Source organism: Sphingobium xenophagum (genome assembly GCF_002288285.1).
Lineage (GTDB): Bacteria > Pseudomonadota > Alphaproteobacteria > Sphingomonadales > Sphingomonadaceae > Sphingobium > Sphingobium xenophagum.
Window position 1 is genome coordinate 57,672 of record NZ_CP022745.1, and the last position, 228,013, is coordinate 285,684.

The 228,013-nt window shown below is 64.4% G+C and carries 210 protein-coding genes, 4 tRNA genes and 11 pseudogenes (1 of these 225 running past the window's edge); 93 read left to right on the plus strand and 132 right to left on the minus strand.

The window, feature by feature from the left end; translation table 11 throughout:
- Window positions 1-67: 67 nt before the first annotated feature.
- A complete protein-coding gene (locus tag CJD35_RS00275) occupies window positions 68-802 on the minus strand; it encodes a Bax inhibitor-1/YccA family protein (RefSeq protein ID WP_095686735.1) in 735 nt (244 codons plus the stop codon).
- A gap of 125 nt (window positions 803-927) precedes the next feature.
- Between CJD35_RS00275 and thpR the strand changes: the two genes are divergently transcribed.
- Window positions 928-1,470: an RNA 2',3'-cyclic phosphodiesterase gene (thpR, locus tag CJD35_RS00280; RefSeq protein WP_017184496.1), complete on the plus strand. Its 543-nt coding sequence runs from the start codon at window positions 928-930 to the stop codon at window positions 1,468-1,470.
- 66 nt (window positions 1,471-1,536) lie between these two features.
- On the opposite strand, the gene CJD35_RS00285 is transcribed toward thpR, so the two are convergent.
- The 11 genes from CJD35_RS00285 to CJD35_RS00335 form a co-directional block, all read right to left on the minus strand.
- On the minus strand, window positions 1,537-2,070 hold the full coding sequence (locus CJD35_RS00285) for a superoxide dismutase family protein (protein ID WP_017184497.1): 534 nt from the start codon (window positions 2,068-2,070) through the stop codon (window positions 1,537-1,539).
- A gap of 383 nt (window positions 2,071-2,453) precedes the next feature.
- A complete protein-coding gene (locus tag CJD35_RS00290; protein WP_026149594.1) occupies window positions 2,454-3,533 on the minus strand; it encodes an OmpA family protein in 1,080 nt (359 codons plus the stop codon).
- 201 nt (window positions 3,534-3,734) lie between these two features.
- A complete protein-coding gene (locus tag CJD35_RS00295) occupies window positions 3,735-4,232 on the minus strand; it encodes a DUF2793 domain-containing protein (RefSeq protein ID WP_017184499.1) in 498 nt (165 codons plus the stop codon).
- A gap of 32 nt (window positions 4,233-4,264) precedes the next feature.
- Window positions 4,265-6,454 carry a phage tail protein gene (locus tag CJD35_RS00300; protein WP_026002645.1) on the minus strand — a complete coding sequence of 730 codons (2,190 nt, stop codon included), beginning with the start codon at window positions 6,452-6,454 and terminating at the stop codon, window positions 4,265-4,267.
- Window positions 6,455-6,501: 47 nt separating this feature from the next.
- Window positions 6,502-6,867 (minus strand): NlpC/P60 family protein, encoded by a 366-nt coding sequence (locus CJD35_RS00305; protein WP_017184501.1) that lies wholly within the window; start codon window positions 6,865-6,867, stop codon window positions 6,502-6,504.
- Window positions 6,864-7,691, minus strand: coding sequence for a DUF2163 domain-containing protein (locus CJD35_RS00310; protein WP_037515197.1), 828 nt, complete (start codon window positions 7,689-7,691; stop codon window positions 6,864-6,866). Before CJD35_RS00310 ends, CJD35_RS00305 begins: the two co-directional genes overlap by 4 nt.
- On the minus strand, window positions 7,682-10,030 hold the full coding sequence (locus tag CJD35_RS00315) for a DUF2460 domain-containing protein (RefSeq protein WP_017184503.1): 2,349 nt from the start codon (window positions 10,028-10,030) through the stop codon (window positions 7,682-7,684). The genes CJD35_RS00310 and CJD35_RS00315 overlap by 10 nt, the downstream gene beginning before the upstream one ends.
- Window positions 10,030-10,584, minus strand: a complete 555-nt coding sequence (locus CJD35_RS00320) for a hypothetical protein (protein ID WP_017184504.1) — start codon at window positions 10,582-10,584, stop codon at window positions 10,030-10,032. The genes CJD35_RS00315 and CJD35_RS00320 overlap by 1 nt, the downstream gene beginning before the upstream one ends.
- A gap of 253 nt (window positions 10,585-10,837) precedes the next feature.
- Window positions 10,838-11,035: a phage tail assembly chaperone gene (locus CJD35_RS00325; protein WP_017184505.1), complete on the minus strand. Its 198-nt coding sequence runs from the start codon at window positions 11,033-11,035 to the stop codon at window positions 10,838-10,840.
- The gene (locus CJD35_RS00330; protein ID WP_017184506.1) at window positions 11,032-11,355 is read right to left on the minus strand and encodes a gene transfer agent family protein; all 324 of its coding nucleotides are present in this window, start codon (window positions 11,353-11,355) and stop codon (window positions 11,032-11,034) included. Before CJD35_RS00330 ends, CJD35_RS00325 begins: the two co-directional genes overlap by 4 nt.
- Window positions 11,352-11,759, minus strand: a complete 408-nt coding sequence (locus CJD35_RS00335) for a phage major tail protein, TP901-1 family (RefSeq protein ID WP_017184507.1) — start codon at window positions 11,757-11,759, stop codon at window positions 11,352-11,354. Before CJD35_RS00335 ends, CJD35_RS00330 begins: the two co-directional genes overlap by 4 nt.
- A 54-nt stretch (window positions 11,760-11,813) precedes the next feature.
- Between CJD35_RS00335 and CJD35_RS00340 the strand changes: the two genes are divergently transcribed.
- Window positions 11,814-12,143, plus strand: a complete 330-nt coding sequence (locus tag CJD35_RS00340; RefSeq protein WP_017184508.1) for a hypothetical protein — start codon at window positions 11,814-11,816, stop codon at window positions 12,141-12,143.
- A gap of 256 nt (window positions 12,144-12,399) precedes the next feature.
- Here the strand turns inward: CJD35_RS00340 and gp17 are convergent, their stop codons facing one another.
- The 10 genes and pseudogenes from gp17 to CJD35_RS00390 form a co-directional block, all read right to left on the minus strand.
- Window positions 12,400-12,801 carry a tail completion protein gp17 gene (gene gp17, locus CJD35_RS00345; protein ID WP_017184509.1) on the minus strand — a complete coding sequence of 134 codons (402 nt, stop codon included), beginning with the start codon at window positions 12,799-12,801 and terminating at the stop codon, window positions 12,400-12,402.
- Entirely contained in the window at window positions 12,798-12,989 is a 192-nt protein-coding gene (locus CJD35_RS00350) for a hypothetical protein (RefSeq protein WP_017184510.1), read from the minus strand. The genes gp17 and CJD35_RS00350 overlap by 4 nt, the downstream gene beginning before the upstream one ends.
- Window positions 12,986-13,522 (minus strand): head-tail connector protein, encoded by a 537-nt coding sequence (locus CJD35_RS00355; protein WP_026002648.1) that lies wholly within the window; start codon window positions 13,520-13,522, stop codon window positions 12,986-12,988. The genes CJD35_RS00350 and CJD35_RS00355 overlap by 4 nt, the downstream gene beginning before the upstream one ends.
- Window positions 13,522-13,800 (minus strand): phage fiber-tail adaptor protein, encoded by a 279-nt coding sequence (locus CJD35_RS00360; protein WP_017184512.1) that lies wholly within the window; start codon window positions 13,798-13,800, stop codon window positions 13,522-13,524. The genes CJD35_RS00355 and CJD35_RS00360 overlap by 1 nt, the downstream gene beginning before the upstream one ends.
- Before the next feature lie 147 nt (window positions 13,801-13,947).
- Window positions 13,948-15,078 (minus strand): phage major capsid protein, encoded by a 1,131-nt coding sequence (locus CJD35_RS00365; RefSeq protein WP_017184513.1) that lies wholly within the window; start codon window positions 15,076-15,078, stop codon window positions 13,948-13,950.
- A gap of 113 nt (window positions 15,079-15,191) precedes the next feature.
- Window positions 15,192-15,629, minus strand: a complete 438-nt coding sequence (locus tag CJD35_RS00370; protein ID WP_017184514.1) for an HK97 family phage prohead protease — start codon at window positions 15,627-15,629, stop codon at window positions 15,192-15,194.
- Window positions 15,630-15,796: 167 nt separating this feature from the next.
- A pseudogene (locus tag CJD35_RS00375) lies at window positions 15,797-16,116 on the minus strand (DUF6127 family protein).
- 60 nt (window positions 16,117-16,176) lie between these two features.
- Window positions 16,177-17,298 (minus strand): phage portal protein, encoded by a 1,122-nt coding sequence (locus CJD35_RS00380; protein ID WP_026002650.1) that lies wholly within the window; start codon window positions 17,296-17,298, stop codon window positions 16,177-16,179.
- Between the two features lie 297 nt (window positions 17,299-17,595).
- Window positions 17,596-17,934 (minus strand): hypothetical protein, encoded by a 339-nt coding sequence (locus CJD35_RS00385; RefSeq protein ID WP_017184517.1) that lies wholly within the window; start codon window positions 17,932-17,934, stop codon window positions 17,596-17,598.
- Window positions 17,935-17,996: 62 nt separating this feature from the next.
- The gene (locus CJD35_RS00390) at window positions 17,997-19,262 is read right to left on the minus strand and encodes a DNA-packaging protein (RefSeq protein WP_086012019.1); all 1,266 of its coding nucleotides are present in this window, start codon (window positions 19,260-19,262) and stop codon (window positions 17,997-17,999) included.
- A gap of 215 nt (window positions 19,263-19,477) precedes the next feature.
- Between CJD35_RS00390 and CJD35_RS00395 the strand changes: the two genes are divergently transcribed.
- Entirely contained in the window at window positions 19,478-20,020 is a 543-nt protein-coding gene (locus CJD35_RS00395; RefSeq protein WP_026002651.1) for a helix-turn-helix domain-containing protein, read from the plus strand.
- 65 nt (window positions 20,021-20,085) lie between these two features.
- Here the strand turns inward: CJD35_RS00395 and CJD35_RS00400 are convergent, their stop codons facing one another.
- From CJD35_RS00400 to CJD35_RS00420, 5 genes are all read right to left on the minus strand, one after another.
- Window positions 20,086-21,408, minus strand: coding sequence for a M28 family peptidase (locus CJD35_RS00400; protein WP_026002652.1), 1,323 nt, complete (start codon window positions 21,406-21,408; stop codon window positions 20,086-20,088).
- 63 nt (window positions 21,409-21,471) lie between these two features.
- A complete protein-coding gene (locus CJD35_RS00405) occupies window positions 21,472-22,011 on the minus strand; it encodes a hypothetical protein (protein WP_017184521.1) in 540 nt (179 codons plus the stop codon).
- A gap of 159 nt (window positions 22,012-22,170) precedes the next feature.
- Complete coding sequence (locus tag CJD35_RS00410) at window positions 22,171-22,821, minus strand: glutathione S-transferase family protein (RefSeq protein ID WP_017184522.1); 651 nt, start codon at window positions 22,819-22,821, stop codon at window positions 22,171-22,173.
- 75 nt (window positions 22,822-22,896) lie between these two features.
- Window positions 22,897-23,622, minus strand: coding sequence for a hypothetical protein (locus tag CJD35_RS00415; RefSeq protein ID WP_017184523.1), 726 nt, complete (start codon window positions 23,620-23,622; stop codon window positions 22,897-22,899).
- Between the two features lie 206 nt (window positions 23,623-23,828).
- Complete coding sequence (locus CJD35_RS00420) at window positions 23,829-24,071, minus strand: hypothetical protein (protein ID WP_017184524.1); 243 nt, start codon at window positions 24,069-24,071, stop codon at window positions 23,829-23,831.
- A gap of 138 nt (window positions 24,072-24,209) precedes the next feature.
- Between CJD35_RS00420 and CJD35_RS00425 the strand changes: the two genes are divergently transcribed.
- The 3 genes and pseudogenes from CJD35_RS00425 (at window position 24,210) to metK (ending at window position 27,758) form a co-directional block, all read left to right on the plus strand.
- Window positions 24,210-24,845 carry a YqaA family protein gene (locus CJD35_RS00425; RefSeq protein ID WP_017184525.1) on the plus strand — a complete coding sequence of 212 codons (636 nt, stop codon included), beginning with the start codon at window positions 24,210-24,212 and terminating at the stop codon, window positions 24,843-24,845.
- Window positions 24,846-24,849: 4 nt separating this feature from the next.
- Window positions 24,850-26,501: pseudogene (gene lnt, locus CJD35_RS00430) on the plus strand (apolipoprotein N-acyltransferase).
- 57 nt (window positions 26,502-26,558) lie between these two features.
- The gene (metK, locus tag CJD35_RS00435; RefSeq protein ID WP_017183680.1) at window positions 26,559-27,758 is read left to right on the plus strand and encodes a methionine adenosyltransferase; all 1,200 of its coding nucleotides are present in this window, start codon (window positions 26,559-26,561) and stop codon (window positions 27,756-27,758) included.
- A gap of 32 nt (window positions 27,759-27,790) precedes the next feature.
- Here metK and CJD35_RS22885 read toward each other — a convergent pair whose 3' ends face one another.
- Window positions 27,791-28,231, minus strand: a complete 441-nt coding sequence (locus CJD35_RS22885) for a hypothetical protein (RefSeq protein WP_244917195.1) — start codon at window positions 28,229-28,231, stop codon at window positions 27,791-27,793.
- A gap of 329 nt (window positions 28,232-28,560) precedes the next feature.
- Between CJD35_RS22885 and CJD35_RS22890 the strand changes: the two genes are divergently transcribed.
- The 3 genes from CJD35_RS22890 to trmB all read left to right on the plus strand — a co-directional run bounded on the left by CJD35_RS22890 (window position 28,561) and on the right by trmB (window position 30,779).
- Complete coding sequence (locus tag CJD35_RS22890) at window positions 28,561-28,773, plus strand: hypothetical protein (RefSeq protein ID WP_244917196.1); 213 nt, start codon at window positions 28,561-28,563, stop codon at window positions 28,771-28,773.
- 175 nt (window positions 28,774-28,948) lie between these two features.
- Complete coding sequence (locus CJD35_RS00445) at window positions 28,949-30,040, plus strand: hypothetical protein (RefSeq protein ID WP_017183678.1); 1,092 nt, start codon at window positions 28,949-28,951, stop codon at window positions 30,038-30,040.
- A gap of 43 nt (window positions 30,041-30,083) precedes the next feature.
- Window positions 30,084-30,779, plus strand: coding sequence for a tRNA (guanine(46)-N(7))-methyltransferase TrmB (gene trmB / locus CJD35_RS00450; protein WP_017183677.1), 696 nt, complete (start codon window positions 30,084-30,086; stop codon window positions 30,777-30,779).
- A gap of 153 nt (window positions 30,780-30,932) precedes the next feature.
- Here trmB and CJD35_RS00455 read toward each other — a convergent pair whose 3' ends face one another.
- The 3 genes from CJD35_RS00455 to CJD35_RS00470 all read right to left on the minus strand — a co-directional run bounded on the left by CJD35_RS00455 (window position 30,933) and on the right by CJD35_RS00470 (window position 33,678).
- Window positions 30,933-32,669 carry an acyl-CoA dehydrogenase family protein gene (locus CJD35_RS00455; RefSeq protein ID WP_017183676.1) on the minus strand — a complete coding sequence of 579 codons (1,737 nt, stop codon included), beginning with the start codon at window positions 32,667-32,669 and terminating at the stop codon, window positions 30,933-30,935.
- Window positions 32,670-33,021: 352 nt separating this feature from the next.
- On the minus strand, window positions 33,022-33,288 hold the full coding sequence (locus CJD35_RS00465) for a hypothetical protein (RefSeq protein WP_017183674.1): 267 nt from the start codon (window positions 33,286-33,288) through the stop codon (window positions 33,022-33,024).
- 126 nt (window positions 33,289-33,414) lie between these two features.
- Window positions 33,415-33,678 carry a hypothetical protein gene (locus tag CJD35_RS00470; RefSeq protein WP_017183673.1) on the minus strand — a complete coding sequence of 88 codons (264 nt, stop codon included), beginning with the start codon at window positions 33,676-33,678 and terminating at the stop codon, window positions 33,415-33,417.
- Between the two features lie 65 nt (window positions 33,679-33,743).
- Between CJD35_RS00470 and CJD35_RS00475 the strand changes: the two genes are divergently transcribed.
- Window positions 33,744-34,880, plus strand: coding sequence for a pyridoxal phosphate-dependent aminotransferase (locus CJD35_RS00475; protein WP_017183672.1), 1,137 nt, complete (start codon window positions 33,744-33,746; stop codon window positions 34,878-34,880).
- A 252-nt stretch (window positions 34,881-35,132) separates the two neighbouring features.
- On the opposite strand, the gene CJD35_RS00480 is transcribed toward CJD35_RS00475, so the two are convergent.
- Window positions 35,133-35,217, minus strand: a tRNA-Leu gene (locus CJD35_RS00480).
- 229 nt (window positions 35,218-35,446) lie between these two features.
- On the opposite strand from CJD35_RS00480, the gene zwf reads away from it, so the two are divergent.
- From zwf to CJD35_RS00505, 5 genes are all read left to right on the plus strand, one after another.
- Window positions 35,447-36,910 (plus strand): glucose-6-phosphate dehydrogenase, encoded by a 1,464-nt coding sequence (gene zwf / locus CJD35_RS00485; RefSeq protein WP_026002580.1) that lies wholly within the window; start codon window positions 35,447-35,449, stop codon window positions 36,908-36,910.
- A complete protein-coding gene (gene edd / locus CJD35_RS00490) occupies window positions 36,903-38,744 on the plus strand; it encodes a phosphogluconate dehydratase (RefSeq protein WP_017184179.1) in 1,842 nt (613 codons plus the stop codon). The genes zwf and edd overlap by 8 nt, the downstream gene beginning before the upstream one ends.
- Window positions 38,745-38,855: 111 nt before the next feature.
- Complete coding sequence (glk, locus tag CJD35_RS00495; RefSeq protein WP_017184180.1) at window positions 38,856-39,830, plus strand: glucokinase; 975 nt, start codon at window positions 38,856-38,858, stop codon at window positions 39,828-39,830.
- A 2-nt stretch (window positions 39,831-39,832) separates the two neighbouring features.
- Window positions 39,833-40,456, plus strand: coding sequence for a bifunctional 4-hydroxy-2-oxoglutarate aldolase/2-dehydro-3-deoxy-phosphogluconate aldolase (gene eda, locus CJD35_RS00500; RefSeq protein ID WP_026002581.1), 624 nt, complete (start codon window positions 39,833-39,835; stop codon window positions 40,454-40,456).
- Between the two features lie 58 nt (window positions 40,457-40,514).
- Window positions 40,515-41,027, plus strand: coding sequence for a hypothetical protein (locus tag CJD35_RS00505; RefSeq protein ID WP_017184182.1), 513 nt, complete (start codon window positions 40,515-40,517; stop codon window positions 41,025-41,027).
- Between the two features lie 158 nt (window positions 41,028-41,185).
- On the opposite strand, the gene CJD35_RS00510 is transcribed toward CJD35_RS00505, so the two are convergent.
- Both CJD35_RS00510 and hemB read right to left on the minus strand, forming a co-directional pair.
- Window positions 41,186-41,755 carry a gamma carbonic anhydrase family protein gene (locus tag CJD35_RS00510; protein WP_026002582.1) on the minus strand — a complete coding sequence of 190 codons (570 nt, stop codon included), beginning with the start codon at window positions 41,753-41,755 and terminating at the stop codon, window positions 41,186-41,188.
- Window position 41,756: 1 nt separating this feature from the next.
- On the minus strand, window positions 41,757-42,752 hold the full coding sequence (hemB, locus tag CJD35_RS00515) for a porphobilinogen synthase (RefSeq protein ID WP_017184184.1): 996 nt from the start codon (window positions 42,750-42,752) through the stop codon (window positions 41,757-41,759).
- A gap of 142 nt (window positions 42,753-42,894) precedes the next feature.
- On the opposite strand from hemB, the gene gloA2 reads away from it, so the two are divergent.
- Window positions 42,895-43,281 (plus strand): SMU1112c/YaeR family gloxylase I-like metalloprotein, encoded by a 387-nt coding sequence (gloA2, locus tag CJD35_RS00520; RefSeq protein WP_017184185.1) that lies wholly within the window; start codon window positions 42,895-42,897, stop codon window positions 43,279-43,281.
- 6 nt (window positions 43,282-43,287) lie between these two features.
- Here the strand turns inward: gloA2 and CJD35_RS00525 are convergent, their stop codons facing one another.
- On the minus strand, window positions 43,288-44,877 hold the full coding sequence (locus tag CJD35_RS00525) for a M28 family metallopeptidase (RefSeq protein ID WP_017184186.1): 1,590 nt from the start codon (window positions 44,875-44,877) through the stop codon (window positions 43,288-43,290).
- Between the two features lie 108 nt (window positions 44,878-44,985).
- On the opposite strand from CJD35_RS00525, the gene CJD35_RS00530 reads away from it, so the two are divergent.
- The 6 genes from CJD35_RS00530 (at window position 44,986) to CJD35_RS00555 (ending at window position 48,552) form a co-directional block, all read left to right on the plus strand.
- A complete protein-coding gene (locus CJD35_RS00530) occupies window positions 44,986-45,747 on the plus strand; it encodes a head GIN domain-containing protein (protein ID WP_017184187.1) in 762 nt (253 codons plus the stop codon).
- Window positions 45,699-46,421: a GIN domain-containing protein gene (locus CJD35_RS00535; RefSeq protein WP_095686736.1), complete on the plus strand. Its 723-nt coding sequence runs from the start codon at window positions 45,699-45,701 to the stop codon at window positions 46,419-46,421. The genes CJD35_RS00530 and CJD35_RS00535 overlap by 49 nt, the downstream gene beginning before the upstream one ends.
- A gap of 65 nt (window positions 46,422-46,486) precedes the next feature.
- Window positions 46,487-47,251, plus strand: a complete 765-nt coding sequence (gene dapB, locus CJD35_RS00540; protein WP_026002583.1) for a 4-hydroxy-tetrahydrodipicolinate reductase — start codon at window positions 46,487-46,489, stop codon at window positions 47,249-47,251.
- A gap of 17 nt (window positions 47,252-47,268) precedes the next feature.
- Complete coding sequence (gene nth, locus CJD35_RS00545) at window positions 47,269-47,910, plus strand: endonuclease III (protein ID WP_017184190.1); 642 nt, start codon at window positions 47,269-47,271, stop codon at window positions 47,908-47,910.
- 100 nt (window positions 47,911-48,010) lie between these two features.
- The gene (locus tag CJD35_RS00550) at window positions 48,011-48,388 is read left to right on the plus strand and encodes a hypothetical protein (RefSeq protein ID WP_017184191.1); all 378 of its coding nucleotides are present in this window, start codon (window positions 48,011-48,013) and stop codon (window positions 48,386-48,388) included.
- Window positions 48,389-48,475: 87 nt separating this feature from the next.
- A tRNA-Arg gene (locus tag CJD35_RS00555) sits at window positions 48,476-48,552 on the plus strand.
- A 39-nt stretch (window positions 48,553-48,591) separates the two neighbouring features.
- Here CJD35_RS00555 and modB read toward each other — a convergent pair.
- The 7 genes from modB to CJD35_RS00590 all read right to left on the minus strand — a co-directional run bounded on the left by modB (window position 48,592) and on the right by CJD35_RS00590 (window position 57,273).
- On the minus strand, window positions 48,592-49,293 hold the full coding sequence (gene modB, locus CJD35_RS00560; RefSeq protein WP_017184192.1) for a molybdate ABC transporter permease subunit: 702 nt from the start codon (window positions 49,291-49,293) through the stop codon (window positions 48,592-48,594).
- Between the two features lie 37 nt (window positions 49,294-49,330).
- Window positions 49,331-50,014 carry an ATP-binding cassette domain-containing protein gene (locus tag CJD35_RS00565; protein WP_017184193.1) on the minus strand — a complete coding sequence of 228 codons (684 nt, stop codon included), beginning with the start codon at window positions 50,012-50,014 and terminating at the stop codon, window positions 49,331-49,333.
- A gap of 90 nt (window positions 50,015-50,104) precedes the next feature.
- Window positions 50,105-50,884, minus strand: coding sequence for an SDR family NAD(P)-dependent oxidoreductase (locus CJD35_RS00570; protein ID WP_017184194.1), 780 nt, complete (start codon window positions 50,882-50,884; stop codon window positions 50,105-50,107).
- A gap of 143 nt (window positions 50,885-51,027) precedes the next feature.
- Window positions 51,028-51,519 (minus strand): methylated-DNA--[protein]-cysteine S-methyltransferase, encoded by a 492-nt coding sequence (locus tag CJD35_RS00575; protein WP_017184195.1) that lies wholly within the window; start codon window positions 51,517-51,519, stop codon window positions 51,028-51,030.
- A 45-nt stretch (window positions 51,520-51,564) separates the two neighbouring features.
- Window positions 51,565-52,965: an efflux transporter outer membrane subunit gene (locus CJD35_RS00580; RefSeq protein ID WP_017184196.1), complete on the minus strand. Its 1,401-nt coding sequence runs from the start codon at window positions 52,963-52,965 to the stop codon at window positions 51,565-51,567.
- 3 nt (window positions 52,966-52,968) lie between these two features.
- Complete coding sequence (locus CJD35_RS00585) at window positions 52,969-56,121, minus strand: efflux RND transporter permease subunit (protein ID WP_017184197.1); 3,153 nt, start codon at window positions 56,119-56,121, stop codon at window positions 52,969-52,971.
- A gap of 3 nt (window positions 56,122-56,124) precedes the next feature.
- Window positions 56,125-57,273 (minus strand): efflux RND transporter periplasmic adaptor subunit, encoded by a 1,149-nt coding sequence (locus CJD35_RS00590; protein ID WP_026002585.1) that lies wholly within the window; start codon window positions 57,271-57,273, stop codon window positions 56,125-56,127.
- A 115-nt stretch (window positions 57,274-57,388) separates the two neighbouring features.
- Between CJD35_RS00590 and CJD35_RS00595 the strand changes: the two genes are divergently transcribed.
- Entirely contained in the window at window positions 57,389-57,991 is a 603-nt protein-coding gene (locus tag CJD35_RS00595) for a TetR/AcrR family transcriptional regulator (RefSeq protein WP_026002586.1), read from the plus strand.
- A gap of 38 nt (window positions 57,992-58,029) precedes the next feature.
- Here the strand turns inward: CJD35_RS00595 and CJD35_RS00600 are convergent, their stop codons facing one another.
- The 3 genes from CJD35_RS00600 to CJD35_RS00610 form a co-directional block, all read right to left on the minus strand.
- The gene (locus CJD35_RS00600) at window positions 58,030-60,918 is read right to left on the minus strand and encodes a M16 family metallopeptidase (RefSeq protein WP_026002587.1); all 2,889 of its coding nucleotides are present in this window, start codon (window positions 60,916-60,918) and stop codon (window positions 58,030-58,032) included.
- 133 nt (window positions 60,919-61,051) lie between these two features.
- The gene (locus tag CJD35_RS00605; protein WP_017184201.1) at window positions 61,052-62,434 is read right to left on the minus strand and encodes a DEAD/DEAH box helicase; all 1,383 of its coding nucleotides are present in this window, start codon (window positions 62,432-62,434) and stop codon (window positions 61,052-61,054) included.
- Window positions 62,435-62,776: 342 nt separating this feature from the next.
- The gene (locus tag CJD35_RS00610) at window positions 62,777-63,247 is read right to left on the minus strand and encodes a pyridoxamine 5'-phosphate oxidase family protein (RefSeq protein ID WP_017184203.1); all 471 of its coding nucleotides are present in this window, start codon (window positions 63,245-63,247) and stop codon (window positions 62,777-62,779) included.
- Between the two features lie 97 nt (window positions 63,248-63,344).
- On the opposite strand from CJD35_RS00610, the pseudogene CJD35_RS00615 reads away from it, so the two are divergent.
- The 10 genes and pseudogenes from CJD35_RS00615 (at window position 63,345) to CJD35_RS00660 (ending at window position 71,032) form a co-directional block, all read left to right on the plus strand.
- Window positions 63,345-63,919 (plus strand): annotated as a pseudogene (locus tag CJD35_RS00615) (NifU family protein).
- Between the two features lie 83 nt (window positions 63,920-64,002).
- A complete protein-coding gene (gene tsaB, locus CJD35_RS00620; protein WP_017184205.1) occupies window positions 64,003-64,632 on the plus strand; it encodes a tRNA (adenosine(37)-N6)-threonylcarbamoyltransferase complex dimerization subunit type 1 TsaB in 630 nt (209 codons plus the stop codon).
- Entirely contained in the window at window positions 64,629-65,108 is a 480-nt protein-coding gene (gene rimI / locus CJD35_RS00625; RefSeq protein WP_017184206.1) for a ribosomal protein S18-alanine N-acetyltransferase, read from the plus strand. The genes tsaB and rimI overlap by 4 nt, the downstream gene beginning before the upstream one ends.
- Before the next feature lie 111 nt (window positions 65,109-65,219).
- Window positions 65,220-65,648, plus strand: a complete 429-nt coding sequence (locus CJD35_RS00630; RefSeq protein WP_017184207.1) for a Ros/MucR family transcriptional regulator — start codon at window positions 65,220-65,222, stop codon at window positions 65,646-65,648.
- A 123-nt stretch (window positions 65,649-65,771) separates the two neighbouring features.
- Window positions 65,772-66,194: a Fur family transcriptional regulator gene (locus CJD35_RS00635; protein ID WP_017184208.1), complete on the plus strand. Its 423-nt coding sequence runs from the start codon at window positions 65,772-65,774 to the stop codon at window positions 66,192-66,194.
- A 4-nt stretch (window positions 66,195-66,198) separates the two neighbouring features.
- Complete coding sequence (locus CJD35_RS00640) at window positions 66,199-66,981, plus strand: lysophospholipid acyltransferase family protein (RefSeq protein ID WP_037515043.1); 783 nt, start codon at window positions 66,199-66,201, stop codon at window positions 66,979-66,981.
- Window positions 66,982-66,988: 7 nt separating this feature from the next.
- Window positions 66,989-68,338, plus strand: a complete 1,350-nt coding sequence (miaB, locus tag CJD35_RS00645) for a tRNA (N6-isopentenyl adenosine(37)-C2)-methylthiotransferase MiaB (protein WP_026002588.1) — start codon at window positions 66,989-66,991, stop codon at window positions 68,336-68,338.
- 101 nt (window positions 68,339-68,439) lie between these two features.
- On the plus strand, window positions 68,440-69,441 hold the full coding sequence (locus tag CJD35_RS00650) for a PhoH family protein (protein WP_017184211.1): 1,002 nt from the start codon (window positions 68,440-68,442) through the stop codon (window positions 69,439-69,441).
- A gap of 122 nt (window positions 69,442-69,563) precedes the next feature.
- Window positions 69,564-70,079: an rRNA maturation RNase YbeY gene (gene ybeY, locus CJD35_RS00655; RefSeq protein ID WP_017184212.1), complete on the plus strand. Its 516-nt coding sequence runs from the start codon at window positions 69,564-69,566 to the stop codon at window positions 70,077-70,079.
- Window positions 70,080-70,087: 8 nt separating this feature from the next.
- Window positions 70,088-71,032 (plus strand): hemolysin family protein, encoded by a 945-nt coding sequence (locus CJD35_RS00660; RefSeq protein ID WP_019053809.1) that lies wholly within the window; start codon window positions 70,088-70,090, stop codon window positions 71,030-71,032.
- 125 nt (window positions 71,033-71,157) lie between these two features.
- On the opposite strand, the gene CJD35_RS00665 is transcribed toward CJD35_RS00660, so the two are convergent.
- Window positions 71,158-71,805 carry a histidine phosphotransferase family protein gene (locus tag CJD35_RS00665; protein WP_017184214.1) on the minus strand — a complete coding sequence of 216 codons (648 nt, stop codon included), beginning with the start codon at window positions 71,803-71,805 and terminating at the stop codon, window positions 71,158-71,160.
- Window positions 71,806-71,905: 100 nt separating this feature from the next.
- Window positions 71,906-72,307: a Mov34/MPN/PAD-1 family protein gene (locus CJD35_RS00670; RefSeq protein ID WP_017184215.1), complete on the minus strand. Its 402-nt coding sequence runs from the start codon at window positions 72,305-72,307 to the stop codon at window positions 71,906-71,908.
- A gap of 17 nt (window positions 72,308-72,324) precedes the next feature.
- On the opposite strand from CJD35_RS00670, the gene CJD35_RS00675 reads away from it, so the two are divergent.
- The 4 genes from CJD35_RS00675 (at window position 72,325) to mtgA (ending at window position 76,442) form a co-directional block, all read left to right on the plus strand.
- A complete protein-coding gene (locus tag CJD35_RS00675; RefSeq protein WP_017184216.1) occupies window positions 72,325-73,281 on the plus strand; it encodes an RluA family pseudouridine synthase in 957 nt (318 codons plus the stop codon).
- 77 nt (window positions 73,282-73,358) lie between these two features.
- The gene (rpoH, locus tag CJD35_RS00680; RefSeq protein ID WP_017184217.1) at window positions 73,359-74,273 is read left to right on the plus strand and encodes an RNA polymerase sigma factor RpoH; all 915 of its coding nucleotides are present in this window, start codon (window positions 73,359-73,361) and stop codon (window positions 74,271-74,273) included.
- A 151-nt stretch (window positions 74,274-74,424) separates the two neighbouring features.
- Window positions 74,425-75,714, plus strand: coding sequence for an MFS transporter (locus CJD35_RS00685; protein WP_026002589.1), 1,290 nt, complete (start codon window positions 74,425-74,427; stop codon window positions 75,712-75,714).
- Between the two features lie 32 nt (window positions 75,715-75,746).
- Window positions 75,747-76,442: a monofunctional biosynthetic peptidoglycan transglycosylase gene (mtgA, locus tag CJD35_RS00690; protein WP_017184219.1), complete on the plus strand. Its 696-nt coding sequence runs from the start codon at window positions 75,747-75,749 to the stop codon at window positions 76,440-76,442.
- 52 nt (window positions 76,443-76,494) lie between these two features.
- Here mtgA and CJD35_RS00695 read toward each other — a convergent pair whose 3' ends face one another.
- The 6 genes from CJD35_RS00695 to CJD35_RS00720 form a co-directional block, all read right to left on the minus strand.
- The gene (locus tag CJD35_RS00695) at window positions 76,495-79,836 is read right to left on the minus strand and encodes a TonB-dependent receptor (RefSeq protein WP_017184220.1); all 3,342 of its coding nucleotides are present in this window, start codon (window positions 79,834-79,836) and stop codon (window positions 76,495-76,497) included.
- A gap of 369 nt (window positions 79,837-80,205) precedes the next feature.
- On the minus strand, window positions 80,206-81,474 hold the full coding sequence (clpX, locus tag CJD35_RS00700; protein ID WP_017184221.1) for an ATP-dependent Clp protease ATP-binding subunit ClpX: 1,269 nt from the start codon (window positions 81,472-81,474) through the stop codon (window positions 80,206-80,208).
- Between the two features lie 140 nt (window positions 81,475-81,614).
- On the minus strand, window positions 81,615-82,250 hold the full coding sequence (gene clpP / locus CJD35_RS00705) for an ATP-dependent Clp endopeptidase proteolytic subunit ClpP (protein ID WP_017184222.1): 636 nt from the start codon (window positions 82,248-82,250) through the stop codon (window positions 81,615-81,617).
- Between the two features lie 89 nt (window positions 82,251-82,339).
- Window positions 82,340-83,317, minus strand: a complete 978-nt coding sequence (locus CJD35_RS00710; protein ID WP_017184223.1) for a glycosyltransferase family 2 protein — start codon at window positions 83,315-83,317, stop codon at window positions 82,340-82,342.
- A gap of 144 nt (window positions 83,318-83,461) precedes the next feature.
- Window positions 83,462-85,066, minus strand: coding sequence for a trigger factor (tig, locus tag CJD35_RS00715; protein ID WP_017184224.1), 1,605 nt, complete (start codon window positions 85,064-85,066; stop codon window positions 83,462-83,464).
- A 59-nt stretch (window positions 85,067-85,125) separates the two neighbouring features.
- A tRNA-Leu gene (locus CJD35_RS00720) sits at window positions 85,126-85,210 on the minus strand.
- Window positions 85,211-85,337: 127 nt separating this feature from the next.
- Between CJD35_RS00720 and CJD35_RS00725 the strand changes: the two genes are divergently transcribed.
- From CJD35_RS00725 to CJD35_RS00735, 3 genes are all read left to right on the plus strand, one after another.
- Entirely contained in the window at window positions 85,338-85,535 is a 198-nt protein-coding gene (locus CJD35_RS00725) for a hypothetical protein (RefSeq protein ID WP_017184225.1), read from the plus strand.
- Window positions 85,536-85,712: 177 nt separating this feature from the next.
- On the plus strand, window positions 85,713-86,318 hold the full coding sequence (locus tag CJD35_RS00730) for a sigma-70 family RNA polymerase sigma factor (RefSeq protein WP_017184226.1): 606 nt from the start codon (window positions 85,713-85,715) through the stop codon (window positions 86,316-86,318).
- On the plus strand, window positions 86,236-87,264 hold the full coding sequence (locus CJD35_RS00735) for a FecR family protein (RefSeq protein ID WP_017184227.1): 1,029 nt from the start codon (window positions 86,236-86,238) through the stop codon (window positions 87,262-87,264). Before CJD35_RS00730 ends, CJD35_RS00735 begins: the two co-directional genes overlap by 83 nt.
- 172 nt (window positions 87,265-87,436) lie before the next feature.
- Here CJD35_RS00735 and CJD35_RS00740 read toward each other — a convergent pair whose 3' ends face one another.
- Window positions 87,437-88,138, minus strand: coding sequence for an NAD-dependent deacylase (locus tag CJD35_RS00740; protein WP_017184228.1), 702 nt, complete (start codon window positions 88,136-88,138; stop codon window positions 87,437-87,439).
- Window positions 88,139-88,247: 109 nt separating this feature from the next.
- On the opposite strand from CJD35_RS00740, the gene CJD35_RS00745 reads away from it, so the two are divergent.
- Window positions 88,248-89,519 (plus strand): ammonium transporter, encoded by a 1,272-nt coding sequence (locus tag CJD35_RS00745; RefSeq protein WP_017184229.1) that lies wholly within the window; start codon window positions 88,248-88,250, stop codon window positions 89,517-89,519.
- A gap of 5 nt (window positions 89,520-89,524) precedes the next feature.
- Window positions 89,525-90,370 (plus strand): glycosyltransferase family 2 protein, encoded by an 846-nt coding sequence (locus CJD35_RS00750; RefSeq protein WP_017184230.1) that lies wholly within the window; start codon window positions 89,525-89,527, stop codon window positions 90,368-90,370.
- A 31-nt stretch (window positions 90,371-90,401) separates the two neighbouring features.
- Here CJD35_RS00750 and CJD35_RS00755 read toward each other — a convergent pair whose 3' ends face one another.
- Window positions 90,402-91,736: an MFS transporter gene (locus tag CJD35_RS00755; RefSeq protein ID WP_017184231.1), complete on the minus strand. Its 1,335-nt coding sequence runs from the start codon at window positions 91,734-91,736 to the stop codon at window positions 90,402-90,404.
- Window positions 91,737-91,900: 164 nt separating this feature from the next.
- Between CJD35_RS00755 and cyoA the strand changes: the two genes are divergently transcribed.
- The 9 genes and pseudogenes from cyoA to CJD35_RS00800 all read left to right on the plus strand — a co-directional run bounded on the left by cyoA (window position 91,901) and on the right by CJD35_RS00800 (window position 101,804).
- Window positions 91,901-93,040, plus strand: coding sequence for a ubiquinol oxidase subunit II (gene cyoA / locus CJD35_RS00760; RefSeq protein WP_017184232.1), 1,140 nt, complete (start codon window positions 91,901-91,903; stop codon window positions 93,038-93,040).
- Window positions 93,041-93,211: 171 nt separating this feature from the next.
- A pseudogene (gene cyoB / locus CJD35_RS00765) lies at window positions 93,212-95,229 on the plus strand (cytochrome o ubiquinol oxidase subunit I).
- A gap of 5 nt (window positions 95,230-95,234) precedes the next feature.
- Window positions 95,235-95,879, plus strand: coding sequence for a cytochrome o ubiquinol oxidase subunit III (gene cyoC, locus CJD35_RS00770; protein WP_017181379.1), 645 nt, complete (start codon window positions 95,235-95,237; stop codon window positions 95,877-95,879).
- Complete coding sequence (cyoD, locus tag CJD35_RS00775) at window positions 95,876-96,250, plus strand: cytochrome o ubiquinol oxidase subunit IV (protein WP_026002088.1); 375 nt, start codon at window positions 95,876-95,878, stop codon at window positions 96,248-96,250. The genes cyoC and cyoD overlap by 4 nt, the downstream gene beginning before the upstream one ends.
- A complete protein-coding gene (locus CJD35_RS00780; RefSeq protein WP_017181377.1) occupies window positions 96,247-96,945 on the plus strand; it encodes an SURF1 family protein in 699 nt (232 codons plus the stop codon). The genes cyoD and CJD35_RS00780 overlap by 4 nt, the downstream gene beginning before the upstream one ends.
- The gene (locus CJD35_RS00785) at window positions 96,942-98,267 is read left to right on the plus strand and encodes an ATP-binding protein (RefSeq protein ID WP_017181376.1); all 1,326 of its coding nucleotides are present in this window, start codon (window positions 96,942-96,944) and stop codon (window positions 98,265-98,267) included. Before CJD35_RS00780 ends, CJD35_RS00785 begins: the two co-directional genes overlap by 4 nt.
- Window positions 98,257-98,790, plus strand: coding sequence for a response regulator transcription factor (locus CJD35_RS00790; protein WP_017181375.1), 534 nt, complete (start codon window positions 98,257-98,259; stop codon window positions 98,788-98,790). The genes CJD35_RS00785 and CJD35_RS00790 overlap by 11 nt, the downstream gene beginning before the upstream one ends.
- A gap of 50 nt (window positions 98,791-98,840) precedes the next feature.
- Window positions 98,841-98,914: transfer RNA gene (locus tag CJD35_RS00795), tRNA-Gly, on the plus strand.
- Between the two features lie 85 nt (window positions 98,915-98,999).
- The gene (locus CJD35_RS00800; RefSeq protein WP_095686737.1) at window positions 99,000-101,804 is read left to right on the plus strand and encodes a DNA methyltransferase; all 2,805 of its coding nucleotides are present in this window, start codon (window positions 99,000-99,002) and stop codon (window positions 101,802-101,804) included.
- 219 nt (window positions 101,805-102,023) lie between these two features.
- Here the strand turns inward: CJD35_RS00800 and CJD35_RS00805 are convergent, their stop codons facing one another.
- Window positions 102,024-102,938 (minus strand): sugar kinase, encoded by a 915-nt coding sequence (locus tag CJD35_RS00805; RefSeq protein ID WP_017181373.1) that lies wholly within the window; start codon window positions 102,936-102,938, stop codon window positions 102,024-102,026.
- Between the two features lie 171 nt (window positions 102,939-103,109).
- On the opposite strand from CJD35_RS00805, the gene CJD35_RS00810 reads away from it, so the two are divergent.
- Both CJD35_RS00810 and CJD35_RS00815 read left to right on the plus strand, forming a co-directional pair.
- On the plus strand, window positions 103,110-105,071 hold the full coding sequence (locus tag CJD35_RS00810; protein ID WP_037513959.1) for a hybrid sensor histidine kinase/response regulator: 1,962 nt from the start codon (window positions 103,110-103,112) through the stop codon (window positions 105,069-105,071).
- 79 nt (window positions 105,072-105,150) lie between these two features.
- Window positions 105,151-106,029, plus strand: a complete 879-nt coding sequence (locus CJD35_RS00815; RefSeq protein ID WP_017181371.1) for an alpha/beta fold hydrolase — start codon at window positions 105,151-105,153, stop codon at window positions 106,027-106,029.
- A gap of 136 nt (window positions 106,030-106,165) precedes the next feature.
- Here CJD35_RS00815 and CJD35_RS00820 read toward each other — a convergent pair whose 3' ends face one another.
- Window positions 106,166-107,095 carry an NAD(P)H-dependent flavin oxidoreductase gene (locus tag CJD35_RS00820; RefSeq protein WP_017181370.1) on the minus strand — a complete coding sequence of 310 codons (930 nt, stop codon included), beginning with the start codon at window positions 107,093-107,095 and terminating at the stop codon, window positions 106,166-106,168.
- A 138-nt stretch (window positions 107,096-107,233) separates the two neighbouring features.
- On the opposite strand from CJD35_RS00820, the gene CJD35_RS00825 reads away from it, so the two are divergent.
- A complete protein-coding gene (locus CJD35_RS00825; RefSeq protein ID WP_017181369.1) occupies window positions 107,234-108,292 on the plus strand; it encodes a hypothetical protein in 1,059 nt (352 codons plus the stop codon).
- A 42-nt stretch (window positions 108,293-108,334) separates the two neighbouring features.
- Here the strand turns inward: CJD35_RS00825 and CJD35_RS00830 are convergent, their stop codons facing one another.
- On the minus strand, window positions 108,335-108,673 hold the full coding sequence (locus tag CJD35_RS00830) for a DUF2794 domain-containing protein (protein ID WP_017181368.1): 339 nt from the start codon (window positions 108,671-108,673) through the stop codon (window positions 108,335-108,337).
- A complete protein-coding gene (epsC, locus tag CJD35_RS00835; protein WP_026002086.1) occupies window positions 108,673-109,386 on the minus strand; it encodes a serine O-acetyltransferase EpsC in 714 nt (237 codons plus the stop codon). Before epsC ends, CJD35_RS00830 begins: the two co-directional genes overlap by 1 nt.
- 189 nt (window positions 109,387-109,575) lie before the next feature.
- Between epsC and CJD35_RS00840 the strand changes: the two genes are divergently transcribed.
- Entirely contained in the window at window positions 109,576-110,349 is a 774-nt protein-coding gene (locus tag CJD35_RS00840; RefSeq protein WP_017181366.1) for a sulfite exporter TauE/SafE family protein, read from the plus strand.
- A gap of 39 nt (window positions 110,350-110,388) precedes the next feature.
- Window positions 110,389-111,315: a hydrogen peroxide-inducible genes activator gene (locus CJD35_RS00845; protein ID WP_017181365.1), complete on the plus strand. Its 927-nt coding sequence runs from the start codon at window positions 110,389-110,391 to the stop codon at window positions 111,313-111,315.
- 42 nt (window positions 111,316-111,357) lie between these two features.
- On the opposite strand, the pseudogene CJD35_RS00850 reads toward CJD35_RS00845, so the two are convergent.
- The 3 genes and pseudogenes from CJD35_RS00850 to pgsA all read right to left on the minus strand — a co-directional run bounded on the left by CJD35_RS00850 (window position 111,358) and on the right by pgsA (window position 112,624).
- Window positions 111,358-111,800, minus strand: a pseudogene (locus CJD35_RS00850) (molybdenum cofactor biosynthesis protein MoaE).
- Window positions 111,797-112,051, minus strand: coding sequence for a molybdopterin converting factor subunit 1 (gene moaD / locus CJD35_RS00855; protein WP_017181363.1), 255 nt, complete (start codon window positions 112,049-112,051; stop codon window positions 111,797-111,799). The pseudogene CJD35_RS00850 and the gene moaD overlap by 4 nt, the downstream one beginning before the upstream one ends.
- Before the next feature lie 9 nt (window positions 112,052-112,060).
- Complete coding sequence (pgsA, locus tag CJD35_RS00860) at window positions 112,061-112,624, minus strand: CDP-diacylglycerol--glycerol-3-phosphate 3-phosphatidyltransferase (RefSeq protein WP_026002085.1); 564 nt, start codon at window positions 112,622-112,624, stop codon at window positions 112,061-112,063.
- Between the two features lie 145 nt (window positions 112,625-112,769).
- On the opposite strand from pgsA, the pseudogene CJD35_RS00865 reads away from it, so the two are divergent.
- Window positions 112,770-114,079 (plus strand): annotated as a pseudogene (locus CJD35_RS00865) (MFS transporter).
- 127 nt (window positions 114,080-114,206) lie between these two features.
- Here the strand turns inward: CJD35_RS00865 and CJD35_RS00870 are convergent.
- Window positions 114,207-114,404: a hypothetical protein gene (locus CJD35_RS00870; RefSeq protein WP_017181360.1), complete on the minus strand. Its 198-nt coding sequence runs from the start codon at window positions 114,402-114,404 to the stop codon at window positions 114,207-114,209.
- A gap of 108 nt (window positions 114,405-114,512) precedes the next feature.
- On the opposite strand from CJD35_RS00870, the gene CJD35_RS00875 reads away from it, so the two are divergent.
- Window positions 114,513-116,567: a transglycosylase domain-containing protein gene (locus CJD35_RS00875; RefSeq protein WP_017181359.1), complete on the plus strand. Its 2,055-nt coding sequence runs from the start codon at window positions 114,513-114,515 to the stop codon at window positions 116,565-116,567.
- 152 nt (window positions 116,568-116,719) lie between these two features.
- Here CJD35_RS00875 and CJD35_RS00880 read toward each other — a convergent pair whose 3' ends face one another.
- Window positions 116,720-117,892 carry a BaiN/RdsA family NAD(P)/FAD-dependent oxidoreductase gene (locus tag CJD35_RS00880; RefSeq protein WP_017181358.1) on the minus strand — a complete coding sequence of 391 codons (1,173 nt, stop codon included), beginning with the start codon at window positions 117,890-117,892 and terminating at the stop codon, window positions 116,720-116,722.
- Window positions 117,892-118,341 (minus strand): YaiI/YqxD family protein, encoded by a 450-nt coding sequence (locus CJD35_RS00885; RefSeq protein WP_017181357.1) that lies wholly within the window; start codon window positions 118,339-118,341, stop codon window positions 117,892-117,894. The genes CJD35_RS00880 and CJD35_RS00885 overlap by 1 nt, the downstream gene beginning before the upstream one ends.
- 130 nt (window positions 118,342-118,471) lie before the next feature.
- Here CJD35_RS00885 and CJD35_RS00890 point away from each other — a divergent pair, with 130 nt between their 5' ends.
- Genes CJD35_RS00890 through dxs form a run of 5 tightly spaced genes read left to right on the plus strand, consistent with a single transcriptional unit; the run spans window position 118,472 to window position 123,509 of the window.
- On the plus strand, window positions 118,472-118,894 hold the full coding sequence (locus CJD35_RS00890; RefSeq protein ID WP_017181356.1) for an iron-sulfur cluster assembly scaffold protein: 423 nt from the start codon (window positions 118,472-118,474) through the stop codon (window positions 118,892-118,894).
- Window positions 118,894-120,696, plus strand: a complete 1,803-nt coding sequence (locus CJD35_RS00895) for a cation:proton antiporter domain-containing protein (protein ID WP_017181355.1) — start codon at window positions 118,894-118,896, stop codon at window positions 120,694-120,696. Before CJD35_RS00890 ends, CJD35_RS00895 begins: the two co-directional genes overlap by 1 nt.
- Window positions 120,693-121,019 (plus strand): DUF423 domain-containing protein, encoded by a 327-nt coding sequence (locus tag CJD35_RS00900; RefSeq protein ID WP_017181354.1) that lies wholly within the window; start codon window positions 120,693-120,695, stop codon window positions 121,017-121,019. Before CJD35_RS00895 ends, CJD35_RS00900 begins: the two co-directional genes overlap by 4 nt.
- Window positions 121,020-121,063: 44 nt before the next feature.
- On the plus strand, window positions 121,064-121,531 hold the full coding sequence (locus CJD35_RS00905; RefSeq protein ID WP_017181353.1) for a Fur family transcriptional regulator: 468 nt from the start codon (window positions 121,064-121,066) through the stop codon (window positions 121,529-121,531).
- 49 nt (window positions 121,532-121,580) lie between these two features.
- Window positions 121,581-123,509, plus strand: coding sequence for a 1-deoxy-D-xylulose-5-phosphate synthase (gene dxs, locus CJD35_RS00910; protein ID WP_017181352.1), 1,929 nt, complete (start codon window positions 121,581-121,583; stop codon window positions 123,507-123,509).
- Window positions 123,510-123,695: 186 nt separating this feature from the next.
- Here the strand turns inward: dxs and CJD35_RS00915 are convergent, their stop codons facing one another.
- The 9 genes from CJD35_RS00915 to gpmA form a co-directional block, all read right to left on the minus strand.
- Complete coding sequence (locus tag CJD35_RS00915; protein ID WP_017181351.1) at window positions 123,696-124,109, minus strand: DUF3035 domain-containing protein; 414 nt, start codon at window positions 124,107-124,109, stop codon at window positions 123,696-123,698.
- Entirely contained in the window at window positions 124,106-124,621 is a 516-nt protein-coding gene (lspA, locus tag CJD35_RS00920) for a signal peptidase II (protein ID WP_017181350.1), read from the minus strand. The genes CJD35_RS00915 and lspA overlap by 4 nt, the downstream gene beginning before the upstream one ends.
- A 109-nt stretch (window positions 124,622-124,730) precedes the next feature.
- Window positions 124,731-127,646, minus strand: a complete 2,916-nt coding sequence (ileS, locus tag CJD35_RS00925; RefSeq protein WP_086485741.1) for an isoleucine--tRNA ligase — start codon at window positions 127,644-127,646, stop codon at window positions 124,731-124,733.
- A gap of 141 nt (window positions 127,647-127,787) precedes the next feature.
- A complete protein-coding gene (locus CJD35_RS00930; RefSeq protein WP_017183670.1) occupies window positions 127,788-128,729 on the minus strand; it encodes a bifunctional riboflavin kinase/FAD synthetase in 942 nt (313 codons plus the stop codon).
- Between the two features lie 77 nt (window positions 128,730-128,806).
- Entirely contained in the window at window positions 128,807-129,631 is an 825-nt protein-coding gene (locus CJD35_RS00935; protein ID WP_095686738.1) for an alpha/beta fold hydrolase, read from the minus strand.
- 28 nt (window positions 129,632-129,659) lie between these two features.
- Window positions 129,660-130,172 carry a dihydrofolate reductase gene (locus tag CJD35_RS00940; RefSeq protein WP_017183668.1) on the minus strand — a complete coding sequence of 171 codons (513 nt, stop codon included), beginning with the start codon at window positions 130,170-130,172 and terminating at the stop codon, window positions 129,660-129,662.
- Window positions 130,169-131,239, minus strand: a complete 1,071-nt coding sequence (locus tag CJD35_RS00945; protein ID WP_017183667.1) for a 5-(carboxyamino)imidazole ribonucleotide synthase — start codon at window positions 131,237-131,239, stop codon at window positions 130,169-130,171. Before CJD35_RS00945 ends, CJD35_RS00940 begins: the two co-directional genes overlap by 4 nt.
- Window positions 131,240-131,247: 8 nt before the next feature.
- Entirely contained in the window at window positions 131,248-131,736 is a 489-nt protein-coding gene (purE, locus tag CJD35_RS00950) for a 5-(carboxyamino)imidazole ribonucleotide mutase (RefSeq protein WP_017183666.1), read from the minus strand.
- A 180-nt stretch (window positions 131,737-131,916) separates the two neighbouring features.
- Complete coding sequence (gene gpmA, locus CJD35_RS00955; RefSeq protein ID WP_017182717.1) at window positions 131,917-132,603, minus strand: 2,3-diphosphoglycerate-dependent phosphoglycerate mutase; 687 nt, start codon at window positions 132,601-132,603, stop codon at window positions 131,917-131,919.
- A 272-nt stretch (window positions 132,604-132,875) separates the two neighbouring features.
- Here gpmA and sppA point away from each other — a divergent pair, with 272 nt between their 5' ends.
- A complete protein-coding gene (gene sppA, locus CJD35_RS00960; RefSeq protein ID WP_017182718.1) occupies window positions 132,876-134,759 on the plus strand; it encodes a signal peptide peptidase SppA in 1,884 nt (627 codons plus the stop codon).
- Window positions 134,760-134,915: 156 nt separating this feature from the next.
- Here the strand turns inward: sppA and CJD35_RS00965 are convergent, their stop codons facing one another.
- From CJD35_RS00965 to CJD35_RS00985, 5 genes are all read right to left on the minus strand, one after another.
- Window positions 134,916-135,557, minus strand: a complete 642-nt coding sequence (locus CJD35_RS00965; protein WP_017182719.1) for a trimeric intracellular cation channel family protein — start codon at window positions 135,555-135,557, stop codon at window positions 134,916-134,918.
- Between the two features lie 121 nt (window positions 135,558-135,678).
- The gene (locus CJD35_RS00970; protein ID WP_017182720.1) at window positions 135,679-136,986 is read right to left on the minus strand and encodes a M20/M25/M40 family metallo-hydrolase; all 1,308 of its coding nucleotides are present in this window, start codon (window positions 136,984-136,986) and stop codon (window positions 135,679-135,681) included.
- A 2-nt stretch (window positions 136,987-136,988) separates the two neighbouring features.
- The gene (locus tag CJD35_RS00975) at window positions 136,989-137,534 is read right to left on the minus strand and encodes a glutathione peroxidase (RefSeq protein WP_017182721.1); all 546 of its coding nucleotides are present in this window, start codon (window positions 137,532-137,534) and stop codon (window positions 136,989-136,991) included.
- Window positions 137,535-137,571: 37 nt separating this feature from the next.
- Window positions 137,572-138,279, minus strand: a complete 708-nt coding sequence (locus CJD35_RS00980; protein WP_017182722.1) for a VIT1/CCC1 transporter family protein — start codon at window positions 138,277-138,279, stop codon at window positions 137,572-137,574.
- 143 nt (window positions 138,280-138,422) lie between these two features.
- Entirely contained in the window at window positions 138,423-140,285 is a 1,863-nt protein-coding gene (locus CJD35_RS00985) for an ABC-F family ATP-binding cassette domain-containing protein (protein ID WP_017182723.1), read from the minus strand.
- 178 nt (window positions 140,286-140,463) lie between these two features.
- Between CJD35_RS00985 and CJD35_RS00990 the strand changes: the two genes are divergently transcribed.
- The 7 genes from CJD35_RS00990 (at window position 140,464) to CJD35_RS01020 (ending at window position 145,643) form a co-directional block, all read left to right on the plus strand.
- Window positions 140,464-141,192, plus strand: coding sequence for an SIMPL domain-containing protein (locus tag CJD35_RS00990; protein WP_017182724.1), 729 nt, complete (start codon window positions 140,464-140,466; stop codon window positions 141,190-141,192).
- Between the two features lie 92 nt (window positions 141,193-141,284).
- The gene (locus CJD35_RS00995) at window positions 141,285-141,623 is read left to right on the plus strand and encodes a hypothetical protein (protein WP_017182725.1); all 339 of its coding nucleotides are present in this window, start codon (window positions 141,285-141,287) and stop codon (window positions 141,621-141,623) included.
- Window positions 141,624-141,657: 34 nt separating this feature from the next.
- Complete coding sequence (locus tag CJD35_RS01000; RefSeq protein ID WP_006953141.1) at window positions 141,658-142,323, plus strand: response regulator transcription factor; 666 nt, start codon at window positions 141,658-141,660, stop codon at window positions 142,321-142,323.
- 184 nt (window positions 142,324-142,507) lie between these two features.
- The gene (locus tag CJD35_RS01005; protein WP_017182726.1) at window positions 142,508-143,812 is read left to right on the plus strand and encodes a sensor histidine kinase; all 1,305 of its coding nucleotides are present in this window, start codon (window positions 142,508-142,510) and stop codon (window positions 143,810-143,812) included.
- A gap of 168 nt (window positions 143,813-143,980) precedes the next feature.
- Entirely contained in the window at window positions 143,981-144,334 is a 354-nt protein-coding gene (locus tag CJD35_RS01010) for a YbaN family protein (RefSeq protein WP_017182727.1), read from the plus strand.
- A gap of 452 nt (window positions 144,335-144,786) precedes the next feature.
- Entirely contained in the window at window positions 144,787-145,125 is a 339-nt protein-coding gene (locus CJD35_RS01015; protein WP_095686739.1) for a hypothetical protein, read from the plus strand.
- Between the two features lie 77 nt (window positions 145,126-145,202).
- Window positions 145,203-145,643: a hypothetical protein gene (locus CJD35_RS01020; RefSeq protein ID WP_017184336.1), complete on the plus strand. Its 441-nt coding sequence runs from the start codon at window positions 145,203-145,205 to the stop codon at window positions 145,641-145,643.
- Between the two features lie 282 nt (window positions 145,644-145,925).
- Here CJD35_RS01020 and CJD35_RS01025 read toward each other — a convergent pair whose 3' ends face one another.
- Window positions 145,926-146,423 carry an SH3 domain-containing protein gene (locus CJD35_RS01025; RefSeq protein WP_037515119.1) on the minus strand — a complete coding sequence of 166 codons (498 nt, stop codon included), beginning with the start codon at window positions 146,421-146,423 and terminating at the stop codon, window positions 145,926-145,928.
- A 102-nt stretch (window positions 146,424-146,525) separates the two neighbouring features.
- On the opposite strand from CJD35_RS01025, the gene CJD35_RS01030 reads away from it, so the two are divergent.
- From CJD35_RS01030 to acnA, 6 genes and pseudogenes are all read left to right on the plus strand, one after another.
- A complete protein-coding gene (locus CJD35_RS01030) occupies window positions 146,526-147,524 on the plus strand; it encodes a 2-hydroxyacid dehydrogenase (RefSeq protein ID WP_017184338.1) in 999 nt (332 codons plus the stop codon).
- Between the two features lie 68 nt (window positions 147,525-147,592).
- Window positions 147,593-147,778 (plus strand): DUF1328 domain-containing protein, encoded by a 186-nt coding sequence (locus CJD35_RS01035; protein WP_017184339.1) that lies wholly within the window; start codon window positions 147,593-147,595, stop codon window positions 147,776-147,778.
- A 4-nt stretch (window positions 147,779-147,782) separates the two neighbouring features.
- Window positions 147,783-147,998, plus strand: coding sequence for a DUF5818 domain-containing protein (locus CJD35_RS01040; protein WP_026002611.1), 216 nt, complete (start codon window positions 147,783-147,785; stop codon window positions 147,996-147,998).
- 54 nt (window positions 147,999-148,052) lie between these two features.
- Window positions 148,053-149,807: a DUF885 domain-containing protein gene (locus tag CJD35_RS01045; protein ID WP_017184341.1), complete on the plus strand. Its 1,755-nt coding sequence runs from the start codon at window positions 148,053-148,055 to the stop codon at window positions 149,805-149,807.
- Between the two features lie 164 nt (window positions 149,808-149,971).
- Window positions 149,972-152,737 (plus strand): bifunctional aconitate hydratase 2/2-methylisocitrate dehydratase, encoded by a 2,766-nt coding sequence (locus CJD35_RS01050; RefSeq protein WP_017184342.1) that lies wholly within the window; start codon window positions 149,972-149,974, stop codon window positions 152,735-152,737.
- Window positions 152,738-153,141: 404 nt separating this feature from the next.
- Window positions 153,142-155,810: pseudogene (gene acnA / locus CJD35_RS01055) on the plus strand (aconitate hydratase AcnA).
- Window positions 155,811-155,876: 66 nt separating this feature from the next.
- Here acnA and CJD35_RS01060 read toward each other — a convergent pair.
- Window positions 155,877-157,520, minus strand: a complete 1,644-nt coding sequence (locus CJD35_RS01060) for a M28 family metallopeptidase (protein ID WP_017184344.1) — start codon at window positions 157,518-157,520, stop codon at window positions 155,877-155,879.
- Between the two features lie 59 nt (window positions 157,521-157,579).
- Window positions 157,580-158,236, minus strand: coding sequence for a glutathione S-transferase (locus CJD35_RS01065; protein ID WP_017184345.1), 657 nt, complete (start codon window positions 158,234-158,236; stop codon window positions 157,580-157,582).
- 124 nt (window positions 158,237-158,360) lie between these two features.
- On the opposite strand from CJD35_RS01065, the gene CJD35_RS01070 reads away from it, so the two are divergent.
- On the plus strand, window positions 158,361-159,584 hold the full coding sequence (locus CJD35_RS01070) for a polyhydroxyalkanoate depolymerase (protein WP_019051756.1): 1,224 nt from the start codon (window positions 158,361-158,363) through the stop codon (window positions 159,582-159,584).
- Window positions 159,585-160,032: 448 nt separating this feature from the next.
- On the opposite strand, the gene CJD35_RS01075 is transcribed toward CJD35_RS01070, so the two are convergent.
- From CJD35_RS01075 to CJD35_RS23505, 3 genes and pseudogenes are all read right to left on the minus strand, one after another.
- On the minus strand, window positions 160,033-161,373 hold the full coding sequence (locus CJD35_RS01075; RefSeq protein ID WP_017184347.1) for an amidohydrolase family protein: 1,341 nt from the start codon (window positions 161,371-161,373) through the stop codon (window positions 160,033-160,035).
- Window positions 161,370-162,755, minus strand: coding sequence for an amidohydrolase (locus CJD35_RS01080; protein ID WP_017184348.1), 1,386 nt, complete (start codon window positions 162,753-162,755; stop codon window positions 161,370-161,372). Before CJD35_RS01080 ends, CJD35_RS01075 begins: the two co-directional genes overlap by 4 nt.
- Window positions 162,752-164,273: pseudogene (locus tag CJD35_RS23505) on the minus strand (peptide MFS transporter). Before CJD35_RS23505 ends, CJD35_RS01080 begins: the two are co-directional and overlap by 4 nt.
- A gap of 137 nt (window positions 164,274-164,410) precedes the next feature.
- Between CJD35_RS23505 and CJD35_RS01090 the strand changes: the two are divergent.
- Both CJD35_RS01090 and CJD35_RS01095 read left to right on the plus strand, forming a co-directional pair.
- Window positions 164,411-164,988: pseudogene (locus tag CJD35_RS01090) on the plus strand (nitroreductase family protein).
- A 72-nt stretch (window positions 164,989-165,060) separates the two neighbouring features.
- On the plus strand, window positions 165,061-165,405 hold the full coding sequence (locus CJD35_RS01095; protein ID WP_017184351.1) for a GntR family transcriptional regulator: 345 nt from the start codon (window positions 165,061-165,063) through the stop codon (window positions 165,403-165,405).
- A 153-nt stretch (window positions 165,406-165,558) separates the two neighbouring features.
- On the opposite strand, the gene CJD35_RS01100 is transcribed toward CJD35_RS01095, so the two are convergent.
- The 8 genes from CJD35_RS01100 to CJD35_RS01130 form a co-directional block, all read right to left on the minus strand.
- Window positions 165,559-167,595: a tetratricopeptide repeat protein gene (locus CJD35_RS01100; protein WP_086485746.1), complete on the minus strand. Its 2,037-nt coding sequence runs from the start codon at window positions 167,593-167,595 to the stop codon at window positions 165,559-165,561.
- Window positions 167,592-168,956: a PEP-CTERM-box response regulator transcription factor gene (gene prsR / locus CJD35_RS01105; protein ID WP_017184353.1), complete on the minus strand. Its 1,365-nt coding sequence runs from the start codon at window positions 168,954-168,956 to the stop codon at window positions 167,592-167,594. Before prsR ends, CJD35_RS01100 begins: the two co-directional genes overlap by 4 nt.
- A complete protein-coding gene (prsK, locus tag CJD35_RS01110; RefSeq protein ID WP_026002615.1) occupies window positions 168,956-171,028 on the minus strand; it encodes an XrtA/PEP-CTERM system histidine kinase PrsK in 2,073 nt (690 codons plus the stop codon). Before prsK ends, prsR begins: the two co-directional genes overlap by 1 nt.
- A 10-nt stretch (window positions 171,029-171,038) precedes the next feature.
- Complete coding sequence (locus CJD35_RS01115; protein ID WP_017184355.1) at window positions 171,039-172,427, minus strand: TIGR03013 family XrtA/PEP-CTERM system glycosyltransferase; 1,389 nt, start codon at window positions 172,425-172,427, stop codon at window positions 171,039-171,041.
- Between the two features lie 308 nt (window positions 172,428-172,735).
- Window positions 172,736-173,017 (minus strand): hypothetical protein, encoded by a 282-nt coding sequence (locus CJD35_RS01120; protein ID WP_017184356.1) that lies wholly within the window; start codon window positions 173,015-173,017, stop codon window positions 172,736-172,738.
- Window positions 173,018-173,069: 52 nt separating this feature from the next.
- Complete coding sequence (locus CJD35_RS01125) at window positions 173,070-173,690, minus strand: sigma-70 family RNA polymerase sigma factor (RefSeq protein ID WP_086012017.1); 621 nt, start codon at window positions 173,688-173,690, stop codon at window positions 173,070-173,072.
- A gap of 167 nt (window positions 173,691-173,857) precedes the next feature.
- Window positions 173,858-173,989 carry a hypothetical protein gene (locus tag CJD35_RS23350; protein ID WP_017184358.1) on the minus strand — a complete coding sequence of 44 codons (132 nt, stop codon included), beginning with the start codon at window positions 173,987-173,989 and terminating at the stop codon, window positions 173,858-173,860.
- An 81-nt stretch (window positions 173,990-174,070) separates the two neighbouring features.
- A complete protein-coding gene (locus tag CJD35_RS01130) occupies window positions 174,071-174,862 on the minus strand; it encodes a response regulator (protein ID WP_017184359.1) in 792 nt (263 codons plus the stop codon).
- Window positions 174,863-175,235: 373 nt separating this feature from the next.
- Here CJD35_RS01130 and CJD35_RS22655 point away from each other — a divergent pair, with 373 nt between their 5' ends.
- Together CJD35_RS22655 and CJD35_RS01135 are read left to right on the plus strand one after the other, a co-directional pair.
- Window positions 175,236-175,397: a NepR family anti-sigma factor gene (locus CJD35_RS22655; RefSeq protein WP_165418732.1), complete on the plus strand. Its 162-nt coding sequence runs from the start codon at window positions 175,236-175,238 to the stop codon at window positions 175,395-175,397.
- Window positions 175,398-175,500: 103 nt separating this feature from the next.
- The gene (locus tag CJD35_RS01135) at window positions 175,501-177,012 is read left to right on the plus strand and encodes a sensor histidine kinase (protein ID WP_017184361.1); all 1,512 of its coding nucleotides are present in this window, start codon (window positions 175,501-175,503) and stop codon (window positions 177,010-177,012) included.
- A gap of 62 nt (window positions 177,013-177,074) precedes the next feature.
- On the opposite strand, the gene tgt is transcribed toward CJD35_RS01135, so the two are convergent.
- Complete coding sequence (gene tgt / locus CJD35_RS01140; protein WP_017184362.1) at window positions 177,075-178,205, minus strand: tRNA guanosine(34) transglycosylase Tgt; 1,131 nt, start codon at window positions 178,203-178,205, stop codon at window positions 177,075-177,077.
- A 39-nt stretch (window positions 178,206-178,244) separates the two neighbouring features.
- The gene (locus CJD35_RS01145) at window positions 178,245-178,424 is read right to left on the minus strand and encodes a hypothetical protein (protein ID WP_017184363.1); all 180 of its coding nucleotides are present in this window, start codon (window positions 178,422-178,424) and stop codon (window positions 178,245-178,247) included.
- A gap of 237 nt (window positions 178,425-178,661) precedes the next feature.
- Here CJD35_RS01145 and CJD35_RS01150 point away from each other — a divergent pair, with 237 nt between their 5' ends.
- Window positions 178,662-179,624 carry a crotonase/enoyl-CoA hydratase family protein gene (locus CJD35_RS01150; protein WP_026002618.1) on the plus strand — a complete coding sequence of 321 codons (963 nt, stop codon included), beginning with the start codon at window positions 178,662-178,664 and terminating at the stop codon, window positions 179,622-179,624.
- A 20-nt stretch (window positions 179,625-179,644) separates the two neighbouring features.
- Here the strand turns inward: CJD35_RS01150 and CJD35_RS01155 are convergent, their stop codons facing one another.
- Window positions 179,645-181,600 (minus strand): putative bifunctional diguanylate cyclase/phosphodiesterase, encoded by a 1,956-nt coding sequence (locus CJD35_RS01155; protein ID WP_095687176.1) that lies wholly within the window; start codon window positions 181,598-181,600, stop codon window positions 179,645-179,647.
- Between the two features lie 192 nt (window positions 181,601-181,792).
- On the opposite strand from CJD35_RS01155, the gene CJD35_RS01160 reads away from it, so the two are divergent.
- Window positions 181,793-182,467: a GNAT family N-acetyltransferase gene (locus tag CJD35_RS01160; RefSeq protein WP_017184366.1), complete on the plus strand. Its 675-nt coding sequence runs from the start codon at window positions 181,793-181,795 to the stop codon at window positions 182,465-182,467.
- 64 nt (window positions 182,468-182,531) lie between these two features.
- Here the strand turns inward: CJD35_RS01160 and groL are convergent, their stop codons facing one another.
- On the minus strand, window positions 182,532-184,178 hold the full coding sequence (gene groL / locus CJD35_RS01165) for a chaperonin GroEL (RefSeq protein ID WP_017184367.1): 1,647 nt from the start codon (window positions 184,176-184,178) through the stop codon (window positions 182,532-182,534).
- A 50-nt stretch (window positions 184,179-184,228) separates the two neighbouring features.
- Window positions 184,229-184,516 carry a co-chaperone GroES gene (groES, locus tag CJD35_RS01170; protein ID WP_007704439.1) on the minus strand — a complete coding sequence of 96 codons (288 nt, stop codon included), beginning with the start codon at window positions 184,514-184,516 and terminating at the stop codon, window positions 184,229-184,231.
- 327 nt (window positions 184,517-184,843) lie between these two features.
- Here groES and CJD35_RS01175 point away from each other — a divergent pair, with 327 nt between their 5' ends.
- Together CJD35_RS01175 and yghU are read left to right on the plus strand one after the other, a co-directional pair.
- Complete coding sequence (locus tag CJD35_RS01175) at window positions 184,844-185,278, plus strand: universal stress protein (protein ID WP_017184369.1); 435 nt, start codon at window positions 184,844-184,846, stop codon at window positions 185,276-185,278.
- A 73-nt stretch (window positions 185,279-185,351) separates the two neighbouring features.
- Window positions 185,352-186,221: a glutathione-dependent disulfide-bond oxidoreductase gene (yghU, locus tag CJD35_RS01180; protein WP_017184370.1), complete on the plus strand. Its 870-nt coding sequence runs from the start codon at window positions 185,352-185,354 to the stop codon at window positions 186,219-186,221.
- A gap of 21 nt (window positions 186,222-186,242) precedes the next feature.
- Here yghU and CJD35_RS01185 read toward each other — a convergent pair whose 3' ends face one another.
- Window positions 186,243-186,854 carry an NAD(P)-dependent oxidoreductase gene (locus tag CJD35_RS01185; protein ID WP_017184371.1) on the minus strand — a complete coding sequence of 204 codons (612 nt, stop codon included), beginning with the start codon at window positions 186,852-186,854 and terminating at the stop codon, window positions 186,243-186,245.
- Between the two features lie 105 nt (window positions 186,855-186,959).
- On the opposite strand from CJD35_RS01185, the gene CJD35_RS01190 reads away from it, so the two are divergent.
- Window positions 186,960-187,352 (plus strand): winged helix-turn-helix transcriptional regulator, encoded by a 393-nt coding sequence (locus CJD35_RS01190; RefSeq protein WP_017184372.1) that lies wholly within the window; start codon window positions 186,960-186,962, stop codon window positions 187,350-187,352.
- 28 nt (window positions 187,353-187,380) lie between these two features.
- Here the strand turns inward: CJD35_RS01190 and ligA are convergent, their stop codons facing one another.
- The 16 genes and pseudogenes from ligA to rimP all read right to left on the minus strand — a co-directional run bounded on the left by ligA (window position 187,381) and on the right by rimP (window position 205,352).
- Window positions 187,381-189,492, minus strand: a complete 2,112-nt coding sequence (gene ligA, locus CJD35_RS01195; RefSeq protein ID WP_095686740.1) for an NAD-dependent DNA ligase LigA — start codon at window positions 189,490-189,492, stop codon at window positions 187,381-187,383.
- Window positions 189,493-189,544: 52 nt separating this feature from the next.
- Window positions 189,545-189,919 (minus strand): putative quinol monooxygenase, encoded by a 375-nt coding sequence (locus CJD35_RS01200; protein ID WP_026002620.1) that lies wholly within the window; start codon window positions 189,917-189,919, stop codon window positions 189,545-189,547.
- A gap of 43 nt (window positions 189,920-189,962) precedes the next feature.
- Window positions 189,963-191,627: a DNA repair protein RecN gene (recN, locus tag CJD35_RS01205; RefSeq protein WP_017184375.1), complete on the minus strand. Its 1,665-nt coding sequence runs from the start codon at window positions 191,625-191,627 to the stop codon at window positions 189,963-189,965.
- 51 nt (window positions 191,628-191,678) lie between these two features.
- Window positions 191,679-192,464, minus strand: coding sequence for an outer membrane protein assembly factor BamD (locus CJD35_RS01210; RefSeq protein ID WP_017184376.1), 786 nt, complete (start codon window positions 192,462-192,464; stop codon window positions 191,679-191,681).
- A 56-nt stretch (window positions 192,465-192,520) separates the two neighbouring features.
- A complete protein-coding gene (locus CJD35_RS01215; RefSeq protein ID WP_017184377.1) occupies window positions 192,521-193,540 on the minus strand; it encodes a sensor histidine kinase in 1,020 nt (339 codons plus the stop codon).
- Between the two features lie 148 nt (window positions 193,541-193,688).
- Window positions 193,689-196,024, minus strand: a pseudogene (gene pnp / locus CJD35_RS01220) (polyribonucleotide nucleotidyltransferase).
- Window positions 196,025-196,322: 298 nt separating this feature from the next.
- The gene (gene rpsO, locus CJD35_RS01225; protein ID WP_017184379.1) at window positions 196,323-196,592 is read right to left on the minus strand and encodes a 30S ribosomal protein S15; all 270 of its coding nucleotides are present in this window, start codon (window positions 196,590-196,592) and stop codon (window positions 196,323-196,325) included.
- Window positions 196,593-197,519 (minus strand): tRNA pseudouridine(55) synthase TruB, encoded by a 927-nt coding sequence (gene truB, locus CJD35_RS01230; protein WP_017184380.1) that lies wholly within the window; start codon window positions 197,517-197,519, stop codon window positions 196,593-196,595.
- Window positions 197,520-197,551: 32 nt separating this feature from the next.
- Window positions 197,552-198,130 (minus strand): thymidine kinase, encoded by a 579-nt coding sequence (locus CJD35_RS01235; protein ID WP_017184381.1) that lies wholly within the window; start codon window positions 198,128-198,130, stop codon window positions 197,552-197,554.
- 9 nt (window positions 198,131-198,139) lie between these two features.
- Entirely contained in the window at window positions 198,140-199,039 is a 900-nt protein-coding gene (locus tag CJD35_RS01240) for an alpha/beta hydrolase family protein (protein ID WP_026002621.1), read from the minus strand.
- A 95-nt stretch (window positions 199,040-199,134) separates the two neighbouring features.
- Window positions 199,135-199,533 carry a 30S ribosome-binding factor RbfA gene (gene rbfA, locus CJD35_RS01245; RefSeq protein WP_017184383.1) on the minus strand — a complete coding sequence of 133 codons (399 nt, stop codon included), beginning with the start codon at window positions 199,531-199,533 and terminating at the stop codon, window positions 199,135-199,137.
- Window positions 199,534-199,580: 47 nt separating this feature from the next.
- Window positions 199,581-202,187 carry a translation initiation factor IF-2 gene (infB, locus tag CJD35_RS01250; protein ID WP_086485748.1) on the minus strand — a complete coding sequence of 869 codons (2,607 nt, stop codon included), beginning with the start codon at window positions 202,185-202,187 and terminating at the stop codon, window positions 199,581-199,583.
- 10 nt (window positions 202,188-202,197) lie between these two features.
- On the minus strand, window positions 202,198-202,911 hold the full coding sequence (locus tag CJD35_RS01255; RefSeq protein WP_017184175.1) for a DUF448 domain-containing protein: 714 nt from the start codon (window positions 202,909-202,911) through the stop codon (window positions 202,198-202,200).
- 63 nt (window positions 202,912-202,974) lie between these two features.
- Entirely contained in the window at window positions 202,975-203,211 is a 237-nt protein-coding gene (locus CJD35_RS01260) for a tautomerase family protein (RefSeq protein WP_017184174.1), read from the minus strand.
- 6 nt (window positions 203,212-203,217) lie between these two features.
- Window positions 203,218-204,816, minus strand: coding sequence for a transcription termination factor NusA (nusA, locus tag CJD35_RS01265; RefSeq protein WP_017184173.1), 1,599 nt, complete (start codon window positions 204,814-204,816; stop codon window positions 203,218-203,220).
- Window positions 204,817-204,827: 11 nt separating this feature from the next.
- On the minus strand, window positions 204,828-205,352 hold the full coding sequence (rimP, locus tag CJD35_RS01270; protein ID WP_017184172.1) for a ribosome maturation protein RimP: 525 nt from the start codon (window positions 205,350-205,352) through the stop codon (window positions 204,828-204,830).
- Between the two features lie 269 nt (window positions 205,353-205,621).
- On the opposite strand from rimP, the gene CJD35_RS01275 reads away from it, so the two are divergent.
- Entirely contained in the window at window positions 205,622-206,755 is a 1,134-nt protein-coding gene (locus CJD35_RS01275; protein WP_017184171.1) for a PQQ-dependent sugar dehydrogenase, read from the plus strand.
- 91 nt (window positions 206,756-206,846) lie between these two features.
- On the opposite strand, the gene CJD35_RS01280 is transcribed toward CJD35_RS01275, so the two are convergent.
- The 3 genes from CJD35_RS01280 to tpiA form a co-directional block, all read right to left on the minus strand.
- Window positions 206,847-208,478, minus strand: a complete 1,632-nt coding sequence (locus CJD35_RS01280) for a CTP synthase (protein ID WP_017184170.1) — start codon at window positions 208,476-208,478, stop codon at window positions 206,847-206,849.
- A 90-nt stretch (window positions 208,479-208,568) separates the two neighbouring features.
- On the minus strand, window positions 208,569-208,925 hold the full coding sequence (gene secG / locus CJD35_RS01285) for a preprotein translocase subunit SecG (protein ID WP_017184169.1): 357 nt from the start codon (window positions 208,923-208,925) through the stop codon (window positions 208,569-208,571).
- Between the two features lie 185 nt (window positions 208,926-209,110).
- Window positions 209,111-209,851, minus strand: a complete 741-nt coding sequence (gene tpiA / locus CJD35_RS01290) for a triose-phosphate isomerase (RefSeq protein ID WP_017184168.1) — start codon at window positions 209,849-209,851, stop codon at window positions 209,111-209,113.
- 169 nt (window positions 209,852-210,020) lie between these two features.
- Between tpiA and CJD35_RS01295 the strand changes: the two genes are divergently transcribed.
- Together CJD35_RS01295 and trpE are read left to right on the plus strand one after the other, a co-directional pair.
- Entirely contained in the window at window positions 210,021-211,973 is a 1,953-nt protein-coding gene (locus CJD35_RS01295; RefSeq protein WP_017184167.1) for a peptidylprolyl isomerase, read from the plus strand.
- Between the two features lies 1 nt (window position 211,974).
- Window positions 211,975-213,504 (plus strand): anthranilate synthase component I, encoded by a 1,530-nt coding sequence (gene trpE, locus CJD35_RS01300; protein ID WP_017184166.1) that lies wholly within the window; start codon window positions 211,975-211,977, stop codon window positions 213,502-213,504.
- Between the two features lie 111 nt (window positions 213,505-213,615).
- Here trpE and CJD35_RS01305 read toward each other — a convergent pair whose 3' ends face one another.
- Genes CJD35_RS01305 through CJD35_RS01315 form a run of 3 tightly spaced genes read right to left on the minus strand, consistent with a single transcriptional unit; the run spans window position 213,616 to window position 216,070 of the window.
- Window positions 213,616-214,341, minus strand: a complete 726-nt coding sequence (locus CJD35_RS01305) for an extensin-like domain-containing protein (RefSeq protein WP_017184165.1) — start codon at window positions 214,339-214,341, stop codon at window positions 213,616-213,618.
- 3 nt (window positions 214,342-214,344) lie between these two features.
- Complete coding sequence (locus tag CJD35_RS01310) at window positions 214,345-215,139, minus strand: NUDIX hydrolase (protein ID WP_095686741.1); 795 nt, start codon at window positions 215,137-215,139, stop codon at window positions 214,345-214,347.
- Window positions 215,140-215,194: 55 nt separating this feature from the next.
- Entirely contained in the window at window positions 215,195-216,070 is an 876-nt protein-coding gene (locus CJD35_RS01315) for a LysR family transcriptional regulator (RefSeq protein WP_017184163.1), read from the minus strand.
- Window positions 216,071-216,176: 106 nt separating this feature from the next.
- Between CJD35_RS01315 and ilvD the strand changes: the two genes are divergently transcribed.
- Window positions 216,177-218,024: a dihydroxy-acid dehydratase gene (gene ilvD, locus CJD35_RS01320; protein WP_017184162.1), complete on the plus strand. Its 1,848-nt coding sequence runs from the start codon at window positions 216,177-216,179 to the stop codon at window positions 218,022-218,024.
- 178 nt (window positions 218,025-218,202) lie between these two features.
- Here the strand turns inward: ilvD and CJD35_RS01325 are convergent, their stop codons facing one another.
- From CJD35_RS01325 to CJD35_RS01340, 4 genes are read right to left on the minus strand one after another with little or no spacing between them, the layout of a single operon-like run.
- On the minus strand, window positions 218,203-218,598 hold the full coding sequence (locus CJD35_RS01325) for a ketosteroid isomerase-related protein (protein ID WP_086485749.1): 396 nt from the start codon (window positions 218,596-218,598) through the stop codon (window positions 218,203-218,205).
- On the minus strand, window positions 218,595-219,440 hold the full coding sequence (fghA, locus tag CJD35_RS01330; RefSeq protein WP_026002577.1) for an S-formylglutathione hydrolase: 846 nt from the start codon (window positions 219,438-219,440) through the stop codon (window positions 218,595-218,597). The genes CJD35_RS01325 and fghA overlap by 4 nt, the downstream gene beginning before the upstream one ends.
- 5 nt (window positions 219,441-219,445) lie before the next feature.
- Window positions 219,446-219,829, minus strand: a complete 384-nt coding sequence (locus CJD35_RS01335) for a VOC family protein (protein WP_017184159.1) — start codon at window positions 219,827-219,829, stop codon at window positions 219,446-219,448.
- Between the two features lie 14 nt (window positions 219,830-219,843).
- On the minus strand, window positions 219,844-220,953 hold the full coding sequence (locus CJD35_RS01340; RefSeq protein ID WP_017184158.1) for an S-(hydroxymethyl)glutathione dehydrogenase/class III alcohol dehydrogenase: 1,110 nt from the start codon (window positions 220,951-220,953) through the stop codon (window positions 219,844-219,846).
- A gap of 101 nt (window positions 220,954-221,054) precedes the next feature.
- Here CJD35_RS01340 and CJD35_RS01345 point away from each other — a divergent pair.
- Window positions 221,055-221,941, plus strand: a pseudogene (locus CJD35_RS01345) (LysR family transcriptional regulator).
- On the opposite strand, the gene CJD35_RS01350 reads toward CJD35_RS01345, so the two are convergent.
- From CJD35_RS01350 to CJD35_RS01375, 6 genes are all read right to left on the minus strand, one after another.
- Window positions 221,938-222,516, minus strand: a complete 579-nt coding sequence (locus CJD35_RS01350) for a TetR/AcrR family transcriptional regulator (RefSeq protein ID WP_017184156.1) — start codon at window positions 222,514-222,516, stop codon at window positions 221,938-221,940. The pseudogene CJD35_RS01345 and the gene CJD35_RS01350 overlap by 4 nt on opposite strands.
- A 44-nt stretch (window positions 222,517-222,560) precedes the next feature.
- Window positions 222,561-223,589 (minus strand): tRNA preQ1(34) S-adenosylmethionine ribosyltransferase-isomerase QueA, encoded by a 1,029-nt coding sequence (queA, locus tag CJD35_RS01355; RefSeq protein ID WP_086485750.1) that lies wholly within the window; start codon window positions 223,587-223,589, stop codon window positions 222,561-222,563.
- A 119-nt stretch (window positions 223,590-223,708) separates the two neighbouring features.
- Entirely contained in the window at window positions 223,709-224,428 is a 720-nt protein-coding gene (locus CJD35_RS01360; RefSeq protein WP_017184154.1) for a peptidylprolyl isomerase, read from the minus strand.
- An 80-nt stretch (window positions 224,429-224,508) separates the two neighbouring features.
- A complete protein-coding gene (gene coaD, locus CJD35_RS01365) occupies window positions 224,509-225,021 on the minus strand; it encodes a pantetheine-phosphate adenylyltransferase (RefSeq protein ID WP_017184153.1) in 513 nt (170 codons plus the stop codon).
- Window positions 225,022-225,026: 5 nt separating this feature from the next.
- Entirely contained in the window at window positions 225,027-225,941 is a 915-nt protein-coding gene (locus CJD35_RS01370; protein WP_380790590.1) for a polyprenyl synthetase family protein, read from the minus strand.
- A gap of 5 nt (window positions 225,942-225,946) precedes the next feature.
- On the minus strand, window positions 225,947-226,219 hold the full coding sequence (locus tag CJD35_RS01375; RefSeq protein WP_017184151.1) for an exodeoxyribonuclease VII small subunit: 273 nt from the start codon (window positions 226,217-226,219) through the stop codon (window positions 225,947-225,949).
- Window positions 226,220-226,387: 168 nt separating this feature from the next.
- Here CJD35_RS01375 and CJD35_RS01380 point away from each other — a divergent pair, with 168 nt between their 5' ends.
- Entirely contained in the window at window positions 226,388-226,768 is a 381-nt protein-coding gene (locus tag CJD35_RS01380) for a hypothetical protein (RefSeq protein WP_017184150.1), read from the plus strand.
- 166 nt (window positions 226,769-226,934) lie between these two features.
- Here the strand turns inward: CJD35_RS01380 and CJD35_RS01385 are convergent, their stop codons facing one another.
- On the minus strand, window positions 226,935-228,013 hold the 3' portion of the coding sequence (locus tag CJD35_RS01385) for an IS5 family transposase (protein WP_031309815.1). Its footprint extends 4 nt past the window's final position; only the last 1,079 of its 1,083 coding nucleotides appear in the window; its start codon lies beyond the right edge, outside the window; its stop codon occupies window positions 226,935-226,937.

Below are 228,013 nucleotides of genomic sequence, written 5' to 3' on the forward strand. Positions count from 1 at the left end.
CTCGTACAAAAAAGGCCCGGCGGAGGTGTCTCCGCCGGGCCTTCCTTTATCTCGCTGTCCAGGCCAATCAGTCGCGATTGCCCATGAAGCGCAGCAGGAACAGGAACATGTTGATGAAGTCGAGATAGAGGTTCAGCGCCCCCATGACGACCGATTTACCCATCATGTCCGTGCCCGCGACATGCGCGTAGATGCTCTTGATCTTCTGCGTGTCATAGGCGGTCAGGCCCGCGAACAGCAGCACACCGATGAAGCTGATGACCAGATCCATCGCGCTCGATTTCAGGAACAGGTTAATGAGGCTGGCGACCAGCAGGCCAACAACGCCCATGATCAGGAAGGTGCCGAAACCCGACAGATCCATCTTGGTGGTATAGCCAAACAGGCTCAGCCCCGCAAAAGCGGCTGCCGTCGCAAAGAAGGTCTGGGCGATCGAGGTGCCGGTATAGACCAGGAAGATGGACGAGAGCGACAGGCCCATCACCGCCGCATAGGCCCAGAACAGACCCTGCGCCGCCACCGTCGACAGCCGGTTGATGCCAAAGCTCAGCACCATCACGAACACCAAAGGCGCAAACATGATGACATATTTCAGGATGCCGGGACCAGCCAGCACCTGATAGGCCAGCCCGCTCGACGCAAACAGCACGGCGACGATGCCCGTCAGCAAAACGCCGCTCGCCATATAATTATAGACCGACAGCATGTAGCTGCGCAGACCGGCGTCGAACGCCTCGCCCCGCGCGACGCTATTGCCGCCAAAGCCCGCAATATTGGAACGGGGATCGGACCAGTTGGCCATGAAAATTCTCCTTCGCCGGCGTCATTGTCGCCGCTGATTCCATTATCGGCGCTTATGGCCGGATATTCAAGCGCTCTCGTAACCGCACTGGCCTAACGCGCGGTAAAGCCTATAGTCGGCCCGTCATGCATCGCCTGTTCGTCGCCATCCGCCCGCCGGCTGCCCACCGCGCGCAACTGCTTGCACTGATGGGCGGGGTCGCGGGCGCCCGCTGGCAACGCGACGATCAGTTGCATCTGACGCTGCGCTTCATCGGAGAGGTCGATCGACACCGCGCGAGCGACATTGCCGACGCGCTGCGCACCATCCGCTTCGCCCCGTTCGACGCCAGAATTGCGGGCGTCGGGGTGTTTGATCGTCGCGGTCTCATCGACACGCTCTGGGCCGGGGTCCAGCCGCGCGATCCGCTGGCCAGCCTGCATCGCAAGGTCGATCGCGCCTGCGTCGCCATGGGTCAGCCACCCGAAGAGCGCGCCTATTGGCCGCACATCACCCTCGCCCGCTTCGGGCGAAGCGGCGCTCTCGTGGACCCCTTCCTGGCTTCCCACGCTGCGCTGAACAGCCCACCCTTCACGATCGACAGCTTCGCCCTGTTCGAAAGCCGCCTCGGCAACAATGGCGCACACTATCAGATCGTTGAGGATTATGGCCCCGGCAGCCCGGACTGATGAATTGGTTCTGATATTTGCAACCCATGGCACTGGCATGGACATGCAAATATCAAAATCCGATCATTAACTCGCCTTCAGGACACCGCAGGCGACCCGTCCACCGGCATTGCCAGCCGGGTCGCTGACATTGTCGTCGGCCTTTGCATGGATCACCACGGCCGCGCCATCGGCATCCAGCAACGGCATCGCCCCGCTGCTGATCGTCCCGTCGGCGATGACATATTCAATCGCACCGGTCCCGTCCGTTCCGACCGTCATGTTGGGCATGTCGCCCATATGCTTGCCCGCCGGGTTATCCATGCCATGTTGCCGCCCGGTCGGGTTCCAATGGCCTCCGGCACTGGTGAAATCCGGTGCCGTGCAGGCGCCAGTCATATGCACATGGACGGCGTGGATACCCGGCGTCAGCCCCTGCGCCTTGACCAGCACATGCAGCCCGTCCGCCGCCTCGGTAACGCTGGCGGTGCCGCGCGCCGATCCATCTGCTGCCATCAATTTGGTGCCAGCCATCGGCGCAGCCGCGGGTGTCGCGGTCGTTGCGCAAGCTGAAAAAGCGACGGCCAGCGGCAGCGCGAACAGGATAGGGGTAAATTTCATGATACACTCCCGGAGATGGCGAATATGAAAGCGAACGCCGAAGCCTCGCTTTTGTTGCCGATCATTACGGGGCTGTCACTGTGATTTCGCCCGGCAGATTCCTAAAAACCTGATCCAGCCTCCCCCAGCCCGTCACACAGACGAACATGGTTCCGCGCCACACAGTAGGCCAAGACCTTAGCCATGCCGGGACCAGGAAAGCCCATACCTGCCCGCTATCCGCGCGGTACCGGCTAAGTCAGGCACACAAGGCTTGGTGCATTTCGCAAACGCCAATCGCCCGACCCCGCGCTGCCGACGTCACCTGGAGCGCGACGAAAAAGGGGCCGGTCTTTCGACCAGCCCCTTCAACGGCTTTCCATCCTTGCGGACGGAAAAGTCTCTTACATGCCCGAACCCGGACCGTAGGTGATTTCCACGCGACGGTTCTGCAGTTCGCGAACACCGTCGGCGGTTTCGACGCGGGGGTTCGATTCACCGAACGCCTGGGTCGTCATGACGCCGTCGGGGATGCCCTTCGAAGCCATGTAAGCCTTGACGGCGTCAGCGCGACGCTGCGACAGGCCGACGTTATACGAAGCCGAACCCGACTTGTCCGCATAACCCGCCAGCATGACCTGGGCGCTGCCGCAGTTGCTGTAGGCCGAAACCGCGTTGTCCAGAATGGTGGCGGCGTCAGGCGTGACGTCCGACTTGTCCCATTCGAAGAACACGATGTACGGTCCGGGGCTGCACTCTGCCACTGGCGGCGGAGGCGGCGGCGGCGGAGGCGGCGGGGGAGGCGGCGGCGGGGGCGGCGGAGGCGGCGGCGGAGCAGCCGGTTCGCCGAAGTTGTAGGTCAGACCCAGCAACAGGCTGTGCGTACGCAGCTTGGTGTCGGCGGTCGAACCTGCAACGCCGTAAGGGGTGGTGTAAGCCGGGATCAGCTTGATATCGTCCTGGTTGAAGAAGCGATACTTCAGCGAAACGTCGACATTGTTGGTCACCGGATAGCGAACACCGGCGATTGCCTGCCAGGCAAAGCCCGTATCGCTGTCGTTGACGATGTCCGAAGCAACCTTGCCACGCGAAACGCCGACGCCGCCGCCGACAAAGCCCTGCAGGCCATCGTCGGGACCGAAGTCGAGCAAGCCGTTCAGCATGAACGACAGGGCCGAAGCCGCGCCGCCAAAACCGCCACCGGTCTTGTCGAGATCAATCTTTGCGCGCTTGTAAGCGGCTTCGGCTTCCAGACGGAAACCGCCGAAATCATAGCCGATGTTGGCGTCGAAATCATAACCCTTATGATAATCGATCGAAGGGACCGGACGGCCACCGGCAGGCACTGCCGAGAAAGTCATGTCCTGGTCTTCGACCAGCAGCACACCGGCGTCAACGCCGACATACCAGCTGTCGTCACGTGCCATAGCCGGGGTGGCCAAAGCAGTGGTAGCAAGAGCAGCCGCGAGGGCAAGCTTCCGCATCTGAATTCCCCTTTCAAAAGTGTCACGAAGGACTGCTGAAACCCTGTATCGGGAAGAAAGTTTCATGGCAAGTCCACAAATAGTGAAACCGTTGCAAAAATAACGCAGTAGCGCCTGGGAGCGCCAGCTACGAGGCTAATCGCAAGGTTTATCGCTCCAATAGCCAGAGGTCATGACAATAAAAAGTAAATTCTGCCAAACTCAGCTTTCGATCAGCCCATGTGTCCTTAAAGCAACTAGGACAGCACCCAGTGTAGTGCGCGCCTCAACGTCAATCGTCGCCCCGTCCGTGGGTGCCGCGATCGCGGCCTGCCGCGCGCCGACCACTTTCTGCCCGTCCAGATACAGCCCGTCGCTCCGCAATAATGCGTCGCGCCAAAGGCTGCCGTCATGAAAAAGCGCATGCCCCCGGTCCGCGACATCCATCGACAGACCGGCACGCGGCGCGACGAACCGCCAGCCGCCCTCGCTCCAGCAAGCGATGCAGCCCGCCTGCTCCGCCCAAGCCCCGGTCGCGCCCGCCGCCACGATCCAGCATTGCCCGATCGTCGGCGTTTCGGGCGGCGTTGCGACATCCGCACTCTCTACCCTGCCGTGCAGCAGCGCGTCGATCCGCGCCAGCGCTTCATTGTGAAAAACTTCCTTCTGCGCCTGCCCGGCAAACAGCATCGGCATCGCCCATCGCGCCGTCATGTCCATCACGCTTGCTCCCCTATGCTTGAATTTCCGTGTCAGATCGCGATGGCGACCGTCGCTGCCCGCCCGGTCGCAAAAGTGCCGACCTGCCGCACCTCCACGCTCAGCGCGCCGTCATGCCCCGCGCCGCTGTCGACAGCGATCATCGCCGCATCATAGGTCCAGCCGGGCGCGATCGTCTCGGCGCTGCGCACCACGACATCGCCCTTCAGCACCCGCACGGCATAGCGTTCGCTCTCCTCGCCCAGCGGCACGTCGCCCCCGCTGCTCCATCGCCATCCCGCCCGGCTGCGCCGCGTCCAGCCGATCTGCCAGCCGCCACCGTCCGCCTGCGCCCGCACATGCACGGGCGCAGGCGGCATCAGCGCCTCGCCGGTGATGGCGACGCCGGCCACCACAGGCTCCACATCGCCCAGCCCGATCGCCGACAATTGCACCGTCCCGCCAATCTCGCCCGCCACGCCCAGCATCGCGAGCGGATCGGCGAGTCGCTCTTCCTCGATCAGCAGGAACGGTTCGCCCGCCACATGCGCGTCCATCGCCCATTCGGTCCCGCGCAACCCCCGGCGCAAATCGCTCAGGCGATAGCGCGCCTCGCCGTTCTGCACCGCCGCGCCGAACTGGATCAGTTCGCGCCCCACCAGACACAGGTTGCGCCCCTGCGCCAACCCTTGCTCGTCCGCAGACAACAATGCCATGTCCGCAGCCAGCAATGTCACGTCCAGCGCATTGCGCCCGTCCACCATCGTCACGCTGCCCGGTGGCAGAGCATGATCCGCCACGCCCATCACCGCCCGCGGCGCGCTCCGGCCGATCGGTATCGCCTCGCCCGTTCCGCTCATCGCAAACAGCGCCGCGCTGCGCCACCCCGGCCCGCCACTGGCCGCCGCGATCACCAGCGGCGCATCGGCCACGCCCTCGGTCAGTCGCGGCAGGTCGGCCAGCATCAGGCTCGTGACGCCATGGGGCGCATCCACCTGCCGCACGATCGCGCCGGACGAAGCGCCGCCTGGCATCACCCCGCCAGCCCCCGGCACCCGCCGCAGCGACAGCCGCACCGCCATCGCCTCCCATTCCCGCTCCTCAATCCGCCATAGTCCCGGTACATCGCTCACCCGCACCACCTCGCCCGGTTCCAGCCCCAGCGCGGCCCAGCCACAGCGCATCACCATCGTCGCCCGCCCGGTCCAGCCGCTTGCCAGCCGCGCCCCCGCCAGTTCCCGCGCCGCATCCGCCGCCAGAACCGCGGGCAGCTCGATCCCGCGCTCGGCCCGCCCCGGCCCCGGCCGCGTCACGCGCTGCACGCCTGCCTGATAATCGCGCGCCGCATCATAATGGCGCAGCGACAATGCCACCGGCACAGCGTCGGCTGCCCCGCCAGCATGTTCCACCGCGTCGATCCTCCGTCCATTGACCCGCGCCGCCAGCGCCGCCGCGCCGATCTCGTCCGCGCTCTCGCCCGCCGCCGTCAGCCGCAACCCCTGCAACGCCAGCCCATGCGACTCGACCAGCGGCGCGATAGCCTCGCGCACGTCCGCCCCGCTCGCGGCATAGCCCTCGATACTGGCCAGCCCGGCCCCGCCGATCCGCCCGTCACTCACCGCCGCCGCGATCGCCTCGATCGCCACGGCTTGCGCATCCGCTACCACCTCGAACGTCAGCGACGGGATACGATTGCCATAATCCTCCAGCGCCAGATCCTCGAACACGACATAGGCCATGCCCCGATGGGCCGGGGTCACCGCCACGCCTTGCGCCGCGGCGATCAGCGGATCGACCGCCTGATCCGCCCCGCCGTCATGCACCCGGAAAGCCGACAGCGCGCTCTTGAAATCCCCCGCCGCCCCGCGCAGCAAATTGCCATCGGCCCATATCCGCCCGATCGACCCGATCGCCCGCGCCGACAAGGCGACTGCAAAACTCGCCGAATAGCTGTAGCTGGTCACGCTCGGCCGCCCCTTGCCGCCGCCGCTCTTGCTTTTCGTTTCGCGCAGATCGGTCGCCCAGATCACCGTTCCCGCCACCCGCATCGTGCCGAACAGCCGCGGCACCTGTGTCCCGTAACTCGACGTCTGCACCTGCAATTCATTCAGGCGCGGCCCTTCCCGCCCCTTGGGCTTGAAGAGCACCGCATGGTCGATCGCATTGCCGATCAGCGCGCCGACAGCCCCGCCGATCGGCCCGCCAATCACCGTGCCCACCGCGCTCAGCACCACTGTCGCCATAAAAATCTCCCCAAACGCATCCTGCTCCCGCGCAGGCGGGCGCACGTTCATATCAAGGCCCACCAACCCGTCACCGGCCAGGGCGATGGCCCCGGCATCTCGACCACCCGTCGCAACCCGGCATGGGCATGGACGAACCCGCCCGGCACACAGATCATCAGATGCAATTGCAGGGGACCGGGCCGCACCAGCGCAACATCGCCCGGCGCGCCGCCTGCTACCGGCACCAGCCCAGCCGCCCGCAGCCAGCCTTCGGCCCGCCCGGCATCGCCACTGCGCAAACCATAGGCGCAGGGCGCATTCCGCCCCAGCGCCAGCGCGACCAGCCCGACACAATCCAGACCGCTCTCGCTGCGCCCATGCAGGCGGAACGGCACGCCGACCAGCGCCCGCGCACGCGCCACCACGCTCATGCGCCGGGATAGCGGGTCAGCAGATCCATCCCCGGCAGATAGGGTTCGCCCCGGAAATTCACGCCATTGCCAAAGCGCCCGGCGCAGGTCGCCATCTGCCGGTCGCACCCCTCCGTCAGCAACGCCAATGTCCCCGCCGCCACCGCAAAGGCTGGCGGATCGGCCAGCGTCACCGCGTCCGCCCCATTGTCCGCCACGGCCTGCACCAGCCCGACATTCGCCCCGCCCAGCCAGCGCAACGTCCCGAACGCATAGTCGCCGGGCGTCAGCCCGGTCGCGGCGACCACCGCCCCGTCCACACCCGACACGCTCACCACCCGCCGCCGCGCCGCCATGTCCACCCGGCACGCCCGGTCGCCCAGGGTCGCGCGACAATCGGGCGATGTCGATGGCGCAACCGCCGCCCCCAGCACCGCCGCCGCGCCGATCAGTTCCGCGCTGAACGCCGCCCCCTTGCGCGCCACCGCGCCAATCTCGCCCCGCGCCAGCGACAGCCACAGGTCGCCCGGCGCTTCCCCCAAAGCCCCCCACTGCGTCAGCCACACTTCCAGCGCCGCGCCATCCCAGCGCCCCGCCATCAAATCCGCCTCGCTGATCGCATCGCTGGAAAGCGCCCCCGCCAGATCGCTATCCTCGCCCTCCAGCCCGATGCCGCTGCGGATCGCCGATGGCGTCATCCCCGGCGCGGCGCGATAGGTCAGCCCGCCGATCGCCAGATCGCGATCATGGCTCGTCAACCCGATCGTCACCCCGTCCCGCCGCTCGATCCGCCAGCAAAAGGCCAGCGTGACCAGCGGCTGCTCCAGCGCCTCGATCATGCCCATTCGCGTATCTCCACCAGCGGCACCGACGGCGCTTCCCCGGCGGCAAAGGTCGCGCGGTTGATGTCCAGCCGGTCCTCGGCAAAGCGCACCGGCACGTCGAAGCGAAAGCCAGCGGTCAGCAGCACGCCCGCCGCCGGCGCCTCGTCAAAGGCGATGATCCCCATTCCCGCATGGCTCCACCCGCTGGTCAGCTCCACGCCATCGGCCGCGACCCGGATCGTCCCTGCGACCGGCCGGGTGATGATCCGCGCCTGCGCATCCTCGCCCGCGCCATAATAGCGCATCAGCTGGAACGAGGCCTGCACCCCGTCCCCCACGCCCAGCCTCTGGTCGATCGGCCCCGGCGCCTGCCCCGGCGCGCCGCTGCGATCGTCATAGGGATCGCTGAACCGGAACCCCCGCGCCGCGCCCCGGCGCGCCCGGAAAAAGCCGATCAGCGTCGCTATGTCCGCCTCGGACCGCACCCCCGGTCCCGCGTCGAAGGACAGCCGCGCATCCGCCCAGTCGCTGCTGCGCCGTTCATGCCCCGACGGGCTTTCGACGATCTGCGTCGAAAAGGCGGGCGACAGGCTTGCCTCGCGCCCTATGCCCAGCGGAAAGACAATATCGTCAAAGGCTTGCATCGCACCCTCTCCATTGATCCTGAACGCGGTAAAGCCATCGCGGCACGCCTGGGGCAGCGCCCAGATGAAGGTCGCTGCCGTCCCCCGGTCCACCGACGCCTGCGCCGCCGCCGCAATCGCGCGCCACTGGCCCGCCTGTTCGGGCAACAGCACGAAGCCCGAAAAATAATGCTGCTCCTCGATCGGATAGCCCAGCCGCGCCGTCGCAAGCTCTATGCCCCGCGCCGTCAGCCCCGGCCGCTCCTCCGTCACCCAGTCATAATCTTCCAGTTGCAGCACGTCGAAGGCTGGCGCGGCCCAGCCCAGCGGCATGTTCGCCCGTTTGGCCTGCGGCGCGCGCGGGTCCAATATCGTCGGCAGATAGGCCAGCAAATGCGTCACCGCCCCCGGCGCGACCGCCTTTACGGCCGCGCATAAGGCCGCGGTGGACGCCGCCAGCACCGCCCCCGCCTGATCCAGCAAAGCGCATTGCGCCTCGTCCAGCGGCGTCCAGATGCTCGCAATCGACACCGGACTGCCGCCAAAGGCCGCCCGCGCCGCATCGTCATAAATGCATATCCGCCCGTCGCCCGGCACGACCCACCACCATGGCTCACCGACCTGAAACAGGATCGGCAGACCGACTTCCAACCCAATGGAAACAAAGGCGCTTGCGACGGCCTGCACATATCCCATCGCTCCGCCATGCGCGGGCGACAGCAAAGTCGATGGCGGCACCCAGCCGGTCAGCGCCGGGTCGCCATTCTCCGCCCGCTGCTTCCAGTCGTTCCAGCAATGCGCGTCGAACAGTTCATAGGATAGCGACCAGATGACATCGAAGCCCAGCGCCTTCGCCCGGCGCGCAAAATCCCGGTGCCATGCCGCGCAGGGCGCGTTCAGCGCCCCGCCGGTCAGACTGACGTACAGCCCCTCCGCGCTGGAAGGATCGGGCCGTTCGAGCCGGAAATAATGGCTCATGCCCACATAATGGTTGATCGCCCCGCGATAGCCCAGCGCATGGATCGCCGCGACCACCCGTTCGGGCGTCTGGTTGAAACAGTCGTCATAGCCGGTCGCCATCGCCAGCCCATGGTCCGGCACCATGATGTCACCTGTCGCCAGCACGGAACCCGCCCCATCGCACGCCATGTCGGACAGTTCGGCCCAGCCCTCGACCCCGCTGGCAAAGGGCGTGTCCCCCGCATCATAATCGGGCGGCACCAGCGATAGGAACATCCGGTCCACATCCCCCGCCCACACCGGATCGGCCTCCTCCGGCAACAGGAAGCCGCCCTCCAGCGCCGCGAAATCCAGCGTGATAACCGCGTCTTCCGGCCCACCGTTCGCATAATTCCACAGCCGCACATACCAGGCGCGCGGATTGCCCGCCGCATCCCGCCCCTCGATCGTCAGCGTCGGCCCATGCGTCTCGTCCAGCGTGCGCAGGCCGCCGCTCCGCCACCGGAACCGCAGCACGCATGCCCTGAAATCCCGCGCCGTCTCATAGGCCAGCAGGGGATGGCTCCACCCGTCCACCGCCTCCCAGATCAGCCCCGCCAGATCGCCCGACCCGTAAAAGGTCGCATCCACCCGCAAGGCATCCGCCCCGGTCGTGACCACGCTCGCCATCATCGGGCGCGGAAAATTGACGGTCCAGTGGCTCGGCGCAAAGCGCTTCATCCAGCGCGTCTCCTGCCCCCGCCGCGCATCCGCCAGCCAATAGTCCAGCTTCCCCATCAGCCCAGCGCCCCCTTCACCGCCCGCGCCACCTGCCGCGCGCTTCGCGCCAGCAGCCGCGCCTCGCTCTCCTGCCCGCGACCATTCACCGCAATGCTCACCCGCACATCGCGCGCGCCGCCGCCATGCGCCACCACTTGCCCGCTGCTCGTCGGCACGAACATTTCCGGCCCGCGCTCGCCGACCATATAGGCCCGCCCCGGCGCCACCGGCCCGCCGGTCGCCCGTCCCGGCAGCCCCAATGCCGACGTCAGCAGCGACGCACCCAGATTGACAAGCCCGCCAGCGCCGCCACCACTGCCGCCCATCGCCCCGCGCAACGCGCTGCCCGCAATCTCGTCCAGCACGGACAGGGCGATCCGCCGCAAATCCTCAAAACCGAACTTGCCCGTCCGCACCGCGCGCAACAGCCCTTGCTCGATCCTTCGCCCGGCCCGCTCCGCCCCGTCGCCCAGCGGCCCCTCAATCCCCGCCCGCATCGCCTCCACGTCCCGGCTCAACCCCTGCGTATCGGCCCGAACCCGCACCACCAGCGTCTCGATTTCCTCGTCCATCCGGGTCACTCCCTTTCAATTTCCGTTCGCCCTGAGCGAAGTCGAAGGGCCAGCCTGAGCAGAGCGAAGGCACTTCGCCTGCGGCTCAGTGGTCGGCTTCGACTTCGCTCTCCTGAGCTTGTCGAAGGGCCGAACGGCAAATGGGTCAATCCGGCATCGCCCCCGCCACCTGAACCCAGTGCTCCCGCGCAGGCGGGAGCCCTGTCCCGCCCTCTCGCCAGTGCTCCCGCGCAGGCGAGAGCACGCCGCGCTGCTAGTCCGGCATCGCCCCCATCAACCGCTTCAGCTCACGCCCATCCACCCCCGCATCGACCGCCTCGTCCCCGCGCGCGGCCGCCAGCACCGCCGCCAGTTCAGCGGGCGTCGCGCGCCAGAATTCATCGGGCCGCCAGCCCAGCAGCCACCCGGCCACCCCGGCCAGCCGCGCCGCCCCTTGCGCAAAGCGCGTCATTTGCCCGCCAATATCTGCTGCAAAATGGCCTTGAGCACCGGCGTCACCTTGGCGAGTCCCACCGCCAGGATCGCCTCGCCCAGCGTATCGCGATCCATCCGGTCGCGATCGACCAGGCAATGCCAGAACAACGCCACCAGATCGCCCAGCGACAGCTTGCCATCCGCCGCCCGCTCCACCAGCGCGAACAGCGGCCCCAGTTCCGCCTCCGCCGCCACCAGCGCCGCAAAACTCGGCCGCAACGCCAGCATGTCGCCGCCAATCGCCAGCGCCGCCTCGCCCCGTTCCGGATTTGGGCGCTCCGCCTTAGCCCTGCTCATTCCGACACCACCGCGCCGGAGCTTTCCAGGCTCAGCGCATAATTGCGCTCGCCATTATAGTCCCCGGCATAGTCGAGCCGCGTCACCAGAAAGCGCCCGCGCATCCGCTCGCCGCTTTCGAAACTCAGTTCGTAATCCTCGATCGTGCCGGACAGCGCATGGTTGCGGATTGCCACCTCCGCCGCCGATCCGGTGAACAGCCCCGCCGCCGACACGCTGACCGATCGCACCCCCGCGCCCGACAGCAATTCGCGCCATCCGCCCGAATCCTTGGACGTAATGTTCACCGCCTCGCCATTCACGGACAATTGCGTAGTGCGCATCCCCGCGACCGTGGCATATGTTGCCGGAATGTTGCCATCACCAACCTTCAACAGAAACGCACTTCCCTTTTCGACGCCCATGGCGCATCCTTTCTTCCGATAAAGCGTGCAAAACGCTGGTTAAGGAGAGTCTCAATGATCTTCATCGCACCGCTTATGTTGCTGGTCACAACCGCAGCCGCCGCCCCCGCCGATCCTGTCGGCATGGGTCGCAAGGCCTATTCGCAATGCCTGTCGGCCCAGATTCAGCCCGGCCTGGAAAAGAAGCTGACGCTGGGCGATTTTCAGGCCGACATGAAAAAGACCTGCGCCGCCAAGGAAACCGCCTTCCGCACCGCGATCGTCGCGGCGGACAAGGCTGACGGCATGTCCGAAAAAGCAGCACAGGCCGACGCCGACGACCAGATTTCGGAATATGTCGACAAGATCACCAGCGAATATGAGGATTACAACGCGCCGGGCTGACGCGCAGTCGGCCAGGATTGCACGCCGCCCCAATCCAGGTGTCAGCGCGTAGCGATGACGGAGGGGTATCCCGCTATCGTCAGGGCGACACCCCTCCGTCTGGCCTTCGGCCAGCCACCTCCCCTTGCAGGGGAGGATTTTCAGAACAGATCAACCTCAACCCCCTCTCTCCCCACCGGGGAGAGATACGAAGGCTTGGCAGCTTGCTGCCTAGCCGCAGTTGAGAGGGGGCACGGCGTTCGCGGCATCGCGCGCGCTACCCCTCCCACACCGCCCGCAACCGATAATCCACGACCGCCGACCAGCCCCCGCCCTGCCGCGCAACCCGCGCCACCCGTGACCGCACCAGCCGCGCCGTGATCACCCGCCACCCATCGCGCACCGCCACGCCCGCCAGCACCGGGTCGATCCGCGCGATCATCCCCGCCAGCCGCGCCGGCGTCTCGCCACCGTCATGCAGGCCGATGGTCAGCCGCAACTCGCGCCCCGCCACATCCTTGCCGCCCCAGTCCGCGCCGATGCACTCGCCCACCACGCCATAGGGCTGGCTGGCCCGCACCGGATCACCGTCGAACAGGCCGTTCAGCCCGTCCATCAACAGCGTGTCCGCCCGCAACGCATCGATCACCGCCGCGCGCACCGCCACTTCAGCGCTCATAGTCCGCCCCTCCCCGCTTCCCGCAGCGCCAGATCCCGCCACCAGCGCGCCACCAGGCCGCGCCCGGACGCCCGCACCAGTTCGCCCTCGATGCTGACGTCCAGCCCCGCCTCATCCAGCGCCACCGCGACCGCCGCCCGTCGCCGCGCCGCCCGCTGCGCCACCATCCGCGCCAGCGCCGCCCTCATCGCAACCGCATCCGCCGCCATGGCCGCCACAGCGCGCTCACCACGGCGGGGGGCGCGGCCCCTTCCGTCCCGCGCGCGGAAAAATGCTCCGCCGCCAGCCGCACGATCCCCTGCCGCAATGCTTCGGGCAGGCCGTTCATCTCGCTCGCCATGCCCGCCGAATAGCGCACCAGCAATCGCCGCCCGTCGCCCGCGCGCGTCGATCGCACCCACCCCTCGCCGGTCGCATCGATGTCGATCGCATAGCCATCGACCGGCAGGGCGACCGCCATGCCGTCCGCCTCCACCGCCTCGACGCTCTCGATTCCCACCACGGGCCGCGCCGTCAGCCGCTGCCAGCTCCCGTCCCCCGCCACCATCTCCTGCGCGCCCCGCACGATCAGCCACTGCCCGACAAACTGCTCGCACAGGGCCGACGCGCTGCGCAGCAACCCGGCCAGCACCCCGTCCTCGCCACTCGTCTCGATCCGCAAATAGGCCTTCAGCTCGGCCAGCGACGCCGCCAGCGTCCCGCTCTCATCCTGCGCCAGCATCAGCATTCCTCCACCCGAAATGTCACCGACCGCGCGTCCACCTGCCCGTCGGACAAAGTGATCCGGTTCGTCAGTCGATAGAGCCGCCCGATCAGCCCGCCGCTCACCCGCGCGCTGGTCCGCAAGCCTTCGAACGCGGAAGCTTCCACGCTCAATCCGCCCGCTTCGACCGGCGCCACGCTCCACAGGCTGGCGACGATGCTCTGCCCCGCCAGATGGGCGGACCAGTCGATCCCATGATCGATGCTGCTGTCGGCATCCTTCAGATACAGGCTCATCGCCGCTTGCTCCCCCCAAACAAAAAAGGGGGAAGGCCAAACGCCTCCCCCCTAAAAACCTTCTCCCCTTGGGGGAGAAGGATACGCAGCCTTACCCGCGCAGCGGGTTAGGCGAAGTTGGAAGAGGGGGAACCACCCCCTCGCCCGTCACGAAGCCGCAAACTTCATCAATTTGATCGCTTCCGAATTCGCCACGGCCCCGCCGATCCGCTTGACCGCGTAGAAATGCACGAACGGCTTGTTGCTGAACGGATCGCGCAGGATGCTGGTGTCGCTGCGCTCGGCAATCACATAGCCCGCCTGGAAATTGCCGAACGCGATCGACAGGCTGCCCGCGCTGATGTCCGGCATATCCTCGGCCTCGACCACCGGATAGCCCAGCAGCGTCGCGGGCTGGCCAGCGCTCATCGACGGCTGCCACAAAAATGCGCCATCGCTGGTTTTCATCTTGCGAATGGCGCTCAGCGTCGCGCTGTTCATGACGAAGCTCGCCCCCTGCCGGTAGGGCGCGCGCAGGCTCTGCACCAGGTCGATCAACCTGTCCTGCGGGTTGGACGCGGCAAAAGCCCCCGCCGCGCCCGACGCGACATATTGCAGCGATCCGAACGCCCGCACGCTGTCCGCCTCATTGGTCGTCGTATAGGTCAGGAAGCCCTTGGGCTTGTTCGTGCCATTGCCGGTGATGAAGGCCGCGCCCTCCGCCACGGCAAATTCACGGGCAATCTCGCCCGCCAGCCAGCCTTCGACATCGAACTGCGCATCGTCCAGCATCGCCTGGCTCGCCGCCGGATTGGCGAACAACTCGCCCGATGGCGGCGCGATCTCATTGAAGCTTGGCGTCCCCGTCTCGCCCCGCGCCCCCGTCTCACTGGCCCAACCCGACACGATCCCGCCCGCACTCACCAGCTTGCGATAGCCCGCCGTCCCGGTCCGCACGACATTGGCAATGGCGCGAACGGGCGAAATGCTTTTGAGCGTCGCATCGATCAGCTGATCAATCTCGCGCGGCACCGCATAACCACCCGTCGCACCGCTAGCCCCGGAAAAGCTCTTCAGCTCCACCCCCGCTTCCTGCCCCTGCCGCAGGTAACGATCGACAAAAGCCGCGCGCGCCGGATCACCAAAATTTCCTGGCGCCCCGCCCTTCACACCATCCAATGCAGGCCGCTGCATCGCCACCCGCATCGCGCTCAAATCCGCCTCCAAAGCCGCAATCCGCTCCCCCTGAAGCACCACATCAAAGCTCCCCTCCAGAGCATCCGTCACGCCGTCCGTCATGTCATTCTCCCGCTAGAAAACACAAAAAAGGGCGGCCCCGGATGGGACCGCCCCTAAAAAACAAACCTTCTCCCCACGGGGGAGAAGGATACGAAGCCTTGCCAGCTTGCTGGCTAGGCGCAGTTGGATGAGGGGGCGCGCGTTGGCGTAAACCCCTCCACCTTATGCACCCGCGCCCGATCCTGCATCGGATGCGTCACCAGACTCACCTCCACCAGCTCCAACGCCAGCAATTCGCGCGGTCCCGCCCCGCGCGCCTCCCGCACGCGATACCCGAACGACAGCCCATCCAGCGCCCCGGCCTTCAGCCCTGCCGCCGCCTCTCGCCCGGCCGCCGTCCGCGCCGACACCCGGCCGATCACCCGCAACCCGCGCGCATCCTCCTCCAGCCGCTCGATCGCGCCGATCACCTGACCCGGCCCATGCTGCCACAGCAACGGCACCCCCGTCGCCCGCACGCCACCGAACGCCCCCGCCCGCACCACATCCCCGCCCCGGTCCACCCGGTCGAAAATCGCCGCATAACCGGCAAAGCGCACGTCTTGAACCATATAATCTCCGTTCGCCCCGAGCCTGTCGAAGCCTGTCCTGAGCGCCTGCCGCAGGCGGGCAGTCGAAGGGGGCTTGCCTGCGCTTGTCGAAGGCTTCTGACCTCGCTCCACTCGGCCAAGGGCTTCGACTTCGCTCAGCCCGAACGGAACAGGCGCCCCATCGCCGCTCACGTTCTGACCAACCCGACCAGCCCGGTCTTGACCGCAATCCCCAGCAGCACCAGCGCCAGCGCGATCCGCACCAGCCAGCCGATCACCGCCCGCGCGCCGCCTTCTTCGCGTCGCGCCAGGCGCGCAGCAGTTCGCGCAGCTCGCGCACATCGCCCTCCGCCCGCCGGTCGGCCAGCCCCAGCCGCTCCAGCGCCCGCCCCGCGCCCAGCTCGCTCGCTTCCTCCACCAGCGCCCGGATCATCACCATGTCCATCGCCCCCGGCCCACCTTCCGCCTGCGCCACCAACCGCGCCAGCATCTCGCCATCCTGTTTCATCACGCCCTCCAAGCCCCTCGCCCCCTTGGCGCAGTTGGGAGCGGGGGAACCCCAGCCCCCTCACAACCCCAACAGCCCCTTCTTCTCCTCCGCCGACAGGAAATCCGCCCCCGCCACCCGCTCCCACAGCGCCGCCCGCTCGTCGCTCAGCGCCGCGATGCCATCCAGGTCCGGCTCGATCCGCAGCCCCGGCCACCAGCCGCTCAGCCCCTGCCCCAGCCCCGCGCCGATCTTGTTCACCAGCGGCAATATCGTCTGCCGCCACAGCGCCTTGTTCGCCTCGCGATAATTGGCGTAGCTATTGTCGCCGGGCAGCCCCATCAGCATCGGCGGCACGCCAAAGGCCAGCGCAATCTCCCGCGCCGCCGCCGCCTTCAGCCCCACAAAGTCCATCTCCGCCGGGGTCAGGCTCAGCGCCTTCCAGCTCAGCCCACCCTCCAGCAGCATGGGCCGCCCGGCATTGGCCGCGCCCGCAAAGGCGATCTCCATCTCGCGCTTGACCCGCTCATACTGGTCGGGCGCCATGACCGATCCGTCCCCCGGATCATAAACCATCGCCCCGCTGGGCCGCGCCGCATTGTCCAGCAGCGCCTTGTTCCACACCGTCGCGCTATTGTGGATCGCCACCGCCCCCGCCGCCGCGCCGACACAGCCCAATCCATAATGATCGTCCAGCGGATGCAGGCTTTTGAGATGCAGCACCGTGGTCCGCCCCGCGCCATCTTCGGGCGACAGGCGCGTCACGCTCTCCCCGACCCGATAGAGATAGGCCGCGGGCCACCCCCGCGCATCGGCTTCCACCGACACCCGCTCAGGGCGCAGCGCGAACAATTCGGCGGGCATCCCGTCCGCCCCGCCGATCACCTGCACATAGGCATTGCCATGCAGCAACAGGTGGCAGGCCAGCGCTTCCACCAGCCCCTGCCCCGCCGAAGCCCGCGCCACCAGCGCCAGCACCCGCGCCCCATCCTCCACGCCAGAGGCTTTCAGCGCAGTCGCCCCCGCCCCTTCCGACACCAGCCGCATCGCCCGCTGCGCCACCGGATTGCCGATCACGCCGCCACGCACCTGCGCCTCATAGCTGGCGGGCCACTCGCCCAGCGCCACCGCACCCGTCCCCCAGGCGCGCGCCAGCACCGGCCGCGCATCCGCCTGCGCGGCCTTCATCCCAAAGAATTTCATGCTTTCCTCCCGCACAACAAAAAACCCTCACCCCGACGGGGAGAGGGCCAAAGCGATTGCCAATCAGATAGAATTCCGATGATTCGGAAATCGCCCTAAACCTAAAGCGAAGGCTGGCAGCAAAGCCGCCTGCCGAAGCTGCGAGAGGGAGACCGCCCCACCCTCAAGTCAAACCATTAAGGCTTTCGTTTGCTCCCCCAACCTCCGTTCGTTTCGAGCGAAGTCGAGAAACCGCACGCCGCCGTTTCTCAACCTAACCAGACCCGAACGGGTCAAGGTCGAGCTACCCTCGCTAGATCAAGGATTACGCCGCAACACCCGGTCGCAGGTCGAGTTCGTCCCCTCGCTCTTGCCGATCACCCGGCCCGCCAGCGCCCCGGCGCCCGCGCCCAGCAGCGTCTCGCCCAGGCCACCACCGGCGACCAGCCCGACGCCAGCACCGCCAGCCGCGCCGATCACGGTGCCCTTGTCGCGCCCTTTCTTCCCCTGGATCAGGCAATAGCGCACATCGTCGCGATCGCGCGGTGCCGCCCTCGCCACCCGCGCCCGCTCCTTCGCGCTCAGCGTCACCGCCATCACCGGGGTAGCCACCAGCGTCGCCCCGACCAGCGCGCCGAGCATCGTCACCATCTTCATCGCCAAATCTCCACTTCAAATCCGATGCTCCCGAAACGACCGACGGCACCACGGGGTTCCCCTCACAACCCCCGCACCCGCGCCTCGCCCCGCCGCCCCAGCATCAGTTCGGTCAGCGCCCATACCAGCGCGTCGGCGCGATCGGGCGATCGTCCCGGCCCCACATAGCCGCCCCCGGCCAGCAAGCCGCACATCTCATCCTCCAGCCGCGCGAACGCCCCGCGATGCGCCACCCGCCCGGCTTCGTACAGGGCCGCCACGGGTTCGGCCCGCGCCACTTTGCCGCGCGAGGCATGGACCAGCTTCACCGGCAGCATGGCGTCCGCCGCGCGCAGCACGCTTTCCACCATCGCCCCGCCATTATTCGCTTCGGCCACCACCTTGTCAGCGCCATGCACCAGCGCAGCCGCAGCCACCGCGCGCGCCCATTGTTCGGGTGAGCAGCCCTCGACGCTCGCATCGGCAATCACATAGGCGCGCCCGTCACCGCCCACGCCCGCCACCACGATCCCGCACGCATCGCCATGGGCGGACGCAGGCGGATCGACCGCCACCACCACCCGATGCAGCGCCGCCCCGTCGCCTGCGCCCGGCACATGCGCCACCCGGCATCGTTCGATCAGGTCGCGCGACCAGAGCGCACCCTCCACCTCCTCGATCAGCTCGCCGTCCAGTTCCTGCCGCCCCAGCCGCGTGCCGCCATAGCTGCGCTCCATCGCCTCGACGAAGCCCTCGGCCAGGTTCGCGCGATTGTCCGCCGTCCGGCCCCGCGTGACGATGACATCCCCGTCCGCCACCAGCCGCCGCACCAGCGCCACCGGGCGCGGCGTCGTCGTCGCCATGACGCGCGGGCTTTTCCCCAGCCGCATCGCCATCATCAGATTATCCCAGGCGCCCAGCGCTAAGGGCCATTTGGCGATCTCGTCGGCCCAGCCATGGCTGAACTGCGGCCCGCGCAGACTTTCCGGCTCCGCCGCGCCGAACAGGGTCGCCACCGCGCCATTGGGCCATGTCAGCTTGCGCAGCGCCGGGGCAAAGACCGGACGGCACCACCAGGGCGCGATCGCCAGCAACCCGGAAGCCCCTTCCACCATCACCCGCCGCGCCTCGCCCAGCGTCGCACCGACCAGCGCGATCCGCGCGCCGGGTTGGGCCTCCGCAATGCCCCGCACCCATTCGGCCCCGGCCCGCGTCTTGCCAAAACCGCGCCCGGCCATCATCAGCCAGATACGCCAATCGCCCCCCGGCGCCTTCTGCCCTGGCCGCGCCAGCCAGTCCCATTCGCGGCTCATACGTTCGCGGCCAGCCTCCTTCAGCCGCCGCAACATCCTCGCCTGCGTCTGCTCTTGCTGGTCCAGCCATTCGTCATGCGAAGTCTCCATCGCCCTCCCCTTGCCGGGGCGGCGACAGGCGCGCCCCTATTTGCGCGGCGCCATCCCGCCGAACGTCACGATGCTCTCGCCGGGGCGTGCCCGGAAGAAACTCCATATCGGATCATATTTAACCGATTTGATCGCCCGGAGGCATTTTCGAACAGACGAAAATGCGTCAGAATCCTTCACTTCACCAGCAGAACAGCAATGAAGAGGTACAACTGATGGTTGACCGGATAGGAGAGATTGAACGCCACATGATCCTGCTTGGGATCAGCAAAAAGGCCATAGCAGACCTTTCAACCATGATTCGTGCGCACGCGACTGTCGCACCGGACGCTGACCCTGCCATCCACCCGCAGGTCTTGACTGCCGAAATAGGGCAAATTGCCCGCACTTTTCATAAATCCTCGCTGCGTCGTGGGGAAGCGTTGCATTATCCCATATCGGACCCTGGCTGGAACATGCTGCTCGCTCTTGTCACGGATGCGACGGAATATCGCACGTCATGCGTCACATCCTTATGTTACGCCAGCGGCTCACCGATGACGACGGCACTGCGTCACCTCAGCAGGCTTGAACGGGACGGCAAAATTCAGCGGCGCGAAGACCGGCACGATTCTCGCAAATGCGTCATAGAAGCTACGCCGGAGACGCTGGAAATCATGAGAGACCTCATCGTCAGCTTCTGCGTCGAACCGCCCCTTCATTAAGCCGCTCGCCGACCAAACACGCACACACATGGACTTTTCTTACAGGGGCGGCGACAGGCGCGCCCCTATTTGCGCGGCGCCATCCCGCCGAACGTCACGATGCTCTCGCTTCCATCCTTGGCCACGGCTGCCACGCCGATGAAATGATCGTCCACCACCACATCTTTCAGCAGCAATTCGGTCGCCCCGGTCACCAGCCGGCTATCCGTCCAGTCCTGCGCATCCGCCCGCCGCCAATAGACGCGATAGGACGCCGCCCCCGGCACCGCGTCCCAGAACACCCGCGTATCCATCGACAGCGCGCCATCCAGCGACACGCTCGCCGGTGCCGCAGGCGCGCTTGCCAGAACACGCAACGCCGCGACATTCAGCGCCGTCACCTTCGCCAGATAGGGAAAATCCATGCCGACAACCGTGTCGCCATAGTCGCGCCCGCCCTCGACCCGCAGGTCCTGATGCTGCCGGTCGTAATTCTCGATCCCCACCGAAAAACGCACCGCCGGATAGCCCGCCTCCAGCAACGGGGTATGATCGCCACCGCGCCCGAAACGGTCGGGCCGCCGCACCGCAAACACGTCCAGCCCGATCTGCGGATTGGCCTCCGCAATCCCGTCGATCGCCTTGGCCAGCGCCCGCGACGGCCCGTCATCCTCGCCGCCGATGCCGCGCCGGGTCAGCCCCGCCTTGCCATCCTCGGACGATCGTATCCCTTCGGAAAATACCCGCACCCGGTCCGCCACGATCTGGCCGTTCAGCCCGGTCGTGTTGCCGACAATATCGTTGTTCAGCATCGCCCGCACCTGCCAGCCGCGCGCCTTGGCCGTGTTCGCCAGCAATTTGCCGCCCAGTAACCCCTGCTCCTCGCCGGACAGCAGCGCGTACACGATCGTCCCGTCGAATTTTTCGCCTGCCAGCACCCGTGCCGCCTCGATCACCAGCGCGCTGCCCGATCCATTGTCGTTCGCGCCCGGCGCATCGCTGGTGAAGTCCATCACGTCGCTGACCCGGCTGTCGATATGCCCCGCGACGATCACCACCTGATTGGGATCGCCCGTCCCGGTCTGGATCGCCAGCACATCGACAATATCCGCGCCATCGGGCACGCGCGGCGCAGTGAAGCGCTCCGACACGCTCTCAACCTTCAGGCAACCGCCGCACCCCCTGGAAATCCGCGCAAACTCCGCCGCCGCCCAGGCCCGCGCCGCCCCAATCCCGCGCTTGGGATCGGTCGCCGAAGACAGCGTATGCCGCGTCCCGAAACTCACCAGCTTCTCCACCGTCGCCTTCAACCGCGCCGGATCAGGCGCCTTCCCCTCCGCCAGCGCGGGCGAAGCCAGAAGCGAAGTCGAAAGCGCCGAAGCAGCAGCGAGCAGGATCAATTTTCTCATGACCCACAGGTCTATCGCCAATCGGACAAGTGTAAAGAGACGAAGCCGGTTCGCCCTCACGCATCACGTCCCCGTCGCCGCCCTCATCCGTTCGACCTCTTCCACCATACGCCGCACCCGTCGTACCACCGCCGGGCTGTCGGGCCGCTCCTTCTGCGCCGCCGCGCTCGTGCGATAGGCCAGCACCCGGTCGCGATGCCGGGTCAGCAGTTGCAGCGCCAGTTTCAGGTCATACCCGCGCTTGATCTTGCGGCTCTTCACGCTCCCCTCGCCGTCCAGCAGGATTTCCTCGCTCTCGCTGCCGAACAGGGCTTCGCGCATCAGCATCGCCTCGATCTCGGCATAGCCAATATCCATCGCCCGCTCCCAGTCGGCGGCAAAGCGCCGGTTGCGCTGCCTGCGGTCATAGGCGCTGGTCCGGCACACGCCCGCCACCCGCGCCGCCTCGCTGGTGTTGCAGGTCATCGCCAATGTCTGCAGGAACAGCCGCTCCTGCTCCCTGGTCCATCCATCCTTGCGCGGACGGCGCATTTGCGCGCGCTCTGCGCCCGCCATCTTGCGGCGCGCCGGTTCCAGCACCTGCGCCTCCATCCCGTCCGCCATGCTCGTCCCTTCCCCGCCTGCGCCCTGGCCAACGCAAAAGGGGCCGACCCGTCCGGATCAGCCCCTTTTTGCGTCGCCCCGTTGGCGACTCACATTTTTCCACTATGGCCATCTCTGCCAGAACAGCGTGACGCTGTCAAGAAGAATGTTCCATATGGGTTAGTTTTTGGCGATCATCCCTTCCACTATCGGCGCCTCCAGCACCAGCGCCTCCGCCACGCTGGGCCACGCCTTCACCGCCTCGATCCACGCCGCGACCTTCGGCCAACGCCCCGTCGCCAGCTGGTCCGAACAATAGCCTATATTGATGATCGGACAGGCCGCCGCCAGATCGGCCAGGGTGAAACGATCCTCGACCAGCCAGCCGCTATCGGGCAAAACCCCTTCCAGATAGTCGTAGATGCGCGGCATTTCCTCCGCCTCGGCCTTGTCCGCCGCCGCCAGATCCTGCGGCACCTTCATCGCCTTCGCCACGACCCGGTTGAAAAATATCTTCTGCCCCGCCGGCTGGACGATCGTGTCGCCAAATTCCTCGAACCATATCGTGCGCGCCCGCGCCTTCGGTTCTGCCGGGATCATCTCCTCGCCGGGGCGCAGGGCATCCATATAGGTTATGATCGCGCTCGAATCGCATAGCAGGAAATCGCCATCTTCCAGTGCCGGAATCTTGCCGAACGGCGACCCCTTCAGATAGCCTTCCGCCCCGCGCCCGAAACCGGCCGCCTCTACCTCTGCCGCAATCCCCTTCTCCGCTGCAAAGACGATAACCTTGCGCACAAAAGGCGAAGGCCGCGCACCATGGATGATCATGCAATCTCTCCTTGTCCTGTTCCGGATCGCAAAATGCCGAAACAGTATCAGAATGCAACTATTTAATGCAGGCGCTCACTCGCCGCCCGCGCCAGCGCCACCCCCGGCACGCGCCACCGACCGCGTATAATCTATCCGTATCCGCACCCAACTGCCGACCAGCACCTTGCCATTCTCGCGCGGCGGCAGCACCAGAAACTGCCACGCCGCCAGCCGCACCGCGCGGGCAAAGCCTGAACCCAGCGGCGATTCGCCCAGCGTCTGGCAATTATCGACATGATAATGATCGACCGTCTTGCACGCGACCATACCCCACCCATTGGGCGGCGCATTGGCGGGCAGGAACGGGGAAAGCTCCGCATCGGTGGGCCGCCGATACCATTCGGCGTTGAACAATTGCACGCCGCCCGGCCCCTCGCCCGGTCCCGCAACCGCGGCGCTGTTGCCCTGCCCCGCCGCGCTCGCCCCTTTCGCCGCCTTGGGCATGCGGCCAATATCGGCTGACGCCATCTGCTCCCGATCCAGCGTCAGGAAGGGGAAGGGCGATGGCGGATCTTCGGCGGGCTTGGCGACCGGCACGGGGGGCCGCACCACCGCCTCGGCCTGTTTGGGCGCTGCCGCATCCTCCTTCTCGCGCCGCTCCGCCTTGGGCGCGCGCTTCTGCTCCGTCTCCGCCTTCTGCCCGGTCTCGACGTCGAACGTCACCGGCATCCGGTCGTCCACCCTTTTGGGTTCGGGCTTGGGGGCCAGCGTGAACAGCGCAAGCAGCAGGATAGCGTTCAGCACCAGCGCAAACGCCATGCCGCCCGCGCGTTGCCGCACTCTGGCCCAGGATATGGTTGAAACTGTCAAACGCGCCGACCGAACAGGACTAATGATGGCTCATGCCCAGACGTCGCCGTCCCGTCAACGCCGTCGCGTCAGACTGAGCGAATATGCCTTCGCACCTTAGGGCCGGTGCAGCCTCAAAAATGCTCCCTCTCGTGCATGATCAAACCGACACGCCCTCAACACACATCCGCTTCCTGGACCACGGGCCTGCTCTCCCGCGTCGCGCGCATCCGGCTGGCCTTGTCGTCGACATCGCTGGTCAGCACGACATGATCATCATGCACCTCCAGCAGTACGCCCGCGAAGGGAAAGCCCTCCAGGCTCCCGGTCACGCGATAGCTCACGCTATCGCCGACCTTGAATGTCGCCGGATCGGTATTGAATTCAAACGGGCAACCGCCCTCACCCATGCCTTGCATCTGTCTCTCCTCTGGCGGCCAATCCTATCGCCAAGCACGTCAGCCGATCAAGCGCCGCGATCCCCGCGCCTTCACCTGTCGCCCGGCTAGCAAAAGGCGCTGGCGACCGGCCATCATCTCGGCTAGGGGTCGGCCCCGATGCTGACCAGGCTTTACCAATGGATGCTGGCGAAAGCCGCCCACCGCCACGCCGAACGCTGGCTGTTCGCCTTCAGCTTCATGGAATCCAGCTTCTTTCCCATCCCGCCGCATCCGCTGCTCGGCCTCATGTGCCTCGCCCGCCCGGAACGCGCGCTGCGATTCGGCTTCATCTGCACCCTGGCATCCGTGCTGGGCGGACTGATGGGCTATGCGATCGGCTATTTCCTCTATGAAACGGTCGGCCAGCAATTGCTCGCCGCGCTCGGCCTTGCGGCCAAATTCCCGGTAGCGGCCTGCTATCTGCGTGAATTCGGGGCGGAAATCATCCTGATCAAGGGCGCGACGCCGATCCCGTTCAAACTGATCACGATCACGGCGGGCTTCATCGGCCTGCCGCTCTTCACCTTCATCTGGGCCAGCCTGCTCAGCCGCGCTTTTCAATTCATGCTGGTCGGCTTCCTGTTCTGGAAATTCGGCCGCCCGATCAAGGCGTTCATCGAAAAATATCTGGCCCTCCTGTCGGGCCTGTTCCTTGTCCTCATCGTCGGCGGCTTCATCGCCGCGTCCATGCTGACCGGCGGCCCCGGCAAGAGCGACAGTTGCAGCGCCGCAACGATGGAATCGATCCGCTGACGTGCTGAAGCAAGCCTTCGCTCGCCATCCCAAAGTCGCGGCGCTGCTGGCGGGGTTCGCCTCCGCCACCGGCTTTGCTCCCCTCAATCTCTGGCCGGTAACGCTCGCCTGCCTGGTCGCGCTGATCCTCCTGATCCAGCACGCCCCGGACCGCCGCGCCGCCTTCACCCGCGGCTGGCTCTTCGGGCTTGGCCATTTCACCCTCGGCCTCAACTGGATCGCCCACGCCTTCACCTTTCAGGACATGATGCCGCACTGGTTCGGCTATGGCGCGGTGCTGCTGCTGTCGCTCTATCTGGCGGTCTATCCCGGCCTCGCGACGCTGGGGACATGGTGGCTTTCTCATTCCTCCCCTGCAAGGGGAGGGGGACCACGAAGTGGTGGAGGGGTGTCACCCTATCGTGAGGGCGACACCCCTCCGTCATCGCGACGCGATGCCACCTCCCCTGCAAGGGGAGGATGGATGGCACTGCCCCCCTCCTCCTCTTCGCCGCCTTCTGGCTGGGCACGGAATATCTGCGCGCCTGGGCTTTCACCGGCTTCGCCTGGAACCCGCTCGGCGTCACCCTGCTCCCCACCGGCATCGCCATCGCCGCCACCCTGATCGGCACCTATGGGCTGAGCGCCCTCACCATCCTCGCGGCGGGCGCGCTGCTTCTTGCGTTCCAGCGCCACTACCGCCCGGCCGCCGCGATCGCTGCCCCGCTTCTCCTCCTTGCACTCTGGGGCCATCTCGCCCCCGCCCCGGTCACGCCCCCCGGCGCGCCGCGCGTCCGCGTCGTCCAGCCCAATATCGGCCAGGACCAGAAATATTCGGTCGAAAACGAAGTCGCCAATTTCCGCAAGCTTGCCGCCCTCTCCGGCCAGCCTCGGCCCGCCCCGCGCCTCATCTTCTGGCCCGAAGCCGCCATCCCCGCCTATCTCGACATGGAACCGGGCTGGCGCGCCCGCCTCGCCAGCCTGCTTGGCCCCGGCGACCTGCTGATGACCGGCGCGGACAAGGTCTATTTCGAGCCGGTCGAGGAAAATGGCGTGATCACGCAAAAGCTGGCGGGCGCAAACAACAGTGTCTGGATCGTCACCCCCGACGCCCGCCTGCTTGGCCGCTACAGCAAGGCGCATCTCGTCCCCTATGGCGAATATCTGCCGATGCGGAACATCCTCGAACCGATCGGCCTCTCGCGCCTCGTACCGGGCGATGCCGATTTCTGGCCCGGTCCCGGTCCGCAAAGCCTCCCGCTGCCCGCGACGCTTGGTCGTCCCGACCTCAAAATGGGGGTGCAGATCTGCTATGAGATCATCTTTTCGGGTCAGGTGATCGACCGCGCCAACCGCCCCGATTTTCTCTTCAACCCCTCCAACGACGCCTGGTTCGGCAGCTGGGGTCCGGTCCAGCATCTGGCGCAAGCCCGCCTCCGCGCGCTGGAGGAGGGCATCCCGATCATCCGCTCCACCCCCACCGGCGTCTCCGCGATCATCGACGCGCGCGGCCATGTCGTCCATGCGCTGGGCCTCAACCGCGCCGGTTTCCTCGATTCCGGCCTGCCCCCGCCGCTTGCCCCTACCCTCTTCGCACGGGTCGGCAACTGGGCGCCCTTCGCCCTCATGCTGCTGCTCGCCGGACTGGCCATTGCCATGCGGCGCAGCAAAAGCTAATAGCCACATAAACTATTCTTTATATCGTTTTCCGGTTCAGCCGTTTACGGGAGTCCCATGCGTAACCAATTCCTCTTCACCTCGGAATCCGTGTCCGAAGGCCATCCCGACAAGGTTGCAGACCAGATTTCCGACGCCATCGTCGACCTCTTCCTGTCGAAAGACCCCGAAGCCCGCATCGCCTGCGAAACCCTGACCACGACCCAGCTGGTCGTCCTGGCCGGCGAAATCCGCTGCAAGGGCGTCTATGAAAATGGCGCCTGGGCACCCGGCGCGCAGGAAGAGATCGAAGCCACCGTCCGCGCCACGGTCAAGCGCATCGGCTATGAGCAGGACGGCTTCCACTGGCAGACCTTCCGCTTCGAAAATAATCTCCACGGCCAGTCCGCCCACATCGCGCAGGGCGTCGATGAAAGCGGCAACAAGGATGAAGGCGCTGGCGATCAGGGCATCATGTTCGGCTATGCGTCGGACGAAACGCCCGACCTCATGCCCGCCACCCTCTATTACAGCCACAAGATTCTCGAACGCATGGCCGCCGACCGCCACGCGCAGGTCGTCGACTTCCTCGAACCCGACGCCAAGAGCCAGGTCACGCTCGAATATATCAATGAAAAGCCGGTCCGCGCGACTGCTCTGGTCGTATCGACCCAGCATGCCGCGGGCATGGACAATGATGAAAGCCGCGCCAGGCTGCGCGACTATGTGAAGGGCGTCATGGCCGACATCCTGCCCGAAGGCTGGATGCCCGGCGAAGAAGCGATTTACGTCAACCCGACCGGCCTGTTCGAAATCGGCGGGCCGGATGGCGACGCTGGCCTGACTGGCCGCAAGATCATCGTCGACACCTATGGCGGCGCGTCGCCCCATGGCGGCGGCGCGTTCAGCGGCAAAGACCCGACCAAGGTCGACCGCTCGGCTGCGTACATCACCCGCTACCTCGCCAAGAATATCGTCGCCGCCGGGCTCGCCCGCCGCTGCACGATCCAGCTTTCCTACGCCATCGGCGTCGCCGAACCGCTTTCGCTCTACGTCGACCTGCACGGCACCGGCACCGTCGAAGCCTCGGCGATCGAAGCGGCCCTGCCAACGCTGGTGCGCCTGACGCCCAAGGGCATCCGCACCCATCTCGGCCTCAACAAGCCCATCTACCAGAAAACCGCCGCCTACGGCCATTTCGGCCGCACGCCCGAAGGTGACTATTTCCCCTGGGAAAAGACCGATCTGGTGGACGCGCTCAAGGCCGCTCTGGCCTGACGCCCATATACTGACACCGCCTCGCGCGCCCTTCATGGTATAAGCCCGTACCGAAACGACTCGGACAGGCTGACCATGGGGGTGCGCATATGGCTTATCGTCGATCCGGTGCCTTGCTGGCACTGACGCTCGCGACATCGGCCACGGCCCAGACAAAGCCGGCCCCCGCCATCAGCAAGGCCGAAGCCGCGCAGCTTTATGCAGCGGGCGGTTTTCCGATCGTCAATGACCAGCCGACCGACGCCTGCGGCGCACCGGCCCGGCCCAGCATCCGCTTCATCGACATGAATGGCGACAGGAAAGCCGAAGCCCTCTTCCTCCATCACTCGGCATGCGCCGCGCCCGAAAAGGCCACCTTCGGCATCGCGGCCAAGGGCGCCGATGGCCGCTGGCGCAAGCTGGTGGCGGGCAATGGCACCGTCCGCGCACTCCCCACACGCACCGGCGGGTGGCTGGATCTGGAATGGACCCATGGCGGGCGTACCGATCCGCTGCGCTATAATGGCAGCCTCTATGTCATAGCCGGGGGAAGGACAAAGCCGCCGCCATCGCGCCGTCGACAGCCCCGAAGCCCGCCCCTGCCCCCGCCACCACTACGACCGCCGCGCCATCGGGCGATGCCGCCATATTCCGCGCCGCCGGCTTCACCCGGCGCGGCAATCAATGGCGCAGCGGTTGCGATGATCCGGGCACGATCAGCTATTCCCCCGGCACAATCGAAAAACGCACTGACCTCAACGGCGATGGCCGCCCCGAAGCGGTCGTCACCGAAGGCGGCAGCTATTGCTATGGCAATACCGGCATGGCCTTCTGGCTCGTCAGCCAGCAGGCCGACGGCAGCTGGAAACTGGTGGTCAACAGCACGGGCATTCCGGAATTCCTGAAAAGCAAAGGCGTCGGCGGCTGGCCGGACATTGCCATCGGCGGACCGGGCTTCTGCTTTCCGGTCGTTCGCTGGAACGGCAAGGCCTATGTCCCCAACCGGCGCGAATATGAAGGCAAGCCCTGTCGCTAGCCCCGATTGCCTTCCGTCGCCTTGCCACAATCCGCCATACCCTTCTGCGCCTCCCTCCTTTTACAGAGCCGTCGTCCCACTTGTCCCTGGCACCCCGTCCCGCCGGGCAAACGCTTGTTATTCTAATCCTTTCCGTTACCTTGCTGCTCCATATGGGTTCGGGCAGGGGCAACTGATGATTAGATTTTTTGCTCTGACCATCGCGCTGGCGGCGTCGTCGCTTGCTGCACCGCTATCAGCCCAGCCTGCCGCTCCTACAGAGATCACGGCTCCTGCCGACCAGCCGTGGCTCCACGAACCCAGCAATATCCTATTCCCCGCCGCGATCGACCGTTTCGCCCGTACCGAAGTAAAAGACCTCAGCAACGGCCGACTGCTCGACGTCTCGATCGCCTATGACGACCCCGTCGCCAAAACCCACACCAATTTCTATGTCTACCATGCCGCTGAACCCTCGACAGCACTCTGGTTCGATGTCGCAGCGACCATGATCGCTACCAACAGCAAGTTCGGCACCGTAACGCCGCAGGCCGACCCAGTTGCCTTCGCCATTCCCGGTGCCACCCTTGCATCGGGGCTACGTCAGAGCTTTTCAGTTACCCAGTTGGGCCGCAGTAGCGGCGTCGCCCTGATCGCTCTCGGCGAATGGATCGTCAAATTGCGCATGACCTCACCAGTCCACGACGCCGCTCAACTCGACGCTGCGATGGACCGGATGATCCGGCAGATCGGCTGGCCCAAAACGCTCCCGCCGCTGACCGCCGCGACACCTTTCCACGCCTGCGAAAAGGCCCGCCCCTTCGGCCCGGACGCCAAAAAGCGCAAACTGGACGGCGCGGCCGTGCTGCTAGGTGCCATGGCCGGTAAGGTCGACACCGACGATCGCAGCAAAGCGCGGGACAAAGGCGAAGTACCCGCTCCGCTGGCGCTATGCATCCATAGCGATCGCATATCCGGACGCCTGCCCATTTATCAGGGTGAAAAGCGCGAAGACGGCTATCTCATTCCGCTCGGAGATTCCGGTGAATTGCTTGTCGTAGAGCGCGACACACTCTCTGGCCTGCTGCTAGGCAGCAATGGCCCTGCCCCCTGGTCACTCACGGTCAAGAAGCATGACAAATGGCTGCAATATGCCAGCTATGATGCAATGCCCCCGCCCGCTCAGGCGATACTGGCTGTCCAGTCGGAACATCCCGTTTCGGTTACGACCGTCTATGGAAAGGACAATAGCATCACCTTCTCCCCTGATGCGATCGGGGACAAATAGGCAGCCTTGCCCCCACCCCTCCTACCCGCTAGTCAGCCGCCCCATGACAGCGCATAAATCCGGCGATCCAACGACCCTCAACCGCCTCTATGGCCGCCAATCGGGCCACAAGCTGCGGCAGGGGCAGCAGGAACTGGTCGACACCCTCCTCCCCGCCATCTCCGTGCCCGAAGAAGGCGAGATCACCGCTGCCTCCCTCTTCGGTTACGATCGCCCGCTCCATTTCGAGATCGGCTTTGGCGGGGGCGAACATCTTGCCTATCGCGCCGACATGCTGCCCGACCATGGCTTTATCGGCTGCGAGCCTTTCCTGAACGGCGTCGTCACCGCGCTTGGCCATGTCCGCGACGGTGCGCTGGGCAATGTCCGCCTGCACATGGGCGATGCGCTTGAGGTGCTCAGCCGCATTCCAGACGGCGCCTTGAGCTTTGTCTATCTGCTCCACCCCGACCCCTGGCCCAAGGCGCGCCATGCCAAGCGCCGGATGATGAACCCCGGCCCGGTCGCGATGATCGCCCGCAAGCTCAAGCCGGGTGGCGAATTCCGCTTTGGCACCGATCATCCCATCTATCTGCGCTGGGCGCTGATGGTGATGAACGGCCATCCCGATTTCGACTGGCTGGCCAACGATCCCGCCGACTTCCTCACCCGCCCCGGCGGCTGGCCCCAGACCCGCTACGAGGCCAAAGCCCGCAAAAAGGGCCATGAAGTCTGGTACTTCCGCTACCGGCGCAAATGAAATCCTCCCCTGCAAGGGGAGGTGGCAGGGCGCAGTCCTGACGGAGGGGTGTCACCCTCTCGATGGGGCAACAGCCAACCCGATGATTGTACCCTGCTCCGTTCGTTTCGAGCGAAGTCGAGAAACGGTGCGCACAGGTTGATGCTTGCCCCCCTAAAACGCCTCCGCCGCCAGCGCCATGATCGCCCCTTCGCCTGCCGCGATGCTCGCCGCCAGCCCGCTCGCCTGCGGCAACACCCGCCGGGCATAATAATCCGCTACCGCCAGCTTGCCTTGATGCAGCGCCGTCTCGCCAGACCCGGCGGCGACCGCCATCCGCGTCCACATCCATCCCATCGCCACCAGCGCGAACAGCCGCAGATAGTCGACCGCCGCGGCCCCGGTCGCGTCCACGCCCGCCCCGCGCAGCGATGCCGTCGCCTCGCGCAGCAAGGCCAGCGCCTCGCCCGTCCGCACCGCGATCACGCGGTCGCCCGCCGCCGCGACATCCGCCGCGATCCCGTCGAAAAAGCCCTCGACCACCGCGCCGCCTGCCATGGGCAGCTTGCGCCCGACCAGGTCCATCGCCTGCACCCCGTTGGTGCCTTCGTAAATCTGCGCGATCCGGGCGTCGCGGACAAATTGCTCCATCCCCCATTCGCGGATGTAGCCATGGCCGCCGAACACCTGCTGCGCCTGCACCGCGCATTCAAAGCCATAGTCGGTAAAGGCCGCCTTGATCACCGGCGTCAGCAACGCCACCAGCGCGTCCGCCTGTCCCCGCTCGCCCGCATCCGCATGCGCTTTCGCCCGGTCGAGTTGCAGCGCGGTCCATCCCGCCAGCGCCCGGCCCGCCTCCACGAACGCGCGGACATTCAGCAGCATCCGCCGCACATCGGCATGCTCGATGATCGCCACCGGGCCGCGCGCCCCGTCCGCGCTGCGCCCCTGCAACCGGTCCCGCGCATAGGCGACCGCCTGCTGATAGGCGCCCCCTGCAATCCCCAGTCCCTGAATGCCCACCATCAACCGTTCGGCGTTCATCATCGTGAACATCGCCGCCAGCCCGCGATGCGCCTCTCCCACCAGCCAGCCGGTCGCATCGTCATAATGCATCACGCAGGTCGGCTGGGCGTGGATGCCCATCTTCTTTTCCAGCGACCCCACCGACATGGCGTTGCGCACAGTAAAACCACCATCGGCGTCCGGCAGGAACTTGGGCACCAGAAACAGGCTGATCCCCTTCACGCCGGGCGGCGCATCGGGCAGCCGCGCCAGCACCAGATGGACGATGTTGCCGCCAAAATCATGGTCGCCCGACGAAATGAAAATCTTGGTCCCGGCCACCGCATAGCTGCCGTCCCCCTTTGGCGTCGCCCGCGTCTTGAGCAGCGCCAGATCGGTCCCCGCCCCGCTCTCGGTCAGCGCCATCGCGCCCGTCCATTCGCCGCTCACCAGCGGCTCCAGATAGGCGGCCTTCAGTTCGTCGCTGGCATGGGCCGCAATCGCCTCGCACGCCCCGCGCGACAGGCCGGGGAACAGGCCGAAGGACAGGTTTGTCGCCGACATCATCTCGTCGAACCAGAGTTGCAGGACAAAGGGCAGCCCCTGCCCGCCATGCGCCGGGTCCGCCGACAGCGACGTCCAGCCACCCTCGGCAAAGTCACGATAGGCCTGCGCAAAGCCATCGGGCGTCTGCACCGCGCCATCGACCAGACGGCTCCCCTGCTCGTCCCCTTCGCGGTTCAGCGGCTGCAAGCGCTCGGCACAGACCTTCCCCGCCTCCTCCAGCACCGCCACCGCCAGATCGGCATCCACCTCTTTCCCCAACTCCGCCATCGCCTGGTCGAAACCCAGTACATCGTTCAGCAGAAATCGATAATCGTCGATCGGCGGGGCATAGCTTTGCATGGCGGTTCCTCTTCTATCGCGCGAACACTACACCAAACATATGTTACAGTCAATTTTCACGCGCCTGTAAGCCCGCCGCAAACGGCTGGTTCAAGGCCGACGACGAAGGGCGCCCGAAAAAGAGCGCCAGTCTGCAAGCGACCAGAAGCGCCCGGAAATTCCTCCCCTGCAAGGGGAGGGGGACCACGAAGTGGTGGAGGGGTGTCGCCCTATCGAGAGGCTGATACCCCTCCGTCTGGCCTACGGCCATCCACCTCCCCTTACAGGGGAGGATGATCGGGAACGACCGTTGGCGACAACAGCGGCAGATCGCGCGCGTCCAACGAGCAGTCATTAGGCGAAGCGTCCTTGCTTATCTGTGCTTGAAGGTCCAGCTTCGATCTTCGCCCGGATCGCCGTTGAAAAGATACTCTATATCATCGATTTTGCCGTTGGGCCACACGACAAGCTCGCGCTCGTTTATGAAATCGATCTGCATCGCATCGCCGCTATCATCGGCATCCCATTTCAACGTGAGCTTATCGCCCGGTTCCAGTTCGAAGCATTGAGGCCAAGGTTCGACCGATATGTAGATTGGGCCGTCCTTCTTATTGCTGAACGTATGTTGGGTCTGCGCCATGCGTTCGTTCTGGAGCCGTTTCGTTGAGAAGGCAACGTCCGCTTACGAGCCTTAGCCCCTCGACAACAGAACGTCGCCAATCCCCCTTAGGCGACCCATCCTCCCCCACCTCCCGCAACCTGCCCGCTAATCCCGCGGCTTGTGCGAGGACAGCAGGTAGCGCCAGACGCCGACCATATTGATGCCCAGCATGGCGACATTCTGCCAGCCTATCCCCTCGCTGTCCTGCGCCAGAAACCCCCACAGGATCAGCGCGATCGAGCTGGTGACGAACAGTACGAACGCCCATCCGGTCACGCGCCGCCCGATGTTGAGCGACACCAGCAACGCCGCCAGCGTCGCCGCCGCCGCGCCATAATATTGCAGCCCCGTCAGCACAGCCTCATCCATCCCGCCCCAACGCCGCGCCACCCGCCAAGGTTGCAGCCCGGCCCCGCCCCCTCTAGGCAGGCGGCATGATCGCCAGCATCGACCCGTTCCACGCCATCGCCATCAGCCGCGAAGCCCACAGGCTCGAAGCGGCGGGCCGCTCCATCCTTCACATGGAATTTGGCCAGCCCTCCACCGGCGCACCGGCCGCGTCCATCGCCATGGCCCATCATGTGCTGGACACCGACCCGATGGGCTATTGGGAAAGCCAGCCGCTCAAGGACCGGATCGCCCGCCATTATCGCGACAGCTATGGTCTCGCCATCGATGCCGAACGCATCCTGCTCACCTGCGGCGCGTCCCCCGGCCTGGTCCTTGCACTGACCAGCCTGTTCGCGCCCGGCGCGCGCGTCGCCACCGCCCGCCCCGGCTATGTCGCCTATCGCAACACGCTCAAGGCGCTCTATCTCTCCCCCGTGGAGGTCGCCTGCGGTCCGGCGGAACGCTATCAGATCAGCGCCGACGCGCTCGCCGCGCTTGATCCAGCGCCCGACGGCCTCATCGTGGCCAGCCCGGCCAACCCCACCGGCACCATCATCCCCGCCGACGAACTGGCCCGCATCGCCGCGACCTGCGCCGCGCGCGGCATCGCCATCGTCTCGGATGAAATCTATCACGGCCTGTCCTTTGGCGACCCGGCCCGCTCGATGCTGGAATTCGCGCCCGACGCGATCATCGTCAACAGCTTCTCCAAATATTTCAGCATGGCCGGCTGGCGCCTGGGCTGGATCGTCGTGCCGCCTGTCCTGATCGACGCCGCCCGCGCCCGCATGGGCAACCTGTTCCTCACGCCCCCGGTCCTGGCCCAGCAGGCCGGGCTGCAGGCGTTTGAGGAAAGCATCGAACTGGACGGCCATGTCGCCACCTACCGCCGCAACCGCCAGTTGCTGCTCGACGCCCTGCCCGCGCTCGGCCTCGCCAGCATCGCGCCGCCCGATGGCGCATTCTATCTCTATGCCGACATCAGCCATCTGACCGACGACAGCCTGGCCTTCTGCCACCGCCTGCTACAGGACACCGGCGTCGCCACCGCGCCCGGCATAGATTTCGATCCGGCCGAAGGACACCACTTCATCCGCTTCAGCTTCGCCGTCTCCACCGACCGGGTAGAGGATGCCATCGCCCGGATGGTGCCATGGTTTCAGGCGCAAGGCAGGCGTTGAACGCTGGAAATCCTCCTCTGCAAGGGCAGGCTTTTCGCATATGAACTGCCTCCTCCTTCATCGTCATCCTGAACTCGTTTCAGGATCCATTTCTCCTTACGAGCGGCGGCCTGTGGGGCAGATGGATGCTGAAATAAATTCAGCATGACGTTGGATGGATAGCGGAAAGTCATATGCAACCGCCCTGCCCTTCCATGGAAGGATGCACTTCGATCTGAATTGCAATGTCGGAAACAAAGTCCGGCCAAAAAATGGTGCGGGCGGTCGGAATCGAACCGACACTCCTTGCGGAACCGGATTTTGAGTCCGGCGCGTCTACCAGTTTCACCACGCCCGCACGGCCTGGGAGCCGCCAAATGACAAAATCCGGCTCCCTCGTCCAGCCGAAAATCAGTCCGGGCCATAATCATCGCCCAAAGCGCCACGCCCGCCAGACTTTCACCATGCGATAGCAAGCCGTTGCAGCATCGCCGCCGGGACGATAGCCTCCTTGCGCTATCATCCGCGCGCGCTATAAGGGCGTCATCGTGCAGATATAGATATGTTCAACGGAAAAGGACCATCCTTTGGCCGAATCATCTGCTACGTTCCTATTATTCGGCGCTACGGGGGATCTCGCGCGACGGATGATCTTCCCTTCGCTCTATAACCTCCTGTCCGACGGGCTGCTGCCCGACGATTTTCTGATCGTCGCCTCCGGCCGGTCGGAACTGGACGATGACGCCTTCCGCGACGATGTCGATGCGGCGCTGCGCCAGTTTCTGGCGGCCGACCGCTATGACAGCCAAGTCGCCGCCACCTTCCGCGCGATGATCTGCTATCAGCCGGTGGAGGCAGGCAATGCGACCCAGTTCGCCGCCCTTGCCGATCGGATCGACGGGCGGCTGGAACGCGGCCTGTCGGTCTATCTCTCCACCCCGCCATCGCTGTTCGCCCCCACGGCGCAGGGTCTGGCGGACGCCGGCCTCATCACCCCGCTCACCCGGATCGCGATGGAAAAGCCGATCGGCAAGGATCTGGCTTCCTCCAAGCAGGTCAATGACGGCATCGGCGCGCTGTTCGAAGAGGATCAGATTTTCCGCGTCGACCATTATCTGGGCAAGGAAACCGTCCAGAACCTGCTGGCGCTGCGCTTTGGCAATCTGATGTTCGAACCCTTGTGGAACGCGACCGGCATCGACCATGTCCAGATCACTGTCGGCGAAACCGTGGGCCTGGAAGGCCGCGTCTCCTATTATGACGGCGTCGGCGCGCTGCGCGACATGGTGCAGAACCATATGCTCCAGATTCTGTCGATCATCGCCATGGAGCCGCCCGCCCGCATGGACCCGACCGCGGTGCGCGATGAAAAGGTGAAGGCGCTGCGCTCGCTGCGCCCGATGACCGCCGAAACCGTCAAGACGCATAGTGTGCGCGGCCAATATACGCCGGGCGCCGTGGGCGGCCAGATCGTCACCGGCTATGCCGACGAACTGGGCAAGCCATCGACCACGGAAACCTTCGTCGCGGTAAAGGCCTATATCGACAATTGGCGCTGGCAGGGCGTCCCCTTCTACCTGCGCACCGGCAAGCGGATGCCGGAACGCCAGTCCGAAATCATGATCCAGTTCAAGCCGGTCCGGCACTCCATCTTCGGACGGGACGGCCATGGATCGGGGCTTGAATCCAACACGATGGTCATCCGCCTCCAGCCCGAAGAATATATCCGCCTGACCATCATGTCGAAACGGCCCGGCCTCGAACGGCAGGTGCATCTCGACGAAGTGACGCTCGACGTCTCGCTGACCGCCGCCTTTGCCGGGCAGCGCCGCCGCATCGCCTATGAACGGCTGATCCTCGATCTTCTGGCCGGCGATCCCACCCTGTTCGTCCGCCGTGACGAGGTGGAGGCGCAATGGACCTGGATCGATTCGATCATCGACGGGTGGAAGGAAGCCAATATGAAACCCGCCCCCTATTCTTCCGGGAACTGGGGTCCATCCTCGGCCATTGCCCTTATCGAACGTGACGGAGCCAGCTGGCATGACTGAACTGAACCCCATCATCGCCAAGGTGACGGAACGCATCGTAAAGCGCAGCGCCAAGAGCCGCCGCCACTATCTCGACCTGATCGAGCGTGGCCGCGACGCTGGCACCAACCGCGATCAGCTAAGCTGCGGCAACCTCGCCCATGCCTTTGCTGCCAGTGGCGAGGACAAGCCGGTCATCCGCACCGGCGCGGCGATGAATATCGGCATCGTCACGGCCTATAACGACATGCTCTCGGCGCATCAGCCCTATGGCCGCTATCCCGAAGCGATCAAGCTGGCCGCCCGCGAAGTCGGCGCCACGGCTCAGGTGGCGGGCGGCGTGCCCGCCATGTGCGACGGCGTGACCCAGGGGCAGGCGGGCATGGACCTTTCGCTCTTCAGCCGCGACACGATCGCGCTGTCGACCGCCATCTCGCTGTCCCACGCCATGTTCGAAGGCGTCGCCCTGCTCGGCATCTGTGACAAGATCGTGCCGGGCCTGCTGATCGGCGCGCTGCGCTTTGGCCATCTGCCCACCATCCTGATCCCCGCCGGGCCGATGCCCTCCGGCCTTGCCAACAAGGAAAAGGTCCGCATCCGCCAGCTTTATGCCGAAGGGAAAGTGGGCAAGGACGAACTGCTCGAATCCGAAAGCGCCAGCTATCACGGCGCTGGCACCTGCACCTTCTACGGCACGGCGAACAGCAACCAGATGATGATGGAAGTGATGGGCCTCCACATGCCCGCCGCCGCCTTCGTCAATCCCGGCACGAAGCTGCGTCAGGAACTTACCCGCGCCGCGACTCACCGGCTGGCGTCGATCGGCTGGGCCAAAGACGGACAACCAAATGACGATTATCGTCCCCTGGGTCACTGCGTCGATGAAAAGGCGATCGTCAATGCCATCATCGGCCTGATGGCGACCGGCGGATCGACCAACCATGCCATCCACCTGCCCGCCATCGCCCGCGCCGCCGGGATCAGCATCGACTGGACCGATTTCGCCGAACTCTCCGATGCCGTCCCGCTGCTCGCCCGCGTCTATCCCAATGGCTCGGGCGACGTGAACCATTTCCACGCCGCTGGCGGCATGAGCTATATCATCCGCGAACTGCTCGACAATGGCCTGCTCCATCGCGACATCATGACCGTCGCACGCGGCGACCTCACCGATTATGGCAAGGAACCCGTGCTGGAAAATGAAGCGCTCCAGTGGCGCGACGTCCCCGCCTCGCGCGATGAAAACATGCTACGCCCCGTTGCCAATCCGTTCAGCGCCGATGGCGGCATGAAGCTGCTGGCGGGCAATCTGGGCCGCTGCGTCATGAAGGTCAGCGCCGTCGATCCCGCGCTCTGGACCATCGAAGCGCCAGCCGCGATATTCCACGATCAGGACGACGTCCTGCGCGCCTTCAAGGCGGGCGAACTGGAACGCGACGTCGTCGTCGTCGTCCGCTTCCAGGGGCCAAAGGCCAACGGCATGCCCGAACTGCACAAGCTGACCCCTGCGCTTGGTGTGCTGCAGGATCGCGGGTTCAAGGTCGCGCTGGTGACCGACGGGCGCATGTCCGGCGCATCCGGCAAGGTGCCCGCCGCCATCCATCTTTCGCCCGAAGCCTTGGGCGGCGGCCCCATCGGCAAGCTGCGCGACGGCGATCTCGTCCGGGTCTGCGCGCAGAGCGGCGCTATCGACGCGCTGGTCGACGCTGCAACCTGGGACGCGCGCGACATCCCCGCCGCGCCGCCCCCGCCCTATGACACGGGCCGCGAACTGTTCGCCCTGTTCCGCCATCATAGCGACCTGGCCGAACAGGGGGCGTCCCCCATTCTCGCCGCCATGGAAGCCGAACTATAATCTCCACCGCCATCCCGGCCAACGCCGGGATCTCTCTTCTGCTTGCGCTACGCAAAGGAAGAGGGATGCCAGCCTGCGCTGGCATGACGGACATAATGATAGGATGCCCTGATGACCAACATCGTCGCTGCCGACATTGGCGGCACCAACGCCCGCTTCGCGCGCGCCTCGCTCGATGAAAGCGGCGTGCCGACGCTCGGCACGGTGCGCAAATATAAGGTCGCCGACTATTCCAGCCTGCAATCCTGCTGGGCCGCCTTCACGCAGGATGAGGCGGATAGCGACGCGGGCGACCTGCCCGACGCCGTCTCCATCGCCTTCGCCACCGCCATTGGCCGCGACGTCATCAAGCTGACCAACTCCAGCTGGGTCATCCGCGCCGATACGCTGGCCGAGGATCTGGGCGTTCGCACGGTCAAGCTGGTCAATGATTTCGAAGCGGTCGCCCATGCCGTCTCTCGCCTTCCGCAAGACAATCTGCCCTTGCTGTTCGGCGAGGATCGCCCCTTCCCCCGCGATGGCGGTGTCACCATTCTTGGCCCCGGCACCGGCCTTGGCGTTGCGATGATCGCCTATGACAATGGCCATCCCCACGTCATCGCGACCGAGGGCGGCCATCTCGATTTCGCCCCGCTCGACAGTCTGGAAGAAAAAATCCTCGCCTATCTGCGCGACAAGTTCCTGCGCGTTTCGACCGAGCGGATCGTGTCCGGCCCCGGCCTCAACAATATCTACAAGGCGATGGCGACGATCGGCCATCATCGCGTGATGTTGATGGAAGACCCCGAATTGTGGCAGGCGGCGCTGGATGACAGCGATGCCTTCGCCCGCAATGCGCTCGAACGCTTCTGCCTCTGCTACGGCTCGGTCGCGGGCGATCTTGCGCTGGCCCATGGTCCCCATGCCGTCGTGCTGGCCGGTGGCCTGACCCAGCGGATGCGCGATTTCCTGCCGCACAGCGGCTTCCACACCCGTTTCAAGGCCAAGGGCCGGTTCGAAAGCCTGATGGCATCCGTTCCGATCCGCATGGCCGTCCATGATGAAATCGGCCTTTTTGGGGCCGCCGCCGCCTTCAGGGAGCAATGATTATGAGCGAATTGACCGTCGAACAGGTGATGGAGCTGGCCCCGGTGATCCCGGTGCTGGTGGTCGATCGGGTGGAGGACGCCCTCACCATCGCCCGCGCGCTCGTCGCCGGTGGCCTGCCCGCGCTCGAAGTCACGCTGCGCACCCCCGCCGCGCTCGACGTGATCCGCGAAATGAGCCAGGTGGAAGGCGCTGTCGTCGGCGCCGGCACCGTCCTCAATCCCGAACAGCTCGACGCCGCAATGGCAGCAGGCGCGCGCTTCGTCGTCAGCCCCGGCCTGACCGAACCGCTGGGCAAGGCCGCGATCGCCGCGAACATCCCCTTCCTGCCCGGCACCGCCACGGCGGGCGACATCATGCGCGGCATGGACATGGGCCTTACCCATTTCAAATTCTTCCCCGCCGAAACATCGGGCGGCCTGCCCGCGCTCAAGGCGCTTGCCGCGCCGCTGCACACCGCCCGTTTCTGCCCGACCGGCGGCATCACGCTGGAAAGCGCGCCGACATGGCTGGCCCAGCCCTTCATCAAATGCGTCGGCGGCAGCTGGGTCGTGCCCAAGGGGCCGGTCGACGGCGCGAAGATCGAGCAACTGGCGCGCGCCGCCGCCGCCCTTCCGCGCGGATGATCGTGCGCGGGTGACGGGGCCATTGCGCGCCGTCACCCGCCACCCTAGATGCAGGTTCATGATGACCCGTCGGCTGCTGCCCTATCTCGCCTTGCTCCTGTCCGGCTGCACCGGCGGACAGCTGACCTATCCCTCGCTCGCCAAGCGGCCGATCGAGAGCGCCCCGGTCGCGCAGGCCGCGCCGCCCCCCGCCCCGGTCGCCGCCGACGCTCAGTTGACCGAGCAGATCGCCCGCTTCACGGCGCAGGCGGAAACCGGCCGGACCGGCTTCGACGCTGCCTATGCCAAAGCGGAAAAGGCCGCCCGCGCCGCATCGGGATCGTCCGTCTCCAGCGACGCCTGGGTTGCCGCGCAGGTCGCCATCAGCGCGCTGGAAACCGCCCGTAACGACAGCGTTTCCGCTCTCGCCAGCCTCGACACCCTCTATGTCAATCGCACCAGCGCCATTGCCGATGGCAAGGAAAGCGGCGGCCTCGACGCCCTCGACACCGCCCGCACCACGGCCCTCGCCATCGTCGACAGCCAGAATGACCGCATCGACGCGCTCAAGGGGCAACTGGCCCAGCCCTGAAATTGATCCTCCCCTGCAAGGGGAGGTGGCGACGCGAAGCGTTGACGGAGGGGTGTCACCCTCTCGATAGCGGGACACCCCTCCGTCTGGCCTTCGGCCCGACACCTCCCCTTAAAGGGGAGGAGCAGGAGCCGTGCAAAACTGATTGAATATAAGCCCTAAACCGCGTCCACCGCCTGCTTATGCGCCCGCGCATAGTCGACATAGCGCGCCGCGCCGCCGCTCAGCTTCTTCACCATCTCGTCGGACAGGTCGCGCATATATTTGGCCGGTCGCCCCGCCCATAATTGCCGCCCCGGCAGCCGCTTGCCCGGCGACAGCAAGGCACCCGCCGCCAGCATCCCGTCACTCTCGATCACGCAGCCGTCCATTACGATCGCGCCCAGCCCGACAAACGCCCGGTCCTCCAGCGTGCAGCCATGCACCATCGCCATATGGCCGATCAGCACATCATCCCCGATGATGGTCGGCCATCCTTCCAGCGGCCGGTCGATCCCGTCGCCGGGGCTGTCGCAATGGATCACCGTGCCGTCCTGCACATTGCTGCGCGCGCCGATCCGTATCCGGTTCACATCGGCGCGGATGACGCAATTATACCAGATGCTCGCATCCTCGCCGATCTCGACATCGCCGATGATCCGGCATCCCGGCGCGATGAAGGCGCTGGGGTGGATGACCGGCGTCTTGCCCTTGAACGGGACGATGCTGACGCCCGGATAATCGCTCATCTCAAGCTCCCAGCAGCCGCGCCGCATGCAGCGCATGATAGGTCAGGACGCCCGAACAGCCCGCCCGCTTGAACGCCATCAGCGTTTCGAGCACCAGCGCGTCGCGGTCCCCCGCGCCAGCGGCGGCGGCATGTTCGATCATCGCATATTCGCCCGACACCTGATAGGCGAACACCGGCACCGCGAACTGGTCCTTCACACGGGCGATGATGTCCAGATAGGGCAGCCCCGGCTTCACCATCACGCTGTCTGCCCCCTCGGCCAGGTCCAGCGCCACCTCGCGCAACGCCTCTTGCCCATTGGCCGGGTCCATCTGGTAATTTTTCTTGTCGCCCTTCAGCAACCCGCGCGATCCCACCGCATCGCGGAACGGGCCGTAGAATGCGCTCGCATATTTGGCGGCATAGGACATGATCTGGACATTGACATGGCCCTCGCCCTCCAGCGCCGCGCGGATCGCGCCGACCCGCCCGTCCATCATGTCGCTGGGCGCAATGATGTCCGCCCCCGCCGCCGCCTGATTGAGCGACTGGCCAATCAGCACATCGACGGTCGCATCGTTGAGGACATAGCCCCCATCGTCCAGCAGCCCGTCCTGCCCATGCGCGGTATAGGGGTCCAGCGCCACGTCGGTCAGCACGCCGATGTCCGGCACCGCATCCTTGATCGCGCGGATCGCCCGGCACATCAGATTGTCGGGGTTCAGCGCCTCCGCGCCATCGTCGCTGCGCCGGTCGGCCTGCGTATTGGGGAACAGCGCCAGGCAAGGGATGCCCGCATCCCGCGCTTCCCGCGCCCGCGCGACGATGCCATCCACCGACCATCGCGACACGCCCGGCAGCGCCCCGATCGGCTCCTCCACCCCGTCGCCCTCGGTCACGAACAGGGGCCAGATGAAATCGCTGGGCGACAGACGATTTTCCGCAAACATCGCCCGGCTCCACGCCGAAGCCCGCGCGCGCCGCATCCGCAGCGCCGGATAGGAAGATTGGGTCATGGCGCGGGTCTAGGCGCGCGAAGCCGGGGGATCAAGCCAGAGTGATCGAACACAGGCCAGCGCCCCGCTCCCCTCGACAGGAAGGCCGCTCCATCCCCCATTCCCCATTCCCCCGGGCCTGCCCCTGCGATAGAAGGCCCTCATGCGCGCCATCCATCATATCGCCATCATCTGTTCCGACTATGCCCGCTCGCGCGCCTTTTACCGCGACATATTGCAGTTGCCGGTGATCCGCGAAGTCTGGCGCGCCGAGCGCCAGTCTTGGAAGTGCGATCTTGACGCAGGCAATGCCCAGATCGAGCTGTTTTCCTTCCCCGACCCGCCTGCCCGCACCAGCCGCCCCGAAGCCTGCGGCCTGCGGCACCTGGCCTTCACCGTCGCCAATATCGATGCGGAAGTGGCGCGGCTCGACGCCGCCGGGGTCGCGTGCGAACCGATCCGGATCGATGAATATACCGGCCAGCGCTTCACCTTCTTCACCGACCCTGACGGACTGCCGCTCGAACTGTATGAGCAACCAGCGCCCTGACCGTCGCTACCTGGCAAAGCGCCGGAAGAAACTGTCCGCGTTCCAAGTCGGCCGCGCCGCCCCGTTGGCCACGCGCAGCGTCACCGCCGTCACATAGTCGTTCAGCTTCGCGCTTTCGGCGGGCATCACCGGCTGGTTCAGATCGTCGAACGGCGAATGGTAGATATTCGCCCGCCACGCCTTTTCTACCGTCGCTTCGGGCGTCCCCGCCTTGAACCCATATTTGAAGAACAGCGCCGGTATGCCCTCGCGGATGAAGGCATATTGGTCCGACCGGATGAACACGTTGCGGTCGGGGAAAGGGTCGGGCGTGATCGGCAGGTTCATCGCCGCGCTCACGGCTTCCGCATCCTTGCCCAGCGAACTCTGGTCATAGCCGATTGGCGTCACGCTGGTCAGCGGAAAGATCGGCAGCGCCATGTCGAAATTCAGGTCCGCAATGATGCTCTTCTGCGGCACGGGCGGGCGGCGCGCGAAATAGCGGGAGCCCAGCAATCCCTTCTCCTCCGCCGTGACGATCGCGAACAGGATCGACCGTTTGGGCTTCACCTTACCGGCTTTGAGCGCGCGCCCGATCTCCAGCAGGCTCGCAACCCCGGACGCATTGTCCAGCGCGCCATTATAGATCGCATCGCCCTTGATCGGCGTGCCCACGCCATAGCCGTCCAGATGCGCCGACAGCACGACATATTCCTGCCGCAGCTTCGGGTCGCTACCGGGCAGCACCGCGATCAGATTGGGCGATGACAGGTCGGCCCGCGTCGCGTTCACCTGCGCCTTCAGCCGCAGCGCCAGCGGAAAGGACGCTACGGGCGCGGACGCATCCGCCGCCGCCACGATCGCGGCAAAATCCTGTCCCGACCCGGCAAACAGCATGTCGGACTTGGCCGGATCGAGCTGCGCGCTCAGGAAAGGCGTCTGCGTGTCGCGCAGGCTGACATCGCTATAATAAAGCGCGGGCGCGCCCGACAGGGCGATCCGCCGTACCCACGGGATCTCCACCTGCCTGGGCGTGACCAGCGTGATCAGCCCCAGCGCGCCCTGCTCCGCCAGCCAGTGCGACCGCTCCGACCGCGCATGGGATTTGAGCGCGCCCGACAGGGTCGCCGGACCACCCGACAGCACGACGACGATCTTGCCCTTCAGGTCCAGCCCGGCAAAATCGTCATGCCCCGCTTCGGGCAGATGCAGGCCATAACCCGCAAACACCATTGGCGCGTCGACGCTTTCGGGCACCGGCCCGCCCCCACCGCCAAAGATCAGGTCACCCGGCACCGCCAGCGGCATCTCCCCCTGCGGTCCCACCAGCGCCGCGCTGGACTTGTCGGACAGGATGCGCTGCTCCACAAACGCCACCGGCTGGCGATAGCCCTGCGTGCCAGCCGGTTTCAGCCCCATCGCCTTGAACTGCCCGATCACATAGTCCGCCGCCCGGTCATAGCCCGGCGTCCCGGTCCCGCGCCCCTCCATCGCATCATTGGCCAGCGCCTCGACATGCGCCCACCAGCGCGCGCCCTTGTCCCCCTCGCCCGCGGCCGGCGCGGCGCTGCCCGCCATCAACGCGATCAGGGATATGCCGAAGGAAAGGCCGCGCATGGTCGTGCTACTCCGTTCTAATCTCGTCTCTATCTTGCCTTATCCTGCCTGACGAACAAGGGGGCTTGGAACCGCTACCATGAGCGTGTATTACAATGGCAATACAGTATGGAGATGACGATGACCCGTTCCCCTTCCCTGTCGGCTCTGCTGCTTGCCGGGCTTGCCCTGTCGACCGCCGCCTGTTCGCGCCCCGCCGATGATGCCGCGCCCGCCGCAAAGGGCGGCGCGACGCAGGACTGGTCGACGCTCAAGGATTTCAACGCCATCGAAGCGACCGGCCCGGACGATGTCGCCGTGACGATCGGCGATGCCTATTCTGTCCGCGCGGAGGGCGATCCCAAGGCGATCGAAAGGCTCACCATCGCGGTCAAGGGCGACCGGCTGGTGATCGGCCGCAAATCGGACGGCAACTGGGCCTTTGGTCGCAAGAATGACGATGGCGACGTCACCGTCCATGTCACCATGCCCGCCATCCGCGCCGCTGCGCTGACCGGCGCAGGCGACTTCACGCTCGACCGGGCGGAGGGCGACATGCTGGACCTGTCGCTGACCGGCGCTGGCGATTTCGCCATTGGCACCGTCAAGCTGCGCAGCCTCAAGACCGACATTACCGGCGCCGGATCGGTCAAGATCGCGGGCACCGCCGACTCAGGCCAACTCGCCATCACCGGCGCGGGGGACATCGACGCCGACGACCTCAAACTGGGCACGGCCAAAGTGTCGATCCTGGGCGCGGGCAACATCGCCTTTGCGTCGGACGGCGCGGTCGCTATCAGGATCATGGGGCCGGGCGACGTGACGGTGAAGGGCAAGGCGCAATGTACGACCAGTGGCACAGGACCGGGCGAGGCGCGCTGCGCGCCCTGATCGGCGCGACCATCCTGATCGCGACGCCCGCTGCGGCGGCGACCCGCGGCTATACCATCACCAGCTTCGACGCGATCCGGGTCGATGCGCCGGTCAACGTCATCGTCACCACCGGCGCAGGCGCATCGGCCCGCGCGGAGGGGGATCAGGCGCTGCTCGACCGGCTGAACGTCGCGGTGTCGGGCCGCCTGCTCATCATTGGCATCACCCGCGCGCGGCCCGGTGAAAAAGGCGGCGGCGCGGCGACCCTGCGCGTCTCCACCGGCGATCTGTCCCGCATCGTCCTGACCGGCGGCGGATCGGTCGCGGTCAGCCGGATGAAGGGGCTGCGCGGGGACATCGTGCTGGGCGGCAATGGCGATGTGAGCGTGGCGGCGGTCGATCTCGACCGGATCGACCTGTCGCTGGCGGGCGGTGGCCGCGCGACCCTGGCCGGGCGCACCAGCGTCGCCAATATCCGCGTCTCCGGCCCCGGCGCGGTCGCGGGCGAAGGTCTGCGCGCGCGGCAGGCGACCCTTGCCAATGACGGGCCGGGCAGCATTGCCCTCAGCGCAGACGTCACCGCCAAAATCACCGCCACTGGCTCCGGCGACGTCACCGTCACTGGCAAGGCCGCCTGTTCGGTCGACAATCGCGGCACCGGGCGCATTGCCTGCGGCGGCGACTCCTATTGAACGATAATGACAAAGCGCCGTCGCTCTGGCATCGGCCGCTACGACTGGATGCGAACGGGGCGAACATGACGACTATCGGGATTTTCGGGGCGGCTGGCCGCATGGGCCGCGCCATTGCGCAGGTCGCGGCGGACGCCGGCCTTGGCATAGCGGGCGGCACCGACCGCGACGGCACGGGTGAGATCGCGCCGGGCATCGCCATCACCACCGATCCGCTGGCGCTCGCCGAGCGCAGCGACGTGCTGATCGACTTCTCCGTACCGGGCGCCCTCTCTGTTCATCTCGATGTCTGCATTGCCGCCAACAAGCCGATCCTGATCGGCACCACGGGCCTTGAAGCCGTCCATCACGCCCTGATCGACGAAGCCGCAGCAATGATCCCCGTCCTCCAGACCGGCAACACGTCGCTTGGCGTCAACCTGCTCGCCGCGCTGGTGGAACAGGCCGCAGCGGGCCTTGGCGATGACTGGGATATCGAAATCGTCGAAATGCACCACCGGCACAAGGTCGATGCCCCGTCCGGCACCGCCCTGCTGCTGGGCCAGGCCGCGGCACACGGGCGCGGCATCACGCTCTCCGACCATAGCGAACGCGGTCGGGACGGCATCACCGGCGCACGGGCAAGCGGCGCGATCGGCTTTGCGGCCCTGCGCGGCGGATCGGTCGCGGGCGACCATCAGGTCATCTTCGCAACCGAAGGCGAACGGATCGAAATCGGCCACCGCGCCGAAAACCGCACCATCTTCGCCCGCGGCGCGGTCAAGGGCGCGCAATGGCTGATCGGCCAGAGCGTCGGGCGGTACGACATGAAGGGCGTATTGGGCCTCTGACGCCCCTGAGCATCGTCATGAACAAAGCGCAGATCTTCGACTTTTTCAGCCGCCTGGCCGAAGCCAATCCCGCGCCCGTGACGGAGCTGGAATATGGCAACCCCTATCAGCTGCTGGTCGCGGTGACGCTCTCGGCGCAGGCCACGGACGTCGGCGTCAACAAGGCGACCCGCGCCCTCTTCGCAGACGTCACGACGCCGCAGCAGATGGTCGATCTGGGCGAGGATGGCCTCAAAGCCCATATCCGCACGATCGGCCTGTTCAATACCAAGGCGAAGAATGTCATCGCCCTGTCGGACATATTGGTCCGCGATTTCGGCGGGGAAGTACCACAGGATCGCGACACGCTGACCACCCTGCCCGGCGTCGGGCGCAAGACCGCCAATGTCGTCGTCAACACCGCCTTCGGGCAGGAAACCTTCGCGGTCGATACCCACATCTTCCGCGTCGGCAACCGCACCGGGCTGGCACCGGGCAAGACGGTGCTGGCGGTCGAGGCGAAATTGGAAAAGCGCGTCCCCCAACCCTTCCGCCGCGACGCCCATCACTGGCTGATCCTGCATGGCCGCTATGTCTGCAAGGCGCGCAAACCCGAATGCTGGCGCTGCCCCGTCGCCGACCTGTGCCGGTTCAAGCCCAAGACCCCGCCGCCCGCCTGACGCCTGCTTGTTCTTCCTGCGTTCAGAACCGGTCGGCTAGGACGGTTTTCACAGTCCTGCGACGTCGATTCGTTCAAAGACGTCTCTAAGGAGAGAATATATGTCCGTCCGTTTCGCTTTGGGTTTCGCGCTGGCCCTGGCCGCCGCCCCCGCCATCGCCAAGACCACGCCCGACCCCTATGTCCCGACCGGCGCGAAGGCCATGGATTGCATTCCGCTAACCTCGATCCGCTCGACCAATGTTCGCGATGACCGCACCATCGATTTCATCATGAACGGCAATAAAATCTACCGCAACACCCTGCCCAACAGCTGCCCCAGCCTGGGTTTTGAAAAGCGCTTTTCCTACCGCACCAGCCTGTCGCAACTCTGTTCGGTCGATATCATCACCGTGCTGTGGAACAATGGTCCCGGCCTGCAACCGGGGGCCAGCTGTGGCCTGGGCAAATTCCAGCCGATGAAAAAAGCATCGAAATAAGATGGCCCGGCGGCGATTTTGCCGCTGGCGCGGACGAACGGCCTTTGCTAAGCGGCCTGTCTGACACGGCTCACCGGCCAGCGTCATGCACCCATAGCTCAGCTGGATAGAGCGTTGCCCTCCGAAGGCAAAGGCCAGTGGTTCGAATCCACTTGGGTGCACCACCCCATCCGGGGGCACGCAATTTCCTATATCCCGGCGGCCTAGGCCCGATAGCTTCGAACCCCCGCCGCCATGCGCCGGGCCAGCACTTCGGACAAGAGCAGGGCGGTCAGCGACAGCAGGATCGACGCGATGGCCAGCCGCGTGACCACGGCCTCTGCGCCGGGCGCTTGCAACGCTGCGTAGATGGCGATGGGAAGCGTGCGGGTTTCGCCCGGAATATCGGACACGAAGGTGATGGTCGCGCCGAATTCGCCGATGGACCGGGCAAAGCCCAATATCACCCCCGCCAGCACGCCGGGCAGCGACAGCGGCAGGGAAATGGTCAGGAACACCCGCACCGGTCCGGCCCCCAGCGTCCGGGCCGCGCCTTCCAGCCGTCGATCCACCGCCTCGATCGAAAGGCGGATCGCCCGCACCATCAGCGGCATGGCCATGATCCCGGCGGCCAGTGCCGCGCCGGTCCAGCGGAACAGCAGGGTGATGCCGAACCAGTCCGCCAGCCAGCGCCCGATCGGGCCGTTCGCGCCGAACAGCAGCAGCAATAGCCACCCGGTGACGACCGGCGGCACCACCAGCGGCAGATAGACCAGCGCGTCCAGCAGCATCCGGCCGGGGAAACGCCATCGCGCCAATATCCAGGCCAGCGCGAACGCAATCGGCAGCATCGCGCCGACCGCAACCGCGCTGACCTTGATCGACAGGGCGATGATCGGCCAGTAATCGGGCGGCAGGTCCAGCATCACGTCATGCTCCTGCGCTGGATCCGGCGGGCGGCCATCATTCGAAATCCATCTGGACGATATGCGCGGACAGGCGCTCCGCCTCCGCCAGGTCGTGGGTGACGTACAGGATCGGCACGCCCACCTCGTCCCGCAACCGTTCGACAAGCTGCAATATGTCGGCGCGCCGCGCGCGGTCGATCGACGCCAGCGGTTCGTCCATCAACAGGCAGGACGGGTGCGTCAGCAGGGCGCGGCCAATCGCCACGCGCTGCGCCTCCCCCATCGACAGGGTCGATGGCCAGCGGTCGAGCAGCGCCGCTATGCCAAGGAAGCGGGCCATCTCCTCCAGCGCCTCGGCGGCATCGGGCGAACGACGCACACCGTAGAGAAGATTGCCGCGCACCCGCAGGTGCGGGAACAGCCGGGCGTCCTGAAAGATATAGCCCAGACGCCGATGTTCCGGCGCGACATCGATGCCCCGCGCGGCGTCGAACAGCGGCACGTCGCCCACATGGATATGGCCGCCATCGGGCCGCAACAGCCCGGCGACCATGTTGAGTATGGTCGTCTTGCCCACCCCCGACGGGCCGAGCAACGCCGTCACGCCCTGCCCGGCATCGATCCTGCACGCGATCCGCCGGTCACCCAGGTCGCGCCAGACGTCGATGCGGAAAGTCGACCCGGTCGCAGGCGGCGATGGATCGGGACAGGCTGTCACAGCGGGGCGGGGAACGGACATTGCCGCCCTTGTGCCCCGATCCGCTCAGCCGATGCAAGCGCGCAGCGATGCCGCCCGCTGATCCATCGCGACGTGGGCATAAACCCCCGCTCAGCCGGGCGCAGCGGCCGATCCCGCCAGCAGCCCGCCATCGATATTCACCTCCGTCCCGGTGATATAGGTCGCCTCGTCGGACGCCAGCATGACCGCGACCGTCGCGACTTCATCGCTCGTGCCGAACCGCTTGAGCGGCGTATCGGCGACCAGCGCCGCCATCCGCGCCTCCCGATCCGGGCCATCGCCGATCATGCTTTCCCACATCGGCGTCAGGATCGCGGCGGGGTGGATCGAATTGCAGCGGATGGCCCAGCCCTGCTGCGCGCAATAGAGCGCCACAGACTTGCTATGATTTCGGATCGCCGCCTTGGACGAGGCATAGGCCGCCGCCAGCGGAATGCCGACCAGCCCCGACCGCGACGAAATGTTGATGATCGATCCGCTGCCCTGCGCCTTCATCGCGCCGATCGCGTATCGGCATCCCAGAAAGGTGCCGTCCAGGTTGACGTGGTGGACCGCCCGCCAGTCGGCCAGCGTCGCATGTTCAGGATCATGGGCGACCATGCCCTGCTCGAACCCGGTCACCCCGGCATTGTTCACCATGACGTCGATCACAGGAACCGCCTCGGCCAGCCGCGCCCAGTCCGCCTCCTCCCGCACATCCAGTGCGATGAAGCGGCAGCCGATTTCAGCCGCAGCCGCAGCCCCGGCCCCCGCATCAATATCGGTCAGGATGACGCGCGCGCCTTCGGCATGAAAACGCGCCGCGATCGCCCGGCCAATGCCGCGCGCAGCGCCGGTGACGACGCAAATCTTGTTGGTCAATTTATGCATGATATTCTCGAAACAGAGCCAGATGGGCGGATTGCTCCGCTGCTATAGGTCGTGCCGCGTCAGCGGTTACGCTGGTTCATTTCGATGACTCCTGTTGCCCTCAGATTAGGCAGATCGCCGCCCTGACGCAACAGGCTATGGCCTTATGTTCCCAAAACCTGCCGCTCATGGTCCAGCAGCCATGTCTTGGCGGCCAGCCCGCCGGCAAAACCCGTCAGCGCCCCGTTACTGCCCACCACCCTGTGGCATGGCGCAAGGATCGATAGCGGGTTGCGGCCATTGGCCGCCCCCACGGCGCGCGATGCGGTCGGCTGGCCGATGGCGCTGGCGATCGCGCCATAGCTGCGCGTCTCCCCGAACGGGATCGCCAGCAAGGCCGCCCACACCCGTTGCTGAAAGGCCGTGCCGCGCATATCCAGCGGCACGTCGAAATGCTGCCGCACCCCGGCGAAATAGTCCGCCAGTTGCGTCGCGGCCTGCCGCAGGACGGGATGGTCGGGCCGTGCCGCCGTCACCGGCAGGCGCACGCGCGCGGGATCGTCATCCTCCCACAACACCGCCACCAGTCCGGCGTCGCTGGCCACCAGCGTCAATGTGCCGACGGGCGAAGCAAACAGGGTCGTGGCTAGCGTCATGGAACAGTCTCCCTATCGGTTCCGCCCCTTGCGATCAAAGCCGCCTTATTTCAGGCCGCCGCCCATGGCACGATAGAGTTCGACCATATTGGTCGCACGGGTCAGCCGCGTCGCCAGCAGGCTTTGCTCTGCGGTGAACAGCGCACGCTGCGAATCCAGCGTCGTCAGAAAGGGATCGACCCCGGCCCGGAAACGCGCGTCCGACAGCGTATAGGCGGCCCGCGCCGAATCCCGTTGCGATGTCTGGGCTTCCATCTGCTGGGTCATCGTCCCGCGCCTTGCCAGCGCGTCCGCCACTTCGCGAAAGCCCGTCTGGACGCTCTTTTCATAGGTCGCCAGCATCGCGTCATAGGTCGCCCTGGCATAGGCCAGATTGCCCTTATTCTTGCCGAAGTCGAAGATCGGCAGCGAAGCCGATGGTGCGACCGACCAGAACTGGCTGCCCGACCCGAACAGGTTGGACAGGCCCAGGCTCAGCGAACCGAACGCCGCCGTCAGCGAGATATTGGGGAAGAAGGCCGCCCGCGCCGCGCCGATATTGGCGTTGGCGCTGCGCAACTGATGCTCCGCCGCCGCAATGTCGGGCCGCCGCAACAGGACGTCGGACGATATGTCGGCGGGCAGATTGTCGATCGTCGCGCCTGCCGCTGGCAGCGCATCGGGCAGGTCGCTGGCCGGAACCGTCGTACCCGCCAGCAGATTGAGCGCATTCTGATCCTGCGCCACCAGCGTCAGCGTCTCGGCGATCGTCGATCGTGCCGAATCATAGCTGGTCTGCGCCTGCCGTACCTCCAGTTCGGACGCGATCCCCTTGGCAAAGCGCGCGCGGTTCAGTTCCAGCGTCTTGCCGAACGCGCTTTCCAGATCGCGGGCGATGCGCAGCCGTTCCTGGTCCGCCGCCATCGTCAGCCACGCATTGGCCACCTCCGCGATCAGCGCGGTCTGCGCTGCGTTACGGGTTTCGACGCTGGCGAAATATTGCTCCTGCGCGGCCTTGCTCAGGTTGCGGACCCGCCCGAACAGGTCGATTTCCCACGCCGATATGCCGACCTGCGCCTGATAAATGTCTGTCCGACCCGACCCGGCGAGCGAAAAGGGCGAATCCTGATAGGTCGCATTGCCGCCCGCCGTCACACCGGGCAACAGGTCGGCGCGCTGCACCCGATATTGCGCCCGCGCCTGCTCCACATTGGCCAGCGCGACGCGCAAATCGCGATTATTGGCGAGCGCCGTGTCAATGACCCGCGCCAGCCGCGCGTCGGTGAAGAAATCGCGCCATGCCGTATCGGCCGGGACGATCGCCGCCCCGTCCGCCGCGCCATAGGCCGGCCCCTGCGGGCTGGTCGCCGGAACCGGCAGCGCGGGCCGCACATATTTGGGCGCCATGTCGCACGCGGCGAGCGCCAGCGACAGGGTGATGGCGCCCAGCGCTTTGATGTTACGCATCTCTTATGCCTCCTGCGGCGTGGCGGGCGTTGCCTGCTCTTGCGCCGCATCATGGGTCTTATGTTCACGGAACAGCCGCTTCACCACGGTGAAGAATACCGGCACGAAGAAGATCGCCAGCACTGTCGCGGACAACATGCCCCCGACCACGGCCCAGCCGATCGCATTCTGGCCACCGGCCCCTGCCCCGGTCGACAGCGCCAGCGGCAGCACGCCGAAGATGAAGGCAAAGCTGGTCATCAGGATCGGCCGCAGACGCAGCTTGCCTGCCTCCAGCGCGGCCGCGCCCGGCGACATGCCCTCACGCATCTTCTCTTCGGCGAATTCCACGATCAGGATCGCATTCTTCGCCGACACGCCAATCGTCGTGATCAGGCCGACCTGAAGGTAGATGTCGTTGTTCAATCCCGCCAGCGTGGCCGCGATCACCGCGCCCAAAACGCCCAGCGGCACCACCAGCATCACCGCGATCGGCACCGACCAGCTTTCATACAGCGCAGCCAGGCACAGAAACACGATCAGCATCGACAGAGCATAGACATAGGGCGCCTGCCCGCCGGACGTGCGTTCCTCATAGGAAATGCCGTTCCAGCTATAGCCGATGCCGGCGGGCAATTTGGCGGCATATTCCTCCATCGCCTTCATCGCCTCGCCGCTCGACACGCCGGGCGCGGGCGCGCCCTGTATGTTCATAGACGGCACGCCGTTGAACCGCTCCAGCCGGGCCGGACCCGTGACCCATTCCGTCGTGGAGAAGGCCGACAGGGGCGCCATGACGCCGCTGCTGCCCCGGACATGCAGCGCCCCGATCGAATCGGGGGTGGTGCGGAACGGCGCGTCGGCCTGCACGAACACGCGCTTCACCCGGTCGCGATCAATGAAGTCATTGACATAGGCGCTGCCCAGATTGGTGCTGATCGTGTCGTTGACGTCCGCCTGCGCGATGCCCAGCGCACCCGCCGCCGCCTGATCGACGGTCAGCTTCAACTGTGCGCTGTCCTCCAGGCCATTGGGCCGCACCTGCGCCAATCGCTTGTCTTGCATCGCCATGCCCAGCAACTGGTTGCGCGCCTCCAGCAACTTTTCATGGCCCACACTGCCAAGGTCCAGCAACTGGAAGTCGAAACCCGACGCATTGCCCAGTTCCTGCACCGCTGGCGGCACGAACGCGATGACCATGCCTGCGGAAATCTTGTGCAGGGCGGCATTGGCGCGCTCGGCGATCGCCATGACGCTGTTGTCCTGCCCCTTGCGCAGCTTCCAGTCCTTCATCGGCACGAAGGCGATGCCGACATTCTGGCCCTGCCCGACAAAGCCGAAGCCGGAAATGGTAAAGACCGCCGCGACATTGTCCTTTTCCTGCGTCAGATAATAGTCGCGCACCCGGTCCAGCGTCCGCTCCGTCTCCTCGATCGTCGCGCCGGTGGGCAGCGAAATCTGGTTGATGATGCGGCCCTGATCCTCTTCGGGCAGGAAGCCGGTCGGCAGGCGCAGGAAGATGACCGCCATGCCAACGGTCACCAGGCCAAAGACCAGCATGGTCCGGCCCCAGCGCCGCTCGACCTTCTCGACGCCCTGCCCATAGCGGACAACGCCCTTGTCGAACGTGCGGTTGAACCAGCCGAAAAAGCCCTTCTGCGTCGCATGGTCATGCCGGGCCGGTTTCAGGATCGTGGCGCACAGCGCGGGCGTCAGGATCAGCGCGACCAGCACCGACAGGATCATGGACGAAACGATGGTGATCGAAAACTGGCGGAAGATGACGCCGGTGGACCCGCCAAAGAATGCCATGGGCAGGAACACCGCGGACAGCACCAGGCCGATGCCGATCAGCGCGCCGCTAATCTCGTCCATCGACTTTTTCGCCGCTTCCTTGGGACTGAGGCCTTCATCCTGAATCAGCCGCTCGACATTTTCGACGACGACGATGGCGTCGTCGACCAGCAGGCCGATCGCCAGCACCATGCCGAACAGGGTCAGCGTGTTGATGGTAAAGCCCGCCGCATGCAGGATCGCGAGCGATCCCAGCAGCACGACCGGCACGGCAATGGTGGGGATCAACGTCGCGCGCCAGTTCTGAAGGAACAGGAACATGACGACGAACACCAGCAACACTGCCTCGATCAGCGTGTGGATAACCTGTTCGACCGACAGTTTCACAAAGGTCGAATTGTCGACCGGGAAGTCATATTTGACCCAGGACGGGAAATTCCTCGACAGCGTCTTGATCTGCGCCTTGACGTCCGTAACCGTGTCCAGCGCGTTGGCGCCCGGCGCCAGCTTTATGCCGAAACCGGCGGCCGGATGGCCGTTGAACTTCGCGCCGAAACTGTAATTTTCCGATCCCAGTTCGACCCGCGCGACGTCAGACAGCAGGACGACCGACCCGTCGCTGTTGCTGCGCAGGCGAATGGCGCGGAATTCCTCCGGCGTACGCAAGCGCGACTGGGCGGTGACGGTGGCGTTGAGCGCCTGGCCCTTTGGCGATGGCGTGCCGCCGATCTGGCCCGCCGATACCTGCGCATTTTGCGCCTGGATCGCGGCCTTCACGTCGCCCGTCGTGACGCCCAGATTGGCCATCTTGTAGGGGTCCAGCCACACCCGCATGGCATATTGCGCACCCAGCAACTGGGTGTCGCCAACCCCGGTGACGCGGCTGATCGGATCTTGCAGCGACGACGCGATAAAGTCGCCCGCATCCTGCTGGTCATGGATGCCGTCATCGGAATAGACCGCCATCACCATCAGGAAGCTGGCGGTCGATTTGGTGACGCGCAGCCCCTGTTGCTGCACTTCCTGCGGCAGGAGCGGCGTCGCCTGCGCCAGCTTGTTCTGCACCTGCACCTGCGCGATGTCCGCATCGGTGCCCTGCTCGAACGTCAGCGTGATGTTCAGGTTGCCCGCGCTATCGCTGGTGGACGAGAAATAGCGCAGATTGTCGATGCCCTTGAGCTGCTGCTCGATGATCTGGGTCGTCGTGCTTTCCAGCGTCTGGGCATTGGCACCTGGATAGCTGGTTGCGATGCCGACCGTGGGCGGCGCGATTTCAGGAAATTGCGCGACGGGCAGCGCCCTGATGGCGAGCAGACCGGCCAGCATGATGACGATGGCGATGACCCATGCAAAGATGGGCCGGTCGATAAAATAGCGGGCCATGATTTACTGCGCCCCGCCGTTGGACGCGGTAACCTGCTGCGGCGCACCGGGCTTGACGACCGTGCCGGCGCGCAGATTGAGCAAGCCTTCGACGATCAAACGGTCGCCAGGTTTCAACCCGCCGGTAACGATCCACTTGTCGCCCACCGGGCGATCGACCGTTACCTGGCGCAATTCCGCCTTATTGTCCTTGCCAACGACCAGCGCCGTCGCGCGGCCGCGCGCGTCGCGGCTGATGCCCTGCTGCGGCGCCAGGATGACCTGGCGGCGCTGGCCTTCCACTACCCTGGCGCGCACATACATGCCCGGCAGCAACAGCCCGTCGGGATTGGCGAAGGTCGCGCGCAGCGTCACTGCGCCCGACGTCGGATCGACCGACACTTCGGAAAATTGCAGCCGGCCCTCGATCGGATAGGTGCTGCCATTGGGCAGCAGCAACTGGATACGCGCGCCGTCCACGCTGCTGACGCCGCCCTTCTTCATCGCCTGCTTCAGGTCGATGATCTCCGCGGCGGACTGGGTGACATCGACATAGACAGTGTCGGTGCGCTGGATCGTCGCCAGCGGGTCCGCCTGCCCGGCCTGCACCAGTGCGCCCGGCGTGAACAACGAACGGCCGATACGACCGGAAATGGGGGCGCGAATGCGCGTGAAATTCTGGTTCACCTGTGCCGATTGCAGCGCGCCACGCTGCGCTGCAACATCGGCGCGCGCCTGCTGCGCGGCGGCGTCGGCATTGTCATATTCCTGACGGCTGACGGCGTTGATGCCGACCAGATCCTTGTAGCGCTGCGCCTGCAAGCTGGTGGCCCGGATCGCCGCATTGGCCCGCGCCAGCGCACCCTGCGCCTGCGCGACAGCGGCGCGATAGGGGGCGTCCTCGATTTCGTAGAGCAATTGCCCGGCCCGCACCATGCCGCCCTCGGCAAACAGACGGCGACGGATAACGCCGCTGATTTGTGGCCGAACTTCGGCGGTTTCCACCGCTACGATCCGTCCCGGCAGCTCATTAATCAGCGGCGCGGTGCCGGTCTCGAGCGTTACGACGCCCACGGCGGGTGGCGGCGGCGCAGGCGGCGGACTGTCCCCGCACGCACTCAGAGTCAGCGCCGACGCACACGCCAGCAGACCGATGAACTTCCCCTTTTGCATCGCGCATATTTCCGTTTTGATAGGATACTGATCGGAATGAACGTTCATTCCGCTTGCGCGGCAGGTAGGATCATGCCAATGTGAATTCAAGAGAGAAAATGTCTAGGAGGGCAAATTGGTTGCAGCGCAGCAAAAACAGACCGTACCGGAAAGGTCGGGTAAGGAGCGGATCTTGGAAGCCGCCCGAACGCTGTTCGACAGCCATGGCTTCCATCAATCCTCCATGGCCGAACTGGCCGTAGCAGCCCAGGTTTCGGTCGGGCAGATATATCGTCTGTTCAAGGGCAAGGAAGACATCATCGCCGCCATCGTACAGGCGGATTATGACGAACGCTGCATGCATATGGATGCGCTGCGCTCGCGGCTCGACGCTGGCGAACTGACGGTCGAACAGACGTTCGAGGAATTGCTGCTGCATGTCGTCGATGAAAAGGACGAAGCGCTGTCCTTCGACATTCTGGCCGAAAGTTTCCGCAACCGGCCGGTCGGGGATATGATCGCGGCGATGTGCGTGCGGTTTCGCGGCTATATTCGCGACTTTGCCTGCGCGGCCAATCCCGACCTGTCAGGCGAAGCGCTGGACGGCGCGGAAGAAATTGTCCTCGCCTGCCTGTTCGGCCTTGGCCATCGCAGCCTTTCGCGCCCCAGCCTCAGCGCAACCGACACCGCCCGCCTCTCCGCACTGATGATCGTCGCGGCGCTGCGCGCCATCTGCTAGACAAAAACGGGGCGCCGGACCAGCAGCGCCCCCCCCGGCTATTTCGCCTCGACCCCTTCGGGCAGGACAATCGCCGACCAGCTTTTGGCCGGAACCAGATAGCGGGCGGCCAGCGCCTGCAACTGGGCTGGCGTGACAGTCAGCATATCCTGCGCCATCGTCTGCATCGCCGCCACATAGCGCGCATCATGGGTCGCGCCTTCCATCTGGTTCATCCAGAAGGCATTGCCCGTCCCGGCCCGCATCAGCATCTGCCGCATCGGCGCGACCGCCCGCTGCAATTCATCCTCGCTGACCGGCGTCCTGGCCAGATCGGCCGCGGTCGATTTCACCACATCGTAGAAATAGGCGATCCGGTCGGGCCGCACCTGGCTCGTCACCAATATATAGCCGCCACTCTCATAGGAAAATGGCCAGCTATTCTGGACGCTGGGCGAATAGGCCGCACCCTCGGTCGATCGCAGCCGGTCGAACAGCCGGTCGTTGAAGATCTGTGTCAGTATCTCCAGCTGGCGCGCTTCCTTTTGCAGGGTGAAGCCCCCCGATGTCGGCCATGCCATGACGGCGGCGGCCTGTTCCTTGTCGCCCTTGTGCCGCAGCACGATCGGGGTTTCGACATGGGCAGGAAAGCGCATCGCCAGGTTGGCGGCGGGCACGGGCGTATCGGTGCGGGGCGGCAACGCGCCCAGCGTCTGCGCCACTGCCGCTATCGCGTCGTCCGGCTTTACCTGCCCGAAAATCTGCACCTCTATCGGTCCCGACGCCAGAATCGGTTCCCATGTCGCGCGGAAGGCCTGCGGCGTCAGCGCGTTGATTTCGGCCAGCGACGGGGTGCGAAACCGCACATCCTTGTCATGCAGCAACCAGCCCAGATCACGCCCCAGCACAGCGTCGGGCGAACGGGTCATGGCGTCATAGGCAACGGTCGCGCCAGCCTTGACCCGCGCGATCGGCGCCGGGTCCCATCCGGGCGCACCCAGCTTGGTCGCGAACAGGCGCAACTGGTCCTTATAGTCGGCCGGGCGCGTCACCGCCTGCAATTCGAACGCATCTTCGTCGATCGAAAAATCCATGCCCATGCGGCGACCATTGGTCAGGTCGTCCAGCTCGCGCTGGCCCAGCGTGCCGATGCCACTGGCCACCAGCGCATAATCCCCTGCCCAGCTCGCCACCGGCTTGACCGGGGAGAAGGCCTGTTGGCCATGACCGAAGCGTACGTTGATCCGCACCTTTTCCGTCTCGGCATCATTGGCGAACAGCGTCAGCTTCACCCCGTTGGAAAAGGTGATGCTTTCCATTCCGGCAAGGCCAATGGGCGTGCGGGAAACGACCGTGGCCGGCGCACCCAGCTTGGGCAGGTCCGCCATCGTCACGATCTTGTCGGCCAGCCGCGCATTGGTCGCCGCCTTGACCGGCGCGGCGACGGCCGCCGCCAGCTTCGCGTCCAGACCCGGCTGCGCCGTGCCCGTCACCAGCAGGGCGCGGAACACGCCCGCCGAAAACAGCCGGTTGGTCGATTCGACGATCTTGACAGGGGTCATGTTCGCCTTGCCAGAGCGGAAGATGCTGAGCGCCGCGTCGGGGCTGACCGTCGTTTCGCGAATATCGACCGCACTGATCAGGTCGCTCGCCTGTTTCGCGCCCGCCTCCGTATCGGCATTTTCGACCTGGATTGCCAGCGCCGTATCCATCTGCGCATATTCGCGGTCGATTTCGGTCTGGCTGGGCGGCGTGGTCTTGGCGTCCTCCACGATGCCGCGCACATCGGCCAGCGCCTTTTGCCAATTCTCGCCCACCGGGATGATGGTCATGAACGTACCATCGACCGATCGGCTGACATCCTGCTGCTCGACACTCGATTGCAGGAAGCTGCCACCGCTACGCGCCGCCTGCTCCAGCCGGCGGCTGATGATCTGCAACGCCAGCATGTCGGTCAGCTTGTCCTGATTGTAGAGGATAGTGTCGGCGCGCGGCTTCCACGGGCGCAGCCAAGCAAGCGTCAGGCCCAGCGGCACGCCCGGCTCCACCGCAACGCGGGTGGCGGGGAACTTGGGATCGGGCGCGCCGAAGTCGGGCATGGGCGCGCCCTTGCCGGGCACGGACCAGCCGCCAAACTGGTCCTTGATCAGCTGTTCGGCCAGCGCCGGATCAATATCCCCCGCTATCGCGATCACGGCGTTTTCCGGGCGATACCAGCGCTCGTGAAACGCCGTCATCTTCGCCGCCGTCGCGGCGTTGAGCGTCGCCACCGTGCCGATCGGCGCACGATCGGCCATGGGTTGCCCGGCGAAGAAATGCTCGCGACTGACGTCGGAAATCCGCGTCTGCGGCCCGTCGCTCTCGCGTCGTTCGGCCAGCACCACCGCGCGCTCGGCATCGACCGCGCTGTCGACAATATTGGGATCAGCCATCATCCCCGCCAGAATCTTCAGGCTTTCGCCCAGGCTCTGCGGCGTCGCCTGCGGCAGGTCGAGCGCATAGCTGGTGCCGGTCGGCGTCGTCTGCGCATTGCTGTCGCTGCCGAATGTCACGCCCAGCCGCTGCCAGATACGCTTGGATTCGCCATCGGGGACATGGCGTGACCCACGAAAGGTCAGATGCTCCATGAAATGGGCATAGCCCTGCTCGTCGGGCCGCTCCATCAGCGATCCCGCGTCGATCCGCAACCGCACGGACACCTGCCCCGGCGGCACGCCGTTGCGACGGATCGCATAGCGCAGGCCATTGGACAAAGTGCCAAACCGCCATGCGGCATCAATCGGCACATCGCTATTTTCGTAAAGCCACGGCCGCACCTTCGGCGCGAGCGCGCCTGACGTGGCGGCAGGGGCAGATTCCGTCCGGGCCGCCAGCGGCGCAGGCGCCCCCGACAGCAGCAGGGCAAGGACAGTCAGCGAAGCGGCGGCGCGCCGGGGGAACAATCTCATAGGCCGGGGAGCCTAACGGGATTTTCCTGAATGGCTACTGACAAAGATGGTCATGGGACGCCGCAAAATATCGTTCGCTTCGAGCGTGTCGGAATAGTTTTCCGACCACGCTCGAAACGAACGGAAGACTGCATCAGCGCGGCGCGCCGGTGCGCTGGACCGCGCCCTTGTGCGCGCCGACGCCACCGCCGCTGCGGCGACGGCGGAAGGGCCGCTTCTCGCCACCCTCGGCATCGGTGCGATGCGCCCGGTCGGGGGTACCGCGCTGCTGGCGCTGGCCATCCTGATATTTGCGCTGCCCTTCGGCGCGACGCGCCTGCTGCTGCGGCGTCTGGCTCGGTCCCTTCTTGGGGGCGGCAGGCTTGGGCAGGTTCCGCACCGCTTCCATGAAATTCTCCGGCAGCGGTTCGATCGCCAGCTTCACCCGCGTCGCCCGTTCGATCGCCTTGAGATAAGGCCGCTCATCGTCCGCCACGAAGCTGATCGCAACGCCTTCGGCCCCGGCGCGCGCGGTGCGGCCGATGCGGTGGACATATTGTTCGGGCACATTGGGGATTTCGAAGTTGATGACGTGGGACACGCCCGACACGTCGATGCCGCGCGCGGCGATGTCGGTCGCCACCAGCAGCTTCACCTTGCCCTGGCGGAACGCCTGGAGCGCGGTGGTGCGCTGGCCCTGGCTCTTGTTGCCATGGATGGCGAACGCCTCGATCCCCGCGCCTTCCAGGAAACGCACGACGCGGTCGGCGCCATGCTTGGTGCGGGTGAAGATCAGCGCGCGGTCAATGTCCTCGCTCTTCAGGATCAGGTGGAGCAGCGCCTGCTTCTCGGCCTGATTGACGAAGGTGGCGCGCTGTTGGACGCGCTCTGCGGTGGTCGATTGCGGCGCAACGCTGACCTTGACCGGATTGTTGAGGAACTGGGCGGCCAGCGCCTCGATTTCCTTGGGCATCGTGGCCGAGAAGAACAGGTTTTGCCGATCGGCGGGCAGCATCTTGGCAATGCGCTTCAATGGCTGGATGAAGCCCATGTCCATCATCTGGTCCGCTTCGTCGAGCACGAAGATTTCCGTGTCCTTGATGGTCAGCGCGCGCTGGTCGATCAGGTCGAGCAGACGGCCCGGCGTCGCGACGACGATGTCGACGCCCCCGGCCAGCGCCCGGATCTGCTTGCCGATGGGCACGCCGCCGAACACGGTTTCGACCGACAGCCTCAAAAAGCGGCCATAATCGCGGAAGCTCTGCGCGATCTGCGCGGCCAGTTCGCGGGTCGGGGCCAGCACCAGCATCCGGCAGCCCTTGATCGGCGTCGGCTTGGGGTTGCGGGCAAAATAGTCGAGGCTGGGCAGCGCGAAGGCGGCGGTCTTGCCGGTGCCGGTCTGGGCGATGCCGCACAGATCCTTGCCGTCCAGCAGCACGGGAATCGCCTTTTGCTGGATGGGCGTGGGTGTCACATAATTTTTGGAGGCAAGCGCCTTGGTGATCGGCTCGGCCAGACCAAAATCGTTGAATTGCATTTGGAAAACTCACAAGTGGGCCTTTACGCCAACTTGCACTGCGGACGCAGGAAGGGCGCGAGGCGGGTTACGAAACGACCCGCGTGAAAAGGGAAGCCTCAAGCTTGGCGCAGACTCTCATTGGCCGGTCCGTGATCCTATTGCGGCTGTTCCAGCCACCCAGGTTGCGGACGATCACGCTGCCAATCGCTATGGAACCATCATGGTCCCTCTGCTGCGCTGCAACGCATATGGCGAAGATGCAGGCAAATAGCAAGCGGCCGCGCGATGAAGCGCAGCCGCCTGCCCTTGGGAACGCGCCTTCGCACGCCCGTGGGGTTCAGTATATGCCGCTCAATCGCCTTACAGCGCGACCTCGGCATGCTTGGACTTCATCTCCTTGGACACATCACCGCCGAACATCATCTTGAACACGCCCGTCAGCGACAGGTCGGCCAGCCAGATTTCCGCCGTGCCAAGGTCGAAGCGCAGCATCAGCAGGTTGGGATCATTGCGACCGCCCTCATACCAGGCCTCAACCTGCTTGGACCAGTAGCGGTCGATCACCGCCGGGTCGGTCTCCTCGACCAGCGTGCCGTTGATGCAGGCGAACAGGCCATGATCCTTCGCCGCGAACTGGGCCATGGCGGGGCCGCCGGGGGCCAGGCGATTGTCGCGCGATGTATAGAACCAGAAGCAATGATCGGCATCGGGATCAAGCTGGGCCGTCATCGGCAGGCTATGGTCCTGACTATTGCTCAACCCCACCATGACGAAGGGGCTTTTGCTCATATCGCTCCAGAAATGTTCGCGAATATCCTTTGGCGTCGTCATTCTATCTCTCCTGCTGGGTCATTCCCAACAATCGACGGGTGCCAGCGAAGTTCCCGCAGCGCTTGATCTTGCGCCTGCAAATCGCCACATAGCGGCCATGCTGATAGAGACCGAACTGACGCCCAATCCGGCAACCATCAAATTCCTCCCCGGCCAGGCGGTCATGGGCGATGGAACGCGCGATTTCGCAACCCCTGAAGAGGCGGAGGCATCGCCGCTCGCCAACGCGCTGTTCGGGCTGGGCGATGTTACCGGCGTCTTTTTCGGCGGCAATTTCGTGTCGGTGACGATCGCGCCGGGATCGGAATGGCGGGACGTGAAGCCGGACATACTGTCGATCCTGCTCGACCATTTTTCCGCCAACATGCCGCTGTTCGCGCCGGGATCGGCCGCGGGCATAGCCGTGCCGCTGGATGACGACGCATTCGGCGACGACCCGCAAGACGCCGAAATCGTCGCGCAGATCCGCGATCTTATCGACACGCGCGTCCGCCCCGCCGTCGCCAATGATGGCGGCGACATCGTCTATCGCGGCTTCGACAAGGGCACCGTATTCCTCAAGATGCAGGGCGCCTGCGCTGGCTGCCCTTCATCCAGCGCGACGCTGAAAAACGGGATCGAGCAACTGCTCAAACATTATGTCCCGAAGTGACGGAAGTCCGCGCGGTCTGATCGGGTCAACCTTCCCTTTCCACCATTTGGCAAATCGCGACAGATCGACTAACCGCAAGAAGGAAGGTTGAGGGGGGTAAGGTTTGCGCCTGCTGGTGATCGACACCGCGACACAGGCTTTGTCCGTCGCGCTGCTGGAAGATGGGGCGCCCGTTGCGCGCTTCCATGAAATTGTCGGGCGCGGCCATGCCGAAGCCCTGCTGCCCGCCATCGCCGCCCTGCCCGGCGGTGGTCGCGCGGATGCCATCGCCGTCAATGTCGGCCCCGGCAGCTTTACCGGGGTTCGCATCGGCATCGCCGCTGCCCGCGCGCTGGCGCTGGCTTGGCAACTGCCACTACGCGGATATAGCGCGCCGTCGCTGATCGCGGCGCAAGCGGCGCAACTCCATGCTGGCGACGGACCGATCGCGGTCACCATCACTGGCGGCCATGGCGAACTATTCTGGCAATGCTTCACCGCCGACGGGCTGAACGCGACCAGCCCGGTCGCCTCGACCCCCATCGCCGCCCTGGCGACGCAGCTCGACATCGACACGCTCTACGGCACCGGGGCGGAAGCATTGGTGACCGCGCGCGGCCATGGCGCCGCGGTCAATCTCTATCCCGACGCAGCGGACTATGGCCTGATCGCCGCCCAGCCCGCCCTGCCCGCAACGCCCATTTATGGCCGGGGCGCCGACGCGCAGACCATGGCGGAGCGCGCCGCGTCATGATGCCGGGTCTTGTCCTCGATACCTACGACCAGAGCGAGCGCAACGCGATGGCCGATGCGATGACGGTGATGGAGGCCGCCTTCGATCCGGTTTTTGGTGAGGCATGGACATTGCCGCAACTGGCCGGCGTCATGATGATGCCCGGCACCTGGCTGACGATCGCGCGCGTGGACGCGGCGGCGCTGGGCTTTGCGCTGGTGCGATCCGTGCTCGACGAATGCGAATTGCTGCTGCTGGCGGTCGACCCCGCCTGGCGTGGACGGGGCATTGGCGAAGCGTTGCTGCGCGACAGTTTGCGCACTGCGCGTCGCAGAGGCATTACATCCATGAACCTGGAAGTGCGCGCCAGCAACAACGCCGTGCATCTCTATGAGAAAACAGGCTTTGAATACGTGCATCGCCGCCCCGGTTACTATCGCGGCAATGATGGACAACTTTATGATGCTCTAAGTTTTCGCATCGACATGCTTGCTTGATGCCAAATGCTCTTGCGAAATTATCCGGCAAGGTTTAGCGAACACGTACCGTTCCTGAAATGAATCTCGTAGGACGGGTCGCGCAACAATAGCCTTACAGGATACAGGACAATGGAAATAGAATCCGCACAGAGCGAACTGCTCATTACTTTGACATCGGACATTGTCGCCGCGCATGTCTCCAATAACAGCGTGTCTGTATCTGACGTTGCTGCTCTGATCCAGAATGTCCACGCTGCCTTGTCGGGCCTGAGCGAACCGACTGCCGTGCCGGACGTCAAGCCCGAACCTGCGGTTTCGGTCCGTTCGTCGATCAAGCCGGACTTCATCATCTGTCTGGAAGATGGCAAGAAGCTCAAGATGCTCAAGCGCCACCTGATGACCCATTATCAGATGACGCCCGAAGACTATCGCGCAAAATGGGGCCTGCCCGCCGACTATCCGATGGTCGCCCCCAACTATGCCGAACAGCGCCGCTCGCTGGCCAAGAAAATCGGCCTGGGCACCAAGCGCCGCCGTAGCGGCAGCGCCGCAAAGTAATCCGCCCGGCTGACGGAACGGTCTTGTGTAAAGGGGCGCATGCAGCCATGTGCCCCTTTACGCGACAGGAAAAGCCGCTAGGCTTCGTCTGACTGTCCGCACCTCTAAAGCCAGCGAGACTCCATGAACCGCAAGATCGACGTCGAAGCCCTGTGTCACGAAAAGGGGCTGCGCATCACCGAACAGCGCCGGGTGATCGCCCAGGTGCTGAGTGATGCGACCGACCATCCCGATGTCGAGGAATTGCACAAGCGATCCGCTGCGATCGACCCAGGCATCTCGATCGCCACCGTCTATCGCACGGTCCGCCTGTTCGAAGAGGCCGGCATTCTGGAACGCCATGATTTCGGCGATGGCCGCGCCCGTTACGAAGCTGCGCCCGAATCGCATCACGATCATCTGATCGATGTCGAAACCGGCAATGTGATCGAATTTGTCGACCCCGAACTGGAACAGTTGCAAAAGCAGATCGCGGAAAAGCTGGGCTTCCGGCTGGTCGATCATCGCATGGAATTGTACGGCGTCGCCCTCGACCGGAAGAACTGACGCGCTGCCGCCGCTTCGTCGCTGGTCGCGCATAGCCGCGCTGATTGCCAGCCTGCTGCTGTGCCTGCCTCCCCACCTGCTCTGGCGCGTCCTTCGTCGCCCGTCGCCCTGGCCGCGCCGTTTCCTGGCGATGGCCGCGCGCGCCGTCGGCGTGCGGGTGCGGATCGCGGGACAGCCGCATGGCGGCGACATGTTCCTGCTGGCCAACCATGTCAGCTGGATCGACATATTGGCCATGGGCGGCGCCACCGGCGCGGCCTTTGTCGCGCATGACGGCATTGCCCGCTGGCCGGTCGTCGGCTGGCTCGCGGCGCAGAACAACACATTGTTCGTCGCCCGTGAGCGGCGCGGCGCGCTGTCGGGCCAGATCGACGCGCTGCGCGCCGCCATGCTGGGGCATCAGCCGGTCGCGCTATTTCCCGAAGGCACGACCAGCGACGGCAGCGGGCTGCTGCCGTTCAAGCCATCGCTTCTGGCCGTGCTGCTGCCGCCGCCGCGCGCGGTGCTGATCCAGCCGGTGCATATCGACTATGGCGCGGCGACATCCGCCATCGCCTGGCATGGCGACGAACCGGCGGGCGCCAACGCATGGCGCGTTTTGGGGCGCAAGGGGCGGCTGGACGTGACGCTGCGCTTTCTGCCGCCGTTCGACCCCGCCGATTGCGCCGATCGCAAGGTCATAGCGGCAACGGCACGCGGCGCGATCGCCGCCAGCATCGCGCAAAATGCGTCCGATAGCGCCGCATCGCAGCATCGGCCTTCCGCTACCCCCCTGCCGCCTGTATAGCTGGGCCATGAATCGTCCCCTACCGCCCAAGACTCCAGCCACCTTCCACGTAAAATCCTTCGGCTGCCAGATGAACGTCTATGATGGCGAACGCATGGCCGAGATGCTGGGCGAGCGGGGCATGACCGCCGCTGCGGACGGGAATGACGCCGATCTGGTGATCCTCAACACCTGCCACATCCGCGAAAAGGCAGTGGACAAGGTCTATTCCGACATTGGCCGGATGACGCGCGAGGATGGCAGCCGCCCGATGATCGCGGTCGCTGGCTGCGTCGCGCAGGCCGAGGGCGGCGAAATCAGCCGCCGCGCCCGAACGGTGGACATCGTCGTCGGCCCGCAGGCCTATCACCGCCTGCCGGACCTCATCGCAAAGGCGGGTCGCGGCGAAGCGGCGGTCGATACCGACATGCCGGCGGAATCGAAATTCGGCGCCCTGCCCGCCCGCACCAAGCAGGCGCGGCCCACCGCCTTTCTGACGATCATGGAAGGGTGCGACAAATTCTGCACCTATTGCGTCGTCCCCTATACGCGCGGCGCGGAAATCAGCCGGTCATGGGGCACGATCCTCGACGAGGCGAAGGCGCTGGTGGATGGCGGGGTGAAGGAAATCACGCTGCTGGGCCAGAATGTGAACGCCTGGACCGGCGAGGATGACAAGGGCCGGGCACAGGGTATGGACGGTCTGGTCCGGGAACTGGCGAAGATCGATGCGCTCAAGCGTATCCGCTATACGACCAGCCATCCCAACGACATGAGCGACGGGCTGATCGCCGCCCATGGCGACGTCGACAAGCTGATGCCCTTCCTCCATCTGCCGGTGCAATCGGGCAATGACCGCATCCTCAAGGCGATGAACCGCAGCCATAGCGTCGAGGGCTATCTGCGCCTGATCGATCGCGTCCGCGCGGCGCGCCCGGACATTGCCCTGTCCGGTGACTTCATCGTCGGCTTCCCCGGAGAGACCGAGGAGGAATTTGCCGACACGCTGCGCATCGTCGACGCCGTGGGCTATGCGCAATGCTATTCGTTCAAATATAGCCCCCGCCCCGGCACGCCAGCAGCCGACATGGACGGGCAAATACCCGCCGACGTCATGGACGATCGGCTCGTGCGGCTACAGGCGGCGATCAATCGCCATCAGGTCGGCTTCAACGCCGCCACGGTCGGACGCCGCACCACCATATTGCTGGAACGCGCGGGCCGCTATCCCGGTCAATTGATCGGCAAGACGCCCTGGCTGCAATCCGTTCACGTCACCGCCCCCGACCAGGCGATCGGCGATATGATAGAGGTCGACATCATCAGCGCCGGTCCCAATAGTCTGGCCGGCGAAATTGGCAGGAGGAAAGCCGCTTGAACCAAAGCCTCGTCATTCCCGCAACAGCGGGACGCCATCTCTTCGATCTGCGGCTCTGGCCGATCCTAACGAGATGCATGACAGGCAAGGGAGGCTTTTGAATGGGCAAGAAACCGCATCAACCCCGCACCGACATCGCCGAACGCGCGCGGCTCGAAGTCACGTTCGAAAAGCCGCATCTGCTGGGCACCCTGTTCGGGCAATATGACCAGAATCTGGTCGCCATCGAAAATCGGCTGGGCGTCTATATCGCTGCGCGCGGCAACAAGTTGCAGATCGAGGGCGAGGCGGAAGCCGCCGCCCGCGCGCGCGACGTCATGACCGGCCTCTATAACCGCATCGTCGCCGGGCAACAGATTGATACGGGCGCGGTGGAAGCCGTGATCGCCATGTCGTCGGAACCCACGCTGGACGGCATCATCCGCCATGACGTGGCCGAACCGCCCACGGTGATGATCCGCACGCGCAAGAAAACCATCGTCCCCCGATCCGCCACGCAGGTCACCTATATGGAGGCGATGAACCGGAACGACATCATCTTCGCCCTGGGGCCGGCAGGAACGGGCAAGACCTATCTGGCGGTGGCGCAGGCGGTCAGCCAGCTCATCACCGGAACGGTCGACAAGCTGATCCTCTCGCGCCCCGCGGTCGAGGCGGGCGAGCGGCTGGGCTTCCTGCCCGGCGACATGAAGGAGAAGGTAGACCCCTATCTCCGCCCGATCTACGACGCGCTCTACGACACGCTGCCCGCCGAACAGGTCGAGCGGCGCATCGCCAGCGGAGAGATTGAGATCGCCCCGCTGGCCTTCATGCGCGGGCGAACGCTGGCCAACGCCTTCATCGTGCTGGACGAGGCGCAGAATACCACGATCGCCCAGATGAAGATGTTCCTCACCCGCTTTGGCGAAGGCAGCCGCATGGTCATTTGCGGCGATCCCCGCCAGGTCGATCTGCCGCTGCCGGGGGCTTCGGGCCTGGCCGATGCCGTCGCGCGACTGGACGGGGTGGAGGGCATCGCGATGGTGCCCTTCGGCATCGGCGATGTCGTGCGTCATCCGGTCGTCGGGCGGATCGTGCAGGCTTATGAGGGGCCGGATGCGTAAGCAAAAAAATCCGTTCGCACTGAGCGAAGTCGAAGTGCCCAACCGAGCGGAGCGAGGTGCCTTCGCTCCGCTCTGGCAAAGGCTTCGACTTCGCTCAGCCCGAACGGAGGAAAGTTCGTTCCATGATTGACGTCGCCGTCCTCCATGACACTGGCTGGCCCGATACGGACTGGGAAATGCTTGCCCAGCGCGCCGTGTCTGCGGCCATCGCCCACAGCCCCTTTGCCGCCTTCGCCACTGATGCGGCGACCTACGAAGTCGCGGTCAAGCTGACGACGGATGAAGAAGTCCATGAACTCAACCGCGCCTATCGCGACAAGGACAAGCCGACCAACGTCCTGTCCTTCCCGATGGTGCAGGCCGACCTGCTGGAAGGCACCGCCAATACGGACGATGGCGAGATATTGCTGGGCGACATCGTGCTGGCGGAGGGGGTTTGCGCCGCCGAAGCAGCCGACCGGGGCATCTCCATTGCCGATCATGCTGCGCATTTGATTATCCACGGGACTTTTCATTTGCTTGGATATGATCATATGGACGACAATGAAGCCGAAGTCATGGAAGCGCTGGAAGTCGCGGCGCTGGCCAGTCTTGGGCTTTCGGATCCCTACGGGGATAATATTCTATCAGGGGTGTAGGACGAACTATGGCTGAGGGCAGCCCAAAGGACGGCAACGGTTCCAAGGAATCGGACAGTAGTAATGAAGGCGGTTTATGGAGCGGCATAAAGTCGCTTCTGTTCGGCGATAACGAATCCACGACGCTGCGGCAGGAACTGGAGGAAGCGCTCGACGAATATGACGAGGAGGAGCAGGACGAAGGCGCGGCTGCGCCCGCCAAGGGCGACCTGTCGGCGATCGAGCGCCAGATGGTCCGCAACCTGCTTCATTTTTCCGAACATACCGTGGATGACGTCGCCGTACCGCGCGCCGACATCATCGCGATCGAGGAGAAGGCCAGTTTCGCCGATCTTGCCGCGCTGTTTGCCGAAGCGGGCCATAGCCGCATCCCGGTCTATCGCGACACGCTCGACACCATCGTCGGCATGGTCCACATCCGCGATGCTTTCGCGATCCTGGCGGGCAAATCCCCCGTCCCCGACACGCTGGCCCCGCTGATCCGCCAGCCGCTCTATGTCCCCGAAAGCATGGGCGCGCTCGACCTGCTGGCCGAAATGCGTGCCAAGCGGACCCATCTCGCCATCGTGCTGGACGAATATTCGGGCACCGAAGGGCTGCTGACGTTCGAGGATCTGGTCGAGGAAATCGTCGGCGATGTCGAGGATGAGCATGACGACGCCCCCGAAGCGATGCTGGTGCCGCTGCCCGGCGGCCTGTGGGAAGCAGACGCGCGCGCCGAACTGGACGATGTCGCCGAAGAGATTGACGAGAAGCTGGGCGACATTGACGAGGATGTCGACACGCTGGGCGGCCTCGCTTTCATCATCGCTGGCCGGGTGCCGGAACCGGGCGAGATACTCGACCATGAACAGAGCGGCTGGAAACTGGAAATATTGGCCAGCGATGGCCGCCGCGTAAGCCGCCTGCGCCTGCACCCCCCGGTGGAAGCGCTTATGGACGATGAGGATTGAGGCGCATCCGAGAACTCAAAATCCGTTCGGGCTGAGCCTGTCGAAGCCTTGTCCTTTTCTTCGGGGCACTACAGCCGTTCGACACGCTCAGGGCGAACCGAACTTCAGCAGGCCCGCCCCCTCTCTCACTCCGGAATGGACGCACCAAACAGCAGCATAGGCTCGCCTGCAGGCGACAGCGCGATCTCGCCGCCTGCATTGGTCACCAACTGCCGTACCATCCATGCCGCCGCCGTGCGCGAAGCCAGCCCTTCGGCGGGCAGCGTCCCCGCCAGCGCCGCGCGCAGATCGGGGTCCAGCACGACCTTTGGCCCTTCGCCCCGCACGACAATCTCTGTCACGCCGGGCCGCTTTTCCGCGCCAATATCCAGCTGCCCGCCCCGCACCAGCGCGTCGCCGACGATCAGCGCCAGGTTCAGCAGCACCTTGACCGGCAGCTTGCCCAGCATCTGCTCCTCAACCATCCAGCCGATCTTGACCCGGCCCGTCCCCGCGAACATCCCCTCGATCGCAACCCGCGCCTCATGCGGCGGCACTGCGTCGCCAAAGCCCCCGGCCGAACCGAATGCCAGGCGGAAGAATTTGAGCTTGTTGGCGGATGTGCGGGCACTGTCGGCCAGCAGGTCCAGGCAGCGCTGACGCATGTCCGGGTCGGTTTCGTCCGCCATCAGTTCCAGCCCGTTATTCAGCGCGCCAACCGGACTCAACAGGTCGTGGCACAAGCGCGAACACAGAAGGCTGGCAAATTCGATGCTGTCGATGGGGTGGGTCATGTCAGGGTCTGCACCGCCGATTTTGTGGAAACTAAGGATGGCCTGACTGGCTAATGCGCTGCTGCGCCGGGCGATGCAACCCCGCCGCGCGCCCTTTCGCTCATACGACCTGCAACGTCGTCGGGGCGAAGCACACGCCACCCGCGCCATCCCCCTGCGCCACCCAGAGCCGCGCCTCGCCCGCCGCGACGATCAGCCACAGGCTGCCATCGGGCGCGGCGCAGGCCGTATCTGTCGCCGATGGCACCGCCACGCCGGACGGATGCGAATGATAATGACCGATGATCGGTGGCCCGCCCGCCCGCGCCGCCCGGTGCGCAGCGATCAGCGCCGCCGGGTCCAGCTCGAAATGGCGCGCGGGGTCCGGCGCGACATTGGCGGCGGGCGCGATGGCCGCGATTCGCTCCGCCGTGCCGAACAACAGGCCGCACACCTCCGCCCGGTCCGCCGCCGCAATCGACTGAATCTGGTCCAGCAGCGTCCTTGATATTGCAATCGCCATGCCTACATCCCTACCCAATGGGTTCGGGGGTTTCCATCATCGAAGCGACAATCGCGCAGGCGCAGGACGGGATGCGGCTCGACCGGGCGCTGGCCGACCTGCTGCCCGACCTGTCGCGCGAACGGTTGAAGGCGCTGATCAACGACGGCCATGTCCGCTCGACCGGCCAGCCGATCAAGATCGGCACCACCATCAAGGTCGCGACCGGCCAGTCTTTCGCCATCACCCTGCCCGCGCCCGTAGCGCTGGAAACGCAGGCGCAGGATATTCCGCTCCACATCGTGCATGAGGATGCGGACCTGATCGTCGTGGACAAGCCCGCCGGGCTGGTCGTCCATCCCGCCGCGGGCAATCTGGACGGCACGCTGGTCAATGCGCTGCTGCATCATTGCCAGGGTCAGTTGTCGGGCATTGGCGGCGTCGCCCGGCCCGGCATCGTCCACCGCATCGACAAGGATACGTCCGGCCTGCTGGTCGTCGCCAAATCGGACAAGGCGCATGACGGGCTGGCGCGCCAGTTCAAGGATCACAGCATCCAGCGACTCTATGCCGCGATCGTCTATGGCCATCCCCTGCCCGGCACCGGCACGGTCGATGCCTGGCTCGGTCGTTCGGACGCTGATCGAAAGAAGATGGCGGTTCATCGCGAAGGGCGCGGCAAACATGCCGTCACCCATTATCGCACGGTGGAACGGCTACGCGACGCGGCCATGGTGGAATGTCGGCTGGAAACCGGCCGCACCCATCAGGTCCGCGTCCATATGCACCATATCGGACACCCCTTGATCGGTGATCCGGTTTACGGTAGAGAAAGAAAAGGTTTCAAATCAATACTGGAAACGCTGGGTTTCAAAAGGCAGGCATTGCACGCAAAAAGCCTGGGGTTCATACATCCGGTAACGGACGAACGGCTTATGTTCCAAAGTGCACTCCCTGCCGATATGCAGGAACTGTTAAGCCTGCTCCACGTATAGAGATGAACAAGTTTGCGACGGTCTTTGTGACGCCTCTTCTGGGTCCGACCGCGCATGAAAGGGAAAGGTGAAGCGACATGGCCAAGACGAGCAATGTCCCCGCGGTTCCGGCGCTGGGCGGTGAAGCCAGCCTCAACCGCTATCTGTCGGAAATCCGCAAATTTCCGCTTCTGACCCCTGAGCAGGAATATATGCTCGCCAAACGGTATGAGGAGCATCAGGACCCTGAGGCTGCGGCCCAGCTGGTGACCTCGCATCTGCGCCTCGTGGCGAAGATCGCGATGGGTTATCGCGGCTATGGCCTGCCGGTCAGCGAACTGATCTCCGAAGGCAATATCGGCCTGATGCAGGGCGTGAAGAAGTTTGAGGCTGACCGCGGCTTCCGCCTGGCGACCTACGCCATGTGGTGGATTCGCGCCTCGATCCAGGAATTCATCCTGCGCAGCTGGTCGCTTGTGAAAATGGGCACCACCGCATCGCAGAAGAAGCTGTTTTTCAACCTTCGCCGGATGAAGAACAATATCGAAGCGTTCGAGGATGGCGATCTGAAGCCGGAAGATGTGACCAAGATCGCGACCGATCTGGGCGTGTCCGAGCAGGATGTCGTGTCGATGAACCGCCGCATGGCGATGGGTGGCGATACGTCGCTCAACGTCCCCATGCGGGAGGATGGCGACGGCCAGTGGCAGGATTGGTTGCAGGATACCGATCCGTTGCAGGACGAGCGCGTGGCCGAGGAGCAGGAACGCACTCAGCGCCACGAAATGCTGGTCGAGGCGATGACGGACCTCAACGATCGCGAAAAGCACATCCTGGCCGAACGGCGTCTGGCCGAAGAACCCAAGACGCTGGAGGAACTGAGTCAGGTCTATGGGGTATCGCGCGAGCGCGTCCGCCAGATCGAGGTGCGCGCCTTTGAAAAGCTGCAAAAGGCGATGATGCGCATTGCCGGTGACAAGCTCAGCCACATGGCGCGCTTCGCCGCCGCCTGACGCCAGATACAGGCTAACCGGAAAAGGCTTCGAAGCGATTCGGAGCCTTTTCTGTTGCCCAGGGTCCATCGGACCGCAACTGGCGTCTTGTTGGCCCCTTGCACGTCGGTCATATGGCGGTGATCCGGCTGACGCGCGAAGGGGATGTAGCTTGATGTCGACTGCATTGGCCCGGCGTCTGGCGACCGGCAAAATCCATTATGGCTGGGTCGTCCTAGCCGCCACCTTCCTCACCATGCTCGTGGTCGCAGGCGCGGTCGGCGCGCCCGGCGTGTTCATCGTGCCGCTGCAACGCGAATTTGGGTGGACCGCCGCCGACATTTCCGCTGCGCTGGCCATCCGCTTCCTGCTGTTCGGCCTGATCGGCCCCTTTGCCGCTGCTTTCATGAACCGCTTCGGCGTGCGCCGGATGATGCTGATTTCGCTCGGCATCGTCACGATCGGCCTGCTGCTGTCGCTGGGCATGAGCCAGCTTTGGCAATTGGTGCTGCTATGGGGCGTGGTGATCGGGCTGGGCACTGGCCTCACCGCCATGGTGCTGGGCGCAACCGTCGCCACCCGCTGGTTTTCGGACCGGCGCGGGCTTGTCATGGGGCTGCTGTCCGCCAGCACGGCGACTGGCCAACTGGCTTTCCTGCCGCTGCTCGCCGGAATGACAGACACTTTGGGCTGGCGCTCTGCCGTGCTGCTGGTGTGCGGCGCGATCCTGCTGGCGGCGCTGGTCGTATTGCTGCTGATGCGCGATCGCCCGTCCGATCTCGGCCTGCCACCCTATGGCGACAGCGCTATCCAGCCGCCGCCGGCCCAGACGATCGGCTTTGGCGCGTTGCTGATGACACCGATCACCGTTCTGCGCGACGCGGCCAAAGTGCCGACCTTCTGGTTCCTCTTCCTCTCCTTCTATATTTGCGGTGCCAGCACCAACGGTCTGGTCCAGACCCATTTCATCGCTCTGTGCGGCGATTATGGATTGGCGGCGATCGGCGCGGCGTCGATGCTGGCGATGATGGGGCTGTTCGATTTCGGCGGCACACTGGCGTCGGGCTGGCTGTCGGACCGATACGACAATCGCTGGCTGCTCTTCTGGTATTACGGCCTGCGTGGCGCGTCGCTGCTCTATCTGCCGTTCAGCGACTTCTCGCTCTACAGCCTGTCGCTGTTCGCCGTCTTTTACGGTCTGGACTGGGTCGCGACCGTGCCGCCCACGGTCAAGCTGACCGCCCAGCGCTTCGGGCCGGAACGCGCCAACATCGTCTTTGGCTGGATCTTTGCCGGCCATCAACTCGGTGCGGCCAGCGCAGCGATGGCGGGCGGCCTGTCGCGCACGGTCTGGCACAGCTATATGCCTGCCTTCGTTGCGGCGGGGCTGTTATGCCTGATCGGCGCGGGGCTGGTGCTGATGATCAACCGGGGTCGCCCCGCCATCTTGCAGGGCGCTTGAAACACAAGGCCGGGGCGCGTTACGCTGGCGGCATGACCGCCAAAACCCCCTCTGCCCGCCGCCGTTCCCGCTGGATCAGCATCCCGCTCAAACTGCTGATCGGCTTCGTCATCCTCTCGCTGCTGATGGTGACGCTCTACCGCTTCGTGCCCCCGCCAGTGACGATGACGATGCTGCTCGATCCCAATGGCATCACCAAGGACTGGGTGAGCCTGGACGAGATTGACCCGGACATGGCGCGCGCGGCGATCGCGGCGGAGGACGGCAAATTCTGCGCCCATCACGGCTTCGACGTCGACGCCATCGCCAAGGCGGCAATCCATAACGCAAGCGGCGGCCGCGTACGCGGCGGATCCACGATCAGCCAGCAGACCGCGAAAAATGTGTTCCTGTGGCAGGGCGGCGGCTTCGTCCGCAAGGGGTTCGAAGCCTGGTTCACCATGTTGATCGAGGCGATCTGGGGCAAGCGGCGGATCATGGAAGTCTATCTGAACGTCGCGGAAACCGGCATCGGCACCTATGGTGTGCAGGCGGGCGCCATCCGCTATTTTCGCCATGGCGCGGACCGGTTGAGCCGGGCAGAAGCGGCGCGGATCGCCGCCGTCCTCCCCCTCCCCAAACGCCGCGCCGCCATCGCCCCCAGCGGCTTCACCCGCCGCTACGGCAACACGATCGCCGCACGGATCGGCGTGGTACAGCGCGACGGGCTGGATGCTTGCCTCAAATGAAAAGGGCGGGGATTGCGCCCCGCCCTTTCGCTTTTGTCGATGATCTTTGCGATCAGAAGGTAAAACGAGCGCCCACACGAATGGTGTAGAGCGACTGACGCGAATAGATCGTGTCGGTCGGCGTCGCAGTCGGCGCGTTATACCGATACTGCGCACAGGCTTGGGCGGTGCTGGTAGCTCCCTGCGCGCCGGTTGGGGCCGTTCCGGTCGCAACTGGCGTCGTCAGGCACTGGGCGCGAACCGCGATCACATTGTAGGGGAAAGAATATTCGCGAAGCTGACCCCATTTCTTGTTCAGGAAGTTCGTGAAATTCTCGATGTCCGCGAACAAGGTGATACGCGAATTGCCCAGACCAGTCGGGACTTCCTGATCGATATGCAAATCGATCTTGGTAAACCACTTGGCGTTAAAGGCATTACGCGGTGCAATCTGTCCTCGGAATTTGCCAAGACCAGTGGTCGTGATCAGCCCTTCCAGATAGTTCTGCGTCGCGGCACTGTCGTAGGACACAAGCGGATCGTTTGGACCAGTCGGCACGTAGAGAAGGTAACGCGAATTGCTACCCGTGGTGCCGAATATCCCGCTACGTGCGTTGGAGACATCCTGCATCGTATAGCTGTAGGGGCGGCCGATGCGGGTTTCGCCGAACAGGGCAAAGTTGGTCTTGTAATCGCCGAAGAAAGCATGGCTGAAGTTGAGGCGATATTTGAAATTATGCTTCACTTCGTCATTCGACGTGCCGACAGCGGCGCCGTTCGCGTCCAGGAACGCGCCGTTGGCATAGTTGGATGATGCCGTCGACGATGTGGCTGGCGCCTGATCGGTCACGTCCTGCCAAGTGTAGCTGAAACCAAGGTCGAGCCCGAAATCAAAGCTCTTGTCGACCCGGGCAACCGCGATGTAGCTGCGCCCCTTCGTTGTGTTGGTAAGGAACAGATCGTTGTTGGTGTCAGCAAAGCTCGTGACTGGTGCGTAACGAATGCGACCGTCGGGGGTCCGCGAAGCGGTCGGCACTACACGCAAATCGGTGAAGAACACCTGATTGCGAACAGCGGAATAGAACAGATCCGCACCGAAATTCCAGCCATTGCCCAGGAATGTGTCACGCGGCGTCCAGTCTGCCGAAATCGTGCCCCGCCATTGCGACGGAATCTTGAACTTGTGATCCAGGGCGTTGACCGGCGCGGTTGCCGAAGAAGCAGCACTTGACACCAGCGTGTTGGCTGCGGTCGGGATCGTCGTCCCGTTGACCCCGTTCAGGATCGCGTCGCCGTTGGCCAGCGACGTGCCTGTGACCGAACCATCATTGTTACGACGCACGTCGATGCTGTTGGACAGGAACCCGGTGTTCGAAAAGCTGTTGGAGACATAGACGTCAGGCGAACCGCCGGAGAAGATGCCCCCGCCCGCACGGATCGACAGGTCGCTGGTCGGCTTGAAATTCAGGCCGACGCGCGGCTGGAAGATACCACGACCGTCGACATAAGCGGTGTTTGTGAAACCATAGCGATTAACGAAATTCTGGTTGAGCGCCGGACGGCTATTGCCGCCATACAAGTCATAACGCGCGCCATAGGCCAGCGTCAGCATGTCGTTGATCCGCCAGGTGTCCTGGATGCCGAAAGTGTAGGTCTGATAGCGGAAACGCGCAGCCGCATCATCGGGGTTAAGCGAGGGCACGGCATTCTGGTAGCGCATACGCTGCGCATTGCCGGCCTCGAAATCGGCGATCGAGTCGAAATAATAATCGCCTGCGGTCCGTTGCAGGAACAGGTTGAAAATCTTGGTGTCGGAAAATTCACCGAACACGCGCAGATCATGATCGCCACGGGTCAGGCGCCCCTGCACCATCCCGCCATAGGTGCGGCTGGTCAGCGCGTTGGACTGGCGGGATACGTCCGGACCGAAGCTGACCGTACCGAAGCCGGGCTGACATGCAGTTGATGCACCGGACCCTGCGGAGCCAGGCGCAGTGCGATCCGAAGTCGGCGCGGTGCAAACCTGGAACTGGGCGAAACCGCGACCCATCACCGGATCCTGGCCGCGCTTATAATCCTTGTAGAAGCCGCGCACTTCGGTCGAGAACTCGTCGCTCCATTCCGAGTTCAACTGGAACACGCCGGTATGCAACTGGTTCGACGAAATATAACCGTTGGATTCCAGTCCCAGACCGGGGTTACCGGTGGCAAAGGTGTTCTGGTTAAACTGGATCGAATCCTTGGTGTACATGTACGTAATGGACGCGCGTTGCGTATCGGACAGGTTGGCGTCGATACGGGCCACCAGACGATCGTCACGGTCGTTGGAGTTGTTGAGGATGCCGCCGGTGTCATAATTGTAGCGCGACTGCGCGATGCCCTGAATCTGGGCGACCTGCGCATCGGTGATGTTGGGAATGACCGTCCCGGCATTGTCGCCCGCGGTGCCTTCCGCGATTGGCAAGCCCGCACGGATACGCTCACCTGCGATCATGAAGAACAGCCTGTCCTTGATGATCGGACCGGAAAGTTCGGCCCCATAATTTTCATATTTGAAATTCGGCAATGTGACCCGACCAGTGGGCACGCCCGGACCAGCCTTGGTTTTTTTGCCGGTCAGATTGTCCGACGAATAGGCATAGAAACCAGTGCCGTGGAATTCGTTGGTTCCCGACTTCAGAATAGCGTTGATCGTACCGCCCTGGAAATTGCCTTCACGCACGTCGTAAGGCGCAACGCGCGTCTGGAACTGGGCAATGGCGTCCAGCGGCACCGGCGAACGACGGGTTGGCAGGCCATCGGGGTTCAGACCGAAATTGTCGGTGACGGGAACACCATCGATAGTGAAGCGGTTGAAGCGGGCATTCTGACCGGCAAAGGACACGGCGCGGCCGGACCCTTCAGCATAGTCGAGGCGCGCGAACGGATCGCGACGCATAAGGTCGCGAATGTCACGATTGACCGATGCGACCTGGGCAATGTCCTGCGCGGTCAGAATGGTGGTGGGTCCAGACGCCTTGGTCCCCGCGCCAACCACGCTGGAGGCGGTCACGATGATGGTGCCACCGGTCGACGTCAGCGCAATCGGCAGGTCATAGGCCTGCGCCGCCACGGTAAAAATGTCGGTGACTTCCGTGCTTTCGTATCCGTCGGCTGCGACCTTCACCGTGAAAGGACCGCCGATACGCAGGCCGGACGCCGTGAAGCTGCCCGAAGCCGTGCTCGTCGCGGTGCTGGTGGTGCCCGAAGGAATATGGACGATGGTGATTGTCGCATTCGCGACTGGCGCGCCATCAGCTGTCACGGTGCCGCGCACGGTCGATGTCGTTTCCTGTGCATGGACAGGTGCGACCATTACCGCCGACAGGCTGACCGAGGCAGCCCCCGCAGCCAGCAAGATTTTCAAATGCTTCATCTGACCCAAATCCCTTTTGATGAACCGCACGACAAGCGCGCGTCCCTGATAGTGCTTCTGGGAAGCCGGAGCCGCCTGTGACGGCCTCTGGCGACGCCCCTGTGATGCTATGGCTGCACTTTTGTTACAATGTGCAACATGCTCTGTCACAGGTGCGAACAGATGAGCAGGATGGCGCGAGAGGCACGGCGCCCGCATCACGCAAGCCATTGTTTTAATTACATTTTATAGGAGTTTTTGTCCACTATTTGACGGTGGTGCAATTTTGCAACGCAGCAGGAATATTTGTGTCAGCGTGGAACCGGACCAACAAAAAGGGGCCGACGGTCACCCGTCAGCCCCATTTTTGTCTCCGGCCTGGCCTTGCGATCAGGCGGCGTCTTCGGCTCGCTTGCTGTTTTCGCTGAATACGCGAATCGGTTCCTTCTTGCCCGCGACGACATCCTTGTCGACCACCACTTCGCCCACGCCCTGCATGGACGGCAGGTCGAACATGGTGTCGAGCAGGATCGCTTCGAGGATGGAGCGCAGCCCGCGCGCGCCGGTCTTGCGTTCGATCGCCTTCTTGGCGATCGCGACCAGCGCTTCGTCGGTGAAGCTGAGGTCGACATTCTCCATCTCGAACAGCTTGCCATATTGCTTGACCAGCGCGTTCTTCGGCTCGCCCAAAATCTTGACCAGCGCCGACACGTCCAGATCCTCCAGCGTCGCGATGACCGGCAGACGACCGACAAATTCGGGGATCAGCCCGAATTTCAGCAAATCTTCCGGTTCGCTCTGCCGTAGCAGCTCGCCCGTCTTGCGCTCTTCGGGTGCAGCGACATAGGCGCCAAAGCCGATCGACTTGGCCTCCAGACGATCGCCGATGATCTTTTCCAGACCAGCGAACGCGCCGCCGCAGATGAACAGGATGTTGGTCGTGTCGACCTGCAAAAACTCCTGCTGCGGATGCTTGCGACCGCCCTGCGGCGGGACGGAAGCGGTGGTGCCTTCCATCAGCTTCAGCAACGCCTGCTGCACGCCCTCGCCGGATACGTCGCGGGTGATGGAGGGGTTTTCCGCCTTGCGGCTGATCTTGTCGATCTCGTCGATATAGACGATGCCGCGCTGCGCCTTCTCGACATTATAGTCCGACGCCTGAAGCAGCTTGAGGATGATGTTTTCCACATCCTCGCCGACATAGCCCGCTTCGGTCAGCGTCGTCGCATCGGCCATGGTGAAGGGCACGTCGAACGTCTTGGCCAGCGTCTGCGCCAGCAGCGTCTTGCCGCAGCCGGTCGGGCCGACCAGCAGGATGTTGGACTTGGCCAGCTCGACCTCGCCCGGCTTGCTGCCATGGTTCAGCCGCTTGTAATGGTTATGGACCGCGACGGACAGTACGCGCTTCGCCCGGTTCTGGCCGATCACATAATCGTCCAGCACATCGCAGATTTCCTGCGGGGTCGGTACGCCGCCATCCTTCTTGCCGACGAGACCGCCCTTGGTCTCCTCGCGGATGATGTCGTTGCACAGCTCGACGCACTCATCGCAGATGAACACGGTCGGCCCAGCGATCAGCTTGCGCACTTCATGCTGCGACTTGCCGCAGAAGGAGCAATAGAGCGTGCTCTTGGAATCGGAGCCGGTAAGCTTAGTCATTCGCCAATCTTTCTTCCCTGCCGGTTCAACAATCACCAAAACCGCATTCCGGCGCGGGTAATCTGGTCCATAGTCATCCTAGACCGTGGCGCGCCGGTTTCACAAGGGGTGAAAGTAGCGCGCCCCGGTAAAGATGGGCTTTAAGTCTCGCTCGCTTCGGGCAGCGCGGGCCGGCTGGTGAACACTTCATCGACCAGACCGAAGGCCTTGGCCTCGTCCGCCTCCAGGAAGGTGTCGCGGTCCATCGCCCGCTCGATCTCTTCCAGCGACCTGCCGGTATATTGGACATACAGGTCGTTCAGGCGACGGCGGATACGCAGGATTTCCTTGGCCTGGATCTCGATGTCGCTCGCCATGCCCTGCGCGCCGCCCGATGGCTGGTGGACCATGATGCGGGCATTGCCCAGCGCGATCCGCTTGCCCGGTTCACCGGCCGCCAGCAGGAAGCTGCCCATCGACGCCGCCTGGCCGATGCACACCGTGCCGACCTGTGGCCGGATATATTTCATCGTGTCGTGGATCGCCATGCCCGCCGTCACCACGCCGCCGGGCGAGTTGATGTACATCCAGATGTCCTTCTTCGGATTTTCCGATTCGAGGAACAGCAACTGGGCGACGATCAGCGAGGCCATATGATCCTCGACCTGGCCGGTCACGAAGATGATCCGCTCACGCAACAGGCGCGAAAAAATGTCGAAGCTGCGCTCGCCACGGTTCGACTGCTCGATAACGATAGGAACCAGCGCGGCCATGGGATCATGCATGATGTTGGTCATTGTGCTCTTTCAGTCAGGTGCTTTTGCCCACCCCTACATCGGCACAAACGGCAAATGGTTCAAGGGGGGCGTGCAGGAAGGAAGCCGGTTCAGTCGCGCCGGGCGAAGTCGGACGGCGCGCGAAAACCAAGATAGGACAGCCGCCGCACCTCCCGCCGCCCGCGCACCACCGTGTCGAGGATAAGCCCGCACATGCCCGACAGGGTGGCAAGGATCATCAGGCCGGTGACCAGGATGGCGGTCGGGAAACGCGGCACCAGGCCAGTATGCATATAGGTCACGATCAGCGGCGCGGCCAGCCCCAGCCCCAGCGCGACAAGGAACGCAGCGATCACGCCGAAGAACAGGATCGGCCGCTCGATGCGATAGAGGGTGAAGATGGTGCGCAGGATGCGAAAGCCGTCGCGATAGGTGGAAAGCTTGCTGACCGATCCTTCGGGCCGCGCGCCATAGGCGGTGACGACTTCGGCGACCGGCATGGCGAGTTCGAGCGCATGAACGCTGATCTCGGTCTCGATCTCGAACCCGGCCGACAGCACCGGAAAGCTTTTGACGAAGCGGCGGGAAAAGACGCGATAGCCCGACAATATGTCGGTAAAACTGCGCCCGAACAATTGTTTGAGCAGGCTGGTCAGCGCCCAGTTGCCCAGGCGATGGCCGGGGCGATAGGCCTCTTCCGCCTCCGACTTGCGGCAACCGACGACCATGTCGAGATTATCGTCGAGCATGGCGGCAACCATCGCGGGGGCGGCAGCGGCCTCGTAGGTCGCGTCGCCATCGGCCATGATATAGATGTCGGCATCGACATCGGCGAACATGCGGCGCACGACATGACCCTTGCCCTGCTGGGTCACGCGGCGGACGATCGCGCCAGCGCCGCGCGCCAGTTCGGGGCTGCCGTCGCTGCTGTTATTGTCGAACACATAGATGTCGGCATGGGGCAGTGCGCGGCGGAAATCCTGCACCGTCTGCACGATCGCGCCGGCTTCATTATAACAGGGCAGGATGACCGCGATGCGCGGGACTGCCAGCGCGCTGTCGCTGGTCATGGCGGGATATTCCTTCATCGGCCTTCGCATCCTGCTGCCTTCCGTGCCCGATGGCATGGACCGACAGGGTTAATATTTCCTCTGCCATGGCGCAGGCGAAATGAAAAGCGCCCGCGCCTCCTGTCGGAAGCCGGGCGCTTGTCCATCGCTTTTCAGCCGGGCTTATTCAGCCTTGGCAGCGGCCTTCTTGGGAGCAGCCTTCTTCTTGGGCTTTTCCTCGGCAGCGGCCTCTGCGGCCGGCGCGTCCGCTTCCGCCGCGGCAGGGGCTGCCTTCTTGGCGGCGGCCTTCTTCGGCTTGGCGGGGGCTTCCTCGGCTACCGCTTCGGCTTCGGCGGCGGGTTCGGCAGCGGCCTTCTTGGACGCGGCCTTCTTCGCCTTGGGCTTTTCGTCATGGTCATGGCCGCAATCGGGGCCGTGGACGTGGGGCTTGATGTCGCCATCTTCGGCTTCGATCGCCGCTTCCAGCTCTTCCTTGGTCACGGCGCGGTCGGTGACTTCGGCCTTGTCGAACAGGAAGTCGACGACCTTGTCCTCATAAAGCGGCGCGCGCAGCTGGGCTGCGGCCATCGGGTCCTGACGGACATATTGCACGAAACGCTCACGGTCCTGCGGGCCGTACTGCTGCGCGGCCTGCATGATCAGGCGGTTCATTTCCTGGTCGCTGACGGTCACGCCATTGGCCTGGCCGATTTCGGAGAGGAGCAGGCCGAGGCGAACGCGGCGCACGGCGATGGCGCGATAATCCTCCTTCTCGGCTTCCATTTCGGCGATCGCGGCGGCCGGATCTTCCTCATGGCTCGCTTCATGCTGAAGCTGCTGCCAGATCTGCTCGAACTCGGCCTCGACCATGCTCGGCGGCACGTCGAAGTCATGGGCCGACGCCAGCTGGTCAAGCAGCTTGCGCTTCATATGGGTGCGGGTCAGGCCATTATGTTCCTGCTCGATCTGGCCCTTGAGCAGATCCTTGAGCTGGTCCAGCCCTTCCAGGCCCAGCGACTTGGCGAAATCATCGTCCAGCTTGGGCTTGTCGCCGTCCAGGATCGACTTCACCTTGATGTCGAAGGTCGCCAGCTTGCCGGCCAGGTGCGCCGCGCCATAATCTTCAGGGAAGGTCACTTCGATGACCTTTTCCTCGCCCTTCTTCACGCCGCCCAGCTGTTCCTCGAAGCCGGGGATGAACTGGCCGGAGCCGAGCTTGAGCTTGATGTCCTCGGCCGCGCCGCCTTCAAAGGCTTCGCCGTCGACCTTGCCCAGAAAGTCGATGACCAGCGTGTCGCCGTCCTGCGCGACATGATCGTCGCCCTTTTCTTCCAGCGCGCCCTGCTGCGTGGCGATGCGGCCCGCGGCCTCATCGACCTGCGCGTCGGCGACTTCGACGGTCAGCCGTTCCAGCTTGATGCCTTCGATGCTGGGCGCCGCGATGTCGGGCAGCACTTCGAGCGCGACCTTGATTTCCGCGTCCTTGCCGAACTCGAACCCTTCGTCCAGCTCGACCGAAGGCTGCATCGCGGGACGCAGCTTCTGGTCGGCGATCAGCTTCTGGATGCTTTCCTGAATGCTGTTGTTGAGCGCGTCGCGCTGGAGCGCTTCGCCATGCATTTTCTTGACGAGATTGGCGGGCACCTTGCCGGGGCGGAAGCCGGGCATCCGCACCTGCGGGGCCATGGCTTTCACTTCCTTGTCCACTCGCGCGTCGATATCCTTCGACGTGATGGTGACAGTGTAGGCGCGCTTAAGGCCTTCGTTCAACGTCTCGACAGTCTGCATCTCTTCTCTCAAACGCTTTCTTCAGCTGAATTTCGGTGGCGCTGCCGCAGGTGGCATACTGGTGCGGGCGAAGGGACTCGAACCCCCACATCTTGCGATACCAGAACCTAAATCTGGCGCGTCTACCAATTTCGCCACGCCCGCATCGGTCGCCGGTCGGCGCGGCATAGAGAAAAGCGTGGGCAAGGGCAAGGGATAGTGAGTCGGGTCGCGGAACCGGGGCGACGACCCATGCGTAACCTCTCAGCCCCCTTAACAGAGAGAAGCAGATATGGCCACCCAGCCCGACCCCACGCCCAACCCCGATGGCGTGCCCCCGCCGGACATTATCGACCCGCAGTCGCCACCCGAAACCCCCGCCCCTGCGACTCCGCAGGAATTGCCGGTCACGGAGCCGGACGAGATCGTGCCGGTCGGTCCCGATTATGATCAGCCAGACAGCGCGCCAGCCGAAGTGCCGCCGGATTGAGCGCAATTTTCGGCCGATAGGCCAACATATCCACAATTTTTATGTCAGTTTGCGGAACCTTTTTGGTTGATCGTTAAAATATGATGGCCCCGCCGCTGGACAGACCCCTGCAAGCATGATTGAATTGTTACAAATAGAAATGACGGAGAGGCGCGGCTGACAAAATAGGGGGTCGACGTGCATAGGGTTCGCGCAAAACTGGATTGGTTCAAAACCGTCATCCTGCCACAGGAAGCAGCACTGCGCGGTCGTTTGCGACGCATTTTGCCCTCCACCCATGAACTGGACGACATGGTCGCCGAAGTCATGACCCGCGCCTATGCGACGGAAAATTGGGAAAATGTGACGACAGGCCGCGCCTATCTCTTCACCATCGCCCGCAACCTCGTCATCGACACCGCCCGCCGTAACAAGGTGGTCAGCTTCGAAACCATGGCCGACCTGGAACTGCTGGGCGGCGAAAATACGATCGAGGCGCAATTGAACGCCCGCGAAGCGCTGCGTCAGGTGCAGGTCATCGTCGAGTCGCTGCCTGCTCAGTGCCGTCGCGTGTTCATTCTTCGCCGCATCCACGAAAAATCCATGCTGGAAATAGCGGAGGAGATGTCCCTATCCGTTTCTACTGTTGAAAAACATCTGGCCAAAGCCATCGCGATAGTTATGCGGGCCTGGGCAGAACGTGAGGAAACGGATTTCGAACGTGCAGGGGTCGGAGCCAGGATCAAGCTGCGGGACCAGGGCCGCGATCGAAGCGGAAGCAGCGCGCCTGCTGGCCAGGCTTAACAGCGATCCCAGCCCGCAGGACGAAGCCGAAATTTGCGCATGGGTAGAGGCTGACCCCAGCCACGCCGTTGCGTTCGCCCGTGCCGAAGCAGCATGGGAAGCGGCCGAGCGACTGAAAAGCGCCGCCGCCGAAGTCACCCTGCCCCCGCTGGCGCAGATCGTCAGCGAAGAACAGCAGCGCCGCCTGTCGCGCAACGTCATGGTCGCCGCCGCCGTCGCGGTCATGCTCTTCATCGTCGCCGCCATCGTCACCGTCCGCACGTTCAGCGGGGTGGAGCGTTTCCAGACCGGCATCGGCCAGATCCGCGACATCGCGCTGGAAGATGGATCGACCCTGCACCTCAACAGCGACAGCGAAGCCGAAGTCCGCTTCACCGACAATGGCCGCAAAGTGCGCATCCTGAAGGGCGAAGCTTCGTTCGATGTCGCCCGTGACGCCGAACGCCCGTTCGACGTTGAAGCACGATCGGCGGTCATCCGCGCGGTCGGCACCGCCTTCAACGTGCGGATGCGTCCCTCGATCGTCGAACTCACCGTCACCCACGGCACCGTCACCGTCCATTCGGGCGACAATGTGCAAAAGCGCGTCAGCGCAGGCAGCGGCGCGGTGATCCAGCCGCGCACCATCGCGCTCACCCGGCTGGACCCCAAGCTGGTTGGCCAGCGCACGGCCTGGCGCGAACAGATGGTCGAACTGGACGGTGAAACCATCGAGCAGGCGGCAGGCGAGTTCAACCGCTACCGCACCGCGCCGATCCTGATTGGCGATACGCGGGTGTCGGCGCTGCGAATCGGCGGCCGCTTCCGCATCAGCGACAGCCGCGAATTCCTCTCCGCCCTGCAACTGAGCCTCCCCATCCGCGCGGTCACGGGCGAGGATGGCTCGGTCATGCTGCTCTATCGCGACGAAGAGCCGGCGATGGCGGACAATGGGGTCGGCTTGTGACGCGCAGGGCGGACCAATGTAGAAGCGTGATGCCTACATCTTGATCCGTTCGTTTCGAGCGAAGTCGAGAAACGTGGTGAGCAGGTTTCTCGACTTCGCTCGAAACGAACGGATGTGGGGATTTCACCCGGGACGCATCAGTTTCAAAACCCGCTCGGGCAATAGCCTGCCCCTACCCCAACAACTCCCGCACCATCTCCGGCACCAGTACACTCGCCGGTCCCAGCCGGCTTTCCTCGAAATAATAACTGCCCGCTGAAGGATCGAGATTGAGCTCCAGCGTTCGCGCGCCGACATGGCGGGCGGTCTGGACGAAACCTGCCGCCGGATAGACCGCGCCGGACGTGCCGATCGACACGAACAGGTCCGCGCGCCGCAGCGCATCGTCGATCGCGTCCATCTCATAGGGCATTTCGCCAAAGAACACGATGTCGGGCCGCAGCCTGGGCTTGCCGCAGCCATCGCATACCGATCCGGGCGGCAGCGATCCGCTCCACGCCACCGCCTTCCCGCACGCCGCGCACAGCGCCGATCGCAGCGCGCCATGCATGTGGATCAGCCGCTTCGCCCCAGCCCGTTCATGCAGGTCATCGACATTCTGCGTGACGATCAGCAATTCGCCCGGCCACGCCCTGTCGAGCGCCGCCAGCGCCTCATGCGCGGCATTGGGCGCCACATCGTCCAGCTTCGCGCGCCGCTCGTCATAGAAGCGATGCACCAGCGCGGGATTGCGCGCGATCGCTTCGGGCGTGCAGACATCCTCGACGCGATGCCCTTCCCACAATCCGTCCGGCCCGCGAAAGGTGGCAAGCCCGCTTTCGGCGGAAATCCCCGCGCCGGTGAGGATGACGATATTGCGTATGTCCGGGTTCATGTCGCCCAGCCTAGCCAATGCGCCGCGTCAACGCCATGCTCCTGCTTATCGAAGTCTTTACCCCGTCCGGGCTAGACCCCGACGCATTATTAAAGCCGGAACATGCCCCATGCGTTTTGCCCAGACCCTGCCCCTGATCGCCGCCCTCGCGCTGCCGCAGCCCGCCTTTGCGCAGGTCGCCGTTGCCGATAGTGGCGATACCGGCTGGATGATCCTTTGCGCGCTGCTCGTGCTGCTGGCCGCATTGCCGGGGCTGATGCTGCGCCATGCGGGGCTGGTCAATGTGCGCAATGCGCTGTCGGTGATGACGCAGGGCGCGGCCGTGATTGCGATCGTGTCGCTGGTCTGGGGAATCGCGGGCTATTCCATCGCCTATGCGCCGGGCAGCGCATGGCTGGGCGGCGGCGCGAACCTGCTGCTCGCCAATCTGGGGCAATTGCGCGACGGGATGACCGTACCCGAATCCGCCTTCGTCCTGTTCCAGATGGCGCTGGCCCTGCTGGCCGCCTGTCTGCTGATCGGTGCGGTTGCGGAACGGGTGCGGCTGGGCTGGCTGATCGGCTTCGCGCCGCTCTGGCTGTTGCTGGTCTATGCGCCGACTGTCCATGCGGTGTGGGGCGGCGGCTGGCTCGCCGACCTTGGCGTGCTGGATTTTGCCGGCGGGCTGGTCGTGCATGGCGTTGCGGGCTTTTCCGCGCTGACTCTGACCCTGATCGCCGGGCGGCGGCGCGAAGCCTCCGAACCCGGCCATTCCCCCGTACTCGGTCTGGCGGGCGGCGCATTGCTGTGGATCGGCCTGTCGGGCGTGGTCGGCGGCTGGGCACTGGGCGCAACCGATGACGCCGCGACCGCCATCCTGAACTATCATTTTGCCGCCTGCGCCGCCGCGCTGCTCTGGGCCTTGCTCGACCGGCTGCTGGGCGCGCGCACCAGCGCCACCGGCATCCTGTCCGGCGCCCTGGCGGGAATCGCCGCCATTTCGGCCAGCGCCGCTTTGGTGGGCACAGGCGGCGCGATGATGATCGGCGTGATTGCAGCAATTGTCTGCCGCATCGGCGGCGGGCTGGCGGCGCGCTGGATCGACGATCCGGCGGGCATATTCGTGGTGCACGGACTGGGCGGCCTCACCGGCGTCCTGCTGCTCCCCATCTTCGTCCTGCCGCTGCTGGGCGGGGTCGGCTATGAAGTGCCGGTCAGCCTGAGCGCCGCGCTGCTCAGCCAGCTCGCCGGTCTTGCCATCGTCGCGCTCTGGGCGATGATCGGCACCGCCATCGCCGCGCTGATCGTGTCGATGGTCATCCCCATGCGCGTGGGCGCGCAGGAAGAAGCCGACGGCCTCGACGCCAGCCAGCATGGCCAGCAGGCCTGGGATTTCCGCTAAACGCCATGACCGTTGCCGTCGCCATTTTCGCCCATCAGGAAGAAAAGCGCATCGCCACCTGCCTTGGCTCGCTGCCGCTCGACCGGGCGGATACGCTGTTCCATGTGCTGGTCAACGGCACCACCGACGCCACCGTGGCGCGGGCGCGGGAAGCGGCGGGCGGGCGATCGAACGTCATCGTTCATGACATTGCCGCGGGCGGCAAGTCACGGACCTGGAACCATCTGATCCATGACCTGCTGAACGGTAGCGAGCAGGCCGTCGTCTTTCTGGATGGCGACGCGGAGATACAGAGCGGGTCGATTGACGCGCTGGTGGCGGACCTTGCCGCCCACCCCCATGCCAATGCCGCCGCCGGTATGCCGGTCAATGGCCGGATGGCGCAAACCTATCGCCGCAATCTGCGTGCCGACGGCGGGCTGTTTGGCGATCTCTACGCGCTGTCGGGGCTCTTCGTCGGCGCGATCCGCATGCGCGGCCTGCGCCTGCCCGACGATCTGATTGGCGATGATGGGCTGGTCGCGGCCTGGGCGCATACCGATCTGCAAAAGGATAGCGGCTGGGACGTTACCCGTGTGATCGCCTGCGACGGCGCGGGCTTTGCCTGCGAACAGGTCAGCCTGACCCGTCCGTCCACCTGGACGATGCAGTATAAGAGGCTGATTAACTATTCGGTCCGCTTCTTCCAGAACCGGATCGTGTCGGACATCATGACGCGGCAGGGACCGGACGGCCTGCCCCCGCGCCTTTCCAGCCTCTACCCCGACTGGCTCCCCCGCTTCCGCCCGCGCGGCGGCATCAGCGCCTGGTTCGACCGCAAGGCATTGGCCCGGATGCGGGACGCGCTCTAAGCTCCGCCGCCCGCCTGGGCTGGCAAACGGGTTAGCGATCCTTGCCCGCCAGTTCCTTGTTCACGAACAGCGCCAGGCCGGTGACGACCGCACCCGACAGCAGATAGGCGCCCGACGCCGCCAGCCCGAACTCGGCGGAAATCGCCAGCGCGACCAGCGGGGCAAAGCCCGCCCCCACTAGCCAGGCAAGATCCGACGTCAGCGCCGACCCGGTATAGCGGGTCGCGGTACGGAAATTGGAGGCTACCACGCCCGACGACTGGCCAAAGCTGAGGCCAAGCAGGATGAAGCCCAGCACCATGAAGGCGACCTCGCCCAGATCGCCGCCATTCAGCAGCAGCGGCGCGGCGACCGCGAAAAAGCCGATGCCGACCGCCGAAAAGCCCAGCAACCGGCGGCGCCCGATCATGTCGGCAACGAAGCCGGAGACGATGATCGCCAGCACGCCGACAAACGCGCCGATCACCTCGATCACCAGAAAGCGCTCCAGCGGCTGGTCGGTGTAGAGCGCGATCCACGACAGCGGAAACACGGTGACCATGTGGAACAGCGCGAAACTGGCCAGCGGGGCAAAAGCGCCGATGACGATGTTGCGCCCTTCGCTGCGCACGGTCGGGATGACCAGCGAAGGCTGAAGCTCGCGCTTTTCATACAGGCGCGAAAACTCCTCCGTCACCACGATCCGCAACCGCGCGAACAAAGCCACCACATTGATCGCGAACGCCACGAAGAAAGGATAGCGCCAGCCCCAATCGAGGAAATCGGCGCGCGACAAGGTCGACAGGAAGAAGGCGAACAGGCCCGCCGTCACCATCAGCGCCAGCGGCGCACCCAGTTGCGGCATCATGGCGTACCAGCCGCGCTTGCTCTGCGGCGCGTTGAGCGAGAGCAAGGATGCAAGACCATCCCAGGTGCCGCCCAGCGCCACCCCCTGCCCCGCGCGGAACAGCGCCAGCAGCACGGCCGACCAATGGCCGATCGTCGCGTAGCCGGGCAGGAACGCGATAGCCGCGGTCGATCCGCCAAGCAGGAACAGCGCGATGGTCAGCTTCACCCCGCGGCCATAGGCGCGGTCGATCGCCATGAAGATGACCGACCCGATCGGCCGGCTCACAAAGGCGAGCGCAAAGATGGCGAAGGACCAGAGCGTGCCCTGCAGCGGCGACAGATAGGGGAACACATGGGCGGGAAAGACGATGCAGGACGCGATGGCATAAACGAAAAAGTCGAAAAATTCCGACGTCCGCCCGATGATGACGCCAATGGCGATCTCGGTCGGCGCGATTTTCTTGTCGCCATGCGCATGAAGATTGCGCACGTCATGCTCCGCCTGCGTCTTGTTGGGCGTTGTCGTCGCGGATGTCATGGCGTGAAAAGGGCCTTCATGCTGCGGGAACGATTGTTCGCCCTACTTCGTTGCATGGCGAATCATCGGCTTGTCAAATAGACCCATGCCCTATTTCGCAACCGCACAGGGATAGGACAAAAGGTCCAATGTCGCCCCGGTAACTTCCTGACTAGACGGAGGCCATGATCGCTCGACCGCCCGCCAAAAGCCGCGCAATTCTGCGCCGATTCGCGCCCGTTCTGCTGCTGCCGCTGGGGGCGTGCAACTGGGTGGTCATGGCCCCGTCGGGCGACGTTGCAATGCAGCAACGCGACCTCATCCTCATCGCGACCGCGCTGATGCTGCTGATCGTGGTGCCAGTGATGGGCACGATCGCCTGGTTCGCCTGGAAATATCGCGCAAAGGCGCAGGCCGCCGATTATGACCCCGACTGGGACCATTCGACCAGCCTGGAATTGCTGATCTGGTCCGCGCCGCTGCTGATCATCATCGCGCTGGGTGCGGTCACCTGGACCAGCACCCATCTGCTCGACCCCTATCGCCCGGTCGAACGGCTCGACCCGCAGCGCAAGGTCGATCCGGCGGCAAAGCGCCTGCAGGTCGAAGTCGTCGCGCTCGACTGGAAATGGCTGTTCATCTATCCGGAACTGGGGATCGCCACAGTCAATGAACTGGCCGCGCCGATCGACCAGCCGATCGAATTCAAGATCACGTCCGCATCGATCATGAACAGCTTTTTCGTGCCCGCGCTCGCCGGGCAGATCTATGCCATGCCGGCAATGCAGACCAGCCTGCACGCGGTCGCCAACCGGCCCGGCACCTTCGACGGCTTTTCCGCCAACTATTCGGGCGCCGGCTTTTCCAACATGCGCTTCAAATTCCACGCCATGGACCAGCGCGGCTTTGACCAGTGGGTCGCCCGCGTGAAGGCCAGCGGCCAGAGGCTGGACCGCGCCACCTACGTGAAGCTGGAACAGCCCAGCGAAAAGGTGAAGCCGATCTATTTCGCCAGCGTCGAACCCCGCCTGTTCCACGCCGCGCTCAATATGTGCGTGCAACCGGGCAAGCGCTGCATGGACCAGATCATGATGACCGACGCCCTAGGCGGGGCGGGCAAGGAATCGGCCCGCGACACGGCTGGCCTGCGCCATGACGGCACCATCGACGTAGGCGGCTATCACCCGGTCGAACCCGGCAAGAAGGGGGAGATCGCGCAGCCCGCAGGCATGACGCCCGCCGCCGAACGCACCCCCGCCGAGCGCGGCAACCAAGCGCCGGGGCAGCAGGATCATGAGGGGCATGGGGGTGGCCATGGCATGTGATGTTCATTCCTCCCCTGCAAGGGGAGGGGGACCGGCGGAGCCGGTGGAGGGGTGTCGCCCTCACGATAGGGCGACACCCCTCCGTCAGGGCTTCGCCCTGCCACCTCCCCTTGCAGGGGAGGATCAATTCCGAGCCAACACCCCCTTCCCCCTTTCAAGGCCCTAACGTCCATGTCCCCGCATCCCGCCTCCGAAAATAGCGGCATCTGGAAGCTGATCTTCGGTCGACTCGACTGGAGTTCGCTCCCGCTGCATGAGCCGATCGTCGTCGGCACCTTCGTGATGGTCGCGCTGGGCGGCGCGGTGGTGCTGGGCCTCATCACCAAATATCGGCTGTGGGGCATGTTGTGGCGCGACTGGTTCACCACCGTCGACCATAAGCGCATCGGCATCATGTACATGGTCCTGGGACTGATCATGTTCCTGCGCGGCTTTGCCGACGCGATCATGATGCGGCTTCAGCAGGCGATGGCCTTCAACGGTTCCGAAGGCTATCTGAATTCCCATCATTACGACCAGATTTTCACGGCGCATGGCGTCATCATGATCTTCTTCGTCGCGATGCCGATGATCACGGGGATCATGAACTATATCGTCCCGCTCCAGATCGGCGCGCGCGACGTCAGCTTTCCTTTCCTCAACAATTTCAGCTTCTGGATGACGACGGCGGGCGCCGTCATCGTCATGATGTCGCTGTTCGTGGGCGAATTCGCCCGCACCGGCTGGCTCGCCTATCCGCCCTTGTCGGGCATCGCCTATTCGCCGGGCGTAGGCGTCGACTATTATATCTGGGGCTTGCAGATCGCGGGCATCGGTACGCTGCTATCGGGCGTCAACCTGATCGCCACCATCGTCAAGATGCGTGCGCCGGGCATGACGATGATGAAGCTGCCCATCTTCACCTGGACGTCGCTCTGCGCCAATATCCTGATCGTCGCCGCCTTCCCGGTGCTGACCGCCGTGCTGGCGCTGCTCAGCCTCGACCGTTATGTCGGCACCGCCTTCTTCACCAACGACATGGGCGGCAACCCCATGATGTATGTGAACCTGATCTGGATCTGGGGCCATCCGGAAGTCTATATCCTCATCCTGCCGCTGTTCGGCGTGTTCAGCGAAGTCACCTCCACTTTCTCGTCCAAGCGCTTGTTCGGCTACAGCTCGATGGTCTACGCCACGATCGTCATCGCGCTGCTCAGCTATCTCGTCTGGCTGCACCATTTCTTCACCATGGGTTCGGGCGCCAGCGTCAACAGCTTCTTCGGCATCACGACGATGGTGATTTCCATCCCCACCGGGGCCAAGCTCTTTAACTGGCTGTTCACCATGTATCGCGGGCGCATCCGCTACGAACTGCCGATGATGTGGACGGTCGCCTTCATGCTGACCTTCACCGTGGGCGGCATGACCGGCGTGCTGCTCGCCGTTCCGCCGGCGGATTTCGTGCTGCACAATTCGCTGTTCCTGATCGCCCATTTCCACAATGTCATCATCGGCGGCGTCCTGTTCGGCCTGTTCGCGGCGATCAATTACTGGTGGCCCAAGGCCTTTGGTTTCCGGTTGGAGACGACATGGGGCAAGCGCAGCTTCTGGCTGTGGGTCGTGGGCTTCTGGGTCGCCTTCATGCCGCTCTATGTGCTGGGCCTGATGGGCGTCACCCGCCGGATGCGCGTGTTCGATGATCCCAGCCTGCAAATCTGGTTCCAGATCGCGGCGCTGGGCGCGGTGATGATCGCGGGGGCATCGCCTGCATGCTCATCCAGTTCGCCGTCAGCATCAAGAATCGCGACCAGTTGCGTGACACGACCGGCGATCCGTGGGACGGCCGCACGCTCGAATGGGCGACCAGTTCGCCTCCGCCCGACTATAATTTCGCCTTCACCCCGGTCATCCATGATGGCGATGCCTGGGCGGACATGAAGAAGCGCGGCTATGAGCGTCCGCTGACCGGCTATGCCCCCATCCACATGCCGTCCAACACCGGCACCGGCATCATCATTGCGGGCCTGTCGGTCGCCTTCTCGGTCGGGATGATCTGGTACATATGGTGGCTGGCGGGCCTGTCCTTCGTCGCCATACTGGCGGTCGCGATCGGGCATACGTTCAACTACAAGCGCGATTTCTACATCCCACGGGACGTGGTTGAGCGTACCGAGGGCGAGCGCAGCGCGCTGCTCGCAACACAGGGCTAAGCATCATGGCCACACGATCCGCAATCGACCCCGCCTTCCTCGATAATGACGGCAATCCGCTCTTCCATCTGGGCGAAGATCCGCATCATCCCGAAGGGTCCAGCACGGCGCTGGGCTTCTGGATCTACCTGATGAGCGATTGCCTCATCTTCGCCTGCCTGTTCGCCATCTATGCCGTGCTGGGCGGCAATTATGCGGCGGGACCGGGACCGCGCGACCTGTTCGACCTCAATCTCGTCGCGCTCAACACCGCGATGCTGCTCTTCTCATCCATCACCTATGGCTTTGCCATGCTGGCGATGGAGAAGGACAAGGTCGGCGCGACGCAGGCCTGGCTCGCCATCACCGGCCTGTTCGGCCTGGCGTTCCTGAGCATCGAACTCTACGAATTTGCCCATCTCATCCATGAAGGCGCAACCCCGCAACGGTCGGGCTTCCTGTCCGCCTTCTTCGCGCTGGTCGGCACCCATGGCCTGCACGTCACCTTCGGCATCATCTGGCTGGTGACGCTGATGGTGCAGGTCGGGCAAAAGGGGCTGATCGCCGCCAACCAGCGCCGCCTGATGTGCCTGTCGATGTTCTGGCATTTCCTCGACGTCATCTGGATCGGCGTCTTCACCTTCGTCTATCTCATGGGGATGCTGCGATGAGCGCGCACGATCACGGCCACGATCACGACCATGGGTCTGGTAGTCACGGCACCATGGGCAGCTACATGATCGGCTTTGGCCTGTCGGTGCTGCTGACGGCCATTCCCTTCTGGCTGGTCATGAACCAGACCTTCGCCAATCCGCAGGTCACCGCCTTCGTCATCATGGGCTTTGCCATGGTGCAGACCATCGTCCACATGATCTACTTCCTGCACATGAACACCCGCTCGGAAGGCGGCTGGTCGATGATGGCGCTGCTCTTCACGCTGGTGCTGGTGGTTATCACCCTGTCCGGCTCGATGTGGGTCATGTATCATCTCAACAACAATATGATGCCCCATATGGAGCATGACATGAGCCAGATGCCGTGACATCGCACAGCCAGGGCCGGGTGGGTTTCCCCGTCGGCCTGACGCTGATCGCCGCCTTGCTGTTTACGGGGCTGTGTGCATTGGGCGTGTGGCAGGTGGAGCGGCTGGCGTGGAAGCGTGACCTGATCGCCCGCGTCGACGCGCGCATCCACGCCACGCCTGTCGCCGCGCCGGCTAGCGCCACCGGGGCCGACGAATATCGCCGCGTGCGCGCGACCGGCACCTTCCTGCACGACCGAGTAACGCTGGTGCAGGCTTCCACCGTGCGCGGCCCCGGCTTTTGGGTGCTGACGCCGCTGCGCCGCCCCGATGGCACGATCCTCCTGGTCAATCGCGGTTTCGTGCCGCACGACGCCCGCACCCGCTACGCCCGCCCGGCAGGGACGGTCCGCATCACCGGCCTGCTGCGTCTTACAGAGCCGGGCGGCGGCTTCCTGCGGTCGAACGATCCCGCCGCCGACCGCTGGTATTCGCGCGATGTCGCCGCCATCGCCGCCGCGCGCGCCCTGCCCGCGACCGCCGATTATTTCATCGACGCCGACGCCGGGACACAGCCCGATGCCCTGCCCGTCGGCGGCCTCACCGTCATCCGCTTCCCCAACAATCATCTTGTCTATGCACTGACATGGTTCAGTCTGGCCGCCATGGTCGCGGGCGCCTATATCCTCCTCATGCGTCAAAGCCGCCGTCCATGACCCTGCGCCTGCCGATCGCCGCCCGCTGGCTGCCCAGCCAGTGGCCAGCCGACGCTGCCGGGCGCAAGAATATGGCGCTGCTGGTGCAGTTGCGCTGGATCGCGCTGGCGGGTCAGGTCGCTACCATCCTGATCGTCCATTACGGCATGGGCATCCGCCTGCCGATGGTGCCGATGCTGGTCGTCCCCTGCATCGCGGCTGGCGTGAACCTGGCCAGCCTCGCCATATTGCGGCGGCGCACCGACATCACCCATGCCGAACTGTTCCTGGCGCTGCTGTTCGACGTCCTCTCGCTCACCGCCCAACTCTATATGAGCGGCGGCGCGACCAATCCCTTCATCTCGCTCTATTTGCTCCAAGTCGCGCTGGGTGCGGTGCTGCTCCATCGCTGGAGCGTGTGGGGCATCGTCGCGATCTCCGTGCTGTGCGCCGCCGGCCTCGCCTTTTTCTACCGCCCGCTGGACCTCAGCGACGCGCTGGAGGGCCGCCTGTTCGATCTGCACATCATCGGCACCTGGGTCTGCTTCACCATGATCGCGGTGCTGCTGGTGCTGTTCATGACCCGCGTAACCCGCAACCTGGCCGCGCGCGAAGCCTATCTGGCGCAATTGCGGCAACAGGCGGCGGAGGAAGAGCATATCGTCCGCATGGGCCTGCTGGCGTCGGGCGCGGCGCATGAACTGGGCACCCCCCTCTCCTCGCTCGCGGTCGTGCTGGGCGACTGGCGGCACATGCCCGAAATCACCACCCACCCCGCTCTGGTCGAGGAAGTGGAGGAGATGCAGGCCGCCGTCACCCGGTGCAAGGCGATCCTGTCGGGCATATTGCTGTCGGCGGGCGAAGCGCGTGGCGAAGCGCCGCAGGTCACCAATGTCCGCGCCTTCATCGACTCCATGGCGCAGGGCTGGCGCGCCGCCAATCCGGGGATGCCGCTGCGCTGCGATTTCGGCCCGCACGATTATCCGCGGATCGTCGCTGATCCCGTCATCCGGCAGGCGATCACCAACCTGCTCGATAATGCGCGGGAGGCGGGCGCAACCTATATTGACCTGCTGGTCGGGCGCGAAAGCCAGTGGCTCAACATTGCCGTGCGCGACAATGGACCGGGGTTCGACGCGGACATGCTGGCCGATTTCGGCAAGCCCTATCGCTCCAGCAAGGGGCGGCAGGGCGGCGGGCTTGGCCTGTTCCTGGTCGTCAATGTCGTGCGAAAGCTTGGCGGCTGCGTCAGCGCCAGCAATGGCGCGGATGGCGGCGCGCTGATATTGCTGCGCCTGCCGCTTGGCACGCTCGCGATCGGGGAGGATAGCGATGACCGATAACCGCCTGCTCATGATCGTCGAGGATGACGACGCCTTCGCCAAGACGCTCAAACGCTCGTTCGAGCGGCGCGGCTATACCGTGCTGATCGCCGACAGTCAGGAAATGGTCGTGCAATTACTGGCGGATCATGATCCGGGCTATGCCGTCGTCGACCTCAAACTGGGCGGGCAATCCGGGCTGGTCTGCGTCCAGGCGCTCCACGCCCATGATCCCGACATGCTCATCGTCGTGCTTACCGGCTTTGCCAGCATTGCCACCGCGGTAGAGGCGATCAAGCTGGGCGCCACCAACTATCTCGCCAAACCGTCCAACAGCGACGACATCGAAGCCGCCTTCGCCCGGTCCGGCGGCGACACCGCCATCCCGCTCGCCCCCCGCCCGACGTCGATCAAGACGCTGGAGTGGGAACATATCCATGAAGCGCTCAAGGACAGCGAGTTCAACATTTCCGAAGCCGCCCGCCGCCTGGGCATGCACCGCCGCACCCTGGCCCGCAAACTCGCCAAGCGCCAGATCGGCTGACGCCCAATCGGTTGACGGCGCATTTCCCCCGTGGCAATGGGCGGTCGAACGCGGGTGTAGCTCAATGGTAGAGCAGCAGCTTCCCAAGCTGACGACGGGGGTTCGATTCCCCTCACCCGCTCCAATTTTCCCAATCCTCTGGATAATCCAAACGCGCCTTGGCGACCGGTGCTCGTCAGGCTAAGCCTTGGCGCACGTCAGGGGGATTCATGCGTTTAGGCTGGGATGAGATCAAGCGGCGGGCCAAGGCGTTCAGCGATGAATGGAAAGACGCGCACTATGAGCGCGGCCAGACCCAGACATTCTACAATGAATTTTTCGAGATTTTCGGCATCAAGCGCAAGCAGGTCGCGATCTATGAACAGCGCGTCAAGCTGCTGAACAATCGCCATGGCTTTATCGACCTGTTCTGGCCCGGCACGCTGCTGGTCGAACAGAAAAGCGCCAGCCTGGACCTTGGCCGGGCGCAGGGCCAGGCGCTCGATTATGTGGAGGGCATCCACCCGACGCAGCAACCCCGCTGGGTGCTGTCCTGCGATTTCCAGACCTGGGTGCTTCTGGACCTTGAAACCCGCACACAGTTGAAGTTCCGCCTCGCCGATCTGCACAAGCATATCACCGCTTTCGATTTCATGCTGGGCCGCAAGGTCAGCTTTGAAACCCAGGCAGGCGTCACCATCAAGGCGGCGGAACTGATGGGCAAGCTGCACGACGCGCTGGAGGAAACGGGCTATGTCGGGCATGATCTGGAACAATTGCTGGTCCGGCTGCTCTTCTGCCTGTTTGCCGACGACACCGGCATTTTCCAGCCCAAGGATATTTTCCTCCAGCTTGTCGAAAACGACACGCGACCCGACGGCAGTGATGTTGGCCGTGTTCTCAATGACCTGTTCGACGTGCTGGACACGCCGGAAAATGCCCGCCAATCGACATTGCAGGCGGAACTCAACGCCTTTCCCTATGTGAATGGCCGCCTGTTCGCCAAGCGTGTCCGCACCCCGCATTTCACCCAGGCGATGCGCGATCATCTGCTGGACGCGGCGCGGCACGACTGGTCGGGCGTATCGCCCGCCATTTTCGGGTCGCTGTTCCAGTCGGTGATGGACGCGAAGGAACGGCGGGCGAAGGGCGCGCATTACACCACCGAAGCCAATATCATGAAGGTCATCGGGCCGCTGTTTCTGGATGATCTGAAATCGGAACTGGCCACCATCATCGCGCGCAAGACAGGCCGGGACCGGGCGCTGGGCGAATTTCAGAACAAGCTGGCGCGGCTGACCTTTTTCGATCCCGCCTGCGGGTGCGGCAATTTTCTGGTCATCGCCTATCGCGAAATCCGCGCCTTGGAATTGGAAGCGCTCAAGGCCCAATATGGCGACCAGCAGATCGACGCAGCCCTGCTGTCCCGCGTCACGGTCGACCAGTTTTACGGCATTGAATATGAGGAGTTTCCGGCCCGGATCGCCGAAGTCGCGATGTGGATGATGGACCATATCTCCAATAATGCGATCAATGAGGCGTTCCGCCTGAACTATGCCCGCATCCCGCTAAAGGACAGCGCCCACATATTGCATGGCGACGCGCTGGAAGCGGACTGGGCCGCGCTGCTGCCGCCGGAAAAATGCAGCTATATCATGGGCAACCCGCCTTTTATTGGGCAGAGCTACCAATCGCTGTTGCAGCGGGATCAAATGGCGCGGGTCATCAACGCCACTAACGGCAAGGCCGGTTCACTGGATTATGTCGCGGCGTGGTTTATCAAGGCAGGGCAATATGTGCAGGACAACCGGCGCATTCGCATTGCCTTTGTTGCAACCAATTCGATTACACAGGGTGAACAGGTGGCGCAGCTATGGCCGATCCTGTTCGACCGACACGGGCTGGAAATCGCCTTTGCCCATCGAACATTCAGTTGGCTGAGTGAAGCCAAGGGCAAGGCGCATGTGCATGTCGTCATCATCGGCCTGGCCCATCGCGATCATGAACCGACGGAGAAGCGACTGTTCAGCTATCCCGACATCGCGCGCGATCCAGTGGAAAGCCGCCATATGGCGCTCACCGCCTATCTGTTTGATGCAAAAGGCGTAGCTAACCGGCACTTGATGGTTCGCACCGCAACAGTTCCGTTGTCTGCCAAAATGCCGATGAGAATGGGCAGTAAGCCGGTAGATGGCGGACATCTGATATTCGACGCCGGGGAACGACAAGCGTTTCTCGACAACGAACCAAATGCACAACCATTCATGGTCCCGTTCATAGGCGCTCAGGAGTATATTTCAGGAAATGGGCGTTGGATTTTATCCGTCAGTAAGGCGGCTCCCGATTTGATCAGAGCTATGCCGTCCGTTCAAGATCGGCTGCGGCAGGTTCGTGATTTTCGCGCCGCCAGTCGAAAGTCAAAAACGCGAGAACTTGCCTCTTATCCGTCACTTTTTGAGGTGACGACAATTCCTGCCACTCCCTATTTGGCTATTCCTGAAGTGAGTAGCGAGCGACGCGATTATGTGCCGATAGGTTGGCTGGAACCGCCTACCATTCCGAGCAACAAGCTCTTGGTCGTTTTGGATGCCACGCTCTGGGACTTTGGCATCCTTACTAGCGGACAGCACATGGCTTGGCTGGGTCATGTTGGTGGAAGATTAGAAAGTCGTTTTCAGTATTCACCCGGTATGGTCTACAACACCTTCCCATGGCCCGACGCCACCCCCGCGCAGCGCGCGAAGATAGAGGAGCTGGCGCAGGCGGTGCTGGATGCCCGCGCCGCCTATCCCACGTCCAGCCTGGCCGACCTTTATGACCCGGACACCATGCCCGCCGACCTGCGCCGCGCCCATGCCGCGCTCGACCGCGCGGTTGATCGCCTCTACCGTGCGGCCCCGTTTGAAACCGACCGCGACCGGGTGGAACATCTGTTCGGCCGCTATGAGGCGCTGGTCAATCCGCTCGAACGGCTGGGCGCCGCGAAAAACCGCCGCGTGGCGCGCAAGGCCGGTCAGGATGCGGGCGGGGGTTAAGGCAACCTGCGGCTAGCGTTCCCCCGGCGAAGGCCGCAGTCCGCGATTGCAGATGTTGTGCCAGACATTCTGGAAGCATCCTCCCCTGCAAGGGGAGGTGGCAGCACGAAGTGCTGACGGAGGGGTGTCGCCCTCTCGATAGCGGGACACCCCTCCGTCTGGCCTGCGGCCAGCCACCTCCCCCGCTGGGGAGGATCACAGTTCCCGTTCTGAATCGGTTCAATAAGGCGCATCGCCATCGCGCGCCGGAATCGCGCCGCGACGCCCGATATTCCATCCCGCCAGCCGGTGCCCCGCCAGCGCCGCGTCCACGGGCGTCGCGCCCGTCAGCCGTGCATGGAGATAGCCGCCGTTGAAAGCATCGCCAGCACCGCTGGAATCGATTACCGGCACCATCTGCGGGACCGGCACGATGTTGCCATCGACCAGGCAGCCATCACCGCCCAGCTTCACCACCACCTCACGCCCCTGCCCCGCGCCCCAGCGGGCGGCGGCGTCCTGCGCGTCGTCGGCTGCGCCCATCTCCACCTCGTCCGCCAGCGTCGGCAGGCCCATGTCGCTGACCGCAATCGCCCGGTCGCGCCAGTGGCAGGCGGTTGCGGCATCGCTCCACAGCCGGGCGCGATAATTGCCGTCGAACGCCACCTTGCCGCCCCCGGCCCGCACCCTGGCGCACAGGTCCAGCAACGCCTCCCGCCCTTCGTCGGGCAGGATGGCCAGCGTGATGAGCGAGAAATAGAGCAGGTCGGACTGCGCCGCCTGCGCCACCATCTCTGCGCTGCCGGGCAGATCGAACATCCGTCGCGCGGCCGCCTCCCCCCGCCAATAATGGAAACTGCGCTCGCCGCTCGCATCCGTTTCGATCGCATACAGGCCCGGCAGCCGGTCCGCCGCGCGCAGCACCAGCGCGGTGTCGACCCCTTCGGCCTCCCATGCCGCGCACAGCTCCGCGCTCATCGGGTCCGTGCCCATGGCGCTCGCCAGCCGCACCCTGTCGCCCGACCGGGCGAGATGGATCGCGGTGTTGATGACATCGCCGCCATAGCCCAGCGTCCAGCCGTCGCCCGTCCCCCGGCTCAGTTCCAGCATCGCTTCCCCGATGACAGTGACGCTCGCCCCTGCTACGCTGACCATATTCCATCCCGCTCCATCTGACGCCGGTTTCGTGCGGAGCGGCTGCGCGCAAGTCAAGCCATCAACGGTAAACGGCTTGTTTGCGGCAACAGGGAACTTTCACGCGACATGGGCGTTTTGCCTGTGGCAAGGACGCTCTTGATCCATTCGACGTCCGCCTTCGGGGAATTGATGATTAGTGCTGTGCCTGGACGTCCTGACAACTGCTTTGAACTATTGGTCCAGAGTGTTACCGATTACGCCATCTACATGCTCGATCCCACCGGCGTCATCGTCAGCTGGAACGCAGGTGCGCGCCGGTTCAAGGGCTATGAAGCGGACGAGATTATCGGCCAGCATTTTTCCCGCTTCTACACGGCGGAGGATCAGGCGAGCGGCGTGCCTGCCCTTGCCCTCTACACTGCTGAACATGATGGCCGTTTCGAAGCGGAAGGCTGGCGCGTGCGCAAGGGCGACACCCGCTTCTGGGCCAGCGTCGTGATCGATCCGATCCGCGATCCCAGCGGACAATTGCTGGGCTTTGCCAAAATCACCCGCGACATGACCGAACAACGCTCCGCGCGCGAAGCGTTGCGCCACAGCGAGGAACGCTTCCGCCTGCTGGTCGACAGCGTCACCGATTATGCGATCTACATGCTCGATCCCGTCGGCACGGTAACCAGCTGGAACCGCGGCGCGGAACGGTGCAAGGGCTATAGCGCCGACGAGATTGTCGGCCAGAATTTCTCGCGTTTCTATAGCGAGGAGGACCGCATCGCCGGCCTCCCCTCCCGCGCGCTGCACACCGCCGAACAGGAAGGGCGGTTCGAAGCGGAAGGCTGGCGCATCCGCAAGGATGGCACCCGTTTCTGGGCCAATGTCGTGATCGATCCGATCCGCGACCCGCTGGGCCAATTGCACGGCTTTGCCAAGGTGACGCGCGATCTGACCGAACGACGCGAAGCGCAGCGCGCGCTGGACGAAGCGCGCGACGCCATCGTCCAGACGCAGAAGATGGACGCGATCGGCAAGCTGACCGGCGGGGTCGCGCATGATTTCAACAATCTGCTGGCGGTGATCGTCGGCAGCCTTGATCTGGCGCGGCAGCGCATGGCGAGCGGCGCGGACATCAGCCGCTATCTCGACAATGCCATGGCCGCGGCCGAACGCGGCGCGACGTTGACCCAGCGGATGCTGGCCTTCGCGCGCAAGCAGGAACTCAAGCTGCAATGCGTCGATTGCATCGCCCTGGTGCGCGACATGGCGGACCTGCTCCAGACGACGCTGGGGTCGGGCATCACCATCGAAACCCGCTTCCCGCTCGCCATGGTCCCCGCCCATGCTGATCCGACGCAACTGGAACTGGCTCTGCTCAACCTGGCGGTCAATGCGCGCGATGCCATGCCGGGCGGCGGGCTGATCATTGTCGAGGCGGCGGAAATCGCGGTCGATGCCGGCGAACGGCCCGATTTGGCGGCCGGTGCCTATATCCGCCTTGCCGTCACCGACGCTGGCGAAGGCATGGACGAAGCGACGCTGCAACGCGCGCGCGAACCCTTCTTCACGACCAAGGGCGTGGGCAAGGGCACCGGGCTTGGCCTGTCGATGGTCCATGGTTTTGCCCAGCAATGTGGCGGATCGCTGACCCTGTCGAGCGAGGTCGGCTTGGGCACTACCGTCGCCCTGTGGCTGCCCGTCGCCAGCGCCGATACCGCCGAACCCGCGCCCGCGCGCTTTCAGATGGCCGACGACATCGACACGCCGATGGTCATATTGGCGGTCGATGATGATGATCTGGTGCTGATGAACACGGCGGGGATGCTGGAAGATCTGGGCCATACCGTGTTTCAGGCCAGCAATGCCGTGGATGCGCTGCGCCTGCTGGAACAGGGCGCGATCGACCTTGTCGTGACGGACCATGCCATGCCGGGCATGACCGGCGCGCAACTGGCCGACGCGATCGAGGCCTGCTTTCCCGGCCTGCCGGTCATCATCATCACCGGCTTTGCCGAATTGCCCCCGCACGCCAGCGCCCGGCCCCGGCTGGACAAGCCGTTCAAACAGGCCGATCTCGCCCGCATCGTGAAGGCCAGTCGCCCTTCGCGCGCCGGCGATCCGCTGCTCGACGCTACGGTCACGCCGCACGGCGGCTGACACTTTTGGCGGATAGGGGGTTGCAAGCAGCCTGCACTTCGCCAATGGAATAAAAATTCCAACAAAATCGCAGGATTACATGGACACGCCGTTTGCGCCCACACCGACATCGCATTTCTTCACGTCGTTGCGCACCCGGCTGCACTATCTCGACTGGGGCAATTCATCGGCGCCCACGCTGATCCTGGTCCATGGCGGCTTCGACCATGGGCGCAGCTGGGACTGGACGGCGCGCGCGCTGGCGAAGGATTATCACGTCGTCGCGCTCGACCTGCGCGGCCATGGCGACAGCGGCTGGTCGGCTGACGGCGCCTATATGATGACCAATTATGTCTATGATCTGGCGTTGCTGGTCGATCTGCTGGACCGATCGCCGATCAGGATCGTCGGCCATTCGCTGGGCGGGTCGATCGCGCTACGCTTTGCGGGCCTGTTCCCTGACAAGGTGGACAAGATCGTCGCGATCGAAGGATTGGGCCTTTCGCCCCACCGGATACAGGAAAAGGCGCAGGAATCAGAGCCTGACGTCTGGCGCAACTGGATCGAATCCCGTCGCGCCAGCGCCCGCCGCACGCCCAAACGCTACCCAACGATAGAGGCCGCGGTCGGGCGGATGCGCGAACGCAACGAACATCTCTCGCTGGAACAGGCGCTGCACCTCACCATGCATGGCGTCAACCGCAATGAAGATGGCAGCTATAGCTGGAAATTCGATCCCTATCTCAACGGCGCTGCGCCACAGGCCGGATCGGACGACGATCTGCCTGCCTTTTGGCGACAGATCAGCGCGCCGACCTTGCTGTGCCTGGGCCTCGACAGCTGGGCGTCCAACCCGGTCAAGGACGGTCGCGCCGCGCATTTCACCAACGCTCGGCTGGTCGAATTTGCTGATGCGGGCCATTGGCTCCACCACGACCAATTCAACCGCTTCATCGCGGAATTGAGGGCGTTTTTGTGACTATTAGGTCCTCCCCTGCAAGGGGAGGGGGACCGTTCGCGAAGCGAATGGTGGAGGGGTGTCGCCCTATCGATAGGGTAACACCCCTCCGTCTGGCCTACGGCCATCCACCTCCCCTGCAAGGGGGAGGATGCCATTACGCCACAAACCCCGCCACCGCCGCCTGATATTCCGCTTTCAGGCCCGCGATAAAATCGCCCGCTGGCTGCACCTTGGTGATCGCGCCGATCCCCTGCCCGCATCCCCACACATCGCGCCATGCCTTCTTGTCGGTCATGGCACCGGCGAAATCCATGTCCGCCGCCTTGGGCAGCGCGTCCGGGTCCATGCCCGCCGCCACGATACTGGGGCGCAGATAATTGCCATGAACGCCGGTGAACACATCGGAATAGATGATGTCGTCGGCCTGGGATTCGACGATCATCTGCTTGTAGGCCGCATCGGCATTGGCCTCGCTCGTGGCGATGAAGGGCGATCCCATATAGGCCAGGTCCGCCCCCATCATCCGCGCCGCCGCGATCGAGCGGCCCGTCGCAATCGACCCGGACAGTGCCAGCGGCCCGTCGAACCACTGGCGGATTTCCTGCACCAGGGCAAAGGGCGACAGCGTCCCGGCATGCCCCCCTGCCCCGGCCGCCACCGCGATCAGGCCGTCCGCGCCCTTCTCTATCGCCTTGCGCGCGAACCTGTTGTTGATGACGTCATGCAGCACGATCCCGCCATAGCTATGGATCGCCTCATTCACCTTTTCCTGCGCGCCCAGCGACGTGATGATGATCGGGACGCGATATTTGACGCACAGCGCCAGATCCTCCTCCAGCCGGGGATTGGTCTTGTGGACGATCAGGTTGACGGCAAAGGGCGCATCCTTTTCCGTCAATTCGCTGGTCAGCCGTTGCAGCCAGCTCTCGAACACGCCCGAAGGCCGGGCATTGAGCGAGGGGAAGGCGCCGACAATGCCTGCCCGGCACTGGGCGATGACCAGGTCGGGCTGGGATATGATGAACATGGGCGATCCGATCAGCGGCAGCGACAAACGGCCTTGAAGCGATGTCGGCAGGGTCATGATCGTAGCTCTCCTTCTTTGTTCGCCATTCGCGCTATCACTGGCGGCGTCGCAGAAAAAGGCCAAATCAACTGTATTGATGATATAATACAGTCATGCTATGACAGGCCATAATCAACAGTCCGTTGGAGATGGACGATGTATAGCGAGAGTGATCTACAGGATGCTGTAGCGGCGGGGGTTATCCCCGCGCAAAGCGCGCAGGCGCTGCGCGATCATGTCGCCCGGCTGCGGTCCAGCCCGGTGGTGGATGAAGAATCCTTCCGCCTGCTGACCGGCTTCAACGATATTTTCGTGGCGATCGCCGGCATCATCCTGCTGGTCGCGGTCGGCTGGCTGGGCAACAGCATCCGGCTGGGCGCGCCGGAACATCATCCGTCGCTGATGTCGGGCCTGCTGGTCGCGGCAGCCAGTTGGGGGCTGGCCGAATATTTCACCCGCCAGCGGCGCATGGCGCTGCCCTCCATCCTGTTGCTGGCCGGCTTCGTCGGCGGCGTCGCCTTTTCGCTGGGCGCGCTGGCGGCGCAACTCTTCCCCGATGTCGGCGACCGGGCAGGCGCGCTGATCCTGTCTGGCGTCGCTGCATTCAGCGCGCTGGCGGCCTTCGCGCACTGGCGGCGCTTCATGGTGCCGATCACCGTGGCGGCAGGCGCTGCGGCGGCGGCCGGGGTCGTCGCGGGCCTCGTCATCGCGGCGATCCCGAACAACGTCACCCTGCCCTTCCTGCTGTTGCTGGCTGGCGGGCTTGCCATCTTCGCCTTCGCCATGTGGTGGGACATGTCGGACCGCAGCCGCATCACCCGCCGGTCGGACGTCGCCTTCTGGCTGCACCTTACCGCTGCGCCGATGATCGCCCATTCGCTCTTCCACCTGCTCGGCGTATTCGACGGCGACGACATCAGCGTCGCAAAGGCGGTGATGGTCATCGCCCTCTATGTCGCCTTCGGCCTTGTCGCTCTGGCGATCGACCGGCGCGCGCTGCTGGTCTCCAGCCTCGCTTATGTTCTCTTCGCCCTCTATGCCCTGTTCAAGCAGGCAGGCGCGGTCGAACTCTCCGCCGCCTTCACCGCGCTGGTGATCGGCTCCTCGCTGCTGCTGCTGTCGGCGCTCTGGCACCATGCCCGCACGCTGGTGGTCGGCGGCCTGCCCCCGTCGCTGATCGACAAGCTGCCCTATCTCGACCGCGCACCGGCCTGAAAATTCTCCCCAAAGCCTGCCTTGGGGAGGGATCAGGAGGACTTACCCCTCCACGATCCGCAATAATTTGCGCTCGACCGGGGCCAGGATATTCTGCAAATCCTGGCCTCGTTTCAATATATTGCCCGCTTCGCCGACCAGCGCCCACATGCCCTGCCGGTTGCGCAGCGCCGGGCGCTTTTCGATGCGATATTCGGGGCGTTCGGCGGCGCGGCGGAACGCGCTGAAAATCGCGGCCTCACGCCCCATGTCCATGGCATAGTCACGCCAGTGCCCGGCTGACACCATCCGGCCATACAGGTCCATGATTCGCTGCAATTCCTGCCGGTCGAACCCGACCTGCCCCGCTCCACCCTTGGGAAACGGCGTCACATTGGACATCAGGCCCGGTCACGCGCCTTGAACAGCGACTCGTCGTCGGGCAGCTTGGGCCGCTGTTGCTCCGCGATCAGTTCCGCCAGCCGCTTCTGCAACTGTTCGACCTCGCACTGGAGCAGTTCCAGCTTCTGCTTTTCCGGGTCGAAACAGTCGGAGCAAGGGGTGCCATAGGGCACGAAATCGCGCTGATAGGCGGTCACGTCGACCAGCATCGCCCGCGCCGGTATGCCCACCATCGTCGCGCCTTCGGCCACATCCTTGGTCACCACCGCATTGGCCCCGACCCGCGCCCGCGCGCCGACCGTCACTGGCCCCAGCACCTGCGCGCCCGACCCGACGATCACGCCATCGCCCAGCGTCGGGTGCCGCTTGCCCGCAATGCCATTGGCCGGATCGGTCCCGCCCAGTGTCACATTCTGGTACAGCGTCACATCGTCGCCAATCTCCGCCGTCTCTCCGACCACGGTAAATCCATGGTCGATGAAGAAGCGCTTGCCGATCTTGGCCCCCGGATGAATGTCGTTCCCGGTCATGAAGCGCGAGAAATGATTGACCGCGCGCGCCAGGAAAAAGAGCCGCGCCCGATACAGGCGATGGGCCACCCGGTGAAAGGCCAGCGACCAGACGCCTGGATATAGCAGGATTTCCGCACGGGACCGGGGCGCAGGATCGCGCGATTTGACCGAATCCAGATAGGCAATGAGGGCGCGTACCATCCACATATCCCCGAACCGGGCGCGCCTGTCCGCACGCCGCTATAGCTAAATCGAAAACCAACATAGCGACCCAGGTCCGATTTTTCCAGAGACGGCGCTATTTCCCCTTCGCCACCGCAAATAGGAACTTGCTTGCCGCGTGCTGATAAGCAAACTATATAGGTAGACAATCAGACCAAAGGCAGACGGATGATCGACGCTCTCACGGCCCATTTCGGCGAAATCCTGCCGTTCATCCTGGTCGGCTTCGGCGCGCAGATGGTCGATGGCGCGCTCGGCATGGCCTATGGCGTCATCTCCAGCACGCTGCTGCTCACGCTCGGCGTGCCGCCCAGCCGCGCCTCGGCCAGCGTCCATGTCGCGGAAACCTTCACCACCGCCGTCTCGGCCATCAGCCACATCCTGCACAAGAATGTCGACTGGAAGCTGTTTTCGAAGCTCATCATTCCCGGCGTCATCGGCGGCGTGACGGGCGCCTATGTCCTGTCCAATATCGACGGCGCCGTCATCAAACCCTATATCCAGGCCTATCTCGCTGCCATCGGCCTCTATCTCGTCTGGCGTGGCTTTCACCTACCGCCCAAGCAGAAAGACCCCAAATGGGTGACACCGCTCGGCCTGACGGGCGGTTTCATGGATGCGACCGGCGGCGGTGGCTGGGGGCCGATCGTGACCTCCAACCTGTTGTTGCAGGGGTCCAGCCCTCGCCATACGATCGGCACCGTCAACACGGTCGAATTCTTCCTGACCCTGTCGATCAGCCTCACCTTCCTCATCCATCTGGGGTGGCAGGCCTTCACCACCTACACGCTCGGCCTGTTGATCGGTGGCGTATTGGCCGCCCCGGTCGGCGCGATGCTCGCCAAGCATATCCCGCCGCGCCTGTTGTTCACGGCGGTCGGCTTTATCCTGACCCTCACATCCATTGTCGGCCTCGCCAAATATCTTGGATATATCGGCTGAAACACTTATATTCGGCTTTCTGATCGAGGAAGCCGATAGATGTCCAACTACCTCCCCACCCTCAAACAGCTGCAATATCTGGTTGCGCTGAAGGAACAGGGACATTTCGGCAAGGCGGCCGACAGCTGCTACGTCACTCAGTCCACATTGTCGGCGGGCATCAGGGAACTGGAATCGCTGCTGGGCGTCACGCTGGTGGAGCGCACCCGCCGCGTCGTGCGCTTCACCGCGCTTGGCGATCGCATCGTGGAAAAGGCGCACCGCGTGCTGCGGGAGGCGGAGGAGCTTTCCGCCATCGCCGAAGCGTCGGGCAAGCCGCTGTCGGGCGAATTGCGCATGAGCGTCATCCCGACGATCGCGCCCTTCCTGCTGCCGCGCCTGTTGCCCCGCCTGCGCGCCGACCGGCCCGAACTCAAACTCTATCTGCGCGAGGAAACGACCCAGGCGGCGATCGAATCGCTGCGCCATGGCAATGTCGATTGCGTCCTGCTCGCCCTCCCCTTCGCCACCGGCGAACTGGAAAGCGAAATCCTCTTTCAGGACCGCCTCTATGTCGCCTTCCCGCGCGACGATCCGCGCGATCCGCCAGACTGGATCGGGCCGGAGATGATCGACGAGAGCAAATTATTGCTGCTGGAGGATGGGCATTGCCTGAAGGACCATGCGCTGGCCGCCTGCAACCGCCCCGAACTGCGCGCCAGCGCGATCATGATGGGCACGTCGCTGCACACGCTCATTCAGATGGTCGACAATGGCCTGGGCGTCACCATGCTGCCCGAAATGGCGATCGCCAGCGGCATATTGGAACATACCCAGATCGTCGCCCGCCCGCTCCGTTCCGACCGGGCCTGGCGTGACATCGCGCTGGTCTGGCGCAAGAACAGCCCGCGCGAAAAGGAATTCCACCTCCTCGCCGGCATTCTGCGCGAAGCGTCCGATCCGCCGACGATGGTGGAGGCGGCCTGACAGTTCCGTGCGTTTCGAGCGAAGTCGAGAAACAAACGGATGCTAACCGATCCAGCCCTTAGCCTTCGCCTCATCCTCCGCCCGCGCCTCGACCCATCCCGCCGCGCCGTCGGCGAAATGCTCCTTCTTCCAGAAGGGCGCCTGTGACTTCAGCCAGTCGATCAGGAAGGCGCAGCTTTCCAGCGCGGCGGCGCGGTGGCGCGATGCCGTGCCGACGAACACGATGCGCGCCCCCGGCTCCAGCCGCCCGAAGCGGTGGATGACGCTCAGGCCCAGCAGCGGCCAGCGCGCCATCGCCTCGTCGCAGATGCGGTCGACCTGCGCCTGCGTCATCGCCGGATAATGTTCCAGTTCCAGTGCGACCAGCCCGCCGCCCCGCGCACCACGCCGGTAAAGCTCGCCACCCCGCCGCCGCCCAGGGCTTCGAGCGCGGCCAGTTCGGTCGCGACATCGAAATCCCCGGCCTGCACCGCGACCCTCTTCATCCCCCGGTCACCGGCGGAAACAGCGCCAGTTCGCGCGCATCGCCGATCGGGCTGTCCAGCGCCACAAACCGCTGGTCCAGCGCCGCGCGCAATCGTGTCGCATCGCCCAGCGCCTCGGCATGGCCGCCGCCCCGCGCCGCCAGCATCGCCACCAGATCGGCAATGCTGGTCTCCGCGTCGGGCCGCGCCACCTGCTCCTCATCCAGCCCGATCCGTTCGCGGACCCAGGCGAAATAGACGATCGTCAGCATGATCCGCGCTCAATCCATATGCTTGATGCCGACGCGCAGATAATCCCAGCCGGTTATCAGCGTCAGCAGCGCGGCGGCCCACAGCGTCACGATGCCGACCGCCTGGACGAAGGGAAATTGCGGCACCGCCCCCGCCAGGATCAGCGCGCCCAGCGCAATGATCTGGAAGGTGGTTTTCCACTTGGCCAGCCGCGACACCGGCACCGACACCTGAATGCCCGCCAGAAATTCGCGCAATCCCGATACCGCGATCTCGCGCAGCAGGATGATCATCGCGGCGACGATATGGATGCCCGCTATGTCGCGCGTCGCGCTCAGCATCAGGATGACAGCGGCGACCATGATCTTGTCGGCGATGGGATCCAGGAAGATGCCCAGCCGCGACACCGCGCCCTGTGCGCGCGCCAGATAGCCGTCGAAATAATCGGTAATGCCCATCAGGCAATATAGCGCGAAGGCCAGCGCATAGCCGGTGGTCCAGCGCGCGCCCATTTCCGCGGGCCACAGCAGGGCGACCAGCAACGGCACCGTGACGATGCGCGAAAGCGTAAGCAGATTGGGCAGCGTCAGCATCGCCGCCGACTGCCACAGTCCGGCCCAACGCACAAGGCGCGACACATGGGCACGACACATGATTGCGGCAACGGGATTGGACAGCGGCACCGCCAGCGGCTAGACCCCGCTCCGGTCGCTAACGGTAAAGAAGCCCCCTTCATCCATGAAAGCCTCTCTCAGGCTCTTGAACAAGCGCCGTTTCCTGCCGCTTTTCATCACCCAGTTGCTCGGCGCGTTCAACGACAATCTCTTCAAGAACGCGATGGTGCTGTTCGTCGTCTATCAGGTGTATAACGACGAACGCTCGGAAACCTGGTTCAGCGCGCTGGCCACCGGCATCTTCATCCTGCCCTTCTTCCTCCTGTCCGCCCTGTCGGGACAATTGGCCGATCAGCGGGACAAGGCGGTCATCATCCGCTGGGTCAAGGGCGCGGAAATCGCGATCATGCTGGTCGGCGCGACTGGCCTCGGCCTCATCTGGGCGGGCATCGCCGTCCACACGCTGGCCATCCCGCTGCTGCTGCTCGCGCTGTTCGCCATGGGGGTCCACTCCACCTTCTTCGGCCCGATCAAATACGCCATCCTGCCCCAGCATCTCCATGACGATGAAGTGCTGGGCGGCACCGGCCTGGTGGAAGCCGGCACCTATATCGCCATTCTGGCGGGCACGATCCTGGCTGGCCTGATCCCGGTGGAGGTCGCTGCGGTCGGCATCGTCATCACCGCGCTGATCGGCTTTGCCGCCGGGCGCAGGGTGCCGTCCGCCCCGTCGCTGCTGGAACGGACGCCGATCGATTTCCACATCATCCGTTCGTCGATTACGCTGGTGCGCGGCACCATGCATATCCGCCGCCTGTTTCTGGCGATCATGTCGATCAGCCTGTTCTGGGCGGTCGGCTCCATCCTGTTCATCCAGTTTCCGCCGCTGGTCAAAAATGTGCTGACCGCCGACAAGTCGGTCGCCAGCCTGTTCCTCGCCATCTTCTCGATCGGCATCGCCATCGGCTCGATCGCGATCAACCGGCTGCTCTGCGGCCATGTCTCGGCCAAATACGCCCCGGCATCGGTGATCGGCATGGGCGCCTGCATCGTCGCCTTCCATGTCGTATGCGCGCTGTGGACGCCCGCCCCGCCGGACAGATGCTCTCGTTCAGCGACTTCCTCGCCCATCCCATGGCGATGCCGCTATCCGCCTGCCTGCTGGGCGTCGCGACCTTTGGCGGCATGTTCGTCGTGCCGCTCTACGCCTTCCTCACCACCACCGTCGAAAAATGCGAAGCCGCCCGTACCGTCGCGGCCAACAATATCGTGAACAGCGGCATGATGGTGGTCGGATCGGTCATCGCGATCGGCCTGACGATCGCCGGCCTGTCAGTCGTGAAGCAACTGCTGCTCGTCGCCCTGCTCTGCCTGCCCTGCGCCTGGCTGGCGTGGAAACTGCACAAGGCGTGCGACGGCCCCGTCTGTGCCTGAAATCCTCCCCTTTAAGGGGAGGTGGCGCGCCGCAGGCCAGACGGAGGGGTGTCCCCCTCTCGATGGCTCAACACCCCTCCGTCTGGCCTGCGGCCAGCCATCTCCCCCGCAAGGGGAGGATGGGCGCTCAGGAAATGAAGCTGTAGAAGGCCGTGAAGAAGGCGCAGAAGCTCAGTCCGAACAGCTTCCAGTCGCTGTCGTCATCGATCCGCTTTCGCCTGGCCGCTGGCGCCTGCTCGACAACGCGCAGCACATGCTGCGGCAACCGCTGGCGAAAAGGGTGGCGGGCGGATTCGGTCGTCAGGACAAGGGGGCGTGTTCGCATGATGATGGGTTAACGCATTATTTACCATTTGGGCCATTGCGAAAGATGGTTAACCTGCCCCTGTCCCGGTGCGGGACAGACTTGACTGTATCAGGCGAATAATACAGCATGGCTGAACCGATGACCGATCCGTCAAGCATAGCCGATCCCGCCGCGCCGCCGCCGCGCGAATTCGGCGCCGGGCCGCCCAGCGCCTTCGCCCCGCCCACGCCCTGGCGGCGGCGGTTGCAGATATTGGGCTGGATCATCGCGGCTGGCCTGGCGCTGCTGATGCTGGTGATCGGCTGGCTCGCCGTCACCGCCCCCCTCTCCCGCTCGCTCCGGCCGATCGCGCCGCCCAGCATCAGCCTGATGTCGACGGACGGCCACCTCATCGCCCGGCGCGGCGCGGTGATCGACACGCCGGTCACCATCGCACAGCTTCCCGCCCATGTGCCCCAGGCTTTCATGGCGATCGAGGACCGGCGCTTCTACAGCCATTGGGGCGTCGATCCGCGCGGCATCGCCCGCGCCGCCTGGCACAATCTCTGGTCGGACGGATCGTCGCAGGGCGGCAGCACCATCACCCAGCAGCTGGCCAAGGGCGTATTCCTCTCCAGCGACCGCACCATGGGCCGCAAGGCGCGTGAGGCGATGATCGCCTTCTGGCTCGAAGCCTGGCTGACGAAGGACCAGATCCTCGAACGTTATCTGTCCAACGTCTATTTCGGCGACAATGTCTATGGCCTGCGCGCCGCCGCGCTCCATTATTTCAACCGCGCGCCCGAACGGCTGACCATCCCGCAGGCCGCGATGCTGGCGGGCCTGCTCAAGGCGCCATCCCGCCTTGCCCCCACCAGCAATCTGAAGGGCGCGCGCGCCCGCGCCGCGCTGGTGACGCAGGCGATGGTGGACGCTGGCTATCTGACGCAGGCGGAACGCAACGCCCTGCCCCCTGTCCGCCTCAACGTCCGCGAAACGCCCGACGCCACCACCGGCACCTATTTTGCCGACTGGGTGCTGCTCGACGCCCGCGACCGGGCGGGCGCGGTCTATGGCGAACAGAAAATCGACACCACGCTCGACTGGCGCATCCAGCGCCTGGCCGAAGCCGCCGTCCGCCGCGCGCCGCTGGGCGGAGCGCAGGCGGCACTGGTCGCAATGAAGCCGGACGGCAGCGTCGTCGCCATGGTCGGCGGCAAGAATTACGCCAAAAGCAGCTTCAACCGCGCCGTGCAGGCCAGGCGCCAGCCCGGCTCGACCTTCAAGCTGTTCGTCTATCTCGCCGCCTTCCGCGCAGGCATGACGCCGGAGGATATGATCGACGACACGCCGATCACCACGGGCAGCTATCGCCCGGCCAATCATGGCGGCAAATATCGTGGCCGCATCAGCCTGCGTCAGGCGTTCGCCGCCTCCAGCAATGTCGCCGCCGTCCGCCTGACGCAGAAGGTCGGCGTCGACAATGTCATCAAGGTCGCCCGCGATCTGGGCGTCACCGCGCCCCTGACCGAGGATTTGAGCCTGGCGCTCGGCACATCGGAAATTCCGCTGATCGAACTGGCCGAAGCCTATGCGGCGGTCGCGGCGGGATCATATCCCGTCCTTGCCCATGGCCTGCCGCCCGAAGAACGGGGCTGGTTCGAACGGTTGATGGCGCGTCAGCGGGCCTTCGATGACGATGAACTGGCCATGATCCGCGACCTGCTCTCCTCTGCGGCCAATCGCGGCACCGGCAGCGCCGCGGCCCTGCGCACCAGCACCTTCGGCAAGACCGGCACGACCCAGGACAGCCGCGACGCCATCTTCGTTGGCTATGCCGGTGGTCTGGTGACGGCAGTGTGGATCGGCAATGACGATAATAGCCCGCTCCCCGGCGGCGCGGCAGGCGGCGGCGTCCCCGCGCGCATCTGGCGCAATTTCATGAGCGGCGCGATCAACGAAGCGGTGGAGGACGCCCCGGTCGAAACGCAGGATGCCGACCTCGTCAACGCCATCGCCAATATCAGCGTGGAAACCAGCATCGGCAATGTCGGACTCGGTGTCGACGAAGGCGGCATGACCGTGAATGTCGGCCCGGCCCAGATCCGCCTGCCCACCGACCAGCCAGCCCCGCCAGCCGACACGCCCCCACCGCGCATCGCCCCCACGCAACCGCCGCAGGGCGAGGATAGCGGGCCTTAACTCGACCGTCAGGGTCGATCGACATTCAGATGATGACGAGCCGAAAATGGTGGTTTTTCGTGACCCGGAGCGCAGCCTACTAAAAGTAGGTGAGCACCGGAAGCACGGAAAATCGCCATTTGCAGGCCGTCAGGGCTGAATGTCGGTCGATCCTAAACCGCCTGCGCGGCCGCCCAGCCACTGGCCCACGCCCATTGGAAATTATAGCCGCCCAGCCAGCCGGTCACGTCCACCGCCTCGCCAATCGCGTACAGGCCCGGCACCTTGCTTGCCTCCATCGTCCGCGATGACAGGCCCGCCGTCGCAATCCCGCCGACCGTCACCTCGGCCTTGGCATAGCCCTCCGTCCCCGTCGGCGCGAACGGCCAGTCGTGCAGCCGCGCACCCAGTTGCCGCAGCGCCTTGTCGGACAGATTGCCCATCTCGCCCTGCACCCCGGCCCGCTCCAGCAGCGCATCGGCCAGCCGCTCGGTCAGCGCCTGCGCCACCACTTTGCGCAAACTTGCGCGTGGCCGTTCGCGCTTCGCCTCGATCAGCCAGTCCGCGTCATGGTCGGGCAGGAAATCGACATGGATCGGGGTGCGATGCTGCCAATAGGATGAAATCTGCAACATCGCCGGTCCCGACAGACCGCGATGGGTGAACAGCGCCGCCTCCCGAAACCGCACCTTGTTCCAGCGGACCATGACGTCCGCCGACACGCCCGACAGTGCCTGAAACAGCGCCTCGTCCGTCCCCAGCGTGAAGGGCACCAGCGCGGGCCGCGGCTGGATGATCGACAGGCCAAACTGCCGCGCGACGTCATAGGCAAAGCCGGTCGCGCCCATCTTCGGGATGGACGGCCCGCCGGTCGCCAGCACCAGCGCGGGCGCGCGATGCTCCACCCCGCCGACCGCCACCCGATACAGGCCATCGCCATGCGCCACATCCGCAATCGGCTGCCCCAGTGCCATCGTCACCCCGCCCTTGGCGCATTCCTCCTCCAGCATCGCGACAATCTGTTTGGCCGACCCGTCGCAGAATAATTGCCCCAGCGTCTTTTCATGCCAGGCGATGCCATAGCTATCGACCAGCGCGATGAAATCCTGCGCGCCGTACCGCCCCAGCGCGGACTTGGCGAAATGCGGATTGGCCGACAGATAGCGATCGGCCGCCGTGTCGATATTGGTGAAATTGCACCGTCCGCCGCCCGAAATCAGGATTTTCTTGCCCGGCTGATCGGCATGGTCGACCAGCAGCACCCGCCTGCCCCGCTGGCCTGCGACCGCTGCGCACATCATCCCCGCCGCACCCGCACCCAGGATGATCGCGTCCCAATCGGCCATCATCGACCCCGATTGCCGCGCACCAGCGCCTCGTCCAGCGCCGACAGGAATCGCGAACGGTCATTCTTGCCAAAGGGCGGCGGCCCGCCAATCTGTTCGCCCCCCGCGCGCAGATCCGCCATGATCGCCCGCGTCGCAATCGCCGCGCCAATCGAACTCAGCGTGAAGGGCTTGCCATTGGGCGCAATCACGATCGCACCGGCTTTCAGGCATCGGTCCGCCAGCAGGATGTCGGCCGTGATGCACACCGCGCCCGCATCCGCCCGCTCGGCAATCCAGTCGTCCGCCGCATCGAACCCGTCGCTCACCACCACCCGGTCGATCAGGTCATGGGCGGGAACCCGGATCGGGCTGTTGCTCACGATCGTGACCGGCACGCCATGGCGAAAGGCGACCTTGTAAATCTCGTCCTTCACGGGACAGGCATCGGCATCGACCAGAATCTTCATGGCTCCGGGCGATAAGCGCGGGGACGGCACTTCACAATGGCGAGTATGTCCGCCGCCTGTTTCCATTATTTCCCGCTATGACCATTCCCCGCCTTCACCCCACGCCCATCCTGCCCTACATGGGACGGCAATGAGCGCCCCCCTGTACAACAAAGATATTTTGCGGCTCGCCGCCAGCATCCCGCATCATCACCGTCTGCCTGCCCCGCAGGCGAGCGTGGAGCGGCGCTCTCCCACCTGCGGGTCGCGGGTGACGGTGGATGTGGCGATGGCCGACGGTCGCCTGTCCGACATCGGGCTGGACGTAAAGGCGTGCGCGCTGGGACAGGCATCCGCCTCGCTGATGGCCGCGCAGGCCATCGGCATGAGCGCCGACGAACTGGCCGAGGCCCGCGACAAGCTGACCGACTATCTGTCGGGTGCCAGCGACGATCTCGATTTCTGGCCCGGCCTTGCCGTCCTCGCCCCGGCGCGCGGCTACCCCGCCCGCCATGCCTCGATCCGGCTGGGCTTTGAAGCCATTGCCGAAGCCGCCCGGATGGCCGACGCCTGATGGCCAAATCCGCCGCTCCCATCACCGCGACCGAGATATTGCTCTCCGACGGCGTCCTCCTGCTGGGCGCGGCGTTGCTGTTCGTCATCATCTTCCGCCGCTTCGGGCTGGGCGCGGTGCTGGGCTATCTCGTCGCGGGCGCGCTGGTCGGGCCGCAGGGGCTGGGGCTGGTGGGCGGCGGTGAATCGAAGCTCGCCATTGCCGAAATCGGCATCGTCCTGCTGCTCTTCCTCGTGGGTCTGGAACTGCATCCCGCCCGACTCTGGCGGTTGAAGCGGGACATATTCGCCCTCGGCCTGGCGCAGGTGGTGCTGTGCGGCTGCGTCCTGACCGCGATCATCTTCTATTTCACCGGCTTCACCTGGGGCGCGGCGATTGCGCTCGGCCTGCCGCTCGCCCTCTCGTCGACCGCTCAGGTCTTGCCGGGCCTGAAATCCAGCGGCCGCATCAACTCGCCCTTCGGTGAAAAGATATTCTCGATCCTGCTGTTTCAGGATCTTTCCATCGTCCCGCTGATCACCATCGTCGCCGCCCTGTCCCGCAACCCCGCTGATGCAGGCGGACCGCCCGGATGGATGACGGCGGCCTATACCGTCGCGGCGATCGCGGGCCTGGTTCTGGCCGGTCGCTTCATCCTGCGCCCGCTCCTGTCCCTTGTCGGACGATTGGGCGAGCGCGAACTGTTCGTCACCGTCGGCCTGTTCACCGTGCTGGCCGCCGCCGCGCTGATGCACAGCCTGCATCTTTCCACCGCCCTGGGTGCCTTCGTCGCGGGCGTGATGCTCGCCGATTCGCCCTATCGGCATGAAATAGAGGCGGACGTCGAACCCTTCCGTTCCATCCTGCTTGGCCTGTTCTTCCTGGCGGTCGGCATGGTGCTGGATCTCGCCACCGTCGCTGCCAATCCCGTGTTCGTCATCGGCATGGCGCTGATCCTGGTCGCGACCAAGGCCGCGATCATCACCGGCCTCGCCCGCCTGTTCGGCATGGACTGGCGGCCCGCGCTTGGTGCTGGCCTGCTGCTCAGTCAGGGCGGCGAATTCGGCTTCGTCCTGTTCGCTCAGGCGCAGGGCGCGCTGCTGATCGCGCCCGAAGCCGCCAGCCTGTTCAGCGCCATCGTCACCTTCTCCATGGCGACTACCCCCTTCCTGATGCTGTTCGCCCGCCGGTTCGAATTCGCCACGCCCAGTGCCGGCGCCGATCTGCCCGACCCGGACGAAGCGCCGCGCGGCACCGCGATCATCGTTGGCTATGGCCGCTTCGGCCAGACGGTCGCGCAGATGCTGATCGGCCACGGCTTTGCCGTCGTGTCGATCGACAAGAAGCCCGCCCAGATCGAAACGTCGCAGCGGTTCGACACGAAAGTCTATTATGGCGACGGCACCCGCATCGACCTGCTGCGCCGCGCCGGCGCGGAAGAAGCCCGGCTGATCGCCTTCTGCATCGACGATCCCTCGCTTGACAGCCGCACGCTTGAACCCATTGCCGAAGCCTTCCCGCAGGCGGCGCTGATGGTCCGCGCCTTCGACCGGCGGCAATTGCTGGCCTTGCAGAACATCGATCTCGCCGCCGTGGTGCGCGAAGTCTATGAATCGGCCATCTGCATGGGCGTGCAGGCGATGGAGGCGCTTGGCGTCCCATCGGAGGAAATCGAGGAAGTCGAACGCCAATATCGCGCCAACGATCAGCAAAGGCTGGCGCTCCAGATCGAACATGGCACGCTGCTGGCGGCCAAGGATCTCATGTATCGCCCCGGCAGAGGCATGCGCCTGCTCTCGCGCGGCGATGGAGAAAAGCCATGATCCCCATATTCGCCGCCCTGTCTGCCGCCCTCGCCATCGGGGCGGGCGCGTTCGGCGCGCATGGCGTTGCCGATCCCAAGGCGGCGGAATGGCTGCGCACCGGCGGCCTTTACCAACTGGTTCATGCCGTCGCCGCGCTGGCGATCATGGGCGTGGCGCGCGGCGCGGCGGCGCTTTTACTGGTTGGCGCGGCGATCTTCGCCCTCACCCTCTACGCCATGGCGCTGGGCGCGCCCAAATGGCTGGGCGCGGTGACGCCCATTGGCGGCCTGTTGATGATCGCTGGCTGGCTCTGGGCGGCATGGACCTTCGGGCAACGCTGACGCGCGCCCTTGCCCCGGCCATCTACCCGGCCTAGATTGACGTCATGGCCGACCATCACCACCATCATCACGAACCCACCGGCACCCGGTTGGCCGACGCTGCTCGCGCCACGCTGGAAACGCAGGGCGAACAATGGACGCCCATGCGCGCGGCCATTTTCGATGCGCTGGCGGCGGAGGACAAGCCCGCATCGGCCTATGACATTGCCGACACCGTGTCGAAGGCGCGCGGCAAGCGGGTCGCGCCCAACAGCGTCTATCGCATCCTCGACCTGTTCGTGACCAACAATGTCGCGATGCGGGTGGAAAGCGCCAACGCCTATATCGCCAATGCCCATCCCGGCTGCCACCATGACTGCATCTTCCTGGTGTGCCGCACCTGCAAGCAGGCTACCCATGTCGATGATGACAAGGTGACGAACGAAGTCCGCGCCGTTGCCGAACAGGAAGGGTTCAAGCCCGAACGCCCGGTGATAGAAATTTTGGGAACATGCGCCAAATGCGCTGCATAAGTGGATCGTTGCGCTTCGCGACGGAACGGCCTAGCGCCCTGACGAGTCTATGTCTTTCATGAACGATCGCCCCCAAACCCCGTTGCTCGACCAGGTGATCTGGCCGTCCGACCTGCGCGCCCTCAAGCCGGAGCAGCTGCGGCAACTTGCCGACGAACTGCGGCAGGAAGTGATCGCCGCTGTCGGCGTCACTGGCGGCCATCTGGGATCGGGGCTTGGCGTGGTCGAATTGACGACCGCCATCCACTATGTGTTCGACACGCCCAATGACAAGCTGATCTGGGACGTGGGGCATCAATGCTATCCCCACAAAATCCTGACCGGACGGCGCGACCGCATCCGCACCCTGCGTCAGGGCGGCGGCCTGTCGGGCTTCACCAAGCGCGCCGAATCCGATTTCGACCCGTTCGGCGCGGCGCATAGCTCCACGTCGATCAGCGCGGCTCTGGGCTTCGCCATCGCCAACAAGATGCAGGACCGGCCGGGCAAGGGCATCGCCGTGATCGGCGACGGCGCGATGTCGGCGGGCATGGCCTATGAGGCGATGAACAATGCGCAGGCGGCGGGCAATCGCCTGATCGTCATCCTGAACGACAATGACATGTCGATCGCCCCCCCGGTTGGCGGCCTGTCGGGCTATCTCGCGCGGCTCGTGTCCAGCCGCGAATTTCTGGGCCTGCGAGACCTTGCCAAGAAGCTGGCGCGCAAGCTGCCCCGCCCGCTCCACAATGCCGCGCGCAAGACCGACGAATTCGCCCGCGGCATGGCGATGGGCGGCACCTTGTTCGAGGAACTGGGCTTTTACTATGTCGGCCCGATCGACGGCCATAATCTCGACCAGTTGATCCCCGTGCTGGAAAATGTCCGCGACGCTGCCGAAGGGCCGTGCCTGGTCCATGTCGTCACGCAAAAGGGCAAGGGCTATGGCCCCGCCGAAGCGGCCGATGACAAATATCATGGCGTCCAGAAATTCGACGTCATCACCGGCACCCAGGCCAAGGCACCGCCCGGCCCGCCCAGCTACACCAATGTCTTTGCCCAGGCGCTGATTGCCGAGGCGCAGCGCGATCCGGCCGTCTGCGCCATCACCGCCGCCATGCCGTCCGGCACCGGGCTGGACAAGTTCGCGACCGCCTTCCCCGACCGCTGCTTTGACGTCGGCATCGCCGAACAACATGCCGTCACCTTTGCCGCGGGCCTCGCTGCGCAGGGGATGCGGCCCTTCTGCGCCATCTATTCGACCTTCCTGCAACGCGCCTATGATCAGGTCGTCCATGACGTCGCGATCCAGAATCTGCCGGTCCGATTCGCCATTGACCGCGCGGGTCTGGTCGGCGCAGACGGATCGACCCATGCGGGCAGTTTTGACGTCACCTATCTCGCCACCCTGCCCAACATGGTGGTGATGGCGGCGGCGGACGAGGCGGAACTGGTCCATATGACCCATACCGCCGCCTGCCATGACAGCGGCCCGATCGCGCTGCGCTATCCGCGCGGCAACGGCACCGGCGTCGCCATGCCCGCCATTCCGGAGCGTCTGGACATCGGCAAGGGCCGCATCGTGCGCGACGGGCGGCAGGTTGCCATCCTCTCGCTCGGCACAAGGCTGGAGGAGGCGCTCAAAGCCGCCGAGGCTCTGGAAGCGCGCGGCCTCTCCACCACCGTCGCCGACCTGCGCTTTGCCAAGCCGCTCGACGAAGCGATGATCCGCCGCCTGCTCACCACCCATGAAGTCGCCGTGACGATCGAGGAAGGGGCGATCGGCGGCCTTGGCGCGCATGTGCTGACGCTGGCCAGTGACCTTGGCCTGATCGACAACGGCCTGAAACTGCGCACCCTGCGCCTGCCGGACCTGTTTCAGGATCAGGACAAGCCCGAAAAACAATATGCCGACGCGCGCCTGGACGCCGACGCCATCATCGACACGGTGCTGACGGCATTGCGCCACAACAGCGTAGGAACCGAAGCGCGGGCCTAAAAAAACATCCTCCTTCCGGGGGAGGGTATCATAAACTTGCTGTGCTCCGTTCGTTTCGAGCGAAGTCGAGAAACATCACGCACAGGTTTCTCGACTTCGCTCGAAACGAACGGAGGTGGGCGCTTCACGCGGGAAAGCAGCTATCGCAACAAAAAAGGGGCCATTCGGCCCCTTTTCCATTCCCTGTCACTGCGGCGTTGCGGCTCGTGCGTCCTGACCGTCGCCTTCGGGGGCGGCGATAATGTCGCGGGTGGTCGCACCCTTGTCGACCACTTCGGTGCCCGGATCGCCAGCGGTCGAGCGGATGCCCGCCGCCGCATTGGCGCGACCGGCGGCGTTCAGCGTCGACGTTTCGGTCGCGCTGCGCTGCGCCGGGCCACCGAACATCGCTTCCATCGCCGCCTTGCTCGAATCGACCGCATTGGACGAAGGCGAGCCGGGCGCGGGCGGCACCAGCGCGAAGTCTGGCGGGATCACCAGCGGCGCCTGACGCGACACCGCAAATTCATCGGGACGTTCGCGGTTGAACAGCCCGCCGCCGCCGCCGCAGGCCGACAGGGTGGTGAGCAGACCGGCGGCAAGGATCAGTTTAAGCTTCACTTCAAAGTCTCCGTATTTGCGCCCTTGTCGCGCAGCAGCAACGCCCGCGCAAGCAGGATCAGCACGCCGATGGTGATCGCTGCGTCAGCCAGGTTGAAAATCAGGAAGGGCCGCCAGTCGCCAAAATGCAGGTCGGCATAATCAACGACATAGCCCAGCCTTATCCGGTCGACGATATTGCCTATGGCGCCGCCCAGGACCAGCCCCAGCGCCGCGACATCCTGCCGCGCCTTTTCGCGCCACATCCACACGCCCACAAATCCGGCGATCAATATGGTCATGCCCACCAGCGCCCAGCGCATCAGGTCGGTGTCGGCGTGGAAGAAGCCCATCGACACGCCGCGATTTTCCAACCAGCGCAGGCGGAAGATCGGCAATATCTCGATCCCCAGATCCGCCCGGCTCTTGAGCGCCAGCGGATAGGTGACGGCATATTTGATGAGCTGGTCGAGCGCCAGCGTCACGATCGCGACGGTCAGGCCCAGCGGGCGGTGGTTGATAGGATTAGTCATCGATCAAACCCAGCGACTGGAAAAAACGTGCTCCCGCGAAGGCGGGAGCCCAGCTCGGACGGCACGACTAGGCTCCCGCCTTCGCGGGAGCACGTTGTTCCATGCCTATTCATGGCGCAACAACCGCGTCACACCGGCCACACAGCGCGCCATCCTCGGTGACTTCGGGCAGCAAGCGCCAGCAACGGCCGCACTTGTGCCATTCGCTGGGACGGACGCTGATGCCGTCGCCCTCGCCCATCGTCACCCGCGCGACGATCGCCACTTCGGCGAAATCGACGTCGCCCACGGCCAGCACCTGCCCCATGGTGACATCGGCCTCCAGGCTGGAACGCACGATCTTCTCGCGCCGCAACGGCTCGATCGCCTCGTTCACCTGTTCGCGCTGGCTGCGCAACTCGGTCCATTTCTCGTCCAGATGCGCGTTGATCCAGTGATGGTCGATCTCCGGCCATTCCAGAAAATGCACGCTTTCCTCGTCACTTGGGAAGCGGCTTTGCCATACTTCCTCCGCGGTGAAGGGGATGATCGGCGCGGCATAGCGGACCAGCGCGTGGAACAGCGTATCCAGCAATGTGCGATAGGCGCGGCGCTTGGGGTCCGACGGCGCGTCGCAATAGAGGCAGTCCTTGCGAATGTCGAAGAAGAAGGCCGACAGGTCGCTATTGGCGAAATCGAACAGCGCGCGGGTATAGCGGCTGAATTCCAGCCAATTCTCGCTGTCCGCCGCCTTGTCGACAACGCTGCGCAATTCCGCGTCCAGCGTCGCCAGCCGGTGGAGCATATAGCGCTCCAGCTCCGGCATTTCGGCGTAGGACACGGCTTCGGTCTCTTCATCATAATCGGAAAGAGCGCCCAGCATGTACCGGAAAGTATTGCGCAATTTGCGATAGGCGTCGGACGATCCGGCCAACACTTCCTTGCCGATCCGCACATCGTCGAAATAGTCGGTGCTCGCGACCCATACGCGCAATATGTCCGCGCCGCTTTCGCCCATGATCTTGAGCGGATCGACAACATTGCCAAGGCTCTTGGACATTTTGCGCCCGGTCCCGTCGAGCGCGAAGCCATGGGTCAGCACTGCCTTGTACGGTGCCTGTCCGCGCGTGCCGCAGCTTTCGAGCAGCGATGACTGGAACCAGCCGCGATGCTGGTCAGACCCTTCGATATACAGGTCGGCGCGCGCGCCCTCGCCATAGCGGGCCTCCACCACGAAACTGTGGGTCGACCCGGAATCGAACCACACATCGAGAATGTCGGTGATGACCTCATAGTCGGCCAGATCATGCTCCGGCCCCAGCAGCGCCTGATGATCCGCCCCGAACCAGGCATCCGCGCCGCCCGCCTTGAACGCTTCGACGATGCGGGTATTGACCGCCGGATCAACCAGATACTGCCCACTCTTGCGATGCACATAGAGCGCGATCGGCACGCCCCAGGCGCGCTGGCGGCTGATCACCCAGTCGGGACGCCCTTCGACCATGGACCGGATACGGTTGGTCGAGCGCTCCGGCACCCAGCGGGTGTTCTGGATCGCATCGAGCGCCACGCCGCGCAGCGTCGGCCCGTTGGTCGGCAGCGCCGTCGCCAGCGCGCCGGTGACCGGCTCCAGCGGCGGCAGCGGATAGTCCATCACCTGCCCGCTCGGCTTGTCCATCGGAATGAACCATTGCGGCGTGCAGCGATAGATGATCCGCGCCTTCGACCGCCAGCTATGGGGATAGCTATGCCTGAACTCGCTGGCCGACAGCAGCGCGCCAGCCGCGCGCAGGTCAGTGCAGATCGGGCCGTCCGCACCGTTGAACTTGGTATTGATGACGCTGCCCTGCCCCGGCAACCATTCCCAATCGTCGCGATAGAAACCAGCATCATTGACCGCAAAGACCGGGTCGATGCCCAGCTTCTTGCAGGCGATGAAATCCTCCTCGCCATGATCGGGGGACATATGGACAAGGCCGGTACCCGCGTCGGTGGTAACATGATCGGCGGGCAGGAAGGGACGCGGACGGGCGAAGAAGCCGCCGAGCGCGTGCATCGGATGACGGGCGATGGCTCCGGCGAGGTCGATGCCTTTGCCGGTCCATATCGACATATACCCGAAGTCTTCTTCGTCGGTATTGCGAGCAAACCAGCCGTTACGTTCACCGAAAGCGTGCACCAAATCCGAAGCTACGAGAAAACGGCGACCAGTCTTCGTCGGCGCCGATTCATCGTTCAACGGAAGCGTCGTCTCTTCAACCAGCTTATACTCGATCCCCTCCCCAAACGCGATCGCCTGGTTCACCGGGATCGTCCAAGGGGTCGTCGTCCAGATCACCGCATGCGCGCCAACCAGCTCCGGCGCATTGGGCGCTTCCACAATCTCGAACGCCACGTCGATCTGCGTCGACACGACATCCTCATATTCCACCTCAGCCTCGGCCAGCGCGGTCTTTTCGACCGGGGACCACATCACCGGCTTGGCCCCGCGATACAGCTGGCCGCTTTCCGCGAATTTCAGCAACTCGCCCACGATGGTAGCTTCGGCGTCGAACTTCATGGTCAGGTAGGGATCGGCCCAGTCGCCCATCACGCCCAGACGCTTGAACTGCTCCTTCTGCACGCCCACCCATTTGTCGGCATAGGCGCGGCACTGGGCGCGGAACTCGGCGGCGGGCACCTCGTCCTTGTTCAGCTTCTTCTTGCGATACTCCTCCTCGATCTTCCATTCGATCGGCAGGCCATGGCAGTCCCATCCGGGCACATAGGGCGCATCCTTGCCCAGCAGCGATTGGCTGCGGACGATGATGTCCTTGAGCACCTTGTTCATCGCATGGCCCATATGGATGTCGCCATTGGCGTAGGGCGGCCCGTCATGCAGGATGAAGCGTTCGCGCCCCTTGCGCCGCTCGCGCAGCCGGTCATACAGACCCATCGCCTCCCACTTGGCCGCGATCGCGGGTTCCTTCTGCGCCAGGCCGGCCTTCATCGGAAAGTCGGTGACGGGCAGGAAAACGGTGGACTTATAGTCAGGTGCGTCGGTCATAATGGGTCCGGTATCTGCTAATGACCGTTCGCCCTGAGCGAAGTCGAAGGGCTCGACCGACCGATAGGGAGGTCACTTCGCTCCGCTCAGTAGAAGGCTTCGACTTCGCTCAGCCCGAACGGGTGAGAAAACAAGCCGCCATTAAGCGACGTAAGGCGTTCCCGCAAGGATTTGCCGTGCAGCCTCGCAGTCCAGCGCGATCTGCGCCATCAGCGCGTCCAGCCCGTCATATTTCGCCTCCGGCCGCAGGAACGCGATCAGTTGCACGGCAATGCACTGGCCATACAGGCTTTCGGCAAATTCGAAGAAATGCGGTTCCAGCAATTCCTTGGGCGGGTCGAAGGTCGGGCGGATGCCCAGATTCGCCGCCCCGTCCAGCACGCGCCCGTCCGGCAAAATCCCGCGCACCGCATAAATGCCATAGGCCGGGCGCAAATAGCTGCCCATATCGACATTGGCGGTGGGAAAGCCGATCGTCCGCCCCAGCTTGTCGCCATGCTGCACCTCCCCCTCGATCGCGAAGGGCCGGGTCAGCAGCCGGGTCGCGGTGGCGCAATCGCCCGCCTGCAACGCCGCGCGGATGCGGCTGGAGGAAATCACCGCCCCGTCCGCATCGGTCACCGGCGCAACCGCCTGCGCCCACATGCCCCATGGCGCGCCCAGTTCGGACAGGGCCGCCACGGAACCGGCGCGCCCCTTGCCAAAGGTGAAATCCTGCCCGGTGACGACCCCCGCAATGCCCATATCGGCGGCCAGCAGGCGCACGAAAGCCTGCGGCCCAAGCGCGGCCAGTTGGGGGGTAAAGGCGAACACCATCATCGCGTCCGCCCCGGCAGCGGCGAACAGGGCCGCCCGCTGGTCCAGCGTGGTCAGGCGAAAATGGGGCGTGTCGGGCCGGAACAACCGCATCGGATGCGGATCGAAGGTCGCGACGATGACCGGACGCCCCTCGGCACGGGCGCGGTCTATCGCATGGCCGACCACGGCCTGATGCCCGGCGTGAAACCCGTCGAAATTGCCCAGCGCCATGATGGCCCCGCGCAAATGCGCCGGGACCGGGGCGCCGCTTGTCAGCCGCTCCATGGCGCGGCCTATAGGGGGCATCCCGGCCAAGAGCAATGACCGAGACCCCTCTCGCGAACGCCCGCAATCCTCAGTCGTCAGCCACCACGCAGGAAGGCGATGAGATCGGCATTCAGCCGGTCGGGCACCGTCGCGAACAGCCCATGGGGCTCGCCCTCATATTCCAGCCATTGCGCGCCAGCGATCCCCGCCGCCGCCGCGCGACCGCTGGGGTCGATCGGCACTGTCTTGTCACCGCTGCCATGGATCACCAGCGTGGGGACGGTGAAGCTTGCCAGGTCAGGACGGAAATCGGTGCGCCCGAAGGCATCGACACAGGCAATGGTAGCCAGCGGGCTGGCCATGATGCCCAGCGCGAAACTCCAGTCCAGCAAACCCTTGCTGACCGGGCTGGTCACCCAGCCAACGCCATAGAAATCCTTGGCGAAACTCTGGAGGAAGTCGAAGCGATCCTTGCGGATATCCTCCTGCATACCGGCAAACACATGCTCCTCCACGCCATCGGGATTGTCAGCGGTCTTGAGCAGATAGGGCACGACGGACGACACCAGGACCGCTCGGTCCACCCGCGCGGCACCATGGCGGGTCAGGTAACGGGCAATCTCGCCCCCGCCCATCGAAAAGCCGACCAGGCTGACGCGCGGCAAACCCAGATGGGCGATCAGGTCGGCCAGATCGTCGGCGAATATGTCATAGGTATAGCCGGTCGCAGGATGGCTGCTCTGGCCAAAGCCACGCCGATCATAGGTGATGACCTGATGCCCAGCCTCGACCAGCGCGACTGTCTGATATTCCCACATATCGCCGGTCAGCGGCCAGCCGTGGATCAGGATGACGGGCGGGCCTTCTCCGGCCACCTTATACTGGATATGCGCGCCGTCGCGTGTGTCTAAAATGGGCATGGATGCAGTCCTCTATCCGGGGACTGCCTTAACCTGCGGAAATAGCGCCCTGTTCCGAATCGATGCGACAAAGAGAGACAAAACTATAGGCGGGCCGATCATCGACGGCCTCATGCGCTTCCCGCGCCACTTCCACCCAGTCCGCCGGATCGGGATAGGCGATGCTGGCATCCCCCACCGCGTCCAGATGCACTTCGGTCAGCTCGATTCGATGGGCAACGTCCAGGAACAATCGATAGATTTCCGCCCCGCCAATCACCATCACGCCCGGCGCATTGGCCAGCGCCAGCGCGCCCGCGACATCATGCGCTACCTCCGCCCCTGCCCCGCTCCATGTCCGGTCGCGGGTCAGGACGATATGGCGACGCCCCGGCAGCAGGCCCGGCAGGCTGTCGAACGTCTTGCGCCCCATGATCATCGGATGGCCCAGCGTCAGCGCCTTGAACCGCTTGAGGTCCGCCGGCAACCGCCAGGGCAGATCACCATCCCGCCCGATCACGCCATTGTCGGCGCGGGCCAGGATCAGCACGATCTCGCTCACAGCGTCAGCCGCGTGACATGCCCCATCTTGCGCCCCGGCCGCGCTTCATGCTTGCCATAAAGGTGCAGATGGTTGGCCGGATCGGACAGGATCGCCTGCCAGTCATGCGCCGCCTCGCCGATCAGGTTGCGCATCTCCACCCGGCGCGCCGCCAGCGCGGTGTCGCCCAGCGGCAGTCCGCAAATCGCGCGGACATGATTTTCAAACTGGCTCGTCACCGCACCCTCGATCGTGCCATGCCCGCTATTATGGACGCGCGGCGCCATTTCGTTGAACACCGGGCCGTCGGCGCTGGCGAAAAATTCGCAGGTCAGAACGCCGACATAGTCCAGCGCATCGGCAATTTTCCGCGCCAGCGCGCGGGCGGCAGGCACCTGCCCCTCGATCAGCGGCCCGGCGGGCGTGATCGACGTGTCAAGGATGCCATCGACATGGACATTGGCCGAACTGTCCCAGAAGCGCACCTCACCGTCCGCCCCGCGCACCAATATGACCGAAAATTCCTCGGCAAAGGTCACAAAGCCTTCCAGTATCGCGCTCTGCCGACCGATCGCATTCCAAGCACCGACCGCATCGCCCGGCTCGTTGATCCGCGCCTGCCCCTTGCCGTCATAACCCATGCGATTGGTTTTCAGGATCGCGCGGCTGCCGACCTGCGCGATCGCCGCCTCCAGATCGTCCAGATCCTCGACCGGCGCAAAGGGCGCGGTCAGCCCGCCCAGATCGCACACGAACCGCTTTTCCGCCAGCCGGTCCTGCGCCACCCGCAACGCCTGCGCACCCGGACGCACCAGCCCATGGGTGGCCAGCACCTCGACCGCCGCCGGGTCGATATTCTCAAATTCATAGGTGACGACATCGACGCCGTCGGCAAAGGCCGCCAGCGCCGCTGCGTCCTCATAATCGCCCCGCGTCCAGCGCGGCGACACGTCGGCGGCGGGGCCGCTCTCTTCCGGCGCGTAGATGGCGGTGCAATAGCCAAGCTGCGCGGCGGCGATGGCGATCATCCGCCCCAACTGGCCGCCGCCAAGGATGCCGATGGTCGAACCGGGCGCGATGGTCGTCATGGGGCCGCTCAGTCCTCCACCGTTTCGGCGACCGCATCGGTCTGCTTAGTGCGCCAGGCGTCCAGTCGCCCGGCCAGTTCAGGATCATTGGTCGCCAGGATCGCGGCGGCCAGCAGCCCGGCATTGATCGCGCCCGGCTTGCCGATCGCCAGCGTCGCCACGGGAATGCCGCCGGGCATCTGGACGATCGACAGCAGCGAATCCATGCCCTTCAGCGCCTTCGATTCGACCGGCACGCCCAGCACCGGCAGGCGCGTCATGGACGCGCACATGCCCGGCAGATGCGCCGCCCCGCCCGCGCCCGCGATGATGACCTTCAGGCCGCGGCTCACCGCGCTCGTCGCATAATCATACAGCCGCTGCGGGGTGCGGTGCGCCGACACCACCTTGCATTCATGGGGCACGCCCAGCGCGTCCAGCGTTTCGGCGGCATGGCGCATCGTGTCCCAGTCGGACCGCGACCCCATGATGATGCCGACCTCGATTGCCCCGCTCATGCCCGTGCTTCCCCTCATGGCGCGGCCTTCACGGTGCCGCCCGGAAAGCAAAGCCCCTTAGCGACCGGGTCGCCGGGGGGCAATGTCGTATTTCCTCCGAACCCGGCGTGCTCCCGCGCAGGCGGGAGCCTAGTCCCGCCGTTTCAACTGGGCTCCCGCCTGCGCGGGAGCACACAGCCCTTACCGTTCCGACAGATAATAGCGCTCGATCGCGCTCAGATCGTCGGCCAGTTCGTAAACGATCGGCTGACCCGTCGGAATTTCCAGTTCGGTAATCTCGTCGTCGGGAATGTTCGACAGATGCTTGACCAGCGCGCGCAGCGAATTGCCATGGGCGGAAATCAGCACCCGCTTGCCTGCCTTCAGGTCGGGCGCGATGCGGCTTTCCCAATAGGGCAGCACGCGCGCGATCGTATCCTTCAGGCTCTCGGTCGATGGAATGGCGATGCCCGCATAGCGGCGGTCCTTGCTCAGGTCGAACTCGCTGCCCGCTTCCAGCACCGGCGGCGGAATGTCGAAGCTGCGGCGCCAGATCTTGACCTGCGCGTCGCCATGCTTGGCCGCCGTCTCCGCCTTGTCCAGGCCGGTCAGCCCGCCATAGTGACGCTCGTTCAAGCGCCAGTCCTTCTCCACCGGCAGCCACAGCCGCCCCATTTCCTCCAGCGCCAGGTTCAGCGTCTTGATCGCGCGGGTCTGGAGCGAGGTATAGCATTGGTCGAAATCCAGCCCCTTGGCCTTCATCAACTGTCCCGCCGCCCGCGCTTCGCCCGCGCCCTTCTCGGTCACGTCCACGTCCCACCATCCGGTGAAGCGGTTTTCCAGATTCCATGACGACTGGCCATGACGGATAAGGACGAGTGTGGGCATCGGGCATGTCTCCTGCACAAGAGCGGACAATATGAGTTCCCATCACGGAACGGCGGCATAATTCTCCAACCCCACCTCCGTTCGGGCTGAGCTTGCCGAAGCCCCCTTCGACAGGCTCAGGGCAAACGGGGATGGATAGGCCGTGATTATGCAACGATCCCCATAGCGGCCAAAATCGACCGCGCAAGCTTGTCCAGCCCGCCTGTACCCCCACATTGCAGTCGACAGGGCGATGGGCTAGCCATGGCAGATCGGGCAGAAGGAACACCCACTTGGCATTTGTGAAGGGCGCGTGGCGCATATTGGTCGCGATCAAGGACGGACTGGTCCTGCTGTTCCTGCTCCTCTTCTTCGGCGCGCTCTACGCCGCCCTCTCCTTCTCGCCAAAACCCGTCGCCGGCATCAGCGCGGGCGCGCTGCTGCTCGACCTCAACGGCACCATCGTCGAACAGCCAGCGGAGGTTGATCCCTTCGCGCTGCTGTCGGGGTCCGGCCCGCAGATGAAGGAATATCGCCTGTCCGACATCGTCACCGCGCTCGATGCGGCCAGGACGGATGGCAAGGTCAAGGCGGTGGTCCTGAACCTGGATGGCTTCATGGGCGGCGGTCAGGTCGCCATCGCCCGCGTTGGCCAGGCGCTCGACGCCCTGCGCGCCGCGAAAAAGCCGGTGCTGGCCTATGCCACCCTCTATACCGATGACAGCTATCTGTTGGCCGCCCATGCCAGCGAAGCGTGGAGCGATCCGCTGGGCGGCGTCGCGATCATGGGCCGGGGCGGATCGGGCCTCTATTATAAGGGGCTGATCGACAAGCTGGGCGTCAACACCCATGTCTATCGCGTCGGCACCTACAAGAGCTTCGTCGAACCCTTTATCCGGGCCGATCAGTCCCCCGAAGCCAAGCAGGCCAATCAGGCGCTGGCCGACGCGCTTTGGCAAAACTGGCGCGATGATGTCGCCAGGGCGCGGCCAAAGGCGAAGATCGCCGCCTATGCCGCCGACCCGGTCGCCGCTGCCCGCGCCGCCAACGGCAATATGGCGCAGGCCGCCCTGTCCGCGGGCCTGATCGACAAGCTGGGCGACGCCACCGCCTTTGGCACGCGCGTCGCGGAGATTGCGGGCGACGCCTCCGATGCGAAGGCGGGCGGTTTCGCCACGATCGACCTTGCCGCGTATGTCAAGGCGCGCATGCCCGCCAATGACGGCCAGATCGGCGTGCTGACGATCGCGGGCGACATCGTCGATGGCGAAGCCGGTCCCGGCACTGCGGCAGGCGACACCATCTCCGACCTGCTGCTGACCGCGCTCAATGAAAAGGATCTGAAAGCCCTCGTCGTCCGCGTCGATTCGCCCGGCGGATCGGTCATGGCCTCGGAAAAGATCCGCTCCGCCATTCTTCAGGCCAAGGCGGACGGACTTCCCGTGGTCGTCTCGATGGGCAATGTCGCGGCCAGCGGCGGCTATTGGGTCTCCACCCCCGCCGACATGATCTTTGCAGAGCCGGACACCATCACCGGCTCGATCGGCGTGTTCGGTATCCTGCCGAGCTTTGAAGGCTCGCTGGCCAAGATCGGCGTCACGACGGACGGCGTCGCCACCACGCCCCTGTCGGGCCAGCCAGACCTTGCCGGCGGCACCTCCCCGCAATTCGACGCGATCATGCAGATGGGGGTAGAGGACATCTATCGCCGCTTCGTCGGCATCGTCGCCCAATCGCGCCACAAGACCCCGGCGCAGATCGACGCCATCGCGCAGGGCCGCGTCTGGGACGGCGGCACCGCGCGCCAGAATGGCCTTGTCGACCGCTTCGGCGGGCTGGAGGACGCCATCGCCGAAGCCGCACGCCGCGCCAAGATCGACCCCAAGACCGCCCGCGCCTACCGCATCGAAAAAGCGCCCGACAAATGGGCCGCCTGGATCGAGGCGATGGCGCAGCGCGACGCGGACGATGCAGGCGCGCCGCGCGACATGCTGGCCCGGCAAGCCATGGTCCAGCGCAACTGGGCGATGCAGGCGGTGGCCGACGTCAAGGCCCTGGTCACCGGCGCAGGCGTTCGTGCCGACTGCCTGGAATGCCGCAGCTATGGCGCGCCGAGGACGCAGAGCGCAGCAGACCAGCGCGGCATGATGGCGCTCATCGCGGGGTTGTGGCGCTAATCCCCTTCTCCGCTTGCGGCGCATTCCCTCCTCCGTTCGCCCTGAGCTTGTCGAAGGGCTGCACGTCTTGAGCAGAAGGACGAGGCTTCGACAGGCTCAGCCCGAACGGGGTGAGGTCAGAGGGCATGTAAATCTCGTCAAGAGAAGGACGATAAACTACCCCTCATCCCGATAGACCGGCAACCCCAGCCCGCGCCATATCGCCAGCGCGCGCAAGCCAAAGCCGGTCAGCGCCGCGATGACGCCCGCGACCGGCACGTCCAGCCCTATCATCCGCAACCCAACGAACAGCCCCGCCGCTACTGCCGCCGCCGTCACATAAAGTTCGGGCCGCAACAGGATCGACGGTTCCCCCGCCAGCAGATCGCGCATGATGCCGCCGACGCAGCCGGTCACCACGCCCATCATCCCGGCAACAAAGGGCGGCACGCCAAAACTCATCGCCTTGACCGCGCCGAACACCGCAAAGGCAGCCAGCCCGATCGCGTCGAGCCAATCGAGCGCCCGCTCGCTCCAGAAGCGGCGCGGCGTACACCACACGATCACCGCCGCGCACATGCAGGTGATGGCGGGCGCGGCATTCACGACCCAGAATACCGGCGCCCCGATCAGCAGATCGCGCAACGTGCCGCCGCCCACCCCGGTCACCAGCGCGAAAAAGGCGAAGGTCACCAAAGTCTGCCGCAACCGCGCGGCCGCCAGCGCGCCCGACGCGGCAAAAACGAACGTACCGACGATGCTGAGCGTTTCCAGCACCGGGCCGATCGATGTGGCGAGGAGGGGCGTGGACGGGAGCATGGCTATATACTTACATCCGTTACAATATTTCCGTGTTCCCGCGCAGGCGGGAACCCAGTTCGGACGGCGGGCCTGGGTTCCCGCCTGCGCGGGAACACGCTGCTCAACTATGCCATGCCCCCTATTTCCGCCCCTTTTCCCCTGCCAGCCGGCTCATCAATATCGCCGCGCGCTTGGCCTGGCGTTTCATGCTCGACAGGTCGGCCTGTTCCGCCGGGCTGTGATCGCCCGTCGATGTCACGCCCAGCCCCACCAGCCCGTCCGTATCCTGCGCGACGAAGCTGATGTCGCCCGCGCCGCGCTTCAGCGGATCGAGTTCTGGCATCTGCGCCAGCCCCAGATCGGCATTGACCCGGTTCAACCGCGCCAGCAGCGCGCGATTGCCCGCCGTGGGCGCCATCGACGGATAGCCCATGTCGAATGCAATGCGCGCCGATGTGCCCGGCAGATGCCCCGCCCCGACGATCGCTTCCATCTTCGCGCGCACCCGCGCCGTCTGCTCTTCGCTCAGCGTACGGAAATCGCCCTTGGCCACCGCAATCGGCGGGATGATGTTGGTCTTGCCGGTCACCGCGATCCGCACGCCGTCCTTGTCCACATCGGCGCTCTGCCCGCCGCCGATCAGCCCGACATTGAAGGTCAGATTGGGTTCGGGCAGTTCCTTGCGAAACGCCACGATGATCCGCGCCAGTTCATAGATCGCGCCATCGCCCGCGCTGGCGGAAAAAATCCCCGAACTATGCCCCGACTTTCCGCTCGCGGTCAGCGTCCAGCTGTTGGAGGATCGGCGCGCGATCGACCCCATATCCTTGCCGTCCTCCTGGGACAGCCCCTCGAAATCCAGCGCCACATCGGCGCGCTTGCCAGCGGCAATCAGGTCGGCCCGCGCGATGCTGATCGGATCGCCCGAATCCTCCTCGTCGCCGGTCAGCACCACCTCGATATTCGCGCCCTTCAGCGTGCCGGCCGCCTGCATCGCCTTCAATGCCAGCAGCATCGTGACGACCCCGCCCTTGTCGTCCGCCACGCCCGGCCCGCGCGCCAGATCGCCTTTGCGCTCGAACGTCTGAAACGGCGAGTCCGGCTCGAACACAGTATCGAGATGCCCGATCAGCAGCATCTTCGTGGTCCCGGCCCGTCCCTTATGCACCGCGATCAGATGCCCGGCCCGCTTGGCCGCATCCATCGGCTGCCATGTCACGGCAAAGCCCAGCCTCTCGAACTCAGGCCGCAGCATGTCGGCCACGGCCTTCACCCCGGCCAGGTTCATCGAACCGCTATTCTGGTTCACCAGTTTTTCGAGCAGGCCGATCGCGGGTTCATAGCCCGCCTCCACGCTGGTGCTGATCGTGCGTTCGGCGGGCGACAGCGCCGCCCCGGCGGGTGCCCCCGCCATCAGCATCGCCCCCGCGATCAGGCCTGCCCGCATTCTCACTTGGCCAGTTCCGTCTCGATCGCCGCGACCAGCGCCGCGTCGTCAGGCGCGGTCGTCGGCGCAAAACGCGCAGCCACGCTGCCATCCTTGGCGATCAGGAACTTCTCGAAATTCCACAGTATTTCAGGCACCGGATTGGGGGTCATGCCATAGCCTTTCAGCTTCTCGCGAAACGCATCGCCCTCGCCCTGCGCTTCCGGCACGGCGCTGGTCAGCGCGGCATAGAGCGGATGCTTGTCCGGCCCGGTGACCACGATCTTCTCGAACATCGGGAAATCGACGCCGAAATTGGTGGTGCAAAATGTCGCGATCTCGTCGTTCGTCCCCGGTTCCTGCGCGCCGAAATCATTGGCGGGAAAGCCTGCGACCACCAGCCCCTTGTCCTTATAGTCGGCGTACAGCTTTTCCAGCCCTTCATATTGCGGCGTCAGCCCGCATTTGGATGCGACATTGACCGCCAGCACCACCTTGCCCGCATAGTCAGCGAGGGACGTGTCCGCGCCCTTGATGGTCTTGAGCGGGATCTGCTGAATGTCCGTCATCTCGTCGTCTCCTGTGAAATTTGCGTGGACCTTGCCACTATATCGCCGCCCCGAACAGATGCCCCGCGCCCGCCGTCACCGCCATCGCCAGAGCGCCCCAGAACAGGGTCCGGCCCATTGATCGCACCACCTGCGCCCCGCCCAGCCGCGCGCCGACATAGCCCAGCAGCGCCAGGCACAGCAGGCTCAGGCAGACAATCGCCATGATCGCGCTGCCGGCAGGCGCGATCGCCGCGACCACCACCGGCGGCGCGGCCCCCATGGCAAAGCTGCCCGCCGACGCCAGCGCCGCCTGCACCGGACGGGCCGTCGCAATATCGGAAATGCCCAGCTCGTCGCGGGCATGCGCGCCCAGCGCGTCGGCCTCCATCAACTGTCGTGCCACTTGCCCCGCCAGGTCGGACGTCAGGCCGCGCTCGACATAAATGTCGCGCAGTTCCGCCCATTCCTGTTCGGGTTGCACGGCCAATGCATGCCGTTCCTTGGCCAGGTCGGCGCGTTCGGTATCCGACTGCGCGCTGACGGACACATATTCCCCCGCCGCCATCGACATCGCCCCCGCGACCAGCGCGGCAACGCCGGTCAGCAGGATCGTCTGCCCGTCCGCCCCCGACGCCGCGATCCCGGTCATCAGGCTGGCGGTGGACACGATCCCGTCATTGGCCCCCAGCACCGTCGCGCGCAGCCAGCCGACGCGATTCACATAATGAACGGCATGGTGCGACTGGTCGATTGCCGTGTCCATTGGTCAGCCCCCGTTACGATCCTACTCCACCCTGCCGTTGGTTTGGCGCGAAGTCGAGTGTCCCATGATACGTGCTCCCGCGCAGGCGGGAGCCCAGTCCCACGCTATCGACTAGGCTCCCGCCTGCGCGGGAGCACGACAGCCTACCCCGCCAAACCCTCGGCCTTCTCCGCCAGTTCCAGCCAGCGCATTTCCGCCGCCTCTTTCTCGGCCCGCGCCTTTTCGATCGCGCCGGTCAGCGCGTCGAACCGCTTGCGGTCGCGGGTGTAAAGCGCCGGGTCCGCCAGCATATCCTCGTCCCGCGCGATCGCCGCCTCCAGTTCCTCGACCCGCTTGGGCAGCAGTTCCAGGTCGCGCTGGTCCTTGTAGCTCAGCTTCGCCGACACGGGCTTTGGCGGCGGAGGCGCGGAGGCGGCCTTCTTCTCGACCTTGACCGCCTTGCGCGGATCGCGCTTGGCGATCCAGTCGGCATAGCCGCCCACGATCACATCGACCTTGCCCGATCCGTCCAGCCCCAGCGTCACCGTCACCGTGCGGTCCAGAAAGTCGCGGTCATGGCTGACGATCAGCACCGTGCCGTCATAATCGGCAATCACTTCCTGCAACAGGTCGAGCGTTTCCAGATCCAGGTCGTTGGTCGGCTCGTCCAGCACCAGCAGGTTGGATTCGCGCGCAAATTCGCGCGCGAACAGCAGGCGCGAACGCTCCCCGCCCGACAGCGTGCCCACCTTCGCCTCGGCAAGGCTTGGATCGAACAGAAAGTCCTTGAGATAGCCATGGACATGCTTGCGCACGCCCCGCACATCGATCCAGTCGCCCCCCTCGGCCAGCACTTCGCGGACCGTCTTGTCGCCCTGCATCAGGCTGCGCTGCTGGTCGATGAAGATCATGTCCAGCGTCTTGGCCTGGCTCACCGTCCCGCTGTCGGGCTGCAATTCGCCGGTCAGCAGTTTCAGCAACGTCGTCTTGCCCGCGCCATTGCCCCCGACAATGCCGATCCGGTCGCCGCGCTGCACGCGCAGCGACAGATTGTCGATGATGACCCTTTCACCAGCTCCGTTCGTGTCGAGCGAAGTCGAGACACCGTCGCTCTGCCGCTTCTCGACTTCGCTCGAAGCGAACGGAGACCGGGGGAAACGCTTGGTCGCATGTTCGACCTTGATGACGCTCTTGGTCTTGCTGTCGTCGCTCGCCACCGCGATCTTGGCCACGCCCTGCGGCCCGTTCATAGCCGCGCGCGTCTCGCGCATTTCCCACAGCTTGGCCAGCCGCCCCTGGTTGCGCTTGCGCCGCGCGGTGACGCCCCGCTCCAGCCAGTGCGCCTCGATCTTCAGCTTGGCGTCCAGCTTCTCCGCCGCCCGCGCCTCTTCGGCATAGACCGCCTCCATCCACTGTTCGAAACCGCCAAAGCCGATCTCGTTGCGGCGCATCTGCCCCCGGTCCAGCCACAGCGTCTGGCGCGTCAGCCGCGTCAGGAAGGCGCGGTCATGGCTGATGACGATGAAGCCGCCATTATAGCGCGCCAGCCAGTTTTCCAGCCAGTCGATCGCCGCAATGTCCAGATGGTTGGTCGGTTCGTCCAGCAACAGCAGGTCCGGTTCGCTCGCCAGCGCGCGGGCGATCGCCGCCCGCCGCCGCTCGCCGCCGCTCGCCGTTTTCGCCTCGCGCGACAGGTCGATCCCCAACTGGTCGGCAATCGCCTCGACCTCATGGGCGGGCGGCGCAAATTCGCCCGCCAGCGCGAAATCATGCAGCGTCGCAAAGGCGCTGACGTCCGGGTCCTGCTCCAGCGTGATGATCCGCGCGCCCGGCTGCACCGACCGCACGCCCTCATCGGCCTCGATCTGACCGCCCAGCAGCTTGAGCAGGGTTGTCTTGCCCACGCCGTTGCGCCCGATCAGCGCCAGCCGGTCGCGCGCGCCGACGTGAATATCCATCCCCCGAAACAGCCAGTGGCTGCCCTGCGAAAGGCCAAGATTTTCGAACGAAAGAAGAGGTGCTGCCATGCCCGTGCAGCTAGTCGCAAGATCACGATGGAGCAAGCACATCCTCCCCGGCGCAAGGCGTCACCGACATGGGGGAGGACACGGAACCCCAACCTGTCTGACGGCTTTCAACGCATGTCAGCGTCCATTCATCGCAGCCGTCCCACCATTACGGCATCCAAACAGGAGTGTTCCCTTCATGAAATCCGCCCTCGCCATCATGGCGCTCGCCGCTTCGTCGCTCCCGATGGCCGCCATCGCCCAGACCAGCGTGACCCTTGCCGAAACCGCGCCGGTGGTCACCCTCAACGTCACCGAAAGCGTCGAGGGCTCGCCCGACATCGCCACCGTGGGCACCGGCGTCCAGACGCGCGCGCCTACCGCGCAGGCGGCGATGCAGGACAATGCCGCCAAGACGGAAAAGCTGATCGCCACCCTCTCCCGCGCCGGCATCGCCAAGAAGGACATCCAGACCAGCGGCATCAACCTGTCGGCGCAATATGATTATAACCAGCGCGACGGCGAACCCGCCGGCCCGCGCTTCATCGGCTATGAAGCGTCCAACCAGCTCAGCGTCAAACTGCGCGACATCAGGAAGGTCGGCCCCCTGCTCGACGCCATGGTGGCCGCGGGCGCGACCAACATCAACGGCCCGACCTTCGCGATCGACAATCCCGCGCCGATGCTGGCGCAGGCGCGCGGCGCGGCACTCAAGAGCGCCAAGGCCCAGGCCGATTTCTACGCCCAGGCCGCTGGCTACCGCACCGCCCGCCTCCTCTCCATCGCCGAAAGCAACAGCGGCGGCCAGCCCCCCATGCCCATGCTGCAAAGCGCCCGCTTCAAGGCCGATGCCGCCGCCACCCCGGTCGAACCCGGCCAGGTCAGCGCATCAGTTACGCTCACGGTGCAATACGCACTGGAAAAGTAAAAACCTCAATCCTCCCCCGGCGGCCGCCCCCCCCGCCGGGGGGGGATGAAATAGCGCAAACACCTCACCCTCCCCCATTCACCACCTGTTCAATGCCTGTCGCCTATGCCATGCCCATGACAATGATGCGCAAAAGCCTGATCGCCGGAATCATCGCCATGGGGGCCGCAATCGCACTGGTCCCGGTCGCCGACGCTGGAGGACGCCGCGACGAGCAGGACGCCGCGCGCCGGGCCATGCTCGACGGGCAGGTCATGCCCTTTGCCATGATCAAGCGCCGCGTCGATTCGCAGATGAACGGGGCCAGCTATGTCGGCAGCGAATTCGACCCGTCCTCCAACCGCTATCGCCTCAAATATGTGAAGGACGGAAAGGTCATGTGGGTTGATGCGGACGGCCGGACAGGCAATATCATCGGCTGGGCGCGCTGACCGCGCCTGACACAGAAAAGAAACGGAACAGCCCATGCGTCTGCTGATCGTCGAGGATGAACCAAGTCTGGGCCAGCAGCTCAGGAACACGCTGGAGGGTGCTGGCTATGCCGTCGACCTCGCCACCGATGGCGAGGATGGGCATTTCCTTGGCTCCACCGAAAATTACGATGCGGTCGTGCTCGACCTGGGCCTGCCGACCATTGACGGCCTGACGGTGCTGGACCGCTGGCGCAAGGAAGGCCGCGCCTTTCCCGTGCTGGTGCTGACCGCGCGCGACAGCTGGTCGGACAAGGTGGCGGGGCTGGACGCGGGCGCGGACGACTATCTCGCCAAACCCTTCCAGTCCGAAGAACTCATCGCCCGCCTGCGCGCGCTCATCCGCCGCGCATCGGGCAATGCGTCGAGCGAACTCACCGCAGGCGACGTCCGCCTCGACACCCGCTCAGGCAAGGTGACGCTCAGCGGCGATCCGGTAAAGCTCACCGCGCAGGAATATAAACTGCTCTCCTACCTGCTCCATCACAAGGGCAAGGTGGTCAGCCGCACCGAATTGATCGAACATATTTACGATCAGGATTTCGACCGCGATTCCAACACGATCGAAGTGTTCGTCACCCGCATCCGCAAAAAACTGGGCGCCGACGTCATCACCACCATCCGCGGCCTGGGCTACAGCCTGGACGAGCCGGGGCGCTGATACCAAACCCGACATCCGTTCGGGCTGAGCGAAGTCGAAGCCTTCACCTGAACGCAGTGAAGGCACTTCGCTCCGCTCACCGGACCCCTTCGACTTCGCGCAGGGCGAACGGTAAAGTGGGATACGCATGACCGATCCCATCACCCCTCCCCCCGTCCGCTCTACCGGCTCCATCAGCCGCCGGATGATCGGCATTGCCGCGCTGTGGATCAGCGTGCTGCTGATCGGCGGCGGCGTGGCGCTGGACCGGGTGCTGTCGGACGCCATCACCCGCAATTTCGACGACGGCATGAATTATGTGCTGACGGCGATGATCGCCGCGTCGGAAATCGGCCCGGACGGCGAAGTCCTCTTCAACCGCGAACTGGCCGACCAGCGCTTCCTCGAACCCAATAGCGGCCTCTATTATCAGGTAAGTGCGAAGGGGCATGAGGATTGGCGCTCCCGCTCGCTCTGGGACCGCGCGATCAAGGTGCCCTTCGACCATCATGACCGCCGCCTCCACGTTTATGACAGCAAGCAATTCCCTGGCGAGGATTTGCGCATCATGGAACGCAGCGTTGTCCTGCCCGGATCGAACACGCGCTGGATGTTCATCGTGGCGCAGGCGCGCGCGGGCCTGAATGCCCAGATCCGCACGCTGCGCACCACGCTGGTGCAAAGCTTCGCGCTGCTCGCGCTCGGCCTGTTCGTGCTGGCCACGCTCCAGACCCTCTATGGCCTGCGCCCCCTGCGCAAGGTGCGGCTGGAAATCATCCGCATGCGCGATGGCCTTAAAAGCCGCGTCACCGAACCCATGCCCGCCGAAGTGCTGCCCATGGTGGAGGAACTCAACGCCCTGCTCGCCCACAATGAACGGCAGGCGGAAGAAGCGCGCACCCATGCGGGCAATCTCGCCCATGCGCTCAAGACCCCGCTGACCGTCATCATGAACGCGGCGACGGCCCAGTCGGCCGATCTTGGCGAAACCGTGATCCGCGAGGCCACGACGATGCGGCGGCAGGTCGATCATCACCTCGCCCGCGCCCGCGCCGTCGGTCGGCGGGGTGCCGCGCAAAGCCGCGCCGACGTCTGGGCCAGCCTCACCGCCGTCGAACGCGCCGTCGCCCGCCTCTATTCCCACGTCCGCGTCGACATGGACGGATCGAAGGACGCCGCCGTGCGGGTAGAGCGGCAGGATCTCGACGAAATGCTCGGCAACCTCGTCGAAAACGCCGCCAAATATGGTGGCGGCAGCGTGTTCGCGACCGTCCAGCGCGCGGGCGACATGGTCGAAATATTGGTCGAGGATGACGGCCACGGCATCCCGGCGCAAGAACGCACCCGCATTTTCGACCGCGGCGTCCGCCTCGATTCCGGCAAGCCCGGCACCGGCCTTGGCCTCGCCATCGTCCGCGACGTCGCGGAAATCTACGGCGGCACCGTCACCCTCGAAGAAAGCGAGGATCTGGGCGGCCTCCTCGTGCGTCTAAGACTCCCCGCCGCCTAAAACCCCTTCTCCCCACGGGGGAGATGGACACGAAGCCTTGGCCGCGAAGCGGCTTAGGCGAAGTTGGAAGAGGGGGCGGGACGCCAACGTCACCCTTGCCATCCACCCCAGCCCCTGCGAAGCAATAGCATCGCACGCATCATCCACCCCGGCCAGAACAGGAACCCCATGCGGCGGCACCTCTACCTCATCGCCGGTTTCGCCTCGCTGGGCCTGGGCACCATCGGCGCCTTCCTGCCGCTGCTGCCCACCGTCCCCTTCATGATCCTCGCCGCCTTCTGCTTCGCCCGCTCCAGCCCCGCGCTGGAGGCCAGGCTGCTCGACCACCGGATTTTCGGCCCCCATATTCGCAGCTGGCGGGAACGCGGCGCGATCAGCCGCCGCGGCAAGAAAGCCGCGCTCGCCGCCTTCGCCTTCAGCGCCACCCTCGCCCTCTTCCTCTCCCCCTGGCCCTGGTACCTCCTCCCCCTCACCGCCGCCCTGATCGGCGGCACCTGGATCTGGACCCGCCCGGAGGCGTGAGGGGCATCGGCAAAAGAACGCCAGACACCCCTCACCCCGTCATCCCGGACTTGATCCGGGATCCATTCACGCAAGGCTAGCGATTGCGCGCGAGGGCAGAGCCAATGGATCCTGCCATCCGTCAGGATGACGACGACGATTGACAGCAGCCCCCTCCCTTCTCCCCACGGGGGAGAAGGATACGCAGCCTTACCGAACGCAGTGAGGTTAGGCGAAGTTGGATGAGGGGGACCGACGCAGGCGGCGCGCATATGCCGAGAGGCTGCCAAACCCACCTTCGTCACCTTCCGACCGGCGCAGGGTCCGCCATGACCCAAGAAGAGCGACAATAAACTCCTCCCCTGCAAGGGGAGGGGGACCACGAAGTGGTGGAGGGGTGTCACCCTATCGAGAAGAGACGGCGGTCGGTTGTTCCCGATTGCGGACATTCCGCCAATCGCTAGGTTACATCTATGAGCGTCCTCAGACCTTCGCGCGACATATGGCTGATGCTAGGCCTGCTTAGCGCAGCCAGCGCCTTCGCTCGCTATGTCGGCCTGTCGCACATCGTCTACACGATTTGCTATGCGCTTCTTTCCTTGCTGGGCCTCGGGATCGCGACCTATCTCGCGCTTCAAGCGCGACGGTCAGCTCGCATCGACAGCAGTTCCTTCATTGCTACCCTAGCGCCAGCCGTGTTGCTGTTTATCGATCTTCCAAGCAATTGGCGCGTCACCTGCCTTTTGGCGATCACGCTGATTGCGATGCAGGAGTGGAGATCACGCCGCCATGAAGGTAGCAGCATCAGCTAACGACCAGAAATCGCCATTGCGGGCAGGCCTGTGATTTCTACGTAGCGGACATGCATTCGCTTCCATAAAGTGCCGTGATGAACAAGCTCACACTCAAATATCAGTACGACTCTAGCTTCTTTGATCCGAAAAAGACTCGAGATGACTTCGGTCGTCTTTCTGTGTCAGTCGTGACAGATGATTTTTCAGGAACCGGCGGCTTTTGGGTTCAATGGCAGGACGTCAAGGAGTTTGGCGAGGCGCTGAGCGTGTATCCGATTAAGGAAGATAGTCCCGTAGTTGCACAATGGGGCTTTGAAATGCAGCAAGGCAACGACCTCATCCTGCGGTTTGAAATCTCGCCCGCTGATAAACGCGGGAATTTGGTGATGCGGTTTGAGGTGGCGGACGACCACAAACCTCATAACCGAGCACGCGGTATGTTCCAGACGAACTACCCCAATCTCGACGCATTCCGCGTCAGCATCGCCCAGCTAATGGATAATCAGATCGAGGAAGCCATTTTGATGGGGGATTAAAGTCGGTTTTCGCTTTTTTTAGCGAAAGCCGAATGTCGCCATACGGCCCCAGCCGGCACCTACCCCCACCTGTCCTACACCCCCGCCCCCTGCTACACTCGCGCCCGGCTCTTTCCCATCGTCCACCCCAGCACGCCCGCGCAAATCCCCCATGCGCGACATGGGCGAAGTTTGCGAAGTTCCGCGCCGCGCCCAACCACCGGCCCGCGCAACATTCTGCCCGAAGCACGCACGAAAATATCACGATCACCGGGAAATATGCGAAGTTAAGCGCCGCACATCCTATTTGTCGGTCGCGCCCCACACGTCCTGCGCCTTCACATAGCCGCGCTGGCCCTTCACGTCGAAGCTGCACCAGCCGCCCGAACAATCGGACAGGCGCCCAACCACGCCCTTTTGCGCACGAAATAATGTCCGCGCCCCATCGCTGGCCGATTCGCGCATCGGCGCTTCGGCCGCGCGCACCACCCCGGTTGGCGTGTCGCTCAGCAGGCGGACATGCATCCACCCCTGCGCGCCGTCCGGGTCCTCGACCTTGCGCCACAGGCCCAGCACCTGCACCACCTTCACCGGCAGGTCGCGGCGGCGGTAGATCCAGTTGGATGGGTAATCCAGGCTCGGCCCGACCCGCATCCGCGCCTCCGGCTGCGAAATCGAGGCCCAGTACGGCACAGGCTTGCCCGCCGCGATCACCGCGTCGCCCGCTGCGCCCAGCGCCATGACCACGCCCGCGCCCAGAAAAATGCGCTTCATGCCCGACCTGTTTTTCCTGTCACCCATGGCCTTCCCATAGCCGCTGCGCCGCCCCTGCGACAACTGCTGACTTGCCCGATCCACCATAAGCGCTTGACCGATGGCGCGGCCAGGCATAGCGGCCTTGGCATGGCCAAAAAACCGCGCCCCGCCAAGCCGCGCGTCATCGTCACGCGACGCCTGCCCCCCAATGTGGAGGCGCGCATGGCCGAACTGTTCGACGCCAGCTTCAATGTCGGTGATCAGCCGATGAGCCGCACCGAACTCGCCCGTGCCATGGCCCAGTGCGACGTGCTGGTGCCCTGCATCAGCGACCAGATCGACGCCACGCTGATCGCCGCCGCGCCGGACCGGCTGCAACTGCTGGCCAGCTTCGGCAGCGGCGTCGACCATATCGATCTCGCCGCCGCCCGCGCAAAGGGCATCATCGTCACCAATACGCCCGGCGTCCTGACCGAAGACACCGCCGACATGACGATGGCGCTGATCCTGTCGGTCCCCCGCCGCCTGGCCGAAGGGGAGAAGCTGGTGCGCAGTGGCGAGTGGCGCGGCTGGAGCCCGTCGGGGATGCTCGGCCACCGCATCGGCGGCAAGAAGCTGGGCATCATCGGCATGGGGCGCATCGGCCGCGCCGTCGCCCGCCGCGCCCGCGCCTTTGGCCTGACCATCGCCTATCACAACCGCCACCGCCTGCCGTTCGAGGTGGAGCAGGAACTGGAGGCGGAATGGGTCGGCGATGTCGACGGCCTGCTCGCCGCCTGCGACATCGTGTCGATCCACTGCCCGCTCAACGGCGATACGCGCGGGCTGATCGACGCACGGCGTATCGCACTGATGCGGCCCGACGCCTATCTCATCAACACATCCCGCGCCGAAATCACCGACGAAGCGGCGCTCATCGCCGCGCTGGACGAAGGCCGGATCGCGGGCGCAGGGCTGGACGTCTACACCCACGAACCCGCCGTCGATCCCCGCCTCTTCGCCCTCTCCAATGTCGTGCTGCTGCCGCACATGGGGTCCGCCACCTTCGAAGGCCGCGACGCCACCGGCGCGCGCGTCATCGCCAACATCCGCAGCTGGGTCGATGGCCACCGCCCGCCCAACCAGGTGCTGGAAGGCTGGGTCTGACCACGGAACCGCTGGTCCCGCCGCTCGTTCGGAAAGTATCGCCTTTCCAACGTCAGGGACATATTACCATGTTGAAACTCGCCCTCATCTCGCTCGTCATCGCCGGCGTCCTCGCCATACTGGGCTTTGGCGGCGCGGCTGGCACATTCGTCGGCATCGCCAAGATCCTGTTCTTCATCGCCCTTGCGGTCTTTGTTCTCTTCCTTGTCCTGGGCATGCTGGCTGGCAAGGGCATCAAGGACGCGATAGACTGAACCGATGGATATAGCTGGAGCAGAAACAGGCGCGGCTGTGGATGAAACGGGTCGATTGATCCGCGACGCCGCCGGCTTCCTGCTCCAGCGCGATCGGGGCGGCAGCTACCGGCTGGTGCTGCTGCGCGTCCCGGTCGATCTGGTCGAAAAGCGGGTCCGGGTCCGCGGCTACCACGCTGGCGACGGCATCGTCGAAGCGGACGGCGTCGCCCCGGCCTGATCCACCTGCCTGATCCTCTTGCCAAACGGGCCGGGACACGCGATCCCCTGTGCCATGCGCAAGATCATCGCCCTCCTCCTCGCCGTCGCCACACCAGTTCTGGCCCAAGCCCAAACGCCCCATGACGCCCTTGGCAAGGTTATGGACGATCATTGGGCCTGGTGGCTGTCGGTCCATCCGGTCGATGCCACCGCGCGCGGCGTGCGCGACTATGACGATCGCATCTACGACATTTCGCTGGCTGGCCGCGCCGCGCAGATCAAGGCGGAACAGGCATTCGTCGCCCGGCTCGACGCGATCGCCGACAGCGGCCTTGACTCCGCCGACCGGGTCAACCGCGCCGTGCTGCTGTGGATGCTGCGGGACGACATCGCCGGGGAAAGCCATCCCGCCGAACGGCTGATGCTGTTCACCACTTATTATGGCTGGCATCAGGGCTTTGCCAGCATGAGCGACGGCCTGCCCTTCTACAATCGCGCCGATTATGACAGCTATCTGAAGCGCCTTTCGCTCTACCCCCGGCAAAATGCCGACGCCCTTTCCATCACGCGGCAGGCGATCAAGGGCGGTTATGTCCAGCCCTGCTCGGTGCTGGGCAACTATGCCGCCAGCATCAGCGGCATCGTCGCGGGCAAGCCGCAGGACACGCGCTTCTACGAACCCTTCACCCGCGCCAGGCCCCGCGACATCAGCGATGCGGACTGGGCCGCGATGCAGGCCCGCGCCACCGCCCTCATCCGCGACGTGGTCGCGCCCGAATATTCCAAATGGCACGATCTGTTCGTGAAGGACTATCTGCCCGCCTGCCGCAAGAGCGACAGCGCCTCCACCCTGCCCGGCGGCGCGGCATGGTATGCCAGCCGGGTTCGCGCCCATACGACGACCGACCTCACCCCCGACCAGATCCATGCCATCGGCCTGTCCGAAGTCGCCCGTATCCGCGCCCGCATGGATGACGTCGCGGCCAAGGCAGGCTATCCCAGCCGCGCCGCCTTCATCGCCCATCTGCGCACCGATCCGCGCTATTATGCCAAAACGGCGGAGGAACTGCTGCAAGTCGCCGCGCGGCAGGCCAAGACGATTGACGGCCTGCTGCCCCGCTATTTCGGCACGCTGCCGCGCCTGCCCTATGGCCTCAAACCCATCCCCGCCGCCGAAGCGGAAGGGACGACGACCGCCTATTACATGCCCGGCGCACCTGAAAGCGGCATCGCGGGTACCTATTATGTCAACACGTCAAAGCTGGACCAGCGCCCCTATTGGGAACTGCCCGCCCTCACCGCCCATGAAGCAGTGCCCGGCCATCACAACCAGATCGCGCTGCAACAGGAATTGCCGCTGCCGCCATTCCGCAAATATCTGGCCAGCTTCACCGCCTATGTCGAAGGCTGGGCGCTCTACAGCGAATATCTGGGCGAGGAGATGGGCCTCTATGACACGCCCGAAAAGATGATGGGCCGCCTATCCTATGAAATGTGGCGCGCCTGCCGTCTGGTCGTCGACACCGGCATCCATGCCAAGGGGTGGGACAAGGCCCGCGCGGTCGCCTTCATGAAGGATAATAGCGCCCTGTCCGACGCCAATATCGACGCGGAGGTTAATCGCTATATCAGCTGGCCGGGACAGGCGCTCGGCTACAAGCTGGGCGAGATCAAGATCCGCGAATTGCGGGCCAGGGCAGAGGCCGCGCTGGGACCGAAATTTAACCTGCGCGCCTTCCACGACGCTGTACTGGCGCAGGGCGCGGTGCCGCTGACGGTGCTCGACAGCCAGATCGACGCCTGGATCGCCACGCAAAAGGCGCGCTAGTCGGCGCCTCCCCTTGTCCGAATTGGCAATTTTTGCTGCGCTGCGGCGACTTGCCAATACCCCTCCGTTCTACTACCGGGGGGCCAACAGCTCCCCAGACCGGGCATAAGTCGGCAAGTGGCGCTGCGCGTCGAGTCCGTACACTTTATGACGTTGGGAAAGAGATGAGCATTTACCTGGATTATCTGGCCGAAATCGACAGCCGCAAGACACAGGGACTTGCGCCCAAGCCAATCGACGATGGCGTCTTGCTTGGCGAAATCATCACCATCATCCAGGACGCGGCAAGCGAACATCGCGCCGACGCGCTCAAATTCTTCATTTACAACACATTGCCCGGCACCACGAGCGCCGCTGCCGTCAAGGCTGCCTTCCTCAAGCAGATCATCCTGGGCGAAGTGACCGTGCCGGAAATCACCCCGGCCTTTGCGCTGGAACTGCTCAGCCACATGAAGGGTGGCCCTTCGATCAAGGTGCTGCTCGACATTGCGCTGGGCGATGATGCCACCATCGCGGCTCAGGCGGGCGACGTTCTCAAGACCCAGGTTTTCCTCTACGACGCTGACATGTTCCGCCTGCGTGACGCTTACGCGGCGGGCAACGCAGTCGCGAAGGATGTGCTGGAAAGCTACGCCAACGCCGAATTTTTCGTAAAGCTGCCCGATGTCGAGGGCGAGATCAAGGTCGTCACCTTCATCGCGGGCGAAGGCGATATTTCGACCGATCTTCTGTCGCCGGGCAATCAGGCGCATTCGCGTTCCGACCGCGAACTGCACGGCCAGTGCATGATCTCGCCGGATGCGCAGCAGCAGATCCAGGCGCTCAAGATCCAGCATCCCGACAAGCGCGTCATGCTGATCGCCGAAAAGGGCACGATGGGCGTCGGCTCCTCGCGCATGTCGGGCGTCAACAATGTGGCGTTGTGGGCCGGCAAGCAGCAGAGCCCCTATGTGCCCTTCGTCAACTATGCCCCCGTCGTCGCGGGCACCAACGGCATCTCGCCCATCTTCGCGACCACCGTGGACGTGACCGGCGGCATCGGCATCAACCTTAAAAACTGGGTGAAGATGACCGGCCCGGATGGCAAGCCCATCCTCAATAATGACGGCAATCCGGTGCTGGAGGAAAAATTCTCCGTCGCGACCGGCACGGTGCTGAAAATCGACGTCAAGAACAAGAAGCTGACCGACGAAGCCGGCAACGAACTGGTCGATGTCGCGTCCGCCTTCACCCCGCAGAAGATGGAATTCATGAAGGCGGGCAGCAGCTACGCCATCGTGTTCGGCAAGAAGCTCCAGACCTTCGCTGCTGAAACGCTGGGCATCGAAGCCCCGCTCGTCTTTGCCCCGAACAAGGATATCTCGGTCGAAGGTCAAGGCCTGACCGCCGTTGAAAAAATCTTCAACCGCAACGCCGTCGGCGTCACGCCGGGCAAGGTGCTGCACGCCGGTTCCGACGTGCGCGTCAAGGTGAACATCGTCGGGTCGCAGGACACGACCGGCCTCATGACCGCGCAGGAACTCGAAGCGATGGCGGCCACCGTCATCTCGCCGCTGGTCGACGGCGCTTATCAGTCGGGCTGTCACACCGCGTCGGTCTGGGACAAGAAGGCGCAGGCCAATATTCCCAAGCTCATGTCCTTCATGAACAATTTCGGCCTCATTACCGCGCGCGACCCCAAGGGCCGCTATCATGCGATGACCGACGTCATTCACAAGGTTCTGAACGACATCACTGTCGATGACTGGGCCATCATCATCGGCGGCGACAGCCACACCCGTATGTCGAAGGGCGTGGCCTTTGGCGCGGACTCCGGCACTGTTGCCCTGGCTCTTGCCACCGGCGAAGCGACCATGCCGATCCCGCAGTCGGTCAAGGTCACCTTCAAGGGCAAGATGCAGCCCTATATGGACTTCCGCGACGTCGTCCACGCCACCCAGGCGCAGATGCTCGCCCAGTTCGGCGGCGAAAATGTGTTCCAGGGCCGCGTCATCGAAGTCCATATCGGTACGCTGCTGGCCGATCAGGCTTTCACCTTCACCGACTGGACGGCCGAAATGAAGGCCAAGGCGTCAATCTGCATCTCGCAGGACGAAACACTGATCGAATCGCTGGAAATCGCCAAGTCGCGTATCCAGATCATGATCGACAAGGGCATGGAAAATGCCGCCGGCACGCTGCAGGGCCTGATCAACAAGGCGGATGCGCGCATCGCGGAAATCCGGTCGGGCGTGAAGCCCGCACTGGCCCCCGACCCCAACGCCAAATATTTCGCCGAGGTCGTGGTCGATCTGGACCTGATCAACGAACCGATGATCGCCGACCCGGACGTCAACAATGCGGACGTGTCGAAACGTTACACCCACGACACCATCCGCCCGGTTTCCTATTATGGCGGCACCAAGAAGGTCGACCTGGGCTTCGTCGGGTCGTGCATGGTGCATAAGGGCGACATGAAAATCCTGGCCCAGATGCTCAAGAATATCGAGGCGAGCGAAGGCAAGGTCGAATTCAAGGCTCCGCTGGTCGTCGCCCCGCCAACCTATAATATCGTCGACGAGCTGAAGGCCGAAGGCGACTGGGACGTGCTCAAAAAATATGCCGGCTTCGAATTTGACGATGTCGCACCCAAGAGCGCTGCCCGCACCAGCTACGAAAATACGCTGTATCTCGAACGGCCCGGCTGCAACCTGTGCATGGGCAATCAGGAAAAGGCCGCCAGGGGCGATACCGTCATGGCCACCTCCACCCGCCTGTTCCAGGGCCGCGTCGTAGAGGACACCGACGAGAAGAAGGGTGAATCGCTGCTGGCGTCCACTCCGGTCGTCGTTCTCTCCTCCATATTGGGCCGCACGCCCAGCATGGATGAGTATAAGAGCGCTGTCACCGGCATCGACCTGACCAAGTTCGCGCCGCCCGTCGCCCACTGATCGGGGGTCTGGCAGACAATCCTCCCCTGTAAGGGGAGGTGTCGGCACGAAGTGCTGACGGAGGGGTGTCACCCTAACGATAGGGCGACACCCCTCCGTCTGGCCTGCGGCCATCCACCTCCCCTTGCAGGGGAGGAAGTATTTTGTTCGACACGCCAATGATGGCGAACCCGACAGTCTCACGTCGACAGCGGATACCCGACCTCGGCTGCCTCCCAAACATCTGCCTTGACCGACTTGGCAATTGACTTGGCACCGCTAGTTCCTATCTCCCTGCTACATCGGGACATACCTGCTTCGACCCATGGTTGGGGCGCCTCCTGCCCTCAGGCCGTCCGGCTTTTGGGCGGATCATGCGTCATCCTCCCGATCGGGCCGATGCTACCGCGAGGAGACGCATTTTCATGACCGCCATCGGACAGGACACATTGGGCACGCGCGACATTTTACATGTCGAGGGCAAGGACATCGCCTTTTACTCGCTCAAAAAAGCGGCGGCGAAGCTGGGCGACGTGTCGCGCCTGCCCTTCTCGATGAAGGTGCTGCTCGAAAATCTGCTCCGCTTCGAAGATGGCGTCACCGTCACGATCGAGGATATTCAGGCCATCATCGACTGGCAGAATGACAAGGGCAAGGCCGAGCGCGAGATTCAATATCGTCCCGCCCGCGTCCTGCTTCAGGATTTCACCGGCGTCCCCTGCGTGGTCGATCTCGCCGCCATGCGCGACGCGATGAATGCGCTGGGCGCCGACGCCAGCAAGATCAATCCGCAGGTGCCTGTCCACCTCGTCATCGACCACAGCGTCATGGTCGACGAATTCGGCACGCCCAAGGCGTTCGAGCAGAATGTCGAGATTGAATATCAGCGGAACATGGAGCGCTACGACTTTCTGAAATGGGGCAGCAAGTCCCTCGCCAATTTCTACGCGGTCCCCCCTGGCACCGGCATCTGCCATCAGGTCAATCTGGAAAATATCGCGCAGGCCGTCTGGTCGTCCGAGGATGCGGACGGCAATATCGTCGCCTATCCCGACACCTGTGTCGGCACCGACAGCCATACCACCATGATCAACGGCCTTGGCGTATTGGGCTGGGGCGTGGGCGGTATCGAGGCTGAGGCGGCGATGCTTGGTCAGCCTGTTTCCATGCTCATTCCCGAAGTCGTCGGCTTCAAGATGGTCGGCCAATTGAAGGAAGGCGTCACCGCCACCGATCTGGTGCTGACCTGCACCGAAATGCTGCGCAAGAAGGGCGTGGTTGGCCGCTTCGTCGAATATTTCGGCCCCGGCCTTGCCAGCCTGTCGCTCGCCGACCGCGCGACCCTTGCCAACATGGCGCCCGAATATGGCGCGACCTGCGGCTTCTTTGGCATCGATGACAAGACGCTCGACTATATGCGCCTGACCGGCCGCAGCGACGAAAATCTCGCGCTGGTCGAAGCATATGCCAAGGAACAGGGCTTCTGGATCGATCCGTCGGCGGAGCTGGTGTTTACCGATACGCTGGAACTGGACCTTGCCACCGTCGTCCCCAGCCTGGCCGGTCCCAAACGCCCACAGGACCGCGTCTCGCTGCCGCAGGTCGATGATGTGTTCAACGCCGATCTCGCGAACGTCTACAAGAAAGCGCAGCAGCGCGTGGCCGTAGAGGGCAAGGATTTCGACATTGGCGACGGCGACGTGACCATCGCGGCGATCACCAGTTGCACCAACACGTCGAACCCCGGCGTCATGCTGGCCGCGGGCCTGGTCGCCAAGAAGGCGAACGAACTGGGCCTCAGGCCAAAGCCCTGGGTCAAGACCTCGCTCGCCCCCGGCAGTCAGGTCGTCACCGACTATCTGGAAAAGGCGGGCCTCCAGTCGCATCTCGACGCGATCGGCTTCAATCTGGTGGGCTATGGCTGCACCACCTGCATCGGCAATAGCGGCCCGCTGGCCCCGCCGATCAGCGCCGCGATCAACGACAATGGTCTGGTCGCCGCCGCCGTCATTTCGGGCAACCGCAATTTCGAAGGCCGCGTGTCACCCGACGTGCGCGCCAATTTCCTGGCCTCTCCCCCGCTCGTCGTCGCCTATGCGCTCAAGGGCACGGTGATCGAGGATTTCATCACTACCCCGATCGGCGTCGGCAGCGCCGGGCAGGACGTCTATCTCAAAGACATCTGGCCCACCAATGACGACATCGCATCGACCATGGCGACCTGCGTGGACCGCGCCATGTTCCAGGCGCGCTACGCCAACGTCTATAAGGGCGACGCCCATTGGCAGGCGATCGACGTTACCGGATCGGACACATATCAGTGGCGTGCAGGCTCCACCTATGTCGCCAACCCGCCCTATTTCGAAGGGCTGAGCATGACCCCGGCCCCCGTCACCGACATTGTCGAGGCCAAGCCTCTGGCGATATTCGGTGACTCCATCACCACCGACCATATCTCGCCCGCAGGCTCCATCAAGGCATCCTCGCCAGCAGGCAAGTGGCTGTCCGAGCATCAGGTCGCGCAGGCCGATTTCAACAGCTATGGCGCGCGGCGCGGCCATCATGAAGTCATGATGCGCGGCACCTTCGCCAACATCCGCATCAAGAATCTGATGCTGGACGGCGTCGAGGGGGCATGACCCGCTACAAGGGCGAAACCCTGCCCATCTATGACGCGGCGATGAAGCACAAGGCGGACGGCACTCCGCTGGTCGTCATCGGCGGCAAAGAATATGGCACCGGATCGTCACGCGACTGGGCGGCCAAGGGCACCAATCTGCTGGGCGTTCGCGCGGTCATCGTCGAAAGCTTCGAACGCATCCACCGCTCTAATCTGGTTGGCATGGGCGTGCTGCCGCTTCAGTTCAAAAATGGCGACACGCGCGACACGCTGGGCCTGACCGGTGACGAAAGCTTCACCATCACTGGCGTTGGGAAGCTCAAGCCCCGTCAGGATGTCGAAGTCGCCGTGACCCGTGCCGATGGCTCGACCTTCACCTTCACCGCGCTCTGCCGGATCGACACGGTCAACGAGCTGGAATATTTCCTGAACGGCGGCATCCTGCAATATGTGCTGCGAAAGCTGGCTGCCTGACCGGCTGACCGCCTGACACCGCCATCCCGCGCCGTTATTTTTGGCCGGGATGCGCGGTTTTCGGGCTCAGGGCCGTGCGGTCGCGCTTGCGTCCCGCACCGACTTGAATTCGGACCCCGGCTTCCATTGCGGCCAGCGGGTCGACGTCGCAAGGTCTTGGCCGATCGCCAGCATCAGGTCCACATCCTGCGCTGCGCCGTCCAGTTTCCATGTCGCGTCGACCGCGTCACACGCCTGATGGTAGCATTGGCCGGTATAGGCATCGACCCAGGCCTGTCCCGCCGCCCGGCCGCCCTCGACCAGATCGGACGCGCCCGCAATCCCCATCATCAGCAGCACCGGCACGCCCCGCTTGGCCATGGAGAAATGATCGGCACGGTAGAACAGCCCGCGTTCGGGCAGGCTTTCAGGCGTCACGACCCGGCCCTGCGCAGCAGCAGCCCTGGCCAGGTCATCCTCCAGCGTCCCCTGCCCTTTGCCCACCAGAATGACGTCCTTCGCCTTGCCAGCGGTCTGGAGAATGTCGATCGTCAAATTGGCGACGGTTTTGTCGAGCGGCCAGACCGGGTTCTGGGCATAATGTTCCGAACCCAGCAGCCCCCTCTCCTCCGCCGTCCAGGCCGCGAACAGGATGCTGCGGTCCGGCGCGGCGCCAGCCTTGAAGGCGCGGGCGATCTCGAACAGGCCGGCGATGCCCAGCGCATCGTCATTGGCCCCGGCGCGATAGATCCGCCCCTGCGCGTCGGGCGCACCCTTGCCATAGGCATCCCAATGCGCGCCGTACATGACCGTTTCGTCAGGCCGTTTGGCACCAGGAATGCGGGCAAGGACATTGGCGCTCTTGATGACGTCCTGCGTCACCGGGAAAGCGGCGGAAAAGCTGGCCCCCTTCAACTCCACGGGCCGAAAGCCTTTCGACCGCGCCTTCGCGCGCAAGCTTGCAAGGTCCAGGCCCGCGCCTGCAAACAGCTTGGCCGCTGCCCCGCCCTCGATCCAGCCCTGTAGCTGGAGGCTGGTCAGCTTGTCGGGCGCGCGGACCAGATCATAATTTTCCCCGCCCGGACTGACGACCACATTCCAGCCATAGCCGGCGCCGGGCGTGTCGTGCACGATCAGCGCGCCAACCGCGCCGCGCCGGGCCGCTTCCTCGAACTTGTAGGTCCAGCGGCCATAATAGGTCATTGTCCGGTCGCCGAACTTGCCGGCTGCGTCATCGCCCTTGGCCGCTTCGAAATCCGGGTCGTTGATCAGAAAGACCGCGACCTTGCCTTTCAGGTCCGCGCCCTTGAAATCATCCCAGCCGCGTTCCGGGGCAGAAACGCCATAGCCGACGAACAGCAATGGCGCGCTGCTGATCGCAACCTTGTCGCGCGGCTGGAGGGTGGAAAGATAGACGTCCTTCCCCGCGGTCCACGCCGTCATGGCGCTTCCCTGCTTGACGCCCAGCACCTCCGCCTGGCCCAGCCGGGTGTGGAGCAGAGGCACGCTCTGCACCCATTGCCCATCCGGCCCGCCCGGCTCCAGCCCCAGCGCCTGAAAGCGACCGACCAGATAGCCGATCGTGCGCTCCTCCCCGACCGTGCCGGGGGCGCGGCCTTCGAACAGGTCGGACGCCAGAACGCGGACCGATTGTTCGAGTTGCTGCGGCGCGACCGTCTGGGCGTGAGCGGGAAGGGCGAGGAGGCCAAGAGCCAGTAATGCACGGGTCATGGCACAGGCTTACCCGCTACCAGCCATAAGCGAAAGGCCAGTGACGGGCGAAAGGACTGTCAGAATTCGATGTCGAGTTCTTCCATCTCGTCCGGTTCGATCCGCGCCTCGTCAATCCATTCGCGCATGATGTCCCACCCGTTGATCGTCTGACAATAGGCCGCCGCCTTCATGGACACCGGCACGGCATAGGTCAGGAACCGTTCGGCCACCGGCGCGAACATCGCGTCGGCGACAGTCGGCTTGTCACCGAACAGCCATGGCCCGCCATAGCTGTCCAGACATTCGGCCCAGATCGTCTCGATCCGTTCGATGTCGGGCTTGGCGCCCGGAAAGATCGGGAATTTGGCGTGGCGGACCTTCAGGTTCATCGGTAGGGCGGAGCGCAGATTGGCGAAACCGGAATGAATTTCGCCCGACACCGACCGGCAATGGGCGCGGGCGATCCGATCGGCGGGATACATGCCTGCATCGGGATATAATTCATGCAGATATTCCGCGATCGCGAGCGTGTCCCACACGCTCGCCCCTTCATGGGTCAGGCGCGGCACCAGTACGGATGGCGACAGCAGCAGCAATTCCGCGCGATTTTCCGGATCATCCAGCGCGACCAGCTTTTCCTCGACCTTCAGGCCCGCAATCCGGCAGAGCAGCCAGCCGCGCAGCGACCAGGACGAGTAATTTTTACTGGATAGAGTGAGCTCAGCAATGGGCATGACATTCCCTCCGGTCGGTCTTAACCTACATTTATGATGATGCGGTGCAACATATAATCCGTGTATAACGTTTTATACCAGAACCGATTCGGATGGACGGATTAAACAAGGCGCGCTTATAATCATGCGGATGCTATACAGTGGTTATCAGGCGTGGAACGATATGCTGGCGCCGGCACGCTTCGGGGCGCAGGTTGCGCTGGGGATGCGCGACAAATTGGGACCGATGGCCGACTGGGCCATGCCTCGGCGCATGTTCGCGCTGATGGACGTGTTTCAGGGTGCGCGGGTTACGCACAAGCGGCCACCCTACGCCATTACGTCGGTACGCAGCGGCAATGCCGATGTGGCGGTGCGCGAAGAGATCGTCCTCGACCTGCCCTTTGGCGACCTGCTGCACTTCGTCAAGGATGAGGTGGACACCGCCCAGCCGCGCGTGCTGGTGGTGGCGCCGATGTCGGGTCATTTCTCCACCTTGCTGCGCAGTACTGTGGAGACCCTGCTGCGGGACCATGACGTCTATATTACCGACTGGAAAAATGCCCGCGACGTGCCGCTGGCGGCGGGGCGTTTCGGCTTTGAGGATTATGTCGATTATATAATCCGCTTTTTCCAGACGATGGGCCCCGGCGCGCATCTGCTGTCGGTATGCCAGCCCTGCGTCCCTGCGCTGGCGGCGGTGGCGGTCATGGCGGAGGATAAAGACCCCGCGACGCCCAAGTCGATGACGCTGATGGGCGGGCCGATCGACACGCGGGTCGCGCCCACCGTGGTCAATGATCTGGCCAACGACAAGCCGATCGACTGGTTCGAGAAGAATCTGATCTCCATCGTCCCCTTCCGCTATGCCGGGCGCGGTCGTGAAGTCTATCCCGGCTTCGTACAACTTTCCGCCTTCATGGCGATGAACATGGAACGGCACGGATCGCAGCATCGCGAACTCTATCAGCTTCTGGCCGACGGCAAGACGGTCGAGGCGGACAAGATCAAGAGTTTCTACGAGGAATATTTCGCGGTCCTGGACATGACCAAGGAATTTTACCTGGAGACGGTCGATCTGGTGTTCCAGCGTACCTTGCTGGCCAAGGGCGAATTGATGCACCGTGGCCGTCCCGTCAATCCGGGCGCGATCCGCAAGACTGCCCTGCTGACGGTCGAGGGCGAGAAGGACGATGTCTGCGCCGTGGGCCAGACAGCGGCGGCCCATGCACTCTGCACCGGCCTTCGCCCGCACCTCAAGCGCCACCATTTGCAACCTGGCGTTGGCCATTATGGCGTCTTTTCCGGCAGCAAATGGGAAAAGCAGGTCTATCCGCAGGTGCGGAACATGATCCTGTCGATGAACTGACGGCCCGGCAAAGGGCAAGCGTCGAATAGGAAATGCGGGGCTTAGCTTCGCATATTTCCCGGCAATCATGATATTTTCGTGCGCGATGCGGACAGGATGTTACGCATCCTGCGATGGCTGGTGCATGCGAAACTTCGCAAACTTCGCCCATATCGCTTATGGAAAATTCGGGTGACGTTTGGCGGTCGGCCATGCGGTGCGCGCGGTCGAATATGGCGTGTGAACGATGGGAAGGAACCGGGCGCGCTTTTAGCAGGCGGGGCGGGTGTAGGACAGCGAGCGTCCTCCCCCTTTTCCCAACTGCGGCATAGCGCGCGATGGCTTGAGGGTTTTTCTCCACCTCCGTTCGTTTCGAGCGAAGTCGAGAAACACCGAGCAGGTTTCTCGACTTCGCTCGAAACGAACGGGACCGGGTAGCGGCTGCACGCCCTACCGCCGCCCCCTCACCCTACCATTCATACGCCTTGGGCAGCGCGCCCTCCTGCGGCGTCGCGTAGCGGTCGCGCAGCTTTGTCTGGCGGTTGTCGATGGGTTGCGGCACGCCGTCGATCCACACCGCGATCGGCGCGGATGTCATTTCCAGCGGATCGCCATCCCATAGCACGACATCCCCTGCCCGCCCCGGCTTCAGTGAGCCGATCCGGTCGCCCAGCCCCATGGCTTCGGCGGGGGCGCTGCTGATGGTGCGGAGCGCCTGCCCCCAACTGAGGCCGGTGGCGCCCGGCACCTTGTTCAGCGCCACCATATTGCCCGCCTGCTGGGTCGCGAGGCGCAGTTGCAGCCCTTCGTCGCGGTCCATCAGCCCCATGGAGACGATGACGCCTGCCTTCACCATCCGCCCGACATTGCTCTGGGTCGCGGCCAGCTTTTCAAAGCTGGAGGGAAGGTCGTCGAGGCCGCCCGCGATCACCGGCACCTTGGCCGCCGCGATTTGCGGCGCGACCATCCAGCCTTCGGCAGCGCCCGCGATAATGAGCTTGAGCGCAGGAAAATCCTGACGCAGCGACAGGACGGTCACTATGTCGCGCGCGCTTTCGACATGGACCATCAGCGGCATTGCCCCGGAGACGACCGGCACCAGCGCCTGCGCATCCACCCGGTTGAGCAGCGCATCCTTCGAGCGCCCGTCATAGCTGGCAGGCGCCTTGGCATAATCCTGCGCCTCGCGCAGCATCGTCCTGAAGGTCAGGATCGCGGCGGGACGGCTGCCGCCCGCATCCTTGGCCCCCTCCTCGCCCAGTTCGACATATTGGAAGGCGCGCGCCCTGGTGATGGCATTCATGTCCGCGCCAAGGTCCACCACCGCGCCCTGCCCGGCGAAAATGCCGATGCCGGTCGACGGTACGACGACGGCGCGGGTAATGCCCGCCGTGCGGCTGATCGCGATCGGGTTGGCAAGCGGGTTGATCGCCGGAGCGACGTCAATCGCGGCGGAAAAGGGCGACCGCGCGCTGGCGTCATTGGTTTCGTTGACCGCAGGCACCTCTACCAGACCGACGCGCGAGTATCCCGATACCAGACCCGGCGTCACCCATTTGCCGCCCGCATCGATGGCCTTGATGCCCGGCGGAATGGCAATGCCCGCGCCAGCGGCCGTCACCTTGCCGGCGCTGATCAGGACAGTGCCGTTGCGGATGGGTTCAGAGCCATCGCCAATGGCGAGGGTCGCGCCGGTGATGGCGAGGGACTGGGCGAGCGCGGGGGTGGAGAGCAGCGCAAGAGCCGCGAAGGCTGCGCGAGGGCTTCTCGACTTCGCTCGAAGCGAACGGATGTTGGATGCCGTCATCATTTCACGTCTCCCGCGCCGATCTGGCCGAGTTCAAAATCGCTGACCGGGCGCAGTTTGGGATTGGCGCTGTCATAGAGCAGCGCCCCATCGATCCACACCTTCTCCGGCCTTGTATAGGTGCTGAACGGATTGCCGTTCCACAGCACCACGTCGGCCATCTTGCCGACTTTCAGACTGCCGGTCTGATCGGCAATCCCCATCGCCCGCGCGGGGTTGATAGCGAGCCAGGTCCACGCCACCTCGTCAGCGATGTCGATGCCCATCCGGCGGCCAGCCCCCAGCGCCTTGGCCGCCTCCTGATTGAGCCGCTGTATGCCGTTTTCATCATCGCTATGGACGATGGTGCAGGCGCCTGCCCGGTGGACCAGCGGGATATTCTCCTTGATCCCGTCATAGGCTTCCATCTTGAAGCCATACCAGTCGCCCCACAGCGCTGCGCAAATGCCGTTATCGCGCAGCAGGTCGGCAATCTTATATGCTTCGACTGCATGGTGAAACGCCGTGACCTTGTAGCCGAACTCCTTGCTCATATCGATGACATTGGCCATTTCGTCGGCGCGGTAGCAGTGGTTATGGACCAGGATCTTGCCCTCCAGCACATCGGCCAGCGTTTCCATGCCAAGGTCACGGGTCTGATCTTTTCCGGCGGCGCGCTTCTTCTGATATTCGCGCGCCTTGATCCAGGTCTGGCGATTGACCGCCATATTGCCCATGCGGGTGGAAGGCTCCCGCCCCTTCGAGCCATAAACCCGCTTGGGATTTTCGCCGCACGCCATTTTCAGGCCATAGGGCGCACCGGGGAATTTCATCCCCTGCATCGTGCGGGCGGGGACGTTTTTCAGCGTGACGCTGCGCCCACCGAACAGATTGGCCGATCCGGGCAGGATTTGCAGGCTGGTGACACCGCCATTGGCCAGTGCCCGGCCAAAGCCTGCATCCTGCGGCCAGATACTATGTTCGGCCCATACATGGGCGGTGACCGGCGACGTCGCTTCATTGCCGTCGGACAGCGCATCCACGCTGGGGCTGGGATAATCGCCCAGATGGCTGTGTATGTCGATGACGCCCGGTGTCACATATTTGCCGGTGCCGTCGAACACCGCGATGTCGGCAGGGATTGGCGTGTCGGGGCCGCCGATCGCGGTCACCTTGCCATCGGACAGGAAGATGACGCCATTGTCGATCCGGCCCCCCTCCCCGTCGAAAATGGTCGCGCCCCTGATCGCCGTGGCGACACCGGGATAGGCCTTGTAGGTCGAGGGATAGGGATTGTCCGGCTCGGCCGAACTGCCCTGTGTCGGGGCGGGCGCTTCCCTGTCCTTCTTCGCACCGGCAGGGGTAGCCGCGCTGACGAGCAGCGCAGCGATCAAGATCAACCTCATGGACGTTCCTCCGCGCCAATCGTGTCGAGATGCATCAGCCGCGTGATCATTGGCGAAACCAGCAATACGATCACGCCGACCCCGATCGAAAACCAGCCGATGCGACTATAGACGTCCAGCACCTGCGCCACGCCGTTCGCATCGCCGCTGCCGGTCGCGCGGGCAATCAGGCCAGCGATGAAATTGCCCGCCGCCATCGCCAGGAACCAGGTGCCCATCACCAGCCCGACCATATTGGGCACCGACAGCCGCGTCATCGCCGACAGGCCGACGGGGGAGAAGCACAGCTCCGCCATGGTGTGGAACAGGTAGATGAGGATGACGAACAGCAGCGGGGTCAGATCCTGTCCCGCCATCGCCGCACCCGCCACCAGCACCAGAAAGCCCGCGCCGCACAATATGAGGCCGATGCCGAATTTGGCGGGGGATGAGGGTTCGAGGCGGCGCTTGTCGAGGAAGGTCCACAGCACGGCGAATAGCGGCGCGAGCAGAATGATGAAGATGGAATTGACCGACTGGAACATCGATGCGGGAATATCCCATCCCAGCACGGTGCGGTCGACATTGCGATCGGTAAAGATGTTGAGGGACGATCCGGTCTGTTCAAACAGACCCCAGAATAGCGGGTTGAGCGCGATCAGGAACAGGGCGGCGAACATGCGGTCGCGATCGATCTTGCCCAGCGTGCCGAGCGTGCGCCAGACGATGTAGATGACCGTCAGCGCCGCGAAGGCGAGCAGCGCATAACCCAGCAATTCGGCATAGCGGATGACGAACCAGATCGCGGCGACGCCCAATATCGCGCCCAGATAGATGGTCCATTCCTGGCTGACGCCTGCAACCGCTGGCGCGCGCAATTGCTGCGGCGCGGGCGGCTCCCCTTGCCCAGCAGCCAGGGGGTGAGCCAGACGAACATCACAAGACCCAGCAACATGCCGACCCCGGCCGCGCCAAAGCCCCAGCCCCAGCCCATCGTTTCCCCCAACAGGCCGCAGACCAGCGGGCCGATTGCCCCGCCAGCATTGATGCCCATGTAGAAAATGGAGAAGGCCGGATCACGGCGGGCATCGTCGCGCGGATAGAGTTCGCCCACCAGCACGGAGATATTGGCTTTCAGAAAGCCGGTGCCGACGATGATGCTGGCCAGCGCCAGATAGAAGCCGTTGAGATAGACCGGGTCTTGCCCCCCGGCCCCTCCGTCACCGCGATCAGGAAATGACCGAAGGCGATGAACAGCCCGCCCGCCAGCACCGCCTTGCGCGGCCCCAGGAATCGATCGGCCAGATAGCCGCCGATGACCGGGGTGATATAGACGAGCGAGGTATAGGCCCCGTAGAGCAGATAGGCCCTGTCCTCCCCGAACAGGAAATGTTTGGTGAGGTAGAAGATCAGGATGGCGCGCATCCCATAGTAGGAAAAACGCTCCCACATCTCCGCGAAAAACAGCAGAAACAGGCCGCGCGGATGGCCAAGCCAGGTCTTGCCCGCTGCCGCCGTGCCAGAAATTGAGGTCGCCATCAGCTACCCTTGTCTTTTATGTGTGCCGGTCCGCCGAACGGGGACCAGAGGATGGCGCGAGACTAGAGCCTATTTCGCATCTGTCAAAAGCGCAGGCGGCCCTTGCGTCAAAGCGGGTGCCGCGCCATCTGGATGCGATGTTCAATGACCGCTCGACCCCGCTCACCCTGCTCCAGACCCGCCGATCGGGCAAACCGCGCGACCTGATCGCGCCCGGCCCGGACGATGCGCAACTGCGCCAGATATTGGAGGTGGCGATCCGCACGCCCGACCACGGCAAGCTGGCGCCATGGCGTTTCGTCATCGTGCCGCTGGAAAAGCGCGCGGCGCTGGCCGACCTGCTCGAAGCCGCCTATCGCGCCGAAAAGCCCGATGCCGGTCGGCTGGAGATAGAGGCGATGCACCAGTTCGCGCATCAGGCGCCGACATTGGTGGTGGCCCTGTCCGCCCCCGTCGCGGGCAGCAAGATACCGGCGTGGGAACAGACATTGTCCGTGGGCGCGGCGGTCATGAACCTGCTCAATGCGACCCATGCGCTGGGCTTTGCCGGGGCTGGCTGACCGGATGGCCGACCTATAATGACAATGTGCGCGCGGCCTTTGGCAAGGAGGGCGAGAGCATCGCCGGATTCATATTCATCGGGACGCCCGGCAAACCGCAGGAAGAGCGGCCAAGGCCAGATTATGACGACATCATATCGATCTGGGACAGATAGTTACGCAAACGACCCGATCCAGCGCAAGCAACTGGCTTGCGCGCATCGCTGTATTATGGCACTGATGCAGTTATGGCCGACGATTCCAAACCCGTCTATCTCCGCCTGCGAGAGATAATTGCCGCATCCATATTGGACGGTGAATTTAGCGATGGCGACATGCTGCCATCCGTCCGCGCCTTTGCCGCGCAGCAGGGGGCCAATCCGCTGACGGTCGCCAAGGCCTATCAAAGCTTTCAGGATGATGGGCTGGTCGTGGTCAAGCGTGGCGTCGGCATGTTCGTCGCCGACGGCGCAACCCGCCGCCTGCGCGTGGCGGAGCGGGCGCATTTTCTGGAAACCGTCTGGCCCCCGGTCGCGGCGCAGATCCGGCGGCTGGGCCTGCGGGTCGAGGAACTGGACGCGCAGAAGGCGTAAGCGGGCCGCGCGCTTTTCCTGTCGTTCCGGGCCCATTCTCCAACCTCCGTTCGTTTCGAGCGAAGGCGAGAAACCGTGGCGCTGAGGTTTCTCGACTTCGCTCGAAGCGAACGGGACAAGGGACACGCAACGCGACGCAGGGCGGAGGATGTCCTAAAGCGCCGCCAATGCGTCGACAGCCTCTTGCCGCCCCGCAAAATTGGTAGCCGCTGCCTGCCCCAGCGCCAGCTTCGCATCATCCTTGCGCCCGGCGGCGGCATAGGCCTGCCCCAGATGGAGTTGCAGCACCGGGTGGCCGGGCGCCAGCGCCACCGCCTTTTCCAGCAGATCGACCGCCGCCGGCCCCTTGTCGCCGGTGCGCAGCAGCGTCCAGCCATAGATGTCGGCGCTCATCGGGTTGGCGGGCATCAGGCGATAGGCATGGGCGGCATAGGCCAGCGCGGACTGGCGATCCCCGGTTCCCAGTGCGGCGCGGGCCAGGTCGGCCATCAGCACGGCGTCGCCATTCCCGGTCTGCGCCCGCACTGCCTGCAACAGGCGCAGCGCAGTGCGCCAATCCTGCCGCTGCATGGCGACGGTGGCGGCAAGGCGCTGGGCTTCCGCGTCATTGGGATGCTGGGTCAGGAACAGTTGTACGACCTGCGCCGCGCGCACGGCATTGCCCGCCTGCCCCCATGCCGCGGCAAGACGCATGGCGGCGGCCCGGTCGAACCGGATATTGGCCGCGGCCTCATAGGCGCGCGCGGCGTCGGCCGGGCGGCCCGCTGCGCCCAGCGCGTCACCGTGGATCAGCCAGGCGTCGGGCGCACCGGGATTGGCGCGGCTCAGCGATTGGGCGCGCGCCAAGGCTTCGCCGGTGCGGCCAGTGCTCAGCAGCGCCCGGATATAGGGGATATTGTCGCGCGCGGTGGCGGTGCTGGCGGGCGGCGGCCCGTTGGCCAAAGCGGCGTCGCGGGGGCTGGCAAAGGAATCGGCGGCAGCACGCACCGGCCAGGCGGCGCGGGCCAGCATGTCGGCGGCCATCGTCCGGTCGCCCAATCCCTCCTGCGCACGCGCGGCCAGCGTCAGCACATAGGGATCGGCATCGCGCTGCGCGACGATCGGCGCCAGCATCGTAGCGGCGGTGGCATAATCGCCGGTCATATATTGGGCGCGGGCCAACAGGGTGCGGGCGGTGCGATTGTCGGGCTGCGCCGCGACCAGCGGGGCCAGCGCCTCGGTAGCAAGGACGGCGTTGCCCTCCTGCAAGTTCAGCACGCCGCGCAGCAGGCGAGTGGCCGGTTCATCGTCCAGCTGGCCCTGGGTCCGGTCCAGCAGCGAACGGGCCAGATCCGCCTTGCCCGCGCGCGCCGCCATCACCGCCTGCATCATCCAGGCGCGGGCATTGGCAGGGTCCAGCGCCAGGATGCGGCGCGTGAGGGCAAGCATCGCGCTGGCGGACCCGGCATCGGCCAGCGTCGCGGCATATTGCTCCATCGTCGGGATCAAATCGGGCCGAACCGCCAGCGCTCGGTCGAACCAGGGTAGCGACGCCGTCAGGCCATATTGGGCGCGGGTCAGCTCCCCGCGCAGCGTCAATGCCCGCGCGTCGGCAGGGTTCAGCGCCACCGCCCGGTCAGCCGCCGCAATCGCCCCCGCCTGATCGCCGGTCGCCAGCCGGAAGCGGCCAAGCTCGACCCAGTTTTCCGCATCATCGGGCGCGATCGCCAGCGCGTTGGCCAGCGCTTTTTGCGCCCCCGCCATGTCCCCCTGCGCCATGGCGGCCCGCGCGATCACACGCGCAGCCATGTCCAGGTCGCTGTCGGGCACATCGGCGGCGCGCGCTTCCTTCAGCGCAGCGGCGGCATCGCCCTGCAACAACAGCGCCTGCGCCATGACGGCGCGGGTCTGCGACGGCGGCGCACCCAATGCGCGCGCGCGGGCCGCTTCGACCTGCGCCCCTGCCCCGTCGCCCAGTTCCACCAGCGTGCGCGCCTGCGCTTCCCGCGCGACCACGGATCGCGGCGCACCCTTGATCGCATTCATCAGTTCGATCCGCGCCGTGCGCGCGTCACCCCGGTCGAGCGCCGCCAGTCCGCGCGCCAGCGCGGCGCTGCCGTCCCGTTCATGCACGCGCCATTGCCACAGGCCCGCCACGCCCAGCAGCAGGACGATGATCCCGGCGATCAGGAAGATGCGCGTCCGGCTCATGCCTGCATCTGATATTGTTTGAGCAGATCGTAGAGGGTCGGGCGGCTGATCCCCAATATCTTCGCCGCGCCCGATATATTGCCGTCGGTGCGGGCGATGGCGCGGCGGATGGCGCGACGGTCGGCCATTTCGCGCGCGGCCTTCAGGTTCACGACCTCACCCCCGGCGGCGCGTTCCTCGTCCAGGTCCAGATCGGCCGCCGTCACCAGCTTGCCATCGGCCATGATGACCGCGCGCTTCATGCGATTTTCCAGTTCGCGCACATTGCCCGGCCAGGGCCAGGCGTCGAGCGCAGCCAGCGCGTCCGGGGCCAGCCCCTTGACCTGCGGGTTCATCTCTCGCGCGAAGCGCGCCAGGAAATGGCGGGCCAGCAGCGCCGGATCGCCGGGCCGGTCCTTCAGCGCGGGTATGCGGATAACGATTTCGGCCAAGCGATAATAGAGATCCTCGCGGAAGCTGCCCGCCGCGATCATCTCCTCCAGATTCTGGTGGGTGGCGCAAACGATGCGGGTATCGACCGCTATCGGGTTGCGACCGCCGACCCGTTCGATCGACCGCTCTTGCAGGAAGCGCAGCAATTTGACCTGGAGCGCCAGCGGAATGTCGCCCACTTCATCGAGGAACAATGTGCCGCCCTGCGCCTGCTCGATCTTGCCCGGCGTCGTCTTGACCGCGCCGGTGAACGCGCCCTTTTCATGGCCGAACAGTTCCGATTCCAGCAACGTCTCAGGGATCGCCGCGCAATTGATCGCAACGAACGCCCCGTTCCGGCGCGGGCTGGCATCATGCAGCCCCTGCGCCAGCAACTCCTTGCCGGTGCCGCTCGCCCCCAGCAGCAGGACGGAAACCTGCGCGCTCGCCACCCGCTCGATCGTGCGGGCCACCTTCATCATTTCGGGCGCCGCGCTGATCAGGCGGCCCAGCACCCGCCCATCATCCGGCGCGGTGTCGGCCAGCCGGGCATTTTCCCGCTCCAGCGCATGAACATGAAAGGCGCGGCGGACGATCATGCCCAGTTCGTCAATATCGACCGGCTTCTGGTAAAAATCATAGGCGCCGCCCGCAATCGCATCGAGCGCGCTTTCCCGCGCGCCATGGCCGGACGCGACGATCACCTTGGTATCGGGCTTGATCCGCAATATCTCCGCCAGCGTCGCAAAACCTTCGCTGGTGCCGTCCGGGTCCGGCGGCAGGCCAAGGTCGAGCGTCACGACATCGGGCGTTTCCGCGCGCAACATCTCGATCGCTTCGTCCCGGTCGCCCGCGATGAACAGCCGATAATCCTCATAGGCCCAGCGCAACTGGCGCTGGAGACCCGGATCATCCTCGACGATCAGCAATTTGGGGCGGGTGTCGCTCATCAGGCGGCTTTCTCTTGTCTGTCGTTCCGGGGGGCGAGCGGCAGGCGCAGGGTGAACCGGCTGCCAACGCCCATCTTGCTTTCAACATCGATCCGCCCGCCCATGGCCTGCGCCAGCGCGCGCGCTTCGAACGCGCCAATGCCAAAGCCGCCTGCCTTGCTGGAGGAAAAGGGCTTGAACAGATCGCGGCGGATATATTCCGCGCTCATGCCCCGGCCATGGTCGACAATCTCCACCAGCACGTCGCTGGCATCGGCGGACAGACGCAGATCGACCGGGCTGTCGGGCGCGCTGGCGTCGATGGCGTTCTGAAGCAGATGGGTGAGTATCTGTTCGACCCGCGCCGGATCGGCCAATGCCAGCGGCGCTGTGCCGACGACATTGACCGGATGCTGGCGCGCGCGGGTGCGGGCGACCTGATCGGCCATGTCGCGCAGGGACAGCGGACGAGGCTCCTCCGCCTTGCCCTTGTTATGCTGCGACAGGCGGGCGAGCATATCGTTCATCTTGCCGACCGATTCCTGCAAGGTCAGGATCATGTCCGCGCGGAAATCCGGATTGTCGGCATGACGCTGTGCATTGCGGGCGAGCAGCGAAAGCTGGCTCACCAGATTTTTGACGTCATGGATGATGAAGGCGAAACGGCGGTTGAACTCCTCGAACCGCTGCGCATCGTCCAGCGCCTGCTGCCCCTGCGCCTCGCTGATGTAGGTTGCGGCCTGCCGCCCGGCAGCGCGCAGCATGTCGAAATCCTCCCAGTCGAGCCGCCGGTCGATCGGCGGGCGGGCGAGCAGGATGGCGGCGATCAGGCGGCCATAATGGACCAGCGGCACCAGCGCCCAGGCGCGCCGGTCCTGCGTCATCCAGTCGGGGAATATCAGCGCGCCATCGCTGGGGCGGGGCTTGCCAAGATCGATGATCCAGCCGCTCCTTTCCCATGCCGCCACCATGTCAGGCGTCAGCGCAGCGCCATCGGGCAGGCCGCCGTCCCAGTTCCAGTGCGCCTCGAACGTCAGCGCATCCTGTTCGTCGCGCAGCATCAGCATGGCGGCGGGCGAATCGGTGATGTCGGCCACGGCCTTGGCCACGCGCTCGCCCAGTGGCGCGGCATCGTCGCCGGGGCGGCCGATCGTCTCGCCAAAACGCATCCATTCGGTGCGATAGTCATAGCGATGCTGGAAGAAATGCTTGGCGACCTGCACCTTCCACAGCGCGCGCATCTGGGGCGATGGCAACAGCACCAGCGCGGTGACGGCGGTGAAGAATACAGCGCCGATTTCCACCACGCGGGCATAGGGGCCAGCGATCAGTTCGATCAGGATCGCCGCTGCCGTCAGGACGATGACATAGAGGGCGATGGCGAAGAGCGAGAGCGACTGAAAGGTCAGCGTTCGCGAAAGTTGCAGGCGGCCCGCCATATCCTTGTGCATGCCCACCGCGATCACGGGGGCCAGCAGCGCCATCAACACGCCGCGCAGGGCGTAAAGTTCGCTGACCCTGGCGGGCGCGAAATAGCAGAGCACGTAGAGATTGAGGTCATAGGTCCACATCGCCGCCAGCGCGCCGAGCAACAGCGCCACCCCGACCCGCTCACGCGAGGGCCAGTTGGTGTAGAGATGATGGACCAGCAGCAGGCTGCCGATCGCGGTCATCATCCGCAGTACCAGCGACACGTTGACCAGCGCGCGATGCACGTCGCTGTCGGGCGACAATTGCCGCCAGATCAGATCGGTCGATGTCTGAAGCAGCAGCAGCCCGGCAACAGCGGCGTAAAGCGCGCTGATCGCCAGGATCGGTCCCGCCCGGCCCACCGGCCCGCGCCGCAGCATGACGAACATCGCCAGCAGCCAGGCGGCATTGCGGATGCTTTCGCCGATGCCGCTCAACGGTTTGGAAACGCCGCCAAAAGATATGTAGAGCGCCCAGCAGCTGGTGAGCAGCAACGCGACCGCCAGCATGCGCGGTTCAACGGCCTCTTCCCGCCGCCGCAGGATGAAGATGCCCAGCGCCGCAAACAGCACGGCCGCCAGCGCATGGCCCCAATCGCCGACAAATTGAAGCAGCGTGCCCATATCGAGCGCCTCAGCGCGCGCCGTCGGGCCAAAGGACAACCCGCAACGTCTGGATCAGGATCAGCAGGTCCAGGAATGGCGTGTAATTTTTGGCGTAGTAAAGATCATATTCCAGCTTGTGCCGGGCATCTTCGATCGACGCGCCATAGGGATAGTTGATCTGCGCCCAGCCCGTGATGCCGGGCTTCACCATATGGCGTTCGGCATAATAGCGCAGATGCTGTTCCAGATCCTCGACGAACTGGCGGCGTTCGGGGCGCGGGCCGACGAAGCTCATTTCGCCCTTCAGCACGGTCCAGGTCTGCGGCAGTTCGTCGATCCGCAATTTGCGCAGCCAATAGCCAAGCCGGGTGATGCGCGGATCGTCCTTTTCCGCCCAGACCGCCTGTCCATCGACTTCCGCATCGGTCCGCATGGTGCGCAGCTTCACGATCCAGAATTCCTGGCCGAACAGGCCGACACGCTGTTGCCGGTAGAAAGCCGGCCCCTTGCTGTCCAACTTCACCAATATCGCCGCGATCAGGATGACCGGGCCGGTCAGCGCCAGCAGCAGCGCACTGGCCAGAATATCGAACAATCGCTTGGCGAAGCTGGATATGCGGCGACCGGCGGAAAAGCCGTCCGAAAAGATCAGCCAGCTGGGATTGACGCTGGCGAGGTCGACGCGCCCTGTCTCCCGCTCCAGAAAGGTCGACAGATCGTTGACATGGACGCCGGTGGTCTTGATCCGCAAAAGGTCCGCCATCGGGATGGCGTTGCGCCGTTCCTCCAGCGCCAGCACCACTTCGCTGGCGTTCAGGCGGACGACGAAATCGGACAGGTTATAGATGGCGCTGCGGTTGATCGCTTCCTGCACCACCTGCGGCCCGTCATTCATGGCGATATAGCCAACGACGAGATAGCCAGCGCCCTTCTTCTTTTCCAGTTCGCGGATGCGATCGGCGCGATTGCCCGCGCCGAGCACGACAAGGCGCCGCTTGAAAGCTTCGCCGCCCAGCATCGAGCCGAGCACCAGCCGGACCGCCAGTAGCAGACCCATCGCCAGCCCCATGGCGTAGAGCGAATTGGAGCGCCACAGCGTCATGCCGGGCAGCAGGAAATAGAGGACGGAGAGGAAAATGACGCCCAGCGACACAGCGACCAGCAAGCGCGCAAAGGCGAATCGGATGGATTGCAGCGCTTCGGTACCATAGACGCCGACCGCGATCATGCCGGTCTGGATCGCGACGGCAAAGCTGAGCAACGGGCCCATGCGGGTCATCACATGGTCGATATCCATGCCAATCTGGCGCGCGCGCAATATCCAGCCGCCCTCCGCCGCGCACAGCAGCAGCACGAAATCGAGCAGCCCCAGCAGCAGCACGGCATGCGGCACATAATGTTTGAACAGCCTGATCATCGTCGCACTATCGGTCCCGGTGGTGTCGGACTTGGCCTTACAATGACTGTAAGAAAATCCGACAGGGCCATACCCTGCCCGAAAATGGCAAAGAAATCCTGAATCTGTGCGCCGATCGCGGTCAACCCATGATCAGCCATGGGGATTATCGGCTCTTAAAAGCCTCGCCTTCGCCCCGATCGGCTCCGTCGCAGCATAATGGGCGCCCCCCGACTGTGAGAGGGAATGGCTTTGTGTGATGGGATTGGGGGTGGCGCGCGCGATGATTGCGCGCTCCAGCCGCTTTACAGTGTCAGCCTATCGCGCCGTTATTGATCCGCCGCTTTCGATCCGTTGCCGTCGCGTAATTTGTCCGCCGCATTTTTGGCCGCGTCGCCGACCAGCTTGGCCGCATCATCGACCGATTGCGCAGCGCTCGTCACGGCTTCAGCCTGGCGATCATCGCGACGATCGTTGGTCAGATAGAAAAAACCGATGGCCAAAATCAGCGCGAGCGCAACCAGCGCAAACACGACCCCGCTGCCACGCGATGGCTCGGTGGTGGTGAAATGAGTCGGCGGATCGTCCCGTTCTAAAGGGGTATCGCCCATATTGCGTCTCCTTATGCGAGCTACAACGGGCAAGGTCGGGCGATCGTTCCGGTCAGTCCTCCAGCGGGCCATGATCGCGGCCCCGGCTGAGCCGATCAACATCATCCATGATTTCGTCCAGCACCGCCGTTTCGGTCGTTTCCTGGCTGCGGCGCGATGGCAATTCCCCGCTTTCGAGGATCTGCTCCAGCGCGGCGCGACCGCGGGCCACGCGGCTCTTGATCGTACCGACGGCGACGCCGCAAATTTCGGCGGCTTCCTCATAGGCGAAACCGCCAGCGCCCACCAGGATCAGCGCCTCGCGCTGCGGCTGGGGTAGCTGTAGCAGGGCGCGCTGCATGTCGCTCAGTTCGACATGCTTGTCCTGCGACGCAGGTGCCGCAAGGATGCGATCGGCGGTCAGGTCGTCCCAATCGCCACGAAAGCGCGAACGGCGCATTTGCGACAGATAATGATTGCGCAGGATGATGAAGGTCCAGGCGCGCATGTTGGTGCCAGCCTGAAAGCGCTGCCGCGCAGCCCAGGCCTTCAACAGGGTTTCCTGCACCAGATCGTCCGCCGTATCGCGGTTGCCCGATAGCGACCGGCCAAAAGCGCGCAGATGCGGAATGACCGCGGCAAGCTCACGCTTGAAGTCGGCGTCCGACAGTGGCGCCCGGTCTTCGGCCGACATAATCTCTGCGCCGATAGCGTCGTGGCTGTCGCCAACATGATCAGTCATGGGTACGCCCCCCTTGCTGGTTGCCGTCCTCATCCCATGAACCGACATCGTCAAAGCCATAAATGCGCCCGCATCCTAAATCATGTGCCGTCAAAAAGCAGTTTCCGCAATCCGCGCCGTCAGCGCCAGAGAACGAAGAGCATCACGATGACGGCGAGTGCCAGCGAAATACCCAGCACATACCGCACGACATGCTCCGTCGACCCGCTGCGCGCGTCTTCGGTCGCGATATGCTTTTCAGGTTCAACCATTGCCCGTCTCCCGATCGTTACGCCTCATTAACGCCAGCGATGATCGGGAGTTCCAACATTGCGTCATAAAGGCGGCGCCGTTCAGGCCGGCGCGGTCGCCTCGTCAAAGAATAAAGCCTGCGAAATCGCTGCCTTGACGGTCGATCGCTGGAACGGCTTGGTGATCAGGAAGGTCGGTTCGGGCCGTTCGCCCGTCAGCAGCCGTTCCGGGAAAGCGGTGATGAAGATGACCGGCACGGAGAATTCGGCAAGAATGTCCTTCACTGCGTCAATGCCGCTGCTGTCGTCGGCGAGCTGAATGTCCGCCAGCACCAGCCCCGGACGATCGGCCAGCGCTTCACGCACCGCATCCTCCGCCGTTACGGCAATGGCGGTAACGTCATGCCCCAGATCGCGGACGATGGTTTCGATGTCCATCGCGATGATCGGCTCATCCTCGATGATCAGCACCTTGGCGCGTGTCTGCGCCTCGATCTCGCCCAGCGCCTCTTCGACCAGCGCTTCCACATCGGCGCTGCTCATGTCGATCAGATAGGCCACATCGTCGACGGTGAAGCCTTCCAGCGCAGTCAGCAGCAAAGCCTGACGCGGCAGCGGGGTCAGGCGGGCAAGGCGCGCCTGCGCAATCGCTTCGCGGCTGCCGCCGACCGACATCGGAATATCTTCCAGATGCGAAGAGGACCAGATGGCGTGGAAGGTACGATACAGGCCCAGACGAGGATCGACGTCGGACGGAAATTCCTCCGGCGCGGCGACGATCGCTTCCAGCGTCGCACGGACATAGGTGTCGCCATGTGCCTGGCTGCCAGTCAACGCACGAGCGTAGCGCCGCAGGAACGGAAGATGGGGGTGCAATTGCTGTCCAAGCGACATCGTCAAATCTTCTCCCTGCCCAAAATGGGCGTAAAATCCCGAAGCATCGGTGCCTGCCTATGGCGGCATGGGAAAGGATGGAATGTCACTGCCGTCATGGCAACCCCCTGCCCCCAAACATAGCCAAAAGCGCGGCCGTAGAAAAAATGCTTCACTCGCCGGAACCATCAACGGGCAGATTTGTTTCGCAGCCATATGGATTTTTCGATTTTATCGTGAATTTTGTATCAATCGCGTAGAACGGCGAATTGACGTTCTATAAGAATCCCGCAAATACGGGCAGACTGGCGTGTCGGATATTGCTTCAGAGGGGCTCATTTTGGTTTCTTCATCGACGGAACGTAAGGCGGCGGGAGGGGGCAAGCCAGATGGCGTGACCAGCCCGGACAGCGGCCAACCTGCCGCTTCGTCACGCCGCAAGCGTGCCCCCAAGGAAGATGGCCATGTGTCCCAGGCGCTCCGCACCGTGTATCAGCGCGCTGTAGATGAAGATATTCCCTCCGAAATGCTCGACCTGCTGAGCAAGCTGGACTGATACAGCCATGAACGGGGGCAGCCTTCCTCCGGCCGCCCGCACCGGAGCCGCCCGATTGCCGGGCGTGCCGTTTGCCGGTCTGCTCCGGTCAACAGGCGTCAAGATGTTCCTCATCCTGACGCTGGCCCTTTTGCCGCTGGGGCTGATCGCGCTGATCGCCTCGCTTCAGGCGATCCGCACCGCCGATCTTGAAAAGGACGCCCTGCTCCGCGTCGCGGTGACGCAGAGTGCGCGCAAGCTGACGGCGGATCTGCTATCGGACCGGACGGCACTGGAACTGACCGTCAACACCCTAGCCAACGACAGTAGCGATCAGAGTATCTGCCAGCGGCTGGAGCTTTTCCTGACCTCGCATGACCGCGATGGCGGGCTGTTTTACATCTACGACCGGCGCGGCAAGCGCCTGTGCGGATCAGCCGCGCCCGAACCGGCTGGCATCGTCTTTGGCGCCCGCTTCAAAGGCAGGGCTGCGCAACTCCTGCCCGCATCGAACGTCCTGGTCAGCCGGGTCCGCAGCCGCAATGGCAAGCTGGTCGGCCTTGCCTATTATTCGCAGGCCCATCTCGAAAGCGTCGCCGATCCTGCAACCGCCTTGCAGAACCGGCAGCTCACCCTGCGGCAGGGCGACGCGCGCATGGTCATCAGCCGGCCCGGCGGCGCGCAGATCGCTGGCCGCGCCAGCAGCCTGTCGGCGCGGCTCGACCCGCCCGACATGGTGCTGACCATGACGGTGCGCGATCCGCCGGCGACCCTGGCGCGGTTGCTCTCGCTTTTCCTGCCGCTCGTCATGTGGTTTGCGGCGGCGGCGGTCGGCTGGTTCGTCGTCAATCGCCTGTTGATCCGCCCGCTGGTGCTGCTGCGCCGTTCGGTTGCGGCCTATCATCCGGGCGAAGTGCTGGAGCCGCTGCAAAAGGTGCGCACCCCGGCGCAGGAAATTGTCGCGCTGGGCGAAACCTTCCGCGAAATCAGCGAAGATGTCGCCACCCATGAAGCGGAAATGGCGCAGGGACTGGAAACACAGCGCAAGCTGACCCGTGAAGTGCATCATCGGGTGAAGAACAACCTCCAGATCATCGCCAGCCTGATCAACCTGCACGCCCGATCGGCCCATGATCCCGAAGCGGTCGAAGCCTATGCCTCGATCCAGCGGCGGGTCGATGCGCTTTCGGTCGTCCACCGCAATCATTTCGCGGAACTGGAGGATAATCGCGGCGTGGGCGTGCGCCCGCTGATCAGCGAATTGTCCGCCAGCCTGCGCGGCACAGCGCCCGCGCAGGCGCGCCGCTTCGGCATTCAGATCGACGCGGACGACCTGCATATCAGTCAGGATGTTGCGGTGCCGATCGCCTTCCTGCTGACCGAACTGGTCGAACTGGCGATGATGCTGGACCCCCAAGGCACGATGCGGATCGCGGTACGGGCGGTGGCGGATCGCGACGATCGTGCGCTGCTGAGCGTCCGGTCGCACGGGCTGCGCGGATCGGACGCGATGACGGTCCATCTGGCCGAACGCTATGGCCGGGTACTGACCGGCCTGTCGCGCCAGCTCCGCGCGCCGCTGGACCATGATGCCGAAGAGGGCGGCTACAAGATCGAGATCAGCGTCATCCCCTGAAGCGCGAAAACCTCACTTCCCCCGTTCGTTTCGAACGGAGGTTGGGGGGTATGACCCATCGCTCAGGCGCGTTGGTAGTCGCGGCGGAAATCGGCGGCGAAGGCAGCGAATTGCCCGGCCGCGATCGCATCGCGGATCGCCTGCATCAGCGACTGGTAGAAATGGATATTGTGCTGCGTCATCAGCATCGCGCCCAGCATTTCCCCCGCCTTCACCAGATGATGGAGATAGGCGCGGCTCCAGGTCGTGCAGACCGGGCAGGTACAGCGCGGATCGAGCGGCCCTGTATCTTCGGCAAAGCGCGCATTGCGGATGTTGAGCGGTCCCGCCCAGGTAAAGGCCTGTCCGTTACGGCCCGACCGGGTCGGCAACACGCAATCGAACATGTCGATGCCGCGCTCCACCGCCCCGACAATATCGTCGGGTTTGCCCACGCCCATCAGATAGCGCGGCTTGTCCTGCGGCAGCATGTCCGGCGCGAAATCCAGCGTGGCGAACATCGCCTGCTGCCCTTCCCCCACCGCAAGGCCGCCCACGGCATAGCCGTCAAAGCCGATGTCGATCAGTTGCTGGGCCGATTGCCGCCTTAACCCTTCGTCCAGCGATCCCTGCTGGATGCCGAACAGGGCCGCACGTTCCGCATGATCGCCGCCAGCGTCAAAGCCGTCGCGCGAACGTTTCGCCCAGCGCATCGATCGCTCCATCGAGCGCGCCGCCTCGTCATGGGTGCAGCCGTTTTTCGTGCATTCGTCGAACGCCATCACGATGTCGCTGTCCAGCAACCGCTGGATTTCCATCGACCGTTCCGGGGTCAGCATATGCTTGGACCCGTCGATATGGCTGGAAAAGGCGACGCCCTGCTCGCTCATCTTGGTCAGTGCGGACAGGCTCATCACCTGATAGCCGCCGCTGTCGGTCAGGATCGGCCGGTCCCAGCCCATGAAACCGTGCAGGCCGCCCAGCCGCGCCATACGCTCCGCGCCAGGACGCAGCATCAGATGATAGGTGTTGCCCAATATGATGTCCGCCCCGGTCGCGCGCACTTCGGCCGGGCGCATCGCCTTGACCGTGGCGGCGGTGCCCACCGGCATGAAGGCGGGCGTACGGATCTCGCCGCGCCGCATCTGGATAGCGCCAGTGCGCGCCTTGCCGTCAGTGGCGGCGATGGAAAAGGAAAAACGGGGCTGGGTCACGCGCGCCGTTTATGAGCGAACGGGCGCTGGCACAAGGGTTCAGCCCGCCTTGCGCACACCTTCAAACAGCATCAGCGCATCGACGTTGAAGCCTTCGACCCGGCGATAGGGACCGATGAAGCGCAGGCAGTCCGCCGACAGGCGCAACGGCCATGCCGCACCCGTCGCATCGTGGAGGGCCAGCGTGACAAATTTGGAGTCCTGATCGCGGTCGTTCATTCGACCGTTGCTAATTAATAAAGGTTAACAAAGGCCTGAGCGGCGATCAACAGAGGCCATGGCAGGTCGTTTTGTTGCATTTCCACCACAGCGAGTCGCATTCGGGCCGATTTGTGACGACGCGTTTGCAACAGTGCTGAGCAAAAATAGTTAACGCTCTGTTCATTGATGGAGGGTTCATTGCATCCTCCCTGCGAGCCTGTTCTGTTCAGTCGTAATAGAAAAACGGGGACGCACATGATTGATTCAGGACGGTTTAATCCGGCAAGGGACGTGGTCGAGACCGCGAGTGAGGAGCATTTTGCGCCTGACACCGATCAACCCGCCTTTTCCGTAGCGGAAATTGCGGTTCCAACCAGCCGCTCCACCCTGTTCGATCTGGGCCAGATCGACGTGCGCTGGGACGAGGAGCTGGCGACATTGTGGGCCTTCATGACTCCGCATGAACGGCCTAATTCCAATCTTGGCCTGATTCGCGACACGATGGCGTGGCAGCGCGAAAGCAAGCGCGTCTATGGCGGTGCCGACGGCAGCGGCCGCGACGGTCCGCTTAAATTCATGGTATTGGGGTCACGCTTTCCCGGCGTGTTCAACCTGGGCGGCGATCTGGAGATGTTCGCCGAGTGCATCCAGCGCCGCGACCGCGCCACCCTGCTCAGCTATGGCGTCGCCTGTTGCGAGATCGTCGATCGCATCTGGCACTGCAACGACATGAGCATCATCAATATCGGTCTGGCGCAGGGCGACGCGCTGGGTGGCGGGCTGGAGGCGCTGATGTGCTTCGACGTCATCATTGCCGAGCGTCAGGCCAAGTTCGGCCTGCCCGAAGTGCTGTTCGGCCTGTTCCCCGGCATGGGCGCCTATTCGATATTGTCGCGGCGCGTCGGCCCGGTGCTGGCGCGCGAGATGATTGCCGAGGGGCGCATCTACAGCGCGGACGAGATGTGCGAGATGGGCATCGTCGCCAAGGTCGTCGAAACGGGCGAGGGCGAGGCGGCGACCGCGCAATGGATTCGCGACCATCGCGCCCATCACGCCGGTTATGTCGGCATCAACCGGGCGGGTCGGCGGGTCAATCCGCTGACATTGGCCGAACTGACCGATATTGTCGAAACATGGACGGACACGGCGCTATCCCTGTCCGACCGCGACCTGCGGATGATGCGTCGGCTGGCGTCGGCGCAGACCAAGCTGCGCTGAAGCAGCCCTGCGGCGGCGGGTCAGGCCTGCCGCTGCGGCCGCTTGCGGATGACGGGGTCGGGGCGCTCGGCCCCTTCCAGCGGGCCGGCGGCAATCATTTCCGCAACGCGCTCGCTCGTCACCGGGCGACTGAACAAATAACCCTGCACGTTGGTAAAGCCAGCCTCGCGCGCATGAAGTAGCTGATCGGGCGTTTCGATCCCTTCGGCCACCGTGTCCATCGCCAGATCCCGCGCCAGATTGCCGATCGCGCGCACGATCGCCCGATCCTCCGCATTGGAACTGACCCCGGCCATGAAGCTCTGGTCCACCTTGAGCGTGTCGAACCGATAGGAACGCAAATAGGAAAGCGAACTATAGCCGGTGCCGAAATCGTCGAGCGCCAGCCGCAGGCCGATGCGCTGCAATTCGCGCAGGATCGTGTTGGTCTGGCCGCTGTCGTCCAGGAAGATCGATTCGGTGACTTCCAGTTCCAGCCGCCGGGCCGGTAGCCCCGTCTCCAGCAGCGCCGCAATGACATTGCCGGGCAGCTCGTGCGACTTGAGCGAGGCGAGCGAGATGTTGATGGCGATGCGTACCTCGCCCGGCCAGGAGGCCGCAGCGATACAGGCTTCGCGCAGCACCCAGCCGGTCATCGCCTCGATCATGCCCATGCTTTCGGCGATCGGGATGAATTCGCCGGGCGAAATCGGTCCCAGCACCGGATGATCCCAGCGCAGCAGCGCCTCGCAAGCGTCGATATGGCCGCTTTCCAGATCGACGATCGGCTGGAAGAGCAATTTGAGTTCGTTGGTCTCCAGCGCGCGGCGCAGCCCGGTTTCAACCTCATGGACACGGTTGAAGCGTTCCTTGAGCGACCAGTTGAAGCTGGATGCGCGGTTGCGCCCTTCCCGCTTGGCTTCATAGAGTGCGAGGTCCGCATGCTGCATCAACTCGTCCATGTCGCGCCCATCCTGCGGCGCGACCGCAATGCCGATGGACGCGGTCACCTGGAGATGATTGTCGGACAGGTCGAAGCCATGGCCGAAATAGGTGATGATTTCCTGCGCGATCGCCGCTGCGGTCACCCTGTCGGTATCGGGGCAGATGATGACAAATTCGTCGCCGCCAAAGCGCGCGATCCGGCCCCGGCCCTGCACGACTTCGTCCAGCCGCTCCGCCACGGCGCGCAGCAACTGGTCGCCGACCATATGGCCCAGCGAATCGTTGATTTCCTTGAACCGGTCGACATCCATCCACAGGATCGCCACGGCGTCATTGCGCTTCTGGCTGGTTTCGAAGATGTCGCGCAGCCGCATCTGCATCGCCATGCGGTTTTCAAGGCCGGTCAGGCTGTCGAAGCGCGCGAGTCGCTCGAATTTTTCAGCGAGCAGCGATTTGTCACGCTTGCCGATCAGCGCCTGGACGACGATTCGGTGCGTGGTCGAACTGATTTCGGCAAGGCCCAGCACCATGGCGACCATGGCGATCGACAGGACACGATAGCCGGTCGATCCTTCCATCCACAGCCCGGTCGCGGTCGGCAGCAGGGCCAGGCACACCTGCCCGATGGCGATCTGGACGCGGCCTGCATTGCGGCCGGAGATGCCGCCGGCATAGCCCGTCGCCATCGACACGCTGAGCATGTGGATGACCGGATTGCCCGATCCGATCAGGGTGACAAAGCCCATCAGCCCCAGCAACCCGGCATAGGCCCAGGCGCCCAGCTCATAGGCCAATTCCCAGTTGCGCGAGGCTACGGCGGTGCCGCGAACCAGCTGGCGATGAAAGAAAATGGCGGAAACGACGCGAAGTGCGGCAACGACGCACACGGCGATGACGACCGCGTGGATCGCGGCAAAATCGCTCAGGCTGCTGATGGCGATCCCCACGGCGGTGCCGGTGGCCGCGCCAATGGTCAGGGATGCAGGAGACGCATAAAGGGATTCGACCAGGCTCTGCCGCACGTCGGCTTCCTGCCCCGTCCGCTGCGCCATGCGCTTTTCCAGCAATGTCCTCAAAGCGCGCAAATTGGCGGGTCTCCGGTTCCCTGACCCGGTGTCGCATTTTCCCTTTATTTTTTGGTTAATACCGCAGCAGCAGAGACAGAAAGGGAGATGCGCGGCTTGAACGGGCCAGTCGGGCTGATATGCCACCCGCATCTTAGCCCGTAGCCTGGAGCCTGCCCGATGCACCTGCTTGATCGCCCCGTCTGGCACGCGCTTCGCAGCGGTTGGGCGGCGCTGGCGCAGGGCGATGGAGACGCGCTGCGGATCGATCCCGCTTATGGCCCCTTTGCGGCGAGCGCGGATGACGATGCGGACAGGCTGACCGCACTGGCGGCGCTGGCGACGGGCGAGAGCGAAATGTGGCTGGTCGGGCAGGATGTCGCGGTCGCGCCGCCGGGCATGACCATCGCGCGGACCGCGACGCTGGCGCAGATGGTTGCCAAGGAGGTCATCCCTGCCCCCGCCCCGCCGTTTGAGTGGAAGGTGCTGGACGAAGGCGATGCGGCGGATATGCGCGCGCTGTCGCTGTTGACACGGCCCGGCCCCTTCGGCCCGCTGACCCACAGGCTGGGCCGCTTCGTGGGGGTACGCGACCATGGGCAACTGGTCGCCATGGCAGGCGAGCGCATGCGCCTGCCCGGCTTTACGGAGGTCAGCGGCGTCTGCACCCACCCCGATTTTCGCGGACGGGGCCTGGCGGGCGCATTGATGCGGATCGTCATGCAGGCAATGCTGGACCGGGGCGAGACGCCCTTCCTGCACGCCTATGCCGCCCATGACCGGACGATCGCGCTCTATGAGACGCTGGGCTTTGCAGTGCGCGCGCGACTGCCGATGACGGTGCTGGTGCGCTGACCCATGAAAAAGGCCGGTGGATCGCTCCACCGGCCTCTTTGTTGTCATAGCGAGAGCGTTGGACTTAGAAGTCCATGCCGCCCATGCCGCCCATGCCGCCGCCGGGCATGCCCATCGGCGCCTTGTCGTCGGCAGGCACTTCGGAGATCGCCGCTTCGGTGGTGATCAGCAGGCCAGCAACCGATGCCGCGTCCTGCAGGGCCGCACGAACGACCTTGGTCGGATCGATCACGCCGGCTTCCACCAGGTTTTCATAGACGTCGGTCGAAGCGTTGAAGCCACGGGTCTCGTCATTTTCGCGCAGCAGGTTGCCGGCAACCACGGCACCGTCAACGCCCGCATTCTGGGCGATCTGGCGCAGCGGCGCTTCGATCGCCTTGCGGATGATGTCGATACCACGGGTCTGGTCGTCGTTCGCGCCCTTCATGCCGGCCAAAGTCTTGGTGGCATAGAGGAGAGCGGTGCCGCCACCGGGGACGATGCCTTCTTCAACGGCCGCACGGGTGGCGTGCAGGGCGTCGTCGACGCGGTCCTTGCGTTCCTTGACTTCGACTTCCGAAGCGCCGCCAACCTTGATGACGGCAACGCCGCCAGCCAGCTTGGCCAGGCGTTCCTGGAGCTTTTCACGGTCATAGTCCGAGGTGGTGTTCTCGATCTGCTGACGGATCTGGTCGGTGCGGCCCTTGATCGAGTCATGGTCGCCAGCGCCATCGACGATGACGGTGTTGTCCTTGTCGATGGTGACGCGCTTGGCCGTGCCGAGCATCGCCAGCGTGACGTTTTCCAGCTTGATGCCCAGATCTTCCGAGATCACTTCGCCCTTGGTCAGGACAGCGATATCTTCCAGCATCGCCTTGCGACGATCGCCAAAGCCAGGCGCCTTGACCGCTGCGACCTTCAGGCCACCGCGCAGCTTGTTGACGACCAGGGTCGCCAGCGCTTCGCCTTCAATGTCTTCGGCGATGATCAGCAGGGGGCGACCCGACTGAACGACCGCTTCGAGGATCGGCAGGATCGACTGGAGGTTGCTGAGCTTCTTTTCGTGGATCAGAATGTACGGATCAGCCAGCTCTACAGCCATCTTTTCCGGGTTCGTCACGAAATAGGGCGACAGATAGCCACGGTCGAACTGCATGCCTTCGACGACGTCCAGCTCGAATTCGAGACCCTTGGCTTCTTCAACCGTGATCACGCCTTCCTTGCCGACGCGCTCCATGGCTTCGGCGATCTTTTCGCCAACCACGGTGTCGCCATTGGCCGAGATGATGCCGACCTGGGCGATTTCCTTGGTCCCGGCGACGGGCTTGGAACGGGCCTTGAGGTCTTCGACAACCTTGATGACGGCCAGATCGATACCGCGCTTCAGGTCCATCGGGTTCATGCCGGCGGCAACCGACTTCATGCCTTCGCGGACGATAGCCTGCGCCAGAACGGTCGCAGTGGTCGTGCCGTCACCGGCGATGTCGTTGGTCTTGGACGCGACTTCGCGCACCATCTGGGCGCCCATATTCTCGAACTTGTCCTTCAGTTCGATTTCCTTGGCGACGCTGACGCCGTCCTTGGTGATGCGGGGCGCGCCAAAGCTCTTGTCGATGACGACGTTGCGGCCCTTGGGGCCCAGGGTCACCTTGACCGCGTCGGCCAGGATGTCGACACCGCGCAGGATGCGCTCACGGGCGTCGCGGGAAAATTTTACGTCTTTTGCAGCCATGGGAAAAACCCTCTTTCTTGCAAATGGGAATAGTCAGGAAAAGGATCGGGTTAGGCGACAACGCCCAGAATGTCCGATTCCTTCATGATCAGCAGGTCTTCACCGTCGACCTTGACTTCGGTGCCCGACCACTTGCCGAACAGGACGCGATCGCCAGCCTTGACGTCGAGCGGGGTAACCTTGCCATCTTCAGCCTTCGAGCCGGTGCCGACGGACACGATCTCGCCTTCCTGCGGCTTTTCCTTGGCGGTGTCGGGGATGATGATGCCACCGGCGGTCTTAGCTTCCGCTTCGATGCGGCGGACGAGAACACGGTCGTGCAATGGACGAAATGCCATGTTGATTGCCTTTCCCTTCTGTTTGGGATCGGTCCGGCGCGCGATCCGGGGATGAATCCCCCCGAAAACCGCACTCGCCTTATCCTGCTCCCGATAAACTGCGTCGCTGTTAGCACTCATTGAAGGAGAGTGCTAGCGCGCCCTCATATGGTGCAACCAAAAGGCGGGTCAAGGATTAGTAGCGAAATTTTCGCGGTGATTTTTTCGGCCGACATTTCCCGTCTGTTGCGCATTCCGGCGAGATATGTCGCCAGCGCATTCTTTGATGGCGGTCGCATCGCTTTTCCGCCGTCCTCGTTGTCTAGTCATAACAGGAAAGGACAGAGGATGCATTTCGGCACAATCGTCGTCGCGGTCGACATCAACGATCCGGACAATGCAAAGGCCGCCATCGCTAGGGCTGCCGCCATCGCCGGGCCGCAGGGGAAGCTGCACCTGCTCAACGTGCGCTACCACCTGCCATCGCGCTATTCCGATCTGCTGGTCGGCGATTTCGATCAGCGGGAGGAGGATGAGGCCATGGCCGCGATGCGGCAATGGTCCATGCAGGCCGGACTGACCGAAGAGCAGGTCAGTTTTTCGACCCGGCGCGGCAGGGTGCGCGATGAAGTCATCAGTGAAGCGGAACGAACCGGCGCGGATCTGATCATCATCGGATCGCATCAGCCATCCATGTCGTCGAAGCTGCTGGGATCGAACGCGTCGGCCATCGTCCATCAGTCGCCGGTCAGCGTGCTGGTGGTGCGACATAGCGGCGGATAGAAAGGCGCAGCGGTTGCGGCACGGCGCATGGCTTCCTACCTCCCGCGCGTAGAACAAGCTGGAGCCTGCGCGCATGACCGACACCTATACCCCCCCTGCCGTCTGGACGTGGGACAAGGCCAATGGCGGCCAGTTCGCCAATATCAACCGGCCCATTGCGGGCGCCACCCATGACAAGGATCTGCCGGTGGGGCAGCATCCCCTGCAACTCTATTCGCTGGCGACGCCCAACGGGCAGAAGGTCACGATCCTGCTGGAGGAATTGCTGGCGGCGGGGTTCAGCGCCGCCGAATATGATGCCTGGCTGATCAGGATCAGCGATGGCGACCAGTTTTCCAGCGGCTTTGTCGCGGTCAATCCCAACAGCAAGATCCCGGCGCTGATGGACCATAGCGTTTCCCCGCCGCAGCGCGTGTTCGAATCCGGCGCGATCCTGCTTTACCTTGCCGAAAAATTCGGTGCCTTCCTGCCGACCGATCCGGCCAAGCGCACGGCAGCGCTCAGCTGGCTGTTCTGGCAGATGGGCAGCGCGCCGCTGCTGGGTGGCGGCTTTGGCCATTTCTACGCCTATGCGCCGGAAAAATACGAATATCCGATCAACCGCTACGCGATGGAAGTGAAACGGCAACTCGATGTGCTGGACCGGCATCTGGCGGACAATGACTATATGGCGGGCGATGAATATAGCATCGCCGACATGGCCATCTGGCCATGGTATGGCGGCGTTGTGCTGGGCCGCGCCTATGATGCGGCCGAGTTTCTGGACGCGGGCAGCTATACCCATGTCCTGCGCTGGGCCAGGCAGATCGACGCCCGCCCGGCGGTGGCGCGCGGACGGATCGTCAACAAGACAAGCGGCCCGCTGAACGAGCAACTGCACGAGCGTCACGACGCGGGCGACTTTGCAACCAGGACGCAGGACAAGGTGGAGGGGGCGGCCTAAGCCCCCTCGCCTACCCCCGCATCAATAGCCGACGGTAAAGCGCTGGCGGCTGTGGCGCGGCGTTTCGATTTCATCGACCAGCGCGATGGCATAATCGGCAAAGGATATGCTGCTTTTGCCATCGGCGTCGCTCAGCAACTGGTCGGTGCCCAACCGGAAGCTGCCGGTGCGCGGGCCGACGAAGAAGAAGACCGAGGGCGACACATAAGTCCAGTCAATGTCGTCCACGCCGCGCAGATAGTCCAGGAACGCCTTGCCCCGGCTGGCTTCGGGCAGATATTCCTTGGGAAATTCCGGTGTGCTGATCAGCGGCACGCCCGGCGCCACCTCCAGACTGGCGGCGCCGCCCACGACCAGATAGCGCGGCACGCCCGACTGGCGCACGACGTCCACCAGCGAGGCTGGATCGGTATCGGAAAACATCACTGCGCTGACGACGACATCATGGCCGGTAATTGCGGCCACCAGCGCTTCAGGATGGTTGACGTCGCCCGCAACCGCAGTGATCGCGGCATGCTGCACCGCCTTTTCGGGATGACGGGCGATCGCCGTCACCTGATGCCCGCGCCGGGCCAGTTCCGCGCTGATTTCCTGCCCCGCGCGACCCGTGCCGCCGATGATCGCTACTTTCATATCCATCTCCATAAGTGGTTACCAATGGAAACCAGATAGATAATTGGCTATCAGGGGTGCAAGAAGGCACTTTGCCTTCACCTGGTTACGTCGAGGATACCGCCCATGAGTGCCACGCCAACGCCGCGCATCGGCGACGCCTATAATCCCAACTGCCCGACGCGCCACATCCTCGACCGGATCGGCGACAAATGGGCGGTGCTGGTGCTGCTGAGCCTGAAGGACCGGCCGGTACGCTTCAACCTGCTGCGTCGCCGGATCGGCGCGATTTCGCAAAAGATGCTGTCGCAGACGTTGAAAAGCCTGGAGCGCGACGGCCTGGTCAGCCGCGCCGCCTTTGCCACCGTGCCGGTGACGGTGGAATATCGGCTGACCCCGCTGGCAGGCGGGCTAATCGGCATATTGGACCAGATCACCGGCTGGGCCGAAGCCCATGTCGGCGACATCATGGCCGCCCGGCGCGCCCATGATGCAGGGGTGGAGGCGATGGCGGCTTAGGACCGCTCGGAACGAAGGGCTGTCGGCTTCATCCCGCCGCCTTCACAATCTCCGCCCATTCCTCTTCGCTGATCACCTTGATCCCCAGCGCAGCGGCCTGCTTCAATTTGCTCCCGGCCCCCGGCCCGGCGACGACCAGATCGGTCTTGGCGCTGACCGATCCCGCCGCTTTCGCACCCAGTCGTTCGGCCTGCGCCTTGGCCTCGTCGCGGCTCATCGTTTCCAGCTTGCCGGTGAACACCACGGTTTTGCCGGTGACGGCGCTGGCGGTGGTTTCCACGACATAGTCGGGCGGCGTAACTTCGGACAGAAGATCGTCCCAGGCCGCGACATTGTGCGGTTCATGGAAGAAGTCGGCGAGCGCATGGCCCACCGCCGCGCCGACATTTTCCACCCCGATATGGTCGGCGATCGCCTTGTCGCGTTTGGCCGACGTGTCAAATGGCTGGTCGCGCAGAGCCATAATCTCTTCCGCCAAAGCGCGCACGGCCGGCAGCGTCGTATAGCGCTTCATCAGATCGCGCGCCGTCACCGCGCCGACATGGCGGATGCCAAGGCCGAACAGCAGCCGCGCGGCATCCGGCGCACGCTTCGCCTCGATCGCGGCGAGCAGATTGTCGACCGACTTTTCCTTCCACCCTTCCCGGCCGATCAGGTCGGGGCGGTGGCGCTTCAGGCGGAAAATATCGGCCGGTTCGGTGATCCAGCCAAGGTCCAGAAATTCCTGGATCGACTTCTCCCCCAGCCCCTCAATGTCGAGCGCGACCCGGCTGACGAAGTGGCGCAGCCGCTCGAACCGTTGCGCCGGGCAGATCAGCCCGCCCGTGCAGCGATAATCGACCTCGCCCTCCTCGCGCACCGCCTCGCTGTGGCAGATCGGGCATTCGGGCTTGAACATATAGGGCGCGCCGGGACGGTCGCGGTCGAGATTGTCGACCACCTGCGGGATGACGTCGCCCGCGCGCTGGACGATGACGCGATCGCCGGGCCGCACGCCCAGCCGGGCGATCTCGTCGGCATTGTGCAGCGTGACGTTGGAGACGACGACGCCGCCGACGGTCACCGGGGTCAGCCGACCCACCGGAGTCAGCTTGCCCGTGCGCCCGACCTGAATGTCGATCGCCTCCAGCGTCGTCTGCGCGCGTTCGGCGGGAAATTTATGCGCGATCGCCCAACGCGGCGCCTTCGCAACGAAGCCCAGCCGCTGCTGCCAGTCGAGCCGGTCAACCTTATACACCACCCCGTCAATGTCGAAGGGCAGGTCGGCGCGCGCACGCTCGATGCTGCGATAATGGGCGAGCAGGGCGTCGAGCGTGTCGACGCATACCAGCCGGTCCGACACCGGCAGACCCCAGGCGGCAATCGCCTGCATCACGCCCAGTTGCGTGTCGGCGGGCAAGGCGCTGTGCGCGCCCCAGCCATGGGCCAGGAAGCGCAGCGGGCGGCTGGCGGTGACGCTCGCGTCCTTCTGCCGCAGCGATCCGGCGGCGGCGTTGCGGGGGTTGGCGAACTGGCGCGCCTTGTCCGGATCGTCCGCCTCCTCCAGCAATCGGGCGTTGAGCGCGGTGAAATCCGCCTTGGCCATATAGACCTCGCCGCGCACTTCGAACAGGTCGGGGATCGCGTCGCCCGTCAGCCGCTGGGGTATATCGGCAATGGTGCGGACGTTCGCCGTGACATCCTCCCCCGTCGCGCCGTCGCCGCGCGTCGCGGCCAGCACCAGTTCGCCCTTCTCATAGCGCAGCGAACAGGACAGGCCGTCAATCTTCGGCTCGGCGGTCAGCGCGACCGGCGCATCGTCGGGCAGCGCCAGGAAGCGACGCACACGGGCAAGAAATTCGGCAATGTCCTCATCGGCAAAGCCATTGTCGAGGCTCATCATGCGGACGGCGTGGGGGATTTTCTTGAGCGCGGAGGTGGGGGCCGCGCCCACCTGCGCATTGGGCGAATCGGCGCGGACGAGGTGCGGGAACTGGGCTTCCAGCGCATTATTCTCGCGGATCAGCGCGTCATAGTCCGCGTCGCTAATCTCCGGCGCGTCCTGATCATGGTAGAGCCGGTTATGTTTGGCCACTTCGCGCGCCAGACGCATCAGACGGTTGGCAGCTTCGGCTTCGGAGAGAGTGGCGGGATCGGTCATAGGGGTGGACATAACCGCTGTTATGCTCCGGTGAAAGCGGGCGCGCGCTGTTTCAGATGCCCGCCACCGGCACCGTTTCGAACCGCTGCCCGAAACCGGCGATGATCGGGCGGGCCTTGGCGATGGCGGCCTGCACGGCGGGCAGTTTGAGCGAGGCCATGTGGTTGTCGCGATTGTCCCACACTTCGGTGATCCACAGCGCGTCGGGGTTGGCGGTATCGAGCGCGATGACGTAGGACAGGCAGCCGGGCATCCCGGTCGTGCCTTCGCGCAGACAGGTCAGCAATGCGTCGCGCTTGCCGGGTTTGGCGATCATCTGGCCGATCAGGCCGTAGCGGGGCTGGGCCGATTGCGCGGTGGCGGGAATGGCGCTGGCGGCGATGGCGGCGGCGGTCAGGCCCAGCATGTCTCTACGGTTATGGGTCATCATGCTTTCCCTTGCCATGCCATTGTCCGTGTTCCCGCGCAGGCTAAACCCGCTCCAGCAACCGTTCCGCCTGCGCGCGCGCTTCCGCGGTAATTTCCGCGCCCGACAGCATCCGCGCGATTTCTTCGCGTCGTTCCGCGTCGTCGAGCGCATGAACGCCCGTCCGCGTCACCGTGCCGTCGCTCGATTTGGCGATCAGCAGATGGCCAGCGCCCCGCGCCGCGACCTGCGGGCTGTGGGTGACGACCAATATCTGGTTGCTGCGCGCGAGGCGCGACAAGCGTTCGCCAATGGCGGACGCCACCGCGCCGCCCACGCCCCGGTCGATTTCGTCGAAGATCAGCGTGTCCGCCCCGCCCTGCTCCGCCAGCGCGACTTTCAGCGCCAGGATGAAGCGCGACAATTCGCCACCCGACGCGATTTTCGTCAGCGGGGCGAAAGGTGCGCCGGGGTTGGTCGAAATCTCGAATTCGACCCGGTCCATGCCCTGCCCGCTCCATTGCCCCTCATCCAGCGAGGCGACCACGGTGCGGAAACGGGCGGCGTCCAGCTTCAATGGCGCGAGTTCCGCCGCGACCGCCGCGTCCAGCTTGCCGGCGGCTTGCTGGCGCTCGTCCGACAGCGCCTGCGCAGCGGTCCGATAGGCCGCCGCCTTCTTGGCAACGTCCGCCTCCAGCGCGGCGATATGCTCCTCCCCACCCTCGATCGCGGTCAGGCGCGCGGCCATATCGACGCACAGGTCGGCCAGATCATCGGGCTGCACCTGATGCTTGCGCGCCAGGCCGCGCAGGTCGAACAGCCGGGTTTCGATGTCGTCGAGCCGGGCGGGATCGAAGCTCAATGCTTCGGCCACTTCGGCGAGCCGGTCCTCCGCCTCGCCCGCCTCCACCACGGCCCGGTCCAGCGCTTCGAGGACAGCCGCCAGTCGCTCATCCTCCGCCGCGATCCGGTCCAGCCGCCGCGCCGCCTGCCGCAACTGGGCAAGGCCACCGTCGGAGCCAGTCAGGCAGTCGGCAATGGCCGACAGATCGTCGGTCAGGCGCGCGCCCTTCTGCATCGACGCGCGTTCTTCCGCCAGCGTCGCCTCCTCCCCCGGTTCGGGGCGAAAGCGGGTCAATTCATCGACGGCATGGGCCAGATAGTCACGGTCGCGCGCGGCGGTATCGACGGTCGCGCGGGCTTCTGCCAATATGTTCGCCGCCTTGCGCCAGGCCCCATATGCCGCGCCGACCGCGCCTGCATCGCAGCCGCCATAGGCATCGAGCAGCGCGCGATGCCCCCGCGCATTGAGCAGACCGCGATCGTCATGCTGGCCGTGAATTTCCACCAGGCACCCGCCCAGTTCGCGCAACAGCGCAGCCGAGCAGGCTGAATCATTGACGAAGGCGCGGCTCCCGCCATCGGCCTTCACCGTCCGGCGGATCAGCAGCGGCTCGCCCGGCTCCATCTCGATGCCATTGTCCGCCAGCAGCATCGCGGCGCGATGACCGGCAGGCGGCGGGTCGAAGGTCGCGGTGACGCTGGCCTGCGCCTCGCCAGTGCGGACCAGCCCGCTATCGGCGCGGGCGCCCAGCGCCAGCCCCAGCGAATCGAGCAGGATAGATTTGCCCGCCCCCGTTTCCCCGGTCAGCACGGACAGGCCAGCGCCAAAATCCAGGTCCAGCGCCTCGATCAGCACGACATTGCGGATGGACAAGGCGCTCAGCATGACGCGCTTCTACCCGTCAATGCACAAAAGGGGAACAGGCAAGAAAGGCGACTACGCCGTGCCGCCATGTTCCTGCATCAGCTTGTAGCTGCGCGTATACCATTTGGTGCCGGGATAGTTGGCGCCCAGCACGGCCGCGGCCTTGCGCGCTTCGTCGAGAATGCCGAGCGAAAGATAGGATTCGACCAGCCGCTCCAGCGCTTCGGGCGTGTGGGTCGTGGTCTGATATTTATCGATGACGGTGCGGAAACGCAGCGTGGCAGCAAGCCACTGGCCACGCCGCTGGTAGAAACGGCCCACTTCCATTTCCTTGCCGGCCAGATGGTCGTTGACCAGATCGACCTTCAACCGGGCATCGGCGGCATAGCGTGTGTCGGGATAGCGGCGGATCAGTTCGCCCAGCGCGTCTAGCGCCTGCTGCGTGATTTTCTGGTCGCGGCTGACATCGGCAATCTGCTCATAATAGCAGAGCGCGATCAGATAATAAGCGTAGGGCGCGTCCTTGTTGCCGGTATGGATCGACAGGAAGCGCTGTGATGCCGAAATGGATTCGGCATAGTCACTGTTCATATAGTAGCTGAACGCCGACATGAGCTGCGCCCGGCGCGCCCAGGGCGAATAGGGATGCTGACGCTCCACTTCGTCGAACAGCGCGGCGGCGAGCTTATACTGGCCGCGATCGAGCCGGTCCTTGCCGCTATTGTAGAGGGTCGACACGTCACGGGCGACATATTGCGTGTCGGCCTTGTTCTTGGACGTCGCGCAACCTGCAAGCAGGGCTGCAAGCAGAAGCGGGGCGGTGGCCGCGCCGATGCGCGTTACGGTTTTCATCAGCATGGGGCGGGTCATAGCCGAGCGGATCGCTGCCGCCAAGCGGCAGAATGGAGTCAGGATCAACAGGCTGTCCGTGCAGGCAGATCGAGCCGCGCCACTGCGCCGCCATTCGCGCCCGGCGTCAGCGAAAAGCGCCCGCCCAGTTGCGCCGCCAGCGCATTGGCAATGCGCAGCCCCAGCGATTCGCTGGAATCATGCTGAAAGTCCGGGGCAACGCCATGACCGTCATCAACGATGCGCAGCGCCAGCGCGCCCTCCACTTCCTCCAGCATCACCGCCACCTTGCCGGGCCGGTCGGGCAGGCCATGTTCGATCGCATTGCTCACCGATTCCGCGACGATCAGCGCCAGCGGCACGGTGACGGACGGCTCGATCGCCAGCCCGTGGGGCGCTGTCACCGCAACATCGATGTCGGTGCGACCACTCGCTTCCAGCACGTCGGCGGACAGCGCGGTCAGGAAGCCGCGAATGTCCTGCCCCTTGCCTGACGGATCATAGAGCGCACGGCTGATGCGGCCCACCAGCGCCAGCCGTGCGGACGCATCGTCCAGCGCCTTGCGCGCCACATCATGATCGACATGGCGACGCTGAAGCGCCAGCATGGCCGCGACGACCTGAAGATTGTTGGATACGCGGTGCTGGAGTTCGTGGAACAGAAGCTCCCGGTTTTCCGCCAGCGCGCGGCTGCGCTCGCGCTCCACCGCCAGATGAAAATTGGCGCGCTGCATGAAATGAATCAGCATGATGTCGACGGCCACCACGCCGATATAGAATAGCATGGCGACGGCCACCGCCGGGTTCATGACGAAGCTGTAAAATGGCGCGATAAAGACATACCAGGATAGCAGTCCGCAGAATATCGCCGCAAAAATGCCCGGCCCGATCCCGAACAGGAAGGATGACAGGATGACCGCCGGGAAGAAGGTGACGAACGGATAGCCATTGGGCAGCAGCGGTTCGGCCGCAATCCGCAGCAGCAACGCCGCGCCGGAAAAGAGCAGCGTCAGTCCATAGGCATAAGCTGGCCGGTCGAGGACGAGCGGAAGGCGTTCGACAAAGCGCGCATTGCTCCGCTGCATGGATGTTCCCCAAATGATCTATCGTTACAGTAGCAGAACTTTGATTCTATGCCTTGATCGAAATTAGTCCATTGCGCGCCCGACATAAAAAAAGGGCGCCCGGCTGAACCGGACGCCCCATTTTAACCTCAGTTCGTCGGATGAACGATCAATCCTGGGTCAGGAAGTCGGGCAGACCACCCGGCGCCGGGCCGTCTTCGTTGCCGCCTTCGCTGCGTTCCCGACGCGGACCACGATCGCCACCATCGCGGCGCGGGCCGCGACCGCGATCGCCACGACCTTCGCCGCCTTCGCGACGCGGGCCACGGTCGCCGCCGCCATCACGGCGCGGACCACGATCACCGCGCGGCTCGCGCGCTTCGCGGGGAGGACGCGTATCCTCCAGTTCTTCGCCGGTTTCCTGATCGACGACGCGCATCGACAGGCGCACCTTGCCGCGCGGGTCGATCTCCAGGACCTTGACCTTCACTTCCTGGCCTTCCGACACGACGTCGGTGGGCTTTTCCACGCGCTCATTCTTCATTTCGGAAACATGGACCAGACCGTCCTTGCCCCCATGAAGTTCACGAACGCACCGAAATCGACAATGTTGACGACCTTGCCGTCATAGATTTTGCCGACTTCCGCTTCCTGCGTGATGCCCAGAATCCACTTGCGTGCAGCCTCGATCTGCGCCGGATCGGACGAGCTGATCTTGATCAGGCCTTCATCGTCAATGTCGACCTTCGCGCCGGTTTCGGCGACGATTTCGCGGATGACCTTGCCGCCGGTGCCGATGACTTCGCGGATCTTCGACTTGTCGATCTGCAACGTCTCGATGCGCGGGGCATGGGCCGACAGTTCGGTCCGGGTCGAAGCCAGCGCCTTGCTCATTTCGCCAAGGATGTGGGCACGGCCTTCCTTCGCCTGGGCAAGCGCGGTTTCAAAGATTTCGCGCGTGATGCCCGCAATCTTGATGTCCATCTGCATCGTGGTGATGCCTTCGGACGTACCGGCCACCTTGAAGTCCATGTCGCCCAGATGATCTTCATCACCCAGAATGTCGGACAGGACGGCAAAATTCTTGCCTTCCAGGATCAGGCCCATGGCGATGCCGGACACCGGGCGCTTCAATGGCACGCCTGCGTCCATCATCGACAGCGAACCGCCGCAGACAGTCGCCATCGAGGACGAACCATTGGATTCGGTAATGTCGGACAGGACGCGGATCGTGTAGGGGAATTCGTCCTTGCTGGGCAGCACGGGGTGCAGCGCACGCCAGGCCAGCTTGCCATGACCCACTTCACGACGACCCGGCGCGCCGAAGCGGCCGACTTCACCGACCGAATAGGGCGGGAAGTTATAGTGCAGCATGAAATTTTCATAATGCAGGCCGGTCAGGCCGTCGATCATCTGCTCGGCGTCCTTGGTGCCCAGCGTGGTGGTGCAGATGGACTGCGTTTCACCGCGGGTGAACAGGGCCGAACCATGGGTGCGGGGCAGGAAGCCGACCATTGCTTCGATCGGACGGATCTGCGTGGTCGTGCGGCCGTCGATGCGCTTGCCGTCCTTCAGGATGGCGCCGCGCACGATTTCCGCTTCCAGCTTCTTGGTCAGCTTGATGCCGGCCATTACGGTCTGGGCGTCGAGACCATCGGCAACGAACGACGCCTTCGCCTTGGCGCGGGCTTCGTTCAGCGCGTTGGAACGCGCCGACTTGTCGGTCAGCTTGTAGGCGGCGGTGATGTCCTTGCCGATCAGCTTCTTCAGCTTCTTCTTCAGGTCATCGAGATTGTCGCCCTGCGGCATGTCCCAAGGATCCTTGGCCGCCTTTTCAGCCAGGCTGATGATGGCGTCCACAATCTTCTTGCTCGCGTCATGCGCGAACAGGACGGCGCCCAGCATGACTTCTTCCGAAAGCTCCTTGGCTTCGGATTCGACCATCATCACAGCGTCGTAGGTCGCGGCGACGACCAGGTCGAGTTCACCGGCCTTTGCCTCGTCCAGCGACGGGTTGAGCTGATATTCGCCATCCTTGTAACCGACGCGGGCCGCGCCGATCGGTCCCATGAAGGGCACGCCGGACAGGGTCAGCGCAGCCGACGCGGCGATCATCGCCACAATGTCCGGCTCGCTTTCGCCGTCGAACGACAGCACCTGGGCGATAACGTTGATTTCGTTATAGAAACCTTCGGGGAACAGCGGACGGATCGGGCGGTCGATCAGGCGGGAAACCAGCGTTTCCTTTTCGGTCGCGCCGCGCTCACGCTTGAAAAAGCCGCCGGGAATGCGGCCGGCGGCGGAATATTTTTCCTGATAGTGAACGGTCAGGGGGAAGAAATCCTGGCCTTCCTTCACGCTCTTGGCGGCGGTCACGGCGCACAGCACCACGGTTTCGCCATAGGTCGCCAGCACGGCGGCGTCAGCCTGGCGGGCGATGCGGCCGGTTTCGAGGGTCAGCGTCTTGCCGGCCAGCTCGATCGATACTTTCTTGACATCAAACATAGTTTTTTCCTTCGCCCGCATCGGCCCTATTGCCGGGCGGGGCCTTTGGCGGAGCCGGTGAGGCTCCATGGGTGAGGAGCGAACTCCTCATATCCGTTCGCCCTGAGCGAAGTCGAAGGGCTTAGCTGAGCGCAGGCGAAGCAAACTTCGCTTCGCTCGGCAGAAGGCTTCGACAGGCTCAGCCCGAACGGTGTGGGGAAGTGTCCCCCGTATCATGAACGCCGTGCCGGATTGCCCGACGCCATGTTTCAGAATCAGAAACGGCCCCGCATGGGGGCCGTCCCGTTGAAGGTCCGCGTTACTTGCGCAGGCCCAGCTTGGCGATCAGGTCGGCGTAGCGCGCCTGATCCTTCTTCTTGAGATAGTCCAGCAGCGAACGACGCTTGTTGACCATCATCAGCAGACCACGACGGCTGTGATTATCCTTGTGGTGACCCTTGAAATGCTCGGTCAGGTTGGTGATCCGCTCGGTCAGGATCGAAACCTGGACCTCTGGCGAACCCGTGTCACCCTCGGCGCGGGCATATTCCTTGATCAGCGCTTCCTTGCGCTCGGCAGTAATCGTCATCTATTCGTCATCCTTCGACATCAGGTTGAAACCGCGCACCACGATGATCTGATGATCATCCGACCGGACCAGCGCGACGGGGATAATCCCGTCCATCGCCAGATGAAGGCCAGTGGTGGCAGTGATCCCGGTCAGAACCTTCCCCTGTCGGAGCATCAGGGCCTGATCGGGCGAGACGGGGAGAGCCGGGATGTCGTCCAGCCCCGCCGTCAGCGGCAGCATAAGGCTACCGATGGCGCGCTCGTTAGCAGCATGACGCAATTTGTCCAGCGAAATCGCGGAATCGAGGGTAAACGGCCCCGCCTTGATCCGGCGCAGCATGGTCACATGGCCGACCGTGCCGAGCGCCAGCGCAATGTCGCGGGCAAGGCTGCGAATATAGGTGCCCTTGGAAACTGTGACGCCCAACGTCGCATATTGCTCGCTAGCATCCCATTCGCCAATAAAACCTTCTGCGATGTAACGCCATGACATAATCGTCACTTTGCGTGTCGGCATCGTTACATCTTCGCCAGCACGGGCACGATCATATGCCCGTTCACCGTCGATTTTAAGAGCGGAATAGGCAGGAGGAATCTGCTCGATTTCACCGAGAAACTGCTGTTCCAAAATTGTTTCCAATGCCCCGAAACCAGGCTGATAGTCGCTTGTAGCGATCACTTTGCCTTCGCAGTCGAGTGTATCAGTCTGCGTCCCAAACTGAATTGTGAACTCATACTCCTTGTCGCTGTCGAGCATCCGCCCGGCGAGCTTCGTCGCCTCGCCGATCGCGATCGGCAGCACGCCGGTTGCCAGCGGATCGAGCGTGCCGCCATGGCCGACCTTGCACTTGCCAGCCCCGCTGTCTCGCAACGCGCGCTTGACCGCGCTGACGGCCTGGGTCGAACCGAGGCCATGGGGTTTGTCGAGGATGATCCAGCCGTGCATGGACGCGCGCCTACACCGCGGCAGGCCGCTTGTCAGCCGCCCATCTGTTCCCGATAATGGCGGCGGCAGAGTGCGACATAGCGATCATTGCCGCCAATCTGCGTCTGCGCGCCGTCGCGCACCGCCCGCCCCTGCCCATCCACGCGCAGGTTCATCGTCGCCTTGCGTCCGCAATCGCACACCGTCTTGATCTCGCTCAGCGTGTCCGCCAGCCCCAGCAGGTGGGCGCTACCCTCAAATAACTCCCCGCGAAAATCGGTACGCAGGCCATAGGAAAGCACCGGGATGTTGAGATCGTCGCAAAGGGCGGCGATCTGCCACACCTGATCGCGGGTCAGAAATTGCGCCTCGTCGATCAGAACGCAGGACAGGGGCGTCACCGCATGCTGGCGCGCGACGGCGGCGAAAATATCGACCGCAGGATCGAACAGATGCGCGTCCGTTTCCAGCCCGATGCGCGACGCAATGCGGCCATGCCCAAAGCGATCGTCGATCGCGGCAGTCCACAACATCGTCGCCATGCCGCGCTCGCGATAGTTGAAGTCCGATTGCAGCAACGTCGCGGATTTGCCCGCATTCATCGAGCTATAATAGAAATAGAGCTTTGCCATGCCCGACGCTTAGCGGATGGTCGGCGCGACGCCAGAGAGGAAACGAACCAGCGCATCGGCCAGCGCAATCCTCTTGTCCGAAAAACTATGATCGGTCGGCCAGACCATCAGCCGCGCATTGGGATTGGCCCCCTGCGCATCCGCCGCCACCGTGCGCGCTTCGGCCCCCAGCCCCTTCTCAGCGCCAAGGATGGTGAGCGGACGACGGCCATAGCCCGCCAGTCGGCGGCCAAGGTCGAACTTCTCGCCATTGCCCTTTATCTCGGCGGTCAGGCTGTCATAGGTCGCGCCATGCAGCGGCGGCAGGTCGCTCTCCACTTCCGCCTTCCACGCCGCTTCGCCCTGCGCGCTCGCCAGCGCGGCGACGGTCTGCGCAGGATCCCACGGGTCGATCAGGAACAGCCCGGCCACGCGCGGTTCGGCGGCGGCAATGTCCGCCGCCATGAAGCCGCCCATGCTATGCCCGGCCACCACGATCGCGCTGGTGTCGATGCGATATTTGGCGACGGTCGCGGCTTGCTGGAGAAATTGCAGCGCGGCAAAGGCATCGTCTGACGCATTGCCGAAGGAGAAATTGCCCGGACTGCCCCACGACCCGCGATAATGGAGCGTCAGCACATTCCATCCGGCCCGGCGCGCGGCCTGCGCCAGGTCCAGATTCTGCTCGTTACCGGGAAAGCCGTGAAGCAACAGCAGTGTGGGATGCAGCCCGGCCCCGGCGGCGGTGTACATGACGGCGTTCATCGCGCCATCGCCCGAAGGCAGGACGAAGGCGCTCATGCCGGCCGGATGGGCGGCGTCCGGTGCGGGATCGCTGATGACGGCGGGGTGGATCGCGGGATCCTTGGCGGCGGCGGGGGTGATGGCGCCCAATGCTGCCGCCACGCCAAACAGCCACATCATCCGCATCGCTCGATCCTCATTCTTGCACATGCGCGGACATGCCATCACATGCCGGTCCGCCTGGGGAGTGCCATCATGGCGAAGAACAATGTGGGCGGCAATCAATCCGCGTCATCATCCTTGACCAGATCCTGCGCAACCTTGGGATCGCGCAGCAACTTGTCGATATGGCTGCCCTCGTCGAAACTGTCGTCGGCCAGAAACTTGATCTTCGCGGCATATTTGAGCCGCGTGCGCGCGGCGACCTCGCGCTGGAAATAGGCGGTGTTGGTCCGCAGCGCCTTCAGCACCACTTCCTCGTCCCGCCCCAGCAACGGCTTGATGAAGGCGGTCGCGTGGCGCAGGTCGGACGACATGCGGACTTCCGTGACGCTCACGACATGCCGCGCCAGCACATCGTCATGCACGTCACCGCGCTGGAGAATGTCGGACAGAATGTGGCGCACCTGCTCCCCTACGCGGAGCGCACGAACGGACGGGCCTTGGGTTTGACTGGACATATATAAACCTCATGGCCCCGACCAAAGCCGGGGCCATGTCTTTCCTATCACAGCGTGCGGACGCGTTCCTCGACCTCGAACAGTTCGAGCGTATCGCCCGGCTTGATGTCGTTGGTGTCCTGCAACACGGCGCCGCATTCCATGCCGGCGCGCACTTCGGACACATCGTCCTTGAAGCGGCGCAGCGAGTGGATGACCGTCTTGGACACGATGACATCGTCGCGGGTAAGGCGCGCATTGAGCCCCTTGCGGATGACGCCTTCCTTGACCAGAAGCCCGGCCGCCTTGTCCTTCTTGCCCGCAGGGAACACCTGCAACACTTCGGCGCGACCCACGATCGTTTCGATGCGTTCGGGGGCCAGCTGACCCGCCATTTCATTGCGCACTTCTTCGAGCAGGTCGTAGATCACGTCATAATAGCGCAGCGAGATTTTCTCGCGGATCGCCAGCGGACGCGCCTTGGCATTGGGACGGACGTTGAAACCGATCAGCGGCGCGCGGCTGGCCGATGCCAGCGTAACGTCGCTTTCGGTGATCGCACCCACGCCGGAGCTCAGGATACGCACCTTGATCTCGTCGGTCGAAATGCGGTTCAGCGCATTGACGATCGCTTCGACCGAACCCTGCACGTCGCCACGAATGACCACCGGATATTCGATGACCTTCGTGCTCAATGCCGAGAACATATTTTCAAAGTTCGTCGGCACCGATGCGGTGCGCTTGCGGGTGATCTGTTCCTGACGATAGGCGGCAACCTCACGAGCGCGCGCTTCATTTTCCACGACCGTCATCTGGTCGCCTGCCATCGGCACGCCAGACAGGCCCAGCACCTCGACCGGGACCGAAGGACCGGCGGACTTGACCTGCTGGCCCTTGTCATTGACCAGCGCACGCACCTTGCCGCTTTCCGCGCCGATGACGAACGTGTCGCCGACCTTGAGCGTACCGCGACGCACCAGCACGGTGGCGACAGCGCCACGGCCCTTGTCGAGCTGCGCCTCGATCACATTGCCTTCGGCGGCGCGATCGGGGTTGGCGGTCAGTTCCATCAGCTCGGCCTGGAGCAGTATCTTCTCGATCAGCTCGTCCAGCCCGGTCTTCTTGAGCGCGGATACCTGCACGTCCTGCACGTCGCCGCCCATATCCTCGACCACGATTTCATGTTCGAGCAGGCGCTCACGCACCTTTTGCGGGTTGGCTTCGGGCTTGTCGCACTTGTTGATAGCCACGATCATCGGCACGCCGGCCGCCTTGGTATGATTGATCGCCTCGATCGTCTGCGGCATCAGCCCGTCGTCGGCCGCCACCACCAGAATGACGATGTCGGTCACGTTCGCACCGCGTGCGCGCATTTCCGAAAAAGCCTCATGGCCCGGCGTGTCGAGGAAGGTGATGATGTCGCCGCCCTTGGTCGTCACCTGATAGGCGCCGATATGCTGGGTGATGCCGCCGCTTTCGCCCGCGACCACATCGGTCCCGCGCAGCGCGTCGAGCAGGCTGGTCTTGCCATGGTCGACATGGCCCATGATCGTCACGACAGGCGCGCGCACCTTGAGCGATTCGACCGGATCGACATCGCCTTCGATGCCGATTTCGACGTCGGCTTCGGACACGCGCTGGATGCGGTGGCCGAATTCCTCGACCAGCAGTTCGGCGGTATCCTGATCGATCGACTGGTTGAGCGTGACCGCCTGACCCATCTTGAACAGCGACTTGACCAGGTCCGCGCCCTTTTCGGCCATACGGTTGGCCAGTTCCTGCACGGTGATGACTTCTGGCACCACCACGTCGCGCGACTGCTTTTCGCGCGTCTTGGAGCCACCGGCATAATGGGCGCGGCGTTCCTTTTCACGCGCGCGCTTGAGCGCAGCGAGGCTGCGGGCGCGGGCGCTGTCGTCATCGGCCAGCGCCTTGGTGACGGTCAGCTTGCCAGCCTGGCGACGATTATCCTCGCCCCGTTTGGCGCGTTCGGGCTTGGCCGGTTCGGGCCGCTTGATCGGGGTGACCGGGGTGAAGCGACGCGGCGGCGGCGGCGCGGCAGTGGTGGCTGCGGGCTGCTCGTCCGTCGGTGCAGCCGCTTCGGGCGCGGCGGCGCTGTCCTGCGGCGCAGCGGCGGCGGGTGCTTCGGCTGCTGGCGCCGCTTCGGGAGCCTTGGCTTCTTCGACAGCGGGCGCGGACGCGGCAGCTTCGGCAGCCTGGCGATTTTCCTCGGCCCGGCGCTTTTCATCTTCGGCAGCCGCTATGCGCTCGGCCGCTTCGCGACGGCGCGCTTCCTCCAGCGCGTTCATGCGCGCCTCTTCTGCTTCGCGCAGCAGCTTGGCCTGCAATTCCTGACGCGACATCAGGCTTTGCGGCGGCGACTGGCGCGCGGGGGCAGGCTGCGGCGCGCGCTGCTGCTGCGGCGGTGGGGCGGCGGGACGGGGCGCTGCGGGCGCGGGAGCGGCGGGCACCGGATCGGCCTGTGGCGCAGCAGCGGGCGCAGCGCCGGCGGCTTCGCCCGGCTTGCCCAGGACGCGGCGCCGCTTCACCTCAACCACGACCGTATTCTTGCGGCCATGGCTGAACTGCTGCTGCACCTGGCCGGATTCCACGGTCCGCTTGATGCCCAGCGGCTTGCGGCCCAGAACCGGCTTGTCTTCCTTGCTGTCACTCATACGACTGAACTTAACCCTTCACTTCATCACCGGCCGGTGCAGGCACCGACGCATCATTCCATGCAATCTCGGCACCCTGCGCAGCGGAGGATCGCTCCTCCGCCTGCGCGGGCGCCTCGATAACGCAACCCAGATAGCTTTCCAAGCGGCCCAGGGCCGCACGCAGGCGCAATGCCGCGCGCGAGTCGGTCACCGCAACATGGACGACATTATCGCGCCCCATTGCCATAGATAGGGCCTCGCGGTCCACAGGCAAGACGATACCTGCAAGATCGCTGCCTTCCGCTTCCTGCCCGACGCGCAGCGCCTGGTCCAGCTTGCGATTGCCATCGGCCGCCGCATCGGCGGCATGGAGCAGCAATTTGACCAGCCCCTTGCGGCACGCAGTATCGATTTTTTCCGAACCTGTGAGCAGCATGGAGGCGCGCGCCTCCAGCCCCAGACGGCTGAGCAGATCCTGCCGCAACGCCTGTTCGATCTGTTCGGGCAGGTCCGCCTCGATCTGAAGCGCCCCGTCCTTGAAGGAACGCGCGATCGCGCCCTTGAGCTTGCCCTTGGCGAGCGCGGTTTCCAGCTCGGCCCGGCTGACGCCGATCCAGGCGCCCCGCCCCGGCGCCTTGGCGCGGACGTCGGGCAGCACCTGCCCGTCCGGTCCGATCGCCAGGCGGATCAGCGTTTCAGGGTCGGCGCGGTCGCCGGTCAATATGCATTTGCGTTCGGTCATGCGTGCCCCTCCGCCAAAACGGATGGACTGGCAACCCCAACGCTATTGGATAGGCCTAAACGCTCATCGGGGAGTGTCCGCAGCAATGGCGTCCTCCCTATGAGAGGGCGCTGGTGCGCGGTCGGCCAAAAGCTGCCCGCCCGCCGCGTAATTTTCCAGGCTCAGTTCGGTGATATTGATCTGCACGGCAGCCGCCGGCTTCCCCAGCCGCTCAACGAGCGACTGGGTGATGTCGGCGACCAGCGCGGCTTTCTGCTCGCGCGTGACGCTACCGGCCAGACGAATATCAACGAACGGCATGGCGGATCAGGCTTCCTCGTTCTCGAGCCCCGACGCGGATGCGTCATCTTCAAACCAATGCGCGCGGGCGGCCATGATGATCTCATTGCCCTGCTCGTCCGACAGGCCATAGGCGGCCAAAATGCCACCCTTGTCCTCGGCGCTTTCGGTCTTGCGGCGGCGCTGGTCGACGCGCTTCTTCTGCACCAGTTCGTCGGTGGCAAGGTCTGCCAGATCGTCGAGCGTCTTGATGCCCGCCTTGCCCAGCGTCACCAGCATCGCTTCGGTAAGGTGCGGCATGTCGGCCAGGGCATCCTCGACGCCCAGAGCCTGCCGTTCTTCCCGCGACGCTGCTTCGCGCCGCTCCAGCGCCTCAAGCGCGCGGCTCTGCAATTCGCCCGCCAGATCATCGTCAAAGCCTTCGATCGAGGCCAGTTCGTCAATGCTGACATAGGCGACTTCTTCCAGCTCGCCAAAGCCCTCGGCCACCAGCAGCTGCGACAGCGTCTCGTCCACGTCCAGTTCGTTCTGGAACATTTCGGACCGGGTGACGAATTCCTTCTGCCGCTTCTCGCTGGCGTCGGCTTCGGTCATGATGTCGATCGCCTTGCCGGTCAGCTGGCTGGCGAGGCGGACATTCTGGCCGCGACGACCGATGGCGAGCGACAGCTGATCGTCGGGAACGACGACTTCGATCCGCTCTTCTTCCTCGTCGATCAGCACGCGGCTGACCTGGGCGGGCTGAAGCGCGTTGACGACGAAGGTTGCCGTATCTTCCGACCAAGGGATGATGTCGATCTTTTCGCCCTGCATTTCCTGCACGACGGCCTGCACGCGGCTGCCCTTCATGCCGACGCAGGCGCCGACCGGATCGATGCTCGAATCGCGGCTGATCACGCCGATCTTGGCGCGGCTGCCCGGATCGCGCGCGGCGGCCATGATGGTGATGACGCCATCATAGATTTCGGGCACTTCCTGCGCGAACAGCTTTTTCATGAATTCGGGGTGCGCGCGGGACAGGAAAATCTGCGGCCCGCGATTTTCGCGGCGCACGTTCAGCACGACCGACCGGATGCGATCGCCAACGCGGACGACTTCGCGCGGGATCTGCTGGTCGCGGCGGATGACGCCTTCGGCCCGGCCCAGATTGACGACAACATGGCCGAACTCGACCGATTTCACGACGCCGGTGATGATTTCACCCACGCGGTCCTTGAATTCCTCATACTGACGCTCGCGCTCGGCATCGCGGACCTTCTGGAAGATCACCTGCTTGGCCGACTGGGCGTCGATGCGGCCCAGGTCGATGGGGGGCAGCGGATCGACGATGAAATCGCCGACGACTGCGCCCTTCTGCAACTTTTGCGCGGCCTTGATGTCGACCTGCTTGAAATAATCCTCGACCACATCGACCACTTCGACGACGCGCCACAGGCGCAGGTCGCCGCTGTCGGGGTCCAGCTTGGCGCGAATGTCATTCTCGGCGCCGTAACGCGCCCGCGCAGCGCGCTGGATCGCGTCCTCCATCGCCTCGATGACGATCGCCTTGTCGATCATCTTTTCGCTGGCCACCGAATTGGCGATGGCGATCAGTTCGGCCCGGTTGGCGGAAATGGCGTTTGCCATGGAAAGAACCCTTATCCTTCGGTTTCGATATCGTCCGCACCCTCGGCAGAGAGCGGCATGGTAGCATTAATCAGCGCGTCCGTCAGCACCAGCTTGGCAGTGTCGATCAGGCCAAAGGGGATGACGACATGCCCGACCTTGGTATCCTTGAACCCAATATTCTCGCCCTCGACCGGGCCAAGCACGCCCTTGAACGTCTTGCGATTGTCGATCGGCTCGGTCACCGTGATCCGCGCTTCGAACCCGCCCCATTCGACAAAATCGTGCAGGCGGGTGAGCGGACGGTCGATCCCCGGCGAACTGACCTCCAGCCGATAGGCTTCCTCGATCGGATCAACCTCATCGAACAGGTCCGACAGGCGGCGCGAGATCGTCATGCAATCGTCGATCACCAGCTGCCGCGTTTCCCTACGCTCGGCCATGATCTGAAGCGTGAGCTCATCGCCCTGCCCAAACAGCTTCACCCGCACAAGGTCAAAGCCCAAAGCCTTCACCTCCGGTTCGATCAGCGCAGTCAGTGCGGCGATGTCCGCCATGCAATCTCCAGACTATATAAACCCGCCGCTGCCGCAGGCGGTGTGCCTGCGACCCTGACATGTTTGACGATGTAAGGAAGCAGGCGTCATATAGGCAGGCCGCCGATAATCTGCAACATTATTCGTTCTGCTGTATTCTAACCGTTCGGGCTGAGCGAAGTCGAAGCCCTCCACCGAACGAAGAGAGGTGCTTCGCCATGCTCAGCATAGCCCTTCGACTTCGCTCAGAGCCTGCCCCCGGCTTGATCGGGGGGCGAACGGAGAAAAGCGTGACCCGAAGCTTTATCGCTACCCTGCCCCTTATCCTCATTGCCTGTTCGGCCGACAATGCCACCGGCCAGAATGCCGCCACGCCGGACAAGCCGTTCAAGGTCGCGACCATCGCCGACTTCGACGCCCCCTGGGCCATGACGTTCCTGCCCGACGGGCGCACGCTGGTGACGGAAAAGGCGGGCGAGATGATCCTGTTCGATCCGAAAAACGGCACCAAAATTCCGGTCGCGGGCATCCCAGCGGTCGACAGCGCTGGTCAGGGCGCGCTGATGGACGTCGTCCTCTCCCCCCATTTCGCGCAGGACAAGACTGTCTATTTCAGCTTTTCCGAAAGCCGCGACGGGGTGAAGGGCGTGGCGCTGGCCAAGGGCGCCTTTGACCAGGCCAGCGACGGGACGACCCGGCTGGACGGCGTTCAGGTCATTTTCCGCGCCAGCCCCTATGTCGATGGCAATGGCCATTATTCGGGCCGCATCGCCTTTTCGCCGGACGGCAAATATCTCTTCTTCACCAATGGCGAGCGGCAGAAATTCGATCCCGCCCAAGACCCCAAGGCCACGCTGGGCAAGGTGCTGCGCCTCAATCTGGACGGCACGCCCGCAGCAGGCAATCCGCTTGCCGCTCAGGGGTTTAACCCGGCGATCTGGTCCTATGGCCATCGCAACCTGCTCGGCATCGCCTTCGACAAGGATGGGCGCCTGTGGGAACAGGAAATGGGGCCAAAGGGCGGGGACGAAGTGAACCTCGTCAAACCGGGCCTCAACTATGGCTATCCCAAAGTATCGAACGGCGACCATTATGATGGCAAGCCGATTCCCGACCATGCACCGGGCGACGGATTTGAAGCGCCCAAGGTCAGCTGGAACCCTGTCATCTCACCGGCGGGGCTGCTCTATTATACCGGCGACCTCTTCCCGCAATGGAAGAACAGCCTCTTCATCGGCGGTCTGTCGAGCCAGAGCCTGGTCCGCGTAAAGCTGGACGGCGATAACGCTGCCAAGGCCGACCAGTGGGACATGGGCGCCCGGATCCGCGAAGTGGAACAGGGGCCGGACGGCGCGCTCTGGCTGCTGGAGGATGGCGACCGGGGATCGCAGGGCCGGATGCTGAAACTGACGCCTGCGGGGTGAAACGCCACATGTCATGCTGACGAACGTCAGCATCCAGGGCGGCACAAACCCGCCCTGGATGCCGGGTCAGGCCCGGCATGACGACGGATAATTACACCAACCGGCTCTGCTTGACCGCCGCTTCGATGAAGCTGGCGAACAGCGGGTGCGGGTCGAACGGCTTGCTCTTGAGTTCCGGGTGGAATTGCACGCCGACAAACCAGGGATGGTCGGGGCGTTCGACGATTTCGGGCAGCGTGCCGTCGGGCGACATGCCGGAAAAAATCAGCCCGCCCTTTTCCAGCCGCTCGCGATAGCCGGCATTGACCTCATAGCGATGGCGATGCCGCTCGCTGATCTCGTCCGCGCCATAAATGCCCGCGACCACGCTGTTGCCGGTCAGTTTCGCGGGATAGGCGCCCAGCCGCATCGTGCCGCCCAGATCGGTCTCGGCGGTGCGCTTCTGCAAGCCTTCCGCGCTCATCCATTCGGTGATGAGGCCGACGACCGGCTCCGACGTTTCGCCAAATTCGGTGGTCGAAGCATCCGCTATGCCCGCCGTATTGCGCGCACCCTCGATGCAGGCCATCTGCATTCCCAGGCAAATGCCGAAAAATGGCACATTGCGTTCACGCGCGAATCTGACGCTGGCGATCTTGCCTTCCGACCCGCGCACGCCAAAGCCGCCGGGGACCAGAATGCCGTGCATCGGCTCCAGGAACGCGGCGACATCGTCGCCCTTCTCGAACAGTTCGGCGTCGATCCACTTGATCTTCACCTTCACCCGATTGGCAAAACCGCCATGGGTCAGCGCCTCGTGCAGCGATTTGTAGGCGTCGGGCAGGCCGACATATTTGCCGACCACGCCGATCGTGACCTCGCCTTCCGGATTCTGCTGCCGGTCCATGATGTCGTCCCACCGCTCCAGCGACGGCATCGGCGACCCTTCGATGCCAAAGGCGCGCAGCACTTCGGCGTCCAGACCTTCGGCATGATATTGCGCGGGCACCGCATAGATGCTGGTGGCGTCGAGCGCGGGGATGACGGCTTCGGGCCGCACATTGCAGAACAGCGCGATCTTGCGCCGTTCGCCTTCGGGCAAAGGCTGTTCGCAGCGGCACAGCAAAATGTCGGGCTGAATGCCCAGCGACGTCAGTTCGCGCACGCTATGCTGGGTCGGCTTGGTCTTGAGCTCACCTGCCGCCGCAATATAGGGCACCAGCGTCACATGGACGAAGATCGACTGGCCGCGGTCCAGATCATTATGCAGCTGGCGAATCGCCTCCATGAAAGGCAGCGATTCGATGTCGCCCACCGTGCCGCCAATCTCGCACAGCACGAAATCAATATCGTCGGTATCGGCCAGCGCGAACGCCTTGATCTCGTCGGTGACGTGCGGAATGACCTGCACCGTCGCGCCCAGATAGTCGCCGCGCCGTTCCTTGGTGATGATCGTCTGATAGACGCGGCCCTGCGTCACATTGTCGCTCTGGCGCGCGGAAACGCCGGTAAAGCGCTCATAATGGCCCAGATCCAGGTCAGTCTCAGCCCCGTCGTCGGTCACATAGACTTCGCCATGCTGATAGGGCGACATCGTGCCCGGATCGACGTTCAGATAGGGATCGAACTTGCGGATTCGCACGCGATAGCCCCGCGCCTGCAACAGCGCTGCCAGGGATGCAGCCATCAGGCCTTTACCAAGCGAGGAGACCACGCCGCCGGTGATGAAAATATACCGCGTCATGGGAGAAGAGGCCTAGCCTTTCAGAACAACAAAGAGCAAGCGCGCGAATCCACGCGCGCTCAAAAAATATTGGAAATGTCGGTGAACGGGTTAGTTGGCGAGCGGAACGGCGCTGTTGCCAGCCGCATTCGCCGCACCCGCCAGCGGGTCAGCGCTGGTGGCCGGCGCGTTCTGCGTGACCGGCGCCTGCTTGACCAGCGACGTGTCGATGTCGCTGGGCGCATGACGCACCGACGCGATCACCGCCATGACAATGGACAAAGTGACGAAGATCGTCGCCAGCACCGTGGTCGATCGCGTCAGGAAATCCGCCGCGCCGCGCGCCGACATGAAGCCCGCCGGGCTACCGCCAACGCCCAGCCCGCCGCCTTCCGACTTCTGCATCAGGATGACGGTAACCAGCAGGGCGGCGATGATCGCCTGCACGACGAGAAGAAAAGTGAACATGCGACGGGTTCTGTCCGGAAATGGGATATGTTGCCGCGCACATAGCGACGAAGCGTCGCGGGGGCAACCATTGCGCGTGGCGTCTTTGGCTTAACACACCATCCGTTCGCTTCGAGCGCAGTCGAGAAGCCGCACAAATAGCGCCAGCGTTTCTCGACTTCGCTCGAAACGAACGGAGGTTGGGATTAATCAGCAGCCGCGATGATCGGCGCGAACTTGTCCGCCGTCAGGCTGGCCCCGCCGACCAGCCCGCCATCGACATCGGCGATTCCCATCAATTCCGCGGCATTGTCACCATTCATCGATCCGCCATAGAGAATACGCATCCCCGCTGCCTCGTCGCCGATCCGGCTGGCCAGCGCATCCCGCAACGCCCGGTGCATCGCGTCGACCGCCTCCATTGTCGGTATCCGCCCGGTGCCGATCGCCCAAATCGGTTCATAGGCGATCGCCAGCCAGTCGGCCGCCGCGCCTTCTGGCAGCGACGCCAGCAACTGCGCCGAAACGACCGCCTCGGCATCGCCCGCGTCGCGCACGTCCAGGCTTTCACCCACGCACAATATCACCTTCAGGCCCGCCGCCTTTGCCGCCAGCGCCTTGGCCGCCACATCAGCATCGCTCTCGCCCTGGTCCTGCCGCCGCTCGCTATGACCAACGATTGTCCAGCCTGCCCCCGCTTCGGCCAGCATCGCGCCGGACAGGCAGCCGGTATGGGCGCCGCTGGCGTTCATGTGGCAATCCTGCGCCCCGATAAAGGCACCGCCCCGAACCTGCGCCGCCGCCGCGATCAAAGTCGCTGGCACGCATAGTCCAACATCCACCCCCTGATGATTGGCCGCGATGCCGCCAATCGCTTCGACTTCGCCCAGATGCGCCTTAAGGCCGTTCATCTTCCAGTTGCCGACGACAAGTTTACGCCTGTTCATGGATTATATTTCCCCATATTTGTTTTTGCTGCACGCGTGGTCGCGATGAACGGGGCGGGTGCATTTGTCCAGACTGGCTGCGCCAGACATTGCATGACCGTGGGCGCTTGCCGCCGCGCCTATACCGCCTTAAAGCGACCGCCATCACGCCCGCTGTTCGGACATTTTCATGCTTGCTGTCTTTCGCCGCTTCACTCGCTCCCGGTTCGGCGCGGTCTTTGCGATCCTCTTCCTGGCCGTCATCGCCGGCGCCTTCATCCTGGGCGACCTGTCCAACGGCCAGTTCGGCAGCACCCTGCGCGGCAGCGGCGGCACGGCGGCCAAGGCTGGCGGCCACAGCCTGTCGCAAAGCGAAGTGCAGGATCGCATCCAGCGCGTCTATGAAAATGCCCGCAGGTCCAATCCCGCTTTGACGATCGGCGAATTCTTCGCACAGGGCGGCGCGACACAGGTATTCGACCAGTTGGTCGCATCGCTGACGCTGCGCGCCTTTGCCGACGATCAGGGCGTGCATATTTCCAAGCGGCTGGTGGATGCCCAGATTGCGCAGATCCCCGCCTTTCAGGACGCGGCGGGCAATTTCAGCCAGGATAATTTCCGTTCGCTGCTGATCCGCGAACGCATCACCGAACAGGCGCTGCGCGATGACATCAGCCGCGAAATTCTGGAGCGCCAGTTGCTGGGTCCGGTGGGCCTTGGCGTCAAGCTCTCCGACTCGCTGGTACTGCCTTACGCATCGCTGCTGCTGGAAGCGCGGCAGGGTACGATCGCCGCGATCCCGGCGGTCGCCTTTCTGGACGACAAGGTGCCGACCGACGCGCAACTGACCGATTATTACAAGCGCAACGCGGACCGCTTCACCATCCCCGAACAGCGCCGCATCCGCTACGCGGTGATCGATGCCCAGCGGTTCGCGCAGGCTTCGCAGCCCAGCGACGCGGAAATCGCCGCCGCCTATAATCAGAACAAGGCCGCCTATGCCGCCAAGCAAAACCGCAGCGTCGAACAGCTGGTGCTGCCGACGCAGGCCGGTGCCAAGGCGATCGCCGACAAGGTGAAGGGCGGCACCGCGCTGTCCGCCGCCGCAAAGGACGCCGGCCTTGAAGCGCTGACGCTGACCGATCAAAGCCAGGCCGCTCTCACCGGGTCGGCGGGCAAGGCGGTTGCCGATGCCGCCTTTGCCGCCAAGCAGGGCGACATTGTCGGTCCCGTGCGCGGACCGCTTGGCTGGATCGTGCTGCGCGTCACCGCAATCACGCAAACCCCGGCCCGTCCGCTTGCCGCGGTACGCAGCGAGATTGTCGAGACATTGCGCGCGCAGAAGGAAAAGGCGCTGCTCACCGAACTGACCGGCAAGCTGGAGGATCAGATTGCCGATGGCGGCACCTTCGATGAAGTGGCCAAGGATAATGGCCTGAAACTCGAAACCAGCCCGCTGCTACTCGCCACCGGCAAGCAGGTCGAGGATTCGGCCTATGTCCCCTCCCCTGACCTGCAACCGCTGATCGCGCCTGCCTTCGCCATGAGCGCGGATGACGACGCGCAGCTGGTGCCGATCACCCCGGACAAACGCTATGCGCTCATCGCCCCCACTGACATCGTCGCCGCCGCGCCGCCGCCGCTGGCGAAGGTCAAGGCGCTGGTGCAGGCGCAGTACCAGCTCAACCAGGGGAATGAGAAAGCCAAGAAGGTGGCCGAGGAGATTCGTGCCAAGGTCGCCAAGGGCATGAAACTGGCCGATGCCGTCGCCGCTGTCGGCGTCAAGCTGCCCGCGCCGCAGGTGCTGGGCGGCCGCCGCGCCGACATCATGCGCGGTGAACAGCGTCCCCCCGCGGAAGTCGCCATTCTCTTCTCGATGGCCCCCAACACGGTCAAGACCCTGCCGATCGGTCAGGATCGCGGTCAGTTCGTCGTCCAGTTGAACGCGATTCAGCGCGGCGATGCCAAGGATCAGCCTGAACTGCTGAAGCAGGTACGCGATCAGCTGAGCGAAGTCGTCGGCCAGGAATATGGCCAGCAGTTCGAGCGCGCGGTCGAAAAAGAGTTGGGCGTGACCCGCAATGCCAAATCTGTGGCAGAAGCCCGCACGGCGCTGACCGCCACCAATAGCGGCGGCCAATAATATGGGCGCAACGGGCGGGGACGGCATCGCTTTCGCGCGCGCGGCGCTGGCGCGGGGCGAATCGGCGCTGGTGTGGCGGCGTCAGATTGCCGACACCGACACGCCCATTTCCGCCGCGCTCAAATTGTTCGAGGCGGATCGCGGCGACTTCCTGCTTGAATCGGTGGAGGGCGGCGCGGTGCGCGGTCGCCACAGCCTGATCGGCCTCGCCCCCGACCTCCTGTTCCGCGCCGATGGCGACAAGGCGCAGATCAACCGCCAATGGGCGACCGACCGCACTGCGTTCGAGCCGATCGAGGCCGACGCGCTGACGGCGTTGCGGGCGCTGGTCGCCGAATGCCGCGCGGAACTTGACCCCGCCCTGCCCGCCGCGCTCGCCTGCCTTGTCGGCTATTTCGGCTATGAGACGGTCGGGCTGGTCGAAAAACTGCCCCGCCCCGCGCCCAATCCTATCGCCCTGCCCGACATGCTGTTCGTGCGCCCGACCGTGATCCTGATATTCGACCGGCTGGCCGACGCCCTCTATCTCGTCGCGCCGGTGTGGAAGGGCAGCTTTACCGATGCCGAAGGCGCTGCTGATCGGGCGATCGACGCCGCGCTCGAACGGATCGACGCGACCGCCGCGCGCCTCGCCGCCCCGCTGCCCGCCACCCCCGCCCCGGCGGACATGGCCGACATCGCAGTGACCCCGGTTCTGGAGCCTGGCCGCTATGCCGCCATGGTGACCAGGGCCAAGGACTATATCGTCGCGGGCGATATTTTTCAGGTCGTCCTGGCGCAGCGTTTCACCAGCCCGTTCAGCCTGCCGCCGATCGCTCTCTATCGCGCGCTGCGGCGGATCAATCCATCGCCCTTCCTTTATTATCTCGATCTGCCAGGCTTTGCGCTGATCGGATCGTCGCCGGAAATATTGGTTCGTGCCCGTAACGGCGAAGTCACGATCCGCCCGATCGCAGGCACCCGCCCGCGCGGCAAAAACGCCGTGGAGGACGCCGCCAACCGCGAAAGCCTGTTGTCCGATCCAAAGGAACGGGCCGAACATCTGATGCTGCTGGACCTTGGCCGCAACGACGTCGGCCGCGTCGCAACGGCTGGCAGCGTGACCGTGACCGACAGCTACACCGTCGAATTCTACAGCCATGTCATGCACATCGTTTCCAACGTCGTTGGCCAGCTGGCGCCGGACAAGGATGCGATCGACGCGCTGTTTGCAGGATTTCCGGCGGGCACCGTATCGGGCGCACCCAAAGTCCGCGCGTGCGAGATCATTGCCGAACTGGAGCCTGAAACCCGCGGCGCCTATGCCGGTGGCGTCGGCTATTTCAGCCCGGACGGCAATATGGACAGCTGCATCGTCCTGCGTACCGCCGTGTTGAAAGACGGCGTCATGCATGTGCAGGCAGGGGCCGGGATCGTTGCGGATTCCACCCCCGAATATGAACAGCGCGAATGCGAAGCCAAGAGCGGCGCGCTACTGGCGGCAGCGCGTGAGGCGGTGGCGCTGGCGCGCGAAAGCGGCTTCGGCCAATAAAATCCTCACGTCATCCCAGCGAAAGCTGGGATCTCCCTTCTTTTGCTCAAGCGCCGAAAAGAAAAATGGGATGCCAGCCTTCGCTGGCATGACGTATTTAGCGGAGCAATGTCACCGGCACGCCCGCCACCCGGTCGCGCCGCGTTCCGCCTGATCCAGATGGAAATGATCGCGGTGCGCCTTGTTATAGTCGGGCGACAGTACGGTCGAAAACAGGTCGCACGCCCCGTCCCGCACCGCGCGCAGAAACTCAGCGTCCCTGGCCTTGCCCTCCCAGTCGTTCAGCACGCTGATCTGCCGCCCGTCCGCCAGGACAAAGGCAGCAATGTCGATCGCATCGGCGGTCGCATGCTCGCTGAAATCGCCAGCGCTGCGCCCGTACATCCGCCGACAGCTATAGCTGCCAAAATGCCGCAGCGAAGCGACCGGCTGGCCATAGATGCGCTGCGCGGCAGGCTGGACCACCTGCCACTCCCATAACTTGAGCGCAGCCACCACCGGGCAGGAAGGCGCGACTGCCGCCGGGGCGTAGGCCAGTGCCCCGCGTTCGGCTTTCAGCCGTACGGCATCATCATAGACGCACTGCCCCGACCCGCCCGGCTCCATCGCGCTATAGGACACGCCCGCCTGTTCCAGCAGCGCCAGACATTGCGCCCGCTCCCCCGTCAGCGCCGCCAGCTTCCGCCCGGTAAACAGGCCAATCGGCTGATCAAGATCGATCTTTGTCCAGGGCAGGTCCTGCGGCCGCTGCCGCAGCACGGCATAGGCCAGCAGGATCAGGCAGAGCAAAGCGCCCCAGAACAGGATGTGACGCAGGAACATGTGGATTTGACGCATCCCCTAACCACGCCGGACCTGCCAGAAAGGTTCCGATGTGACGGGATAGCCCAGATGATCGGGGATGCATAAATGCTGTTCGCCGTCGCGATCTTCCACCCATGGCCGCACTTTTTCAACCGGGTGGGCGGCGGCATGGGCGATCATCTCGGCATGGCTTCCCGCCAGCGCCAACCGCTCCAGATTGCGCCGGGTGGGAAAGATGATACGCCCATCCCCCGCATCGCATCGCGCCAGCGTGGCGGTGGCGCTGCTCCAGAACAGATGCACATTCTCCGTCGCGTCGGCGACGGCTTCCTGTGCGTCGGGCGCGCGCGCGATGTAAAAGCGCGTGTCATAGACCCGGATCGCCTTTTCAAACGGTGCCGGATGCCATCGGGCAAAGGGCGTCAACTGATCGAGCGCCAGCGTCAGGCCATGGCTGTCGAGCAAATCGCCCAGCATCGTCCCGGCCAGCAACCCCTGCCGCAACGACAATACCGTCGGCCCGTCGACCGCGTCCGCCAGATCCCCGTTCAGGCCCCCGATCAGGCCAACACCCAGCCCGCTTTCCTCGATCGTTTCGCGGATCGCCGCGATCCGCGCCGCGGCCTCATCCTGTTCAAGCCCATGATCGATCCGTGCCGCCAGCGCATGGTCATGCGCGTCCACCCCGCCGCCGGGAAAGACCAGCGCGCCCGCGGCAAAGGCCATGGTCGATGCCCGTTCCATCATCAATATGTCGGGCGGCCCATCGGGTCGATCGCGCACGATCACTACCGTCGCTGCGGGGCGACCTGCATCATCTTCCATTGTCATGCCCTTGCTCTACGCCCGGCGATGCCAGCCGGTAAAGCCCGCGCCAGCGATCTTCTCATGCCCCTTGTGCCAATTCCAGAAACTGGCGCAATGTCGGCGTCTCGTCCTCCCGCCGCCACGCCAGCCCGGTTTCCAGCATCGGCGGATCGCCAAGATCGGCATAGACCACGCCCGCCCGCGCCAGATTGCGCAGCGAAGCCGGAACCAGCGCTATCCCCAGCCCCGCCGACACCAGGCTGATGATCGTCTGCATCTGGATCGCCTGCTGCACGATATTGGCCTGCGCGCCGCGCGCCGCATAATAGCCGGTGACCAGATCGTGAAAGGCGGGCGCCACCGCGCGCGGGAACAGGATCAGCGGCAGCGACACGATCGCCGCCGCATCGATCGCCCCTGCCTCCACCCATTGCTCCGGCAGCGCCGCGACCAGCGGCTCGCGGATCAGGCGGCGATAGCACAGGTCCGGCGGCAAGGGCGCATCAGCGGGCGGGATCAATATGCCCGCATGCGCCTGCCCCGCCAGCAATGCCGGAATCTGCACGTCGCTGGTCGCCTCCGTCAGGCGGATTTCAACCTGCGGGAACAGCGCGGCATAGCGGCGCACCAGCGCGGGCAGCACGCTATAGTCTGCGGTGCTGACAAAGGAGAGCGCCAGATGCCCGGCCCGCCCCTCGCGCAACTGCCGCGCCGCATCCGGCAGCGCGTCGATCACGGCGATTGCCGGGCGCACCTGCTCCAGCCATTGCGCCCCGAACGGGGTCAGCGCGACCCGCCGCTTGGTCCGCGCGAACAGCGGCGCGCCCAGTTCGCGCTCCAGCATCAGGATCGACTGGCTGAGTGGTGGCTGGGTCATATGCAGCCGTTCCGCCGCCTGCCCGAAATGCAGCGTTTCGGCGACCATGACGAAATGCCGCAACTGGCGGATGTCCATATTTCATATGTCCTGCGACCTAATGGGGCATCAATAATATATTTCACACCCAAACCCAACGGGTATAGAGCCGCCCGCGAGGATTATCTTTTCAGGGACATCGACCATGCCTGCCTATCGCTCCAGAACCACCACCCATGGCCGCAACATGGCGGGCGCGCGCGGGCTGTGGCGCGCGACGGGCATGAAGGATGAGGATTTCGGCAAGCCGATCATCGCCGTGGTCAACAGCTTCACCCAGTTCGTCCCCGGCCATGTCCACCTCAAGGATCTGGGCCAGTTGGTCGCTCGCGAGATCGAGGCGGCAGGCGGTGTCGCCAAGGAATTCAACACCATCGCGGTCGATGACGGCATCGCCATGGGTCATGGCGGGATGCTCTATTCGCTCCCCAGTCGTGATCTGATCGCCGACAGCGTCGAATATATGGTCAACGCCCATTGCGCCGACGCGATGGTCTGCATCTCCAATTGCGACAAGATCACGCCCGGCATGCTGATGGCCGCGATGCGCCTCAATATCCCCGCCGTGTTCGTTTCCGGCGGGCCGATGGAAGCGGGCAAGGTCGTGATGCGCGGCAAGGAAGTGGCGCTCGACCTGGTCGACGCCATGGTCGTCGCTGCCGACGAAAGCTATACCGACGAAGAAGTCAAAACCATCGAACGTTCCGCCTGCCCCACCTGCGGGTCATGCTCTGGCATGTTCACCGCCAATTCGATGAACTGCCTGACCGAAGCGCTTGGCCTCTCGCTCCCCGGCAATGGTTCGACGCTCGCCACCCATTCCGATCGCGAACGGCTGTTCCGTGAAGCGGGCCATGTCATCGTCGATCTCGCCAAGCGCTGGTATGAACAGGATGACGCCACCGCCCTGCCGCGCACGATTGCCAGCTTCGCCGCGTTCGAAAATGCGATGAGCCTGGACATCGCCATGGGCGGCTCGACCAACACCGTGCTTCACCTTTTGGCCGCCGCCCATGAAGGCGGGGTCGATTTCACCATGGCCGACATCGACCGCCTGTCGCGCCGCGTCCCCTGCCTGTGCAAGGTCGCGCCCGCCAAGCAGGACGTGCATATGGAGGATGTGCACCGCGCCGGTGGCATCATGGCGATATTGGGCGAACTGGAGCGCGCGGGGCTGGTCGACACCAGCCTGCCGACCGTCCACGCGCCCACCATGGCCGCAGCGCTCGCCCGCTGGGATATTGGCCGCACCAATAGCGATGAAGTCCGCGCCTTCTTCCGCGCGGCGCCCGGCGGTGTCCCGACCCAGACCGCCTTCAGCCAGTCCGCTCGCTGGGAAGAACTGGACCTGGACCGCGAAACGGGCGTGATCCGCTCCGCAGACCATCCCTTCTCCAAGGATGGCGGCCTTGCCGTCCTCTATGGCAACCTTGCGCCCGAAGGCTGCATCGTCAAGACGGCGGGCGTGGACGACAGCATCCTCACTTTCCACGGCACGGCGCGCGTCTATGAAAGTCAGGACGCCTCGGTCGCGGGCATTTTGGGCAATGAGGTCAAGGCCGGCGACGTCGTCGTCATCCGCTATGAAGGGCCAAAGGGCGGGCCGGGCATGCAGGAAATGCTCTATCCGACCAGCTATCTGAAATCCAAGGGGCTGGGCAAGGCATGCGCCCTCATCACCGATGGCCGCTTTTCGGGCGGCACGTCGGGCCTGTCGATCGGCCATGTCTCGCCCGAAGCAGCCGAAGGCGGCCTGATCGCGCTGGTCCAGACCGGCGATCCGATCGTCATCGACATTCCCAATCGCGTGATCAAGCTGGACCTGGACGATGCCGTGCTGGCCGAACGCCGCGCCGAAATGGAAAAGATGGGAGCAAAGGCGTGGAAACCCTTTGGCCGCAAGCGCGACGTCTCACCGGCCCTGCGCGCCTATGCCGCCATGACCACCAACGCCGCCAAGGGCGCAGTGCGCGACGTCAGCCAGATCGAATGATCAGAAAATCCTCCCCTTTAAGGGGAGGTGGCTGGCCGCAGGCCAGACGGAGGGGTGTCCTGCTATCGATAGGGTGACACCCCTCCGTCATCGCTACGCGCTGACACCTCCCCTTACAGGGGAGGATTTTCGTGCAGGACTTGCAAAGGGTATCAATCGCTTCCCGTTATGGCGGGCCTCACCCCACCTGCGCCAGCCAGTCCGCCAGATTATAATGGTTGCTCACCCGCGCGATCCTGCCGTCGCGTATCTCGAAAAACGCGCCGACGCGCAGCCGGTATCGCTGCCCGGCTGCCGCTGGCAAATCGCCGTCGGTCACCAGATATTCGCCCTCCAGCATGAACTCCGCCGCCGCCCGCGTGCCGTCGGCCGATGTCAGGAACACAGGCTCGATCACCGTCTCGCTATAGCAGCGGTTCATATGGTCCAGAAATTCGGCAAAGGCCGCCTTGCCGTTGCGCACCGCGCCCTGGCTCGGCTCATGCACCACATCGTCGGTCAGCAGCGCCAGCATCGCGGCGCTGTCCCCGCGATTGAAGGCGGCATAATAGTCGCTCAAAACCCTATCGCTCATGCCCCTTGCCCCAATCTTTCCCCATGCCAGCGCAGATGATCCGCCATGAAGGTGGAGATGAAATAATAGCTATGGTCGTAGCCGTCCCGCACCGTCAGCGTCAGGTCGATCCCCGCCGCGTCGCAAGCCGTGCGCAGCAGGTCCGGGCGTAGTTCCTTGTCCAGAAACCCGTCCGCCCCACCCTGATCGACCAGCAATGCATCGACCCGCGCGCCATCCTCGATCAGCGCGACCGCATCATGCTTGCGCCACGCCGCCTTGTCATCGCCCAGATAGCCTGACAGCGCCTTCTGACCCCATGGCACCTGGCTTGGCGCGACGATCGGCGCAAAGGCCGACACCGCCTTGAACCGATCCGCCAGCGTCAGCCCGATCGTCAGCGCGCCATGCCCGCCCATCGAATGGCCCATGATCGACTGCCGCCCCATGTCGGCGGGAAATTCTGCTGCGATCAGCGCGGGCAGTTCTTCCGTCACATAGGACCACATCTTGTAATGCGCCGCAAAGGGTGCCTCGGTCGCATCGACGTAAAAGCCGGCACCCAGCCCGAAATCATAGGCGCCATCGGGATCGTCAGCCACGCCTTCGCCCCGCGGCGACGTGTCGGGCGCGACGAAGATCAGCCCCAGTTCGGCGCAGATCGCGCGAAACTCGCCTTTCTCTGTCACATTGGCATGGGTGCAGGTCAGGCCCGACAGATACCAGACCACCGGCAGCTTCGCCCCCGCCTCATGCGGCGGCACGAACACGGAAAAGACCATGTCCGTCCCCGTGCTGGCCGATGCATGGCGATACACGCCCTGCACGCCGCCAAAGGCGCGATTTTCCGAAACGGTCTCCACGCCGTTCAATCCTTCGGGCCGACATTGGGCGCATAGGCGCAAATCTTGTTGCCATCCGGGTCACGCAGATAGGCGCCATACATATTGCCGGGCGAATTGGGCCGGAAGCCCGGCGCGCCTTCGCTCGTCCCACCTGCCGCAACGCCATTGTCGTGAAAGGCGTCCACCTCGGCATAGCTTTTCGCGGCAAAGCCCAGCGTATGGCCGTTGGCAGAGGTCGCTGGCGCGCCATCGGCAGGCTTGGCGACCACCACCGCGCCGCTGGCCGACGGATAGATCAGGCCATTGGGATAGGGGGCCGCGGCATAGCCCAGCGCCCCCATGGTCGCGTCCCAGAAGGCGCGCGCCTTTTCAATGTCGTTGGTGCCGAAATAGACATGGGTAAACATGGATCGCTCTCCGCTCAGAACACAACGACGCTGCGGATGCTCTCGCCCGCATGCATCAGGTCGAACCCCTTGTTGATCTCTTCCAGGCTCAGCATATGGGTGATCATCGGGTCGATCTCGATCTTGCCGTTCATGTACCAGTCGACGATCTTGGGCACGTCGGTCCGGCCCTTGGCCCCGCCGAACGCGCTGCCCTTCCACACCCGGCCAGTGACCAGCTGGAACGGGCGGGTGCTGATTTCCTTGCCCGCTTCGGCGACGCCGATGATGATGCTTTCGCCCCAGCCGCGATGGCACGCCTCCAGCGCGGTGCGCATCACCCCGGTATTGCCGGTGCAATCGAACGTATAGTCCGCCCCGCCATCGGTCAGCGCGACAAGATGCTGGACGATGTCACCGTCCACCTTGTTGGGATTGACGAAGTGGGTCATGCCGAAACGGCGGCCCCATTCTTCCTTGCTGTCATTGATGTCGACGCCGATGATCATGTCCGCGCCGACCAGCTTCGCGCCCTGAATGACGTTCAGGCCAATGCCGCCCAAGCCGAAGATGATGACGTTGGACCCCGGCGTCACCTTGGCGCTGTTCACCACCGCGCCCACGCCCGTGGTCACGCCGCAACCGATATAACAGCTCTTGTCGAACGGCGCGTCCTCACGGATCTTTGCCACCGCGATTTCGGGCAGCACGGTGAAGTTGGAGAAGGTCGAACAGCCCATATAGTGAAAGATCGGCTGGCCCTTGTAGGAAAAGCGCGTCGTGCCGTCGGGCATCAGCCCCTTGCCCTGCGTCGCGCGGATCGCGGTGCACAGGTTGGTCTTGCCACTGAGGCAGCTTTTGCACTGGCGGCATTCGGGCGTGTAGAGCGGGATGACATGATCGCCCGGCTGCACGCTGGTAACGCCCGGTCCCACCTCGCGCACGATGCCCGCGCCTTCATGCCCCAGGATCGACGGGAAAATGCCCTCGCTGTCGAACCCGTCCAGCGTGTAGGCGTCGGTATGGCAAATGCCGGTCGCCATGATCTCGACCAGCACTTCACCCGCTTTTGGCCCCTCCAGATCGACCTCGACAATCTCCAGCGGCTTTTTGGCTTCAAAGGCGACGGCGGCGCGGGTTTTCATGGGGAAAGCTCCTGTTCTGATATGGCTCCGCCCTAGCAATATCCCACCCGCGCGATAAGGAGGGATTGTTGCAATTCATTATTTCATATCAGGGATAATCCATGCGCGGCTGGGATGGGATAGACGAATTTGTCGCCGTGGCGACCACGGGCAGTTTCAAGGGCGGCGCGGATGCGCTCGGCCTGTCCACCACCCATATGAGCCGCGCGATCGCCGCGCTGGAAAATCGGGTGCAACGCCCGCTCTTTCACCGCACGACCCGCACCGTCCGGCTGACCGACACGGGCCGCCTCTTCTACGACCATTGCAGCCGTATCGTCACGGAACGGGACGAAGCCATTGCGCTGATCAGCGAAGGGCGGAACCGCAGGGCGACCTGCGCATCACCTGCTCGACCGCCATGGGGGAGCGCTTCATCGCCCCCATCGTCCGCGCATTCGCCGCACGCTATGTCAAACTCGCTGTCACGATAGAGCTGACCAACCGGCTGGTGGACCTGATCGGCGAAGGGTATGACATGGCGATCCGCACGGGAACGCTGGCCGATAGCCGCCTGATCGGCACGCGCATTGCCTCGCGCACCCTCTATACCTGCGCCGCCCCCGCCTATCTCGCGGCGCGCGGCACGCCCAACGCCATTGCCGACCTTGCCCATCATGACTGCCTGATCGGCACCACGACCAGTTGGCAGTTTCGCTCCTGGGGCCGGATCGAAACCATCCGCCCGCGCGGCCGCTGGCGCTGCAACAGCGGGGAAGCGGTGGCGCAGGCCGCCATCGCAGGCATGGGCATATGCCAGTTGCCCGAATTCTACGTCCTGCCCCATATCGCGTCCGGCGCGCTAGTGCCGCTGCTCGCCAATTTCGCGATGGAGGATGAGCCGATCTGGGCCGTCTATCCCCAGCGCCGCCACCTCTTGCCCAAGATTACCGGCCTGCTCGACCTGTTGCGCAGCGAATTGCCCGTGGCGCTGGCCCGGCGGGACTAACCCTCGTGCCGGAAGATCCGCGCGACCTGCACCGCAATCTCGCGGGGTGTCAGGCGACCGGGCCGGAACCAGTCCGCCGCCGCGTTGAGTTGCGACAGGAGCAGATTACGATAGATCGACCTGTCGATCCCCGCCGGTAAAGGCAGGTCGGCCACGATCGCCCGGAACAGCCCCTCGAAACGGTCGCGCCGCGCCACAAGCTGCATACGCACATCGTCGGGCACTTCGCGAAAATCATTCATCATCGGCGTCGTCAGCGAATCGGGTGCCAGTTGCACCTCCAGCAGCGCAACGCACGCCGCTTCCAGCCGCTCCCACGGATCGGCGACGTCCGCCACCGCGGCTGCGATCCGCGCCTCCGCTTCATCGAGGGCGCCATTATGCAATTCGACGAACAGCGCGTCCTTGGACTTGATATGGTGATAGAGCGATCCGCCCAGCACCCCGGACGCCTCGCCAATGTCGCGCATCGACGTGCCACGATAGCCCTTGCGCGCGAACAGCTGCGCCGCGATCGCGAGTATCTCCTCGCGCCGGGACCGCCCGCCTTCCTCGCTTCCCGCCTGCTTGCTCATGCGCGCTGGCCTAGCACAAAATGCCGCCCCGGATCATCCCGGCGTCACGGCAGCAGCAGCGACGAATCGCCATAGCTGTAGAAACGATAGCCCGCCCCGATCGCATGGGCATAAGCCGCCCGCATCCGCTCCGTCCCCATCAGCGCGCTGACCAGCATGAACAGGGTCGATTTGGGCAAATGGAAATTGGTCATCAACCCGTCGACCGCCCGGAACCGATAGCCCGGCGTGATGAAAATCCGGGTTTCATCGGCAAAGGCACGGATGATGCCATCCTCGCCCGCCGCGCTTTCCAGCAGGCGCAGGCTGGTGGTGCCAACAGCGATCAGCCGCCCGCCCGCCGCGCGTGCGGCATTCAGCCGCTCCGCCGTCGCCGCCTCGATCCGGCCCCATTCGGCGTGCATCCGATGATCGTCGGTATCGTCCGCCTTGACCGGCAGGAATGTCCCCGCGCCCACATGCAGCGTCAGCGTCTCGGTCACGATGCCGCGCTCCGCCAGCGCCGCCATCAATTCCGGGGTGAAATGCAGCGCAGCCGTGGGCGCTGCCACCGCACCATCCTCCCGCGCGAACATCGTCTGGTAATCGGCCCGGTCGCGCTCGTCGGTCGGACGCTTGCTGGCAATATAGGGCGGCAATGGCATCCGCCCTGCCCGCTCCAGCAATATCTCCACCGGCTCCTCGCCCTCGAAGCTCAGCGTCACCCCACCATCATCGTCGCGCGGCCCGGCGATGGCCGTGACCCCCGCGCCGAAATCGATCCGGTCACCGTCACGCACCCTCTTGGCATTGCGCAAAAAGGCCTGCCACTGGCGCAGCCCCAGCCTTTTGTGCAGCGTCGCGCCGATCCGCGCATTGCCGCGCATCCCCTCCAGCTGGGCCGGAATGACGCGCGTATCGTTGAACACCAGCACATCGCCCGCCCGCAACAGCGAGGGCAGGTCACGCACGCTCAGGTTAGCAAAGTCGCCCTCGCCCGGCACCAGCAGCAAGCGCGCACTATCGCGCGGCGACGCAGGCCGCAGCGCAATATTCTCCGGCGGCAGGTCGAAATCGAAAAGGTCTACGCGCATGGTCTAAACGCTGCCCTGTTCAGCCTTTATCGGTGTTCCCGCGAAGGCGGGAACACCCGGTGCTATAATCATGATAAAGCGAAGGGATGGTGGCCGGACGAACCAGCCCCTTCTCCCGCTTATTTCGCCGGCGCGCCAATAATCGACGGCGCAACCGGGGCGACCGGCGCGGTCACCGGCGGCTTGCCGTCGCTCTCGATCGATGCTTGCAGGATCACGGTCGGGTTGGCGGGCGGTTCGCCCTGCGCAATCGCATCGACATAATTCATGCCCTCGATCACCCGGCCAAACACCGTATATTTCTTGTCGAGCTGCATCCTGGGCAACAGCACGATGAAGAACTGGCTGTTGGCGCTATCCTCGCTCTGGGCGCGGGCCATCGACACGGTACCGCGCAGATGGGGCATCGGGTTGAACTCGGCCTTCAGGTCCGGCAACGTCGAACCGCCCGTGCCGTCGCCCTTGGGGTCGCCGCCCTGCGCCATGAAGCCGGGAATGACGCGATGGAATTTCAGGCCATTGTAGAAACCCTGCCGGGTCAGTTCCTTGATCCGCTCGACATGGTTGGGCGCGATGTCGGGGCGCAGCTGGATACGCACCCGCCCGCCGCTCGACAGGTCCAGATCCCAGATATTCTGCGGATCGGCCGGCACCACCGCAGGCGGCAGCTTGGGGGTCAGGTCGCCGCCCAGCGACTTGGCATTCTCCGCCGCCCGCGCCGCAGCCTCCGCCTTCTTCAATTCATCGCCCTTGCTACCGCCGCCCTGGGCATAGGCCATGCCGGACGCAGTGAGGGCGATGCCGATCGCCACGGTCTTGAGCGCGCAGGTGAAACGCATGGGACTTACTTTCCTCAATATCTTGGCCGTCCTGATAGCGCGCTGATCGCGATTGGCAACTGAACGCAGGCTGAGCGAGCTTATACGCTGCCCTTGCGTCCCAGTTTTTCTACCCGCGCCACGACTTCGTCGCGCACCACCGGCCCCACAAATTTATGGATCGGCCCGCCATAGAGCGCGATTTCCTTGACCAGTCGCGACGCGATCGGTTGCAGGCACACGTCCGCCATCAGGAATACCGTTTCGACGCGGGCGTTGATCTGCTGGTTCATCCCCGCCATTTGATATTCATATTCAAAGTCGGCGACCGCGCGCAGCCCGCGAATGATGACGCTTGCGCCCTGCGATTCGGCAAAGTCCATCAGCAGCGAGTTGAAGCCGACGACCACAATGTCGGCGTCGATCGCCGCGCATTCGCGCCGGACCATCTCCAGCCGTTCCTCATCGCTGAACATGGGCGACTTGCTGATGTTGGTCGTCACACCGATCACCAGCCGGTCGACCAGCTTCGCGCCGCGCCGGATGATGTCCATATGCCCCAATGTAATCGGGTCGAACGTGCCGGGATAGACACCTATGCGCTGCTTGCTCATGCCGTTTAGCGATCCCTTTCCACGATATAGTCGGCAATGGCGCGCAGCAGGTCGGCTTCCGCGCCATAGCCATGCAGATGCGCCTTGGCCTGATCGACCAGCATGTGCGCCTGCGCCCGCGCCCGATCGACGCCCAGGAGCGACACGAAGGTTTCCTTGCCCGCCGCCGCATCCTTGCCCAGCGCCTTGCCCGCCAGCGTCGCGTCGCCCTCTACATCCAGCAGATCGTCGGCAATCTGGAACGCCAGTCCGATGTCGCGCGCATAGCCATGCAAGCCGGTGCGGGCATCGACCGGGATGCGGGCCATGATCGCGGCGGCATCGACGCAAAAGGCGATCAGCGCCCCGGTCTTTAGGTTTTGCAGCCGGGTGACGGTGGCCAGGTCGAACCGGGCATGTTCCGCCTCCAGGTCCATCATCTGCCCGCCCGCCATGCCAGCAGGACCGCTGGCCAGCGCCAGCGCGCGCACCAATTCTATCCGCACGAACGGGTCGGGATGGGTTTCCTCGTCGGACAGGATCTGGAACGCCAGATCGTGCAGGCAATCGCCGGCCAATATGGCCGTCGCCTCGTCAAACGCCTTGTGGACGGTCGCCTTGCCCCGGCGCATGTCGTCATTGTCCATCGCGGGCAGATCGTCATGCACCAGCGAATAGACATGGATGCACTCGATCGCCAGGCCGACCCGCAGCGCCGATTCGCGTGACAGATGGAACAGGTCGCTGGTCGCCTGCACCAGCAATGGCCGCAACCTTTTGCCGCCGCCGATCGCGGCGTGGCGCATCGCCTCATACAGTCGCGCCCGTGGATCGTCCGGCACGCCCAGCAGATGGTCGAACGCCCGGTCGATCGCGGCCGCGACTTCTGCCGCGCGCGCCTTCACCAATGCCCCGGCGGAGGCCGTCTCTCCCCCGATCATGCCGCTCATTCCGCGCCGAACGGCTGCGCGCCGGTTACGGCGCCGCTGGCGTCTGTCGTCAGCTTGGCGATCCGCGCCTCCGCCGACGCCAGCCGCTCCGTACAGCGTTTGCGCAGCTCCTCGCCCTGCGCATAGAGCGAGATCGACTCGTCGAGCGGCACGTCGCCGCTTTCGAGCCGCCGCACGATCGTTTCGAGCGCGCGCAGCGCATCCTCGAAAGAAAGACTGGCCGGATCAAGGGCCGAATTGGAAGGGGCCGTGCTGCTATCGTCTGCCATGTCCCTGCATTGACCGCCACTGCCGCCCCGGTCAAGCCATCACACCGGCTTTCGTACCCGCTTTCATGACTGTCATCGTGTCGTCATGACGTCATATGATAGCGATGGGGGATTAAGCGCAGTTTTGCGTTGACGCAGGATGTTGCAGGTGCACATAGAAGGACCGCTATGAAATTTTACATTCCCCTGATCGCCGTTGCCTCGCTCACTCTGCTGAGCGCCTGCAACAAGAATGACGAACCCGAAGTCGTTGGCGGCCCTGCCGATCCGATGGCTGCCGAACTGGCCAATGCCGCGCCTGTCGAGCTGCCCCCGTCGGTCAAGGCCAACAAGCAGTTCCGGTGCAAGGACAACAGCCTGATCTTCGTCGACTATATGAGCGACGACAAGACGGCCCAGCTGCGCACTGAAAAGGGCGGCCCCGCCACCACGCTGAAGGCGGAAGAAGTCGGCAAGCCCTTCACGGCCGAAGGCTTTGAAGTCAGCGGCGCGGGCGACGAAGTCACCATCACCGTGCCCGGCAAAGGCGCACAGGCCTGCCACGTCTAAGACGCACGCAGCTGGACACCTCGAAGAACCGCTGGATTTGCGTGTAGGGTCGACGGTGCGGATTGAGGCGGCGTGGAAGGAGTGATGTTGCAGCGTATTTGTCGGTGATTTCGATATTGCCGGTGCCGCAGTGGCCGGATTTACCGTCGGTAGCGCTTGGTTCATATCAAGCAGGCGCAGTTCGCCCTTCGAGCCAGGCCAAGCGCTGGAAGTTATAGGCCAAGTTGGCCATGCCGATCTTGATGGTAGCGCGGGCGATGCCGATGGTGCGCACGACCAGCCCCATGCGGTTCTTTTGCCCGGCGAACACATGCTCGACCTGGGCGCGGATCTTGGAACGCCGGGTATTGGCCTTGGCGATCCGCTCAGGCAACGCTCGCCGCGGTTTACGCCGCTGGTGAATGTGGCTGGTGAACATGCCACTGGCCAGGAACGCCTCGTTCTTCTTGGATCGATAGGCGGTATCAGCCCAGACGCCGGAGGCAGTGTTGTCCTTACTGATCAGAACCGGCAGCCGTGCGCCGTCATGGGCATTGGCGGCGCTGGCATCCCAGGTGCGGATCAGCCCATGGGTTTTGTCGATGCCGATATGATTCTTGTACCCGAACATCGGGATGGCCAGATCGACCGGCCTAGCCGCCTTGGGATCGGCGCCCTCTTTGATCTTGGCCTTGCTGTACTTGATCGACCAGCGCGCATCACGGTCCTTTTGCCGGGTCTTGGCCGGCTTCCAGCCCTCGGGCACGCCGCCTTCCTTGATCGCTGCTTTCTCCGCTTCGGTATTGCGCTGTTTGGGTGCCTGCACGACCGTAGCGTCGATGATTTGCCCGCCCATGGCGAGATAGCCCCGATCCTTGAGGGCAGCGTCGAAGCGAGCGAAAAGTTTGTCTATGGCCTTGGCATTTACCAGGCGTTCCCGAAACAGCCACACCGTGGTCGCATCCGGCACGGTGCCATCGAGCCCAAGGCCCAGGAACCGTTGGAATGACAACCGGTCTTTGATCTGAAACTCGGCGGCCTCGTCCGACAGCGAATAGAGCGCCTGTAGAACCAGAATCTTGAACATCAGCACCGGATCAAAGGGCGGTCGCCCACCCTTGCCGCGAACGCAGCGACGAAGCGCTGCCACCAGCGGACCACGGAAAACCTCGAAATCCACAACTGCCGCTAATCGCTCCAGCGGATCGCCCGCCGCGCTCAGCGCATCGTACCGGTCCGAAAGATCGAAGAAACCAGGCTGACTTG

Bases quoted from the DNA above. Each gene is read 5' to 3' on its own strand.
- ligA (WP_095686740.1), bottom strand. From the start codon at position 189,492: ATGACCGATCCCGCCACTCTCTCCGAAGCCGAAGCTGCCAACCGTCTG.
- CJD35_RS01175 (WP_017184369.1), top strand. From the start codon at position 184,844: ATGCATTTCGGCACAATCGTCGTCGCGGTCGACATCAACGATCCGGAC.
- CJD35_RS00305 (WP_017184501.1), bottom strand. From the start codon at position 6,867: ATGAGCGTGGTGGCGCGTGCGCGGGCGCTGGTCGGCGTGCCGTTCCGC.
- moaD (WP_017181363.1), bottom strand. From the start codon at position 112,051: ATGCTGACGATCGTCTATTTCGCCTGGGTCCGCGAACGGATCGGGCTG.
- CJD35_RS00295 (WP_017184499.1), bottom strand. From the start codon at position 4,232: ATGGACATGACGGCGCGATGGGCGATGCCGATGCTGTTTGCCGGGCAG.
- thpR (WP_017184496.1), top strand. From the start codon at position 928: ATGCATCGCCTGTTCGTCGCCATCCGCCCGCCGGCTGCCCACCGCGCG.
- CJD35_RS01035 (WP_017184339.1), top strand. From the start codon at position 147,593: ATGTTGAAACTCGCCCTCATCTCGCTCGTCATCGCCGGCGTCCTCGCC.
- CJD35_RS00755 (WP_017184231.1), bottom strand. From the start codon at position 91,736: ATGACATCCGCGACGACAACGCCCAACAAGACGCAGGCGGAGCATGAC.
- CJD35_RS01125 (WP_086012017.1), bottom strand. From the start codon at position 173,690: ATGTCGGCCGAAGACCGGGCGCCACTGTCGGACGCCGACTTCAAGCGT.
- CJD35_RS00325 (WP_017184505.1), bottom strand. From the start codon at position 11,035: ATGACGCGCTTTGCGCAAGGGGCGGCGCGGCTGGCCGGGGTGGCCGGG.
- CJD35_RS00875 (WP_017181359.1), top strand. From the start codon at position 114,513: ATGGCTGAACCGATGACCGATCCGTCAAGCATAGCCGATCCCGCCGCG.
- CJD35_RS01200 (WP_026002620.1), bottom strand. From the start codon at position 189,919: ATGACCCATAACCGTAGAGACATGCTGGGCCTGACCGCCGCCGCCATC.
- CJD35_RS00695 (WP_017184220.1), bottom strand. From the start codon at position 79,836: ATGAAGCATTTGAAAATCTTGCTGGCTGCGGGGGCTGCCTCGGTCAGC.
- nusA (WP_017184173.1), bottom strand. From the start codon at position 204,816: ATGGCAAACGCCATTTCCGCCAACCGGGCCGAACTGATCGCCATCGCC.
- CJD35_RS00990 (WP_017182724.1), top strand. From the start codon at position 140,464: ATGAAATCCGCCCTCGCCATCATGGCGCTCGCCGCTTCGTCGCTCCCG.
- CJD35_RS01260 (WP_017184174.1), bottom strand. From the start codon at position 203,211: ATGCCGTTCGTTGATATTCGTCTGGCCGGTAGCGTCACGCGCGAGCAG.
- CJD35_RS01185 (WP_017184371.1), bottom strand. From the start codon at position 186,854: ATGAAAGTAGCGATCATCGGCGGCACGGGTCGCGCGGGGCAGGAAATC.
- CJD35_RS01005 (WP_017182726.1), top strand. From the start codon at position 142,508: ATGATCGGCATTGCCGCGCTGTGGATCAGCGTGCTGCTGATCGGCGGC.
- CJD35_RS00945 (WP_017183667.1), bottom strand. From the start codon at position 131,239: ATGACGACCATCGCGCCCGGTTCGACCATCGGCATCCTTGGCGGCGGC.
- CJD35_RS00965 (WP_017182719.1), bottom strand. From the start codon at position 135,557: ATGCTCCCGTCCACGCCCCTCCTCGCCACATCGATCGGCCCGGTGCTG.
- CJD35_RS01305 (WP_017184165.1), bottom strand. From the start codon at position 214,341: ATGCGTCAAATCCACATGTTCCTGCGTCACATCCTGTTCTGGGGCGCT.
- gp17 (WP_017184509.1), bottom strand. From the start codon at position 12,801: ATGAGCGCTGAAGTGGCGGTGCGCGCGGCGGTGATCGATGCGTTGCGG.
- CJD35_RS00840 (WP_017181366.1), top strand. From the start codon at position 109,576: ATGATCGACGCTCTCACGGCCCATTTCGGCGAAATCCTGCCGTTCATC.
- CJD35_RS01310 (WP_095686741.1), bottom strand. From the start codon at position 215,139: ATGACAATGGAAGATGATGCAGGTCGCCCCGCAGCGACGGTAGTGATC.
- glk (WP_017184180.1), top strand. From the start codon at position 38,856: ATGACCAACATCGTCGCTGCCGACATTGGCGGCACCAACGCCCGCTTC.
- coaD (WP_017184153.1), bottom strand. From the start codon at position 225,021: ATGAGCAAGCAGCGCATAGGTGTCTATCCCGGCACGTTCGACCCGATT.
- CJD35_RS00980 (WP_017182722.1), bottom strand. From the start codon at position 138,279: ATGGACACGGCAATCGACCAGTCGCACCATGCCGTTCATTATGTGAAT.
- CJD35_RS01240 (WP_026002621.1), bottom strand. From the start codon at position 199,039: ATGCGGATGATGTGGCTGTTTGGCGTGGCGGCAGCATTGGGCGCCATC.
- yghU (WP_017184370.1), top strand. From the start codon at position 185,352: ATGACCGACACCTATACCCCCCCTGCCGTCTGGACGTGGGACAAGGCC.
- CJD35_RS00355 (WP_026002648.1), bottom strand. From the start codon at position 13,522: ATGCTGGCGCAGGATGAGAGCGGGACGCTGGCGGCGTCGCTGGCCGAG.
- CJD35_RS01070 (WP_019051756.1), top strand. From the start codon at position 158,361: ATGCGGATGCTATACAGTGGTTATCAGGCGTGGAACGATATGCTGGCG.
- CJD35_RS00660 (WP_019053809.1), top strand. From the start codon at position 70,088: ATGGCTGAGGGCAGCCCAAAGGACGGCAACGGTTCCAAGGAATCGGAC.
- CJD35_RS00405 (WP_017184521.1), bottom strand. From the start codon at position 22,011: ATGGCGGACGGGATGGAGGCGCAGGTGCTGGAACCGGCGCGCCGCAAG.
- CJD35_RS00810 (WP_037513959.1), top strand. From the start codon at position 103,110: ATGATTAGTGCTGTGCCTGGACGTCCTGACAACTGCTTTGAACTATTG.
- gloA2 (WP_017184185.1), top strand. From the start codon at position 42,895: ATGCGCGCCATCCATCATATCGCCATCATCTGTTCCGACTATGCCCGC.
- cyoA (WP_017184232.1), top strand. From the start codon at position 91,901: ATGATCGCTCGACCGCCCGCCAAAAGCCGCGCAATTCTGCGCCGATTC.
- CJD35_RS00890 (WP_017181356.1), top strand. From the start codon at position 118,472: ATGAGCGCCCCCCTGTACAACAAAGATATTTTGCGGCTCGCCGCCAGC.
- CJD35_RS00895 (WP_017181355.1), top strand. From the start codon at position 118,894: ATGGCCAAATCCGCCGCTCCCATCACCGCGACCGAGATATTGCTCTCC.
- dapB (WP_026002583.1), top strand. From the start codon at position 46,487: ATGACGACTATCGGGATTTTCGGGGCGGCTGGCCGCATGGGCCGCGCC.
- prsR (WP_017184353.1), bottom strand. From the start codon at position 168,956: ATGAGCGACACCCGCCCCAAATTGCTGATCGTCGAGGATGATCCGGGT.
- CJD35_RS01010 (WP_017182727.1), top strand. From the start codon at position 143,981: ATGCGGCGGCACCTCTACCTCATCGCCGGTTTCGCCTCGCTGGGCCTG.
- secG (WP_017184169.1), bottom strand. From the start codon at position 208,925: ATGTTCACTTTTCTTCTCGTCGTGCAGGCGATCATCGCCGCCCTGCTG.
- CJD35_RS00575 (WP_017184195.1), bottom strand. From the start codon at position 51,519: ATGACGCTAGCCACGACCCTGTTTGCTTCGCCCGTCGGCACATTGACG.
- CJD35_RS00675 (WP_017184216.1), top strand. From the start codon at position 72,325: ATGGGTTCGGGGGTTTCCATCATCGAAGCGACAATCGCGCAGGCGCAG.
- CJD35_RS01015 (WP_095686739.1), top strand. From the start codon at position 144,787: ATGAGCGTCCTCAGACCTTCGCGCGACATATGGCTGATGCTAGGCCTG.
- CJD35_RS00320 (WP_017184504.1), bottom strand. From the start codon at position 10,584: ATGGACGAGGAAATCGAGACGCTGGTGGTGCGGGTTCGGGCCGATACG.
- CJD35_RS01325 (WP_086485749.1), bottom strand. From the start codon at position 218,598: ATGAGCGATAGGGTTTTGAGCGACTATTATGCCGCCTTCAATCGCGGG.
- CJD35_RS00600 (WP_026002587.1), bottom strand. From the start codon at position 60,918: ATGAGATTGTTCCCCCGGCGCGCCGCCGCTTCGCTGACTGTCCTTGCC.
- infB (WP_086485748.1), bottom strand. From the start codon at position 202,187: ATGAGTGACAGCAAGGAAGACAAGCCGGTTCTGGGCCGCAAGCCGCTG.
- CJD35_RS00590 (WP_026002585.1), bottom strand. From the start codon at position 57,273: ATGCAAAAGGGGAAGTTCATCGGTCTGCTGGCGTGTGCGTCGGCGCTG.
- CJD35_RS01145 (WP_017184363.1), bottom strand. From the start codon at position 178,424: ATGAACGACCGCGATCAGGACTCCAAATTTGTCACGCTGGCCCTCCAC.
- CJD35_RS00310 (WP_037515197.1), bottom strand. From the start codon at position 7,691: ATGGGCATGATCGAGGCGCTGGAGCAGCCGCTGGTCACGCTGGCCTTT.
- CJD35_RS00565 (WP_017184193.1), bottom strand. From the start codon at position 50,014: ATGTCCGTTCCCCGCCCCGCTGTGACAGCCTGTCCCGATCCATCGCCG.
- CJD35_RS00360 (WP_017184512.1), bottom strand. From the start codon at position 13,800: ATGAGCCTGTATCTGAAGGATGCCGACAGCAGCATCGATCATGGGATC.
- CJD35_RS00995 (WP_017182725.1), top strand. From the start codon at position 141,285: ATGCCTGTCGCCTATGCCATGCCCATGACAATGATGCGCAAAAGCCTG.
- tig (WP_017184224.1), bottom strand. From the start codon at position 85,066: ATGCAGACTGTCGAGACGTTGAACGAAGGCCTTAAGCGCGCCTACACT.
- CJD35_RS01040 (WP_026002611.1), top strand. From the start codon at position 147,783: ATGGATATAGCTGGAGCAGAAACAGGCGCGGCTGTGGATGAAACGGGT.
- CJD35_RS01315 (WP_017184163.1), bottom strand. From the start codon at position 216,070: ATGGACATCCGCCAGTTGCGGCATTTCGTCATGGTCGCCGAAACGCTG.
- trpE (WP_017184166.1), top strand. From the start codon at position 211,975: ATGGGCGCAACGGGCGGGGACGGCATCGCTTTCGCGCGCGCGGCGCTG.
- CJD35_RS00550 (WP_017184191.1), top strand. From the start codon at position 48,011: ATGTCCGTCCGTTTCGCTTTGGGTTTCGCGCTGGCCCTGGCCGCCGCC.
- recN (WP_017184375.1), bottom strand. From the start codon at position 191,627: ATGCTGAGCGCCTTGTCCATCCGCAATGTCGTGCTGATCGAGGCGCTG.
- CJD35_RS00790 (WP_017181375.1), top strand. From the start codon at position 98,257: ATGACCGATAACCGCCTGCTCATGATCGTCGAGGATGACGACGCCTTC.
- CJD35_RS01255 (WP_017184175.1), bottom strand. From the start codon at position 202,911: ATGACCGAACGCAAATGCATATTGACCGGCGACCGCGCCGACCCTGAA.
- CJD35_RS01130 (WP_017184359.1), bottom strand. From the start codon at position 174,862: ATGTCGCTTGGACAGCAATTGCACCCCCATCTTCCGTTCCTGCGGCGC.
- CJD35_RS00275 (WP_095686735.1), bottom strand. From the start codon at position 802: ATGGCCAACTGGTCCGATCCCCGTTCCAATATTGCGGGCTTTGGCGGC.
- CJD35_RS01135 (WP_017184361.1), top strand. From the start codon at position 175,501: ATGTTCCTCATCCTGACGCTGGCCCTTTTGCCGCTGGGGCTGATCGCG.
- CJD35_RS00290 (WP_026149594.1), bottom strand. From the start codon at position 3,533: ATGCGGAAGCTTGCCCTCGCGGCTGCTCTTGCTACCACTGCTTTGGCC.
- truB (WP_017184380.1), bottom strand. From the start codon at position 197,519: ATGCACGGCTGGATCATCCTCGACAAACCCCATGGCCTCGGTTCGACC.
- queA (WP_086485750.1), bottom strand. From the start codon at position 223,589: ATGCGCGTAGACCTTTTCGATTTCGACCTGCCGCCGGAGAATATTGCG.
- CJD35_RS00365 (WP_017184513.1), bottom strand. From the start codon at position 15,078: ATGACGGACGGCGTGACGGATGCTCTGGAGGGGAGCTTTGATGTGGTG.
- clpP (WP_017184222.1), bottom strand. From the start codon at position 82,250: ATGACCAACATCATGCATGATCCCATGGCCGCGCTGGTTCCTATCGTT.
- CJD35_RS00900 (WP_017181354.1), top strand. From the start codon at position 120,693: ATGATCCCCATATTCGCCGCCCTGTCTGCCGCCCTCGCCATCGGGGCG.
- CJD35_RS00470 (WP_017183673.1), bottom strand. From the start codon at position 33,678: ATGGATGAGGCTGTGCTGACGGGGCTGCAATATTATGGCGCGGCGGCG.
- CJD35_RS00825 (WP_017181369.1), top strand. From the start codon at position 107,234: ATGTATAGCGAGAGTGATCTACAGGATGCTGTAGCGGCGGGGGTTATC.
- CJD35_RS00300 (WP_026002645.1), bottom strand. From the start codon at position 6,454: ATGGCGACAGTGGTGCTGAGCGCGGTGGGCACGGTGATTGGCGGGCCG.
- mtgA (WP_017184219.1), top strand. From the start codon at position 75,747: ATGACCGCCAAAACCCCCTCTGCCCGCCGCCGTTCCCGCTGGATCAGC.
- CJD35_RS00805 (WP_017181373.1), bottom strand. From the start codon at position 102,938: ATGGTCAGCGTAGCAGGGGCGAGCGTCACTGTCATCGGGGAAGCGATG.
- trmB (WP_017183677.1), top strand. From the start codon at position 30,084: ATGACAGCGCATAAATCCGGCGATCCAACGACCCTCAACCGCCTCTAT.
- rimI (WP_017184206.1), top strand. From the start codon at position 64,629: ATGATGCCGGGTCTTGTCCTCGATACCTACGACCAGAGCGAGCGCAAC.
- miaB (WP_026002588.1), top strand. From the start codon at position 66,989: ATGAATCGTCCCCTACCGCCCAAGACTCCAGCCACCTTCCACGTAAAA.
- CJD35_RS00985 (WP_017182723.1), bottom strand. From the start codon at position 140,285: ATGGCAGCACCTCTTCTTTCGTTCGAAAATCTTGGCCTTTCGCAGGGC.
- rpoH (WP_017184217.1), top strand. From the start codon at position 73,359: ATGGCCAAGACGAGCAATGTCCCCGCGGTTCCGGCGCTGGGCGGTGAA.
- CJD35_RS01380 (WP_017184150.1), top strand. From the start codon at position 226,388: ATGAAATTTTACATTCCCCTGATCGCCGTTGCCTCGCTCACTCTGCTG.
- CJD35_RS01335 (WP_017184159.1), bottom strand. From the start codon at position 219,829: ATGTTTACCCATGTCTATTTCGGCACCAACGACATTGAAAAGGCGCGC.
- clpX (WP_017184221.1), bottom strand. From the start codon at position 81,474: ATGACTAAGCTTACCGGCTCCGATTCCAAGAGCACGCTCTATTGCTCC.
- CJD35_RS00745 (WP_017184229.1), top strand. From the start codon at position 88,248: ATGCGTTTTGCCCAGACCCTGCCCCTGATCGCCGCCCTCGCGCTGCCG.
- CJD35_RS00510 (WP_026002582.1), bottom strand. From the start codon at position 41,755: ATGAGCGATTATCCGGGCGTCAGCATCGTCCCGTTCAAGGGCAAGACG.
- ilvD (WP_017184162.1), top strand. From the start codon at position 216,177: ATGCCTGCCTATCGCTCCAGAACCACCACCCATGGCCGCAACATGGCG.
- CJD35_RS00880 (WP_017181358.1), bottom strand. From the start codon at position 117,892: ATGGCCGATTGGGACGCGATCATCCTGGGTGCGGGTGCGGCGGGGATG.
- CJD35_RS00905 (WP_017181353.1), top strand. From the start codon at position 121,064: ATGGCCGACCATCACCACCATCATCACGAACCCACCGGCACCCGGTTG.
- groES (WP_007704439.1), bottom strand. From the start codon at position 184,516: ATGGCATTTCGTCCATTGCACGACCGTGTTCTCGTCCGCCGCATCGAA.
- ybeY (WP_017184212.1), top strand. From the start codon at position 69,564: ATGATTGACGTCGCCGTCCTCCATGACACTGGCTGGCCCGATACGGAC.
- CJD35_RS00740 (WP_017184228.1), bottom strand. From the start codon at position 88,138: ATGAACCCGGACATACGCAATATCGTCATCCTCACCGGCGCGGGGATT.
- tpiA (WP_017184168.1), bottom strand. From the start codon at position 209,851: ATGAACAGGCGTAAACTTGTCGTCGGCAACTGGAAGATGAACGGCCTT.
- epsC (WP_026002086.1), bottom strand. From the start codon at position 109,386: ATGGTACGCGCCCTCATTGCCTATCTGGATTCGGTCAAATCGCGCGAT.
- CJD35_RS00285 (WP_017184497.1), bottom strand. From the start codon at position 2,070: ATGAAATTTACCCCTATCCTGTTCGCGCTGCCGCTGGCCGTCGCTTTT.
- CJD35_RS00505 (WP_017184182.1), top strand. From the start codon at position 40,515: ATGATGACCCGTCGGCTGCTGCCCTATCTCGCCTTGCTCCTGTCCGGC.
- CJD35_RS01060 (WP_017184344.1), bottom strand. From the start codon at position 157,520: ATGACCCGTGCATTACTGGCTCTTGGCCTCCTCGCCCTTCCCGCTCAC.
- groL (WP_017184367.1), bottom strand. From the start codon at position 184,178: ATGGCTGCAAAAGACGTAAAATTTTCCCGCGACGCCCGTGAGCGCATC.
- rpsO (WP_017184379.1), bottom strand. From the start codon at position 196,592: ATGACGATTACTGCCGAGCGCAAGGAAGCGCTGATCAAGGAATATGCC.
- CJD35_RS00665 (WP_017184214.1), bottom strand. From the start codon at position 71,805: ATGACCCACCCCATCGACAGCATCGAATTTGCCAGCCTTCTGTGTTCG.
- CJD35_RS01350 (WP_017184156.1), bottom strand. From the start codon at position 222,516: ATGAGCAAGCAGGCGGGAAGCGAGGAAGGCGGGCGGTCCCGGCGCGAG.
- CJD35_RS00725 (WP_017184225.1), top strand. From the start codon at position 85,338: ATGGCCACCCAGCCCGACCCCACGCCCAACCCCGATGGCGTGCCCCCG.
- purE (WP_017183666.1), bottom strand. From the start codon at position 131,736: ATGAGCGGGGCAATCGAGGTCGGCATCATCATGGGGTCGCGGTCCGAC.
- CJD35_RS00585 (WP_017184197.1), bottom strand. From the start codon at position 56,121: ATGGCCCGCTATTTTATCGACCGGCCCATCTTTGCATGGGTCATCGCC.
- CJD35_RS00385 (WP_017184517.1), bottom strand. From the start codon at position 17,934: ATGAAGATGGTGACGATGCTCGGCGCGCTGGTCGGGGCGACGCTGGTG.
- CJD35_RS00580 (WP_017184196.1), bottom strand. From the start codon at position 52,965: ATGCGTAACATCAAAGCGCTGGGCGCCATCACCCTGTCGCTGGCGCTC.
- CJD35_RS00935 (WP_095686738.1), bottom strand. From the start codon at position 129,631: ATGCCCATTTTAGACACACGCGACGGCGCGCATATCCAGTATAAGGTG.
- CJD35_RS01160 (WP_017184366.1), top strand. From the start codon at position 181,793: ATGCACCTGCTTGATCGCCCCGTCTGGCACGCGCTTCGCAGCGGTTGG.
- CJD35_RS00370 (WP_017184514.1), bottom strand. From the start codon at position 15,629: ATGGTTCAAGACGTGCGCTTTGCCGGTTATGCGGCGATTTTCGACCGG.
- CJD35_RS00635 (WP_017184208.1), top strand. From the start codon at position 65,772: ATGAACCGCAAGATCGACGTCGAAGCCCTGTGTCACGAAAAGGGGCTG.
- CJD35_RS00820 (WP_017181370.1), bottom strand. From the start codon at position 107,095: ATGACCCTGCCGACATCGCTTCAAGGCCGTTTGTCGCTGCCGCTGATC.
- CJD35_RS00970 (WP_017182720.1), bottom strand. From the start codon at position 136,986: ATGCGGGCAGGCCTGATCGCGGGGGCGATGCTGATGGCGGGGGCACCC.
- CJD35_RS00465 (WP_017183674.1), bottom strand. From the start codon at position 33,288: ATGGCGCAGACCCAACATACGTTCAGCAATAAGAAGGACGGCCCAATC.
- gpmA (WP_017182717.1), bottom strand. From the start codon at position 132,603: ATGCCCACACTCGTCCTTATCCGTCATGGCCAGTCGTCATGGAATCTG.
- CJD35_RS00410 (WP_017184522.1), bottom strand. From the start codon at position 22,821: ATGATCATCCATGGTGCGCGGCCTTCGCCTTTTGTGCGCAAGGTTATC.
- prsK (WP_026002615.1), bottom strand. From the start codon at position 171,028: ATGGGCACGCTGCTTCAATTTGTCGGCGATTGGGGCCATGCGCTGGCG.
- ileS (WP_086485741.1), bottom strand. From the start codon at position 127,646: ATGACCGACGCACCTGACTATAAGTCCACCGTTTTCCTGCCCGTCACC.
- CJD35_RS22885 (WP_244917195.1), bottom strand. From the start codon at position 28,231: ATGGGTCCATTCCAGATCCAGCCACCCGCCGGTGCGTGTGGGGAGTGC.
- CJD35_RS00390 (WP_086012019.1), bottom strand. From the start codon at position 19,262: ATGTTGCGGCGGCTGAAGGAGGCTGGCCGCGAACGTATGAGCCGCGAA.
- CJD35_RS00710 (WP_017184223.1), bottom strand. From the start codon at position 83,317: ATGAAGGAATATCCCGCCATGACCAGCGACAGCGCGCTGGCAGTCCCG.
- edd (WP_017184179.1), top strand. From the start codon at position 36,903: ATGACTGAACTGAACCCCATCATCGCCAAGGTGACGGAACGCATCGTA.
- CJD35_RS00975 (WP_017182721.1), bottom strand. From the start codon at position 137,534: ATGACGGACATTCAGCAGATCCCGCTCAAGACCATCAAGGGCGCGGAC.
- CJD35_RS01295 (WP_017184167.1), top strand. From the start codon at position 210,021: ATGCTTGCTGTCTTTCGCCGCTTCACTCGCTCCCGGTTCGGCGCGGTC.
- CJD35_RS01000 (WP_006953141.1), top strand. From the start codon at position 141,658: ATGCGTCTGCTGATCGTCGAGGATGAACCAAGTCTGGGCCAGCAGCTC.
- CJD35_RS01215 (WP_017184377.1), bottom strand. From the start codon at position 193,540: ATGCAGCGGAGCAATGCGCGCTTTGTCGAACGCCTTCCGCTCGTCCTC.
- CJD35_RS00415 (WP_017184523.1), bottom strand. From the start codon at position 23,622: ATGGCGTTTGCGCTGGTGCTGAACGCTATCCTGCTGCTTGCGCTGTTC.
- CJD35_RS00815 (WP_017181371.1), top strand. From the start codon at position 105,151: ATGGACACGCCGTTTGCGCCCACACCGACATCGCATTTCTTCACGTCG.
- CJD35_RS23350 (WP_017184358.1), bottom strand. From the start codon at position 173,989: ATGGTTGAACCTGAAAAGCATATCGCGACCGAAGACGCGCGCAGCGGG.
- CJD35_RS01370 (WP_380790590.1), bottom strand. From the start codon at position 225,941: ATGATCGGGGGAGAGACGGCCTCCGCCGGGGCATTGGTGAAGGCGCGC.
- CJD35_RS00885 (WP_017181357.1), bottom strand. From the start codon at position 118,341: ATGAAGATTCTGGTCGATGCCGATGCCTGTCCCGTGAAGGACGAGATT.
- CJD35_RS00630 (WP_017184207.1), top strand. From the start codon at position 65,220: ATGGAAATAGAATCCGCACAGAGCGAACTGCTCATTACTTTGACATCG.
- CJD35_RS00830 (WP_017181368.1), bottom strand. From the start codon at position 108,673: ATGTCCAATGTGACGCCGTTTCCCAAGGGTGGAGCGGGGCAGGTCGGG.
- CJD35_RS01360 (WP_017184154.1), bottom strand. From the start codon at position 224,428: ATGCGTTTCACCTGCGCGCTCAAGACCGTGGCGATCGGCATCGCCCTC.
- CJD35_RS00650 (WP_017184211.1), top strand. From the start codon at position 68,440: ATGGGCAAGAAACCGCATCAACCCCGCACCGACATCGCCGAACGCGCG.
- CJD35_RS00330 (WP_017184506.1), bottom strand. From the start codon at position 11,355: ATGAGCAGGGCTAAGGCGGAGCGCCCAAATCCGGAACGGGGCGAGGCG.
- CJD35_RS01065 (WP_017184345.1), bottom strand. From the start codon at position 158,236: ATGCCCATTGCTGAGCTCACTCTATCCAGTAAAAATTACTCGTCCTGG.
- CJD35_RS00315 (WP_017184503.1), bottom strand. From the start codon at position 10,030: ATGGGGAAGCTGGACTATTGGCTGGCGGATGCGCGGCGGGGGCAGGAG.
- CJD35_RS01100 (WP_086485746.1), bottom strand. From the start codon at position 167,595: ATGAGCCGGACGCGCATCTTCCTGATCGCCGGGATCATCGTCCTGCTG.
- pgsA (WP_026002085.1), bottom strand. From the start codon at position 112,624: ATGCTGACGCTGCCCAATCTGCTTACGCTTTCGCGCATCGTCACGGTG.
- CJD35_RS01045 (WP_017184341.1), top strand. From the start codon at position 148,053: ATGCGCAAGATCATCGCCCTCCTCCTCGCCGTCGCCACACCAGTTCTG.
- CJD35_RS01075 (WP_017184347.1), bottom strand. From the start codon at position 161,373: ATGATGACGGCATCCAACATCCGTTCGCTTCGAGCGAAGTCGAGAAGC.
- CJD35_RS01030 (WP_017184338.1), top strand. From the start codon at position 146,526: ATGGCCAAAAAACCGCGCCCCGCCAAGCCGCGCGTCATCGTCACGCGA.
- metK (WP_017183680.1), top strand. From the start codon at position 26,559: ATGCGTAACCAATTCCTCTTCACCTCGGAATCCGTGTCCGAAGGCCAT.
- eda (WP_026002581.1), top strand. From the start codon at position 39,833: ATGAGCGAATTGACCGTCGAACAGGTGATGGAGCTGGCCCCGGTGATC.
- CJD35_RS00750 (WP_017184230.1), top strand. From the start codon at position 89,525: ATGACCGTTGCCGTCGCCATTTTCGCCCATCAGGAAGAAAAGCGCATC.
- CJD35_RS01280 (WP_017184170.1), bottom strand. From the start codon at position 208,478: ATGACGCGGTATATTTTCATCACCGGCGGCGTGGTCTCCTCGCTTGGT.
- modB (WP_017184192.1), bottom strand. From the start codon at position 49,293: ATGCTGGACCTGCCGCCCGATTACTGGCCGATCATCGCCCTGTCGATC.
- dxs (WP_017181352.1), top strand. From the start codon at position 121,581: ATGTCTTTCATGAACGATCGCCCCCAAACCCCGTTGCTCGACCAGGTG.
- CJD35_RS00425 (WP_017184525.1), top strand. From the start codon at position 24,210: ATGCTGACCAGGCTTTACCAATGGATGCTGGCGAAAGCCGCCCACCGC.
- CJD35_RS01025 (WP_037515119.1), bottom strand. From the start codon at position 146,423: ATGGGTGACAGGAAAAACAGGTCGGGCATGAAGCGCATTTTTCTGGGC.
- CJD35_RS00445 (WP_017183678.1), top strand. From the start codon at position 28,949: ATGATTAGATTTTTTGCTCTGACCATCGCGCTGGCGGCGTCGTCGCTT.
- CJD35_RS00395 (WP_026002651.1), top strand. From the start codon at position 19,478: ATGCGTCAGAATCCTTCACTTCACCAGCAGAACAGCAATGAAGAGGTA.
- CJD35_RS01235 (WP_017184381.1), bottom strand. From the start codon at position 198,130: ATGGCAAAGCTCTATTTCTATTATAGCTCGATGAATGCGGGCAAATCC.
- CJD35_RS01020 (WP_017184336.1), top strand. From the start codon at position 145,203: ATGAACAAGCTCACACTCAAATATCAGTACGACTCTAGCTTCTTTGAT.
- CJD35_RS00335 (WP_017184507.1), bottom strand. From the start codon at position 11,759: ATGGGCGTCGAAAAGGGAAGTGCGTTTCTGTTGAAGGTTGGTGATGGC.
- CJD35_RS00350 (WP_017184510.1), bottom strand. From the start codon at position 12,989: ATGAGGGCGGCGCTGGCGCGGATGGTGGCGCAGCGGGCGGCGCGGCGA.
- rimP (WP_017184172.1), bottom strand. From the start codon at position 205,352: ATGGCGGACATCGCCGCACTGACTGCGCTGATCGAACCGGAGGTGAAG.
- rbfA (WP_017184383.1), bottom strand. From the start codon at position 199,533: ATGTCCAGTCAAACCCAAGGCCCGTCCGTTCGTGCGCTCCGCGTAGGG.
- CJD35_RS00380 (WP_026002650.1), bottom strand. From the start codon at position 17,298: ATGAAATTCTTTGGGATGAAGGCCGCGCAGGCGGATGCGCGGCCGGTG.
- CJD35_RS00610 (WP_017184203.1), bottom strand. From the start codon at position 63,247: ATGACGACGCCAAAGGATATTCGCGAACATTTCTGGAGCGATATGAGC.
- CJD35_RS00530 (WP_017184187.1), top strand. From the start codon at position 44,986: ATGGAGATGACGATGACCCGTTCCCCTTCCCTGTCGGCTCTGCTGCTT.
- cyoC (WP_017181379.1), top strand. From the start codon at position 95,235: ATGGCCACACGATCCGCAATCGACCCCGCCTTCCTCGATAATGACGGC.
- CJD35_RS00870 (WP_017181360.1), bottom strand. From the start codon at position 114,404: ATGCGAACACGCCCCCTTGTCCTGACGACCGAATCCGCCCGCCACCCT.
- CJD35_RS00930 (WP_017183670.1), bottom strand. From the start codon at position 128,729: ATGGAGCGGCTGACAAGCGGCGCCCCGGTCCCGGCGCATTTGCGCGGG.
- CJD35_RS00570 (WP_017184194.1), bottom strand. From the start codon at position 50,884: ATGCATAAATTGACCAACAAGATTTGCGTCGTCACCGGCGCTGCGCGC.
- hemB (WP_017184184.1), bottom strand. From the start codon at position 42,752: ATGACCCAATCTTCCTATCCGGCGCTGCGGATGCGGCGCGCGCGGGCT.
- CJD35_RS01080 (WP_017184348.1), bottom strand. From the start codon at position 162,755: ATGAGGTTGATCTTGATCGCTGCGCTGCTCGTCAGCGCGGCTACCCCT.
- CJD35_RS00455 (WP_017183676.1), bottom strand. From the start codon at position 32,669: ATGCAAAGCTATGCCCCGCCGATCGACGATTATCGATTTCTGCTGAAC.
- CJD35_RS00340 (WP_017184508.1), top strand. From the start codon at position 11,814: ATGATCTTCATCGCACCGCTTATGTTGCTGGTCACAACCGCAGCCGCC.
- CJD35_RS01050 (WP_017184342.1), top strand. From the start codon at position 149,972: ATGAGCATTTACCTGGATTATCTGGCCGAAATCGACAGCCGCAAGACA.
- CJD35_RS00845 (WP_017181365.1), top strand. From the start codon at position 110,389: ATGTCCAACTACCTCCCCACCCTCAAACAGCTGCAATATCTGGTTGCG.
- CJD35_RS00420 (WP_017184524.1), bottom strand. From the start codon at position 24,071: ATGCAAGGCATGGGTGAGGGCGGTTGCCCGTTTGAATTCAATACCGAT.
- CJD35_RS00475 (WP_017183672.1), top strand. From the start codon at position 33,744: ATGATCGCCAGCATCGACCCGTTCCACGCCATCGCCATCAGCCGCGAA.
- cyoD (WP_026002088.1), top strand. From the start codon at position 95,876: ATGAGCGCGCACGATCACGGCCACGATCACGACCATGGGTCTGGTAGT.
- CJD35_RS22890 (WP_244917196.1), top strand. From the start codon at position 28,561: ATGGCCTTCTGGCTCGTCAGCCAGCAGGCCGACGGCAGCTGGAAACTG.
- CJD35_RS01095 (WP_017184351.1), top strand. From the start codon at position 165,061: ATGGCCGACGATTCCAAACCCGTCTATCTCCGCCTGCGAGAGATAATT.
- CJD35_RS00670 (WP_017184215.1), bottom strand. From the start codon at position 72,307: ATGGCGATTGCAATATCAAGGACGCTGCTGGACCAGATTCAGTCGATT.
- nth (WP_017184190.1), top strand. From the start codon at position 47,269: ATGAACAAAGCGCAGATCTTCGACTTTTTCAGCCGCCTGGCCGAAGCC.
- CJD35_RS01375 (WP_017184151.1), bottom strand. From the start codon at position 226,219: ATGGCAGACGATAGCAGCACGGCCCCTTCCAATTCGGCCCTTGATCCG.
- CJD35_RS01150 (WP_026002618.1), top strand. From the start codon at position 178,662: ATGATTGATTCAGGACGGTTTAATCCGGCAAGGGACGTGGTCGAGACC.
- CJD35_RS01190 (WP_017184372.1), top strand. From the start codon at position 186,960: ATGAGTGCCACGCCAACGCCGCGCATCGGCGACGCCTATAATCCCAAC.
- CJD35_RS00525 (WP_017184186.1), bottom strand. From the start codon at position 44,877: ATGCGCGGCCTTTCCTTCGGCATATCCCTGATCGCGTTGATGGCGGGC.
- CJD35_RS00400 (WP_026002652.1), bottom strand. From the start codon at position 21,408: ATGAGAAAATTGATCCTGCTCGCTGCTGCTTCGGCGCTTTCGACTTCG.
- CJD35_RS00535 (WP_095686736.1), top strand. From the start codon at position 45,699: ATGTACGACCAGTGGCACAGGACCGGGCGAGGCGCGCTGCGCGCCCTG.
- CJD35_RS01120 (WP_017184356.1), bottom strand. From the start codon at position 173,017: ATGGGCGATACCCCTTTAGAACGGGACGATCCGCCGACTCATTTCACC.
- CJD35_RS00800 (WP_095686737.1), top strand. From the start codon at position 99,000: ATGCGTTTAGGCTGGGATGAGATCAAGCGGCGGGCCAAGGCGTTCAGC.
- CJD35_RS01115 (WP_017184355.1), bottom strand. From the start codon at position 172,427: ATGATCAGGCTGTTCAAACATTATGTGCCGCATGCCGTGCTGCTGCTG.
- CJD35_RS00785 (WP_017181376.1), top strand. From the start codon at position 96,942: ATGACCCTGCGCCTGCCGATCGCCGCCCGCTGGCTGCCCAGCCAGTGG.
- lspA (WP_017181350.1), bottom strand. From the start codon at position 124,621: ATGACTAATCCTATCAACCACCGCCCGCTGGGCCTGACCGTCGCGATC.
- CJD35_RS01340 (WP_017184158.1), bottom strand. From the start codon at position 220,953: ATGAAAACCCGCGCCGCCGTCGCCTTTGAAGCCAAAAAGCCGCTGGAG.
- CJD35_RS01155 (WP_095687176.1), bottom strand. From the start codon at position 181,600: ATGGCGCAGCGGACGGGGCAGGAAGCCGACGTGCGGCAGAGCCTGGTC.
- CJD35_RS01210 (WP_017184376.1), bottom strand. From the start codon at position 192,464: ATGCTGATGAAAACCGTAACGCGCATCGGCGCGGCCACCGCCCCGCTT.
- CJD35_RS00605 (WP_017184201.1), bottom strand. From the start codon at position 62,434: ATGCAATTCAACGATTTTGGTCTGGCCGAGCCGATCACCAAGGCGCTT.